The sequence below is a fragment of the Lysinibacillus sp. ACHW1.5 genome, assembly GCF_022014815.1.
In the GTDB taxonomy this organism is placed as follows: Bacteria; Bacillota; Bacilli; order Bacillales_A; family Planococcaceae; genus Lysinibacillus; species Lysinibacillus capsici.
Genome location: NZ_CP091777.1, coordinates 3,286,053 through 3,516,738 on the forward strand (window position 1 = coordinate 3,286,053; position 230,686 = coordinate 3,516,738).

Annotated in this window: 209 protein-coding genes, 3 riboswitches and 3 other annotated features (2 of these 215 only partly in view); of the genes, 60 read left to right on the top strand and 149 right to left on the bottom strand. The window is 37.8% G+C overall.

Features of this window, described 5'->3' with window-relative positions:
• The 14 genes from L6W14_RS16480 to zapA form a co-directional block, all read right to left on the bottom strand.
• Nucleotides 1–884 carry the 5' portion of an aspartate kinase gene (locus L6W14_RS16480; RefSeq protein ID WP_237898405.1) on the bottom strand. The gene continues 343 nt to the left of window position 1, outside the view, so the window shows 884 of its 1,227 coding nt (coding positions 1–884); its start codon is at nt 882–884; its stop codon lies beyond the left edge, outside the window.
• Nucleotides 885–1,017: 133 nt separating this feature from the next.
• A riboswitch (Lysine riboswitch) is annotated at nt 1,018–1,195 on the bottom strand.
• Nucleotides 1,196–1,302: 107 nt separating this feature from the next.
• Complete coding sequence (gene uvrC / locus L6W14_RS16485) at nt 1,303–3,093, bottom strand: excinuclease ABC subunit UvrC (RefSeq protein ID WP_237898408.1); 1,791 nt, start codon at nt 3,091–3,093, stop codon at nt 1,303–1,305.
• A gap of 123 nt (nt 3,094–3,216) precedes the next feature.
• Nucleotides 3,217–3,528 carry a thioredoxin gene (gene trxA, locus L6W14_RS16490; RefSeq protein ID WP_004226420.1) on the bottom strand — a complete coding sequence of 104 codons (312 nt, stop codon included), beginning with the start codon at nt 3,526–3,528 and terminating at the stop codon, nt 3,217–3,219.
• Between the two features lie 121 nt (nt 3,529–3,649).
• Nucleotides 3,650–4,966 (bottom strand): amino acid permease, encoded by a 1,317-nt coding sequence (locus L6W14_RS16495; protein WP_371824169.1) that lies wholly within the window; start codon nt 4,964–4,966, stop codon nt 3,650–3,652.
• Nucleotides 4,967–5,057: 91 nt separating this feature from the next.
• Nucleotides 5,058–5,291 (bottom strand) — a binding site (T-box leader).
• Between the two features lie 139 nt (nt 5,292–5,430).
• The gene (locus L6W14_RS16500; protein ID WP_237898410.1) at nt 5,431–6,408 is read right to left on the bottom strand and encodes an electron transfer flavoprotein subunit alpha/FixB family protein; all 978 of its coding nucleotides are present in this window, start codon (nt 6,406–6,408) and stop codon (nt 5,431–5,433) included.
• 47 nt (nt 6,409–6,455) lie between these two features.
• Entirely contained in the window at nt 6,456–7,229 is a 774-nt protein-coding gene (locus tag L6W14_RS16505; RefSeq protein ID WP_131521384.1) for an electron transfer flavoprotein subunit beta/FixA family protein, read from the bottom strand.
• A gap of 114 nt (nt 7,230–7,343) precedes the next feature.
• Nucleotides 7,344–8,117, bottom strand: coding sequence for an enoyl-CoA hydratase (locus tag L6W14_RS16510; protein WP_131521383.1), 774 nt, complete (start codon nt 8,115–8,117; stop codon nt 7,344–7,346).
• 14 nt (nt 8,118–8,131) lie between these two features.
• Nucleotides 8,132–8,797 (bottom strand): fatty acid metabolism transcriptional regulator FadR, encoded by a 666-nt coding sequence (locus L6W14_RS16515; protein ID WP_371824156.1) that lies wholly within the window; start codon nt 8,795–8,797, stop codon nt 8,132–8,134.
• 54 nt (nt 8,798–8,851) lie between these two features.
• On the bottom strand, nt 8,852–10,546 hold the full coding sequence (locus L6W14_RS16520) for an AMP-binding protein (protein ID WP_131521382.1): 1,695 nt from the start codon (nt 10,544–10,546) through the stop codon (nt 8,852–8,854).
• A gap of 447 nt (nt 10,547–10,993) precedes the next feature.
• Nucleotides 10,994–11,407 carry a DUF350 domain-containing protein gene (locus L6W14_RS16525; RefSeq protein ID WP_008179180.1) on the bottom strand — a complete coding sequence of 138 codons (414 nt, stop codon included), beginning with the start codon at nt 11,405–11,407 and terminating at the stop codon, nt 10,994–10,996.
• A 22-nt stretch (nt 11,408–11,429) separates the two neighbouring features.
• On the bottom strand, nt 11,430–13,796 hold the full coding sequence (locus tag L6W14_RS16530; protein WP_054549978.1) for an endonuclease MutS2: 2,367 nt from the start codon (nt 13,794–13,796) through the stop codon (nt 11,430–11,432).
• Nucleotides 13,797–13,813: 17 nt separating this feature from the next.
• A complete protein-coding gene (gene polX, locus L6W14_RS16535) occupies nt 13,814–15,523 on the bottom strand; it encodes a DNA polymerase/3'-5' exonuclease PolX (protein ID WP_131521380.1) in 1,710 nt (569 codons plus the stop codon).
• 58 nt (nt 15,524–15,581) lie between these two features.
• Nucleotides 15,582–16,121 (bottom strand): CvpA family protein, encoded by a 540-nt coding sequence (locus L6W14_RS16540; protein WP_004226395.1) that lies wholly within the window; start codon nt 16,119–16,121, stop codon nt 15,582–15,584.
• 5 nt (nt 16,122–16,126) lie between these two features.
• The gene (gene zapA / locus L6W14_RS16545) at nt 16,127–16,387 is read right to left on the bottom strand and encodes a cell division protein ZapA (protein WP_016991554.1); all 261 of its coding nucleotides are present in this window, start codon (nt 16,385–16,387) and stop codon (nt 16,127–16,129) included.
• Between the two features lie 135 nt (nt 16,388–16,522).
• Between zapA and rnhC the strand changes: the two genes are divergently transcribed.
• Complete coding sequence (rnhC, locus tag L6W14_RS16550; RefSeq protein WP_237898412.1) at nt 16,523–17,446, top strand: ribonuclease HIII; 924 nt, start codon at nt 16,523–16,525, stop codon at nt 17,444–17,446.
• A gap of 182 nt (nt 17,447–17,628) precedes the next feature.
• Here the strand turns inward: rnhC and pheT are convergent, their stop codons facing one another.
• The 3 genes from pheT to L6W14_RS16565 form a co-directional block, all read right to left on the bottom strand.
• On the bottom strand, nt 17,629–20,046 hold the full coding sequence (pheT, locus tag L6W14_RS16555) for a phenylalanine--tRNA ligase subunit beta (protein ID WP_237898413.1): 2,418 nt from the start codon (nt 20,044–20,046) through the stop codon (nt 17,629–17,631).
• A 12-nt stretch (nt 20,047–20,058) separates the two neighbouring features.
• On the bottom strand, nt 20,059–21,096 hold the full coding sequence (gene pheS / locus L6W14_RS16560; RefSeq protein ID WP_004226385.1) for a phenylalanine--tRNA ligase subunit alpha: 1,038 nt from the start codon (nt 21,094–21,096) through the stop codon (nt 20,059–20,061).
• A gap of 390 nt (nt 21,097–21,486) precedes the next feature.
• Complete coding sequence (locus tag L6W14_RS16565; protein ID WP_131521377.1) at nt 21,487–22,251, bottom strand: TrmH family RNA methyltransferase; 765 nt, start codon at nt 22,249–22,251, stop codon at nt 21,487–21,489.
• Between the two features lie 174 nt (nt 22,252–22,425).
• Between L6W14_RS16565 and L6W14_RS16570 the strand changes: the two genes are divergently transcribed.
• Nucleotides 22,426–22,821 (top strand): (deoxy)nucleoside triphosphate pyrophosphohydrolase, encoded by a 396-nt coding sequence (locus L6W14_RS16570; protein ID WP_237898414.1) that lies wholly within the window; start codon nt 22,426–22,428, stop codon nt 22,819–22,821.
• Between the two features lie 7 nt (nt 22,822–22,828).
• On the opposite strand, the gene L6W14_RS16575 is transcribed toward L6W14_RS16570, so the two are convergent.
• The 3 genes from L6W14_RS16575 to L6W14_RS16585 all read right to left on the bottom strand — a co-directional run bounded on the left by L6W14_RS16575 (nt 22,829) and on the right by L6W14_RS16585 (nt 26,096).
• Nucleotides 22,829–23,806, bottom strand: coding sequence for a sensor domain-containing diguanylate cyclase (locus L6W14_RS16575; RefSeq protein ID WP_131521375.1), 978 nt, complete (start codon nt 23,804–23,806; stop codon nt 22,829–22,831).
• Nucleotides 23,807–23,830: 24 nt separating this feature from the next.
• Nucleotides 23,831–24,622 carry an alpha/beta fold hydrolase gene (locus L6W14_RS16580; RefSeq protein WP_237898415.1) on the bottom strand — a complete coding sequence of 264 codons (792 nt, stop codon included), beginning with the start codon at nt 24,620–24,622 and terminating at the stop codon, nt 23,831–23,833.
• A 124-nt stretch (nt 24,623–24,746) separates the two neighbouring features.
• Nucleotides 24,747–26,096: an FAD-binding oxidoreductase gene (locus tag L6W14_RS16585; RefSeq protein WP_237898416.1), complete on the bottom strand. Its 1,350-nt coding sequence runs from the start codon at nt 26,094–26,096 to the stop codon at nt 24,747–24,749.
• Nucleotides 26,097–26,248: 152 nt separating this feature from the next.
• Between L6W14_RS16585 and L6W14_RS16590 the strand changes: the two genes are divergently transcribed.
• The 3 genes from L6W14_RS16590 to L6W14_RS16600 all read left to right on the top strand — a co-directional run bounded on the left by L6W14_RS16590 (nt 26,249) and on the right by L6W14_RS16600 (nt 28,158).
• Nucleotides 26,249–27,658: a glycoside hydrolase family 18 protein gene (locus L6W14_RS16590; RefSeq protein WP_237898422.1), complete on the top strand. Its 1,410-nt coding sequence runs from the start codon at nt 26,249–26,251 to the stop codon at nt 27,656–27,658.
• 131 nt (nt 27,659–27,789) lie between these two features.
• Nucleotides 27,790–27,954 (top strand): YfhD family protein, encoded by a 165-nt coding sequence (locus L6W14_RS16595; RefSeq protein ID WP_004226371.1) that lies wholly within the window; start codon nt 27,790–27,792, stop codon nt 27,952–27,954.
• A gap of 12 nt (nt 27,955–27,966) precedes the next feature.
• On the top strand, nt 27,967–28,158 hold the full coding sequence (locus L6W14_RS16600) for an H-type small acid-soluble spore protein (RefSeq protein WP_004226369.1): 192 nt from the start codon (nt 27,967–27,969) through the stop codon (nt 28,156–28,158).
• 44 nt (nt 28,159–28,202) lie between these two features.
• Here L6W14_RS16600 and L6W14_RS16605 read toward each other — a convergent pair whose 3' ends face one another.
• Nucleotides 28,203–30,347, bottom strand: a complete 2,145-nt coding sequence (locus tag L6W14_RS16605) for a bifunctional diguanylate cyclase/phosphodiesterase (RefSeq protein WP_237898426.1) — start codon at nt 30,345–30,347, stop codon at nt 28,203–28,205.
• A gap of 198 nt (nt 30,348–30,545) precedes the next feature.
• Complete coding sequence (locus tag L6W14_RS16610; protein ID WP_237898428.1) at nt 30,546–31,073, bottom strand: RNA polymerase sigma factor; 528 nt, start codon at nt 31,071–31,073, stop codon at nt 30,546–30,548.
• Nucleotides 31,074–31,311: 238 nt separating this feature from the next.
• Between L6W14_RS16610 and sspI the strand changes: the two genes are divergently transcribed.
• Both sspI and L6W14_RS16620 read left to right on the top strand, forming a co-directional pair.
• Entirely contained in the window at nt 31,312–31,521 is a 210-nt protein-coding gene (gene sspI / locus L6W14_RS16615) for a small acid-soluble spore protein SspI (RefSeq protein ID WP_004226361.1), read from the top strand.
• Between the two features lie 78 nt (nt 31,522–31,599).
• Entirely contained in the window at nt 31,600–32,979 is a 1,380-nt protein-coding gene (locus L6W14_RS16620) for an FAD-binding oxidoreductase (RefSeq protein ID WP_237898435.1), read from the top strand.
• Between the two features lie 47 nt (nt 32,980–33,026).
• On the opposite strand, the gene L6W14_RS16625 is transcribed toward L6W14_RS16620, so the two are convergent.
• The 9 genes from L6W14_RS16625 to argF form a co-directional block, all read right to left on the bottom strand.
• Nucleotides 33,027–33,539: a GNAT family N-acetyltransferase gene (locus L6W14_RS16625; protein WP_237898438.1), complete on the bottom strand. Its 513-nt coding sequence runs from the start codon at nt 33,537–33,539 to the stop codon at nt 33,027–33,029.
• Between the two features lie 15 nt (nt 33,540–33,554).
• Nucleotides 33,555–34,268, bottom strand: a complete 714-nt coding sequence (locus L6W14_RS16630) for an amino acid ABC transporter permease (RefSeq protein ID WP_131521368.1) — start codon at nt 34,266–34,268, stop codon at nt 33,555–33,557.
• A gap of 12 nt (nt 34,269–34,280) precedes the next feature.
• Nucleotides 34,281–34,985 carry an amino acid ABC transporter permease gene (locus tag L6W14_RS16635; protein ID WP_237898440.1) on the bottom strand — a complete coding sequence of 235 codons (705 nt, stop codon included), beginning with the start codon at nt 34,983–34,985 and terminating at the stop codon, nt 34,281–34,283.
• A 24-nt stretch (nt 34,986–35,009) separates the two neighbouring features.
• Nucleotides 35,010–35,834, bottom strand: coding sequence for a transporter substrate-binding domain-containing protein (locus L6W14_RS16640; RefSeq protein ID WP_131521366.1), 825 nt, complete (start codon nt 35,832–35,834; stop codon nt 35,010–35,012).
• A gap of 20 nt (nt 35,835–35,854) precedes the next feature.
• Nucleotides 35,855–36,133 carry a glutaredoxin family protein gene (locus L6W14_RS16645; protein WP_216486110.1) on the bottom strand — a complete coding sequence of 93 codons (279 nt, stop codon included), beginning with the start codon at nt 36,131–36,133 and terminating at the stop codon, nt 35,855–35,857.
• Between the two features lie 12 nt (nt 36,134–36,145).
• Nucleotides 36,146–37,159: an LLM class flavin-dependent oxidoreductase gene (locus tag L6W14_RS16650; protein ID WP_131521364.1), complete on the bottom strand. Its 1,014-nt coding sequence runs from the start codon at nt 37,157–37,159 to the stop codon at nt 36,146–36,148.
• 45 nt (nt 37,160–37,204) lie between these two features.
• Entirely contained in the window at nt 37,205–38,533 is a 1,329-nt protein-coding gene (locus L6W14_RS16655; RefSeq protein ID WP_237898442.1) for an LLM class flavin-dependent oxidoreductase, read from the bottom strand.
• A gap of 143 nt (nt 38,534–38,676) precedes the next feature.
• Complete coding sequence (locus tag L6W14_RS16660) at nt 38,677–39,573, bottom strand: LysR family transcriptional regulator (protein ID WP_131521362.1); 897 nt, start codon at nt 39,571–39,573, stop codon at nt 38,677–38,679.
• Between the two features lie 296 nt (nt 39,574–39,869).
• Complete coding sequence (argF, locus tag L6W14_RS16665) at nt 39,870–40,835, bottom strand: ornithine carbamoyltransferase (RefSeq protein ID WP_237898444.1); 966 nt, start codon at nt 40,833–40,835, stop codon at nt 39,870–39,872.
• Nucleotides 40,836–41,078: 243 nt separating this feature from the next.
• Between argF and L6W14_RS16670 the strand changes: the two genes are divergently transcribed.
• A complete protein-coding gene (locus L6W14_RS16670; RefSeq protein WP_131521360.1) occupies nt 41,079–41,525 on the top strand; it encodes a MarR family winged helix-turn-helix transcriptional regulator in 447 nt (148 codons plus the stop codon).
• Between the two features lie 22 nt (nt 41,526–41,547).
• Nucleotides 41,548–42,546, top strand: a complete 999-nt coding sequence (locus L6W14_RS16675; protein WP_237898445.1) for a serine hydrolase domain-containing protein — start codon at nt 41,548–41,550, stop codon at nt 42,544–42,546.
• Nucleotides 42,547–42,899: 353 nt separating this feature from the next.
• Here L6W14_RS16675 and L6W14_RS16680 read toward each other — a convergent pair whose 3' ends face one another.
• Both L6W14_RS16680 and L6W14_RS16685 read right to left on the bottom strand, forming a co-directional pair.
• Nucleotides 42,900–43,988 carry a M42 family metallopeptidase gene (locus tag L6W14_RS16680; RefSeq protein WP_016994857.1) on the bottom strand — a complete coding sequence of 363 codons (1,089 nt, stop codon included), beginning with the start codon at nt 43,986–43,988 and terminating at the stop codon, nt 42,900–42,902.
• A 94-nt stretch (nt 43,989–44,082) separates the two neighbouring features.
• Entirely contained in the window at nt 44,083–44,568 is a 486-nt protein-coding gene (locus tag L6W14_RS16685) for a dUTP diphosphatase (protein WP_054549960.1), read from the bottom strand.
• Nucleotides 44,569–44,674: 106 nt separating this feature from the next.
• Here L6W14_RS16685 and L6W14_RS16690 point away from each other — a divergent pair, with 106 nt between their 5' ends.
• On the top strand, nt 44,675–45,070 hold the full coding sequence (locus tag L6W14_RS16690; protein WP_004226335.1) for a hypothetical protein: 396 nt from the start codon (nt 44,675–44,677) through the stop codon (nt 45,068–45,070).
• Nucleotides 45,071–45,093: 23 nt separating this feature from the next.
• Here L6W14_RS16690 and L6W14_RS16695 read toward each other — a convergent pair whose 3' ends face one another.
• The 25 genes from L6W14_RS16695 to citZ form a co-directional block, all read right to left on the bottom strand.
• Nucleotides 45,094–45,357, bottom strand: a complete 264-nt coding sequence (locus L6W14_RS16695; protein WP_048393614.1) for a DUF1294 domain-containing protein — start codon at nt 45,355–45,357, stop codon at nt 45,094–45,096.
• 146 nt (nt 45,358–45,503) lie between these two features.
• Entirely contained in the window at nt 45,504–45,863 is a 360-nt protein-coding gene (rplT, locus tag L6W14_RS16700; protein WP_025114500.1) for a 50S ribosomal protein L20, read from the bottom strand.
• Between the two features lie 57 nt (nt 45,864–45,920).
• Nucleotides 45,921–46,121, bottom strand: coding sequence for a 50S ribosomal protein L35 (gene rpmI / locus L6W14_RS16705; RefSeq protein WP_004226312.1), 201 nt, complete (start codon nt 46,119–46,121; stop codon nt 45,921–45,923).
• 31 nt (nt 46,122–46,152) lie between these two features.
• On the bottom strand, nt 46,153–46,656 hold the full coding sequence (gene infC / locus L6W14_RS16710) for a translation initiation factor IF-3 (RefSeq protein ID WP_016994853.1): 504 nt from the start codon (nt 46,654–46,656) through the stop codon (nt 46,153–46,155).
• Nucleotides 46,657–46,751: 95 nt separating this feature from the next.
• Nucleotides 46,752–46,900 (bottom strand) — a sequence feature (ribosomal protein L20 leader region).
• A gap of 171 nt (nt 46,901–47,071) precedes the next feature.
• Nucleotides 47,072–49,003 carry a threonine--tRNA ligase gene (thrS, locus tag L6W14_RS16715; protein ID WP_103118643.1) on the bottom strand — a complete coding sequence of 644 codons (1,932 nt, stop codon included), beginning with the start codon at nt 49,001–49,003 and terminating at the stop codon, nt 47,072–47,074.
• A gap of 554 nt (nt 49,004–49,557) precedes the next feature.
• Nucleotides 49,558–50,487 (bottom strand): primosomal protein DnaI, encoded by a 930-nt coding sequence (gene dnaI, locus L6W14_RS16720; RefSeq protein ID WP_256451378.1) that lies wholly within the window; start codon nt 50,485–50,487, stop codon nt 49,558–49,560.
• 27 nt (nt 50,488–50,514) lie between these two features.
• The gene (locus L6W14_RS16725) at nt 50,515–51,876 is read right to left on the bottom strand and encodes a replication initiation and membrane attachment family protein (protein ID WP_237898449.1); all 1,362 of its coding nucleotides are present in this window, start codon (nt 51,874–51,876) and stop codon (nt 50,515–50,517) included.
• A gap of 16 nt (nt 51,877–51,892) precedes the next feature.
• The gene (gene nrdR, locus L6W14_RS16730; RefSeq protein WP_004226277.1) at nt 51,893–52,363 is read right to left on the bottom strand and encodes a transcriptional regulator NrdR; all 471 of its coding nucleotides are present in this window, start codon (nt 52,361–52,363) and stop codon (nt 51,893–51,895) included.
• 187 nt (nt 52,364–52,550) lie between these two features.
• Nucleotides 52,551–53,573, bottom strand: a complete 1,023-nt coding sequence (locus tag L6W14_RS16735) for a glyceraldehyde-3-phosphate dehydrogenase (RefSeq protein ID WP_004226274.1) — start codon at nt 53,571–53,573, stop codon at nt 52,551–52,553.
• A 206-nt stretch (nt 53,574–53,779) separates the two neighbouring features.
• Complete coding sequence (coaE, locus tag L6W14_RS16740; RefSeq protein WP_131521356.1) at nt 53,780–54,373, bottom strand: dephospho-CoA kinase; 594 nt, start codon at nt 54,371–54,373, stop codon at nt 53,780–53,782.
• A 13-nt stretch (nt 54,374–54,386) separates the two neighbouring features.
• On the bottom strand, nt 54,387–55,259 hold the full coding sequence (gene mutM / locus L6W14_RS16745; protein WP_237898451.1) for a bifunctional DNA-formamidopyrimidine glycosylase/DNA-(apurinic or apyrimidinic site) lyase: 873 nt from the start codon (nt 55,257–55,259) through the stop codon (nt 54,387–54,389).
• A 12-nt stretch (nt 55,260–55,271) separates the two neighbouring features.
• A complete protein-coding gene (gene polA, locus L6W14_RS16750; protein ID WP_131521354.1) occupies nt 55,272–57,899 on the bottom strand; it encodes a DNA polymerase I in 2,628 nt (875 codons plus the stop codon).
• A gap of 4 nt (nt 57,900–57,903) precedes the next feature.
• Nucleotides 57,904–58,056 carry a hypothetical protein gene (locus tag L6W14_RS16755; protein ID WP_193767387.1) on the bottom strand — a complete coding sequence of 51 codons (153 nt, stop codon included), beginning with the start codon at nt 58,054–58,056 and terminating at the stop codon, nt 57,904–57,906.
• Between the two features lie 56 nt (nt 58,057–58,112).
• Complete coding sequence (locus L6W14_RS16760) at nt 58,113–58,499, bottom strand: hypothetical protein (protein WP_131521353.1); 387 nt, start codon at nt 58,497–58,499, stop codon at nt 58,113–58,115.
• Nucleotides 58,500–58,759: 260 nt separating this feature from the next.
• The gene (locus L6W14_RS16765) at nt 58,760–59,209 is read right to left on the bottom strand and encodes a DNA polymerase I (protein WP_193767386.1); all 450 of its coding nucleotides are present in this window, start codon (nt 59,207–59,209) and stop codon (nt 58,760–58,762) included.
• A gap of 147 nt (nt 59,210–59,356) precedes the next feature.
• Nucleotides 59,357–60,367, bottom strand: coding sequence for a protease modulator HflC (gene hflC, locus L6W14_RS16770; RefSeq protein ID WP_131521351.1), 1,011 nt, complete (start codon nt 60,365–60,367; stop codon nt 59,357–59,359).
• Nucleotides 60,367–61,338: an FtsH protease activity modulator HflK gene (gene hflK, locus L6W14_RS16775; RefSeq protein WP_131521350.1), complete on the bottom strand. Its 972-nt coding sequence runs from the start codon at nt 61,336–61,338 to the stop codon at nt 60,367–60,369. The genes hflC and hflK overlap by 1 nt, the downstream gene beginning before the upstream one ends.
• A gap of 150 nt (nt 61,339–61,488) precedes the next feature.
• On the bottom strand, nt 61,489–62,202 hold the full coding sequence (locus L6W14_RS16780) for an LrgB family protein (RefSeq protein ID WP_237898453.1): 714 nt from the start codon (nt 62,200–62,202) through the stop codon (nt 61,489–61,491).
• Nucleotides 62,199–62,567 carry a CidA/LrgA family holin-like protein gene (locus L6W14_RS16785; protein ID WP_131521348.1) on the bottom strand — a complete coding sequence of 123 codons (369 nt, stop codon included), beginning with the start codon at nt 62,565–62,567 and terminating at the stop codon, nt 62,199–62,201. The genes L6W14_RS16780 and L6W14_RS16785 overlap by 4 nt, the downstream gene beginning before the upstream one ends.
• Nucleotides 62,568–62,917: 350 nt before the next feature.
• Nucleotides 62,918–64,453, bottom strand: coding sequence for a two-component system histidine kinase PnpS (gene pnpS / locus L6W14_RS16790; protein WP_131521347.1), 1,536 nt, complete (start codon nt 64,451–64,453; stop codon nt 62,918–62,920).
• The gene (locus tag L6W14_RS16795; RefSeq protein ID WP_131521346.1) at nt 64,450–65,166 is read right to left on the bottom strand and encodes a response regulator transcription factor; all 717 of its coding nucleotides are present in this window, start codon (nt 65,164–65,166) and stop codon (nt 64,450–64,452) included. The genes pnpS and L6W14_RS16795 overlap by 4 nt, the downstream gene beginning before the upstream one ends.
• 52 nt (nt 65,167–65,218) lie before the next feature.
• A complete protein-coding gene (locus tag L6W14_RS16800) occupies nt 65,219–65,659 on the bottom strand; it encodes a MaoC/PaaZ C-terminal domain-containing protein (RefSeq protein ID WP_004226245.1) in 441 nt (146 codons plus the stop codon).
• 158 nt (nt 65,660–65,817) lie between these two features.
• Nucleotides 65,818–66,756 (bottom strand): malate dehydrogenase, encoded by a 939-nt coding sequence (mdh, locus tag L6W14_RS16805; protein WP_004226243.1) that lies wholly within the window; start codon nt 66,754–66,756, stop codon nt 65,818–65,820.
• Between the two features lie 178 nt (nt 66,757–66,934).
• On the bottom strand, nt 66,935–68,197 hold the full coding sequence (gene icd / locus L6W14_RS16810) for an NADP-dependent isocitrate dehydrogenase (RefSeq protein WP_048393581.1): 1,263 nt from the start codon (nt 68,195–68,197) through the stop codon (nt 66,935–66,937).
• A 79-nt stretch (nt 68,198–68,276) separates the two neighbouring features.
• Nucleotides 68,277–69,392: a citrate synthase gene (citZ, locus tag L6W14_RS16815; RefSeq protein ID WP_004226238.1), complete on the bottom strand. Its 1,116-nt coding sequence runs from the start codon at nt 69,390–69,392 to the stop codon at nt 68,277–68,279.
• Between the two features lie 250 nt (nt 69,393–69,642).
• Between citZ and L6W14_RS16820 the strand changes: the two genes are divergently transcribed.
• Nucleotides 69,643–70,608, top strand: a complete 966-nt coding sequence (locus tag L6W14_RS16820) for an AI-2E family transporter (RefSeq protein ID WP_048393721.1) — start codon at nt 69,643–69,645, stop codon at nt 70,606–70,608.
• Here the strand turns inward: L6W14_RS16820 and L6W14_RS16825 are convergent.
• From L6W14_RS16825 to L6W14_RS16860, 8 genes are all read right to left on the bottom strand, one after another.
• Complete coding sequence (locus tag L6W14_RS16825) at nt 70,592–70,981, bottom strand: FxsA family protein (protein ID WP_131521345.1); 390 nt, start codon at nt 70,979–70,981, stop codon at nt 70,592–70,594. The genes L6W14_RS16820 and L6W14_RS16825 overlap by 17 nt on opposite strands.
• 202 nt (nt 70,982–71,183) lie before the next feature.
• Complete coding sequence (gene pyk / locus L6W14_RS16830; protein WP_048393575.1) at nt 71,184–72,944, bottom strand: pyruvate kinase; 1,761 nt, start codon at nt 72,942–72,944, stop codon at nt 71,184–71,186.
• A 26-nt stretch (nt 72,945–72,970) separates the two neighbouring features.
• Entirely contained in the window at nt 72,971–73,930 is a 960-nt protein-coding gene (gene pfkA / locus L6W14_RS16835; protein WP_036078344.1) for a 6-phosphofructokinase, read from the bottom strand.
• A 321-nt stretch (nt 73,931–74,251) separates the two neighbouring features.
• Nucleotides 74,252–75,208 carry an acetyl-CoA carboxylase carboxyltransferase subunit alpha gene (locus L6W14_RS16840; protein WP_131521344.1) on the bottom strand — a complete coding sequence of 319 codons (957 nt, stop codon included), beginning with the start codon at nt 75,206–75,208 and terminating at the stop codon, nt 74,252–74,254.
• Nucleotides 75,201–76,058 carry an acetyl-CoA carboxylase, carboxyltransferase subunit beta gene (gene accD, locus L6W14_RS16845; RefSeq protein ID WP_048393568.1) on the bottom strand — a complete coding sequence of 286 codons (858 nt, stop codon included), beginning with the start codon at nt 76,056–76,058 and terminating at the stop codon, nt 75,201–75,203. Before accD ends, L6W14_RS16840 begins: the two co-directional genes overlap by 8 nt.
• A gap of 24 nt (nt 76,059–76,082) precedes the next feature.
• Nucleotides 76,083–76,724, bottom strand: a complete 642-nt coding sequence (locus tag L6W14_RS16850; RefSeq protein WP_048393566.1) for a FadR/GntR family transcriptional regulator — start codon at nt 76,722–76,724, stop codon at nt 76,083–76,085.
• A gap of 132 nt (nt 76,725–76,856) precedes the next feature.
• Complete coding sequence (gene dnaE, locus L6W14_RS16855; RefSeq protein ID WP_237898455.1) at nt 76,857–79,940, bottom strand: DNA polymerase III subunit alpha; 3,084 nt, start codon at nt 79,938–79,940, stop codon at nt 76,857–76,859.
• Between the two features lie 22 nt (nt 79,941–79,962).
• Complete coding sequence (locus tag L6W14_RS16860) at nt 79,963–80,907, bottom strand: DHH family phosphoesterase (RefSeq protein WP_131521342.1); 945 nt, start codon at nt 80,905–80,907, stop codon at nt 79,963–79,965.
• Between the two features lie 90 nt (nt 80,908–80,997).
• On the opposite strand from L6W14_RS16860, the gene L6W14_RS16865 reads away from it, so the two are divergent.
• Nucleotides 80,998–81,303, top strand: coding sequence for a YtpI family protein (locus L6W14_RS16865; protein ID WP_048393558.1), 306 nt, complete (start codon nt 80,998–81,000; stop codon nt 81,301–81,303).
• A 55-nt stretch (nt 81,304–81,358) separates the two neighbouring features.
• Here L6W14_RS16865 and L6W14_RS16870 read toward each other — a convergent pair whose 3' ends face one another.
• Both L6W14_RS16870 and L6W14_RS16875 read right to left on the bottom strand, forming a co-directional pair.
• Complete coding sequence (locus tag L6W14_RS16870) at nt 81,359–82,666, bottom strand: DRTGG domain-containing protein (RefSeq protein WP_004226205.1); 1,308 nt, start codon at nt 82,664–82,666, stop codon at nt 81,359–81,361.
• A 152-nt stretch (nt 82,667–82,818) separates the two neighbouring features.
• Nucleotides 82,819–83,502, bottom strand: a complete 684-nt coding sequence (locus tag L6W14_RS16875) for a metal-dependent hydrolase (RefSeq protein ID WP_131521341.1) — start codon at nt 83,500–83,502, stop codon at nt 82,819–82,821.
• A 233-nt stretch (nt 83,503–83,735) separates the two neighbouring features.
• Between L6W14_RS16875 and L6W14_RS16880 the strand changes: the two genes are divergently transcribed.
• Nucleotides 83,736–84,824: a M24 family metallopeptidase gene (locus L6W14_RS16880; RefSeq protein WP_131521340.1), complete on the top strand. Its 1,089-nt coding sequence runs from the start codon at nt 83,736–83,738 to the stop codon at nt 84,822–84,824.
• Nucleotides 84,825–84,876: 52 nt separating this feature from the next.
• Here L6W14_RS16880 and ald read toward each other — a convergent pair whose 3' ends face one another.
• Nucleotides 84,877–85,992 carry an alanine dehydrogenase gene (ald, locus tag L6W14_RS16885; RefSeq protein ID WP_004226195.1) on the bottom strand — a complete coding sequence of 372 codons (1,116 nt, stop codon included), beginning with the start codon at nt 85,990–85,992 and terminating at the stop codon, nt 84,877–84,879.
• Nucleotides 85,993–86,413: 421 nt separating this feature from the next.
• Here ald and L6W14_RS16890 point away from each other — a divergent pair, with 421 nt between their 5' ends.
• Complete coding sequence (locus tag L6W14_RS16890; protein ID WP_004226191.1) at nt 86,414–86,863, top strand: universal stress protein; 450 nt, start codon at nt 86,414–86,416, stop codon at nt 86,861–86,863.
• A 61-nt stretch (nt 86,864–86,924) separates the two neighbouring features.
• Here the strand turns inward: L6W14_RS16890 and L6W14_RS16895 are convergent, their stop codons facing one another.
• The 5 genes from L6W14_RS16895 to mbcS all read right to left on the bottom strand — a co-directional run bounded on the left by L6W14_RS16895 (nt 86,925) and on the right by mbcS (nt 91,994).
• Nucleotides 86,925–87,854: a class I SAM-dependent methyltransferase gene (locus L6W14_RS16895; RefSeq protein WP_237898457.1), complete on the bottom strand. Its 930-nt coding sequence runs from the start codon at nt 87,852–87,854 to the stop codon at nt 86,925–86,927.
• Between the two features lie 89 nt (nt 87,855–87,943).
• Nucleotides 87,944–88,447: a thiol peroxidase gene (gene tpx / locus L6W14_RS16900; protein WP_131521338.1), complete on the bottom strand. Its 504-nt coding sequence runs from the start codon at nt 88,445–88,447 to the stop codon at nt 87,944–87,946.
• 124 nt (nt 88,448–88,571) lie between these two features.
• A complete protein-coding gene (locus L6W14_RS16905; protein ID WP_237898459.1) occupies nt 88,572–89,198 on the bottom strand; it encodes an RDD family protein in 627 nt (208 codons plus the stop codon).
• A gap of 11 nt (nt 89,199–89,209) precedes the next feature.
• A complete protein-coding gene (gene sppA / locus L6W14_RS16910) occupies nt 89,210–90,223 on the bottom strand; it encodes a signal peptide peptidase SppA (protein WP_131521336.1) in 1,014 nt (337 codons plus the stop codon).
• Nucleotides 90,224–90,410: 187 nt separating this feature from the next.
• Nucleotides 90,411–91,994 carry an acyl-CoA synthetase MbcS gene (gene mbcS / locus L6W14_RS16915; protein WP_131521335.1) on the bottom strand — a complete coding sequence of 528 codons (1,584 nt, stop codon included), beginning with the start codon at nt 91,992–91,994 and terminating at the stop codon, nt 90,411–90,413.
• A 190-nt stretch (nt 91,995–92,184) separates the two neighbouring features.
• Nucleotides 92,185–92,282, top strand: a riboswitch (TPP riboswitch).
• Nucleotides 92,283–92,365: 83 nt separating this feature from the next.
• On the opposite strand from mbcS, the gene thiM reads away from it, so the two are divergent.
• From thiM to thiE, 3 genes are read left to right on the top strand one after another with little or no spacing between them, the layout of a single operon-like run.
• A complete protein-coding gene (thiM, locus tag L6W14_RS16920; RefSeq protein ID WP_131521334.1) occupies nt 92,366–93,133 on the top strand; it encodes a hydroxyethylthiazole kinase in 768 nt (255 codons plus the stop codon).
• A complete protein-coding gene (gene thiD, locus L6W14_RS16925) occupies nt 93,121–93,945 on the top strand; it encodes a bifunctional hydroxymethylpyrimidine kinase/phosphomethylpyrimidine kinase (RefSeq protein WP_131521333.1) in 825 nt (274 codons plus the stop codon). Before thiM ends, thiD begins: the two co-directional genes overlap by 13 nt.
• Nucleotides 93,935–94,579: a thiamine phosphate synthase gene (gene thiE, locus L6W14_RS16930; protein ID WP_131521332.1), complete on the top strand. Its 645-nt coding sequence runs from the start codon at nt 93,935–93,937 to the stop codon at nt 94,577–94,579. The genes thiD and thiE overlap by 11 nt, the downstream gene beginning before the upstream one ends.
• 70 nt (nt 94,580–94,649) lie before the next feature.
• On the opposite strand, the gene L6W14_RS16935 is transcribed toward thiE, so the two are convergent.
• From L6W14_RS16935 to ezrA, 5 genes are all read right to left on the bottom strand, one after another.
• A complete protein-coding gene (locus tag L6W14_RS16935; protein ID WP_004226165.1) occupies nt 94,650–94,868 on the bottom strand; it encodes an alpha/beta-type small acid-soluble spore protein in 219 nt (72 codons plus the stop codon).
• Between the two features lie 145 nt (nt 94,869–95,013).
• The gene (thiI, locus tag L6W14_RS16940; RefSeq protein ID WP_131521331.1) at nt 95,014–96,222 is read right to left on the bottom strand and encodes a tRNA uracil 4-sulfurtransferase ThiI; all 1,209 of its coding nucleotides are present in this window, start codon (nt 96,220–96,222) and stop codon (nt 95,014–95,016) included.
• The gene (locus L6W14_RS16945; RefSeq protein ID WP_131521330.1) at nt 96,223–97,374 is read right to left on the bottom strand and encodes a cysteine desulfurase family protein; all 1,152 of its coding nucleotides are present in this window, start codon (nt 97,372–97,374) and stop codon (nt 96,223–96,225) included.
• A gap of 105 nt (nt 97,375–97,479) precedes the next feature.
• The gene (locus L6W14_RS16950; protein ID WP_131521329.1) at nt 97,480–97,947 is read right to left on the bottom strand and encodes a GNAT family N-acetyltransferase; all 468 of its coding nucleotides are present in this window, start codon (nt 97,945–97,947) and stop codon (nt 97,480–97,482) included.
• Between the two features lie 90 nt (nt 97,948–98,037).
• Nucleotides 98,038–99,738 carry a septation ring formation regulator EzrA gene (ezrA, locus tag L6W14_RS16955; RefSeq protein WP_131521328.1) on the bottom strand — a complete coding sequence of 567 codons (1,701 nt, stop codon included), beginning with the start codon at nt 99,736–99,738 and terminating at the stop codon, nt 98,038–98,040.
• Nucleotides 99,739–99,901: 163 nt separating this feature from the next.
• Between ezrA and hisJ the strand changes: the two genes are divergently transcribed.
• Together hisJ and L6W14_RS16965 are read left to right on the top strand one after the other, a co-directional pair.
• Nucleotides 99,902–100,696 carry a histidinol-phosphatase HisJ gene (hisJ, locus tag L6W14_RS16960; RefSeq protein ID WP_131521327.1) on the top strand — a complete coding sequence of 265 codons (795 nt, stop codon included), beginning with the start codon at nt 99,902–99,904 and terminating at the stop codon, nt 100,694–100,696.
• A 25-nt stretch (nt 100,697–100,721) separates the two neighbouring features.
• Nucleotides 100,722–101,201 carry a GAF domain-containing protein gene (locus tag L6W14_RS16965; RefSeq protein ID WP_131521326.1) on the top strand — a complete coding sequence of 160 codons (480 nt, stop codon included), beginning with the start codon at nt 100,722–100,724 and terminating at the stop codon, nt 101,199–101,201.
• Between the two features lie 89 nt (nt 101,202–101,290).
• Here L6W14_RS16965 and L6W14_RS16970 read toward each other — a convergent pair whose 3' ends face one another.
• Nucleotides 101,291–103,174 carry a sensor domain-containing diguanylate cyclase gene (locus L6W14_RS16970; RefSeq protein ID WP_237898461.1) on the bottom strand — a complete coding sequence of 628 codons (1,884 nt, stop codon included), beginning with the start codon at nt 103,172–103,174 and terminating at the stop codon, nt 101,291–101,293.
• Nucleotides 103,175–103,642: 468 nt separating this feature from the next.
• Here L6W14_RS16970 and rpsD point away from each other — a divergent pair, with 468 nt between their 5' ends.
• Nucleotides 103,643–104,245 (top strand): 30S ribosomal protein S4, encoded by a 603-nt coding sequence (rpsD, locus tag L6W14_RS16975; RefSeq protein WP_016991579.1) that lies wholly within the window; start codon nt 103,643–103,645, stop codon nt 104,243–104,245.
• Between the two features lie 700 nt (nt 104,246–104,945).
• On the opposite strand, the gene L6W14_RS16980 is transcribed toward rpsD, so the two are convergent.
• Together L6W14_RS16980 and L6W14_RS16985 are read right to left on the bottom strand one after the other, a co-directional pair.
• Nucleotides 104,946–105,806: a CPBP family intramembrane glutamic endopeptidase gene (locus L6W14_RS16980; RefSeq protein WP_131521324.1), complete on the bottom strand. Its 861-nt coding sequence runs from the start codon at nt 105,804–105,806 to the stop codon at nt 104,946–104,948.
• 2 nt (nt 105,807–105,808) lie between these two features.
• Nucleotides 105,809–106,396, bottom strand: coding sequence for a TetR/AcrR family transcriptional regulator (locus L6W14_RS16985; RefSeq protein WP_237898463.1), 588 nt, complete (start codon nt 106,394–106,396; stop codon nt 105,809–105,811).
• A gap of 926 nt (nt 106,397–107,322) precedes the next feature.
• Between L6W14_RS16985 and L6W14_RS16990 the strand changes: the two genes are divergently transcribed.
• The gene (locus L6W14_RS16990) at nt 107,323–108,528 is read left to right on the top strand and encodes an iron-containing alcohol dehydrogenase (protein WP_237898465.1); all 1,206 of its coding nucleotides are present in this window, start codon (nt 107,323–107,325) and stop codon (nt 108,526–108,528) included.
• A gap of 139 nt (nt 108,529–108,667) precedes the next feature.
• The gene (locus L6W14_RS16995) at nt 108,668–109,471 is read left to right on the top strand and encodes a cobalamin-binding protein (protein ID WP_131521322.1); all 804 of its coding nucleotides are present in this window, start codon (nt 108,668–108,670) and stop codon (nt 109,469–109,471) included.
• 47 nt (nt 109,472–109,518) lie between these two features.
• Here the strand turns inward: L6W14_RS16995 and tyrS are convergent, their stop codons facing one another.
• The gene (tyrS, locus tag L6W14_RS17000; protein WP_237898470.1) at nt 109,519–110,787 is read right to left on the bottom strand and encodes a tyrosine--tRNA ligase; all 1,269 of its coding nucleotides are present in this window, start codon (nt 110,785–110,787) and stop codon (nt 109,519–109,521) included.
• A 394-nt stretch (nt 110,788–111,181) separates the two neighbouring features.
• Between tyrS and L6W14_RS17005 the strand changes: the two genes are divergently transcribed.
• Both L6W14_RS17005 and L6W14_RS17010 read left to right on the top strand, forming a co-directional pair.
• Nucleotides 111,182–114,214 (top strand): transglycosylase domain-containing protein, encoded by a 3,033-nt coding sequence (locus L6W14_RS17005; RefSeq protein ID WP_237898471.1) that lies wholly within the window; start codon nt 111,182–111,184, stop codon nt 114,212–114,214.
• A 135-nt stretch (nt 114,215–114,349) separates the two neighbouring features.
• On the top strand, nt 114,350–115,231 hold the full coding sequence (locus L6W14_RS17010) for an NAD-dependent epimerase/dehydratase family protein (RefSeq protein WP_066037564.1): 882 nt from the start codon (nt 114,350–114,352) through the stop codon (nt 115,229–115,231).
• Between the two features lie 109 nt (nt 115,232–115,340).
• Here the strand turns inward: L6W14_RS17010 and L6W14_RS17015 are convergent, their stop codons facing one another.
• From L6W14_RS17015 to acsA, 5 genes are all read right to left on the bottom strand, one after another.
• Nucleotides 115,341–116,471, bottom strand: coding sequence for an acetylornithine transaminase (locus L6W14_RS17015; protein WP_237898472.1), 1,131 nt, complete (start codon nt 116,469–116,471; stop codon nt 115,341–115,343).
• Nucleotides 116,472–116,543: 72 nt separating this feature from the next.
• On the bottom strand, nt 116,544–117,329 hold the full coding sequence (argB, locus tag L6W14_RS17020; protein ID WP_131521318.1) for an acetylglutamate kinase: 786 nt from the start codon (nt 117,327–117,329) through the stop codon (nt 116,544–116,546).
• Complete coding sequence (argJ, locus tag L6W14_RS17025; RefSeq protein ID WP_131521317.1) at nt 117,292–118,524, bottom strand: bifunctional glutamate N-acetyltransferase/amino-acid acetyltransferase ArgJ; 1,233 nt, start codon at nt 118,522–118,524, stop codon at nt 117,292–117,294. The genes argB and argJ overlap by 38 nt, the downstream gene beginning before the upstream one ends.
• A 56-nt stretch (nt 118,525–118,580) precedes the next feature.
• Nucleotides 118,581–119,615, bottom strand: a complete 1,035-nt coding sequence (gene argC, locus L6W14_RS17030) for an N-acetyl-gamma-glutamyl-phosphate reductase (RefSeq protein ID WP_237898474.1) — start codon at nt 119,613–119,615, stop codon at nt 118,581–118,583.
• Nucleotides 119,616–119,852: 237 nt separating this feature from the next.
• Nucleotides 119,853–121,580, bottom strand: a complete 1,728-nt coding sequence (acsA, locus tag L6W14_RS17035; RefSeq protein ID WP_371824157.1) for an acetate--CoA ligase — start codon at nt 121,578–121,580, stop codon at nt 119,853–119,855.
• A gap of 321 nt (nt 121,581–121,901) precedes the next feature.
• On the opposite strand from acsA, the gene L6W14_RS17040 reads away from it, so the two are divergent.
• From L6W14_RS17040 to L6W14_RS17050, 3 genes are read left to right on the top strand one after another with little or no spacing between them, the layout of a single operon-like run.
• A complete protein-coding gene (locus L6W14_RS17040) occupies nt 121,902–122,534 on the top strand; it encodes a GNAT family N-acetyltransferase (RefSeq protein WP_131521315.1) in 633 nt (210 codons plus the stop codon).
• 24 nt (nt 122,535–122,558) lie between these two features.
• On the top strand, nt 122,559–123,206 hold the full coding sequence (locus tag L6W14_RS17045; RefSeq protein WP_131521314.1) for an acetoin utilization AcuB family protein: 648 nt from the start codon (nt 122,559–122,561) through the stop codon (nt 123,204–123,206).
• Entirely contained in the window at nt 123,206–124,366 is a 1,161-nt protein-coding gene (locus L6W14_RS17050) for an acetoin utilization protein AcuC (protein WP_237898476.1), read from the top strand. The genes L6W14_RS17045 and L6W14_RS17050 overlap by 1 nt, the downstream gene beginning before the upstream one ends.
• 180 nt (nt 124,367–124,546) lie before the next feature.
• Here the strand turns inward: L6W14_RS17050 and ccpA are convergent, their stop codons facing one another.
• Together ccpA and L6W14_RS17060 are read right to left on the bottom strand one after the other, a co-directional pair.
• On the bottom strand, nt 124,547–125,551 hold the full coding sequence (ccpA, locus tag L6W14_RS17055; RefSeq protein ID WP_048393506.1) for a catabolite control protein A: 1,005 nt from the start codon (nt 125,549–125,551) through the stop codon (nt 124,547–124,549).
• A 174-nt stretch (nt 125,552–125,725) separates the two neighbouring features.
• Complete coding sequence (locus L6W14_RS17060) at nt 125,726–126,811, bottom strand: bifunctional 3-deoxy-7-phosphoheptulonate synthase/chorismate mutase (RefSeq protein ID WP_237898478.1); 1,086 nt, start codon at nt 126,809–126,811, stop codon at nt 125,726–125,728.
• Between the two features lie 173 nt (nt 126,812–126,984).
• Between L6W14_RS17060 and L6W14_RS17065 the strand changes: the two genes are divergently transcribed.
• Complete coding sequence (locus tag L6W14_RS17065) at nt 126,985–129,138, top strand: pilus assembly protein PilM (protein ID WP_131521312.1); 2,154 nt, start codon at nt 126,985–126,987, stop codon at nt 129,136–129,138.
• Nucleotides 129,139–129,191: 53 nt separating this feature from the next.
• Here the strand turns inward: L6W14_RS17065 and L6W14_RS17070 are convergent, their stop codons facing one another.
• The 9 genes from L6W14_RS17070 to L6W14_RS17110 form a co-directional block, all read right to left on the bottom strand.
• On the bottom strand, nt 129,192–129,692 hold the full coding sequence (locus L6W14_RS17070; protein WP_131521311.1) for a YtxH domain-containing protein: 501 nt from the start codon (nt 129,690–129,692) through the stop codon (nt 129,192–129,194).
• Between the two features lie 130 nt (nt 129,693–129,822).
• The gene (locus tag L6W14_RS17075) at nt 129,823–130,326 is read right to left on the bottom strand and encodes a DUF948 domain-containing protein (RefSeq protein ID WP_131521310.1); all 504 of its coding nucleotides are present in this window, start codon (nt 130,324–130,326) and stop codon (nt 129,823–129,825) included.
• Nucleotides 130,327–130,435: 109 nt separating this feature from the next.
• Nucleotides 130,436–131,749, bottom strand: coding sequence for a UDP-N-acetylmuramate--L-alanine ligase (gene murC / locus L6W14_RS17080; protein WP_004226102.1), 1,314 nt, complete (start codon nt 131,747–131,749; stop codon nt 130,436–130,438).
• 229 nt (nt 131,750–131,978) lie between these two features.
• A complete protein-coding gene (locus tag L6W14_RS17085) occupies nt 131,979–135,128 on the bottom strand; it encodes a DNA translocase FtsK (RefSeq protein WP_237898480.1) in 3,150 nt (1,049 codons plus the stop codon).
• Between the two features lie 262 nt (nt 135,129–135,390).
• Nucleotides 135,391–136,005 (bottom strand): YtpR family tRNA-binding protein, encoded by a 615-nt coding sequence (gene ytpR / locus L6W14_RS17090; protein WP_131521307.1) that lies wholly within the window; start codon nt 136,003–136,005, stop codon nt 135,391–135,393.
• 2 nt (nt 136,006–136,007) lie between these two features.
• Entirely contained in the window at nt 136,008–136,826 is an 819-nt protein-coding gene (locus L6W14_RS17095; protein WP_237898482.1) for a DUF1444 domain-containing protein, read from the bottom strand.
• 70 nt (nt 136,827–136,896) lie between these two features.
• Nucleotides 136,897–137,415 (bottom strand): hypothetical protein, encoded by a 519-nt coding sequence (locus tag L6W14_RS17100; RefSeq protein WP_131521305.1) that lies wholly within the window; start codon nt 137,413–137,415, stop codon nt 136,897–136,899.
• Between the two features lie 94 nt (nt 137,416–137,509).
• A complete protein-coding gene (locus tag L6W14_RS17105) occupies nt 137,510–138,031 on the bottom strand; it encodes a DUF84 family protein (RefSeq protein WP_131521304.1) in 522 nt (173 codons plus the stop codon).
• Between the two features lie 59 nt (nt 138,032–138,090).
• On the bottom strand, nt 138,091–139,167 hold the full coding sequence (locus L6W14_RS17110; protein WP_004226091.1) for a M42 family metallopeptidase: 1,077 nt from the start codon (nt 139,165–139,167) through the stop codon (nt 138,091–138,093).
• A gap of 165 nt (nt 139,168–139,332) precedes the next feature.
• On the opposite strand from L6W14_RS17110, the gene L6W14_RS17115 reads away from it, so the two are divergent.
• Nucleotides 139,333–139,647 carry a hypothetical protein gene (locus L6W14_RS17115; protein WP_004226089.1) on the top strand — a complete coding sequence of 105 codons (315 nt, stop codon included), beginning with the start codon at nt 139,333–139,335 and terminating at the stop codon, nt 139,645–139,647.
• A 217-nt stretch (nt 139,648–139,864) separates the two neighbouring features.
• On the opposite strand, the gene L6W14_RS17120 is transcribed toward L6W14_RS17115, so the two are convergent.
• From L6W14_RS17120 to pepV, 10 genes are all read right to left on the bottom strand, one after another.
• On the bottom strand, nt 139,865–141,091 hold the full coding sequence (locus L6W14_RS17120; RefSeq protein WP_131521303.1) for a carboxylate--amine ligase: 1,227 nt from the start codon (nt 141,089–141,091) through the stop codon (nt 139,865–139,867).
• Between the two features lie 127 nt (nt 141,092–141,218).
• Nucleotides 141,219–142,082, bottom strand: coding sequence for a YtnP family quorum-quenching lactonase (locus L6W14_RS17125; RefSeq protein WP_048393489.1), 864 nt, complete (start codon nt 142,080–142,082; stop codon nt 141,219–141,221).
• Between the two features lie 11 nt (nt 142,083–142,093).
• Complete coding sequence (trmB, locus tag L6W14_RS17130; protein WP_016991781.1) at nt 142,094–142,744, bottom strand: tRNA (guanosine(46)-N7)-methyltransferase TrmB; 651 nt, start codon at nt 142,742–142,744, stop codon at nt 142,094–142,096.
• A gap of 95 nt (nt 142,745–142,839) precedes the next feature.
• The gene (locus L6W14_RS17135; protein ID WP_237898489.1) at nt 142,840–143,772 is read right to left on the bottom strand and encodes a diacylglycerol/lipid kinase family protein; all 933 of its coding nucleotides are present in this window, start codon (nt 143,770–143,772) and stop codon (nt 142,840–142,842) included.
• Between the two features lie 3 nt (nt 143,773–143,775).
• Nucleotides 143,776–144,780, bottom strand: coding sequence for a nuclease-related domain-containing protein (locus L6W14_RS17140; RefSeq protein ID WP_131521301.1), 1,005 nt, complete (start codon nt 144,778–144,780; stop codon nt 143,776–143,778).
• A 320-nt stretch (nt 144,781–145,100) separates the two neighbouring features.
• Nucleotides 145,101–146,423 carry a GntP family permease gene (locus tag L6W14_RS17145; RefSeq protein ID WP_131521300.1) on the bottom strand — a complete coding sequence of 441 codons (1,323 nt, stop codon included), beginning with the start codon at nt 146,421–146,423 and terminating at the stop codon, nt 145,101–145,103.
• 58 nt (nt 146,424–146,481) lie between these two features.
• Nucleotides 146,482–147,765: a histidinol dehydrogenase gene (gene hisD, locus L6W14_RS17150; protein WP_131521299.1), complete on the bottom strand. Its 1,284-nt coding sequence runs from the start codon at nt 147,763–147,765 to the stop codon at nt 146,482–146,484.
• 253 nt (nt 147,766–148,018) lie between these two features.
• Nucleotides 148,019–149,005, bottom strand: a complete 987-nt coding sequence (locus L6W14_RS17155; protein ID WP_227744953.1) for a LacI family DNA-binding transcriptional regulator — start codon at nt 149,003–149,005, stop codon at nt 148,019–148,021.
• Nucleotides 149,006–149,143: 138 nt separating this feature from the next.
• Nucleotides 149,144–149,995 (bottom strand): D-amino-acid transaminase, encoded by an 852-nt coding sequence (dat, locus tag L6W14_RS17160; protein ID WP_131521298.1) that lies wholly within the window; start codon nt 149,993–149,995, stop codon nt 149,144–149,146.
• Nucleotides 149,996–150,022: 27 nt separating this feature from the next.
• Nucleotides 150,023–151,429, bottom strand: coding sequence for a dipeptidase PepV (pepV, locus tag L6W14_RS17165; RefSeq protein WP_131521297.1), 1,407 nt, complete (start codon nt 151,427–151,429; stop codon nt 150,023–150,025).
• Nucleotides 151,430–151,786: 357 nt separating this feature from the next.
• Here pepV and L6W14_RS17170 point away from each other — a divergent pair, with 357 nt between their 5' ends.
• Nucleotides 151,787–152,008 carry a DeoR family transcriptional regulator gene (locus L6W14_RS17170; RefSeq protein ID WP_004226074.1) on the top strand — a complete coding sequence of 74 codons (222 nt, stop codon included), beginning with the start codon at nt 151,787–151,789 and terminating at the stop codon, nt 152,006–152,008.
• A 395-nt stretch (nt 152,009–152,403) separates the two neighbouring features.
• Nucleotides 152,404–153,573: an MDR family MFS transporter gene (locus L6W14_RS17175; protein ID WP_004226066.1), complete on the top strand. Its 1,170-nt coding sequence runs from the start codon at nt 152,404–152,406 to the stop codon at nt 153,571–153,573.
• 58 nt (nt 153,574–153,631) lie between these two features.
• On the opposite strand, the gene L6W14_RS17180 is transcribed toward L6W14_RS17175, so the two are convergent.
• The 4 genes from L6W14_RS17180 to asnB form a co-directional block, all read right to left on the bottom strand.
• Nucleotides 153,632–155,149 (bottom strand): GGDEF domain-containing protein, encoded by a 1,518-nt coding sequence (locus L6W14_RS17180; protein WP_237898492.1) that lies wholly within the window; start codon nt 155,147–155,149, stop codon nt 153,632–153,634.
• A 165-nt stretch (nt 155,150–155,314) separates the two neighbouring features.
• Nucleotides 155,315–156,028, bottom strand: coding sequence for a pseudouridine synthase (locus L6W14_RS17185; protein ID WP_131521295.1), 714 nt, complete (start codon nt 156,026–156,028; stop codon nt 155,315–155,317).
• A gap of 10 nt (nt 156,029–156,038) precedes the next feature.
• Nucleotides 156,039–157,652: a putative polysaccharide biosynthesis protein gene (locus tag L6W14_RS17190; protein ID WP_081011001.1), complete on the bottom strand. Its 1,614-nt coding sequence runs from the start codon at nt 157,650–157,652 to the stop codon at nt 156,039–156,041.
• A 263-nt stretch (nt 157,653–157,915) separates the two neighbouring features.
• Complete coding sequence (gene asnB, locus L6W14_RS17195) at nt 157,916–159,766, bottom strand: asparagine synthase (glutamine-hydrolyzing) (RefSeq protein ID WP_131521294.1); 1,851 nt, start codon at nt 159,764–159,766, stop codon at nt 157,916–157,918.
• A gap of 287 nt (nt 159,767–160,053) precedes the next feature.
• On the opposite strand from asnB, the gene L6W14_RS17200 reads away from it, so the two are divergent.
• The gene (locus tag L6W14_RS17200; protein ID WP_131521293.1) at nt 160,054–161,304 is read left to right on the top strand and encodes a BaiN/RdsA family NAD(P)/FAD-dependent oxidoreductase; all 1,251 of its coding nucleotides are present in this window, start codon (nt 160,054–160,056) and stop codon (nt 161,302–161,304) included.
• Nucleotides 161,305–161,345: 41 nt separating this feature from the next.
• Here L6W14_RS17200 and L6W14_RS17205 read toward each other — a convergent pair whose 3' ends face one another.
• Together L6W14_RS17205 and L6W14_RS17210 are read right to left on the bottom strand one after the other, a co-directional pair.
• Nucleotides 161,346–162,038 (bottom strand): AIM24 family protein, encoded by a 693-nt coding sequence (locus L6W14_RS17205; RefSeq protein ID WP_237898493.1) that lies wholly within the window; start codon nt 162,036–162,038, stop codon nt 161,346–161,348.
• A gap of 268 nt (nt 162,039–162,306) precedes the next feature.
• Nucleotides 162,307–163,575: an L-lactate MFS transporter gene (locus L6W14_RS17210; protein ID WP_004226054.1), complete on the bottom strand. Its 1,269-nt coding sequence runs from the start codon at nt 163,573–163,575 to the stop codon at nt 162,307–162,309.
• Between the two features lie 915 nt (nt 163,576–164,490).
• On the opposite strand from L6W14_RS17210, the gene L6W14_RS17215 reads away from it, so the two are divergent.
• The 7 genes from L6W14_RS17215 to L6W14_RS17245 all read left to right on the top strand — a co-directional run bounded on the left by L6W14_RS17215 (nt 164,491) and on the right by L6W14_RS17245 (nt 172,275).
• Nucleotides 164,491–165,978, top strand: a complete 1,488-nt coding sequence (locus tag L6W14_RS17215) for an ATP-binding protein (protein ID WP_131521292.1) — start codon at nt 164,491–164,493, stop codon at nt 165,976–165,978.
• Nucleotides 165,975–166,643, top strand: coding sequence for a response regulator (locus L6W14_RS17220; RefSeq protein ID WP_131521291.1), 669 nt, complete (start codon nt 165,975–165,977; stop codon nt 166,641–166,643). The genes L6W14_RS17215 and L6W14_RS17220 overlap by 4 nt, the downstream gene beginning before the upstream one ends.
• 280 nt (nt 166,644–166,923) lie before the next feature.
• Entirely contained in the window at nt 166,924–167,958 is a 1,035-nt protein-coding gene (locus tag L6W14_RS17225; protein ID WP_131521290.1) for a DctP family TRAP transporter solute-binding subunit, read from the top strand.
• Between the two features lie 57 nt (nt 167,959–168,015).
• Complete coding sequence (locus tag L6W14_RS17230; RefSeq protein ID WP_131521289.1) at nt 168,016–169,062, top strand: DctP family TRAP transporter solute-binding subunit; 1,047 nt, start codon at nt 168,016–168,018, stop codon at nt 169,060–169,062.
• A gap of 245 nt (nt 169,063–169,307) precedes the next feature.
• Nucleotides 169,308–169,805: a TRAP transporter small permease gene (locus L6W14_RS17235; RefSeq protein ID WP_048391136.1), complete on the top strand. Its 498-nt coding sequence runs from the start codon at nt 169,308–169,310 to the stop codon at nt 169,803–169,805.
• Complete coding sequence (locus L6W14_RS17240; protein ID WP_048391134.1) at nt 169,786–171,054, top strand: TRAP transporter large permease; 1,269 nt, start codon at nt 169,786–169,788, stop codon at nt 171,052–171,054. Before L6W14_RS17235 ends, L6W14_RS17240 begins: the two co-directional genes overlap by 20 nt.
• A 9-nt stretch (nt 171,055–171,063) precedes the next feature.
• On the top strand, nt 171,064–172,275 hold the full coding sequence (locus L6W14_RS17245; protein ID WP_131521288.1) for an MFS transporter: 1,212 nt from the start codon (nt 171,064–171,066) through the stop codon (nt 172,273–172,275).
• Between the two features lie 20 nt (nt 172,276–172,295).
• Here L6W14_RS17245 and L6W14_RS17250 read toward each other — a convergent pair whose 3' ends face one another.
• The 4 genes from L6W14_RS17250 to L6W14_RS17265 all read right to left on the bottom strand — a co-directional run bounded on the left by L6W14_RS17250 (nt 172,296) and on the right by L6W14_RS17265 (nt 177,414).
• A complete protein-coding gene (locus tag L6W14_RS17250) occupies nt 172,296–173,195 on the bottom strand; it encodes a DMT family transporter (protein WP_131521287.1) in 900 nt (299 codons plus the stop codon).
• A 157-nt stretch (nt 173,196–173,352) separates the two neighbouring features.
• Entirely contained in the window at nt 173,353–174,564 is a 1,212-nt protein-coding gene (locus L6W14_RS17255) for an amidohydrolase (protein ID WP_131521286.1), read from the bottom strand.
• Nucleotides 174,561–175,811: an amidohydrolase family protein gene (locus tag L6W14_RS17260; protein ID WP_131521285.1), complete on the bottom strand. Its 1,251-nt coding sequence runs from the start codon at nt 175,809–175,811 to the stop codon at nt 174,561–174,563. Before L6W14_RS17260 ends, L6W14_RS17255 begins: the two co-directional genes overlap by 4 nt.
• A 43-nt stretch (nt 175,812–175,854) precedes the next feature.
• A complete protein-coding gene (locus L6W14_RS17265) occupies nt 175,855–177,414 on the bottom strand; it encodes a glutathione ABC transporter substrate-binding protein (protein WP_131521284.1) in 1,560 nt (519 codons plus the stop codon).
• Between the two features lie 181 nt (nt 177,415–177,595).
• Here L6W14_RS17265 and L6W14_RS17270 point away from each other — a divergent pair, with 181 nt between their 5' ends.
• The 7 genes from L6W14_RS17270 to L6W14_RS17300 are packed head-to-tail and all read left to right on the top strand — an operon-like array spanning nt 177,596 to nt 184,239.
• Nucleotides 177,596–178,498 (top strand): ABC transporter permease, encoded by a 903-nt coding sequence (locus L6W14_RS17270; RefSeq protein ID WP_131521283.1) that lies wholly within the window; start codon nt 177,596–177,598, stop codon nt 178,496–178,498.
• A gap of 14 nt (nt 178,499–178,512) precedes the next feature.
• Complete coding sequence (gene nikB, locus L6W14_RS17275; protein WP_131521282.1) at nt 178,513–179,433, top strand: nickel ABC transporter permease; 921 nt, start codon at nt 178,513–178,515, stop codon at nt 179,431–179,433.
• A gap of 15 nt (nt 179,434–179,448) precedes the next feature.
• Nucleotides 179,449–180,462 (top strand): ABC transporter ATP-binding protein, encoded by a 1,014-nt coding sequence (locus tag L6W14_RS17280; RefSeq protein ID WP_131521281.1) that lies wholly within the window; start codon nt 179,449–179,451, stop codon nt 180,460–180,462.
• The gene (locus L6W14_RS17285) at nt 180,459–181,451 is read left to right on the top strand and encodes an ABC transporter ATP-binding protein (protein WP_131521280.1); all 993 of its coding nucleotides are present in this window, start codon (nt 180,459–180,461) and stop codon (nt 181,449–181,451) included. The genes L6W14_RS17280 and L6W14_RS17285 overlap by 4 nt, the downstream gene beginning before the upstream one ends.
• 37 nt (nt 181,452–181,488) lie before the next feature.
• Nucleotides 181,489–182,241, top strand: a complete 753-nt coding sequence (locus L6W14_RS17290) for a sensor histidine kinase (RefSeq protein ID WP_131521279.1) — start codon at nt 181,489–181,491, stop codon at nt 182,239–182,241.
• Between the two features lie 38 nt (nt 182,242–182,279).
• Complete coding sequence (locus L6W14_RS17295) at nt 182,280–182,981, top strand: response regulator transcription factor (RefSeq protein WP_131521278.1); 702 nt, start codon at nt 182,280–182,282, stop codon at nt 182,979–182,981.
• Between the two features lie 19 nt (nt 182,982–183,000).
• The gene (locus L6W14_RS17300) at nt 183,001–184,239 is read left to right on the top strand and encodes a permease (RefSeq protein ID WP_227744951.1); all 1,239 of its coding nucleotides are present in this window, start codon (nt 183,001–183,003) and stop codon (nt 184,237–184,239) included.
• 35 nt (nt 184,240–184,274) lie between these two features.
• Here the strand turns inward: L6W14_RS17300 and L6W14_RS17305 are convergent, their stop codons facing one another.
• Together L6W14_RS17305 and L6W14_RS17310 are read right to left on the bottom strand one after the other, a co-directional pair.
• Nucleotides 184,275–185,210: a DUF4181 domain-containing protein gene (locus L6W14_RS17305; RefSeq protein WP_237898496.1), complete on the bottom strand. Its 936-nt coding sequence runs from the start codon at nt 185,208–185,210 to the stop codon at nt 184,275–184,277.
• Nucleotides 185,197–185,718: a sigma-70 family RNA polymerase sigma factor gene (locus L6W14_RS17310; protein ID WP_131521275.1), complete on the bottom strand. Its 522-nt coding sequence runs from the start codon at nt 185,716–185,718 to the stop codon at nt 185,197–185,199. The genes L6W14_RS17305 and L6W14_RS17310 overlap by 14 nt, the downstream gene beginning before the upstream one ends.
• 348 nt (nt 185,719–186,066) lie before the next feature.
• On the opposite strand from L6W14_RS17310, the gene L6W14_RS17315 reads away from it, so the two are divergent.
• Nucleotides 186,067–187,248: a NupC/NupG family nucleoside CNT transporter gene (locus L6W14_RS17315; RefSeq protein ID WP_305799917.1), complete on the top strand. Its 1,182-nt coding sequence runs from the start codon at nt 186,067–186,069 to the stop codon at nt 187,246–187,248.
• A gap of 135 nt (nt 187,249–187,383) precedes the next feature.
• Here the strand turns inward: L6W14_RS17315 and leuS are convergent, their stop codons facing one another.
• The 4 genes from leuS to L6W14_RS17335 form a co-directional block, all read right to left on the bottom strand.
• Nucleotides 187,384–189,801, bottom strand: coding sequence for a leucine--tRNA ligase (gene leuS, locus L6W14_RS17320; RefSeq protein ID WP_237898499.1), 2,418 nt, complete (start codon nt 189,799–189,801; stop codon nt 187,384–187,386).
• An 86-nt stretch (nt 189,802–189,887) separates the two neighbouring features.
• Nucleotides 189,888–190,098, bottom strand: a binding site (T-box leader).
• Between the two features lie 65 nt (nt 190,099–190,163).
• Nucleotides 190,164–191,906: a SulP family inorganic anion transporter gene (locus tag L6W14_RS17325; protein WP_237898500.1), complete on the bottom strand. Its 1,743-nt coding sequence runs from the start codon at nt 191,904–191,906 to the stop codon at nt 190,164–190,166.
• A gap of 56 nt (nt 191,907–191,962) precedes the next feature.
• The gene (locus L6W14_RS17330) at nt 191,963–192,310 is read right to left on the bottom strand and encodes an ArsR/SmtB family transcription factor (RefSeq protein WP_131521271.1); all 348 of its coding nucleotides are present in this window, start codon (nt 192,308–192,310) and stop codon (nt 191,963–191,965) included.
• A 147-nt stretch (nt 192,311–192,457) separates the two neighbouring features.
• The gene (locus tag L6W14_RS17335; protein WP_048391096.1) at nt 192,458–193,636 is read right to left on the bottom strand and encodes an MDR family MFS transporter; all 1,179 of its coding nucleotides are present in this window, start codon (nt 193,634–193,636) and stop codon (nt 192,458–192,460) included.
• 225 nt (nt 193,637–193,861) lie between these two features.
• On the opposite strand from L6W14_RS17335, the gene L6W14_RS17340 reads away from it, so the two are divergent.
• Nucleotides 193,862–194,818, top strand: coding sequence for a tRNA modification radical SAM protein MnmL/YtqA (locus L6W14_RS17340; protein WP_048391094.1), 957 nt, complete (start codon nt 193,862–193,864; stop codon nt 194,816–194,818).
• The gene (locus L6W14_RS17345) at nt 194,815–195,393 is read left to right on the top strand and encodes a tRNA 5-(aminomethyl)-2-thiouridylate-methyltransferase MnmM (protein ID WP_131521270.1); all 579 of its coding nucleotides are present in this window, start codon (nt 194,815–194,817) and stop codon (nt 195,391–195,393) included. The genes L6W14_RS17340 and L6W14_RS17345 overlap by 4 nt, the downstream gene beginning before the upstream one ends.
• 61 nt (nt 195,394–195,454) lie before the next feature.
• Here the strand turns inward: L6W14_RS17345 and L6W14_RS17350 are convergent, their stop codons facing one another.
• Entirely contained in the window at nt 195,455–196,963 is a 1,509-nt protein-coding gene (locus tag L6W14_RS17350) for an alanine/glycine:cation symporter family protein (protein WP_131521269.1), read from the bottom strand.
• A gap of 126 nt (nt 196,964–197,089) precedes the next feature.
• Nucleotides 197,090–197,896, bottom strand: a complete 807-nt coding sequence (locus tag L6W14_RS17355; protein WP_054549914.1) for an alpha/beta hydrolase — start codon at nt 197,894–197,896, stop codon at nt 197,090–197,092.
• A gap of 133 nt (nt 197,897–198,029) precedes the next feature.
• On the opposite strand from L6W14_RS17355, the gene L6W14_RS17360 reads away from it, so the two are divergent.
• Nucleotides 198,030–198,542 (top strand): gamma carbonic anhydrase, encoded by a 513-nt coding sequence (locus tag L6W14_RS17360; RefSeq protein ID WP_016994472.1) that lies wholly within the window; start codon nt 198,030–198,032, stop codon nt 198,540–198,542.
• Nucleotides 198,543–198,721: 179 nt separating this feature from the next.
• Here the strand turns inward: L6W14_RS17360 and metK are convergent, their stop codons facing one another.
• Complete coding sequence (gene metK, locus L6W14_RS17365; protein WP_004225981.1) at nt 198,722–199,918, bottom strand: methionine adenosyltransferase; 1,197 nt, start codon at nt 199,916–199,918, stop codon at nt 198,722–198,724.
• A 258-nt stretch (nt 199,919–200,176) separates the two neighbouring features.
• A riboswitch (SAM riboswitch) is annotated at nt 200,177–200,295 on the bottom strand.
• 389 nt (nt 200,296–200,684) lie between these two features.
• On the opposite strand from metK, the gene pckA reads away from it, so the two are divergent.
• Nucleotides 200,685–202,271, top strand: coding sequence for a phosphoenolpyruvate carboxykinase (ATP) (gene pckA / locus L6W14_RS17370; RefSeq protein ID WP_237898501.1), 1,587 nt, complete (start codon nt 200,685–200,687; stop codon nt 202,269–202,271).
• A gap of 65 nt (nt 202,272–202,336) precedes the next feature.
• Here the strand turns inward: pckA and L6W14_RS17375 are convergent, their stop codons facing one another.
• The 10 genes from L6W14_RS17375 to L6W14_RS17420 all read right to left on the bottom strand — a co-directional run bounded on the left by L6W14_RS17375 (nt 202,337) and on the right by L6W14_RS17420 (nt 211,715).
• On the bottom strand, nt 202,337–203,113 hold the full coding sequence (locus tag L6W14_RS17375; RefSeq protein ID WP_237898506.1) for an alpha/beta hydrolase family protein: 777 nt from the start codon (nt 203,111–203,113) through the stop codon (nt 202,337–202,339).
• Nucleotides 203,097–203,564: an NUDIX domain-containing protein gene (locus L6W14_RS17380; RefSeq protein ID WP_054549912.1), complete on the bottom strand. Its 468-nt coding sequence runs from the start codon at nt 203,562–203,564 to the stop codon at nt 203,097–203,099. Before L6W14_RS17380 ends, L6W14_RS17375 begins: the two co-directional genes overlap by 17 nt.
• Before the next feature lie 198 nt (nt 203,565–203,762).
• Nucleotides 203,763–204,686 (bottom strand): aminopeptidase, encoded by a 924-nt coding sequence (locus tag L6W14_RS17385; RefSeq protein ID WP_131521266.1) that lies wholly within the window; start codon nt 204,684–204,686, stop codon nt 203,763–203,765.
• Between the two features lie 11 nt (nt 204,687–204,697).
• Nucleotides 204,698–205,459 carry an IclR family transcriptional regulator gene (locus L6W14_RS17390; protein WP_131521265.1) on the bottom strand — a complete coding sequence of 254 codons (762 nt, stop codon included), beginning with the start codon at nt 205,457–205,459 and terminating at the stop codon, nt 204,698–204,700.
• 134 nt (nt 205,460–205,593) lie between these two features.
• On the bottom strand, nt 205,594–206,862 hold the full coding sequence (locus L6W14_RS17395; protein WP_131521264.1) for a M20 family metallopeptidase: 1,269 nt from the start codon (nt 206,860–206,862) through the stop codon (nt 205,594–205,596).
• Nucleotides 206,855–207,808, bottom strand: coding sequence for a DUF1177 domain-containing protein (locus tag L6W14_RS17400; RefSeq protein ID WP_237898509.1), 954 nt, complete (start codon nt 207,806–207,808; stop codon nt 206,855–206,857). Before L6W14_RS17400 ends, L6W14_RS17395 begins: the two co-directional genes overlap by 8 nt.
• 44 nt (nt 207,809–207,852) lie before the next feature.
• A complete protein-coding gene (locus tag L6W14_RS17405) occupies nt 207,853–208,860 on the bottom strand; it encodes an ABC transporter ATP-binding protein (RefSeq protein ID WP_237898511.1) in 1,008 nt (335 codons plus the stop codon).
• Nucleotides 208,844–209,866, bottom strand: a complete 1,023-nt coding sequence (locus tag L6W14_RS17410) for an ABC transporter ATP-binding protein (RefSeq protein ID WP_237898513.1) — start codon at nt 209,864–209,866, stop codon at nt 208,844–208,846. The genes L6W14_RS17405 and L6W14_RS17410 overlap by 17 nt, the downstream gene beginning before the upstream one ends.
• Before the next feature lie 17 nt (nt 209,867–209,883).
• Nucleotides 209,884–210,750, bottom strand: coding sequence for an ABC transporter permease (locus L6W14_RS17415; protein ID WP_004225950.1), 867 nt, complete (start codon nt 210,748–210,750; stop codon nt 209,884–209,886).
• Between the two features lie 2 nt (nt 210,751–210,752).
• Entirely contained in the window at nt 210,753–211,715 is a 963-nt protein-coding gene (locus L6W14_RS17420; protein WP_004225947.1) for an ABC transporter permease, read from the bottom strand.
• A 219-nt stretch (nt 211,716–211,934) separates the two neighbouring features.
• Here L6W14_RS17420 and L6W14_RS17425 point away from each other — a divergent pair, with 219 nt between their 5' ends.
• The 4 genes from L6W14_RS17425 (at nt 211,935) to L6W14_RS17440 (ending at nt 216,486) form a co-directional block, all read left to right on the top strand.
• The gene (locus tag L6W14_RS17425) at nt 211,935–213,536 is read left to right on the top strand and encodes an ABC transporter substrate-binding protein (RefSeq protein WP_131521260.1); all 1,602 of its coding nucleotides are present in this window, start codon (nt 211,935–211,937) and stop codon (nt 213,534–213,536) included.
• Nucleotides 213,537–213,599: 63 nt separating this feature from the next.
• The gene (locus L6W14_RS17430; RefSeq protein WP_237898516.1) at nt 213,600–214,670 is read left to right on the top strand and encodes an amidohydrolase family protein; all 1,071 of its coding nucleotides are present in this window, start codon (nt 213,600–213,602) and stop codon (nt 214,668–214,670) included.
• Nucleotides 214,667–215,809 carry an amidohydrolase gene (locus L6W14_RS17435; protein WP_131521258.1) on the top strand — a complete coding sequence of 381 codons (1,143 nt, stop codon included), beginning with the start codon at nt 214,667–214,669 and terminating at the stop codon, nt 215,807–215,809. Before L6W14_RS17430 ends, L6W14_RS17435 begins: the two co-directional genes overlap by 4 nt.
• A 5-nt stretch (nt 215,810–215,814) precedes the next feature.
• Nucleotides 215,815–216,486, top strand: coding sequence for an AroM family protein (locus tag L6W14_RS17440; RefSeq protein WP_237898517.1), 672 nt, complete (start codon nt 215,815–215,817; stop codon nt 216,484–216,486).
• A gap of 46 nt (nt 216,487–216,532) precedes the next feature.
• On the opposite strand, the gene L6W14_RS17445 is transcribed toward L6W14_RS17440, so the two are convergent.
• Entirely contained in the window at nt 216,533–216,850 is a 318-nt protein-coding gene (locus L6W14_RS17445; protein ID WP_009371464.1) for a hypothetical protein, read from the bottom strand.
• A 137-nt stretch (nt 216,851–216,987) separates the two neighbouring features.
• Between L6W14_RS17445 and ytzI the strand changes: the two genes are divergently transcribed.
• The 4 genes from ytzI to L6W14_RS17465 all read left to right on the top strand — a co-directional run bounded on the left by ytzI (nt 216,988) and on the right by L6W14_RS17465 (nt 218,705).
• Nucleotides 216,988–217,134, top strand: coding sequence for a YtzI protein (gene ytzI, locus L6W14_RS17450; RefSeq protein ID WP_004225932.1), 147 nt, complete (start codon nt 216,988–216,990; stop codon nt 217,132–217,134).
• A 29-nt stretch (nt 217,135–217,163) separates the two neighbouring features.
• Nucleotides 217,164–217,325 (top strand): hypothetical protein, encoded by a 162-nt coding sequence (locus tag L6W14_RS17455; RefSeq protein ID WP_237898519.1) that lies wholly within the window; start codon nt 217,164–217,166, stop codon nt 217,323–217,325.
• Nucleotides 217,322–217,555, top strand: a complete 234-nt coding sequence (yidD, locus tag L6W14_RS17460) for a membrane protein insertion efficiency factor YidD (RefSeq protein ID WP_016992521.1) — start codon at nt 217,322–217,324, stop codon at nt 217,553–217,555. Before L6W14_RS17455 ends, yidD begins: the two co-directional genes overlap by 4 nt.
• Before the next feature lie 109 nt (nt 217,556–217,664).
• Nucleotides 217,665–218,705: a metal ABC transporter solute-binding protein, Zn/Mn family gene (locus L6W14_RS17465; RefSeq protein WP_237898521.1), complete on the top strand. Its 1,041-nt coding sequence runs from the start codon at nt 217,665–217,667 to the stop codon at nt 218,703–218,705.
• A 21-nt stretch (nt 218,706–218,726) separates the two neighbouring features.
• Here L6W14_RS17465 and L6W14_RS17470 read toward each other — a convergent pair whose 3' ends face one another.
• From L6W14_RS17470 to L6W14_RS17495, 6 genes are all read right to left on the bottom strand, one after another.
• A complete protein-coding gene (locus L6W14_RS17470) occupies nt 218,727–219,878 on the bottom strand; it encodes a transglutaminase domain-containing protein (RefSeq protein ID WP_131521255.1) in 1,152 nt (383 codons plus the stop codon).
• Nucleotides 219,879–220,009: 131 nt separating this feature from the next.
• Nucleotides 220,010–221,434, bottom strand: coding sequence for an o-succinylbenzoate--CoA ligase (locus L6W14_RS17475; RefSeq protein ID WP_131521421.1), 1,425 nt, complete (start codon nt 221,432–221,434; stop codon nt 220,010–220,012).
• A gap of 239 nt (nt 221,435–221,673) precedes the next feature.
• Nucleotides 221,674–222,492 (bottom strand): 1,4-dihydroxy-2-naphthoyl-CoA synthase, encoded by an 819-nt coding sequence (gene menB, locus L6W14_RS17480; RefSeq protein WP_004225917.1) that lies wholly within the window; start codon nt 222,490–222,492, stop codon nt 221,674–221,676.
• Nucleotides 222,493–222,555: 63 nt separating this feature from the next.
• Nucleotides 222,556–223,365: a 2-succinyl-6-hydroxy-2,4-cyclohexadiene-1-carboxylate synthase gene (gene menH, locus L6W14_RS17485; RefSeq protein WP_131521254.1), complete on the bottom strand. Its 810-nt coding sequence runs from the start codon at nt 223,363–223,365 to the stop codon at nt 222,556–222,558.
• Nucleotides 223,362–225,077, bottom strand: coding sequence for a 2-succinyl-5-enolpyruvyl-6-hydroxy-3-cyclohexene-1-carboxylic-acid synthase (menD, locus tag L6W14_RS17490; protein WP_131521253.1), 1,716 nt, complete (start codon nt 225,075–225,077; stop codon nt 223,362–223,364). The genes menH and menD overlap by 4 nt, the downstream gene beginning before the upstream one ends.
• Nucleotides 225,070–226,455, bottom strand: a complete 1,386-nt coding sequence (locus L6W14_RS17495; protein WP_237898524.1) for an isochorismate synthase — start codon at nt 226,453–226,455, stop codon at nt 225,070–225,072. The genes menD and L6W14_RS17495 overlap by 8 nt, the downstream gene beginning before the upstream one ends.
• Before the next feature lie 247 nt (nt 226,456–226,702).
• Between L6W14_RS17495 and L6W14_RS17500 the strand changes: the two genes are divergently transcribed.
• Nucleotides 226,703–227,623, top strand: a complete 921-nt coding sequence (locus L6W14_RS17500) for a 1,4-dihydroxy-2-naphthoate polyprenyltransferase (protein WP_016992515.1) — start codon at nt 226,703–226,705, stop codon at nt 227,621–227,623.
• A 12-nt stretch (nt 227,624–227,635) separates the two neighbouring features.
• Here L6W14_RS17500 and L6W14_RS17505 read toward each other — a convergent pair whose 3' ends face one another.
• The 4 genes from L6W14_RS17505 to L6W14_RS17520 form a co-directional block, all read right to left on the bottom strand.
• Nucleotides 227,636–228,562 (bottom strand): dipeptidase, encoded by a 927-nt coding sequence (locus L6W14_RS17505; protein ID WP_237898526.1) that lies wholly within the window; start codon nt 228,560–228,562, stop codon nt 227,636–227,638.
• Between the two features lie 47 nt (nt 228,563–228,609).
• The gene (locus L6W14_RS17510) at nt 228,610–229,059 is read right to left on the bottom strand and encodes a TraR/DksA C4-type zinc finger protein (RefSeq protein ID WP_131521250.1); all 450 of its coding nucleotides are present in this window, start codon (nt 229,057–229,059) and stop codon (nt 228,610–228,612) included.
• A 75-nt stretch (nt 229,060–229,134) separates the two neighbouring features.
• Nucleotides 229,135–229,896 (bottom strand): MerR family transcriptional regulator, encoded by a 762-nt coding sequence (locus tag L6W14_RS17515; RefSeq protein ID WP_103118696.1) that lies wholly within the window; start codon nt 229,894–229,896, stop codon nt 229,135–229,137.
• A gap of 143 nt (nt 229,897–230,039) precedes the next feature.
• A protein-coding gene (locus L6W14_RS17520) for a diaminopropionate ammonia-lyase (protein WP_237898529.1) crosses the window boundary here: on the bottom strand, nt 230,040–230,686 show its 3' portion. Its footprint extends 568 nt past the window's final position; 647 of the gene's 1,215 nt are visible here — the last part of the coding sequence; the start codon falls outside the window, past its right edge; the stop codon is at nt 230,040–230,042.

Below are 230,686 nucleotides of genomic sequence, written 5' to 3' on the forward strand. Positions count from 1 at the left end.
TGGACAATAATATCTACATTAATACGGTTCTCTGCAAGAACCGTAAATATATCTGCTAATGAAGCATTGGAAAAAGCATCATACCCTACTGTTAAACGAATAATATCTGATTCAAATGCAACACCACGAACGACTAAATTTTTTTCCATTTCCACTTCCTCCTTCAATAAAGTGCCTACTGATTCTATTAAACTTGAACGTATAATAACAGGCATTTGAAATTTCTTCGCTAACTCCACCGCACGAGGATGTATGATATGAGACCCTAAATTCGATAATTCCAACATTTCATCATATGAAATTTCTTGAAGCTTTTGGGCATTGGGAACATATCGTGGATCTGCTGTATAAACACCATCCACATTTGTATACATATCTACTCTCTCCGCTTCCAACGCTATGGCAAGTGCAACAGCAGCTGTTTCAGCTCCACCTTTTCCAAGCGTGGTGATATTGTGCACTTCGTCAATCCCTTGTTCTCCAGCAATAACCACAATTTGTCCCTGTGCAAAATGTTCTTCCATACGACTAATATCTATATAGTCGATACGAGCATGTCGATACATACCATCCGTATGTATACCAGCTTGCCATCCAGTTAGAGACACAGCCTCATAGCCTGCTTCCTGCAAGGCAATGGCAAATAAAGCACTAGATAATTGAGAGCCAGTTGACAAAACTGCATCTAATTCTCTTTTCGACACATCGTCAGTTAGTTGGTGTACCATCATTTTCATCTCTTTCGCAGTGTGTCCCATTGCTGCAACGACCACTACTACATCCAATCCTTTGTCCTTTTCAGCAATCGCTTTCCTAGCAGCCTCTTGGATTTGTTCAGTAGAAGCTAATGCAGCTCCTCCAAACTTCATCACGACTTTAGCCATTTCTTTCGTTCTCCCTTCCAGTTCATGTATTTCACCAAATTATGGGGGGTAAAACCGTTTCTAGAAAACTAAAAGGCAGCCTCCACATAACGTGAAAGCTGCCTATAACATGTACAATAATCGTAACTTGCGCATGTGTGATAGCTCTCCGAAACGTTTAGAATCGACAGTCTTACATTTCTTAAATGCAAAACCAGTACAGCAATGGAACAACAATACTGTACTTCGGCAAGCTCCCCTTTCACACAATATCTCTGGACTTGTCCATCCTCCATTGTGTTACTCTTGAATCTTGCACCTCTATCATCACTTTAAAGTGAATGTATTCAATTCATTAAGCCTTAGCGTAAACAAACTAGTCACGCAGTTGGCTCTCCATAACATTGAAAACAATGTTATTTATAACCATAGCACATGCCTATTCCTTTGACAATGATTGTTGCTGAAAATAGCTAAAAATTTGGCTTGCTAAATTAGCGGGCATCCCAGCCTCCTGTAATGCTAGCTCGCTCGCCTCTCGAATTTTTTTGACTGAACCGAAATGTTTAAGAAGCTGTTGCTTTCGTTTTGGTCCTACCCCTTCAATATGATCTAATACAGATTGAATGGCATGCTTCTCATGCTGTTGACGCAAGAAGGTAATAGCAAAGCGATGGACTTCGTCTTGAATTCGTTGTAATAAATAAAAGCCATCACTTGTACGTTTTAAGCTAATCACTTCTGGTGGATCACCAAACAAGAGCTGAGATGTATTATGCTTATCATCCTTGGCTAAACCAGCAATCGGTATAACAAGACCAAGCTCATCTTCTAGTACTTCACGGGCTACTTCCATTTGTCCCTTACCACCATCAATTAAGACTAAATCTGGTAATGGTAGTCCTTCCTTTAAAACACGGATATAGCGACGACGTATAACCTCCTGCATTGCACCGTAATCATCATGCTTGGCTGCTGTACGCGTTTTATATTTTCGGTACTCCTTTTTCGCAGGCTTCCCATCAATGAAAACAACCATAGCAGACACTGCATCCGTTCCATGCATATGACTATTATCAAAAGCTTCAATTCGTAAAGGAGTACTAATACCCATTGCTTCGCCAAGTGCCTCACAAGCACCAATCGTACGTTCTTCCTGGCGCTCTATTAGCTGGAATTTAGCTGCCACAGCAATTTCAGCATTTTTGGTAGCTAATTCAACCAATTCCTTCTTTTGACCTCTTTTCGGTGTGAGCACTTTAATTTCTAATAATTCTGTTAAGATAGCTGCATCAATGGCTTGTGGAATAAAAATTTCTTTTGGCTTAATATGCTCTGGCTTTTCATAAAAGCGCCCAACAAATGTTAAAAATTCTTCCTCTGCATCTTGATAGATCGGGAAAATTGAGACATCTCGCTCAATCAGCTTTCCTTGGCGCACAAAGAAAACCTGAACACACATCCATCCTTTTTCAACAGCATAGCCAAATACATCTCGATTTGTTGTATCACTTGAAACTATTTTTTGTTTCTGCATAACCGTATCAATATGGGCAATTTGGTCTCGGAATTCCTTCGCTCGCTCAAATTCTAGGTTTTCTGCAGCTGCTAGCATTTTAACTTCAAGCTCTTTTTTGACTGCCTCCACACCACCATTTAGAAACTTCGTCATATCCTCAATCATTTCTTGATAAACCTGACCATCAATTTCCTTCACACAAGGTGCTAAGCATTGACCCATGTGATAGTACAAGCAAACCTTGGAAGGTAATTGTACACATTTGCGCAGCGGATACAATCGATCCAATAGCTTTTTCGTTTCACTTGCTGCATAGGCATTCGGATAAGGACCAAAATATTTTGCCTTATCCTTTTTTACCTTCCGTGTCGTAATCAGACGAGGATGTTTTTCATTCGTAATTTTTAAATATGGATAGGTCTTATCATCCGTTAACATGACATTATATTTTGGATCATGTAATTTGATGAGATTCAGCTCTAAAATAAGTGCTTCAATATTTGATGACGTTACAATATACTCAAAATCTTCTATTTCACCTACAAGCCTTTGCGTTTTCCCTTCATGTGTTCCCGTAAAATAAGAGCGTACACGGTTTTTTAGAACTTTTGCTTTACCGACATAAATGATAGTCCCTTGTCGATCCTTCATCAAATAGCAGCCAGGTTGATCTGGTAAAATATCCAGTTTTCGCTTTATTAAATCGTTCATTACCTACCTGCCCCCCTAAGTAAAAATTCCCCTCATTAGAATCATGTTAGTTATTTTCTTTATTATATAACGAAAAAAAGCCGAACACATCCATTGATGGCTCGGCTTTGTGAACTTCATTCATTACGCATGTTTTGCGATAAATGCTTCTAAAGCTTCTTTTGGTTGGAAGCCTACTGTTTTGTCAACTAATTCTCCATCTTTAAATAATAGTAAAGATGGGATTGACATAATTTGATACTGAGCTGCAGTACCTTGGTTATTGTCAACGTCAACTTTTACAATTTTAGCCGCACTACCTGCTGCGTCCATTTCTTCAAGAACTGGCCCAATCATTTTACATGGTCCGCACCAAGCAGCCCAAAAGTCTACTAGTACTAACCCTTCTTTAATATCGTCCTGGAACGTAGCATCTGTTGCATGTACAATTGCCATTTGAAATCCTCCTTAAACTTACTATGCTTGTAGTATAGCATGGATAAATTCACTTGAGCGAACAATCTGCCTACAATGTATTTTTTATGCAAATCTGTGTCGAAAAATCAATACACAGTCATTAATTGACTTGATAACGACCCTTCAATACATAGGTTAACGTAATAAAAAGGTAAATAGCTAACGTAATGCCTGTCACAATAATAGATGTGGTGAAAATAATTCCGATGAGAATCGCACTTAACGCCAATATAGCTATCCAAGTCGTATAAGGGAACCATTTTACTTCATAGGCACTTGTGTGCTCTGCTTGTTTTTTACGTGATTTTAAATGGGCAATCGCAATAATTAACCAAATAAATAACACAGTATAGCCAAGTGATCCCATTAGAAAATCAAATGTTTTGCTTCCCGCATATAAAGATAAAATGACCCCTAAATACATCGCTAAAGTACACATTAAAATAGCATATACTGGTACTTTTCGTTTCGATAAATAAGCAAAGATTTTAGGCACACGTCCATCTACAGCCTGTGTATAGAGTACGCGTGATGAACCATACAGTCCTGAATTCATTGATGAAATAATGGCAAGTAAAACAACAGCGTTCATAATATGGTCTGCCCCTGGAATACCAACCATTTTAAAAACCATGACAAACGGGCTTTCAGGAACCCCATTTACTTCATTCCAAGGAATCAAGCTTACGATAATAAAGAATGGCAGTAAATAAAAAGTAACAATACGTATTAATGTACTGCGAACAGCTTTTGGTACTACTTTTTCCGGATTTTTCGTTTCAGCTAATGTAATCCCGATGATTTCTGTCCCACCATAGGAGTAGATAACTACAAGCATGGCAGCAATTAAGCCAGTCGAGCCATTAGGGAAGAACCCACCATGCTCCGTTAAGTTAGCAAAACCAACAGCACTATGATTTCCAAACGTCACAAGCAATAAAATAAGTCCTGCAATGATAAAGACAATAATAACAGTAATTTTGATTAATGCTAGCCAATATTCTGTTTCTGCAAAGATTTTTACGGATAATAAATTAATCGCTGTTACTAACACAGAAACAGATAGTGCCAGTATCCAAATTGGATATTCTGGTAACCAATATTGAATAAAGATAGCAGCCACGACAGACTCTGCTGCAATATTTAAAACCCACATTTTCCAGTAGATCCAATCTAGGAAATACGCAGGGTATTTACCTAACACGGATTGCACTAAATCTCTAAAGGTTCTCGCTTCTTTATTACGCACGGCCATTTCTGCTAAGCCTTGCATAACAAATAATAAAATAATGCCGCCGATTAAATACGCAATCAGCACAGATGGTCCTGCCATATCAATGGCTGCACTACTTCCTTTAAATAATCCCGCACCAATGGCACCACCTAACGCCATCATCGTGATATGACGCGAGGTCATTGTTCTTGTTAATTGTTGCTTGTTTTTTTCCACTTTCTTACCTCCTAAATATCAAAAAAGCATACCATCTATTCCTTCATCATCAAATGAAAGAAGAGACGATATGCTATCAGCAAACCGCGGTACCACTCTAATTGGCTCTTGAGAACCCAGCTTAAAAAACCTTGTAACGAAGGTTAATCGTCAAACAAATAGAATAATCTGATAATTCTATTTGTGTTACCACTCCTAGGCAAGTTCAAAGTCTTATTGGTCTGCGTTGCACCAACCCGCAGCTCTCTTCACCGAATAACGAGCTTTTACTACTCCTAATCTTTGCGTTTCAAATCATTAATGTATCCATCACTATAATGTCTATCGTTAATTATGTCAATATTTTATTTTGCAATAATTTTCAAATAGTACTTTTTAAAATGGAAAGCAATATAAAAAAACAGGAAGGGTTATCCCTTCCTGCATCTGTATTACGCATTCACTTTTAATGCTTTAAATTCTTCAATTAGAAGCGGAATAACTTCAAATAAATCTCCTACGATACCATAATCCGCTACTTTGAAAATATTTGCTTCAGGATCTTTATTGATAGCAACAATGACTTTTGAATTGGACATTCCAGCTAAATGCTGAATTGCGCCCGAAATACCTGCTGCAATATAAAGATCTGGTGTTACAACCTTACCTGTTTGTCCGATTTGCAGCGAGTAATCACAGTATTCAGCGTCACATGCACCACGTGATGCACCTACTGCACCGCCTAGTAAATCAGCTAGCTCTTTTAATGGCTCGAAACCTTCTTCTGATTTCACACCACGACCACCAGCAACAACTACTTTCGCTTCTGAAAGATCTACACCTTCTGAAGATTTACGAACAACTTCTTTAATAATTGTTCGCAGGTTTGTAATCTCTACAGTGATTGCAGACACATCACCTGTTTTTCCATCTGCTTTTTCTAAAGGTGTAATGTTATTTGGACGAATAGAAGCTAAAACAACGCCTTCTTTAACTTTTACCTTTTCAAAGGCTTTACCAGAGTAAATTGGTCGGATGAATACCACATCATCGCCGGCACCTTCAATAGCAGTGACATCAGATACCAGACCTGCTTGCAATTTGCTTGCAATTTTTGGCGATAAATCTTTCCCATTTGCTGTATGACCAAAGACAATACCTGCTGGTTGTTCTTGCTCGATAACAGCTAATAATGCTTGACTATAGCCATCAGATGTATATTGTTTTAAATGTGGATGTTCCACTGTTACTACTCGATCAGCACCATATTCAAATAGTGGACCTGTTAAACCTGCTACAGCATCCCCTAAAAGTACCCCAACAACTTCGCCACCATCAGCGATTTGTTTTGCAGCTGCAATTGCTTCGAAAGAAACATTACGTAAGCTTCCTTCACGAACTTCACTTAATACTAATACTTTTTTTGACATAGCATATTCCCTCCGTTACCCTTTAAGATTCGATTGACATCCAATAATTAAACAACCTTTGCTTCCGTGTGAAGTAGATTTACCAGTTCTTTTGCTTGTGCAGAAAGGTCGCCTTCTAAAATACGGCCTGCTGCTTTTTGAGCTGGTAAGAAGATGTCTACTGTTTCAATCTTCACTTCTACATCATCTTCATCGATATCTAAATCATCTAACTCAAGCTCTGCAAGCGGTTTCTTTTTCGCTTTCATAATACCTGGTAGAGATGGGTAACGAGGCTCATTTAAACCTTGCTGAGCAGTTACTAATAACGGTAAAGAAGTTTCAATTACCTCTGAATCCCCTTCGATATCTCGAACAATTTTCGCAGATGTTCCGTCAATTTCAAGTTTTGTAATCGTAGTAACATAATTCATATCCAATAGATCAGCTACACGTGGACCCACTTGCCCTGAACCACCATCAATCGCAACATTTCCTGTTAAAATTAAATCTGCATCTTTATCTTTTAAGTATTCTGCTAGTAGATAAGCTGCTGCATTTTGGTCTAGCTCATCTAAATCATCTTCTGTATTAATAAGCACTGCTTCGTCTGCTCCCATAGCAAGCGCTGTACGTAATTGCTTCTCTGCATCCTCGCCACCAATTGTCACCACTGTTACTTTACCACCGGCAGCATCGCGAACTTGGATTGCTTCTTCAATGGCATATTCATCATAAGGGTTGATAATGAATTCTGCGCCGTCCTCTTGGATTTTACCACCCGACACAACGATTTTTTCTTCTGTATCAAACGTACGTTTAATTAATGCAAAAATGTTCATATATCCATACCTCCTGGAACGTTTTATAATTCTAAGTAAACTTATAAATATTATATATTTTCAGTTTCGTTAACGCCGATAACATACTGAACGTTGCTATCGACATTTGGAAAATTATTTGCCAGTAAACACAGGCTCACGCTTTTCAATGAATGCTTGAATTCCTTCTTTGGCATCTTCTGTGACAAATACTGTCCCAAAGGATTTCGCCTCTGCTTCAATGCCTTCATAGAATGATGCATGCTTTGCATATTGCAATGTTTGAATAGCTGCTTTTAAAGCAATTGGGCTTTTCTTAGCAATGCTCTTAGCAATCTTTAACGTTTCTTCTAGCAATGCTTCGTCTGGGAATGAACGGTTTGCTAAGCCCCACTGAACAGCTTCGTTACCAGAGATTGGTTCACTTGTAAACATCATTTCAGCAGCCTTAGCTACTCCAACATAGCGTGGTAAGCGCTGTGTACCACCAAAACCAGGAATAAGCCCTAATTGTAATTCAGGTAAACCTAATTTTGCTGATTCAGTGACAAATCGCATATGACAGCTCATTGCTAACTCAAGCCCTCCGCCTAATGCCGCACCATGGATGGCTGCAATTACAGGCTTAGAAAACGATTCAACACGCTCAAAAACCTGCTGCCCGTTGCTAGCTAGCTTTGTAAATTCCTCTCCAGATTCTACCCCAATAAATTCTTTAATATCTGCCCCTGCAGAGAAGAAACGGCCTTCACCATGAAGTACAAGGACTCTTACAGCATCATCGTGTTCTACAGCATCTAGCACAGCGTTAACTTCTGCAATAATACCGCGAGATAATGCATTTGCTGGTGGACGTGCAATTGTAATAATCGCTACTCCATCTTCTACTTTCCAACTTAGAAATTCCATTTCTCCACATCCTTTTAAGCTTTAATGCCGTTCAGGATTAATGCCTGAACCTTTGGAACCTGTTCCATCAAATCATATCGATAGTCATTCATAACCCACGACGTAATAGTTTCATCAATTGTTCCAAAAACCATTTGTCGAGCCAAGCGTACATCCATCGTCTGATTGAACTCACCTGTAAGCATACCCTCGATTAAAATTTGATCAAGTAGCTGTAAATACTCGCGCAATACGGAATTAATTTTTAATCGTAAGTCTTTGTTTGACTGGCGAAGCTCTAATTGTGTGACAGTTGCTAGGTATCGATCTGTCGCTAGAACATTAAAATGATTTTCAATCATTCGTGAAAGTTTGTCTTTAGACGTACTCCCCTTTTCTATTATATCTTGTAATGACTCTACAAAAACAGCCATTTTTTCATTAAAGACAGAAATTAATATATCTTCTTTATTTTTAAAATATAAATAGATTGTTCCATCGGCCACCCCTGCCTGTTTGGCGATTTTCGATACTTGCGCTTGGTGATACCCATTTTCCGCAATAACGATGACAGCTGCATCAATAATTTGTTTATATTTTGGCTTATCTCGTTTCACTTTTATATCACCACCTAAAAAACATGCGCACGTCGATATGACGTGTAAACCTAAAAAAATATGAAAATATGAATGGTCATTCATTCATATTTTCATATTATATTTTACAGCATTGCTTGTCAATACTTTCACACGTATTTATTTCGCTTCTTTATTCGCTAATTTTGTTTTTTCTTCTTCAACTAACGTACGACGCAAAATTTTTCCTACAGCTGTTTTTGGCAGCTCTTCTCTAAATTCATAATAACGCGGAACTTTAAAAGCTGCTAGATGCTGACGGCAATATTTATTTAATTCGTCCTCAGTAATCGAATATCCTTCTTTTAATACAATATAAGCTTTAACTGTTTCACCACGATACGGATCAGGTATGCCTGCTACTACGCACTCTTGGATCTCTTCACGTTCATATAACACTTCTTCTACTTCACGTGGATAAATATTAAAGCCGCCTGCTATTATTAAATCTTTTTTACGATCTACTACATAGAAGAAGCCTTGCTCATCCATATAACCAAGATCACCTGTTAAAAACCAACCATCAGCAAATGTCGCAGCTGTATCCTCCGGACGGTTCCAGTAGCCCTTCATTACTTGTGGTCCTTTAACAGCAATTTCACCAACTTCACCTATAGGTAGCTCTTCTGTATCACCTGTACGTAAAATAACCGCTTCTGTATTTGGCCAAGGTAAACCAATCGAGCCAATCACCCGCTTCCCCCAAATTGGCGTAGCATGTGTTACAGGTGAGGTTTCAGTTAACCCATATCCTTCTACTAGCTTTCCACCAGTCACCGCCTCAAACTTCTCTTGCACTTCAATCGGCAATGAAGCAGAGCCACTTAGGCATGCCTTAATGGATGATAAATCATAATTCGCAATGTCTGGGTGATTTAAAAGGCCGATGTATAAGGTTGGTGCGCCGGGGAACAGAGTTGGTTTTTGTTTATCAATTGTTTTTAATGCCGTTTCTGCATCAAACTTCGGTAAAAGCACCATTCTATTTTGAGTGAATACAGATAAAAGCATAACAGTTGTCATGCCATAGACGTGGAAGAATGGTAGAATGCCCATAATGGTTTCTTCACCATGAACACATTTATACATCCAAGCATCACACATTGTCGTATTGGCAATTAAATTTTTATGGGTCAGCATAACGCCTTTTGGGAAACCTGTTGTCCCACCCGTATATTGAAGGAGTGCTAGGTCTTCTTCAAAATCAAATGGCATATTGTCAATTATCTTAATTGGTGCTGAACGCATTATTTCTGAAAACAGATGATTTTGACCGCTATGTTCAACCTTGACACTAAAGCCATACTGCTTTTTTTGAATAAATGGATAGACTAAATTTTTTGGGAATGGTAAATAATCCTTAATAGCTGTCACAATGACATTTTCAAGAGCAGTCTCTTTCATAATTTTCATGACTCTCGGATATAAAATATCCATGACAAGAATAACCTTTGCTCCTGAATCAGCCATTTGATATTGAAGCTCACGTTCAGTATAAAGTGGATTTGTTTGTACTACAACAGCACCTGCATACATGGCACCATAGTAAGCGATTACACTTTGTGGCGTGTTAGGCAACATAATTGCTACTCGATCTCCCTTTTCCACACCTAGTGTTTGTAAATAGTTTGCGAACCTTAAAGCTGACTCATATAGCTCGGTGTACGTCAAATCCTTTCCCATAAAATGAATCGCTACTTTGGATGGATTCTTTTTATAGGCACGTGTCAAAAACTCTTGCACTGGAATTTCCTCAAACGTTAAAGACGATGGTACTTCTTCAGGATAATTTGCTAGCCATGGTTTTGCTGTCATACGTCCTCTCCCCTTTGTCCCAAACTTTGTCAATTCTTATATTTATTATAATGAAAAAGAAATACAGTTTCAAACAGAAAATAGAAAATAAATGCATTTTCGATTAATTATTATGCAATTAACAACATTAATATGATTGGTATTTATCAGGATTTATTTCAATACACCTTATGAATGCTCGTTCATTCTCGAGTCACTCCATAAAAAAACAATCAGCATATTCCTATATTATCAAAATAATTTTTCTACCCTTTAATAGAGTTTTATGAAAGAAAGTTAATAGGTTGTAGTAGAAATTTATGCTATGTACAATTAACAAAAAACGCATCCTCATAAAGAGAATGCGTTTTTTATTTAAATCGTTAACATATAGTAGACACCTACTGCCAAAAATGCAATACAGACAACGATTAGTACTTTTGCTAATTTTTCCATGTCATGACACTCCTATGCAATACTTGCCCCAATTACAAACGAAAGACCGACTGAAATGGTAAAGGAAATGAAACCAACTGAGCGATTATCATTGGCAATCTCTTGATCAACGTTAAAACGAGGTGTCATAAATTCAAATAAGAAATACGCTACAATCAATAATGTAAAGCCAAAAAGGCCCCAACCGATCATTTCACTTAATGTACTATGACGTGCAATGGAAAAGCGGAAGATATTACAAATCCCTAGTATTTTTCCACCTGTTGCAAGAGCCACAGCGACATTACCTTTTTTAATTTCTTCCCAATTTTTATATTTCGTAACGACTTCGAACAATGCCATCGAGACGACTAAACATAATACTACAACACTAAAATATCCTGCCGTTTCGATAATTGGATATCGCCAAAAGCCAGAATTCAGCATTTTTCTCCGTCCCCTTTATAGCTTATTTCAATTCAACAATTGTGACGCCTAAGCCCCCTTCACCGGCTTCACCAAAACGGAAGGATTTTACGCGCTTATGCTTTTTCAAATAGCTTTGAATTCCTTGACGTAAAGCCCCTGTACCAACTCCATGAATAATGGACACACGACCATAATTAGAGAGTAATGCATCATCAATATATTTCTCTGTTCTTACGATTGCATCCTCATAACGTTCACCACGTAAATCTAATTCTAGTTTCACATGACTATTTCGATTTTTCACACCAGCTGTTCGTAATACAGGCTCTTTTTCAGGTTTAATATATTCCAAATCACTATCTGAGATTTTCATTTTTAAAATCCCCATTTGGACAACCCATTCAGTATTCGACACCTTTTCTAACAAAGTACCTCGTTGACCATAGCTTAACACCTTTACCTCGTCTCCGACAACTAAGTTTTGTGCACGAGCTTTGACTTGTGCCGCCTTTTTTAGCACTTTATTGTCTTCAAGTGGTGTTGCTTCTTCCAAGCGTTTACGTGCTTCAATCAATTCATGCTCCTTGACAACTTGATCAGCATTTTTACGCATTTCTCGAAGCTCTGCAATAATCGCTTCTGCTTCACGTTTTGCTTCATCAACAATTTTACGCGCCTTTTCCTTCGCCTTCTTATCAAGCGCCTCTTTACGCTCCTCATAGGCTTGCAATTTATCTTGAAGCTCTTTACGTAATGTTTCTGATTCTAATAGCAATGCATGCGAACGCTCTGCATCATCTTCAGATTGGCGACGTGTTTCTTCCAATGAGGCAATCATCGATTCAACCTCATGTCGATCGGTTCCAGTAAAGCCTTTAGCACGATCAATAATGGATTCAGGTAAACCAAGACGACTGGAAATTTCAAATGCATTTGAGCGCCCAGGTACACCGATAAGTAGACGGTAGGTCGGGCTCAAAGTTTCAATATCAAATTCTACACTGGCATTGGCTACACCTGGTCGATTATAGCCATAAGCTTTTAGCTCAGGATAGTGAGTTGTAGCCATTACACGAGCACCGCGCCCATGTACTTCGTCTAAGATTGAAATGGCTAAGGCTGCCCCTTCCTGTGGGTCAGTACCTGCCCCTAACTCATCAAAAAGAACAAGTGATTCGTGATCAAATTTTTGTAGGATGTCAACAATATTAACCATATGGGACGAGAACGTAGAAAGTGACTGCTCAATTGATTGCTCATCACCAATATCGGCAAATAATTGCTCAAATACAGCAAGTTCTGAGCCATCTAATGCTGGCACTGGTAATCCAGCTTGTGCCATTAATGTACACAGACCAACCGTTTTTAATGTCACCGTTTTACCACCTGTATTAGGACCTGTAATGACAATAGCTGTAATGTCTTTACCAAATTCAATGTCATTGGGAATAGCTGATTCTATTGGTAGCAATGGATGACGCGCACGTATTAGTCGGATATAACCATCCTGATTCATTTTAGGCATTGTACATTTATTGGCTTGGCCATATTTGCCCTTTGCTAAAATGACATCGATATCGCCTAATACCTTCACTAAGTTAAATAAATCTGATGCTACTTCTTGCACCATTGCACTTAATGCTAGTAAAATACGTTCAATTTCAGCCTGCTCTTTCATTTTCAAGCGATGAATTTCATTGTTTGCTTGGACAACAGAATCTGGCTCAATAAATAAGGTTTGACCAGAAGAAGATTGGTCATGGACAATCCCACCATAGTGGTGACGATATTCCTGCTTTACGGGAATAACAAAGCGATCATTACGAATTGTCACAAGTGTATCAGAAAGCATTTTCGCTGCATTACTTCCCCGAATTAAACTTTCCAGCTTAGAGCGGACTTTCCCTTCTTCAGCACGCAAAGATTGGCGAATAGAGCGCAATGTTTGACTAGCAGAATCTAAGACAGCTCCATTGTCGTCAATACAGTTATTAATTTCATGTTGCAATCCTGTTAGGACAGGCATTGCTTCCTTTTTGGAGATGAAATGGGGAATATCAATCACTTCATCGGCTTCTAAATCTTCAATAAAATTGCGTAGAATTCGGCTTGCTCGAATCGTGCTCGAAATTTCCATTAGTTCTACTGCTGCTAACATGCCTCCTATTTGAGCACGTCTGGCAGAGGGACGGACATCAAAAATTCCGCCCATTGGTACATTGCCCTTCACACGCAAAATGGATAGTCCCTCATCCATTTCCTCTAATAATTGTACTACTTTATCAAAATCTGTTTGTGGCACAAGCTCCTCAATGGCAGATTTACCAATAGAGGAAGTACAATAGGAAGCCACTTGTTGCCTAACTTTATCGTATTCTAGTGTTTTCAATGCGCGTTCTGCAATCACTGAGAACACCTCCTCAGCTATTTATTTCGTTGGATGAACGCTTCAAACTGTTCACGCGTCCATGTATTCACAATCATATCTTTCGGTAACCATGCTCTATTTGCATAGCGAACCCCAATATCCATAAAACGTAAATGTGCAATATCATGTGCATCTGTGTTGATGGCTACTGGCACACCTGCTGCGCATGCCATTTCTAAATGTTCTACACATAAATCGAGACGATACGGATTTGCATTTAACTCTAAAATTTTACCATATTCCTTTGCCCACGCAATTAACTGTTTCATATCAGGATTATAACCATCGCGATCTTCAATAATTCGACCAGTCGGATGGGCAATCATATGAACATAGGGATTTTGCATAGCTGTTAGTAAACGTGCCATAATTTTATCTTGCGATTGTGTAAAACTAGAATGAATGGAAGCAATAACAAAATCGAGCTCTTTTAACACTTGATCTTCGAAATCAAGGGAGCCGTCTGGTAAAATATCCATCTCCGTTCCTTTAAACAAATGAAAATCTGGATGTGCTGCATTAAATGCCTCAATTTCTACACGCTGCTTTTCTAAACGCTCTGGTGTTAATCCATTTGCTACTTTTAGGAATTGCGAATGGTCTGTAATAACGCTATATTGATAGCCTCGTGCTAGTAACGCCTCGCCCATTTCTGCAACAGAGTATGCACCATCTGACCATGTTGTATGCATATGCAAATCAGCTTTAATATCCTCTAGTCGAACTAAGTTTTGAATTATGTTTGTTTTGTCAAATTCTGCTGTTCCTGTCCGTAAGCTCGGTGGAATCCAAGGTAGATCAAAATGAGCGAAAAATGCTGCCTCGTCTTGGAACGTTAAAACGGAACCATCTTCCTGTTCCACACCATATTCACTTATTTTTTCACCACGGGCTTTGGCAATTTGCCGCATACGAACATTATGATCTTTTGAACCTGTGAAATGATGTAACGCAGTCGCATATTCATTGTCTTTCACTAAACGGAAATCAACGCTAACTGGTTCATCTAAGTCTAAAATCACCGAAATTTTTGTATCCCCCGCCGCCACGACTTCTTGAATGGCCAAGCTATTTAACAACGTTTCGCGTACTTCCTCCACTGCTTCTGTCACAACAATAAAATCAATATCTTTGCTAGTTTCTAACGCTCGACGGAAACTCCCAGCAACTGAAAATCGGTCTACTTCCTTCATACTACCTAGAAGCGCCTCAATTTGTAAAACCACAGGCTCAAGCTGCCAAATTGGTAGTCGTTCTGAACGATTTGCTAAATTGGCTAGCTCCTTTAAAATTTTCTCTTCAGTTTTTACAGCAAATCCAGCTAATTCACGTACTTTTCCTGCTTCACAAGCTGCCTTCAAGCTTTCTGCAGAGTCAATACCAAGCTCTTGGTGTAGTTTCGCAATTTTTTTTCCTCCCAAGCCAGGTAATTTTAGCAATGGCAGTAACCCTTTAGGTACAACCTCTTCTAACTCCTTTAACAAACTCGATTCACCTGTTGCCATTAAGTCCTCTATTACAGCCGCAGTACCCTTGCCAATCCCTTTGAGTTTTGTTACATCATCCATTTCGCTTAATGATCGCTCGTCCCCCTCTAGTGCTGCCGCGGCCTTTCGAAAGGCTGATACCTTGAATGGATTTTCTCCCTGTAGTTCCATATATAAAGCAATTTTTTCGAGTGTGCGAATAATTGTTTTTTTATTCATTGGTAATTCCTCCTATCGTAAAAACACTTCCCTCAAGACAGAGAGAAGTGCATAGTTACTATTGCATATAAATATACCACCAGTTTTGGAACATCTTTGTAATAATTGGTGTGTGCTCCAACATGAGACCACTTAACAATGACTTCGACATTAAATTTTGTATGGCATCTACTGGTAATAAGGCGCACACATATAGCAAAATAAACATAATTAAATAGTTTTCAATCATGCCAAGTAACGCCCCAAGCCAACGATTCACAGTATTTAGCACTGGCAAATACGCGATAAAGTCAAATATCGATGCCACGATTTGCAACGTTATTTTTACTGCAAAGAAAATAACAGCAAAGGCAATTACCCGATAAAAGGTACGGTCTAAATCTAGACTATCAATGACAACGCCAAGGCTGCCTGTGTCAGTGACGCCTGGATATGGAACCCAAAATACAAATTTTTGTGCTAATGGCTTATAATAAATATACGCAACAATTAGGGCTACTACAAAGCTGACAATATGCATCATCTGTACAATAAAACCTCGTTTTGCACCGACGCCTATACCAGCTAACAGTACCACTAATATGATTAAATCTAACATTCTCTTCAACCCTTTAACTTTTTCAATTCTTCTTCTAATTGCTCCATTCGTTCTTTTAATAGTAAATAATCATGAACTGTATTTACTGCTGTCAGAACAGCAAGTTTTGTGCTATCAAGTGAGGGATTATGTACGTTCATCTCGCGCATACGGTCATCAACAATCGAAGCAACAAGTCGCATATGGCCAATGGATTCAGAGCCGACCATTTTATATGTATGACCATATATTTCAACAGAAATTTTATTCTTTTCTTGTTTTTCCATAGTCGCACCCTCCTATAAATTCGATGCACACACGATTTTAGAGGCTTGTGAGCACCATCACACAAAAAAGCTATTTATTATCATACCATGAAAGGTATAAAATTGTGAACAACGAGGACAGAAAGGAACGATTAAATGGCAAATATTGTGCTTTCCATTTCAACAAATATTCAAAAAGAGGTGATGGCTTACTATGCATCGCACTTTATAGAACGAAAGGCTCCGGGAGTCATTTTTGCGGCAAAACTACCAGATACAGCCATAACTATGTATAAATCAGGCAAATTAATGTTTCAGGGGGGCGGTGCTGAACGTGAGGCAGCACGTTGGGGAACTGTTGAAAAAACTGCTACGCCACTCTCCACTATCGGGGCAAAAGGGGATGTACTGCCTAACAATTTCGCAACCATGTCTGTTTTAGGCTCAGACGAAACAGGCACAGGTGATTATTTTGGTCCAATCACTGTAGCAGCAGTATATGTGCCTACTTCCAAAATCGAACTCATGAATGAGCTTGGCGTAAAAGATTCAAAAATGCTAACAGATGACTATATGAGGAAAATTGCACCTGATTTGCGTGCAGCCTGTGTCCATAGTGTTCTCGTCTTACGCAACGAGAAATATAACAACTTACAAGCGAAAGGCTATTCCCAAGGTAAAATGAAAGCCATGATGCATAACAGGGCACTACAAAACACGCTATCAAAAATGGCTCCTGAAAAACCTGAATTTATTCTAATCGACCAGTTTGCTGAACGTGGTGTCTATTACAATTATTTAAAAAATGAACGTGACCTTGTGCAAGAGAATGTCTACTTTTCTACTAAAGCAGAACAATTACATGTAGCTGTGGCTACAGCATCTATTTTAGCTCGTGCTGCCTTTTTAAAGGAAATGGACCGTTTGAGTGACATTACAGGGCTTACATTAATGAAGGGCGCCTCTAACAAGGTAGATGTGCAAGCAGCCCGAATCTGGTGTAATCAGGGCGAAGAATTTCTACGCTCCATCACAAAATGGCATTTCGCCAACACTGATAAAGCACGGAAGATGAAGTAAATCATACTATTGGTTGCTTAAAAAAGCTTTTTTGGGGTTCCTGATGAGCGTGAGACGCATTAGGAACCTTTTTGAGCGCTTTCCTCTTTTTTGGATCACTCTTTCTTCACCTTTTGGATCATCATCTTCACCATTCTCAAACAAAAAAAGACTGCCTCGTCAGACAGTCTTTTTTCATTATATTAGCGTACTTCTGTGCCTGCAATCGTAGCAATGGCTTTTAATACTTTGTTATGTGCGGCCACTACTTCTTCGTCTGTTAAAGTACGTTCTGGATCAAAATATGTGAGAGAGAAGGCAACCGATTTTTTACCTGGTTCCATTTTCTCCCCTTCGTAAACATCGAATACGCGGATATCTTTTAATAGTTTCACACCCGCTGCATCAATGGCTTCCATTACTTCGCCCGCTGTTGTTGTACGGTCCATTATAAGAGCGATATCACGAGACATAGCTGGGAAACGAGGCACTGGTGTGTAGGCAAGTGGTGCTTCTTGTGCCGTTGCATTTAATAGGGCCACTAAATTCATTTCCATTACATACGTGTCTTTTACACCCCATGCTTTTTGCTCTGCTGGGTGAAGTCCACCAATGATGCCGACTTGCTTGCCATCTAATAAAATGCTAGCTGTACGACCTGGATGTAAGCCATCCACTTGTGATTTCACAAATGTCAGGCGATTTGCTAAGCCAAGTTTGCCAATGACACCTTCGATGATACCTTTTAACACAAAGAAATCTACAGCTTTTTTCTCACCTTGCCAAGCATGGTCTAGCCATTTGCCAGTTAGTACTGCTGCCACATGCTCTTCCTCATATGGTTGCCCCTCATCTGATTGACCAAGGAACACGGAACCAATTTCATATAAAGCCACGCCTTCAGCTTGACGTGCAACATTATAAGCCGCCGCTTCGATTAAATGTGGAATAAGGCTTTGACGTAATGTAGAACGCTCCTCACTCATTGGCATAAGCAAGCGAGTTACCGGCTCTGCTTTCAAAGCAAAACGTTGTGACAATGCATCCGACGTTAACGAATAAGTTACCGCTTGATACAGGCCAGCCCCTTCCATGTAATGACGAACAACACGTCGATTTGCTTGGTAAGGTGATAAATTACCTACTTGTGTTGCACCCTCTGGTAATGTCATTGGGATTTCATCATAACCATAAAGACGAGCAATTTCCTCCACGATATCCTCTTCAATTTTAATATCTTGTCGACGTGTTGGTGCATCAATAATTAATAAACCATTTGCTGCCTCTACACCAAATTTTAAACGCTCTAAAATAGAAAGCATATCTTCTAATGCAATTTTCATACCTAAACGTTCATTAATAAAATCTGGGGAAACGACTACTCGCGCTGGTGTTTTATCTAACTCATCTACTAAACATGTACCTTCTAATACTTCACCGCCTGCTAATTCAGCAAGGAGAGCGGCAGCACGTTCGGCAGCTGGTAAGACACGATTTGGGTCTACCCCTTTTTCGAAACGAGCCGATGCATCTGAGCGTAGGCCAAGATGACGAGACGTTTGACGCACTGTTAAACCATCAAAATAGGCTGACTCAATGACAACAGTCGTTGTTGAATCTGTTACCTCTGAATTAGCACCACCCATTACACCAGCAATGGCTACTGGCTCTTTGCCATTTGTAATGACTAAATCTGAAGCTTTTAATGTACGTTCTTGGTCATCTAATGTTGTGATTTTTTCACCTTCTGTTGCTTTACGAACAACGATTTTACCCGTCGCTAGGCTATCATAGTCAAAAGCATGTAGAGGTTGACCATATTCCATTAATACATAGTTCGTTACATCTACGACATTATTGTGTGGACGTACTCCCGCAGCCATTAGACGATTTTGTAGCCACATTGGTGATTCACCAATTTTTACGTTTTTCACAACTTTTGCTACATACATAGGATTTGCTTGTAAATCTTCTACATGAAGCTTCAGGTAATCCTGTGCTTTTTCACTGGCAGTTTGATAGGAAATTTCTGGATATTTAATTTCCTCTGAAAGAATAGCACCTACTTCATATGCTACACCTAGCATTGAAAGAGCATCTGAGCGGTTTGGTGTTAGTCCTAACTCCAACACTGTATCACGTAGGCCCAATATAGCCAGTGCATCTGCCCCTACTTCTGCATCTGCTGGTAGGACGAAGATACCTTCTGAATACGCCTTAGGCACAAGCTTTCCTTCGATTCCAAGCTCTTGTAAGGAACAAATCATTCCGTTCGATTCATGACCGCGAAGTTTTGCTTTTTTGATTTTAATGCCACCTGGTAAATGTGCACCTGGACGAGCAACAATGACTTTTTGACCCGCATCAACATTCGGTGCACCACAAATTATTTGTTGAGGCTCTGCTTCGCCAACGTCAACTTGGCAAATATTTAACTTATCCGCCTCTGGATGTTTCTCCTTAGAAACTACATAACCAACTACAACTTTATCCATAGCATTAGCACGATCAATTACTGCATCTACTTCGATCCCAGAGCGTGTAATTTTTTCTGCTAACAGCTCAGGTGCTAAGTCCTGTGTATTGATATAATCTTTTAACCATTCTAATGATACTAACATGTTTTATCCCCCTTACGCTTCTGTTCGCTCAAATTGTGATAAGAAGCGAGTGTCACTTGTATAGAAATGACGAATATCGTCAACACCGTATTTCAACATCGCAATACGTTCTGCACCAATACCAAATGCAAATCCAGATACTTTCTTTGGATCATAGCCAGCCATTTCTAATACGTTTGGATGCACCATACCTGCTCCTAGAATCTCAATCCAGCCAGTGCCCTTACATACGTTACAGCCTGCTCCACCACATTTGAAACAAGAGATATCCATTTCTACTGATGGCTCAGTAAATGGGAAGAAGCTCGGACGCAGTCGAATTTCGCGGTCTGCACCAAACATTTTTTTCGCTAACGTATCTAATGTACCTTTAAGATCACTCATGCGAATATTTTCGCCAATGACTAAACCTTCAATTTGCATAAACTGATGTGAATGTGTTGCATCATCATTATCACGTCGGAATACTTTACCAGGACAAATTATGCGAATCGATTCACCTTTTTTGGCTTCCATCGTACGAGCCTGTACTGGTGAAGTATGGGTACGTAATAATATTTCCTCGGAAATATAGAACGAATCTTGCATATCACGAGCTGGATGTCCTTTTGGTAAATTTAGTGCTTCAAAGTTATAGTAATCCTTCTCCACTTCTGGACCTTCAGCAATTTCATAGCCCATTCCAATAAATAAATCTTCAATTTCTTCAATGACACGTGTTAAAGGGTGACGATTCCCCACTTTAATTTCTCGACCTGGTAAAGTGACATCAATCGACTCACTCGCTAATTTTTCAGCAATGGCTGCCTCTTCCAACACGGTAATCTTTGTTTCTAATACTGCCGTTACATTTTCACGAACATTATTCACTAAAGCACCCATTTTCGGACGTTCTTCAGCTGATAATTTGCCCATCCCTTTTAGTAAATCAGTGATAGGTCCTTTTTTTCCTAAATACGCAACACGTACTTCATTCAATTCTTTTAAATTTGCAGCTGCTTCAATTTTAGCAAGTGCTTCTTGCTCTAATTGTTTTAATTGCTCTTCCATGTTAAAACCTCCTCAGAAAATAAATGCCTGCTTTTTAGGCATAAAAAAACTCGCCCCTAAAAAGGGACGAGGACATTTTCGCGGTACCACCCTAGTTATTGCAAAGCAAAGCCTTACAATCACTTCATTGACATAACGACTTGATAAAGCCGGCTTACCTTTACAGCATTACACTGGTCCCGGTAGCTGCTCGCGGGCTGAATTCAAAACTGCATTGATACGGCGTTGGCTCTCAATCTCTGGCCTACGCTCCCTGTCGTCCATTCACAATCTTTACTACTTCCCGGTCAAAGCATTTATTATTTAAACATACATTTTAGAATAAATTATACAATAATGGGCTGTAGCAAATCAAGAGACAACTGCCTCAATCCCACAATGAACAATTAATTACTTGGCAAAGCCATATAAAACAATACCTGTTGCTACTGCGACATTTAATGATTCAGCCTGTCCAAAAAGAGGAATGATCATATTTTGATCTGTCATCGCTAATAACTGAGGCTGAATGCCACTTCCTTCATTCCCCATAATAATCGCAAATGCACCCGTATGCTGAATATCACTATATGGCACCGCTTCCTCGTCTAATGCAGTACCAAATACTGGTACACCTTGATCCTGTAATATATCTATCGATTCTGCTAAATCTCCACGCACTACCGGAATATGGAAATGGGAGCCTTGAGCAGCACGTAGTGTTTTAGGATTATAAAGATCGGCACAGCCTTTTCCTAAAATTACAGCATCTAAACCTGCAGCATCTGCTGTACGAATCATCGTTCCAATGTTACCTGGATCTTGGACAGCATCAATTAATAACACTTTTCGCCAAGTAGTCATCACATTATCCTCTAAGACGGGCTGTTTACATACAGCAAAAACACCTTGAGAAGTTTCTGTCTCCGCGAATTCCTTCGCTACCGCAGTCGATACCTCTACAATAGCTATATCATCGATTGGCCATAACATTGGTAAATCTATACCTTCACGCACTATAATTTGTAATACTTGCTTTTTATTTTTTAATGCTTCTTCAACAAGATGAAAGCCTTCTACTAGGAATTCACCCGAACGTTCACGCTCTTTTCTTGTTGTTGCTAACTTTTTCCAATATTTCACTAACGCATTTTGCGTAGATTCAATTCTCTTCATCGTACCTCTTACCGCCTTTTTCCTATATATTGACCACTACTATTATACCCTACGAAATGGCAAATTTCATAGCTAAGTAAGAAAACTGTTATTTTCCTGTGGTGGCAAGTGGCGTACAACTTAAACATGCTATAATCATACACATCTAATGAAGACACAAAGTGAGGTATATAAATGAAAAAAACAATACATGTAGTAGGGGCTATTATTGAAAATGAGCAACAAGAAATTTTCTGTGCTTTAAGAAATCCCCAAATGGTATTAGCAAACTATTGGGAATTCCCTGGCGGTAAAATAGAGCAGGGTGAAACACCTGAACAGGCACTTTATCGAGAAATCCTTGAGGAATTTAACTGTCTGATTCAAGTAGGTAAACTAGTGGCTGTAACACTCCATGAATACGAACAATTTTCTGTTCATTTAGAAACATACAAAGCTTCAATTATAAAAGGCACACCCCAAATTCTAGAACATGCTGAAGCAAGATGGGTTCCCCGCAACCAATTGCTTGACCTCCCATTTGCCCCAGCAGATCTTCCTTCTATTCAAAAATTAATAGCCGAATTGTAAAGGCTATTCACTTTATCTCATGAAAATGAGTGACTTTGTTTCGTCCATGCTCTTTCGATCCATACAATGCTTTATCTGCTTTTTTTATCAATGTCGTCTCTGTATCTTCTGAAGTTACTGTGGCAATTCCCATACTGATCGTAAGATGACCTGTTGGCCAACCATCCTGCTCCACGGTGTGCCTAATTTTTTCGCCGATTTCTTTTGCAACAGGTATCTCGGTCTCTGGTAAGATGATCATAAACTCCTCCCCACCATAACGAGCGACGATATCTTCCAGACGTACTTGTATTTGTAATAGTTGTGCCAATTGAACGAGGACATCGTCTCCAATTTGATGACCATATGTATCATTGACCTTTTTGAAATGATCGATATCTAAAATGCATAACGAAAAAGGTACTGCTGTCTCATGAAAACGATTAAAATGTTGTTCGAGTTGTTCCTGGAAAAATCTCCTGTTTTTCAAGCCAGTCAGTTTATCAGTCATTGATAATTCTACTAAAGCAGCATTCATTTCCAATAATTTCGCCTGTTGAAGTTCTATTTCTACATGAATTTGCTCCAAATTAGCTAATGCACGATCCTTTTCTTGGTAGGCAGCCTCAAGTAGTTTTTTGGCTGATCGTAATTCTTGTTCATAATCTATACGCTTTTTCATCTTTACTAAAATACAATCAATACGCTCTACCAAATCCTCTTTGTACAATTTAGCATTCATTAAAAACGGAACCGACATTCCGTCCTTCTGTTTGAGATGAATGAATAATTCCTCTACTTGCCCCTCTAGATTAATCGTAGGATAAAAATAAGAGTGAAAAATCATCTTATTGGGCGTAGATAGAAGAATTTCTAGATGCATATGTAATAATTCCTCTTGCTCATAGCCGATCCAATCTAGCAGGGTTTGATTGATTTCTGAAATAAGCCCTTCATGTGTGATGGAAAGAAATCCACATGGTGCATTGTTGAGTCGTTTTTCCATTATTGAAAATCCTTTCATTTTTCCTTACAAAAAATCTGCAATACATTGTATCGTTTCATTTGGGTGACTAATATGTGGATAATGACCTTTTGCTTCCATTAATTGTAACGTGCTATTTTTGAGATGCTGATGTAAATAATCCCCTACACTAATTGGCACAATACTATCTTCCGAGCATTGGATAATTAACGAAGGAACGGAGACCTTTGGTAATTCACTTCGATGATCAGATAAAAATGTGACCTCAGCAAATTCTTTTGCAATGATAGGGTCTGCTGCTATAAAGGTTTGCTTCAGTTCCTGTGTTAATGCTGGCTGATCAGGGTTACTCATTGCAATAGGTGCCATATAGCTAGCCCAACCTGTAAAGTTCATTTCCATCATGTCTAGTAACTCTGCTATATCACTTCGCTCAAATCCCCCTCGATAACCATTATCATTTAAATAACAGGGAGAAGGACCAATCATAATCAATTTCTTAAAATAGTCAGGGTGCTGGATAGATGCGAGCAGTCCTATCATGGCACTAATGGAATGCCCTACAAAAATACTATTTTGTAATGATAGCGTTTCAATAATGTCCAATAAATCTTGTACATAGCCCTGTAACGATTGATATTTTTCTGATGAATAGGCATTTATATCTGAGTTACCTGAGCCTACATAATCAAATAATATAATCTTATATTTGTCCATAAATGCAGGTGTAATGAAACGCCACATATTTTGATCACAGCCAAATCCATGTGCAAAAATAAGCGGTTGGTCTCCATGTCCGAGTATTGTTACATTATTACGAACAACAATATTTTCCATTCCAATCATCCTTTTAGAAATATATGTAATAGTTTTATTGTGACCCCTTATACAGTATTTATCAAGCTAAAACGTGAAAATCAAAAAGAAGCAGGAGTGCCGCTTCACCTGCTCCATTCTCCAGCTACAACCACTTCCTTATAGGTGGGATACTCTGCTGAAATTGAAATACATTATAGGGATCATATTTTGTTTTCACTTCACGAAGCCTTCTAAAATTGCGTCCGTAATAGGCTGTATGCCAGTCCTTAATATATCGATCTGGAAAATTCACATAATCACCAGACGTATAAGGTGATAAAGCTTGACGTAAATTTTCTACCCACTTAATATTTTGTTCTTCCTCTTTTGGGTTTTTCCAGGAAGTATTATATTCTTGAGCTATTATCGCATTGCGATAGTGATAGGCTGTATGCTGGGGAGCAATTTCACCTACTGCTCCTCTTAAAGACTGTTGCCATATTGTTGTATTTGAATTAGGTGCATGGGCTAAAAATTCTTTCATTCTCTGAATCGCCTTATATGGAAACGGTCTCTCCAAAAATGACCCTGATCTTTTTCGAAAGGCAGGCTGATTACCGCTTGGTAAATCAAAAAATTCTATTGCCTTGCTATATGGCACTTCCTTTATCCAAATACTTGTTGGCAAGCCTGTTTTTCTAAGAGGGCGAAGCAATTTCTTTAATTCAGCTGCTGTTCCTATAAACTCACCTTGTGCGACTATCTCACCTACTTCCTTTGTTTTTAGCTCAATCTGTGAGGTTAGACGCTTATCTGTATAGGGAGCCCATTTTTGCCATGCATCAAAGGCCACTTCAAAGTCATCCCATCCCCATGTAATAGAAAAGAGTGATACGTCATTAATCGCATGAAGCTTGAATGTCAAAGAAGTGACGATACCAAAATTGCCGCCTCCTCCACCACGACTTGCCCAAAAAAGATCATGATGTTGTTGCTTATTCGCTCTGATTGCCTGAGCACCCTCCTGTTCACTAGCAACCACCGTTTCGATTTCAATAAGATTGTCACAAGTTAATCCAAACGGTCGTGATAGCATCCCAATCCCTCCACCAAGGGTTAAACCGACCACCCCAACACTACTTTCTGTACCAGCAGGAATGGTAACACCATGCTCCCATAATGTACGGTATACGTTTCCCATATTAGCTCCAGCATCAATCCTAGCCGTCATTTCTGAGAGATTTACCGAAATATCATTCATATCACTTACATCAATGACAAGCCCTTTATTTACTAAAGAAAAATTTTCATAGCTATGACGACCACTTCGAATTCTGAAAGGCTCATTGTTTTCTCTAGCCCATTTTAAGGCATTAACCACATCTTTCGTTTTTTGACAAAACACAATGACACTCGGATATTTGGGATTAGTTAAATTATTATTCGTTCTCGCTTGTTCATAATCCGAATCTTCAGGCGTGACGATTCTTCCTGTGAGCTTCGCCTTTTTCAACATCAAGCCCCTTTCTCACAATGATACTTATCCTATGCAACTCATTGAGAAAGAATTTGACTTTTCAACTATTTTACTGGACTCACACTAAAATACTCTTTTTCACACTTGAAACATATGATGCACTAATAACAACGTGTTGGAGGTGTTCTATGCTTATCCATGTGGTAAGTGCTGGCGAAACACTGTGGCAAATCGCTAATCGTTATGCTGTACCCGTTCAATCTATTAGCCAATTAAATGCATTAGCTACTCCTGATCAATTAGCCATCGGACAATCACTGGTTATCCCTTCTCCTTATACAATTTATACCGTTCAAAAAGGAGATACGTTATGGTCAATCGCACAGAAATTTAGCGTTCCCTTGCAATCTATCATATTAGAAAATCATCTAACGAATCCCAATCAATTAACACCAGGAACGAAATTAATTATTCCACCCATTGTTCATATCGTGCAGCCAGGAGAAACTTTATGGCAAATAGCACAGCGCTATGGTACGACCGTTCAAGCCATTGCTGTAGAAAATAAACTAAACAATCCCAATATGCTGTATGTTGGTTCACAATTGATGATTCCAAGAAATTTACCAATGATTGAAGTCAATGCTTATTCCTACCAACCTTCAGAAGAAGCTGTAGACTCCATTAATGCTATTGGTCATCTACTAACTTATTTTAGTCCTTTTGCTTATAAGATGAAGGAAGATGGGACATTACAGCCCATTCATGATGAAAATATGATAGCGGCAGCAAAGGCTAAGCATATTATCCCTATGTTAACGCTCACTAATTTTACTTCTACAGAAGAAGGCTCTAATTTAGCACATGTCGTCTTGTCCAATGCAGAGTTACGTAAAAAGGTCATGAATAATGTATTACAGGTGATGCAAGATAAAGGTTATCAAGTATTAAATATTGATTTTGAAAATGTTTTACCTGCTGATCGTGAAAATTTCAATGCCTTTATTCAACTGGCTGTAGATACACTTCATCCAAAAGGCTATTTGGTTTCAACAGCACTCGCCCCTAAAACAAGCGCTTCACAAACTGGGACATTATATGAAGCGCATGATTACGAAGCACATGGGAGAATAGCAGATTTTGTTGTATTAATGACATATGAATGGGGCTATCGTCTTGGCCCTCCACAAGCCATTTCCCCGATTAATGAAATGCGAAGAGTCGTGGAGTATGCTTTAACTGAAATACCAGCTGATAAAATCTTATTGGGCTTTGAGTTGTATGCGCGTGATTGGCTCTTACCTCATGTCAAAGGCCAAGAAGCCGAAACGTTTAGCCCACAGGAAGCGCTCAATAGGGCCATCAAGTACGGGGCAACAATCCAATATGATCCAACGGCCCAATCTCCTTTTTATCGATATGTTGATGAGCAAGGAAGGCAGCACGAGGTATGGTTTGAAGATGCGAGAAGTGCACAAGCCAAATTCGACATGACTAAACATTACAATTTACGTGGCATTAGTTATTGGGCATTAGGATTCCCGTTTCCTCAAAATTGGGTTTTATTAAACGATAATTTTTCTGTTAAAAAATCTTAATACACATTATTGTTCGCAATCAACAAAGAGCTATGCGAATTTTTCCTTGTGAAGTGCAATCTGTGCTGACGGGATAAAAAGTTCATTTCAAAGCCATATTAATGTATATCAATAGGAAAGGAGCAACTCACATGGGAAGAGACAATAAACAAGGTCAAAGCAATAATAAAGGCTCATTACCTCAAACGCCAAAAAACCAAAAGATTGCACCAAACAAGGTGAGTGAGGAATTTTCTCAAGAGTTTATGGAGCTAATTAACACAGTCACGCAAAATAAGAATAAGCAGAAAAAATAAGGGGGGCTTCAGTTGGATTTTCAACGTGCACAAGAAATTGTCGCCTCACCTTTAGAATTTGAAGTGAGCTATAATGGCGTTTCCATCTGGATCGATCAGCTCCACGATGATGAAAAAACAGCGACAGTTCACCTACGCCGTTCTTTAGAAGAGCGATCTGAAGTAGCTATATCCGAATTAAAAGAAGAATATCTCGTTCACTAAAAGCAAGAACCTGCTTACTCAATAGTAATAAGCAGGTTCTTTTTTTAAATACTATAATCTTCAATATATTGAAGTTGTGTTAATACTTCCTCCACACGATGATGTAAATCTTTATAGGTTTCGGTAATTTGCTGTGGGGATATTGGCTTACTGAATAGATAGCCCTGAATATAATCACAGCCACCATCTATTAGAAAAGATAATTGCTCCACTTCTTCAATGCCCTCTGCCACAACCTTCAAACGTAAATGTTTAGCCATCGAAATAATCATGGAAACAAGTGCTTCATCATTCGGATTATGTGGCACGTTTCTCACAAATGTGCGGTCAATTTTTAAACAATCAATTGGGAATTCCTTTAAATAAGATAGAGAGGAATAACCTGTTCCAAAATCATCTACAGCAATTTGGATGCCTAATGCCTTTAACTCATGTAATAGCTGTGTCATTTGATCAATATTCATCGTCATACTTTCTGTAATTTCTAATTGTAAAAATGACGGATCTAAATTGGTACGATGTAAAATATCTTGTACCATTTCTACTAAATCCTGTTGAAATAACTGGCCAAGTGATAAATTCACTGCCACTTTCATCGAAGGTAAGCCTTGTTTCTCCCATATTTTCGCTTGAGTGCATGCGGTTTCTAAAATCCATTTACCTAGTGGGATAATAAGGCCACATTCTTCAGCAATAGGAATAAAGATATCAGGTGGAACAAAGCCCCGAGTTGGATGACGCCAGCGAACCAAAGCTTCGACCGATTCAATGGTGCCTGTTTTTAAGTTGACCTGTGGTTGATAGTCTAAATAAAATTCATTATTGGCTAACGCATTATGTAAGTCTTGCTCTAACAATATTCGATCTGCAATACCTTTAGACATGTACGGTTTATAAAAAAGAAATCTTTGAGGTATTTGTCTAGCTTCTCGCATCGCTAACTGTGCATGCATTAATAGCTCTTCACCAGTCCATTGCTCCTCATAGAGAGCAATCCCAATATTTAGACTGCCATTCAATGAAAATAATTGGACCTGTAAAGGATCTGTCATGGCACTTTTAAGATTTAAGCAAAATTGTAGTAGTTCCTCAATCGTCTTTACATGGTCAATATAAATAACAAATTGTCCTTCACGCAGTTTAGTTGCAAAATAATGGGGAGGTACAATCAATTGAATTCGCTCTGCAACAAGTTTCATCATTTTATTAGAGTTACTAATCCCAATGGACGAACGAATCGCCGCAAAGCGATCAATTTCTATGGCAATGATAGCCTTTTGCGCTTTATGTTCATGTAAATTTTCTTTTAACGTCTTAAGTAAAAAATGTTCATTTGGCAACAATGTAATATCATCATGATAAGCTTGAAATCGAAGCTCCTTTTGAGATTGTTCAAGATCCTTTTTAATTTTCAACAGCTGCTGAAAGGGTTTTTCCACAGATGTATAATAAATCGCCTTTAGGAAAAAATAGAATGCTAAAAACTGATAGATCAGTGCTGAGAAATCCCATATCGCATTTTGATCTTGACTAACAATAAAGAAGACATCACTCACAATAAGGGAAATAGCTGCGCTAATTAGCCACATGGAACGCTTTGGTAATTTTTTTACATATGTACTAACAATAGCAATGGTTAAAATTTGAAGAATAATAGCAATTAGGTGTACCATATTATCAATCGTATCTAACCAATTTTTAGGCAATACTTTGGGCGAATTATAGGCCAGAAAAACGCTTCCTAGAACGAAAAGCATCGAACAACCATATGTCAGTATCCGATGATTCATGGTTAATCGCTTTTTAGGGTTTAAAATAATAAGTATAAATCCAATGGCTAAGTATAAACGCATTAATATATGTAGGGGCTCGTTCATAAAGTACCATTCTCTAGATTGGCTAAAAAACAAGCTAACTAATTCTAATAAGGCAATAATGAAAAACATGTTTCCTATGTATAAAGTTTGATTGGATAATAAGTGTGAAAATACTAAATAGGATTGGATCGCAATTGCCATTGTAAAAACAATGATTAATATTTGTATCACCAATTTCATATCTTGATACATGTTACCTTGGAAAACACCATATATTTGATTGCTAAAGCTCAGTAATGGTATGACAAGTAATAAGGGTAATACCATGTACCAAATTTCTTTTTTCTCTATCTGATTAAACCATCTCTCCACTCCAAACCCTCCATACTACTATATAAACATTCACTAGGAAATTTTATCTATCTATATCGATTATTTAAATTTGAATTGTATATTTCTTTGACTTCTTACAAATCATAACACTTTTATCGGAATTTGTATGCACCTATGTGAAGTATGCTAATATTCATTTTATTTCAATATTAGCATACTTTTGATATTTTTAGTTCTTTATTCCACCCTGGAAAGTTGACGTTTCAATCTCTGAATGATTCTACCTCTTCTTTTTTTAATAGCAACAGCGGATAAGCCTAATGCATTAGCTATTTCTTGATCACTGTAACCTTCTACATAATAAAGTAGTAATATTTCTCTTTCTATCTGCTTAAGCTGAGACAACTTAATTTCAAGTAAGCTAGGATTTTTTTGATTGTCCCATCCCTCCAAGTCACTAAGAATAAAATTGAGTGTTTCACCATCAACAACCGTTATTCGCTCTGAATAGTTTTTTTCCTTTGATAATTCATTTAGAATCTCACCTTTTATCGAAGAATAAAGATAAGCAGAAAATTGTCCCTTTGCTGGATCTGCTTTTAGCCATGCCCTCCATACCGCAATAGAAGCAATATGACGATAGTAATCAAAATCCTTGTAAATATGAAGCTGCTTAAAAATGGCTGTAATCATTGGTTGCACAGCCTCTAAAATTTCTTCAAAAGATTGTGTGAATGAAAGCTTGTGATTGTTGCGAATGGACATACCACTCTTCCTGTCAACTGTGCACAGTTTAATATTCCTAGGTAACACAATCTTAGACTGTCATGTTGTTTGAGAGCTAATGCCCATTTTCAACATTTCAGCGCGCAGAAAGAATAAAATGCCTGGCATATTTAGTCATAATTCCTCTAAAGTTATTGCAAAAATTATCTATTTTCTTTGGTATTTCATACATATTTAAACGATAGTTGGACAAATTACTACTAAGGAGGCGATATAGATGAATTTTCAAATAAGAGATGCAATTACAGCGAATGTACATGGTCAATCTGCCGCAGAATTCAAAGACATTGTGGAAGATGCTATTAATCGTGGAGAAGAGCATTTATTACCAGGGCTTGGGGTGTTTTTTGAAAAATGGTGGAAGCAATCCAGTCCATCTGAACAAGATGAATTTGTTCAAAAACTAGAAAAAGTATTTGCTAACTGATTTTTAATGAACTGTGCATTCCATTTCCAATAAATGCGTGATAAAGTTTTACTTATCAGAAAATTTGGAGGGATTGGAATGACTGTTGCAGTAGAATTACTTGTCAATCAACTCAAACAGGTTTTATTAGAAGAACAAGTGTCAACAAACGAAACGGTACGACAGCTACACGGAAAGGATGAATCACATCATATGATGAGATTACCTGATATCGTTGTCTTTCCCCGTTCCACAGCTGATGTCAGTGCCATCTTAAAAATTGCACATGCTCAACGTGTACCAGTTGTACCATTCGGTGTTGGCTCCAGCTTAGAAGGAAACGCGATTCCTATTGCACATGGTATTTCTATTGATTTCTCTGAAATGAATACGATTTTAGAAGTTCGACCTGACGACCTTCTTGTAAAAGTTCAGCCTGGCGTGACACGCTCTCAACTGAATAAGGAGTTAAAAAAACACGGGCTACAATTCACAGTGGATCCAGGTGCAGATGCAACACTAGGTGGCATGGCTGCGACGAATGCGAGTGGTACGACTGCTGTGCGTTACGGTGTTATGCGTGATCAGGTTCGTGATTTAGAGGTTGTCCTTGCAGATGGCTCTGTCATCCATACAGGTAATTTAGCCGCGAAATCCTCTTCTGGTTATCATTTGAATGGACTATTTGTTGGCTCAGAAGGAACACTTGGCTGCTTTACGGAGTTAACGTTAAAAGTGTATGGTATACCTGAATTTGTGATAGCAGGGCGAGCTGTTTTTGACACAGTTGGAGATGCTGTGAGTGCAGTGACCGCCTTATTACAGGCTGGTATTTCAATTGGTCGAGTGGAATTGGTCGATGAATCCTCTATGAAGCAGGCCAATGTCTATAACGACACATCCTTTAGCGAAAAACCAACATTGTTTTTAGAATTCCATGGAAACGAAGCGGGTATGCATGCGGACATCGCATTTGCTACAGAAATTTTTGAGGACTACAGCTGTCTATCCGTCGAATTCGAGCAAGATAATGCTGCTCGTAACAAGCTTTGGGAAGCACGACATTCTTTAGCCTATGCATATATTCATGCTTATCCTGGTAAGAAGCTCATGTCAACGGATGTCTGTGTACCAATCTCTGTGCTTGCCGAAACCATTTTATATGCACGAGAACAGCTTGATCTTGTTGGACTCGCAGGTGGGCTTGTTGGCCACGTGGGCGATGGAAATTTCCATGCACTTTTAATGTTAAATCCAAATGACGCCGAGGAGCAGGTAAAAGCGGATCGCTTCAATGAACAAATCGTGCAATATGCACTACTTCGAGGTGGTACATGTACGGGCGAGCATGGTGTTGGCATTGGGAAAATGAAATATCAAGCCACTGAGCATGGTACCTCTTTAGTCGTCATGAAAAGCATTAAAGCAGCGCTTGATCCACTTAACATTATGAATCCAGGAAAGATTTTCACTCTATAATTAACATTAAAACCCGCTGATAGACTAGAGCATCAGCGGGTTTATCATTATAAATCATAACGGAAGCTCTTGACTAATATATCTCCCTTGTAAAATTCCTTCGACTCATCTCGCACAAAACCTAATGATAAGTAAAGATTAATGGCTGCCTGCATCATATCACCTGAGTGTAAATAAAGTGCCCGATCCTGTCTCTTTCTAGCAAAGGCAAAACTTTCATTTAATAATTTCTTAGCAACCCCTTGCCCTCTTCCTTTTGGATGCACACCTAATAAGCGCACAATCGTCGATTGAATATTTAGCTCTGGCAAGCCATACGCTTTCCCTGCATCTGTAAATAGTTGTAATCCACCTAATATGTCATCTCCGCGTTTCGCAATAAGAATTGTCTCTGCATTCGGATTACCAACCGAAGCACGGATATCACTTAAATATGATTGCCAGTGCTCTGGGTCTTCATAGTCCTTTTCATATTGCGCATAGCTCTCAACTAAAACCTCAAGATAGCTTGCATAATCTTCCTCTTGTAAATGTTCAATCACAATATCCGCTACTGTCATTCTAATTTCCCCTTTCTATGATGAAAAACCGCCCTTACTATAGGCTGTTACTCTTTTTTCAATACGGTGTGAAACCCATTCTACTATGATGGAAATTCCCCAATAAATAAGACCAACAGCAATAAATGACTCTAAAAACTTTAAGTTCATGGAAGCAATAATATTTGCCACACCGGTCAATTCTTTAATGGATAGGAAAAATGCTAATGATGTAGCATGTAAAAAACCAATAAAAACATTCGTCAAGTTGGGAATAGATTGCCCAAATGCTTGTGGTAAAATATAACGTCGCATCGCTTGAGGAAATGTTAATCCAATCGCATATGCTGCTTCTAATTGTCCTTTAGGTACAGCTAATATCCCTGAACGAATAATTTCTGAGGCATAAGCCCCTGCACTAAGTGTTAAGGCTAGTATGACAAAAAATAAAATAGGAATAGAATTTGATTGTATCTTTAAATGAAGCAAATTAGCTACACTATCAACTAGCATTGGCAAGCCAAAATAAACGAGCATGATATGCATAATGATAGGTGTTCCTCTGAAAAATGAAACATAAAAATTAAGGACAGACGAGACTATTTTTATCTGTTGAATGCGCACGAAAGCTACACTTATGCCAATAACGATTCCTAATAAAACAGGTGTAATAGTCATGAATAAGGTTAACGGTATTACTTTACTAATTTCTCGTAATGCTTCTACTATAAAAGCGATATCAATGGTCATAGCATATTCCCCCTATTGTGAAGCAAGCTCCTTTGGCATATAGCGATTAAAATAGCGTTCATTAAGTTTAAATACTTTTTCAAGGATTATCACGATGACATAGTAAACAATTGACAAAGCTACATAGATTTCAAACGCTCGTGTCGTAGAAGCAATCAAGGTTTCTCCTCTCCCCACCATATCCATTACACCGATGGAGAATGCTAACGATGTATCTTTTAATGAACTAATCATTGTATTTGCTATATTTGGAAAAGCAACACGTATTGCCTGTGGCAAAACAATTCGCATAAAACCCTGTGATCCACTTAAGCCTACTGAATAGGCCGCCTCCATTTGACCCCGATCAACGGTTAAAATTGCTGCACGAAATATTTCGGCAAAGGCTGCCGCATTGCTGAATGTGTACGTAATAATAACAAAATACATTGCATCCATTCGTGTCATATCAATATGAATGAGCTTTAACAATGCGGGTATACCGTAAAATACTAAGAACAACTGCACTAAAATGGGTGTACCACGAATAAAGGATATATAGATTGTAATAATTTGCTTCAATATCGGTATGTGAAGTAGCTTTGGTATGGCTAGCACAATCCCAAGCATCATACCAAAAAGTATGGAGAATACTAGAATCTCGAAAGTTATGGGTAAATACTGAAGCAATATTGGAAGTACTTCCGCAATTAGCACGACATCAAAGTTATTTTCCATACTGCCATCTTCCTTTCCTGTTCATTAGAAGTCTACTGTATAATCATCACCCAACCACTTTTTACTAAGCTCACTCACTACCCCCTCATTCTTTAATTCAACGATTGCTTCATCTAAGCGCTCCTGTAACTTCACTTCATCTTTATTGAGTAAAAAGTAGACCTTTGAATTTAATAATGCATCACCTACAACCTTTTGCTGTGCCTCATTGCTTTCGTTATAGTATCGAACAGCAAACGGTGTGGTAATAATGGCATCAATTCGTCCCGTTGCAAGTTGATTATTAACATCAACTGAGCCAGAAGAATAAACGATATTGGCTCCTAAATTATGCTCTTTATTATACTTTTCAATAAAAACAGCAGAATTACTTGTTGGTGAAACACTCACATTTTTTCCTTTTAAATCATCAATGGATTGAATGGCATTATTTTTCTCGTTGACTGTCACCTTTAATGGGAAAACATTATACGGCTCTTTATTAAATAAAAATTTCTCTTCACGCTCACTATTAACTTCCATTTGATGGGCAATAAAATCTATTTTTCTTGTTTCTAAACTTAGTAATAAATTGGAGAATTCCATTGTTTTAAATTCAAACTCATATTCTGGTAGCTTCTCATCAATTGCACGAACAAGCTCTACATCATAACCAGTTAAATTTCCCTTGTCATCTAAAAAACAGATGTTTGGAAACTGAGTTCCCGTACCAACTATAATTTTTTGAACATCCTTGCCACTCTGTGCTGTTTTTTGAGCACTTGCGTCACCAATTGTTTTTTCTGAGTTTGCACAAGCAGTTAATAGCGCTGCTAGCACAAGTAGCAAATAAAATGATATTTTTTTCATAAGATTCCTCTCTCCTTCTGTTATGCATATGAGGGTAGATTCACAGCAAGTGCCTTCTGTAGATGTTCTAATCCAATTGCCGTTACAGCTCTATAGATACCTGTTTCACTTGACCCGATTTCTACAACAGGCACATGTCGAACACCATACTTTATATCAAGGATGTCTCTGAATATATCATTAGACGTGACATCAACTGTTTTGTAGGAAATATGTCGTTCTTGTAGATATGCTTTTATTTCCTCGCAATAACTACAACCTTGCTTCGACCAAATGATTATATCTAAACTTTTTGTCATTTCATGACCTCCTTAGATTGCCTTCACCTTTTGTTGTAATTGCAAATGGACAGGACTTAAAAGCTCAAACGAACGTTGACGTTCAAATTCCTTCAAGATGGGTGTATGCAAAATAAATTCATCAATTTGGAATCGTACATGGTAGTCATCTAAGTTGGCTCTAATGTCTTCTGCTGTACCGTATAAAATATCGGCCTCATACTGCTCCACCGTGTATTCCTCTCCTGATTCCTGACCAAATTTCTCTGCTAGCTCTACTGATTGTAGTGTCAAGCTTCTGCCACTTGCTAAATGGACCTTTGTGATTTTTTGATCTCCAATTAGCTCTTTCGCTTCCTTTTTGCTTGGAGCAGCAAGTGCGGCAATGGAAAGCGCAAAAATACCGTTTGGATGATGACTGCGATAGGTTGAAGCTGCTTGTGCCAAAACCTTATTGTCGCTATTAATAAATCGAGCAAAGACGAAGGCAATGCCAAGTTTCCCTGCAAGAGTAGCACTTTCTGGGCTAGCACCTAGTAAAAATAATGCTGGCTTTTTCTGCGGTATCGGCGTTGCTTGTATGCCATATAGTTCGTGCTCTTTTGGTATGGTTTGTTCGATCAATTGCTGTAATAATGTTAGTCTCTCTTCAAAATCTTTCCCCTGGTTAAGGGTGCCATATTGTAGAGCCTTTGTTGAAAGTGGTAAGCCACCAGGGGCTTTACCAATGCCCAAATCTACACGTTCTGGCTCCAATGATGCTAGAACATGGAAATTTTCTGCTACTTTATAGGGGCTATAATGCTGTAGCATAACCCCTCCTGATCCAATTTGAATGGATTTGGTTTTGGCAAGTAAATAAGAAACTAATACTTCTGGAGAAGAGCCTGCTAATGATTCTGTATGATGATGCTCCGATACCCAAAAACGTGAATAGCCTAACTGCTCAGCTCGTTGTGCTAAAGCCACCGTTTTTTGTAATGTTTGTTCATTGCTTGCTCCTTCAATAATAGGGCTTTGATCTAATATGCCTAATGTATAACTCATACAATCACTCCCAATCTCTTTTATTCAAATTAATTTACTAGGTTTTTAGACAGACTGTTTAACATAGCGACTTTCCTTGAAGGGTAAACCTAAATTCCCTCGCAAAGTATCTGCCTCATAGTCTTTACGATAAAGCCCTCTTGCTTGTAAAATTGGCACTACTTTATCAACAAAATCTTCAAGAGCACCAGGGACTGTCACGCCAATAATAAAGCCATCTGCTGCTTTCTTTTCAAACCATTCTTGTACAAGATCTGCTACTTGCTCAGCTGTCCCAAAAAAGGCTGTTTTTGGTGTCGCCTCGCGTAAAGCGACTTGACGTAATGTCAAACCCTCTTGCTTAGCATATCGTTTAATATAATCGGTTGTGCTTCTAAAGCTATTGGCTCCAATATCCCCTAACTCAGGGAACGGTGCATCCACATCGTATTGGGTAAAATCATGATGGTCGAAGTAACGTCCAAGATAAGCAAGAGCGCGGTCTATGGAAACTAACTCAACAATTTCTTGATATTTCGCCTCTGCTTCCTCCACCGTATCGCCAATAATTGGTGATATACCTGGAAAAATCTTTACTTCTTCGGGATTTCGTCCAAATGTTGCCACCTCTTTTTTTACTCTCGAGTAAAATTTCTGTGCCTCTTCAATAGATGCCCCATGTGTGAAAATGGCATCTGCCTCTTTTGCAGCTAATCGAATGCCTGCATCAGACGACCCAGCCTGGAAAATAACGGGCTGGCCTTGCTTTGTTCGACCAATATTTAGTGGTCCTTGGACTGAAAAATATCGCCCTTTATGATGTAATGTGTGTAATTTTTCTGGATCAAAAAATTGATCTTTGTTGACATCTGCAATAAACGCATCATCATCCCACGAGTCCCATAAGCCTTTGACAACCTCTAAGTATTCTTCCGCAATTTGATAGCGTTCTGCATGGCTAGGATGTTGGTCGATTGTTTTGTTATAGTTCAAAGCAGTACTTTCTAATGGTGTCGTTACAACATTCCATCCAGCACGCCCAGCACTAATATGATCTAATGAAGCGAATTGGCGTGCTACTGTAAATGGTTCGCTATAGGAAGTTGAGACTGTTCCAACTAATCCAATGTTTTTCGTCGCTACTGCTAAAGCCGATAAGATTGTAATAGGTTCAAATCGATTTAAAAAATGAGGGATGGATTTTTCGTTAATAAATAAACCATCCGCAATAAATGCTACATCAAATTTTCCCTGCTCTGCTTTCTGAGCCTGTTGAATATAGAAAGGTAAGCTTACACTTTGATTGCTCGCCACCTTTGGATGACGCCAACCAGAAATATTTCCTCCTACCCCATGAATAATTGCTCCAAATCGAATTTTATCCTGTCTAGCCATGTCATTTCCTCCTCATTTTTTACTTTACTAAACATAGTGGTTAAGTATGTTTTATTGGATTGAGAATGATATTACCGTTCCTTTCGACGATATGCAATAGGTCCAGTAATAGAAAAAATTTTATGTGGTGATAAAATATTTTATCAATACGTGTCTTCTATGCCTTCATAATGCTTAGCTGTTTCACAAATTGTCTGCCAAAAGGCTGATGGCAACGTCTCTTTCTCTTTATAGGTTAAAAATATATGTTGATTCATATCCAGTAAATGCTTGACGTCTATCTCCACAAATTCACCGCTTTCCAGTTCCTTTTTGATGCATAGATGTGGTAAAAAGCTTAGATAGTCTTTTGTCCGAATAAATTCTTTGGCAACTTCTAAATGATCTGTTCGTACTTCAATATTGGCTGCTACTCCCTCTACCTCGAACATTTTATGCACATAATTCCAATCAAACGCCCCACATTCAAAAAACACCATTTTCTGTTGAGCTAATTCTTTTGCTTGAATAAGTTCATCTAGTTGTAATGGGTGATCACGGTGTTTGACAAGTTTCACTGTATTGTTCAATAAAAGCTCGTTCTCAATGCCATCCCCATGTACATATTGAATAAAGCCGAGATGAATTTGGTGGCTTTGTAGCTTTTCTAAAATGTTTGTTGTGGAACCTGTAAATAATTGAAAACGCAAATAAGGGAATTGCTCTTTCCATTTAGGCAATGCATAGGCTAAGAAATACTGGGCTGTTACGCCGTTTGCACCAATACATACCTCATCGGTCTCCTGCGTTTCTTCTAATTGCTTCTTTCCTTGCTGAAATGTTTGCACAATTTGCGTGGCAAATGGTAAAAAGTCTCTCCCTTTCTCTGATACGCTCACACTTCTTCCATCTCGGTAAAATAACTCAACACCTAGCTCTCGTTCTAATGACTTAATACGTGCAGTTACAGTTGGCTGTGAAAGAAATAATGCATTGGCTGCTTTATGGATACTTTTGTAATGGACAACATATAAAAATGCCTCGATATGATCTATATTCACGAGGAGTTCACCCCTTCATTACTTATTTAACCTATTATATAAATAATCCCTTATTTTCTCTATAACTTATAAGAAAACTATGTTTTATATTTTTGACAAAGAAAAAAGTAACCCAGCTTCTCCCAGGTTACTTTCCTATGTAGCGATGTAGCCATCCATCTTGACAACAAACATCGCACGTGGTGAACATCCCTCTGTCTGCCTACCACTTTTATGTTATTCACATGAACACCCTCTGTTGTCCATGTAAACTCTATCTATCGTACTTCTCAACTCGAGAAAGCATATGTCTATATTTAAGCTAAAATCGATGCTAATACAGCTTTTTGAGCATGCAATCTATTTTCGGCTTGCTCAAAGATGTAAGAATTAGGTCCGTCAATAACTGAAGTCGCAACCTCTTCCTCACGATGTGCTGGTAAGCAATGTAAGAACATATAATTTGGTTTTGCATAGGCTACTAGCTCATCATTAATTTGATAGCCAGCAAAATCTTGTAAACGTTTTGCTGTTTCTTCCTCTTGCCCCATAGATGTCCAAACATCAGCATAGACGACATCTGCATTTAATACTGCTTCAACAGGATCATTCGTGATCATAATCGTACTGCCATTTGCTGCCGCAATGGCCTGTGCTTTAGCGATGACTTCCCCATCACATTCATACCCTACAGGTGTCGCAACAGCTACATTCATGCCAACGTGTGCTGAAGCTACTACGAGTGAGTGTGCTACATTGTTGCCATCACCTACATAGGCAATTTTAAGTCCTTTTAACATGCCTTTATTTTCTGCAATCGTCTCTAAATCAGCTAATGCCTGGCAGGGATGATAAATATCCGTTAATCCATTGATGACAGGGATTGCTGCATGCTCTGCCAGCTCTTTGACCATTTTGTGAGAGTTTGCGCGAATCATAATGCCATCTAAATAGCCAGATAATACATGCGCTGTATCGTAAATTGATTCACCACGACCAATTTGCAAATCACGCGCATGCATAAACATGCTTTTCCCACCTAATTGATTCATACCAACTTCAAATGAAATACGTGTACGAGTTGAATGTTTCTCAAAAATCATACCAAGCGTTTTACCTTCTAGTAATCTTGGACATTTCCCCTCTTTTGTAATCATTTTAAGCTGTGTTGCTAATTCAATAAGATCTTGAACCTCTTGACTTGTATAGTCTAGCAAAGTTAGTAGATCTTTTCCTTTTAAACTAGCCACTAACTTTAACTGTACTTCTTCGAGTAATTTCATAGCCTTCGCTCCTTATATCGTTGCTGTTGAAATTAGTATAACATGCATAAATATAAAATCAACTGAATTTTTATAATAAATTTTAATTATTATTCATTTGTTATTAAATGTGACGAAAATTCGTCAAAACGAATATTTATGCATATTTCCTTTTTTATTAAACAAACATATTCTTAAATAATTGCATTATAGTTTATATGCATTCATAATTAATGTATATTAACTATTTAGGCGGTGAAATAAATGGAAAACGAGCTGATACAGCTGGTCAAAGAGCTGAACCAAGTAGAGTATGAAACAAATGTGATGCTAACAGAAGAATTTTCCACCCTATTAGACGAAACATTAACTACAAAGCAAGCGCTATTTTTAAGCCTTCTTCAAACACATGGTCCTTTGCAAACCTTCGAATTAGCAAAGTTGATGGGGACCTCTGCTAGTGCTGTAAGTCAATTAGTAGGAAGACTAGAACAGGAGAGCTTTATAAAAAGAACCGTAAATAAAAAGGATCGTAGAGAAATCATCATCGAGTTAGATACGCGGGGCTTTGATTATTTTCAAAAACAGGAAAAAATTGAGTTAGCCATTATCAATAAATACTATTCACAGCTCGCTAAAGAGGATTTACTGCAATTAAAAGAAATATTTACGAAGCTCCATGCTATTGTCTCTAGCGCTCAAAAAAATTAGCGATGGAAAAGGAGGAATATTTGTGGATTTAAATGATTTAAAAAAGGATATTTTTAAAATTGCTTATCCTTACGTAAAGACTCGTCCGAATGTAATCCTATCCATTGGTGTTATTTGTCGTAATCTAGATGCTGCTTTTATATTCAACGGCTCAAATGTCACATATGATAAAAAACCCTATATCTATGAAATTGGATCAATCTCTAAAGTTTTCACAACATCCATGCTTGGGGAAATGATTCAAGAAGGAATCGTGAAGATAGAAGACTCTATCGCCAAATACTTTTCTGAAATTCCCGACAATCACCCTGTAACTTTGAGGCATTTGGCAAATCACACATCTGGTCTACCGGGATTTGGTGTACTGAAGAACATCTATAATCTTTTTGATAACCAAACACCTCGTGACCCCTTTTGTCCCTACTCATTGAATGAGGCAATACAGTATTTTAAAACCCATACCCAGGAGCCTAAAGTTAAGTTTAGATATTCTAATGTAGGAATGGGCCTTTTAGGATATTTATTAGCAAATGAACTTCACACTGACTTTGAAACAGCCATTACTCGTAGAATCGTAGAACCTTTAAATTTAACGAATACCTTTATTTCTATCCCCCCCTCTAAAGAAAAAACCGTATTGAAGGGATATTCTGTTCGGGGACATAACAAGCCCCCACTTGAAATGAATGAATTTATGGCAGCGGGCGCTATACGATCCACTGTTGATGATTTATTAAAATTTTTAAAAATACACGTTGGCAATCGAAATTCAGGCTATTTATTAACACACCAAGCTACTCATACTATTTCAAAAGATGTAAGCATCGGATTAGGATGGGTACTTGAAGACGATATTATTTGGCATAACGGATCAACAAAAGGCTTCTCTAGTTATCTAGGGTTTAATAAAAAACAGCAAACAGGTGTCGTGATTCTATCCAATTATCGATCCTCTATACTTGCAACCAATCCTCTTGAAATGGGGAAAAACATCTTACAGCTTTTAGAAAATTCTTTATAGCGAAATCGGGGTGTTTCTTGGATGGTATAAAAGGAAATACCCTATTCTTCACAAGAACTCGCTTGTAGCTCCTATACACCTCTTGAAACCTATCCACCTTCACTCATTCTCAGTAATCTCGGCCCGCTAAACGTTTCTAGAAGCTAGCAATGGTTCTTATCATAAGCTAACTTAACATACTTTGGCTGTTGCTCAGTTAAAAGCAACTGTCAGTTTACTCGCAGATATTTTCCATTAATTTATATTTTGATTTCTATAAAATATTAGCAAGTCCTAATTGGCCTTGGAATGAGTAAAAAAGCCTCCTAACATTTTGTTAGAAGGCAAAATCATGCTATATCTATTTAGCAGTATCAGTCAAAAGTAATTTTATTGACTGCATCACGGTCTAATTTTTTAATGACTTCTACCATTAATTTAACGGCATTATCATAATCATCACGATGTAGGATACCTGCATGTGAATGAATATAGCGTGTTGCAATACCGATTGATAGTGCTGGTACACCATTTGCTGTTACGTGGATGGAGCCAGCATCTGTACCACCGCCAGCCATCGCTTCAAATTGATATGGAATATTGTGCTCATCTGCTACATCTAATACGAATTCACGTAAGCCACGATGTGAAACCATAGATGCATCATACACAACGATTTGAGGGCCTGCCCCCATCTTACTCGTTGATTCTTTGGCTGTAACTCCAGGCGTATCTCCTGCTACACCTACGTCCACTGCAAATCCAATATCTGGTTGGATTTTATGTGTAGCAGTTTTTGCACCGCGAAGTCCAACTTCTTCTTGTACATTCCCTACAGAATAAAGAATATTAGGGTGCTTTTCATTTTGTAACGCTTTCATAACATCAATCGCGATTGCACAGCCGATACGGTTATCCCAAGCTTTAGCTAATAGATACTTATCATTTTTCATTACATTAAACTCAAAGTACGGTGTTACCATATCGCCAGGACGTACGCCCCACTCAAGAACTTCATCTTTAGAAGCTGCACCAATGTCGATAAACATATCTTTGATGTCTACTACTTTATTACGTACATCAGCAGGTAAAATATGAGGTGGCTTTGAACCAATAACCCCAATTACTTCATCGCCCTTACGTGTAGTAATTGTTACACGCTGTGCAAGCATAACTTGGCTCCACCAGCCACCTACTGTTTGGAATTTGATAAAGCCTTTGTCATCAATTTGTGTAACCATGAAGCCTACTTCATCTAAATGTCCTGCTACAACAATTTTAGGACCGTTTTCATCGCCAACTTTTTTAGCAATGACACTACCTAAGTTATCTGTTTCTACAGTATCTGCATATGGTGCAATGTATTTTTTCATGACCTCACGCGGTGCACGTTCATTACCTGCGATACCATTCGCATCTGTTAAATCTTTAAACATTTGTAATGTTGGATCTAGTTGTGTCATCCTTTTGCCTCCTACTTCTTGTATCTATTTTATTATACTTCGTTTACCGAAATATTCCTAGCTTAATCGTCTGAAAATTGGTGTATTTCTTACTTTAATAACCTGAACGCTGCCGATGATAATTTTCTTGATTTTTTTCAAGATAAGCACCCACCACATCCTCAAATGTAAAACCGAGATTATACGCTAGTAACCCATAGTATTGCCAAATAGCTAAATAACGCTCCTCTGTAGGTTGATGAATAAATGCTAAAATAACACTTTGTGTTTCTAAAAAAGTAGCTGTTAAATCTTTGTTTTCTTCTACGAAAGGCCACATTTCAATCGATGTATAGCCCTTTAATAAGCCAAGAGATAAGATAAAATGAATCGAATCTACATATTCTTCTAAAATGACTTCACGTGCTGATGGTCCCTTTGTGCTCCAAAATTTAAAGCAACGTGTTTCATTAGCAAGCTCAGCTAGCTCCACTAGTAAGGCTAAGCCCTTTTCCTGAAACACATCTTGCTGAATATTTTGTGTTTGCTCGATAAAATCATCAAGCTCTTTTTGCATGGTAAACAATTGTTGTAAATTCATTTTTTTCTCCTAAATTTCTAAAAAATTTTTTATAAAAAAGTGAAACTATTTGACCCTTCTAATCGTATAGGAAAGAATAACCTTTCTTCAAGGGGGAAATTTAAACATGTTGCCGTTACTAATTCGACTTGCTGTAATAGCGCTTATTATTTATGTATTTTACAAAGCGATTCGTTATATAACCGATCCTAAACGCAAACTTGATGAAGCCTATGAAAAAGGCCAGTATTATTTCTATGATGACGTTAAAAATGTCCGAAAAAATTTCTTTATTTCCTATAAGGGTGCTCTTTTTGAAGGTGAAAAATACCTAGGCACAACAGAGGATGCATTTGAGGTTGTAACCATTTTCGTCGGTGCGCGCGATGCTGCAACATTACAAGGCTTCAGCAAAAGCGACTTTGAATATTTGCAGCAAGAAATATTATTGAACTATCCAAGCGCCAAAATCAATTGGAAGCAGCCCATTGAACAGCTTATGCGAAACACATCCCCGTCATGAGGATGTGTTTTAATTATTCTCATTTATGTCCAGAGCTGCACAATGATAAAAATTTGTATGGCTGCAAGTAGGGGAAAACCAAATGCAAAACGATTATGACGTGTTTTGTGGCGGAATAAATACATACCCAATACACCCCCAGCTGCCCCTCCTGCTATGGCTAGTGTAAATAATGTACGCTCTGCTATACGCCATTCATGATTCTTTGCTCGTGATTTATCCATCCCCATTAAAATGAGCAATACAATTGATACAATGCTCATATAAGCTAATAATGCTTGTCCCATCTCTTACTCCTTTAAAACCATGATACTATTAATCTAACACAAAAAAGACTGATGGAAAAACCCATCAGTCTTTTTTTTGCACTTGTGATATTTTGCACCTGTGGCTAAGCTTTCGGTGCAGAAATAACGGTTAGCGTTGTCAGCTATTATTTAGCTACTGCTTTTTTAGCAGCGTCTGCTAATTGAGTGAATGCTGTAGCATCAGTTACTGCAAGGTCAGCTAACATTTTACGGTTAACTTCAATACCTGCAACTTTTAAACCGTGCATTAAACGGCTATAAGAAAGACCGTTCATACGAGCAGCTGCGTTGATACGAGTGATCCATAATTTACGGAAATCACGTTTTTTCTGACGACGGTCACGGTATGCATATTGACCTGATTTCATTACTGCTTGGTTAGCAACTTTGTATAATGTATGTTTTGAACCATAGTAACCTTTAGCTAATTTCAATACTTTTTTACGACGTTTGCGCGTCACTGTTCCGCCTTTTACGCGTGGCATATGAATTACCTCCTGCTTTTCATTTAAAAATGAATGTTAGTATTTTTTTGTAGTCAATTATTTCATGTAAACAAGTAAAGATTTGATGCGTTTGAAGTCACCAGATGATACGATGTTTGCTTTACGTAGGTGACGTTTTTGTTTCGTAGATTTGTTTGCGAATAAGTGGCTTCCATAAGCACGGTCGTATTTTAATTTACCTGAACCCGTTTTTTTGAAACGTTTCGCAGCTCCACGGTGAGTTTTCATTTTTGGCATGTCGAATTCCTCCTAAACTGTTCGTCTAATATTATTTCTCGTTCTTTGGTTGAAGAACTAAGAACATGCTTCGGCCTTCCATCTTCGGTTTTTGTTCTACCGTTGATACTTCAGCACAAGCTTCAGCAAAACGATCTAACACACGTTGACCAATCTCTTTGTGTGTGATCGCACGACCTTTGAAACGTAGGCTACATTTTACTTTATCGCCTTTTTCAAGGAATTTAATCGCATTACGTAACTTCGTTTGGAAATCATGCTCATCGATTGTTGGGCTCAAACGAACCTCTTTCATTACGATGACCTTTTGATTCTTACGAATTTCACGGTCTTTCTTTTGCTGTTCAAACTTAAATTTACCATAGTCCATGATACGAGCGACTGGCGGCTTGGCTTGAGGGGCCACAAGGACAAGATCCAAGTTTACACGAGCGGCGATTTCTAGCGCTTCATTACGTGTCTTTACACCAAGCTGGTCACCATTGTGATCGATTAATCGAAGTTCACGTGCGCGAATGCCTTCGTTTACATACATGTCTTTGCTAATAGTAATCCACCTCCAAGTAGTTGTCGCGAATACATGGTTTGGGCAAAGCCTTGCCCGGTTGAACGGTACATCCTCTCGTCATGTCCATAAAAAAAGGACGGACATTTTTGAAGATGTCCGCCCGCTATATGTGCATGCGCAAGTCTACGCAAAACAATTCAACGTGTCATACCTGTTCACAGCCTTTAAAGCGTTGTATCAGGTGAGAAGCGGGCAGCCTCTACTTCAACCACAAACTTTGTATTCATTAACCTTAATTATATTAGCATGTATATGATAAGCTGTCAAATATTTATTTTCTTATCAGTGCTAACATAACCAAAATGAAGCTCTTCTATACAAATGCAAGATTTATTTTATACAGAAACCCTCACTTTGGCAAGCAAGGGTCTCTAGTTAAAGCTTATTTTGTAATTTCTGCTTTAATAGCTGCTAGGAAATCCTCAAAGCTAATTGTTTCGGAATCTTTCGAGCCATAACGTCGAACATTCACGCCATTTGCCTCAACCTCTTTATCCCCGATAACAAGCATATAAGGAATCTTTTTCATTTGTGCCTCACGGATTTTATAGCCTAACTTCTCTTCACGATCATCCATTTCCACACGTAAACCAGCTGCTGTCAGTTGCTCTTCAATTTGCTTTGCATAGTCGAAGTGAGCTTCATTCGATACTGGAATAACTTCAACTTGTACTGGTGCTAACCAAGTTGGGAATGCTCCTTTGTATTCTTCAATTAAGAAGGCAACAAAACGTTCCATTGTTGATACAACACCACGGTGGATAACAACTGGACGATGAGGCTTACCATCTTCCCCAACATAAGTTAGGTCGAAGCGTTCTGGTAATAAGAAGTCTAATTGAACTGTAGATAAAGTCTCTTCTTTACCAATCGCTGTTTTTACTTGAACGTCAAGTTTAGGACCATAGAATGCAGCCTCACCTTCCGCTTCAAAGTAGTCTAAGCCAAGTTCATCCATTGCTTCTTTTAGCATGCTTTGTGCTTTTTCCCACATTGCATCATCATCGAAGTATTTCTCAGTATCTGCTGGGTCGCGATAAGATAAACGGAATGAGTAATCATTAAGATCGAAATCTTTATAAACCTCTAAAATTAACTGTACTACTTTTTGGAATTCCGCTTTAATTTGATCTGGGCGAACAAAAATATGGGCATCATTTAATGTCATCCCACGAACACGTTGTAAGCCTGAAACCGCCCCTGACATTTCGTAACGGTGCATTGTGCCAAGCTCTGCAATACGCAATGGTAGATTACGATATGAATGCATGCTGTTTTTGTACACCATCATATGGTGAGGACAGTTCATTGGACGCATAATTAATGTTTCATTATCCATTTCCATTGGTGGGAAAATTGAATCTTGATAATGATCCCAGTGACCAGAAGTTTGATAAAGCTCTTTAGAACCTAATACTGGTGTATAAACGTGCTTATAGCCAAGTGATAATTCTTTATCGACAATATAACGTTCAATAACACGACGAATTGTTGCACCATTTGGTAACCAAAGTGGTAAACCTTGGCCAACCTTTTGGGAAGTTGTAAACAGTTCTAATTCTTTTCCGATTTTACGGTGATCACGTTCTTTTGCTTCTTCTAGCATTTGAAGGTGGTGTTTTAATTCCTCTTTTTTGAAGAACGCTGTACCATAAATACGTTGTAACATTTTGTTATCAGAGTTCCCTCTCCAGTAAGCACCCGCTAATGATAAAAGCTTGAATTCACGAAGTTTACCCGTAGATGGTACGTGGATACCACGGCAAAGATCAAAAAACTCGCCTTGATAATAAATAGATACTTGCTCATCTGCAGGAATGGCTTCAAGTAATTCTAATTTATACTCATCGCCAATTTCTTCATAAAGGGCTTGTGCTTCAGCACGGCTTACATTTTTGCGTTCCACCTCAAGGTTTTCAGCAATAATTTTCTTCATTTCTTTTTCAATGGCTGGTAGATCTTCAGCAGTGATTGGTGTTGGTGAGTCGATATCATAGTAGAAACCACCTTCAATTACCGGACCAATACCAAGCTTTACATCTGGGAATAGACGTTTAATAGCTTGCGCTGTTAAATGGGCAGTTGAGTGACGTAAAATTTCAAGTGCTGCCTCATCATCTTGTGTAATGATTGCAATAGTTGCATCCTCTTCAATTGGTGTTTTTAAATCCACTAACACACCATTAATTTTACCTGCATACGCTTTTTTACGTAAGCCAGGGCTAATAGATAATGCTACGTCATCCGTTGATGTGCCTTTTGCAAATTCCTTTACAGCGCCATCTGGGAAAGTTAATTTAATCATTTCTGACATAATCTTTGCACTCCTTTGTTTTTGATAAATACATCATGCTTGATGATTGGCTGGAGCAATATTTGTGTGACTCTACGGCTTGGTTTGAGCGGAGTCATTGCTTTTTTAAGCATTTCTCAGTGCAATCGGAGCGGCATCTTCATGCTTCTGAGTATTTTCTTACTCTCTATGAGCAAGTTAACCACTTTCGCGAGCGACTTATCTCCCTATATGAGCGGAGCCACCACTATTTCAATGAAATCTGAGAAAAATAAAAAAAGCTCCGTCCCTCACAAAAGGGACGAAGCGTATGCTCGTGGTTCCACCCTTCTTCCTTCCGACTTACATAAAGTCAGACGAAGCTCAAGGCTAGCTAACGGGCTAGGGACCGGCGAAAGATTATCCCTTTCGCTGCTCAGTAGGTAGTAAATAATGTGCCCATACTAGGAAGTTTTCAGCCGATGACTTCCCTCTCTAAAAGCTGATACACAAAATTCATGTCCTCATCAATGCATATTGATATTAAGTATATGAGTCAGTATACGCTCGATTGTCGAAAAATGCAACTATCAATGTTACATCCGACGATTTTTGCCTCGCATTTCGATCGGCACGGTTAGGGCTTTAATTCGCTCCATAATTCGTCCCGCTTTGACAACCTCAATATCACCTTTTTGTGACTGAGCTAAGTGATGCTCTAATTCTTCATAGTTAAAATTAGACGTAATAAAAGTTGGCAATTGCTCTGCCATCCGATAATGGAAAATAGTCCCCAATATTTCATCACGTGTCCAGGCAGTCATTGTCTCCGCACCTAAATCATCTAGCATTAAGACAGGAGCCTTTTTAATATAATCTATTTTCTCATTCAATGTATTATCGCCAATGGCATTTTTCATTTCTCGTAAAAATTCTGGAACGAAAACTACCACAGAGCGGATTTTAATAGATGCTAATTCATTGGCCAATGCCCCAAGTACAAAGGATTTCCCTACACCAAATTTACCATATAGGTAAAAACCTTTTGCAGGTAATTGACCAGTTTCTTTTGTTATTTTAATAAATTGAGCTGCTTTTTGTGCAATCGCCACACGTGATTCATCATCAATACTTAAATCATGAATTGTTGCTTGTAGCACATCTTTTGGCATATGCATACTTGCAATCATATTCGCAACATCCCGGCGTTCTTCTTCCCTAATCTTTTGCTCACAGCGCACATAGTCCATTTCAATAGAATTCCGTACAACCCTTAATGTCGGGATGAATCCTTTTAAATAGTTTGTACAATGTTCGGTATTATCACACCCACAGCACTCAGTAGATTGACTAATAAACTCATGCAGTTTAGGTAAATTTCGCTCAACATTGTCATAGTTTAATTCATCTGCATGCTGCGCTAAAAATTCCAGCACATGCGGGTGCTCTAAAATTTCACGTCGCATGGCTTCATAGCGTTCTTGGAACGAGGGTACATTAATTGCTCGCTTTAGTGGTCCATTTATAGGTTCGATTACTGCTCACCTTCTTTACTATTCGCTTTTTCCTAGCATCTCTAATATTTTTTGTCGCTCTTTTTCAAAATCTATAGTACTAGAGGTAGATTCCTCTTGATTGTCATTTCGTTTATAGAACCATTCAGGCACTTTTTCTTCACGTTGATATCTTGAACGTCCTTTTGTCTGTTGACTCGTTTTATTGGACGTTTGCGGCTTGTTTTTCCAAGCTGTATATTTATCATGCTCTTGACGTGCAAGTTCCATTGCTTCCTTAGCGGTCTGGACATTTTTTCGTACCCAATGATCAGCAATCGTTTCCACATATTTTTTAGGGAGCTTCATATCTGTTGTTAGCATAACGTATTCTAACAATGCATTAACCACTCCAATTGGCATGCCATGTTGAACGATTAAATTTTCTGCAAGTTGGACTGAGGTTTGTAATGGTTCTTTACCATTATTTATATCTCTTAAAACTTGGACAGGCGCCGTTGTTTCTAAATAGTGTTGAAGTTCCTGATCCTTGGTTTTTTGTCCCGCTTCTGCTACTGGTAGAGGATCGGTGACACGGGCAAGTTTTGGCGGCTCCTTGGATACGGTTAATTTATAAAAATCAGCAGCAGCCTTTCGTAAACGTTCCTGAGAAATGCCTAAATCATCATCTAAAGCAAGTATGACTACTTTTTGCATATCAAGGGCTGTTAAATGATATAAAAATGCCAACTTGGCTATAGCTTCACGCACTTCAAATGTCAACAAATTGGAAGGTACCAATTGCTCTGACAAACCGGCTTGCAATAAATCAAAATCGAATTGCTCCAAATAAAATGGATACACTTTTTGTTTATCCTTAGGACTCGTATCCACTTGTAAATCTGATGGAATATTGGCATGAACAGGCTTGTAGACATCAATAAAAGCACGAGATACATCCTTAAACGCCGTGTCCTTTACAGGTGACATAAAGCGCTGACGTAAGTTGCGATAAGCCTGCTCTCCAATTTTACTAAACAAAAACATCGACAGTAGCGGGTCTTTCATAAAGCTATCTGCATCTAATGGGCGCTGTAGCTCATATAAAAAACTACGCTCACCAGCATTTTCTTTTTTCCATGTACGCAGCAAACCAATAGCTTCTAAAGCAATACGAGCCTCAAACACTTTACCAATTGGTAGCCCTAGCACATTCATTAAATAATAATGTGTCATTTGCTGCTTTGGCATTTGCTCTGCTTCTGCCCATAATGTTAAATAGAGGCTAACTGGCTCTGATCCCGTTAATGGTTGATAAAATAATGTAACTAATTGACGCTCTTGTGTAGAAAATGCATGAGGTAGACGAATGTCGAAAGGATCGCCAGGCTGCAATTCCTTATATAAATGAATCAACGGCATTCATCCTCTCTGTTTGCTATGATTTCTTCTCCGTTTGACGTTGAATAATGTCCTTTATTTCTTCAATAAAGACATTGATATCTTTAAACTGACGGTAGACCGACGCAAAACGCACATAGGCAACCTCATCAATTTTGGCTAAGCGGTCCATGACCATTTCGCCAACATCTTCTGAGCGTACTTCCGAATTTCCAATACGACGAAGATCTTTTTCAATGGACAGAACAAGTTCCTCCAGCACATCAAGTGCCACTGGACGTTTTTCACAAGCACGAATAAGCCCACGAAGCACCTTCTCACGGCTAAACTCTTCTCGTGAACCTTCTTTTTTCACAACGACTAATGGTGTCTCTTCAATTTTTTCAAACGTTGTAAAACGGAAGCCACATGACTCACATTCACGACGTCTACGAATTTCTTTATTATCATCTACTGGCCTCGAATCCACAACACGCGTTCCGTTAAATTGGCAAGATGGACATCTCATATAATTACTCTCCTGGTTTACAACAATTTAATATATCTATTATAACAAATTTCCTACATGTAAGAAAAGTGCATTCACGTTTGTGAGCTCATGATAAATCTAAAGCACCTGAAGTACAAGAAAAGTTTCTGTAAAAAAAGAGCACATTGAAACCTTTTCGATTTCAATGTGCTCTCTATAGAAATTATTACGCGTTTACCGTTTCTAAAGCATTTGCCACTTTTTTTACAAGGTCAACAACGCGTGCAGAGTAGCCCCACTCGTTATCATACCAAGCAAGTACTTTTACTTTGCGGTTGCCTAACACCATTGTAGAAAGTCCATCAACTGTTGAAGAATAAGTTGTTGTATTGTAATCAGAAGATACTAATGGCTCAACAGAGAAATTAAGGATACCCTTCATTGGACCTTCTGTTGCCGCTTTTACAAATGCTGCATTGACTGCATCAACTGTTACATCTGTATTTAAATCTACTACAAGATCAACTAAAGATACGTTTGGTGTTGGAACACGAAGTGCCATACCATGAATTTTACCTTCTAATTCAGGTAAAACTAATTTTAATGCTTTCGCTGCACCTGTAGATGTTGGGATAATGGATTGGGCGCATCCACGTGCACGACGTAAATCTTTATGCGGATTGTCTAAGTTCTTTTGGTCATTTGTATAAGCATGAACTGTTGTCATTAAACCATTCTCAATACCAAATGTGTCATTCAATACTTTTGCTACTGGCGCTAAGCAGTTTGTTGTACAAGAAGCATTTGAAATAACATCATGTTTAGCAATATCCAATTTGTCATCATTTACACCTAAAACAATTGTTACATCTTCGTTTTTACCCGGTGCTGTTAAGATTACTTTTTTCGCGCCAGCTGCTAAGTGCATAGCTGCTTTATCACGCTCATTAAATTTTCCTGTAGCTTCAATAACGATATCTACACCCATTGTAGACCAAGGTAATTTTAAAGGATCACGTTCACTAATAATTTGAACACGTTTACCATTTACAACTAAAGCATCGCCTGCTGGTTCTACCGTACCTTCAAATGTTCCGTGATTTGTGTCATACTTAATCAAATGTGCTAACGTTTCTGCAGGATAGCTTGCGTTAATTGCAACGATGTTTAAATCTTGTTGTACGATAGCCTGGCGGAAAACCATACGTCCGATACGCCCGAAACCATTAATAGCAATTGATACTGTCATTTATAATATCCTCCTGTGAGTACATACTCAGATTAATTAATTATATACTTTATGGTGATTAGTATAACACAATTTTAAAAAAGATGAACATTATATATTGAGAATATAAAAGTTCTTATTTTCTGAAAAATTATTCTTTATTATGGCGTTTCCCCATAAAAAAATGCGTAGCAAGATCGGCTTGCTACGCATCATAGAAGAACTCATTAAATAACATCCCAATAATGCAGGATTTTTTTTAATTGTTCTGCTGTACTTTCTATATTTTCGTTATTATAAATGACCGCATGTGCACCCTTTTCTTTGACAGACATCGGCAGTTGAGAGTGCATACGTGCCAATGCATCTTCTTTAGTTAAATTATTTCGTTCCATTAAACGTCGAAGCTGAACTTCTTCACTGACCGATACCACAATGATACGTTCCACAAAATGTTGAAGCTTACTCTCAAATAACAAAGGAATGTCCATCACAACATGTTCATGTCCTGCTTCTAAATAGGCATCACGCTGACGTAACATTTCTTTTCTGATTGCTGGATGCATGATATCATTTAACGTTTTGCGTTTGGCAGGCTCATGGAATATGATATCACCCAGCATAGTTCGATTTAAATTGCCGTCCTCAAGCAAGATAGCTTGTCCAAAACTTTCAGCAATCAAAGCTAATGTCTCTGTTCCAGGTTCTACGACATCTCGTGCTACGACATCTGCATCAACAATCGGTAAACCCAGTTCGCTCATCATTTTAGCTACTGTACTTTTTCCACTTGCAATACTTCCTGTAAGTCCGATAATCATTGCTAAATCCCCTTTAATGTTGACAATTTGGGCAATAGACAGAGGTGCGCCCTCCAATTGTCATTTGACTTGTTGCCGTTTCACATGCTGGACATACCTTTTTCCCATACATTTTTAATCGATTCTGCATACTCCCTGCTTCCCCATTAATATTCCGATAATCAGAAATAGTTGAACCACCCGCTTCAATGCTTTGACGTAGGACGGCAACAATCTCCTCAAATAATGCTCGCTTCCGCTTTTCACTAATGCGGCTCATTTTGCGTGCAGGGTGAATTTTCTGAGCAAACAATGCCTCTGTTGCATAAATATTGCCACAGCCCGAAATGACTTGCCCATCCATAATTACTTCTTTTACAGCTTTATTTTCATATTTCGGTAGCTTAGATTTTGTTATAAAAAATTCACATGCATGCTCATCAAATGGCTCTGGTGCCATTTTTGTCAATGGCGCATGATCTTCAATTTTTGTCAGAAAACGAAGTTCACCGAAGCGACGAATATCTGAATAAATCAAGTATCCTCCATCTGCCATTTCAAATGTCGCATGGATATGCTTTTGAAATTTCGCCTCATTGATTTCTTCGGGGGAATTCACAACAAACCAAGCACCTGTCATCCCTAAGTGACTAACAAGAACATATGGAACATCATCCTTCATCAAATGAAAGAAAATATATTTTGCTCGTCGTTCAATTTTGGTAATGGTCATCTGGGACAAAGTACTTTCAAATGCATCAGGCTCTGCTTGTTTGACAATACATTGTTTACCCTCACTAAAAGAGAAATGTACTCGTTCGGAAAGCTGAACCTGTTGAATGGTACGTCCTTCAACTGTTGGCTTCAATGCCTGGACGACACCCTCTACCTCTGGTAATTCAGGCATTTGAATCCCTCCTTATTTTGCCTCGTACCAAGTTGAGCCATTGTTAAAATCTACTTTAAGCGGTACAGCAAGCTCAATAGCGTTCTCCATGACTTCTGGTACTATTTTTTCTAGCAAGGCAATCTCTTCCTTTGGTGCCTCAAAGATTAGTTCATCATGCACTTGAAGCAGCAGTTTTGCCTGCATCTTTTCTTTTTTCAATCGAGCATCCATATCAATCATTGCCTTTTTAATGATATCCGCTGCACTACCTTGAATTGGCGTATTCATCGCCGTACGCTCAGCAAAGCTTCTTAAATTAAAGTTTGAACTTGTAATATCCGGTAAATAACGGCGTCTATTTAATATCGTTGTCACATAACCATTAAATTTCGCATTTTGTACAATGTCATCCATGTACTGTTTTACACCAGGGAAACTTGCGAAATACTTTTCAATAAAATTAGCTGCTTCCTTACGCGTAATATCTAAGTTTTGGGATAGACCATAATCACTAATACCGTAGACTATTCCAAAGTTAACAGCTTTCGCTGCGCGACGCATATTACTATCTACCTCATCTTCTGACACATGAAATACATCCATAGCTGTACGTGTATGAACGTCCATTCCTTCACGGAAAGCCTCAACAAGGTTTTGATCTTCTGACATATGTGCAAGAACGCGTAATTCAATTTGCGAATAATCAGCAGAAAATAATATCCAATCCTCTTTTGAAGGTACAAAGGCTTGACGAATTTTGCGGCCCTCCTCTAAACGAATTGGGATGTTTTGTAAATTCGGGTCTGTTGAGCTTAAACGCCCTGTTGCAGTTAAAGCTTGCTGGAAGCGTGTATGCACTTTACTATCTGATTCATGAATCTCCTTTAGTAAGCCTTCAATATATGTGGATTGTAATTTTCCAAGTTGGCGATACAACAGAATATGTTCGATGATAGCATGCTCTGACTGTAGTTTTTCTAGGACATCTGCAGCAGTTGAATAGCCTGTCTTAGTCTTTTTAATCACAGGTAGCCCTAGCTTATCGAATAGAATCACACCTAATTGTTTTGGTGAATTAATATTAAAGGTTTCTCCAGCTTCTGCATAAATTTCTTGCTCAATTACCACAAGTTTATCATTAAGCTCTTGCCCCATTTGCTCTAACGTAGCGCGGTTAACCGTAATCCCTTCGCTTTCCATTTCACCTAAAATTCCTGCCAATGGTAGCTCTAGGTTTTTATAAAGATCGAATTGTTCGTTTTCCTTTAATAAGGCTTCCAGTTTCGGCTGTAATGACCATACTGCAAAAGCTTTACGGCTAACATGCTGTGCAAGTTGGTCCAGATCAGGTATTGCACGCTTGGCACCTTTTCCATATACCGCTTCATCTGCTTGGACATCATAGTAGCCTAGTTCCCTTGCAAGTGTTGCGATATCATCGCCACTTAATGCTGGATTATTAATATAAGAGGCAAGTAGCAAATCAAAGTCAACGCCAGCTAATTGAATCCCAGCTCGCTTTAATGATGCTTGAGCTGCCTTAGAATCGGACATATATTTTATTTTTGTGGCATCTTCTAGCCAACGACGGAGAATATCTGATTTTGCTGCTTTATCAAATGGAATATATTGCGTCTTTACGCCATCTGATAAGGCAATTCCCAGCTGCTGACAAGTATGATAGTGCTCGTTTTCAAGCTCTACATGCACAGCCATCACGTCTTTTAAATCCTCAGGTCGAACTTCCTGGACAAGGTCATAATCGAGAGGCGCCTGTTCTTCTTCTTGCACTGTAAAGTCACTTTTATCAAGCAGCGATTTAAAGCCAAGCTCACGCCACACATTGATTAATTCATCTTCTTTTGGCCCATTATAGGCAAGATCAGCCAGTGAAATGGTGATTGGAGCATCCGTATAAATCGTTGCCAGTTTCTTACTCATGATGGCTTGCTCTTCATTAGCTACAAGCTTTTCCTTCATTTTAGAAGCTTTCAATGTATCCATTGCTTCATAAAGTGCTTCAACGGAGCCATGCTCTTTTAATAATTTTACAGCCGTTTTTTCCCCGACGCCTGGTACACCAGGAATATTATCGGAGGAATCCCCCATCAAGCCTTTCATATCAATAATTTGGAGCGGCGTTAATCCGTACTTTTCCGCAATAAAGGCTGGTGTATTTTTCTCTATTTCCGTAATACCCTTTTTCGTTATATAAACGGTTACTTGCTCTGTCGCCAGCTGAGTTAAATCACGGTCTCCAGAAACGATGATGACATCCATATCCTGTGATGAAGCCTCTTTAGCAAGCGTTCCGATAATATCATCCGCTTCATATAATTCCTGCTCATATTGCTTAATACCATACGCATCAATGAGCTTTCGTAAATAAGGAAATTGCTCTGATAATTCTGGTGGAGTCTTTTGACGTCCTCCTTTATATTCTGTAAAAGTTTCATGGCGGAAGGTTGTTTTCCCAGCATCAAAAGCAACCAATATTTTGGTTGGCTGTTCTTCCTCTAATATTCTTTGTAGCATTGTTGTAAAGCCGTATACAGCATTCGTATGAATGCCACTATCATTCGTTAGCAATGGCAACGCAAAAAACGCGCGATACGCTAAACTATTACCGTCCAATAATAGTAATTTTTCCTTGGTCATGATTTTATCCTCCTGCGTTGTCTTCTACTTCTACTTTATCATAACAATACATTTCAAGTAAAAAAAGCAGGCGTCCATCCTCAAGGTTATCCATTATTTTTAATGGTTTATCCACCAATTTTAAGTCTCTATCCACTACTTTAGCATTTCTTTTCATTCAAAAAAGCCAACCGCGCGCACGGCGGTTGACTTGTTTAAAATATTTTAACACCCTTAACGCATATTACCTATAATAGATGAACGACTATCCTGCATTTTTTTCACAAAATTAGTCATTACATCAAAAGCCTCATTCCGTTTACTATTCATGCTTTGTAAACGGAGCATATCCATTTGCTGTGAATTACTTAAAACATCCATTTGACCTTGCTGTGCATTCAAATCAGCTAGCTGCTGATTTCGTTGATGAATCCCCTCTAGTTGATCCTTAAGCTGATTTTCGAACAGCTGTGCTCGCTGCGATTGAACTGCCTGTAATGCCGATTCTAGATCCATGCCTTGAATATCAATTGGTTGAATTAGGCTATTAGCAGAGGATTGCCCTGCCCCACTAAATAATAATCCGACTGCTAAAGCACTTCCAAACACGACCTTTTTCATCTTTATTACCTCCTATTAAAATGAATCTTTGCTTATCATACATACTAAAGGTTAAAACTAGGTTAAAAAATTCAATATGGTATGTATGCATCCGCCTATCAAGTTTAGTCATTGACTATTCTCAATAACTTGACTGTACTACAGATTAAATAAGGGCAATACTGACAAATGTTAATAATTTACTTATTACATCCATTACTAAAAAGCAAAAACTTTCATTCAAGGACAAGTCTCCTGTAAATGAAAGTTCCTAATAGTTGTTATTGATTTGAAGTACGATAAAAAACTTCTTCATAGATGACAGTTAATATAAATGCATTCATAAAAGCAAACACAAGGAATAACGGCATGCCGCCTAATTGTGGATATGTTAGCTCTTGATTAAATACCATTACTGTACTAATTTGTGCCAAAAAGAAGATTAAGCCAATTCCAACTTGCCAAATAGGACGCTTGACCTTTCTTTTTTCATACCAAAATAATTTCTTAAAAAGGTTTCTTACATCATCTGCAATAATAATACTGACTAAAAAGATACAAACAAAAAATACTGGTATATGATAAACACTCTTCGTCACCCACGAAAAATCGGATAGACGGAAGAGAAGTGTTACTATCGAAGCTATACTACAAGCAATCCCTAAATTTTGGAGCCATTTGCTAATTTGTAATTTCAAAGCCCTTACCCCCAACCATTCTTTTTTAAACATTATCATTCTATCAAATTATAGCTGATTGGGGAATACAAACTTATAAATTTCTATTATTTTCTTCCTATAATAATTTGATTTCACGGATAGTTATAATTCTAGTGCAACAAAAAAGTCGTCTCCTTCAAGACAGAGACGACTTTAAACTTATTTTATATAACCAGACAAGATGTTGGCATATGGTGAAGTAGCTGGCAAGATAATAACCGTATCTTCCCCAACCGTTTTCTTATACGATTCTAGTGTGCGGTATAAAGAATAAAATTCAGGATCTTGAGAGAAAGATTTATTGTAAATCTTTGCAGCCTCTGCTTCTCCTTCAGCTTGAATTAAAGCAGCTTCTTTACTTGCTTTAGCAAGCATTTCTTGTACTTGTTGATCTGTTTGTGCCTCAATACGACGTTTCTGTGCATCTCCTTCTGACAAGTACTTTTGGGCAATTGATTCACGATCTGAAATCATATTCGTAAAAACGGATTGTTCATTTTCTGTTGGTAAATCAATGCGACGTATACGCACATCTACTACTTCAATACCATAGTTATCGTTGGAAAGAAGTTCATTAACACGTTCAGTTACTTGATCGTTTATGCTGCCTCGAGAAGAATCCTCATCATTTATGATCTCAGTATAGTTAATTCGGCCAAGTTCAGAGCGAATAACAGAATAAATGAATTCTTCCATACGTGATTCAACTTTTTCTATCGTACCAGCATTCGAAATTAATAGCTTAGGATCCGTAATACGCCATACAGCATAATTATCAATAATAATTCGTTTTTTATCCTTTGTATTAATCTCTTCTTCCGAAATCTCATATGTCATTTGGTTTTTTGGTAACTTCGTGACACTTTGAATAAAAGGAATTTTCATATTTAAACCTGGTTCACGTTCAAACTTAACAACTTCTCCAAACTGCCGAACAACTGCATACTCTGATTCTTTAACGATATAAATATTCGCTAATAAAGTAATCGCTAGAGCGAATATGATCGTCAATGTTACAGCTAGAGAGATATATTTTTTAGGATTCTTCGGTCCTTTCTTCGACATTTTAACTACATTGTCCCCCGAATCACCTTCTGAAGGAGCAGCTTTTTTACTTTTACCAGATAAGAAATTGAGGAATTTTTCTAGATCCTTATTTTTTTGGTCCATTAGTTACCGCTCCCCTCTTTTTTCTCTGTTTGTGTCTGTTGCGACTGTTGAGGCTGTAGTTGCTGAAGTGGTAAATACTTCATCGTACTACCGTCATCATTCATAATGTAAATTTGGGCTTTTGGCAAGACATTTTCAAGCGTCTCTAATATTAATCGCTCTCTTGTAATTTGCTGATTTCCCTTGTATTGCTCATACATTTTATTAAAGACGGCTACATCCCCTTGAGCTTGCTCGATACGGGCTGTTTTAGTACCTTTAGCCTTGGACATAATCGCATCACGTTCACCCTGAGCCTCATTAATGCGTTGGTTTTCATATTTTTCAGCTTCGTTTATTTTTGTATTTTTCATTTCACGTGCATCTGTTACAGCAGTGAATGCTGCACGCACATCTTTATTTGGCAATTCTACATCTTGCAATTTCACACCTAAAACGCTTATTCCAATATCATATTTTTCAATAAGAGAAACTAATAATTGGCGAGTATTTGCTTCGATGTCAGCTTTACCTTCTGTTAACGCTGCATCGATAGAAGAACTTCCGATGATAGAACGAATGGCACTCGATGTCGCGCTATGTAGTATTCTTTCTGGATCTTGCGAATTAAATAAAAACTTATTAGGCTCTGTAATTTTCCATTGAACAACAAGGTCTGTTAAGACAATATTTTCATCCCCTGTAATCATTTTTGTTTCGGCGTCGTATGCCTCTAACTCACCTGCTTTATTTTGCTTATAACCAAATTGCAGACTAAACGTTTCTTTTGACAAAATTTCTACGGATTGGACGGGCCAAGGTAATTTAAAATGAAGACCTGGATTTGTTACTGTATCATCGGCACGACCAAATGTAATAACCACAGCTTGCTCTGATTCATCTACCGTGTACCATGATGTAAAAACTGTAATAAGTGCAATAATTCCAAATATTCCAAGTCCAACAATCATTAGTGTCCTTTTCACACTCATGTCTGTTCCTCCTTTTGCTTAGTACTATTGTTTACGGTGAACCTTTATAAAAAGTTTCAAAATATTTTCATATAATGATTGTAAAGGACAGAATCCTCTGTATCACACGCTTAACAAAAGCTTATTATTGCAAAAAAATCCTGTTACCTTTTATGGCAACAGGATATTGATAACCAGATGTTCAAATACTGGGAAAACGGTAGTGGATAATACAATACTAATTAATGCAGCAACGATCATCGCTAGACTAGCAAAGGTGCCTTCTAGCTCTCCAAATTCAAATGCTTTAGATGTACCCGTTCCATGTGCACCCATACCAAGCATTAAGCCCCTAGATGAAGGCCTGTGGAAACGACATACTTTGATAACGATTGGTGCTAACAAGCTCCCTAAAATACCAGTCGTCATAACGAAAACAGCTGTAAGCGTAGGAGAACCACCAATCATATTAGAAATATCCATCGCAATAGGAGTTGTGACAGAACGTGGCACTAAACTATGCACCAACTCATCATTTAAGCCCACAAATAGAGCCATCATAAAGGATGACACAATAGCAACCGCAGAACCAACAGCAATGCTGATGAAAATTTCAAATGCGTGTTTTTTTAATAGGTTGACATTTTTATATATAGGAACGGCAAACGCAACGGTTGCTGGTCCTAGTAAATTTGTTAAGACACTCGCTCCAGAATTGTAGGATTTATAAGATATACCTGTCAGTAGTAAAATACCTATAATGACTAAAGGTGTAATCAGCATAGGTGTCAGCCATTCTTTTTTATATTTTTTATAAAACATTTTACAAATATAAAAAATAGCAACCGTCCCAAGTAAGCTGACAATGGCGATTAATAAAGTCATATCGCATCACCCTTCTTTCGCTGCTCTAGCCATTGTGCTGTATACCCCGTAACAAACATTACCACAATGGCACTCACGACAATGACCAGCACAACCTTCATTCCCTGCAGACCGAATAAGGCATGATAATCAATAACACCGATGGCAGATGGAATAAAGAATAATAAGAGTTCACTTAATAGTACGGCTGCTCCTAATTCAATCCATTCAAGCTTAATTATATGAAACTGTAACAGCAAAAATAATAGGACAAGTCCTATTATACTCCCTGGAATCGGCAAATGAAGTAGGCGTGCAATAGTATTTCCGATTAATAATAGGATATAAAGATAGCCGATTTGCACGATACTTTTGACGATTTTCATGGTCATCCTTCTCTCATTTTTTTCTGTGCCTCAACAGTCAGGAAAACACGATTCGAATGATAAGAAGGTTGATTCACTGACTGTCAAAGTGTTCGTCTAACAGACAATCGCGGGTAAGATGGTTGTTAAACGTTATGCTACTATACTTTACACCTATTTACCTTCCCTGTAAAACAGAAAAAGAACCTAGTGTTTAAAAAACACTAAATTCTTTCTGGGCGAATATAAAGCATTTAAAAATCTTCTATTAGATTTTTATGGTCATCGTCTTAACAATCATATTGGGGGTTTCTAGAGATAAGTATAGTGCCCAAATATGAATGTAACGTGTTGTTCATGTAAAGGATTTGTTAATTTTTCGGAATCATGACAATCATTTTAGTTCCTATGCCGACTTCACTCTCTACTTGAATTCGGCCATGATGCGCCTCGACTAAATGCTTAACAATCGCTAGCCCTAAGCCTGTTCCACCAGAATTACGACTTCTCGCTCGATCCACTCGATAAAATCTTTCAAAAACGCGGGCGATTTCATGCTTTTCAATTCCAATCCCTTGATCCTCTATTTCGATAATGCCATGTGTTTCATTTTCCTTTAATCGAATAGAAACAGTTGTGTTTTCAGGTGAATATGTAATCGCATTGGTAATTAAATTCGTCACAATCTGAATGATACGATTGGCATCCCCCATAACCTGGACATCTCGTTCGATATCCACCTGGAAGCTCATATTTTTTTCATCCAAACGCGGAGCTGTCAATTCTGCTCCACGAATTAAAACATCCTGTAAGCCCATCGGCATAATATTGACAGTAAAACCATGCTGCTCGATCTTTGAGAGCTCTAGTAAATCTTGAATCAGCATTTGAAGTCGATTACTTTCTTTATATATAATCTCCAAAAAGGAAATCAGCATTTTTTCGTCTTTATAGGCCCCATCCAATAAAGTTTCTGAAAAGCCTTTAATAGATGTAATAGGTGTGCGTAATTCATGTGATACATTCGCAACAAAGTCTTTCCGAATTTGTTCTAATCGAACTAGTTCCGTTATATCATGCATAACGATAACAACGCCTAGCCATCGTCCGTGGTCCCCGATGACCGGTGCCCCATAAACTTCTTTGTTATAAAGTTCTTGCTGGACTTCCATTTTAATTTGTTGTCGATAAGGCATTTCTGTCAGAAAAACATGATCGATAAATTGTTCTAATGATTTAGGTAAGCCTATTGTACGAAAAACCTTTCCTTGGACATCATCAAGCTGCATTCCAAAGCGCTCTAGAAATACTCGATTTACAATGGAAATATTCCCCTCACGACCAATCATCATTAGGGAGCTTCCCATATTTTCAATTAAGGTTTTCAGTCTTTCTTCCTCTACTTCACGTATCGTTGTAATATCTTGCAAATTCCGTGCCAATATATTTATGGAATGACTCAGTGGGATCATCCGCTCATGTTCATTTTCTTGAGCACGCGCACGATAGTTACCCTTTGCAAGCTCAAGGGCCGTGTCGGTCACATTATCAATCGGTGCTGTAAAGTTACGTATCATATAACGACTTATAATTGCTATTAATATCAACGTGATGGTAAAGAGAATAGCCAGTACTCCGTAAAGGCGAGCACGGACATAGTTCAATAAGGATTCGTCTCGTTCCATAGCCTGAGCTGCGTACAAGGCTTCCTGATCTTCCTTTGTTAAATCCATTTTGCGTTCATCGATTACTTGGTCCATTGATGTCCTTATCTCAGTGGATGCTTGCTCGTTATATTGCTTTATATAAACAGGAAAAAGCTGACCTATAACAATCATTAGGACAGCTAGTATCGTTCCAAGTAAAAGCATGAATGTCAAGAATAAGCGGTTGCTCATCGATTTCATGTCGTTTTCGGCTCCTCAAATTTATAACCAAGACCTCTAATTGTTTTTATAAACATCGGCTTACGGCTATTTTCTTCAATTTTATCGCGAAGGTGGCTAATGTGTACATCCACAATTCGAGTATCGCCAGCAAAATCATATTTCCATACAGCACTTAATAGCTGATCACGTGTTAATACACGATTTTTATTTTCAAGTAAATAGATGAGTAGCTCAAACTCTTTTGGTGTAAATTCCAGTGCCTCATCCTGTAAAAATACTTCAAATCGCTCTGGGTACACGCGCAGTTGTCCAAACTCATACATTTTTTCCTGCGCCTCATCCTTATCATCTGCGACAACGTTTTGCGTGAAACGTCTTAATACAGCCTTGACACGCGCTAAAACTTCACGAGGACTAAAAGGCTTTGTCATGTAATCATCTGCTCCCAACTCAAGACCAAGAACTTTATCAAATTCGTCATCTTTAGCAGTTAGCATAATAATTGGCGTATTCATACGTTGCTGTCGTATTTGTTTACAGACCTCCATGCCATCTAGTTTTGGAAGCATCAAATCTAAAAGAATTAAATTTGGCTGTAAAGCGATTGCTTTTTCAAGCCCTTCCTGACCATCAGCAGCCGTCTCTACTTCATAGCCTGCCTGCTCTAAATTATATTTCAATAATGTTGCAATCGAAAATTCATCTTCAATTACTAAAATCGTTTTTGTCATGTCTAATGCCTCCGTTAGTGATTTGAAACCCCCATTTCAAATCTCAAGACGTCTATAGCGCAAGTGGTGGAGTCACAAGCAATAAACCTTCAATTACAAGCTGTTTCTGCTCATTATAGGAGTGGACAGAGACAGTGATGGTATTGTCATATTTATTGATTGCTGTAACCTCTAATAGCGTATCGAACAATTCATAATGATAGAGAGGTCCTAAATATTTCAAATGTTGCTCAATAATTCGTGCACCTGGTCCTGGAATATACTTTGACACAGCTGATGTAATAATACCATTTAACATAATTGTCGGCACAATTGGCTTTTGAAAAGGTGTCATAGCCGCATAATCATGTTGAATATAAAGCGGGTTACTATCGTTTGTAAGGCCTAAATAAAGCAATAGATCCCTATCTTCAATTTTTTCAGTGATATGGATTTTCTCGCCAACTGTAATTTCATCGATTGTGAGACCAAGTTTACTATTTTTTTGAAGCAAAGATACGCCAACCCCTTTTCTATCATACTACATTCATAGTATCAATTTTATGCTAAAAGTACAATGAAAAGCAGAAGAACCTTACCTTTCTCAACCCTGGAAACATAAAAAAACGAGCAGGAACATTCCCTACTCGCTTTAAGATTTAGACTGATATTCTACACTAAAATTTTCATCACATTACGAACTGCTTCTGCCGATTGATCTAAAGCTGCTTTTTCTTTGTCCGTTAATTCTAGCTCAAAGATTTTTTCAATACCGTTTTCGCCAAGTAATGTAGGAACACCTAAGTATAAATCATGATAGCCGTACTCGCCTTCTAAATAAGCAATAGATGGTAAAATACGTTTTTGGTCTTTTACAATAGCTTCAGCCATCTCTATTAGTGCCGCAGCAGGCGCATAATAGGCAGAGCCGTTACCAAGTAAGTTGACAATTTCTGCTCCACCATTACGCGTTCGGTCAACAATTTCTTCTAAACGTTCAGCAGAAATAAGTGTTTCTAACGGAATACCACCAGCAAATGAATAACGTGTTAACGGTACCATTGTGTCACCGTGACCACCTAATACAAAACCAGTAATATCCTTCACTGAAATTTTAAGTTCTTCTGCCACAAATGCACAGAAACGAGCCGTATCAAGAACACCTGATTGACCAATTACACGGTTTTTAGGGAAGCCAGTTTCTTTGTATACTGTGTATGTCATGGCATCAACTGGATTTGTCAGTACAAGGATTGTAGCATTTGGTGAATGCGTAGCAATCTCTTTTGAAACAGTTTTCATAACACTCTGATTGATTTGAACAAGGTCATCACGGCTCATACCTGGTTTACGTGCAACACCAGCGGTAATGATCACTACGTCAGAATTCGCCGTATCTGCATAATTGGAAGTACCTTGCACATAAGAGTCAAACCCTTGTATTGGTGCTGCCTCCCACATATCTAGCGCCTTACCCTTTGTTGGGTTTTCTGCTTGTGGAATATCCACTAATACGACGTCACCAAGTTCTTTCTGAGCTGCTAAAAATGCTGCAGTAGCGCCTGTAAAACCGCCACCGATAACTGAGATTTTTTTTCGTTTCAGAGACATTTGAATACGCTCCTTTAAAATTAGGTTATATATTTTAAAAGAGGGAGGAGACTTCCATCTCACTCCCTCAATTAAACAAGTTTATCGTAAATATTCAATTAAAATTTACTGTCACCCTAATTATATCGGCAGAAAAAAGCATCCGCTTTAGCGATAAATTCTATTGTAGAATAGAAAATTATAGGTTTTTGATTAACTCATTAGCGAATTCTGAACATTTCACTTCTGTAGCGCCGTCCATTAAACGTGCGAAGTCATAAGTAACAACTTTAGAAGAAATTGTTTTCTCAACAGATTGAGTGATCATGTCAGCAGCTTCTTGCCATCCTAAGTGTTCAAGCATTAATACACCTGAAAGTAATACTGAAGATGGGTTTACTTTATCTAAACCAGCATATTTTGGAGCTGTACCGTGAGTAGCTTCGAAGATCGCATGGCCAGTAACATAGTTAATGTTCGCGCCTGGAGCGATACCGATACCACCAACTTGTGCAGCTAAAGCATCAGAAATATAGTCACCATTTAAGTTCATTGTAGCTACTACATCGAACTCAGTTGGACGAGTTAAGATTTGTTGTAAGAAGATATCAGCGATAGAATCTTTCACTAAGATTTTGCCAGCTGCTAAAGCATCAGATTGAGCTTTGTTTGCTGCTTCTTCACCTTGTTCAGCTTTGATAGCATCGTATTGGTTCCAAGTGAAAGTTTGATCAGCAAATTCTTTTTCTGCTAATTCATAACCCCATTTTTTGAATCCACCTTCAGTGAATTTCATGATGTTACCTTTATGAACTAAAGTAACAGATGGGCGTTTATGTTTAATTGCGTATTCGATAGCAGAACGTACTAAACGCTCAGTACCTTCTTTAGATACAGGTTTAACACCGATACCAGAAGTTTCTGGGAAGCGGATTTGATTTACACCAAATTCAGATTGTAGGAAGTTGATGATTTTTTGAGCTTGTTCTGAACCAGATTCGAATTCAATACCAGCGTAGATGTCTTCAGTGTTCTCACGGAAGATAACCATATCAACGTCTTCTGGGCGTTTAACTGGAGAAGGCACTCCATCAAAGTGACGTACTGGGCGTAAGCATACATATAAGTCAAGTTGTTGACGTAATGCTACGTTAAGAGAGCGGATACCACCACCGATTGGTGTAGTAAGAGGACCTTTGATTGCAATTAAGTATTCATTAATTTTGTCTAAAGTTTCTTGTGGTAACCATTCACCAGTTTGGTTAAATGCTTTTTCACCAGCTAAAACTTCTAACCATTCAATTTTCTTTTCACCGTTATAAGCTTTTTCTACTGCTGCGTCAATTACGCGTGATGCTGCTGCCCAGATATCTGGACCAATTCCATCACCTTCGATGAAAGGAATTACTGGATTGTTTGGTACATTAAGTACGCCATTTTCAACTACAATTTTGTTTGACATTCTGTTGCCTCCTAAATTCATAATCATAGGACTGTGTTAGTGATAACACAGTCCCAAACATTCTAGCATATTTTCCAAATTAGCGCTCGCTGATTGGAACATATTTTTGCATGCCTGGTCCAACATACTCAGCACGTGGACGGATTAGGCGGTTATTAGCATATTGCTCAAGGATATGTGCCACCCAACCTGAAGTACGTGATACTGCGAAAATTGGTGTGAACAGGTCATGATCAATACCTAAAGAATCATACACTGACGCAGAGAAGAAATCTACGTTTGCAGGTAATTTCTTTTGTTCTACGATCATGTCATGGATTTTAACTGACATTTCGTAAAGCTCTGGTTTACCAGTTAGCTCAGTTAATTTTTTAGACATTACGCGTAAATGCGGAGCACGAGGGTCGCCTTTACGATATACACGGTGACCGAAGCCCATGATTTTTTCTTTGTTGTCTAATTTATTTTGAATATAAGATTCAACATTTTCAAGTGAGCCAATTTCAGTTAACATTTTCATAACTTGCTCATTCGCTCCACCATGAAGTGGTCCTTTTAATGCACCGATCGCTGCAGTTACACCTGAATAAACGTCAGATAATGTAGCTACACATACACGTGCTGTAAAGGTAGATGCATTCAATTCATGGTCAGCGTGTAACACTAATGCTTTGTCAAATGCTTCAATTTCAATAGCTTCTGGCTCTTCACCTTTTAGCATGTATAAGAAGTTTGCCGCATATCCTAATTCTGGTTTTGGCGCAACTGGCTCTAAACCTTTACGAACACGTGCAAATGCAGTTACTACTGTAGCAATTTTAGCTTGTAGACGAATTGCTTTACGGTAGTTTGCTTCTGGATCCATAACATCCGCTTCTTCATCGAATACACCAAGTAAAGATACTGCAGTACGCAATGCAGCCATTGGATGTACAGTTGAAAGTGGGTATGTTTTAAATTGGTCGACAATCGCTTGCGGAATTGACATGTTGTCTGCCAATTGTTGTTTTAATTCAGCTAGCTCGTCCTCTTTTGGTAAACGAGTATGCCATAACAGGTAAATTACCTCTTCGAATGACGCATTTTCTGCTAAATCATCAATGTTGTAACCAACATATGTAAGTGTGTCATCGATAATTGAACTGATTTTAGATTCCGCTGCTACGATACCTTCTAAACCTTTAGTTGCTGACATAAATTATCGCTCCCTCATACTTATTTTTTTGTTGCAAATGCGTTTTTTATGTTGCATTTACGAATTTTGCTCATATGAACCATTAAGTAAATCGCTTACATTGCTATTATAATCATTTTTGACAGCTTTGTGAATGAAAATCCTCCAAATAAAGAAAAAGACGTCCGAACGACTATATAATTGTCCTAAAGAGATTTTTTTGTATATTTTGACATTAATTTATCAATTGGTTTGGGGTGAATTTGTAAAAATGAGGAATTTAAAGTATTTTTCATACGAAAGAACTACGAGCGTTTTGCTATTTATTTTTTATTTAGTCATACTTTGGTTTGTATTACCTGTGTCACTCGCAATTTTTTTATCATTTTCGACGTATCCTATCATAAATTTTTTACACAAATATTGTAGGATTGCGTATTGGATTGCAGCAATTATTGTGGAGGTATTAATATTAACCTGTATTTTCCTACTTGTTGTCATATCTATTAACAGTATTATCGTCATTTTCCCAGAAATTCGAGAGACATTACAAAATTTCCCGCTTTTCAGTGAATATGAATCCATGTTTGTACAAGTTTTAAAAGAAAAATCACTGTCCATTTTCGATTCCATCATCGTATATACAGCAGATCTTTTTCAATTATTAATGAAGCATGTCATTGAGGTTTTCATCTTTTTGGTCGCTTATTACTTTGCGCTTTTAGAAACACGTAAATCACGCTATTGGTTCTTTCAATATGTGCCTAAAAAATATCGTCAAGAGTGGCAATCTCATTTTGCAAAAATCATGCAACTTTTTCATTATTTCTTATTTGTAGAGTTTCAATTATTTACGATTACCCTACTTATTCTTTGTGCTGGCTTTATGATCCTTCAATTTGAACAAGCCATTATTAAAGCATTTATTGTAGCATTTGCAGATGTACTACCGTTTTTCGGGATTGGCGTTTTTCTTGTGCCAATGAGCATTTATTTTTATTTTAATGGCAATACCTTTTTATGTGTGGCCATTTTACTACTGTATTTATTTGTACAATTAACAAGGCAGCTAGCCGATTCGATGCTTTGGTCTAATACGCTTCAGCTACGCACATTCCATACATTCTTTATCAGCGCTGCCTCTATTCTATTATTTGGCTTTTATGGTATATTACTGAGCCCTATCTTTTTATTTCTAGCTGTAAAACTGAAAGAAAACTCTATCTTTGAACGATGATGAATTGACCTTTTTTCATTTTTTTACGCATCCAGTAATAGACAATGGGTTGGAACATTTTTCGAGAAAATGGCATGAGTAGGAATAACCCTATGACATCTGTTAAAAATCCAGGTAACGCTAAAAGCAAACCACCACCAAAAGTTAAGAAAGTATCCACTAATGCAGCTCCTGGCGCTTCTCCGCGTGCCAATGTATTTTTCACATTTTGAACAGAGTTCATACCTTTATTTTTCATGACATAAATCCCAATTACACTCGTAGCAATAATGAGCAATAATGTACTTAAAACACCAATATTTTGTCCAATGACTATTAATAACGTCAATTCGGCTAATGTGTAGACAATGAAACCAAGAAAAATTTTTCGCATATTTTTCTCCTTTCTACTTGAAAAGCTATACCTTTTATACGTTATTATAGCCCGTTTAGTTTCATAAAAAAATGAATAGACCTATTCTATGAGAAAGCAACTTCTGTTAAAGGAAGGAATTAATAGTTTCCATAAAGTGTGTGTACAACCTTTATGGAAAAGCTCTAGTACAACAAACCGCACTAGAGCTTTTTGTTAATTATTAAAGAACGCTTGCATGTCCTTTGTAAATCACACCTGTTTCAGCGTCCATTGTAATTTCTTGACCATGACGGATTAATGTAGTTGCTTCTTTTACACCAACGATTACTGGAATACCTAGGCTTAACCCTACAACTGCTGCATGGCTAGTAAGTCCACCTTCTTCCGTAATTAGGCCAATACAATTTTCTAGAGCAGGCATCATATCACGATCTGAACCGACTGTAACAAGGATGCATCCATCTGTATCGTAGGCAAGTGCCTCAGCAGCATTTTTAGCAACTACTGTTTTACCAACAACTGATGCTTTTCCGATCCCTTGTCCACGTGCAAGTAAATCTCCAATAATGTGAACTTTCATTAAGTTTGTTGTACCCGCTTCACCTACAGGTACACCTGCTGTAATGACAACTGCGTCTCCATGTGTAACAAAACCATGCTTCAAGCTTTCATCCACAGCTAGTTCTAAAATTTCATCTGTTGTTGTCACGCGTTGACACACAATTGGGTATACGCCCCATACTAGTGTTAATGTATGAGCTGTATTTGTAGAGCCTGTTACGGCAACAATTGGCACTCCTGGTCGATATTTTGCAATCATTCTCGCTGTATTACCACTTTCTGTTGGAGCTAATACGGCTTTCACCCCTAAATTGATAGAAGTATAAGCTACAGCTTGTGAAATTGCCTCTGTCATATTTGCTTCTTTCTCACGACTACGTGTAGAAACAATTGATCGATAATCTAATGAATTTTCAGTGCGTTGTGCAATTTTATTCATCGTTTGTACCGATTCAACTGGATAAAGACCTGCGGCAGTTTCACCAGATAACATGATAGCATCTGTTCCATCAATAATTGCGTTGGCTACATCACTTGCTTCTGCACGTGTTGGTCGTGGGTTACGCTGCATGGAATCTAACATTTGAGTTGCCGTAATTACCGGTTTACCAACTTGATTACATTTTAAAATTAATTTCTTTTGTACAAGTGGTACTTCTTCTGCAGGAATTTCAACACCAAGATCTCCACGAGCAACCATTAAACCGTCAGATACTAGGATGATTTCATCGATGTTATCGACACCCTCTTGGTTTTCAATTTTTGGGATGATTTGAATATGACTACCACCATTTTGTTCAAGTAATTCACGAATTTCAAGAACATCTTTTGCACGACGAACAAATGAAGCAGCAATAAAATCAACACCTTGTTCGATACCAAATAAAATATCTTGTGCGTCTTTTTCTGTGATACCTGGTAGTTGTACAGAAACACCTGGTACGTTAACACCCTTTTTATTTTTTAGCACGCCAGCATTTTCAACAATTGTATGAATTAATCCTTTTTCCATATCCGTTGCTAATACACGTAGTTGAATTAGTCCATCATCAAGTAAAATAATTGAATTTTGCTCAACGTCTTCAATTAAGCGCTCATATGTGACAGAAAAGCTCGTCTCAGTACCTTCTACTTCTGTCATTGAAATATCAATTACTTGACCTGCTGACAAATGAAGCTCGCCATTTTTCATGTTATGTGTACGAATTTCCGGTCCCTTTGTATCAAGTAAAATTCCCACTGGTTTATTTAATTTTTGTGCCACTTCACGAATTAAATGGATACGCCCTGCATGTTCCTCATGTGATCCGTGTGAAAAATTCAAGCGGGCTACATTCATACCTGCTTCGATTAATTTTTCTAAAATTTCTGGTGACTCACTTGCAGGTCCAATTGTACATACGATTTTTGTTTTTCTCATTTTTGCCCACTCCGTTTTATAACAAATTATATTGATAGTTCTTTCATTAGTGTATATAGGCTTACATCAGCCTCATGATTCTTTTCAAAAGCCTCTGGCATATCATAATCAATGACTTGATGATTGCGAATACCTACTGCTCGACCAGCCTTGCCTTCCATAAGTAATTCAACTGCATGTGCGCCAAACTGACTCGCTAATACGCGATCTCTTGCTGTAGGTGATCCACCACGTTGGATATGACCTAATACTGAAACACGTGTTTCTTTTCCTGTTTTTTCTTTTAACAGTTTTGCCAGCTCACTTCCTGACATAACACCCTCTGCCACAATAATAATACTATGCTTTTTACCACGTGCAGCACCACGATCTAAGCGTGCGACAATATCATCTAAATTATAATCTTCTTCTGGAATTAAAACTGTTTCAGCACCAGCGGCAAGACCTGCCCATAAAGCGATATCTCCTGCATCACGTCCCATTACCTCTACAATGAAAGAATTTTCATGAGATGTAGCAGTATCTCGGATTTTATCAATGGATTCTACTACTGTATTTAGGGCTGTATCAAAGCCAATCGTATATTCCGTTCCTGGAATATCATTGTCAATTGTCCCAGGTACCCCTACAACAGGGAAGCCTTTTTTTACTAAATCCATGGCACCTCGATAAGACCCATCTCCACCAATGACAACAAGTCCTTCAATACCAGCAGCTCGTAAATTCTCAATACCGCGTTGCTGAACAGCATCCTCTTTAAATTCTGGGCATCTTGCCGAATTCAAATGCGTTCCACCGCGTTGGATAATACCACCAACTGCACCTAAATCAAGTTCTTCCATATATCCTTTTACTAAGCCTTCATAACCATGCTTAATTCCGACAACATCAATTCCATGAAATGCTGCCTTACGAACGACCGCTCGAATAGCAGCGTTCATTCCAGGCGCATCTCCACCACTAGTTAATACAGCAATTTTTTTCATTGTCGAACCTCCTGCAGTTACTATTATTATTCACATTAACATGAAAAAACAAACTATGTAAGGGTTCTGGGGATACAAAAACATAACTTTTACATAAAAAATGAAAAGAATGCGCTTTCACACACTCTTTCCACCTAAAAACATCCTAAATCTAACATTTTTTCAAGAAGTCTGGCGTTTATTATGCGCTATTATCTTCTTTCATTTTTATAGCTTTTTAATATGTTAAGAAACAAATTTTGTCTCTTAACGAGCAAATATATAGCTTTTAAATTTTATATCCTATTAAAGTAAACAACATTCATCTTTTTACAAACAGATTTACACTTCTGTATACTGTCCAATTTTTTTAAATTTTTCATAGCGATCTTCAACTAATTGTGCTCCATTTAAAGAATTTAATGCATGAAGTGTGTCACTAATGCATTCTTTAATAGAAAGGGCCTGTTTTGCTACATTGCGATGTGCTCCACCAATAATTTCAGGAATAATGCCATCAATTACACCAAGTTCTTTCAAATCAGGTGCTGTGATACGCATGGCTTCTGCTGCCTGCTTAGCCAGACTACCATCACGCCATAAAATAGATGCCGCTCCTTCTGGCGAAATAACAGAGTAAGTCGAGTTCTCAAGCATAAAGACACGGTTTGCTACACCTAATGCTAATGCACCACCACTTCCTCCTTCACCAATAACAATACTAATTACTGGCACAGTTAAGCCAGCCATTTCTACAAGGTTTCTAGCGATTGCTTCACTTTGACCACGTTCCTCAGCAGCTTTCCCTGGGTAAGCACCTTTTGTATCAATAAAACAAATAATTGGTCGTTTGAATTTTTCAGCTTGCTTCATCAAGCGTAGTGCTTTTCGATACCCCTCTGGATGAGGCATACCAAAATTACGACGGATATTTTCCTTAGTAGACTTACCACGTTGATGTCCAATTATTGTTACTGGTTGCCCTTCGAAAATGGCAATTCCACCAAGAATGGCTGCATCATCACCAAATGTACGATCACCATGTAATTCAATAAAATCTTCACACATTGCTTCAATATATTGAAGCGTTGTAGGTCTTTCTGGATGCCTTGCTACTTGCACACGATCCCACGGCTTCATATTGGCATAAATCGATTGCTCTAATTGTGATAAACGTGTTTCAAGCTTCTCGATTTCACCAGACATATCAACTTCTGCTTCAGCAGCAATTGTTTTTAATTCATCAATTTTCTCACGTAATTGTACGACAGGTTCTTCAAATGCTAAATTTTTAGACATGTTGTACGCCGCCTTTCGTATGCATTTTTACAAGTAAAGAAACTTGTTTACGTAAATCTTTGCGATGGAAAATGGCATCAAGCTGACCATGCTCTAATAAAAATTCTGCTGTTTGGAAATCACTTGGTAGTTTTTCTCGTACAGTTTCTTCAATTACACGTCGCCCTGCAAAGCCAATCAATGCCTGTGGCTCTGCAATATTTATATCACCAACAGAAGCAAAGCTTGCTGAAACTCCGCCTGTTGTTGGATGCGTTAAGATGGAGATGAACAATAAGCCTTGATCACTGTGGCGTTTTAATGCGACACTAGTTTTCGCCATTTGCATTAATGATAATACGCCCTCTTGCATACGAGCACCACCACTAGCGGTAAAGATAATAAATGGTACACCTAGTTCAGTTGCCTTCTCTACTGCTCGCGTAATTTTTTCACCGACTACAGAGCCCATTGACCCCATACGGAAGTGCGAATCCATAATCGCTACGACAATTTCTTCCCCATCTATTGTACCAACGCCTGTTAGGACAGCCTCATTCAAGCCTGTTTTCTCTTGGTCTGCTGCAATTTTTTCAACATACGCTGGGAAATTAAGGGGATTACTTGTTTGTAAATGATCATCCATGGATTCGAATGAGCCTTCATCTAAGAAATAGTCCACACGTTCTTGAGCAGTCATTTTGAAATGATGACTACATTTTGTACATACTTTATGATTTTTTTCTAATTCTTTTGTTAATTGAATGTGACGACATTCAGGACATTTTGTCATTAACCCTTCTGGAAATGCCTTTTCTTGCCCGTCCTCTTTCTTTTTTCGATTACCACTAAATAAGCTACGTATTGCCATGTTCGACTCCCCCTTTGTTGTTGTCTAAATGCTCTGTACAGTACTCATCCACTGCTCATAAGCTTTTAATGCTTCTTTTTCGTAACCCAGCTGCATCGATTTCAACATCGTTTGAATGATTAATTTTTCATCTTCTGTTGAGTTTCGATTTAAACGGTCGCCATCATAAGCTGCTAATTGAAACCAGATTTTTAATGAAAGACGATTACCTGTCGTAATTAATAGTTCTCTTAAAATATCTCGACAATTAATTGTACCTTCTATTTCTAGTTTCACAAAAAAACTATCCCACACAGGTAGTGTGCGAAGAATCTCTGTACAACTTATTACGCGGATTGCTTCCATTTCATGAATTTGTCGCGTTAATTCGACATCTTTTTTTGATTTTTCATCTTCTAATATAAACATCGACAGTATTTCTACGAGCTGATGCTTATGTGTGGACGCAAGAAAAGTACCACCACCATGTCTCGTTTCAATAAGCCCTAGCAACTCTAAGCTTCGCAAAGCCTCTCTCACAGAGGATCGCCCGACACCTAGACGCTCTGATAGAACTCGTTCGGAAGGTAGCTTCTCGCCTGCTTGAATTTTTTCCATTTTAATGAGTTGACGTAGTTGTTGGACGATTTCTAAAAACACTTTTTTTTGTTCGGTTTTTTTATCCATACGACTAACTCCCCTTATCAAAAAAGTGGTCTGACCACTTTTTAACGTTGACTCTAGCTTACAAAATAACTGTGCAAAAGTAAAGAAAAAACTGCATAAAATTTAATGCAGTTTCTAATTTCTTGTTTCATTTTATATCTTTTTCGTCGTTTGCGCATGTTTTACTTTGATTTGCGGCTTGCCAAAACGTCTTTCTAAAACACCTTCAATCCATAACATTTCCTCCTCTACCAGCAGGTCTTGGACCAACTGAAAGGTTTGTGGAAAAAATGTAGTGGAAACTGTTCCAAACTCATCCTGTAGCTGAACAAAAGCCATTTGCTCACCTTTTTTCGTACGGATTTTCTTCACTTCTTCAATCAGACCAATCATTTTTATGGAGGTACCATCACGCTCCTGCTTCAACTCTCGACAGGTACTATTGATATCCGCCCAGAAGAGTCTTTCCTGTGCAACTGGATGGGTAGAAATATAAAAGCCCAAGCTCTCTTTTTCATGCATCAATTTTTCCTTCTGGGACATTGCTTCTGCCTGCATATATTTTGGTTTACCAAAACTAAATGCCATTGCTGATGCTAAATCAATATCTTCAGTTGGCCTTAAAAGTTCCGCGTGTTTCAAAGCTGCCTCAACTGTCATGATGAGGACGGCTCTATCTTTTTCTAGATAATCAAGCGCCCCAGCATATATCAATGATTCCAACACTTTTGGCTTAAAATGCTGCGCACTTAAGGCAACAGCTAGATCAAATAGGTTATTTAATACCTCTGGATTTGTTTGACGGAGTCCATGTATTTTTTCTATAAATGTATGAGGCACACCTTTAATTCCTGATAAGCTGTAGCGAATGCCTTCCTTTTCCACCGTAAAATATTTCGTACTACTTTTTAATGAAGGTGGATAAAATGGGATGCCCTTATCTTTTGCCTCATGGACAAATTGTTGAATCTTTTCTACATTTCCCGTGGCATTTGATAATAACGCTGCATAAAAGTTTTGAGGGAAATGCGCCTTTAAATAAGCCATTTGATAGGAAATAACACTATAGGCCACAGCATGACTTTTAGGGAAACCATAATCCGCAAAGCGTACAATCAGTTCGTATACTTCTTCAGCTAAACGCTGATCAAAGCCTTGGCGTAGCGCCCCCTGAACAAATGCTGTGCGTTGCTCCTCTAAAACTTGTCGATTTTTTTTACTCACTGCTCGGCGAAGCAAATCTGCCTGTCCCATTGTAAAGCCGGCCAGTACTGATGCAATTTTAATAATTTGTTCTTGATAAACGATCACACCAAAGGTCTCTTGTAAAATAGGCTCTAGCACTGGATGTGGCATCGTTACCATTTCTCTGCCAGCCTTCCGTTTTGCATAGACAGGAATAAAATCCATTGGACCTGGGCGATAAAGTGCATTTACAGCCACAATATCTAAAAAGGTTGTAGGGCAGATATCACGCAAGGCTTGCTTCATACCGTCTGATTCTAATTGAAAAATCCCCAGCGTATCCCCTCTTTGTAATAGTTGAAACGTCTTGTCATCATGCAGTGGGATTCGCTCAAATTCTATCCAAGGACCACCAGCTTTATAAATTGACCAACGTATTTGCTCTAAAATAGTAAGATTGCGCAAGCCTAAAAAATCCATTTTGACGAGACCACATGCTTCAATATCTCCCATTGGCCATTGGGTACTATAAATACCATCATGCCCTTCTTCAATCGGTACAGTATTCACTAAAGGCGATGGAGCGATGACAATACCAGCTGCATGTATAGACGAGTTTCTTGGTAGGCCCTCCAATTTTAACGCCACTTCGTACCAACGCAAATGCTTATCATTCTCCGCTAACCAGCCTTGAAAGTCCTGTGACTCTGCTACAGCTCTTTGTAATGTAATTCCCGGCTTATTTGGAATCATCTTCGAAATTTTTTCTAGTATTTCCGCATCAAAGCCAAATACTCGTGCAACATCCCTGGCAACTGCTTTTGCAGACAATGTACCAAATGTAATAATTTGTGCGACATTTGCTTTGCCATACTTTTGGGCAACATACTGAATGACTTGATGCCTTTTACTATCAACAAAATCGATATCAATATCAGGTAAGGTAATTCTTTCAGGATTTAAAAAACGTTCGAATAATAAACCATAGGCAAGTGGATCTACTTGGGTAATCGAAAGACTATATGCCACAAGCGAACCTGCTGAGGAACCACGTCCAGGTCCCGTCAAAATTCGATTTTCTTTTGCATATCGCATAAAATCCGCCACAACCAAAAAATAGTCAGCAAAGCCCATAGAGCAAATAATTTCTAGTTCATACTGTAATCGTTCATGGTAAGCACCGGGTATTGCCAGTTGCTTGAATCGCTCTTCTAATCCAGTAAATGCCTCTTTAACAAGCAAGCTTTCAGCTGTTTCACCTTCAGGTACAGGAAATTTAGGCATTTGCACAGGCATTTTTGGTAAATCAGCTTTACAGCAAGCAAGCATTTTCGTACTGGCATCAAGCCAATCTGGACGATCCGCAAACCAATTTTGCCATTCGAATGCTGTTGGGGCAAAATAGCCCTGTACATCAGCTGTTTGCATAGTATTACCAAGCTTTTCTCCTGTATCAATTGCTCTTGCTACTTCATAAGCAAAATGATCTTCTGGACGCAAGAAATAACAGCTTTGAGATGCTACAAGTGCAATAGCATGTTCTTCACACCAAGAAACGAAATCATCTTCTTGTTCAGCTTTTATCCCTCCAGGTCTAGCAATCCCCATATAGAGGTGATGGTTAAATAGTTGGACCAAAGCAGAAACCATTGCCTGCCAGTCATCTACATCTGTTAAATCGTCTGAAGAAAGTAGCGCTATACAACCTGCTGAATATCCCTCAAGCCATTTCCAAGGCAGCATATCATCTTGTCTAATTGAAATCGCACTACTAATCTTTAATAAATGTTGATAGCCCTCCTGTGTCTGCGCATACAGGACGAGGGGCAGCGTTTTATCATGCCACTGAACGTTTACCGAAAGCCCTATAACCGCATGGATATTTACTTGCTGCAATGCTTTACAAAAAGGCAAAAGCCCGTACAATTTCGTATTAACGATTGCACAGGCTTGTGTCTTTTGTTCTTGTAAAAAAGGAATCAATTGCTCAAGCCGAATTGTGCTTTTCAATAAATCCGCGCTCGTATGCATCTTTGTATATACATGTGTCAAATGAATCCCTTCCTTTTCTCTGTTAATGATACGCTTTACAAATCTCTTTTAATCTTGCAATTACGTGGTCTGCTTCTTCCCATGAATAGGCAGTAGCACCAGATGCAAGCGGATGTCCGCCACCGTTAAATTCTTTTGCTAATGTATTGATAACGGGACCCTTCGAACGTAATCGTACACGGATCTGATCCCCTTCTTCAATGAAAACAACCCATGAGCATATATCTTTAACACTGCCTAGGCAGCCTACTAATAAAGAAGCCTCAGATGGCACTGTGTCATGCTCTGCCAGTAATTCTTTTGTTAGCTTCACATACGCAGCTCCATGCTCATCCATTGTAAAGTTTTGATAAATATATCCCTGTAAATTAAGTAATTTTTGCTCCATTTCGTACATGCCATCAAATAGTTGGTTTCGATCAAAATCATATGTAATCAGATCCGCAGCAACTTTAAATGTTTTAGCTGTTGTACTTGGGAATTGGAATCTGCCTGTATCGCCCACTATTCCTGCAAATAATAAGCGTGCAGCAGCATCTGAAAGTTTCCAGTTTGCTACTTCCTTGCCCTCTTCATATAATTCATAGATCATTTCACTACAAGAGCTTGCTGTCGTGTCCACCCATAAAAGATCACCATAAGCATCATCATTTGGATGATGATCAATTTTTATCACCATTTTTCCTTTTGTGTAGCGTTGGTCGTCAACACGCTCTGTATTAGCCGTGTCAGTGACAATAACTAAAGCATTTTCATACACTTCATCCGCTATTTCATCAGGCTGTGCCATAAAAGATAAAGAAGCATCATGTTCCCCTACAGCAAAAACCTTTTTCTCAGGATAATTGGCTAAAATAATCTCTTTTAAGCCTTGCTGTGAGCCATAAGCATCAGGATCAGGACGTACATGACGATGGATAATAATGGTTTCATTGGCCTCAATTGTGTCGATGATTTGTCTTTTCACAATAATTTCCCCCAAAATGATAGTAAGAACCGTTAGCATTTTTACATAATTATCGTTACAATAATGTCTAGTTATGCTAGGAGGTTTACTATGCTCAATTTAATATTTGTGTTTGCGATTATCATATCTTTTGTTTTTTATTTTTATTTTAAAACAAAACAATTCCGTTCTCCATTACCTATTGCTAAAAACTGGTATAAAAGCAAAGCGAACATCGGCTTAGGTTCCTTAATATTGTCATTTGCTTTAAATCAAGCTTATTTATTCCCGAGCTTATTTACATTTATTATTGTAGCAATTCTTGCCGCGCTCGGCATCTTAGTTATTGTAGAAAATATAAAAAAAGCACGTCATTATGGACAATTTGTTGAGGAAGAATTCCGCATTAATCAATAATATATGTAACAAAGGGATGACCAAGCAATTGCGCTAGGCCATCCCTTTTCAATACTTAACGTTCTAATAGTTGGAACATCATCATTGCCTTACCAACAAGCATTTGTTGATTATACACTTCAAAATCCATCTTCACAAACTTACGACTCATATCTAAAATCCGAGGCTTAACAGTTAGCGTACTTTCCATTTGGACTGGTTTAATAAAGTAAATAGTCATATTCTCTGCCACTGCATCTCCACGTTTACGTCGTTTTAATGCGAATGAACCGACCTCAGCTAGTAAAGTTGTAAAAGCACCGTATGAAATTGCTCCATATTGATTAGTCATTTGTGGTGTGACTTTAAATTCAACGATGAGTTCTTCATCACCTAATACCTTCATTTCATTTTTCACTAAATCATCAATCGTTTCACCATGCTGTGGCTGTCTTTGTGCTAATTGCAACGCCTTCAGTACATCTTGACGGCTAATAACACCCTGTAAAATATTGTCGTCATCTACAATTGGTAAGAGATCAATCCCCTCCCAAATCATTCGATGCCCTGCCGAAGCGACACTCATTTTCATGGAGCCAGCAATTGGGTTTTTCGTCATTACTTTTTCAATAAGCTCGTTTTCTTCACGACCAATGACGTCTTTTACGGTAATCATACCGACCAATTTATTTTGGTGGGTAACTACAGGAAATGCACCATGGGTTGTACGTTCATTCAGCTTCTGGAAATGATGAATTGTTTCATCATTTTTTAATGCTGCAGTGTCAGTCATCGGTACATAAATGTCTTCGATAAAAAGAATATCTTTTTTAATCAATTGGTCATAGATTGCCCGGTTAATCATTGTTGCTACTGTAAACGTATCGTAGCTTGTTGAAATAATTGGTAAATCTAATGAATCTGCAAGCAACTTATTATCTTCCGTAGTATCAAAACCGCCGGTGATTAAAACAGCTGCCCCCGCTCGAAGGGCATTCTCATGTGCTTTAATACGGTTACCAACAATTAATAAGCTACCTGCATCAGTGTAACGCATCATGTCCTCTAATTGCATAGCCCCAATAACAAATTTTGTTAGTGTTTTATGTAGACCTGATTTACCACCTAAAACTTGGCCATCTACAATATTAACAATTTCTGCAAAAGTTAAGCGCTCAATATTTTCTTTCTTTTTTTTCTCAATACGAATTGTTCCAACACGTTCAATAGAACTTACTAAGCGACGATTTTCAGCTTCCTTAATTGCACGGTAAGCTGTTCCTTCACTCACTTGCATTTCCTTTGCTATTTGCCGTACTGAAATTTTATCGCCCACGGGTAGTGATTCGATGTATTGTAAAATTTTCTCATGTTTTGTAGACAAAATATCACCTATTTCCTAAGCTTCAATTCTGCTCTTAGTGTACCATATTTTTTATGAAAATATTTAATATAAAGTGATGAAATTGTTTAACTTTCCCCATCATTTCAACTACCAGCGTGGTGTCAATTCATATAGTACAGCATTACCAACGATTAGAAACAGTTTACTTTTTCGCCAGCTTTCAAAATTTGAACTTCTGTATTTTGTACTAAATCTGCAAAAATTTGTGGATCTTGCTCGATTGGTGGGAATGTATTGTAATGAATCGGTACGACAATTTTCGGCTTTAAAAACGAAACTGCACACGCTGCATCCTCTGGCCCCATTGTAAAATTATCACCAATTGGTAAGAATGCAATATCAATTGGATGTCGTTCACCAATTAGTTTCATATCACCAAAAAGAGCTGTATCGCCCGCATGATAAATTGTTAATCCTTCAATAAATAATAATAGTCCAGCAGGCATGCCCATATAAATTATTTCGTTATTTTCTGTTACATAAGAAGAGCCATGAAAGGCTTGTGTAAACTTTACTTTACCAAAGTCAAATTCCTTTGCACCACCTATATGCATCGGGTGTGTTTTTACACCTTGCCAAGAAATCCAATTAGCCAGCTCATTTGGCGCAATGACTAGCGCATCTTTTTTCTTCGCTAATTCTACTGTATCTCCAACATGATCATTATGGCCATGTGTAAGTAAAATAATATCTGGCGCTTCATCAGCCACTTTTAAGTCTGTTTGCCCATTGCCATTAATAAAAGGGTCAATTAATATCGTTTTTCCATTTGTTTGAATTTTGACAACTGAATGTCCATGATAACTTATTTTCATCTTAACATCCTCCTCGATTAACAAAGTACAGTCCAACATTTTAATTCGCTACCCATGCGCTTTTTCCCTTTTTTTGATATGCTTGTACAGAGAATAATGGTAGCATTCTCTAACAGCCTTATACCCTGTTAGAGCATAATTATTCAGTACTCGATAAGAAACCTCGCTACTTTTTTCAACAGTCGAAGCTTTCTTACGTAAAATTTCCCATGCAATAAAAGGAGGACATATTGATGTCAAAGGTTGAAGAAATCCAACGTTACTTGCAGCAAAATCATATCGATGCAGCATTCGTAACAACACCTGACAATGTTTTTTACGTTTCAGGCTTTAAAAGTAATCCACATGAAAGATTACTAGGAGTCATGATTTTTAAAGATGCGGAGCCTTTTCTAATTTGTCCACAAATGGAGATTCCAGATGCAAAGGCTGCTGGTTGGTCTTATGAGGTAATTGGTCATCAAGATACAGAAAATTCGATGGAAGTTCTTGCTCAAGCGATTGTAGCACGCCAAATCACCCCAGCTACATTTGCTATCGAAAAAGCACAACTCATTGTTGAGCGCTTGGAAGCTTTACAGCAATCTTTCCCTCAAGCTAGCTTTGTGCGTCTTGACGAAAAAATTAATGCGATGCGCGTAATCAAAGATAAAAGTGAATTAGAAAAATTACGTAAAGCTGCTGAATTGGCCGATTATGCAATTGAAATCGGTTGCAAGGAAATTGCTGAAGGTAAAACAGAAATGGAAATCCTAACAGCAATCGAAAGTGCCATTCAAGATAAAGGCTGTAAAATGTCTTTTGAAACAATGGTATTGAGTGGTCCAAAAACTGCCTCTCCTCATGGGAAGCCAGGTGCACGTAAAATTGAAAAAGGTGATATGGTACTATTTGACCTTGGCGTTATTTACGATGGCTATTGCTCAGATATTACACGTACTGTAGCTTTTGGGGAGCCTAGTGAAGCACAAAAGGAAATTTATCAAACTGTTTTAGCTGCCAATACAAATGCTGTCGCAGCAGTAAAACCAGGTGTTCGTGCGATGGACTTAGACAAAATTGCGCGTGATACAATTACAGAGGCTGGTTATGGTGAATATTTCACCCACCGCCTTGGACATGGTCTTGGTATTTCTGTGCATGAATTCCCATCTGTTACAGGTGCCAATGAGATGACGATGGAAGAAGGTATGGTCTTTACGATTGAGCCTGGCATTTATAAATCAGATGTAACAGGCGTACGTATTGAGGATGATGTTGTCGTTACAAAAGATGGCGTTGAAGTATTAACAAAATTCCCGAAAGATTTAATCATTCTATAATGCAAAAAAAGGAAGCAACTAGTGTGCTTCCTTTTTCTCTGTCTAGCAAAGTTTATTGAATTAATTCATCCACATTGACAAATGGTAGTCCTTGCGAATCTGCCACTGCTTTATAAACAAGTTGTCCATCTAATGTATTCACACCTTTTTTCAGTGCTGCATTATCAAGGCAAGCTTGTTTGTAGCCTTTGTTGGCAATTTGAAGTGCATATGGAATTGTATTATTTGTTAAAGCAATTGTAGAAGTACGTGGTACCGCACCAGGCATATTTGCAACTGCATAGTGTACAACGCCATGCTTCACATAGGTTGGATCATCATGTGTTGTCACACGGTCAGATGTTGCAAAGATACCACCTTGGTCAATTGCGATATCGACTACAACAGAGCCGGCTTGCATTGACTGAATCATTTCTTCCGATACAAGTTTCGGTGCTTTTGCGCCTGGGATTAATACCGCACCAATAACTAAATCTGAATCTTTCACTGATTCTGCAATATTATATGGATTAGACATTAATGTTTGAACATCACGTCCAAACATATCTTCTAATTGACGTAAACGTTCTGGGCTTAAATCGATAACTGTCACATCAGCACCCATACCAACAGCAATTTTTGCAGCATTTGTACCTGCAATACCACCGCCAATTACTGTCACTTTTCCACGTTGTACACCTGATACACCACCTAGTAAAATACCTTTACCAGCATGGTTTCTCTCTAAGAACTGTGCTCCAATTTGTGTAGCCATTTTACCAGCAACTTCACTCATTGGTGTTAACAAAGGTAATGAACCATTTGCTAATTGTACTGTTTCGTAGGCAATTCCTACAACTTTTTTATTTAAAAGTGCCTGAGTTAATTCAACCTCTGGCGCTAAGTGTAAATAAGTGAATAAAATTTGACCTTCGTAGAAGTAATCATACTCAGAAGCTACAGGTTCTTTTACCTTCATAATCATTTCTTGTGACCAAGCTTCTTTAGCTGTTTGAACAATATGAGCACCTGCTGCAATGTAATCAGCATCCGTAAAGCTTGAACCTAGCCCCGCTCCTGTTTCAATGTACACTTCATGTCCTGCATGTGTTAAAGTGACAACTCCTGCTGGTGTCATTGCTACTCGGTTTTCATTGTTTTTAATTTCCTTTGGAATACCAATCTTCATTGTTTCCTATCCCCTTCCATAACGTAAGAAATAAGCATCATTTATGTAACTAAACTTGATGCACCCCTTGCACTTCCATATTACCAAACAATTGCAAAAAAAGCTTTAACTAATGCAAATACAGATAAAATTTATAAGATTTCCAAATTAACAAATATTCAAACGTTGTATATCATTATAAATTACTATATTTAAAAACTAAAAAGGAGTCTAAGTAACCGTTAATGGACCTGATTCATGTGTAGTTGAAATCAATCAAAAAACGTTTACACACTGCAAATAGTGGGAATTAGATATTTATAATTAATGAACATTTCTACATGAAATGCCTTCACATTTTCATAATTTTTCTTGCGGAAAGTATTTCCTTTAGAAAATCATTTGGTATAATCAACATATACAAATCAGGGAGGTTTTTCAAATGGCTAATCATTATAAAAGCATTGTTGTTGCAGTAGACGGTTCAAAAGAAGCTGAATACGCGTTTCGTAAATCAATTGATGTTGCAAAACGAAACGAAGGTGCAGTGTTAAATCTAGTAAATGTAATCGATACTCGTTCATTTGCTGCTATCGAAGCATATGACCGTTCCATTGCAGAGCGTGCTCAAGCATTTTCTGAAGAACTATTAAATGGTTACAAAAAGCAAGCTGAAGATGAAGGTTTAACGAATGTTAATCTTATCATCGAGTATGGCTCTCCAAAAAATATCATAACAAAAGAGCTTTCTAACATCGTAGACGCAGATTTAATCATTTGTGGTGCAACTGGTCTAAATGCAGTAGAACGCTTCCTAATCGGTTCTGTATCTGAGGCAATTGTACGTTCAGCTAAATGTGACGTACTAGTTATCCGTACGCCTGAAAACTAATTTGTAATACATAAAAAGGTATCCTTATATAGGATACCTTTTTACTTGCACTCAAGAGCAATTACTTGCCCTCTTTCCACATCTTCACTTTTTCAAAGAATAGCGCAAGTGCCTGTTTATTCTGCATATTTGGTACTTTAGCTAATAGGACTTCTTTAGGTGCTTTCAATTCCTTCGATTGTTTTTGTAAAATCACAATGCTCTTCTCTAATGATTTATTCGCAAACATAGAATCAGGTAATTGAATAATCGCTTGGATCCACGCATGCTTTTGAATGTATTTGTGTAATTGCTTAGACTGCTCTGACTCAAACAGATGAGAGGGTGCAAGGAAAAATAAATAGCCGCCATCCTTTGTATAATTCATTGATTGCTCGATGAATAAATGATGGGCATAACTCATCCCCTCCGCTGGACATAATTCATAATCGAGCGCCACTTCTTCATTTGGATAATAACCTACAGGTAAATCACAAACAACGGCATCAACCGGATTGACCAATAAATCTGCTAAGGCATCTTGACGGTATAAAGAAATAGGTTGTTCTGTTAAGTCAGCAGTTGCAGCAGCAAGGCGAATAAGTAGCTCATCCACCTCTACACCTGTTGCTTCCACTTTTCCATCTAATAAATTCATAACCGTCAGTAATAAATTGCCCGTGCCTACTGCTGGGTCCATGATCGAGATCTTTTCATTTTCAAGACGCTCTGCAAAAATCTGCTCCACAAAGTAGCCCACTAATAGCCCTAACGTATCAGGAGTCATTTGATGATTCGGCTGTGAGCCTTTGCGCATCCCTTTTAAAATAGCAATTTGAATAGCTTTACGAATATCCTCTTTTGTTGCATCTTTTTGAGAAAAATCAACTTCGCCATCAAGCCATGCCTCTAACCCATCTAATAATCCTTCTAGTAACGTTATATTGTGTTCTTTTTCGATTTTTTCGGCATGCGCATTTAGCAAACCAAATAACTTTTCGATATTTTCCATATCTAACTTCCTTTCACGCAGAAAAGAGCCGTGACAAACACTTGTCACAGCCCCTTTGTCTAGTATTATCTTAGCCTAAAAGCAGCTTATTATGCTAGTGCTTTGACAGCTGCAATGGCCGCTTCATAGTTTGGATGATCTGTAGCTTCAGGTACATATTCAACATATGTTACTTTATTGTTTGCATCCACAACGAATACTGCACGTGTCAGAAGACGTAATTCTTGAATGTATACGCCATATGCCTCACCAAATGAAAGGTCGCGGTGATCTGATACAGTTTGGACTGCATCTATACCTGCTGCACCACACCAACGCTTTTGAGCGAATGGAAGATCCACAGATACTGTATAAATGACTACATTATCACCTAAGTTCGCTGCTTCCTCATTGAATCGACGTGTTTGCGCATCACATACACCAGTATCTAATGATGGTACAACACTAAATAAACGAACTTTTCCTTCTGAATCATTTAATGTTACAGGTGATAGGTCATTCGCTAATACCGTAAAATCTGGAGCCTGATCGCCCACCTTTACTTCATTTCCTACTAGTGTCACTGGACCATTTTTAAATGTTACTTGTGCCATCTAAACGCCTCCTAATCATCATATGTACATAATATTACTAAATGAAGGGAATTAATTGCAACTATGATAGCTTACATACTTAGAAATAGATAAGACTGTCTCCTAATTTGAGACAGTCTTATGTTTATTGTTCATTTTTTTCCTCTAGCTTGGCTAGGTCTATTTTTTCTTCTTGCACCGTAATTTCTACATGTTCTTCTTGTTTTGGTAATGTAGTCGGTGTTGAAGCCTTTTCAATAAAGATTTTTTCGTGCACCACTGTTGTATCGGCAAAATAATCATGTAAGCCTTGATTTTCTGGCAAAATCACTACCAAAATATACAGTGGCATAAAAATATTATTGATGATACGACCAATCCAATCACGGAATAACACATCTGACCAAGTTAACTGATCGTGCTTTAATGAAATGACACGTAATCCAAACACCATTTTCCCTAGCGTTTGTCCCAAGAACTTTGTCATCAGCACAAAATAACTATAGTAGAAAATTGCTGTAATAATAGAAATCGGCGCATACCAAACAGAATCAGATAAGGACCAATCCATTAAATAAAAGATAGGATTGACGAGTATTCCTCCTACAGCAGAAATAATGAATCCATCTAATAAAAATGCCCAAAATCGTACCCAAAAACCAGCAGTTTTTAATGCATAGTTTTTTTCATTTGCTGATTCTCCTGAAGTGTTTATATAGAAGCCATTTTCCAATGAGGGTGAACCTTGCATAACAATTTCATTGTTTGTCATTGTGCTCCCTCCTAGTATTCCCCATATAGATACATCATTTTCGGTGCGCTATAGTCCGTCATGATTTTCATTAGCATTTTTTCCTCGGCAGAGGGACCGAACATGGAGCCAATTTTCATACCTACGTATGATTGCCAGCCACCCATATCGTATGAATACTCAAATAAAGCCGCATCTTCAAGTCCATAATCCTCACGAAGAGCTGCAATGGCCGCTTCTTCATCACCAATTTCATCAATTAACCCTGCTTCAAGCGCTTTTGTACCGCCAAGAATACGACCATCTGCAACCTTCTTCACTTCTGCTTCAGACATATTACGTCCCTGCTCTACAATATCTACAAATTCTTCGTACGTTTCATTAATCATATCTTGCATCATTGCACGTTCCTCTTCTGTCACTTCACGCATTGGACTTAGCATATCTTTATGCTCTCCTGATTTAAACGTCTCAAATTTGACCCCTACTTTTTCAGCCAACTCTTGATAGTTAATAGATTGCATGATGACACCAATAGAACCTGTTATTGTATCACGATGGGCAAATATTTTATCTGCTGGTGCCGAAATATAATAACCACCTGAAGCTGCCATAGAATCCATCGATACATAAATTGGTATTTGTCGTTCTTCTTTGATTTTTAGTAGCTTTTTATAGATATCTGCAGATTCCTTTACACCACCACCTGGTGAATTAACGCTTAAGACAACACCCTGTATGGACTCATCATATAAAATATTATCCAATTGTTCTAAGAAAAATTGATGATCATAGGCAACTGGTTGCCACAATGTACTTGAGCCGATATCTTGAATCGTTCCATCTACCTTTAAATAAGCAATTCGCTTATCAAAATTTTCCCCTTCAATGACATTTTCATATACATCTAAGCTATTACCTGCCATTAAGCTATCAAAATTACCTAGGAAATCTGCTTTAAATAGCGCAAAAATGGTATTAATTCCTAACGAAAATAGTAAGAGAACACCTGCCACTACTAAAGCAACCCACCTTTTTACATTCATGTCTTTCCGCCTCCTCAACACGTAATACGTATGACTTGCCAATTTGTTTCATTTTTTTGCAATAATTAAACACAAAAAGCTTTAAGCTATGTATTTCCTCATATTACCTTACCTAAAAAAAATAAAAAAATCAAAGTCCATACCTTTGATGAACTTTGATTTTCGACATTATTTCCTAGGAAATGAATTAGAATTGGAGGTGTTTAATTTCTTGTTGTCGTAATTCGACACGTCTAATTTTCCCAGAAGATGTTTTTGGTAGTTCCTCTACAAATTCAATAGCACGTGGATATTTATAAGGAGCGGTCAATGATTTAACATGACTTTGGAGTGTTTGAATAAGCGCTCCATCACCTTTTTCACCATCGCGCAGAACAATAAATGCCTTGACAATATTTCCTCTTACTTTATCAGGGCTCGCTATAACAGCAGCCTCTTTTACAGCTGGATGCTTCATTAAAGCATCCTCTACTTCAAAAGGGCCAATTGTATAGCCTGAGGAAATAATAACATCGTCTCCTCGTCCGTCAAACCAAAAGTAGCCATCTTCATCTTTATAGGCACGATCTCCTGTAATATACCAATCCCCACGAAATTGTAAATTTGTACGTTCAGGATCATTTAAATATTTTTTAAAGAGGGCTGGTGTTTCACGATGAACAGCAATATCACCAACTTCTCCGATTGCAACGGGTTTGCCCAAATCATTAATAATTTCAACAGTGTTGCCAGGAGTAGGTTTTCCCATCGACCCAACTCTTGCGTCCATTCCTACCATTGTGCCTACCAATAATGTATTTTCTGTTTGTCCATAGCCATCTCGCACTTGTAATTTGAATGTTTCCAAGAATACTCTAATGACCTCACTATTTAATGGCTCACCAGCTGATACAGCTTGGCGAATCGCACTTAAATCATATTCATATAAATCTTCAAGCGCTGCCATAAAACGATATTCAGTTGGTGTACAGCATAATACATTGATTTTGAATCGCTCAAGCAATGCTAAATAACAAGCTGCTTCAAATTTACCTTTGTAGACAAATGCAGTAGCACCACTACCTAAAGTAGCTAGAAACGGACTCCATATCCATTTTTGCCATCCTGGTGCTGCAGTCGCCCAAACAATATCATTTTCTTGTACCCCCAACCAATGTGGTGCTGTTGTTCGTAAATGAGCATAGCCCCAACTATGCGTATGCACTGCTGCTTTTGGATTTCCTGTTGTTCCGCTTGTATAGGCTAAAAATGCATGGTCTGTACTTTTTGTTGGGATAGGATTTATGTAGGTTGTAGGTTGATTATTCATTTTTTCAAGTATGTTCTGCCAAGGTTCATGTGCATTCCCTATGACAAATTGCAGTATGTCTTGTAAATTTCCAACTTTATCGAACTGTTCAATATAGGGTTCGAATGCAATAACTGCTTTAGCATTTGCATGATGAATTCGATACTCAATATCCTTTGTTCTTAACATCTCAGAACTTGGAATAATCGTTAAACCCGCTTTCAATGCAGCAATATACACTATATATGCTTCCACTGAACGTGGTACCATCACTAAAATGACATCACCTTTCTTTAAACCTTGCTTAGTGAATACATGTGCTGCTTGATTCGCTTTTTCCAATAAATGTGCATATGTAATACATTGGATGTCTTGGTTTTCCTCATAAATAATTAAAGCATTTTTGGTTGCATCCTGAGCATATTTTTCAATTTCCTCTACTATGTTATACCATTCTGGTGCAACTAAATCTTGTCTTTTCATGGCAATTGCCCCCTTTTGTTATGACACATTATAAGACTCTTTTTTCAGCATTTTCAATGGTTTGTGCTTAATTTCGGTAAAGTCATGACAACTATCATACTCTCCTATATGGCATCGGTCACATTTTATCTATAGGAAAACTTGCTATTGAATACAACTGAAAAGTATGGTACATTTTGGTCAACTAAAAGCAAGATTGCAGGGGGACTCGTAAGAGTTGAGAAGGTAAAACCTGACCCTTTGAACCTGTTAGTTAATACTGACGTAGGGAGCAATAAACATCGTTTTCAGATGAAAGGCTCTTTTCGTGCATTTTTACACAAAAAGAGCCTTTTTTGCATGCTTACGTCCATCCCTAAAGGAGGACTACAATGATTTTTCAAACAATTCGTCAACAGCAACCACTTATCCATTGTATTACCAATTATGTAGTGGCAAATTTTCAAGCAAATGGTTTATTAGCGATAGGTGCTTCACCAGTAATGGCCGATGACTGCCAAGAGGTAGAGGAGATGGTGGCCATTGCTCAAGCATTATTAATTAATATTGGAACACTTAATGATCGCACAAAAAGTGCCATGTTATTAGCAGGCGAAAAAGCCAATAAACTTGGTATTCCTGTTATTTTAGATCCTGTCGGAGTTGGAGCCACAACTTATCGTAAGGAAACCGTAAGATACTTACTGGAAAACATACAATTTGCGGTGATTCGCTGTAATCTCGGCGAGCTAGCAGCAATAGCTGGTGTAAATTGGCAACAAAAAGGTGTCGATAGTGGTCATGGCACTATCGCTATGGAATTAGAAGCCACATCATTGGCTCAACGCTATCAATGCATTGTTATTGTCACAGGAGAACACGATTTTATAACTGATGGCAAGCATAGCCAATGGATTGCTGGTGGTCATCCACAAATGACGGAAGTAACGGGTACAGGTTGTTTACTTAGCGCAATTTGTGGCGCAGCCTATAGTGTAAGCCATAATCCTTACCAACAATTAACAGAAACACTTACTTACTATAAAAAAGCAGGTGTACTGGCATCCGCATTTACTGCAGACATTGGTGATTTTCAAATAGCCTTACTCAATGCTATACATCGCTTATCAAAGGATGGTGCAGCTTCATGCATATTGTAACAACAATCGCTGGCTCAGATAGTGGTGGTGGCGCGGGTATACAGGCTGATTTAAAAACATTTCAGGAATTAGAAGTGTTTGGTACTTCTGTTATTACTGCTCTAACTGCTCAAAATACTTTGGGTGTAACAGGTGTTTGCCCGATTGACGTTTCCTTTATAAAAAAACAATTAGAAGCCTTAGTAGAAGATTTTCCAATCGCTGCGATTAAAACAGGAATGCTTTATTCCTCAGAAATTATCACAGCAATTGCACACAAGATCAGGGAGCTAAACATTCCACTGATTGTTGATCCAGTGATGATTGCAAAAGGTGGGGAAAGCCTATTACAGCCAGAAGCTATCGATGCCTTACGCTCAACTTTATTACCACTTGCTACGGTTGTTACGCCCAATATACCCGAGGCAGAGACACTTACTGGGAGATCTATTCATCATTTTGAAGATATGAAAGAAGTAGCTCAAAGCTTGTTACAGCTAGGTGTACAATGTGTCATCATTAAAGGTGGTCATTTAGCAGATCCACTTTATGCCATTGATTACGTATTTTTAAAAAATGGGCGTTCTTTTTCGATGCAGTCTCCTCGCATCCAAACAAAAAATACGCATGGTACTGGATGTACATTTTCCGCAGCACTTACTGCTTTTCTTGGACAAGGATTTGCTCTGGAAAATGCCATTATAGAAGCTAAAAAATTTATTCAATTAGCTATTATGTATAATTTATCGATTGGAAATGGTCATGGACCCACTAATCATTTTGCTTATCAACAGCATAAGGAAGCCTGTGAGGTGATTATTCATGAAACGTGAGGATTTGCAGCTTTATTTTATTATGGGTACGAGCAATGTTCCTTCTCAAGAAGAACCTATCTATATCCTCGAAAAAGCCTTGCAAGCAGGCATTACAATGTTTCAATTTCGTGAAAAAGGTCCTCACGCATTAACGGGACTTGCCTATGAACAGTTTGCACGCCAATGTCAACAACTATGTCATCACTATAATGTGCCCTTTATCATTAATGACGATGTTGATCTAGCGATACGACTCGGAGCTGATGGTGTTCATATCGGGCAAGATGATTTACCTGTAGGTGTAGCACGTAAAAGAATTGGGAACATGATTCTTGGTGTATCTGTCCATAGCGAGGAAGAATTGCAAATAGCTATGAACCATCAAGCTGATTATGTCGGCATCGGCCCAATCTTCCCAACGTCCTCTAAAAGCGATGCTCAACCACCATGTGGCACATCTTTTTTACAGGAGGCTCATTCTCTGCATCCTGAATTACCAATTGTAGCAATTGGCGGAATAAATTTCGCAAATGCACATTCTGTATTTCAAACGGGGGTTGATGGTGTTGCGGTTATTTCAGCTATTTGTCAAAGCAAAAATGTTGATTATACAGTAGCTACATTTAAATCCCTATCTTGTATAAATAAATGATCAATAAACAAACTAAAACCAGTGCCTTTTACGGTCACTGGTTTTAAGTTTATAAATGCTTAATCAGCATTTATTGGTTGTTGTTTGGCATACCTTTTAATTGAGATTCTGCCATTTGTACAAGACGTTTAGTGATTTCACCACCAACGGAACCGTTGGCACGAGCTGAAGCTTCAGCTCCTAATTGAACACCAAATTCTTGTGCAATTTCGTATTTCATTTGATCTAGTGCTTGTTGTACACCAGGTACTGCAAGCTGGTTTGAACTACGGTTGTTGTTTGAAGCCATGTTTCTCACCTCCTTGTGAATATAGAATGTGCGATATTAGATTTTTAATACAAAAAATTTAGAGGTAAATTGTACCTCTATTGGAATAACGCTATCCATACAAAAAAGCCGTCTCAAAATGGGCTTTGAGACGGCTTTTAAATCCTTATAGTAGATCTGCAAATTTATCTTGCTGTTCCTCTTTCTTAGGGAAAATATAGACCTCGCGATTCTTCACTGCTCGCTCGATCAATTCATCAAAGTCAGAGAAGCTTTCATAATGCTCAACCTTTTCAAGCTTCGGTTTTGTTTTTGGACTAGCTGGTGTAAAAATCGTGCAGCAATCTTCAAATGGCTGTATAGATGTTTCGTATGTGCCGATTTTTTCCGCAATATCAATAATTTCTAATTTATCTGTTGAAATCAGTGGACGAAGGATAGGTGTATTTGTTACTGCGTTTATTGCTGTTAAGCTTTCAAGCGTTTGACTCGCTACTTGTCCAAGACTTTCACCCGTTACAATAGCAAGTGCACCAATTTCCTCACGCACCTGATCAGCAACCTTCAACATCATTCGGCGAGTTGTCGTCATCGATACATTAGAAGGTACTTTTTCTTTAATAAGAACTTGTATTTCAGTAAAAGGAATGACATGCAAACGAATACTAGCACCAAATTTTGTTAATTCATTGGCAAGCACTTTAACCTTTTCCAATGAATTTTGGCTTGTATAAGGTGGACTAAAGAAGTGAATAGCCTCTAATCGCACACCACGCTTCATCATTAAATAACCAGCAACAGGGCTATCAATACCACCAGATAGCATTAATAAAGACTTGCCATTTGATCCTACTGGCATTCCACCTGCACCAGGTAAGACTTGTGCCATCATATAAGTTGCATCATGGCGAACTTCTACACGTAGCTCAATATCAGGCTGCTTCACTTTAACAGATAAATTTTGAAATTGCGGTAAAACATAGCCACCGATCTCACGTTGGATGGCATGAGATTCTAAAGGAAATGTTTTATCAGTACGTTTTACCTCTACTTTAAATGTATGGGGCTCGTCTTTAAATGTCTCCATAATCGTGATAGCGAGCTTTTTCATACTGTCCATATCTTTTTCGCATGCAGCGACAGGACTAAATGATTGAATACCAAAAATTTTAGGTAAACCTGTAATTAGCATTTGCATTTGTGCTTCGTCTTCTATGGCAATAAACATACGGTCACGTTCTGTGCGAATATGCAGTTGTCCTAAATCTGCAAAGGCATGACGAATATTTTCACGTAAACGGCGGATAAAATCCATTTTGTTGCGACCTTTTGTAGAAAGCTCACCATATCTAATTAAAATTTCTTTCCAAATCATTTACTTATTTTCTCCTTTGAGTTCCAACATTACTTCTGCTAGTACTTGTTTAAAGTTTTCTATATCTTCTATTGTGTTATGTGCGCCAAAGCTAAGGCGAATCACGCCTTTTTTATAATGCTCATCAAGGTGAAGCGCCTCGACGACATGACTTGTTTTCGTTTGCTTGGAAGAACATGCACTTGATGTCGACACAATGACACCACGTTTTTGCATAGCATTAATAATGACTTCCCCTTTTAAATCACGAACACTAAATGACACAATATGCGCAGCTCCCTGTGGGGTTGATAAAACATGGACTGCTTCGCCATAACTTTCTAGCTGAGTTCGGATTTCATCATGCCATTGACGGTATTTTTTTGTGCGTTCATTCATGGTTTCAACAGCAAGTCGAGCCGCTTTCGCTAAAGCAACAGCTTGCGGAACTGCTACAGTACCACTACGCATACCAAATTCCTGACCTCCACCAAGAGCAAAAGGCTGCCATCTTATGGGTTTACGGAATGCTAACACTCCTGAGCCTTTAAAGCCATGAATTTTATGGCCAGAGATAGAAATACAGTCAGGTCCTTCTTCTTTAAAGGATATTGCTAATTTTCCAAAGCTTTGCACAGCATCAACATGAAAGACAGCACGACTCATTTCATGAATCATTTTTGCTGCTTCCTTTATAGGCTGAATTGCACCCATTTCATTATTCACATGCATGATGCTAACTAAAATTGTTTCTTTTCGTATTTTAGTACGAAGCTCATCTAGAGAAATCACACCATTTCGATCGACATGAAGATATTCAACATTATAGCCTTCTTTTTCAAGTTGTTTCATTGTTTCTAACACTGATGGATGTTCGATTTCAGTCGTTAAAATATGCTTTCCTATATGCGTATTACTACGTGCTATGCCAAAAATAGCTGCATTATTTGATTCTGTACCACCTGAAGTAAATAGCACATTTTTTGCCTCTGTCTGCAAAATATCTGCTACTTGCTCACGCGCACGTATTAATAAATCATTTGCTTCAACACCCATAGCATGGATGGAAGCAGGGTTGGCATAATACTGCTCATTCACAACCATAAATGCTTGCATAACCTCTTTTAAAGGCTTAGTTGTTGCACTATTATCTAAATAAATTGTATTAACCATAACTTTTCACACACTTTCAAAACGTTGATTTAACGGTATTTATCATAACGCAATCTTTGGCGATTGACCACTAACTTTAACGATTATTTAATTTTTAATTGAATCCTACATTTTTTTCACCATCGTGACAAACTCTGTTGGTGTACTAAATTCAATTGCTTTAACAAAACCAAATTTTTCATAAAGATGGATTGCTCTCTTATTAAATAGGGCAACAGTTAAACGTAATGGCAGCTGATGTTCTTCCTGAACTGTTTGAACAATAAACGAAAAAAATGCCGTTCCTAATCCTTGACCCGTTAGATTTGGCTTCAACCCAATTCCAATATCTATACAGTATTCTTCATACGCACCAACACCTTTCCCTTTTGGCACTTGGGCTGCTTTACCTGTACAATAATAGCCAATTAATTCACTATGATTATTAAAGATCGCAAAGTAAGGATTATCAAGCATTTCTTGTATATTTTCACCCGATAATTCATTATTGTAAAAATCGTAAGGTGTTACATATTGCCATTGTAAAATTTCACTTACGAAATGTTCATTCATTTTTTTGATCGACAGTTTCATACTGAATCACATCCTAATCTAAGCAATAAATAGAAAGCTGTCTAAAAAGTAATCGCTATACTTTTTAGACAGCTCAAAAATTTTTTTGAATTATTTTGCTATGAAATCTTCGGCAACCATTTCTTGAATACGCTTTAAGGCACCCGGCTCCATTTCTTCCACTGCTGTACCTGCTTCTTCTAAAGCCTTTGCATAACGGAATTGATGGAAAGCCTCTTCTGCTTCTCTTAAACGTCCGTTCAATTTTGGGTTCGATGCGCGATGGCGATTACCGTATTGAATAATACGCTCAATGAGCATCACATTTTCGATTAACTCATGTGCCTTTACTCTAACATCCTCTACACAGAGTGTAGCTGCATTTAGATTATTATGAACAGTACCCATATTAAGTGGTACTTCTTGCAAGCTTTGCATGACAACATAGATGTGCTCTGCTGCCTCATCGAGTCGTGCATCCATCTCCTCAGGAATTCCTGGAATATTTGCCTTGTTCAATAAACGGTCAGTATCCTGTAATATTTTCTTTAAGTTTTCGACTTGAGCGCGTGCTTTATTTTCGTCTATTCGAAGTTTCTTCATTGTATTCGATAGATGACCTTGTTCTTCATGAATTCGTTCAAGCTCTTCACTAATTTCGATTAACTCTTCCTGTAAGCTAGAATAAGCCGATTTTTCTTCCCTGACACGCATAGCTAATAGATCATAGCGACGTTGCAGCGCTTCCAATTGTTTTAAAGCGGCTTTTGGAATTTCGGCATCCTTTTCATTTAAATGATAACTTTGCTGTACATAAGTTGCCTCGTCATTCACTAATTTTGTTGAAGAAATGACATTGGTAATAGAGCTTAATAAACGGTCACAATTTTGATCTACATAATTTTTAGCAATAACCTCTTTTTCAAGTAAATCATAAAAATGATCGATTTCTTCATTTATTTCTGTGACACGAGGTTTAACAACTTTTAAATTCAGCTCTGCAAGTTCGAGTTTTAATGCATCAAATTCTTTTTCATATTTATTCAGTGCATCTGTCAATTCTAAATGCTGTAAATAGTAAGATTGGTCTTCCATTTCACGCTGACCATTACGCAATTCCTGCACCGCACCTGGTAGCTTTACTTGAATTTCCGTTAAGATGGTTGGAACATCATTAATATATTCGAATGTCTGCTGTGATTCTTGATTTAAGCTAATGACAATTTCTCGCGCTTGCAAATAATTACCTTCATTTGTTAGGACATCGAACTCTTCAAATTTTTGAACAAATGTCTCTAGCTTCTTCTCTAATGCAGGTAATGCTACACCGAATGAATGCTGATGAGCCAGCAATGTCTTTCTTGCAGAGCGATAGTATTCTTTTAATTGTTCGATTTCAATTCGATTTTTTTCTTCGCTGCCAATTAATTCATTCAGTTCTTCTAAAATTTTATTTTTATCTTGGTCGCATTTCTCAATGTAATCTTCAATTTCACGTTCTATTAAAGTTGCCCTTTTAAAACGAAGTCGATTAATTTGATCCTCAGCATCAAATAGGAGAGAATCGATTTTAGTCATATGTACGTCGATGACTTCATCCCAAGTATTGCGCCATCGTTCAAACATTTCTTCCGTTTCACCGTTCATGTTTAAAGATTTTACTTTTGAAATTTCTTCATTTATAGGATTATGTTGTATTTGTAATTTTTCATTTTCTAGTTTTGCAATAATTGCAACATGTTTTCTTCGCATCATAAATCCTACTATGGCTAAAATTAATAGTAGGATAATCGGAATGATGATATACTCCATCGTAAGCCTCCTATTCTACAATAAACGAATTGGCTAGTTGTATTTATTATATACTATGTTTTCGCCTTTTGTACTAAAATTTAAGTGTTTTTCAGAAAACTGTATTTTCGCTATTGTGAAATATTTAAATAGCGTATCTATAGAGCTAAAGGAGTGGTAAATTATGAAACGTGATGGGCATATACATAGTCCTTTTTGTCCACATGGCACTACGGACTCATTCAAGCAATATATTGAAAAAGCAATTTCTCAACATTTCACAGATATAACATTTACAGAACACGCCCCATTGCCCAAAAGTTTTGTCGATCCAACCCCGCAACAAGATAGTGGCATGAATCCTGATGATCTCATGTCTTACATTGAAGAATTGCAACATCTGCAACAACAGTATGCACAAGATATTCGTATCCGCATCGGACTAGAAGTTGACTACATCCAAGGCTACGAACAAGAAACTCGTCAATTCCTTGATACCTATGGACATCTTTTAGATGACGCTATTTTATCAGTCCATTTTTTAAAATGGCAAGATACCTTTGTATGTATCGACTTTTCTTCTGAATGCTTTATTGATTTTTCTAAAAAAGTTGGCTCTGTTGAACAGGTATATGATTTATATTATGATACTGTCCTACAATCGATTAGAGCAGATCTTGGTCCATACAAACCAAAACGGATTGGGCACCCATCACTTATTCATAAATTCCAACTAGCGCACAACGAAAAAATCAATGACACCCCACGTATCAAAGAAGTATTAGACAGCATGAAATTCGCGGGCTATGAATTAGATTTAAATAGTGCTGGTTTAAGTAAACAATATTGTCAGGAGCCTTATCCACCATTTGCTCTTATCAATTATAGTCAAACTATTAAACTACCATATGTATTTGGTTCAGATGCACATTGCACAGAAGATTTACATCAACACTATAATGTTATATTACCAATATAAATAACTTTTAAACGAGGTGCTTAATATGTTTACACAAATTAATTACGAAGGATCAATTGCTGACCAATATCTGACATTATCAAAACAATTGGATGCACTATTAACTGGTGAAACCAACCAAATCGCCAATTTAAGTAATGCCTCTGCCCTGTTAAATCAATTTTTAACGAACATTAACTGGGTTGGTTTTTATCTCTTGCAGGATAATGAACTTGTGTTAGGGCCATTCCAGGGTCTTCCTGCCTGTGTTAGAATTCCTATTGGGCGTGGTGTTTGTGGTACAGCTGTGGCAACAAGAGAAACCGTTGTTGTAAAAGATGTACATGATTTTCCAGGGCATATTGCCTGTGATGCTGCATCGCAGTCTGAAATTGTTATACCGCTAATAAAGCAAGGTGAAATTATTGGTGTGTTAGATATCGATAGCCCTATCGTGAATCGATTTTCAGAGCAAGATCGTAATGGCCTAGAGGCTTTTGTTAAAACACTCCTTAATCATTTATAATACAATATTAAAAATTGCCCTGAAATGTTTTATATTGTCATTTCAGGGCAATTTATTTAAACAACCATTTACGTTTTGCTTTATCAATCCTATGAATTCGTTTGGAACGATCCATTGTGAGTACAAAAGCGATTTTTCCCGCTGTTTTTTGCTTCATACAACGCTGTATCTGCATGTAAAAACACAGATTGGAATGCTGGTCGATCTCGCTCATCCCATGTTATAAGACCCGCAGAAATGGTTACTTGTGGATCTGTGGCATTTGGGATGACTTCCACAATGGTTGATGCTAATTCCAAAGCTTCTTTTTCATCGATGTTGGGGACATAGACAGACATTTCTTCTCCACCCCATCTTGCACAAATCCCCCGGCTTCCAATAGTCTCTTTTAATTGAACCGCAATCTGAACAAGAATTTTATCTCCAACTTGGTGACCATACGTATCATTAATGCGTTTAAAATTATCAATATCAATTAACAAGAACATACCCGATTGATCATATTCAAGTGATTTTTCTACAAACTGATCGAGGTAACTGCGGGCATACAGTTTCGTTAAATGATCCAAATCGACCATTTCCTGAAGCTGTGTTCGTAAAATTGAGTTTGCAATGGCTAACGATGAATGGTGAATTAAAGATTGCATTAATTTGAAACTATCGAATGAAAAGAAATATGGCTCTTTATGTAAGACGATACTAAAACCATTAATCTTTTCCTCCATAAGTATAGGAATCGCCATAATAGAGCGATACTCAATTTGATTAGGAGTTAGACGGCTGAAATCGGCAACAAATAGTGGATCATTCGTTTGAGCAAAGTGTTGTTCAACATGTTTTATATAACTTTGACCGTTTTCTGAATGGAACAAGGAGGTACTTGCACCTGTTATTTCAAATGTCTCGTGTTTTTTAAATGCGAAACATACTTCCATTGGCTGAAAGGATTTCAGTAACTGCTTTTGTAGGAAAAGTAACATTTCATGAATGTCAATTCGCATATTTAAACGATGCGAAGTTTCATTGATGAGTTGTAAGTCACTTACGAGGCGATGCGATTGATGATATAATTTTGCATTTTCAAGTGCATTTCCTGAAGCTTGTGCCAGCATCCGTACAAAATCTTTTTCGGTTGTTGAAAAAAGATAAGTGGTGGGAGCACTTACTTGCAAGATGCCATAAATAGCTTGCCTGCCCTTAATCGGTGCATTTAACAACCGACAATTTAAATCGCTCGCTAACTCTGTCGTTAACTCTCCTGATACAAAGGCTTCAATTGTAGCAGGTCTTTCTGATAAATAATCAAAAAGCTTAATATCGATGGTCGTGTGTCGATCTTGATCATTCGATAAAATAAGCTCCACATTAAACTCTGGAAAATTATCCCGTATATTTTTTAATACATTTTCTAAAATTAAATCAATATCCATTGTTGAATGAAACAAATCAGTCATGTTATATAGTTTTCTATATTGGTCTTCATTCATTTTGACATCTAAATTGTCTCTAATCATTTGAAGAACCTTTGAAAGTATTTCTATACACTCTTCACCATACTCCGAGGTCATAAAGTCTGTCCAAGACTCTGTTGCCTCCACAAGTAATATACCAATGGGATTTTTGCCCTCTGCTTGGAAAAGCACCATATCTGTCATCATTGAATAGGCCTGTCTTGCTTTCAAAATATAAGGAATTTTCACTACTTTTTGTTGATAAAAACTAGCTTCGATCATCAGCCATGACACAGCATTTAGCTTTGTTTCTATTGTTAATGAAGCCATTTCTTCGATTGGGATTAAAGAATTACCTTCAAAACTAAGAAAAGCAGCATTATCAATTTTCAAGCGCTTCTTTAGAAACTGTTTCAATGAACAAAAATACCCATTAAAACTAGTTTGTTCTTCATAAGAACTCACCCAAAAGCTCAAAACATCAGATTTTATATATTTTAGCGTTTGTAAATGGTCTGTCATGAAATCACCTTTTCTATATAACGTCCAAATCAATTACTATTAACTTATAATATATTATACATAATTTGTGTCATTTTGACTATGTAATTATCCCTTACTTTTACAATTTACATAACACAGCGTATCATTAACTATTTCCATATTATTTAAAATAGGTAGTGAGGAATTTCCTACTATGTTCTTTTATATTTTTTTACTAGCTAATAATTGACGTCCTTGTCCTAAGCAGTTACAATGGAGGTTGTGTAAAATAAACGCAGCAGTGGTATAAGCTTATGATTGTATTTTATTCCTCTATTTTCTGATGTACAACTACTTAGATGATCAGTAATGAAAATTAGATGGTGTATTGTGTAACCTAACGGCTGCATAGGCGAAAGTACATGAAAATAAAATGCGTGTAAGAACGGGTACTACTGGTTTTTGTTTTACAACAAAAAAACCAAATTTAAAGGAGGAGACAACAATATGTCTCGTTATACAGGTCCATCTTGGAAATTATCACGTCGTCTTGGTATCTCACTAAGCGGTACAGGTAAAGAAATCGAAAAACGTCCTTACGCACCAGGACAACACGGTCCAAACCAACGTAAAAAATTATCAGAATACGGTTTACAACTTCAAGAAAAACAAAAACTTCGTCATATGTATGGTATGAACGAACGTCAATTCCGTACTCTATTTAACCGCGCTGGTAAAATGAAAGGTGTTCACGGTGAAAACTTCATGATCCTTCTTGAAACTCGCCTTGACAACTTAGTTTACCGTTTAGGTTTAGCTCGTACTCGTCGTGGAGCTCGTCAATTAGTTAACCATGGTCACATCTTAGTAGATGGCAAACGCGTTGATATCCCATCATACAGCGTAAAACCAGGTCAAACGATTTCTCTTCGTGAAAAATCTCAAAACCTTGCTGTAGTAGTAGAAGCAATTGAAGTAAACAACTTCGTACCTGACTACTTAACATTCGATGCTGACAAAAAAGAAGGTACATTCACTCGCCTTCCAGAGCGTTCTGAATTATCAGCTGAAATCAACGAAGCATTCATCGTAGAGTTCTACTCTCGTTAATTAAATTGCTCTGCAAAGAGTAGTTTAGAAAACCCTAGAAAGCCTTTTATATCAAGGCTCTCTAGGGTTTTTGCTTTTTATCAACCATGCTCAATCATGTATTAATTATTATATTTGGGGCTAATTATTAATGTTTTTGGTGGGCATATTTGTAAAGATGTTCAAGTAGGTTAGGAATAATATCCTATTCCTTTTTTATTTTGCCTCCCCCAAAAAACACCTGCCGTAGCAAGTGTTAATTTTTATTACTTTTCTTTATTCGTATCTTGTTTTGAGATTCCATTTCTTTACGTTTTTGCTCTTCTTCTAGTTGTTTTTATAGATACGTGGAGCATACGTTTTCATAAAGAAAGCATGCATACGTTGTTGAGTTTCAATAGATGGTATGGTGTTTTCAATTCATTCCCTCTTTCCCCATCCATCAGGAGTGGTCCTTTTATTCAAAGAGCAACACTATATACAACTATTATTTTTAGAAATTACTCAACTAATTCTACACTAAGTGTAGTAATCGCAAGTGGTGCTGTATCTTGAACTGTACCATTATAACCAACTTTTACCTTTGAACTGCATCTTAGATGTAAAACTTTCGAGATGCAGTTCAAAAATTTATTTTGGGCTTTTATTGCTTATTTAGTTTTTTGCTCATCACAACATCAATGTGTATTATAAGTGATTTAATTAATTACTGTTTTGAAAATTAATCATTACCTATTACCGTAGATTTTACTCCATACCCGCTCCTCATTTTTTTCCGTTTCACCCGCAATAACCATCCAACTACGAGATATAGACAAGTAGTTAAAATCCCTGCAGATGGGGAAACGAGAAATTCTTTTCCCTGAGCAAGTTTGATATAGCCATCGAGAATAAGTGGATTAACAAGTGCATCCTCAGTCATATGCATAAGGACAAGCGGCCATATACTCCTTGTCATTAAGTAAATTTCTGTGTACATCACTGTCCAGCAAATCATCGTGACGATACCTATTATTGTAAATAGCCATCTATTGACAGGAAGTACACTGATGATATCACTCTCTGATAAAAACACAAGAAAGTACGGGATATGCCATGTACCCCAAACACCACCAACAATTAGATAGAGCCAAAAATCATCCAACTTTAAATTTGAAAGCTTACTTGTCAGATAACCTCTCCATACGGATTCCTCGAAAAAGTTTTTAACGAATTGAATAAGTAATCCACTAAAAAACACAGATAATACAGTGCTTAGATTAAAGGCTGAAAAGTCCATCCAGTTGAAAACATAGCTAATTAAAAGTACTAAAGTTGTGACTGCTGGATAAATGAAAAGTGCAATGACATACCATTTTAAATTGCCCTTAAAATTAGGCAATAAACCTATATCCCGCCAACCATCTCCTGCGAAGGAACGTAACAGGATGGTTGCAAGCAGCGGAGATATGAGCCAAATTCCCATACCAAGAGTATCTCCCTGAGGCTGCTCTGGAATCAATTTATCCACTAACACACCAAACCAACCACACAGTAACACAACAACAATAAAGATCATTATGTTTCTCCGGGATGTTTTCATCTTCAATTAACCTCCTTGTTTTCAAGTATCGAAAGAATCCACATAATATTAGGACAAGGTGTTTCTGGATGTAGCGCAATATATTGAGCAATTCCTTGTATAGAACACCAAAATGACACTGCAAGGGCTTCTGGATTCCCTTGCCTGATTTCACCTAGCAATTGTCCCTTTTCAATTAAAGGGATACTCCTTTTTATTAATTTGTCTGCTTCAGCAAGCATTTCTTTTAAATCCTCTGACAAATGTTCAAGATGCTGGGCATTTTCCATCAATACAAACATTTTTGCAGCAGATGGATTTGTACAAATCATATTAAATAACTCCTCAACAACTACCTTAAACGTGTCCAATGGTGATTCATCAGTAAAGTGAAAATCCATTTTAAGTCGTTCACAGCCTATTCGAATAAGCTCTTCATAAAGTTTTTCCTTTGAGTCGAAATAATGAAAAAGCAATCCCATACTCATATCAGCAGCTTTGGCAATATCGGCAACCTTTGTTTCCCCATATCCCTTCCGTATAAACAAATCCAGTGCAGATGTTAAAATAACGGCCTTTCGTTGCTCCTTTTGTTCATGTCGTAATGACATTGTAAGCACCCCTTCATTAAAAATATATTCATTGAAATAATATTCAATGAATATTTAAAAATCCCTGCAAAAATACCTACTAAACGTAAAATTTTTTAAGAAGCTAATGGAACTTTTCTGTTTGGAATAAGTCAAATGTAGGAAATATTCAAAGTAAGAGGAGGATAATATGAAGCTTGATGAATTAGTTATGCTGATCTTAATTTAAGTGGACTAATAACATTTTTCATTGTTCCATTTGATAGGAATAAACCTTTTGAACATCCCTGCACTTTTTCAACGCTTTTCAGAGAAAATCTAATGCGGCTCATTTTCCATAAAAAGACGCTATTTGCGGTTATATTATGGATTCTCCTATTAACAGGTATTTGGTTTGGCTTTAAACAACAGGAGTACCATATCAACGCTCATAGTGGAAATCCCCCTATTCACACAAATACAACAGCAATTATATATATGTGGATTATTCCTCTATACAATTGTTCTTTATTTACTACTTGCATTGACTACAACTTTCAAAGCTCAAAAAATAACCATTAATTCATCTAAATAATGACAATTTTATGTACATTAAAATAGTAATTGCATAGGGAAAAACAACTTAAACACTATCATTATAATCAATATAAAATATCAGTTATTTACTATGTATTCCAGCTTGATTTTAGAACCAATTCCTAAAAAATATATTTTACTTTTATAAAAAAACATTTAAAAAGTGTATTAAAATCAATATTCCTAGGCAATCCAATCGTACAGCCATCAATAAAAAGGTTCATCTTTTTTGTAAAATAATAACTTGGTAAAAAGGGAATATTTTAACAAAAATATGAGTTGAACTTTCACAAAAAATAGAATACGATGAATTGCGAAAGGTGGTTCACCATCATTCAAGCAATAATAATTTTTTAAAAGGGGTTGGAAATATGTCAGACGTTCTAAAGCAATTTATTATGCCGAAAACAAACTTATTTGGACCTGGAGCAATTCAAGAAGTTGGTAAACGCTTAAATGATTTAGAAGTGAAAAAGACATTAATCGTAACAGATGAGGGTCTACACAAATTAGGTCTCTCAGAACAAATTGCTAACATCATTACAGCTGCTGGAATTGATGTAGCAATTTTCCCGAAAGCAGAACCAAATCCAACAGATCAAAACATTGAAGATGGCATTTCCGTGTATCATGCGGAAAACTGCGATTCTATTGTTTCTCTTGGAGGAGGCAGCGCACACGATGCAGCAAAAGGTATCGGACTTATTGCTTCGAATGGTGGACGTATTCATGATTATGAAGGCGTTGATAAATCACAAAATCCACTTGTGCCATTAATTGCAATTAATACAACTGCTGGTACTGCCAGTGAAATGACTCGTTTCACTATTATCACGGATACAGCACGCAAAGTAAAAATGGCCATTGTTGATAAGCATGTGACACCGTTACTTTCTATAAACGATCCTGAATTAATGATTGGTTTACCTCCTGCTCTTACGGCGGCTACTGGGGTTGATGCATTAACACATGCTATTGAATCATTCGTTTCTACGAATGCTACACCAATCACGGACGCATGTGCTGAAAAGGTACTTCAACTAATCCCTGAATATCTACCACGTGCCTATGCAAATGGAGCTGATATAGAAGCCCGTGAACAAATGGTATATGCACAATTTTTAGCGGGAATGGCCTTTAATAATGCATCACTTGGTTATGTTCATGCAATTGCTCATCAATTGGGTGGTTTCTATAACCTACCACATGGCGTGTGCAACGCTATTTTATTGCCACATGTTTGTCGATTTAATGTCACAGCACGTACAGAGCGCTTTGCTCGTATCGCTGAATTATTAGGAGAAAATGTAGAAGGTTTAAGTAAGCGCGATGCCGCTGAAAAGGCTATTACAGCTATTGAGAAGTTATCTCAAGATTTAAATATCCCTAGCGGCTTCCGTGAATTAGGGGCAAAAGATGAGGATATCGAGATCTTAGCAAAAAATGCATTGTTAGATGTGTGTGCTGAGACGAACCCTCGTAAAGCAACACTAGAGGATATCAAACAAATCATCACAAATGCAATGGGTCCTATTGTGAAAAAAGAAGAGTCACTCGAGGCAGTTGCCCTTTCTTAATCGACGGTTTCCTATAAGCCTATACAAAGGGTGGAGAAAACAAATGTTTTCTCCACTTTTTTATGGGCTCGATACACACACATTGTCTATCACGGGAACTCTCGCTATACTTTTCTTAAAAAGAATAGGAGAAAACAATATGCGTTTAATTTCAATTTGTCCTAGCAATACAGAATTAGTCGCCTATTTAGGGCTGACAGACCAGCTCGTTGGAGTAGATGATTATTCCGATTGGCCAGCCTCAGTTAAAAATCTACCACAGCTTGGGCCTGATTTATCAATTAACATGGAGGCATTAGAGGCATTACAGCCTGATCTTGTTCTGGCTTCCTTGAGTGTACCGGGTATGGAAAAAAACATTGAGGCACTAAAAGAAAGAAATATTCCTCATATTATTTTTAATGCAAACTCCTTAGAAGAAATTGCGCAAGATCTTCTGACACTTGGGAAAGCTTGTCAAGTGGAGGAACAAGCAAAGACAATCGCTGAAGAGTACATGCATTCCATCGAAAAAATGTATTCCATTGCACGAACAATTCCAAAGAAACCTACCCTTTATTGGGAATGGTGGCCAAACCCTATTTTCACTCCTGGGAAAATAAATTGGCTAACAGAAATTAGCGCTCTTGCTGGTGGCATTAATCTTTTTCAAGATGTTGAGCTTGCTAGTGTTCAAACAGATTGGACAGATGTTGTTAAACGACAGCCTGACTATATCATGATGGCTTGGGTTGGTGTCGCATTTGAGCGTATCCAGCCTGCTAATTTATTAAAACGTCCATATGCCAAAGAGCTACATGCCGTTCAATCGGAACAGCTTCATGTAATGGAAGAATGGCTGTATTGTCGCCCTTCTCCACGACTTGTTGAGGGTGCTATAAAGCTTGCAAAAATACTGCATCCTAAAGAATATGAACAAATAAAACCTCCAAGTTTCTTATGATTAAAAAACCACATCCAGTGTTTTGGATGTGGTTTTGCAAATAGAAATTATATAAATTTCACCATATGATATTTTTTCTTACCTCGACGGACAATACTAAATGCATCCTCTAAACGATCCTTCGCATCGACTACATATTCTAAATCCGTTACCTTTTCACCGTTTATACTAATAGCACCATTTGATACATCTTCACGTGCTTGACGTTTTGAAGAGGAAATGCCTGCCTCCACAAGTAGATCCACAATGTTTTTATCCTCTTTAGCCATTTCAATAGAAGGAACATCTTTAAAAGCGTCTTTCATTTCTTCAGCTGAAAGTGCTTTTAGATTTCCTGAGAATAAAGCAGCTGTAATACGGATGGCTTGCTCTAATGCCTCTTGACCATGGATTAAACGAGTCATTTCTTCAGCTAGCGCCTTTTGTGCCTTACGTAAATGTGGCTCCTCCTCTACAGATACGGCTAAAGCTTCAATTTCTTCACGAGATAGGAACGTAAAGATTTTTAAGTATTTTATGACATCTGCATCAGCTGCATTGATCCAGAATTGGTAGAACTCATATGGAGATGTTTTCTTACTATCTAACCAAACAGCACCACCTGCTGTTTTACCAAACTTCGTGCCATCTGCCTTTGTTACTAATGGAATCGTAATTCCAAAGGCTTTCGTTTCTTCCTCGTGTGTTTTACGAATAACCTCTAACCCGGTTGTAATATTACCCCATTGGTCAGAGCCACCTACTTGAATACGGCAATTGTAGTGATTGTATAAATGATTGTAATCAATACCTTGAATTAACGTATAGGCAAACTCTGTAAATGAGATTCCTGTGTCAAGACGAGAAGCAATCGTATCCTTTGCTAACATGTAGTTTACGTTAATTAGTTTCCCATAATCACGTAAAAATTCAATTGTATTGATATTACCAATCCAGTCACGATTGTTCACAAGCTGAGCACCATTGCCATCTTCCGCAAATTCGAAAATACGTTCTAATTGACGACGGATTCCTTGAACGTTTTTATCGATCTGCTCTACTGTTTGTAATTGGCGCTCTTCTGAACGGCCAGATGGGTCACCGATCATCCCTGTCGCACCACCAACAAGTAAAATTGGGCGGTGGCCCGCTTTTTGGAATCGACGAAGTGTTAACAATGGAACAATATGTCCAATATGCATGGAGTCAGCTGTTGGATCTACCCCACAGTATAAAGATACGGATTGTTCTTCTAATAATTTTGCCATGCCATCAGCATCTGTTTGTTGGTATAGCAAACCACGCCATTCTAAATCTTGTAATAATTCGTTTGTCATGTTCATTCCTCCTAAAATGGTTAAATTCGTTACGTGCATGGACATGTTTAAATAAAAAAAGTCCCTACACGCAAACAATTGCATGCAGGGACGTTAAGTTACAAACTAACGCGGTACCACCCAGCTTGAAGATGTCATCCACCTTCCACTTCATTCAGCCGCCTTTATCGCAGGCGCGCACGTCTAAGCTCCAAGCACGTAATTCGTCTCTACATTATGACCAGCTTTCACCAACCACTGGCTCTCTAAACAGGGAATATAGACACTACTGCAAACTCTTCATCACCAGAAAACTATAAACATAATTCTATACGATTCTTTTTCAAAGTCAATAACTATGTTCGTGCTAAAACAATATGTGCTATAATAGACAAGATTTTAGGAGGTCGATACATTGAAAGATTGGATTGAAAAAATCAATGCAAAGATCGATGAATTACTTGAACAAAAATGGATGAAGAAATTACGTATTTCAGGTAGTGTTACCTGGAACTTATTTTTACTATTTTTAGTCTTTGCATTGGTTGGCACTGTATTTGTCGGTTCAGTTGGTGCTGGTTATTTTGCTTCTCTTGTAAAAGAAGAACCGTTACGCTCAAAACAAGAGTTAAGGGATCAGATTTTTAGCTATGAAGAAACCAGTGAGATTTATTTTGCCAACGAGATTTATATTGGGAAATTAAGAACAGATTTAGATCGACGTGAAACTTCGCTTAGCAATGTTGCACCAGAGGTCGTGAATGCTGTTCTGGCAACAGAAGATGAATATTTCCGAGAGCATAACGGAATTGTTCCTAAAGCGGTTATTCGTGGGTTATTACAAGATGTCACAAACTCTGCAACGCAGACAGGTGGTTCTACACTTACCCAGCAACTTATTAAAAACCAAGTACTAACTAATGAAGTATCATACGAGCGTAAAGCTAAGGAAATTTTACTGGCGATGCGTTTAGAACATTTTATGACGAAGGAAGAAATATTAGAGGCTTATTTAAATATCATTCCCTATGGTCGTAACTCTTCAGGACGAAATATTGCAGGTGTTGAAACAGCTGCGGAAGGAATTTTTGGCGTAAAAGCAAAAGAATTGTCTCTTCCTCAAGCTGCGTACATAGCTGGTATACCACAGGCACCATTTGCTTATACACCTTTTACAAATACAGGTGAACTGAAAAGTGAAGAAGCTTTGAAACCTGGTATTGATCGTATGAAAACAGTACTTTATCGTATGAAAGAAGCTGGTTATATTGATGATGCACAGTATAATGAAGCGTTAAACTATAATATTGCTGCCGATTTCCGTGGACCAGAAATGCGCGCGGAAGATCGTTATCCTTGGTTGACTTATGAGCTTGAAGCTCGTGCAAAAGATATTATTGCTGAAAAACTAGCAAAAGATGATGGGGTTGACCCAGAGCGCTTAAAGTCAGAAAAAAAATTAAAGGATAAATATACAATTTTAGCAGATCGTGATGTTCGTTCAAAAGGCTATCGTATTTATTCAACCATTAATAAAGATATGTATGATGCGATGCAAAAAGCAGCAAAAGACTTCCAGTATTATGGTCATACGTATACTGGTAAAGGGAAAGACCCTGTTACTGGTGAAGAAATTGATATTGAGATGCCAGTACAAGTAGGTAGTATTTTAATAGAAAATACGACAGGTCGCATTTTAAGCTTTGTCGGAGGTCGAGACTTTAAAACCACTCAAGTAAACCATGCAACACAAGCTTATCGTTCTAACGGTTCTACAATGAAACCATTACTTGTTTATGGACCTGCCATTGAGTATGGCGTAATCGGTGCGGGTAGCCCATTAGTTGACGTGAAATTCTCAATCGGTTCTTGGAGTCCAAGTAACTATATTACGAGTGATGAGCGAGGTCTTATCCCAGCACGTGAAGCTTTAGCAGATTCTCAAAACATTTCAGCACTACGTTTATATAATGATATTATTAGTAGACGCCCTGCAGATTTATTAGTAAAAATGGGATTCTCAAAATTACATCCTGATGATTTTACTAACCTAGCAACTGGGATCGGTGCTTTAAGCGAAGGAACTACTGTTGAAGAAAATACAAATGCCTTTGCTACCTTTGCAAATGGTGGCCAATTCATTGACGCTTATATGATTGATCGAATTGAAGACCAAGAAGGAAATATTGTTTACCAACATGAAGTAGAACCTGTTCAAGTATTTAGCCCTGAAACATCTTATATCGTGACAGATATGTTACGTGATGTTCTCACTAAAGGAACAGGGACAATGGCACGAAATACATTAAAATTCTCTTCTGATTTCGCTGCAAAAACAGGGACTTCTCAAGAATATAAAGATGTTTGGTTAGTTGGTTATAACCCTAATGTATCTCTTGGTGTTTGGATGGGTTACGATCAACCTCGTACACTTTATGCATTTAACAACACCTATTTACAGCCAAGCGTTCGGGTGAATAAGCTATGGGGTACTTTAATGAATGCCGTTTACGATGCGGATCCTCAGCTAATCGACCCACCAACAAGTTTTAAGGCGCCTAAAAATGTTGTGACTGCGTCATTCTGTGGCATTTCCGGCATGGCCCCTTCTGCAGCTTGTGCTAGCGCAGGTCTTGTACGCTCAGATTTATTTAATGCGAAAGTATTTTTACCATCACAACCTGATGATAGCTTAGCCTCTTCAAGTGTTGTGACGATTAAAGGAAAAACTTATAATGCGTTGCCAAATACACCAGCAGAGTTTGTAAAAGCAGGTGGCGCAGGCATTAATCAAGACTTTATTAAACGAATGTTAGGTAGACTTGGCGGGAACCCTGCTAGTCTGTTACCAAAGAATTCTACATTGTCGAATTCATCTGTATCAGCAGTTGATTTCCCAGCGGATGGTAACCCTCCAGCAGCTGTTTCAGCTTCAGTAAATGGCTCTACATTATCATGGTCAGAGTCATCGAATGATGTTGTTGGTTATCGTATCTACAACGTTACGAATGGCGGTAATACACTTGTAACGTCCGTACTAGAGTCAACACAAAGCATTACGGTTGCTAGTGGACAAGCTTATGTAGTGGTCGCTGTAGATATTACAGGTTTAACATCACCACACTCCAATGTTGTGTCTACTGGCGGTAGTGAAAATGAACCTGACCCTGAGGAAAACGACCAAGAACCAATACCACCTACAACGCCACCTACTAATGGCAATGGTAATGGTTCGGGTAGTAACGGCAATGGCTCCAATAACGGGAACGGGTCTGGTAATAACGGCAATGGCTCCAATAACGGGGATGGTTCTGGTAACAATGGCAATGGCTCCAATAACGGGGATGGCGATGGAAGCAATGGCGATGGAACTGATAACCCCGGAGATGGCACAAACGGAGGAGACAATGGTAATACCACTACTCCAACTGAAACGTCAAGGCGCTAATCCATTTTGCCTTAGCAAAAGCATTTGTATTAGATAATCAATTAAACAGACTTACTGCATATTCCTTATGAATTGTAGTAAGTCTGTTTTTTTGTCATTATTAAGAGGACTACTATTTTGAAGGGGTGAAAATATATGAACATATTGATTTTAGGAGGCACACGTTTTTTTGGAAAAAAGCTAGTTGATCTTTGTATTCAAAATGGACATAATGTAACGATTTTAACACGTGGTCAAAGTGGCAATCCCTTTGGTACACATGTTAAGCAATTAGTAGTAAATCGTAATGATCGTGATGCTTTAGAGCAGGCACTAGCCAATACAACATGGGACATTGTCTATGATAATATTTGCTATTCGCCCAACGAGGCACAAGCGATTTGCGAGATATTAAAGGGAAAAACGAAAAAGCTCGTCTTTACTTCTACTCTTTCAACATATGAGGTAGATGGTAAGATGAAAAAGGAAGAAGACTTTGATCCATACCAGTATCAAATTCGTATGGGACATCAAGAGGAATTTTCTTATGGAGAAGGAAAACGACAAGCGGAGGCAGTCTTATTCAAAGAAGCTTCATTCCCAGTCGTAGCTGTACGTTTCCCAATTGTGATGGGCGAAGATGATTATACTCGACGTTTACATTTTCACGTTGAACATATTTTACAGAATCAGCCGATTACTTTACCGAACATTGATGCAAAGATGAGTTATATTACAGATGAGGAAGCTGCTGAATTTTTATACTTTGCGGGTGTTACTCCTATTGAGGGACCATACAACGCTACCGCATCAGGGGCCATATCTCTCAAAGATCTAATTGCTCTAATTGAAGAAGCAAGTGGTCAGCGCGCAAAAATTTCCCTCATTGGTGGTGATGAGGAATCACAGTCTCCTTATGGAGTGCCTGCTGATTGGTATATGTCCAATGCTAAGGCTGAGAAGGCAGGATTTACGTTTAGTCAGCTTGAAGATTGGTTACCAAAATTAGTGACAACATTAGTAAAACAACTACAATAGCATTTATAGCGCAAAGAATCTGCTAATATCTAGCAGATTCTTTGTTCATCCTAATGTCTAGTCATTTTTGCCGCTAATGCCTCACTTTCTGCTGAACGAAAGTGTATTTTCACGGTAATATGTTCTTTAAAATAGCTACTGCTTTGTCAATCTCTTCCTTTGTGACCGTTAATGGAGGCAAAAGACGAATAACTGTTGGCCCTGCCCCTACTAATAAAAGACCACTTTCTTCTGCTGCCGCGATATAAGGCGCAACTTCCGTGTCCCCACAGCCAATCCCTAACAAGAGACCCTGACCTTGAACCGTATAGCTAGAAGGTAAATGAGCCCTTAGTTGTGCCATAAAATAGGCAGATATTTCTCGTACCTGCTGTAAAAAATCCGGCTCAAACACATGATTTAAAACAGCTTGTGCCACATTCATCGCAAGAGGGTTTCCACCGAATGTTGTACCATGTGTTCCTGGACTAAATGTAGCCTGAAGCTCAGCAGTTCCGAGCATTGCACCAACAGGGAAACCACCACCTAAGCCTTTTGCCAAAGTTACGATATGTGGCTTTAATACCGTTTGTTCAAATGCATAGCGTGTTCCTGTTCGTCCAATGCCCGTTTGCACTTCATCAACAATTAGTAGTACACCTTGCTCCTCACAGACTTTTGCAATAGCTGCGGCAAATTCTGCTGATACACTATTGACGCCACCCTCTCCCTGAATCATTTCTAGCATTATAGCTGCAACTGAATCATCAACGGTTGCTTCAAGTGTAGCAGCATCATTAAATGGCAAAATCGAAAATTTTTCTACGAGTGGTCCAAAGCCATTATGTACTTTGCCTTGACCTGTTGCAGACATTGCTCCAAAAGTACGACCGTGGAATGATTTTTCAAATGTAATAATATGATGTTTGCCTGTATGCTTACGAGCTAATTTAATGGCCGCTTCATTAGCCTCAGCGCCGCTATTACAAAAAAAGGCATGTGAAAAGTGTGTATTAGCAATTAATTTTTCTGCCACCTTTTCCTGACCTGGTATTTCAAAAAGATTTGAAATATGCCATAGCTTTTGGCTTTGCTCTTGAAGTGCCTGTACAACGGCTGGATGGGCATGACCAAGACTCACTACAGCAATGCCACTAGTAAAATCCAAGTATTGCTTCCCTGTTGAATCCTCAACAATTGTCCCCTGACCTTTAACAATTTGTGCACGACGCTTGCCGTAATTCTCAAATAAAACACTCATGTTATCATCTCCACTATATTTAAAATAGTTTCTTTCAACAACTATACTTCTCAAGCTATCCTATTTAGAACACTAGGAAGAAAGAAGTTCACTTGTGGCTACAATTGTTGTACCAATTAAAGTTGCGCCTACGATTTGTACAGAAGGAATCCCTGCCCGTAAACAGTCAATCGCTCCCTGCACTTTCGGAATCATTCCACCATAAATATGGCCCTGCTCTGTCCATTGATCTATAAGACTAGGTGTAGCTATTGCTTGATATTCATCTTCAATACGGATACCACTCACATCTGTCACGAGTAGTAAGCTATCTGCTCCGATGGCTAAAGCAATTTCACTTGCTACCGTATCGCCATTAATATTAAGAGCCTGACCTGCTTCGGTCGTACCTACGCAGGCAATAACAGGTACAATCCCTACACCCATTAAAGCTTCCAATAAGGATGTATTGATATTTTTAATAGCTCCGACATAGCCATAAGCCTCTTGATCTAAAAAGTCTACGACCATCAACTGTCCATCAAAGCCATTTAATCCGATGGCTGTTATACCAGCCGTTGTTAACTCATGAACTAATGCAGTGTTTACTTGTCCTATTAGAGTGGATTGGACAACTTTAATTGCAGAATCATTCGTGACGCGTATTCCATTTAATGTATGTGATTGTATGCCTTGAGCAGCTAGTTCTCGATTTATGGCTGGCCCACCTCCGTGGGTAATAATCAGCTCTACCCCACTCTCTTGTAATCTTTTAAAATTATCAAAGAAAGTATCATTTAAACCTTCCAGTGTACTGCCCCCAAGCTTAATGACCACACGTTTATGAGCGGTATGATGCATTGATTTGGACATAGTCATATGTTAAGTCACATCCCCAAGCATGCCCCTTACCATCACCCACACCAAGAGACACATAGATTTTTACTTCATGCATTTTTAATATTTGAATTAACTCATTCTCAGAAAAGGGAATTGGTTCACCGTTTTCTACCATAGTAGCACCACCGATTTGGATGGTAATTTTATCTGGATCAACTGTTGCGCCACTATACCCTACTGCTGCAATAATACGCCCCCAGTTAGCATCACAGCCGAAAACAGCAGTCTTTACAAGTGGTGAACCAACGACTGTTTTTGCAATTTTACGTGCCTCCTCGTCTGAAATTGCACCAACAACTTCTACTTCGATAAGCTTCGTTGCTCCTTCACCATCTTTGGCAATCATTTTTGCTAAATCTTCCGCTACTGTTTGCAAAGTGTAAAAGAAATTTTGCCAATCTGGATGCTCTGGTGTTAATGAATCATTCCCTGCCAAGCCATTAGCCAATATTACCACTGTGTCATTAGTAGACGTATCCCCATCAACTGTAATAGCATTAAATGTTAAATTAGTAATAGTTGTTAATGCTGCTTGCAACACCTCAGATTCAATGTTGGCATCTGTTGTAATAAAGCCTAGCATTGTTGCCATATTAGGTTCGATCATACCTGAACCTTTTGCTACACCTGCAATAATAACTTCCTTGCCATCCACAGTTGTACTATAGCTTGTGTTTTTCATGACAGTATCTGTTGTCAAAATAGCCTGTGCAAAGTCAATCGCACTTTCTAAATTGTCCTTTGGCTCTAACTGTAGAATACCGTTTGCTACTGGCTCTAATTTCATCATTTCTCCAATAACACCCGTCGAGCAAACTCCCACCAAATTTGGTGCAATCCCTAATTTTTCAGCAGCTAGCGCTTGCATTGTTTGGGCATCTTTTACACCTTGTTTACCTGTACAAGCATTCGCATTGCCTGAATTGACGATCATCGCTTGCATTTTCTTAGTTGCATAAACAACTTCCTTCGTGACTTTTAATGGTGCTGCTTGCACAGCGTTTGTAGTAAAAACACCTGCAACACTTGCTGGGACTTCACTTACTAAAAGGGCTAAATCTTTTTTCTTATGTTTTAAACCACAGTGTAATCCGGCTGCCTTAAAGCCTTTTGGTGAAACAATATTTTTACTTGATAATTTTTTCATTACATTCGTTGAAGTGGTAACTGTCATCCGAAATTCCTCCTTAGATTAATAAATAAGAGAAGCATACAGTTTCCTGCATGCTGTTAAATAAAGAATGGTACGACATCTAGCCCTGTCGTTTGTGGTAAGTCAAATTGCACATTCATATTTTGGATTGCTTGCCCCGCTGCTCCTTTGACAAGGTTATCAATTACACTAACAATTGTGGCGCGATTTGTACGGGAATCTACTTTCACTAGAATGTCACAATAATTTGATCCCTTGACACGATTTGTCCCTAAACTAGATGCATCCGTAACGATTCGAACAAATGGATGATTCTCATAGGTTGCCTGTAAGCAAGTGATCAATTGCGACTCTGTAATTCCCTGCATTACTGGTGCATAGGATGTCGCCAAAATTCCCCTGGTCATTGGAACCAGATGCGTATTAAAAGTAACCTTTGTATCTGCTTGAGCAAACATGGAAAGTGCCTGTTCAATTTCGGGAATATGTTGATGTGTATTTACTTTATAGATTGAAAAATTCTCATTTGTCTCACTAAAATGGGTAGTTTGTGAGGGCTTATTGCCTGCTCCTGAAATACCACTCTTTGCATCAATAACTAGAAAACTAGGATCAATTAAACGTTCTTTTACAAGTGGTAGTAAGGATAATAAAACTGCTGTTGGGTAGCAACCCGGATTAGCAACAAGTGTTGCTTGACGTATAAGCTCTTCATTCCATTCTGTTAAACCATATACACTTTGTTGAACACTATGAAACGGTGCAGCTTTTTTGCCATACCAGGTTTCATAGCTTGCTAGATCTTTTAACCGAAAATCACCAGATAAATCGATTAGCTTTGGTCCTTTCCCAACCAAAGGCGGTAATAGCTCACTTGTCACCCCAGATGGTGTACTCGTAAAAATAACATCGAATTTTTCTAAAGTGTCATACGCAATCTTTTGTAACGGTGTATCAGCTATCCTAACAAGATGGCCAAATTTGGAAGAAAATTGGACACCCTCTTCTGAAGAAGTAAATAAATCAATTCGTTCCACAGCTGGATGATTATATAAAAATCGAATAAGTTCTAGACCGCCATATCCAGTTGCTCCAACAATACCTACTTTCACTGCACTCACCTCTGAAATAAGTTAAAAATAGTATACGTCTGCATATTTATTAAGTCAACTGAATTTTTATTTAATTCATTGTTTTTTTGAAATAGATAATATTTCACTTACTCTCACCTCTATACTATTGTAAATCCAGAAAAAAGAAGGCAAGAATCCTTTCGCCCATCGAATGAATCCTTGCCTTCTTTTTATGCACATGTTGTATAAATATCAATTGATGTTTTAGATAATTAATTAATCTTCCATGGTTGATAAATCACCAGTCGGTAAATTCAATTCCCAAGCTTTCAAAACGCGACGCATAATTTTACCACTACGTGTTTTTGGCAATTTATCTTTAAATTCTATTTCACGTGGTGCTGCATGTGCAGATAAACCTTTTTTAACAAAATCACGTATATCTTCAATTAATGCATCAGAAGGTTCTACCCCTTCTCGTAAGGATACAAAGGCTTTAATGATTTCACCTCGCACTGGATCTGGTTTGCCGATAACACCTGCTTCAATTACATCTGGATGCTCAAGTAGCTTACTTTCTACTTCAAAAGGTCCTACACGTTCACCAGCCGTCATAATAACATCATCCACACGCCCCTGGAACCAGAAGTAACCCTCATCATCCATATAGGCTGAATCTCCAGAAACGTACCATTCTCCTTTTAGGAAATAAGATTCATAGCGCTCTGGATTGCCCCAAATTTGGCGCATCATGGCAGGCCAACCACGACGAATAGCTAGATTCCCCATTGTAAATGGTGGAACCTCATTGCCTGCATCATCTACAATCGTCGCATGAATACCAGGAAGAGGTTTCCCCATTGAACCTGGCTTAATATCCATCGATGGATAATTACAAATCATATGCGCTCCAGTCTCTGTCATCCACCATGTATCATGTATACGATGACCTAGTTCCTCTACTCCCCAGCGAATAACTTCTGGATTCAAAGGCTCACCAACAGACAGCACATGGCGTAAAGATGTTAGATCATAGCTTTCAAGCAAGCCACTACCTGCACCCATCAGCATACGGAATGCTGTTGGCGCACTATACCACACTGTCACACTATAATCTTCAATAGCCTGATACCATGCTTGTGGTGAAAATCTCCCTCCGACGATTAGCATTGTTACACCGTTTAACCACGGACCAAAGATGCCATAGGCTGTTCCTGTAACCCATCCAGGATCAGCTGTACACCAATAAATATCATCTTCACGTAAATCAAGTACCCATTGTGTCGATTGATATTGCTGAATCATAGCATTATGAACATGCAATACACCCTTTGGAGCACCTGTTGATCCAGAGGTATAGTGAAGAATCATCCCATCTTCTCTGTCTACCCACTCTATATCAAAATGAGCTGAAGCTTCTTTTAAATGTTTAGTAAAGTCCAGGATTTTATCTGTTTCCTCAACGCCCTCCCCTACTAAAAAGATATGCTCCAATTTAGGTAATTTAGCTAAAGGTACACGTTCAAGTAAAGCAGGTGTCGTGACTAATACTTTCGCCTCACTATCAGCAAGTCGATCATACACAGCACCTTCCATAAAAGCTTCAAACAATGGTCCAACAATAACCCCCATTTTCAACGCACCTAATAATGAAAAATAGAGCTCAGGTGAACGAGGCATAAAAATAAATAAACGATCACCTTTCTGCAGATTAGTAGTCGCTTTAAAAACATTTGCTGCTTTGTTTGTTAACCTTTTCATTTCATTAAATGAATATGCCTCTTTCCGTTTACCATCATTAAAATACAATGCCACCTTATTTTTGCGATGTGTTTCTGTATGGCGATCAATAGCCTCATATGCCATATTCACTAAACCTGTTTCGCTCCAACTAAATGCCTTTTCCGTATCTGCCCAATTATGAGATTCTGCCACTTCTTCATAATTCGTTAAATGGTGTTGACCAGGTAAAGCCATTAACTTCTCCTTCATTTTCATCCCCATGAAAATACCCCTTTCTTTGCTTTTGTTTTTGACTAAATTTCAACAATCCCCCCTGTGGAAATTCAGAGAATTTTCCAAAAGCAAAATTGATATGTAGCATTTGTTATATAACAGATATCCATAGTATTAATGTTCGAATCCCTAATAGCACTACTTTTATCTGTTAAATAACAGAAGCAATATAATCCTATTTTACACGAATTCGGATAGATTGTCTTAATATTTTTATTTTTCCAAAAATACAGGTATATTTTGCAAAAATAAGCGTTTTTACGCAAGAAATCAGCTATAATGGAATTATTAAACTCAGGTGGTGTAATTATGGAACATAAAAAAACTTTTTTTTCTGTCACAAAGGAAACAAAGCATGGTACTGTGTATGTGGAAGGACCTGTGCCTCCAGAAAAATTAGCTACATATTCATTCCATGAAGGCTTGGTTGCCTTCAGACCTCCAAAACAGCAACAGCAGGCCATTATAGAAATTGCTGGACTACCCGAAGGCCGAATTATTATTATTCGAAACGAAGATATTATTGTAGGCTATGTTACCTATCTTTACCCTGATCCACTTGAACGATGGGCAGAAGATCGTATCGATGACATGATCGAATTAGGTGCCATTGAAGTCATTCCAGACTACCGTGGTACTGGTGCAGGGAAAGCACTATTAGCCGTTTCATTTATGGGGGATGAAATGGAAGATTATCTTGTGATTACTACCGAGTACTATTGGCATTGGGATTTAAAAGGAACTGGTTTAAATGTTTGGGATTATCGTAAAATGATGGAAAGAATGATGAGTTCTGCTGGTTTCGAATATTTTGCAACAGATGATCCTGAAATTACATCACATCCAGCCAATTGCCTGATGGCACGCGAAGGAAAACGGGTGCCTCCTGAGACAATGGAAAGATTTGATAGACTTCGTTTTAGAAATCGTTTCATGTATTAAAACTAATACAAAGGGGATGCATATATGATTGTAGAAGAAATTATGAATGATAAGCCTTATACATTAGCTCCTACCAATACAGTGCAGGAGGCACTAAAGTTAATGCGTGAAAAGAAGGTTCGTCATTTACCAGTTGTAGATGAAGAACATCACGTTTTAGGTGTAATTACTGAACGAGATATTAAAGAGGTCTTGCCCTCATCTTTGCAGGATGAACCAAACTCTCCTATTTTTAATGCAAAAGTAGAGGATATTATGGTGAAAGACCCACTTATAGGTCATCCACTAGATTTTGTTGAAGAGGTAGCACTTACTTTTTACGAATCAAAAATAGGCTGTTTACCTATCGTCTCTGGAGGAAAATTGGTAGGCATTGTTACGACAACAGATTTACTCTATACATATATAGAGCTGACTGGTGCTACAGAGCCTGGGTCAAAAATCGAGATTCGGGTATCCGATACACCGGGAGTTTTATTTGAAATTACAAAAATATTTCATCAACATCATGCCAATGTTCAAAGCGTCTTAGTTTATCCTGACTCTGAAAATACACAAAACAAAATTTTAAGCGTCCGAGTAAAAACACTAAATCCTTTAGCAATGATTGAAGATCTACGCAAAGAGGGCTTTGATGTCCTATGGCCAAATTTACCGGGTGTTTCGCTATAATGAAAAAAGCCGTATTCGTATACTCGCCAGAACAACTCGGATATAAATTTTCAGATACACATCCTTTCAATCATAAACGCTTGACGCTAACTATGGATCTACTAAAAAATATAAATGCTCTCGATGATGTAGATATTGTACCAGCACGTGTTGCAACAGAAGAAGAGCTATTGCTTGCACATGATTCAAAATATATAGATATCGTAAAAAAAGCAGGACATGGTGAATTATCAGAAGCTCAATGTGAAAGCTATGGAATTGGTACTGAAGATACCCCCATTTTTGAAAATATGCATGAAGCAAGTGCACAGCTAGTTGGTGGAACTTTAACCGCTGTTGATTATGTAATGGAAGGAAAAGCCGAACACGCCCTTAACCTTGGTGGAGGACTCCATCACGGTTTCCGTGGTCGTGCATCAGGTTTTTGTATTTACAATGATAGCACAGTAGCTATTCGTTACTTGCAGGAAAAGTACAACGCGCGTGTACTTTATGTAGATACAGATGCTCATCATGGAGATGGTGTCCAATGGAGCTTTTATGAGGATCCTAATGTTTGTACACTGTCCATACATGAAACTGGTCGTTATCTATTCCCTGGAACCGGAAATATTACTGAACGCGGCAATGGTCAAGGCTATGGGACCTCGTTTAATTTTCCCATGGATGCATTTACTGAGGATGAAAGTTTCCTAGAGATCTATGAACAGTCCATGCGAGAGATTTTTGAATTTTTCAAGCCAGATGTTGTATTAACGCAAAATGGTGCAGATGCACATTATTTTGATCCATTAACACATTTACATGGAACAATGAATATTTATCGCGAAATTCCTAAGCTAGCTCATCAATTAGCACATGAATATTGTGATGGTCGATGGATTGCAGTGGGTGGCGGTGGCTACGATATTTGGCGAGTGGTACCCCGTGCCTGGTCCATGTTATGGTTGGAAATGACTGACCAAGCGTTACCAATAGGACCACTCCCTCATGCATGGCTGGATCGCTGGCAACCAGAAGCCCCCGTTCCTTTTATTCCAACATGGGAGGACCCGATTCCTTTATATGAGCCCATTCCTCGTAAAGCAGAAATAGAGGAAAAAAATGCTCAAATGTTAGCCAAATCGCTACATATTATTCGGAATGAAAGACGGGATTAATTTGTTGGCCTCACGATATTCGTGGGGCTTTTTAAATTCGATGATTGCTTTTTGGTCGTATATCCATCAATTCTATTGTTCTATCCCTCACTTTTGAAACGCTATCCGCTATTTTTGACGTTCCATCCAGCAAAGAAAAACACGCAAATCCTTCATAAGCGATTTACGTGTTAGGTATCATTATTTACTTTTGACAGATTGTCGATGCTCAATACGGTGTGGTAAAATAACCGCTTCGTCCTCGACAGTTTCCTTGCTCATTAATTTTGTCAGCAGGCGCATTGCAACAGCTCCAATATCGTAAAGCGGTAGCGCGACACTTGTTAACTGTGGACGAACCATTCGTGCTAACTTTGAGTTCTCAAAGCTGATAACTTCAATATCTTCTGGAACATTTTTGCCCGCATCTTGTGCGCCATGAATTAAACCGATGGCCAATTCATCACTTCCTGCAAAATAAGCTGTTGGTGGCTGTTCAAGAGCAGATAAAATCTCCCAAGCCTCTAAGCCCATATCATAGCTGGACTCTTCTGCAGCAATTAATGCTTCATCTATTGGTAAACCAGCATCCTGCAATGCTTTCTTATAGGCTGCTAGCTTGAATTTTCCGTTAATTGTATACGAAAGTGGGCCAGTTACAAAACCAATCCGTGTATGGCCATTTTGAATAAGTAATGAAATAGCTTCATAAGCCGCCTGGAAATAATCGATATTCACAGTTGCAATTGTTTGGGATTCATCCACAGAGCCTGCAAGCACAATTGGTACTGGCGAATGATCCATCGTTTGCTGCATCTTTTCTGTAACCTCATCACTCATCATGACAATACCATCAACCTGTTTTCCAAGCATTGTATCCAGTAGCTGTAGCTCTTTATCTTCATGTTGATCTGAGTTGGCTAAAATAATATTGTAACGATACATTGTGGCAATATCCTCTACACCACGAGCCAGCTCCGCATAAACATTGTTTGCAATATCTGGGATAATCACGCCAACTGTTGTTGTTTTCTTACTTGCTAAACCTCGCGCTACTGCGTTTGGACGGTATTCTAATCGTTCAATTACTTCTAGTACTTTTTTTCGTGTTGCTGGTTTTACGTTTTGATTACCATTGACTACACGAGAGACCGTTGCCATGGAAACATTTGCTTCTCTTGCAACATCATAAATTGTAACAGTCATCGTACGTGCCTCCCTTTTTTCCTATTATAGCCTTATCATACGATAATTTTCATATTATTTTCAAGAAGAACTACGTAAAAACCAAGTACTAATAGTCCTATTCTAGACATTATTTTGTCACGATATAACAAACACCGCCTGCCGAAGTAAGCAAGCGGTGTTCGCTGTTAACAATTAAGCATGAATTTCATGATTTTTCATGAATTTTTGTAGCGTTTCATAGAATGCGTCAAATGTTGGAATGTCCATTTGTTGTTGTGAGTCAGACAATGCCACAGATGGATCTGGATGCACCTCTGCCATAACGCCATCAGCACCAATTGCAATAGCTGCTTTTGCACATGGTAATAATAAATCACGACGCCCTGTTGAGTGTGTAACATCTACGAATACTGGCAAATGCGTTTCTTGTTTTAAAACTGGTACGGCTGAAATATCTAATGTATTACGTGTTGCTTTTTCATAAGTACGAATACCACGTTCACAAAGGATAATATTTTCATTTCCTTTAGACATAATGTATTCTGCAGCATGAATGAATTCATCAATTGTTGCAGCTAAACCTCGTTTTAATAAGACAGGTTTATTTGTTGCACCTGCTGCTTTTAATAATTCAAAGTTTTGCATATTACGTGCACCAATTTGAATGACATCAATATAATCCAATGCTTCCTCTAAATGACCTGGTGTCACGATTTCGGTAATAACACCTAAACCATATTCCTCAGACACACGTTTTAAGATTTTCAGACCTTCTAATCCAAGACCTTGGAAGTCATAAGGAGAAGTACGTGGCTTATAAGCACCACCACGAATTAACCTTTCACCTTTTGCTTTAATAGAAGCGGCAACTGCTGCTACTTGCTCATAGGACTCAACCGCACAAGGACCGAATACGAAAGAAGGTTTTCCTTGACCAATTAATTCACCATTGATATTAATAATTGTATCTTCTGACTTCTTCTTACGAGATACAAGCAACTCTTTCTTCTTATCAGCTTCAAGTTGTTTTAAAGCTGTTTTAAAGATTTGCTTAAATATATAATCAACCGTCATTTGGTTTAATGGACCTTGATTGTGTTCTTTAATAAGATCAAGCATGTGTCTTTCACGCAGCGGATCATAGCGATTCACACCTTGTTTTTCTTTAATTTTACCGATTTCATCAACTACAGCTGCACGTTCATTAATTAGACGAAGAATTTCTAAGTTTAAACCGTCTATTTGACTACGTAAGCTTTCTAAATCTTTTTGGCTCATGCTTTCTTGCTCCTCTCCTCATGACAGACACTTTCAGAACTCTGAAATGTATGTTACATTTTTAGATAATAGCATTATTATAATCAATGTTGTTCAGAATGTCACGCATTTTTAATTTAGCGCTTCAACTCGCTAAATTATTTTCAAGTATGACGCGAAAGGAAGCGATTACATTGAGTTCTAAACTATTCGCACTTGATATTGGCACTCGCTCAGTGGTCGGGATTATTCTACAAGAAGAAAATGACCATTTTCATGTGGAAGATATTTTGGTAAAAGAGCATAAAGAACGTGCCATGGTAGATGGACAAATACATAATGTCATGTATGTGGCAGATTTAATTAATGAAATAAAACGTGAACTTGAAGAGAAACATGGGCCTCTTACAAAGGTAAGTGTTGCTGCAGCAGGTCGATCTTTGAAAACTGAACAAGCTAGTGTGACCATCCATATACGTAATCGACCCATTTTTACTGAAGAAGATATTAGTCGCTTGGAACTTCAGGCTGTTCAACAAGCACAGCAGCAACTCTTGCAACAAAAAGAGGATGCAAAAATTAGCCACTATTATTGTGTAGGCTACTCAGTCCTGTATTATCGCTTGGATGGCGAGGAGATTGGAAGCCTGTTGGATCAACAAGGGGATGAAGCCCAAATCGAAGTGATAGCAACGTTTCTACCTCGGGTAGTGGTGGAATCATTGATTGCCGCTCTTAAACGAGCTGATTTAGAGATGGAAGCATTGACGTTAGAACCGATTGCTGCTATTAATGTGCTGATTCCTCCAACGATGCGTCGCTTAAATGTGGCCCTTGTTGATATAGGGGCAGGGACATCAGATATTGCCATTACGGATAAAAGTACAGTTGTAGCTTATGGCATGGTCCCTACAGCTGGCGATGAAATAACAGAAGCTTTAAGCGACCACTATTTGCTAGACTTCCCTGTAGCTGAAGAGGCTAAACGTCAGCTACAAACAGCTGAAGAGATATTGATTCAAGATATTCTAGGCTTTGATCAGTTCTATCCCAAGGAAGAAGTTTTTTTAGCAATTGAGCCTGCAGTGAAACAGTTGGCGAAGTCGATTGGAGAAGAAATTTTACGACTCAATAACCGAGTAGCACCCAAAGCCGTTATGCTGGTTGGTGGCGGTAGTTTAACACCCAACCTTACGATAGAACTAGGTCAAGTTCTAGATTTACCAGCTAATCGTATTGCTGTTCGAGGCATTGATGCTATTCAAAACTTGACAAAAGAAGAACATATAAAAGCCTCACCTGAATTAGTCACTCCTATTGGCATTGCCATTGCTGCTAAAAAGATGCCGATTCAATATATGAGTTTAACAGTCAATAATCAAGTGGTTCGCCTTTTTGAACTAAAAGAAATGACTGTGGCTGATGCCTTTCTAGCTGCAAATATTCGCGCAAAGCAATTATATGGAAAACCAGGACATGGGCTATCTATCAGTGTCAACGGACAGGACATTTTTATACCAGGTGAACATGGCCACCCTGCTGAAATAATGGTAAACGGGCAACAGGCATCAACTAAAACCCTGATTAAAACTGGCGATGCCATTCAGTTAATCGAAGGCCAAGACGGACAGCAGGCGACGGCTACAGTAAGAGATCTTATAGATGAGGCAGCAATAAAGACAGTGACAATCCAAAACACCAAATATGTGATTGAGCCAAAAATTACTGTCAATAACTCTTCTGCATCACTCGATACAGTTTTACATGATCGTGATATCGTCGCTTTTGATATAGCTGAAACAATTGAGGATGTATTTAAAATCACTAATAATTGGCATTTGTTAAAGCAATTTGAGTCCTATACGATTCAAGTGGATGGACAACCTTTATATTTACCAGAATTTTCTCCTCAGTTAATGATTAATGGAAAAGTTGCTAAATTGAGCTATGCTGTACAACATGGAGATGTGATAAGCTTCCAACAACCATCTCTACCCACAGTACAACATATCGCGGATCAAATGAATCTTTTGCTAGAGGATAAAATCATTATTCATTTCCAACAGGAAGTTTTGGAACTAAAGAAGACTGCAAATGAAGCGATTGTTAATAAAATGGTTGTATCTCCACAGTCCACTGTACACAATGGAGCGACTTTAGTATTTAAAGAAAAGGATCGCAGTCGTTGGATTTATCAAGATGTTTTTCGATTCTCTAATTGGCAACTACCAAGTGCCTTTAAGGGGAATTTTACGATTTTAAGGAATGGTCAGCCGGCGAGCTTTGATACAGAAATATTTGGTGGCGATCAATTAGAAATAATACTAGAAGCTACACCTATCATTTAAAAAAAGGGATACGTTACAACTTTATCTTGTAACGTATCCCTTTATATTATGCATTATGCACGAACTTCTTCAGTTGTTTCTTCTTTTTGATCTGCTTTTTCTGTCGTTTCTTCGGCTTTTGGTTCCTCACTTGGAATGTAATCCTCTAATGGTTCTTCCCCTTCAAAGGAAACTGTACCATCATCAAAAACAGTTGGTGCTTTTGCCGTTTTTAGTGTTTTTACTTTCTCTACTAATTGTGTAGATTGCTCTTGAATTTGTTTAGAAAGTTGAACTGTTTTATCTTTTGCAGTTGTCGAGAAGTCTGCACTCTTATCTTTTAGCTGAACAGCTTGTACAGCCACATCACTGCGTAAATCTTTTCCTGACTTTGGAGCTAACAGTAGACCTGCAGCAGCCCCTACGATTCCACCAACTAATGCGCCAATCACAAAATCCTTCATGTTTACACGCTCCTCTTCATAAATCGAGTCTTGCGGATGATAAAGCTGAGGCAAAGAACTTTCAAGCTGCTGTTCCTTTACTTCGTTAAAATTTGGCTTTTGAGTTGTCATGCAACAATTCCTCCCCATCTAATTATCAAATTTGTCTAGACTGGTTGTCCATCTCAAAGATGCATCTTCAACTTATATGTCTAAGACTTTATTTTTATTCAGCCAGCATAGAATACTCACTGAATAATTATCATTTTTTACGACCCCATTTTCTTTTTGGTGTTTCTTCTACTTGCACAGTTTCAAATGCATAGACATCTGGTGATACCGCTTCCTGCTCGATGATTTTGCGCTTTTTCCATTTATCAGCAATACCCATCGCAACATTACTCCATTGTACAACTTGTGCAATTTTTTCTTCATTTTGTTCTACGCTTTTAGAAACTGAAGAAGTGATCTGCTGAACAGAATTATTTAAACCATTAACGGAATCACCAATACCCTTAACAGCTTGAACTACTGAATTTAATTGTTCAGATTTATGTTGAATATCCTCTGCTAAGCTATTTGTTTTTGTTAATAAAGACGTTGTTTCGCGAGTGATGCCTTCCATTTGGCCTTCAATCCCAGATAATGTCCCAGCTAAGCTGTTTAGAATGGATTTAAGCGAGAATAATGTCATGCCCACGCTCACACATAAAATTAAAAAACCGATTGCAGCAATAATGGCTGCAATATACAAAATCACTTCCATAAGTTTACCTCCTGCTAGTAAATTGTCTTTACTATTACTTTCCCTATCTTCGACAAAAAAAACGGAATTCCTGCTTAAATTTGAGAAAAAACAGCTTAACCCCTACGGACTAAGCTGTTTCATTGTTTTTAAGCACGTCTTCAAAAGCATCTTGGAACTTGTGAACATCACCAGCGCCCATAAATAAGAATACTGCGCCATTATGTTTTGTTAATATATCAATTCCTTCAGTGGTAATCACTGCACTGCCTTCAATAAGTGACGCTAAATCATGAATAGAAAGCGCGCCTTGCGTTTCTCTCGCAGAACCAAATATATCACATAAATAGGCTGTATCTGCAAGGCTCAAACTATCCGCAAAATCTTGTAAAAAAGCTTGTGTACGTGTAAATGTATGTGGTTGGAAAATCGCAACTAGCTCACGTTCAGGAAATTTTTGTCGTGCTGATTGAATTGTCGCGCGAATTTCCGTTGGATGGTGTGCATAGTCATCTATTAAAACATTATCCCCTATGTCCGTCTCAGTAAAACGTCTTTTTACACCTTTATATGTGTGTAAACGCTCCTGAATAATATCTGGAGAAATGCCTTCATACTCACATAGCGTAATAACCGCCAATGTATTTAGAACAGCATGGTCTCCAAATAATGGGATAAAGAAAGTGCTATAAAATTCATTACGTACAAAAACATCAAATTTTGTACCCTCAGTTGTTTTTTCAACATTACGTGCTTCAAAATCATTTTCAGCACCAAATCCATAATAAACAACTGGTACTTTTGCTTGAATACGTTGCAGCTGTTCATCATCACCACATGCTATAATTGCTTTTTTCACTTGTAATGCTAATGACTGAAATGCAGAATATACGTCCTCTATATTAGCGAAGTAATCTGGATGATCAAAATCGATGTTCGTCATCACAGCATAATCAGGATTATATGCTAAAAAGTGACGGCGGTATTCACACGCCTCCATTACAAAGAAATCAGCATTTTCATGACCTGCCCCAGTACCATCACCAATCAAATAAGATGTCGGTTTATAGCCACCTACCACATGCGCCATTAAACCAGTCGTAGACGTTTTACCATGTGCACCTGTGATGGCAATGGATGTATAGTTGCCAATATATTCACCTAAAAATTTATGGTAACGAATGACTTCTACACCTATTTCTCGAGCACGTACTAATTCAGGGTGATCATCGGAAAATGCATTACCTGCGATCACTGTCATACCTTCTTTAATATTATCTGCATTAAATGTAAAAATTGGAATATTACGTTCACGTAACGGCTGCTCCGTGAAGAAATATTTATCGACATCTGAGCCCTGTACTTGTTCACCAGCATCAAATAAGATTTGTGCAAGCGAACTCATGCCAGAACCTTTAATGCCTGTGAAATGAAAAACTGTCATTAATTAAACCCCCCGGGAATTTCAATATCCCATCTATCATCTATTAGGTGTATCGTATTATTTGACGAATGGTTAGGTATTAATACCTTCACAAGTGTTAAAAAATACGTACTATTCAACACATCTTGTCTATTATAGCACTTTTTATGCATAAGGATAGATGTGTAACTTTTCTAAAAAAACTAAATTCGACGTAAATTAGATAATCTAGACGAAAACAATGCAATTCTTATTCAAACATAGTAATTAAATCTTCTTCTGTAATGTAACTTTCACGTGGCTTACTTCCTCTTGCCTCCGAAACAAAACCATGTGATTCTAACATGTCAATTAAACGAGCAGCACGATTATAGCCAATATGATACTTTCGTTGAATCAATGAGGTAGAAGCGCCACCTTGCTCATAGACAAATCGACAAACATCTTCAAATAAATCGTCCTGTTCTGCCGACACCTCTGTTTTCTTTAATAATTCCTCTTGATCGAAAATATAATCAGGCTCACCCTGTTCACGAACATGCTCAATAATTGATTCAATTTCATCATCTGTAACAAAAGTTCCCTGTAAACGCACTGGCGCTGACATACCATTACCTAAATATAGCATATCCCCTCGACCAAGTAACCTTTCTGCTCCCTGCCCATCTAAAATGGTACGAGAATCAATTTGAGAGGAAACTGCAAAGGCAATACGTGTAGGAATGTTTGATTTGATTAACCCTGTAATAACATCCACTGAAGGTCTTTGCGTTGCAACAATTAAATGAATACCACATGCACGTGCCTTTTGAGCAATACGGCAAATGGCCTCCTCTACATCTGCTGGAGACATCATCATTAAATCAGCTAACTCATCAATGACAATTAAAATGTAAGGCAACTTCAGGCTATGTTCATTATTTTTATCCGCTATGGCGTTAAAACGTGTAATATCACGTGCACCTGCATGAGCAAATAGTTGATAGCGGCGCTCCATTTCTTCAACTGCCCATTTTAGTGCAGCCGTTGCCGCCTTTACATCTGTAATGACAGGACTAACTAAATGTGGAATATGGTTAAATGGCGCCAGCTCTACCATTTTAGGGTCGATCAGCATGAGTTTTAGCTCGTGTGGTGCAGCTTTATATAATAAACTAACCAAAATAGAATTAATACAAACAGATTTACCCGAACCTGTTGCACCAGCGATTAAGCCATGTGGCATTTTACGTAGATCTAACGTAACAGGCTTTCCAGTCAAATCAAGTCCTAATGCTGCCTCTAATGGTGAATCCGACTCAACGAAGGAGGCACTATTTGTTACCTCAGATAAGCGAACAGCTCGTGATACTCGATTTGGGATTTCAATACCGATTGAACTTTTCCCAGGAATTGGTGCTTGAATACGAATATCTTTTGCTGCTAAGGCCAGTTTTAAATCATCTGCTAAGTTTCGAATTTTACTCACCTTTGTACCATGGCTCACGGTTATTTCAAATTGAGTAACAGCAGGACCTTGCATAATCGATTCAATTTGCGCAGAAACTTGGAAATAAGATAGCGCTTCGACTAATGTTTCTCCCTGTTGCTCCATCCAATCCGTATCCTGTGTTTTTTCCTCTGGTGGCTCTAGGTATTCATCAGTAGGCTTTTGATAGACGTGTACAGGCTTTGCTGGTATCTCAGCTTCTACTTCTACTACTTGTGGTGCTACTTGATTCTCAACAGATTCTACTGGAGCATACTCTACAATTTCTGAAACTACTTCAGGTTCAATAGCTTGTTCTGGTTCTGACACTTGTTCCTGTTCTGAAGCTAGTTCTAGTTCTGGTTGTAACTCAAGCTCTGGCTCAATAGTTGCAGAAATTTCATCAGCAGTTGCTTTTTCAATTTCTATTCTTTCATTTGTTGAGATACTTGACATTGATGTAACAGGAGCCATTTTAATTACAGCAATAGGCTCTTCAGCACTGCTTTTTGTAGTGACACTTTCTACTTCATCTTTTATATCAAGTTGCACTGGACCATCTACTTGCAATTGAACATTCTCTGTCATATAGAAATCGTTGTCATCTTCTGGTGGTGAAACGGACATTTCATTTGTTGTCATACTGTCTAAGGACGATGATTTTTCTGACATCACATCCACTAGTTTGTTTTTCTCTGTTTCTGGCTTTCTCTCTACACGTAGAGGCTGCTGAGCCATCTTCAATTGCTGTTGGATTCTCCATTTTTCTTTATCTGTTTTTAACATTAGTACATTAAATGGAATTCGACTTTTTTCTTCCCTCGATGCAGTATCAGGAGATTGGTCATCCATTGACGGTTGAACGACAGTAACTTCTCCAATATGGATCGTAGAATTTTCAATTTGTACTTGTTCCACAATCATTTCTTTGACATGGATTTCGGATTGATCTGCTGAAAGTTGTTGAACTGTTTGATCTTGAACCACAGCCTCCTTCTCTTGCCCTTCAAAATCCATAGCAAAAGAAGTCGTTTGAGGCACAGCTACATTTGATGACAAATTTTCCTTGTCATCGTTCTCTTCAACCAACAGTTCTTCCTCAAAAATAATTGGTTCACTTACTGTCGAAAGTTCTTTCGATTGAATGATCTCATGATGTTCCGTTACAACCGTTTGGTTTGTGCTAGCCGGCTCTTTTTCTTCTAGTATATTTTCATTGACCTCATTTGTTGTCGCTTCTTTTAAAGGCTTTACAACAGTAACCGCTTCAACTGCCTGTACATCGGTTTCTTGCTTCTCGTATTCCTCTTTTCTTTTATCTAATAATTCTTTGATGGGACTTGGTTTTGCAAAACCATAGACAGGTGAAGGCACATCTGTTGGAACAAATCGTTTGCGATTCTCAGGCATAATATTTTCAACTTTTTGTTCTTTTCGCTGACTCTTTTCTTTTGGTTCAGGTGCAGTCATAGGGCTTATAGTAGCTGTTTCATTTTGTGCATCTCGAAACACTAAGCTTGCTCTTGAACGAAATTCTTGTTCTGGAGGCTGACTTTTCATCATTGTTTTTCTACCTGTACGTTTAGAGCGATTTGCGAGTAAATCTCGTATTCCTGAAACCTCTACATCATAAACACTTGAATCGACAATATGATGATTTAAATGTTTTGGTAACGATAAATCCCCAATTTGTCCATAATCATCATCTTCCATTTGATCATACATTTCGTTTGAGGACGTATAGGATGCCTCACCTTCATTATCGTCAATCAAAGGGAAACGGAAAGTCTTTTGCTTAGCGATTGGTGGTTCTTTTTGTGTATGTAATTGCTCCGACTGAACTTCTCCATAATCCTCATAATATTCCTCATACTCATAGTCTTCATCTTCTTTATTAATAAATTTACTAATTTGTTTTTTAAACCAGTTCACTTCGTTTCACTCATTTCTCTTACACTTCATTTATAGCATTGTCTAGTTTTAAATTTATCAATAGCTCAATGTCTACATCAAAAAGCATACCATAAAAACGGTCTTGAAACTTGCATTTAGAGGCTCATTCTAAACAAAAAAATCGTTATGCTACTAGCATATTAGTAACATAACGATTTAGGGCATTTCACCTTGATACAAGGAATAATATCATGATAAAACATTTAAATTTTAATAATTTCTTTTTTTAATAGGGGGATTTTTATTTAGTTGGTGCTTCAAAAGCACTACCTACTATAGCATCCTCTGGTAATACTAAAATTCCTTTTTCAGATGGTGCATTAGGAATCGCTAATTCACGCGCTGAACAAAGCATGCCGTAAGACTCAACACCACGTAAATTCCCTTCTTTAATAAGCATTCCTGAAGGCATTACGGCACCAATTTTCGCAACAACTACCTTCTGTCCTGCTTCTACATTCGGGGCACCACATACAATTTGTAGTATCTCCTCTCCTACATTGACTGAACAGATACTCAATTTGTCAGCATTTGGATGCTTGTCCTTTGTTTCTACATAGCCAACCACAAATTTTGGTGAAAAATCTACATCAAGATTAATATTAGCTCCATTTTTTTCGATTGCCACTGCTAGCTGTGCTACTAATTCTGGTGTCACTTCTACTAATCCTTTTGCATCTGTTTGGATGTAACTGCTCGCATTAAATAAATTGAAGGCTTTAATTTCTCCCGTTTGAGCTTCCTTTAAAATAGCAATATCACCAGCACGCTCTACTTCTGTTTTCACAATGGCCTCTGTTGCTAGTTGAACTAGTAAGACATCTCCTACATGCTCTTTGTTGTAAAATACGTTCATTGTTATTCTTGCTCCTTTTTCACTCTGTTTTTTGCTAAGATAAAGATTGGTTCTAGTTCCCCATCTTCATAAATAAAAGATAATGACGTAATCGGTACAGTACCAACTGCAAAGAAATGCATCGTCATCTGTGCTAATACATCATACCCTGTTTCATTACGAATATCACCTATAATTAATACATCTTGATGAGGCACGGATAATGTCATATCGCCCTCTACTTGTGCCTGCATTTCTTTTAAAAAGCTCTCATTTAAAATACGGCTAGCATCATAGCCATCATTCACATTGACAAAATAAAAAATATTTCCTGCTACCTCATCTTTTTTATAGGCGGTTGGTAGTTGTTTCACCGAAAAGCGTGCCATTTCTCGAATTTGTTCTACGGTTAATTGTAAGGCTTCTAGCATAGATTCATCAATAAAGCGATACGTTTTACCTAAATCGAGTGCATAAAAAATGCGCGTTTCAGCTGTATGCTCAGTTGCAATAAAGGCATGCCCTTCTTTCGATGCCTGTGGATAAGAAGTGGCACGAATCACGGGATAAATCTGTGTAGTCGTTTGGAAACCCTGTTCTTTTTCTTGTACCATCGCATTAAAGGTTTGCTCAATTGTATATACAACTTCTTCAATCGCTGACTCTTGCTTCTCATTATATTTTGCTAAGATTCCAGGTAAGGAGAGCTCCATCCCTTTTTCAATCATCTTATGATTCAAGCGTAATTTATCGTACTTTTTATCAAAATGAAATTCATATTTCTCTTCAGTTAATTGCTTTTTTAATAGCTCGACTAGTTGTTCAGACTTCATTTGCTTCATCTTTTTCACATCCTAACTTCAAAATGAAACGGCTCACATGTTTGTGAACCGTTCTGTTCATACCTTCTATTTACTTCATCTTAACCGAATGAACGATTTTCGTCATCTCACGTAAATTATTTTCAATTTGTTTAGCCTTTGAAATGGTTGTCATCTTCACACCACCACTGCTAACAATGAGCTCCATTTCATTTTCTTCGTCTGTTTTTAGAACCGCTGTGAAGCCAAAACGACCATCCTTATCAAAAGTTGATTCCTCAATAATTTTGTCCGCTTCATTTTCTTTTAAAAGATTATAATAAAGTTTACTGTCTTGTGCTTCACGATCATTGATAAAAAGAATGTAGCTTTCTTTTCCTTTTGAAATCACAATATTATAAGCATCTGAACTGTCTTCAATTTTAAAGTTTGAAGGTAAGTATAATTTGATATCCCCAATTTCTACTGTATGTTCTTCTGGCTCTTCAGCAAAAACCTTCTCCGTTAATTGGAGCCCATTAGCAATTTGATCATCAATAGATTGATTGCAGCCAGAAAGGACAAGGAGTAAAAGCATTAGGCCAATTGCTCTTAGCCATGAAAACAACATGTCTCTCTTCCTTTCACTACTAACTTTTTTCTATTTTAAAAAAATTATTCATAAGATGCAACCTAACTATCCTCTTACCACTAATTCTTTTTAACTATTTTCGTGAAAATGTGAACAAATATTGACCAAGCAAAAGTGAGACAATATGCTCAAACATCATCTGCCTACTAACTAAACCTTGCGTAAAAATACCTACAGCACCAGCACCCTGACGAATATCTCGACGTTTTGTATATTGCTCCATAATCGGTCCAAGTTCTCCACCAGTTCGTATTTCCTGGGCAATTTCTTTTGGCAGTATAATTTGTGCGCCAGCCGCTGTAATCATTGTTCCGTCTGACACAGTTAATGCACCCCAGTTACAAACATACATTTCATCATCGATTTCAGTTACGCCACCTTCTAAACCAAATGATAATTCTGCATCCGTTAAAATCAAGGCGTTTTTAGCACGATTCATTGCTCCTAATCTCGTTTCTTCATTACTTATTGGTTGATCTGATACTTCAGAAGCAGCTTTGACATGAGTAAAGAGTGAGTCCTCAAAGTATTTTCGAACAATTACTTCAACTGCTTCTGTTTTGGCTTTATTAGTTGTGCCAATTGCTATCTTCATTTAATCCCCACTTTCTTTCCATAGAAAAAGATGCCTCTAAAAGGCATCTTCCTAGCTTCTTATACATTAGCGTGAATTGTCTCTAATGTCGAACGATCTGCTTTTTTCACTAATTCAACAATTAATGCTTTGGCAGCTGCATAATCATCAATGTGAATAATTGACGCTGATGTATGAATATAACGTGAGCATACACCAATAACTGCACTTGGAACGCCATCGTTTGCCGTATGCACTCGACCAGCATCTGTTCCTCCTTGGGAGACAAAGTACTGATAAGGGATATGATTGGATTCGGCTGTATCTAAAATAAATTCACGCATACCACGATGTGTTACCATTGTACGATCTAAAATACGAAGTAAAGTACCTTTGCCAAGCTGTCCAAATTGACTTTTTTCACCTGACATATCATTAGCAGGAGAAGCATCTAGTGCAAAGAATAAATCAGGCTTAATCATGTTTGCTGATACTTGTGCACCGCGCAAGCCAACTTCCTCCATTACGTTTGCACCTGAGTATAAATGTGAACCTAATTTTTCATGCTGTACTTCTTTCATTAATTCAATCGCTAGACCACAGCCATAGCGGTTATCCCAAGCTTTAGCCATAATTTTCTTCGGATTTGCCATTGGTGTGAATGGACAAATCGGTATAATGGATTGTCCAGGACGAACACCCATAGACATAGCATCTTCTTTATTATCAGCACCGACATCGATAAGCATATTTTTTATATCCATTGGCTTCGCTCGTTCTGCATCCGTTAATAAATGTGGTGGGATGGATGAAACGACACCAGGAATTGCCCCATTTTTCGTATATACTTCTACTCGCTGTGCAAGCATAACCTGGTTCCACCAGCCGCCTAATGTTTGAAAACGGATCATTCCATTATCTGTGATAGAAGTAACCATAAATGCTACCTCATCCATATGACCAGCAACTAATATTTTCGGTGCATCCGTAACATCACTGTGCTTAACACCAAAAATACCCCCTAAATTATCTTGAACGATTTCATCCGAGTACTTTTCTAATTCAGAACGCATGAACGCACGTACTGCGTGTTCATTACCCGGAGCGCCTGGTAATTCTGTTAATGTTTTAAATAATTGTAATGTTTCCTCATTCATGATGACTCTCTCCCCACGAAGTAGAATTTTCTTCCTTGCCTATTGTAACACAATTATTTCCGAATTCGAAATATTGATACATTTCCTAAATCCGCTTAATTGTGAACGTGCATTCACTCTATAGGCTATGCTAAAATAAAGGTATAGAAAAAGGAGGAAAAAAGTATGAAATTACGTGATTTTTTAATTGGTGTCGCAACTGGCTTAGCTGCCGCAGTCATTATTAAAGAAGCTAGTGAAAAAGTTTCTCCGTTCGTACCTGCAGGACAAGTACTTGAAAACATAAAAAGAGAATTTAAAAAGGATTCACCGATTGATGGTTCTTGGATTTTCATGAAAACTGAAGATTTCACAAATGGTATTATTACCATCCCAGTATATCGTGGGGGGATCTCGCGTATGCATGAAGGTGAGATGCAGACATTCGAATTTGCTGCTGATGCACGCTCTGGTGTTGTCGTGGAACTAACAGAAGTTTAATTATGTATATACGAGAGAAGCCATCTCATAAATTGGTGATGGCTTCTTATAATGTTGAAAAACAAAACATTTTTGCGAAAGGTGAAAAGAGATTTCCACTGCGCTGGCGGAACGGAAATCACCCCCTCACCTTGCTAAAAGGGCTTTGCTGCTTCTCATCATATCTAATTCAATAACATAAGAAGCCATCTCATAAAATGAAGATGGCTTCTCTATGTTATTCGGATAAACCTTTATTATTAAAGTACTTTTTATACTTTCGGTAATAATTTAAATTATTAAGTGTTAGTTTCACCCAACGCTTCGCATTCATATCCTCGTTAAAGTAAAGAGAATTTGTGTATTTACCCTCACTAATTAATTTTTTTGCTTCTAGTTTGAGCTTTTCATTCGATGCATATTTGAATAATACACCTTTAGGAATAATCATCCATAAATGCTTGTCCTGCACATATGTGACTTCTTGCTCGATATTTAACATATGGTCATCCGCAACATACTTCATTAAATTATGCCCACTTGCTGTTACATAATAGCTAGAACGCCCATTACGTAAATTGATTTCAAAAAGTTTATATTGCTTGTCTCGAATATCATATTTCATATCAAAATTCGCAAAACCTGTATAGCCAATGTCCTCTAGGAAGAAACGTACTTGATCCATTAATTCTTTATCATAGGTTGTCACGATGGCTGCATAACTTCCGATTCCTTCAGGAGAATGTTCTTCTAGAATAGGGTTACCTAGACACATCAGCTTCACTTTTCCATCCTTCCCTACATAGGCATTTAATACACGCATATAGGAATCGTCCCCAGGAATAAATTCTTGAATAATCATTGTATCCTGATAAGTAGAGCTATAAATAGCTTTTAATATAGCCGTTTTTTCCGCGTCATCATGTGCAACAAATACTTTTTTCTTCCCAGGGAATTTACAAGCCCAATATTCTACAGAGTTTGAAGCCTTTAAAATAATAGGGTAAGCAAATGGTGGTGTAAAGTTTTCATAGTTGTCAGCTGTCACCGTTGTTGTACCTGGATATTTAAAATTATATTGATCACACATTTTATAGAAATTTTCTTTCAATAAAATTTCATCCATCAACGATTCATCGATATAAGGTACGGTAAAATGCTCTTGTAATGCTGGCTTATTTTTGATGATCAGCTTGGCATAATCGTCCCCACATGCTAAAAGTAATAGTTTTTTATCAGCATATTTTTTTGCAACTTCTGCAAGGGCAGGTGCAAAAACATCTTGTTCATTTAAACGGTCTATTTCTTGAAAGTGTAGGATATGGCTATCTTGTGTTGCTGTTAGATGAGAACGTCCTAAGACAAGTGGTTTAATACCATATGCTTCATAAAACGCACGTGCCATACCATATGCATTCATATCTGATCCAAGTAAAACGGGTAAAAATGGTTGTTCAGTTGCCATGTTTATTTCAACTCTCTTTTGTATTTTAGTATCGTGTTAAGTGTATCATATTTTCTATCTTGTTCACGAACAAAAACGCGAGGTATTGACATTTTATATGCCAAATACCTCGCCTTTGCTTGCTCGATTAAAATGTAATAACAGCTTGTCTACTACGCTCTAGTTTATCCACAATCTCTTTGCCTGACTCATCCCATCGAATCATACGGTAATAAGCATCGTGATAGAAAATAAAGCCATAGTTATTTGCAAGGGCTTCCTTCATCAGTCGCTCTTTTGCAAATACACTTGTCATTGGATAATCGTCATAGGCTAATACCCATAATGGATTTTGATGAGCATGAGTCGGCATAATATCTGCCATATGCAATAACACTTCATCATTTTGTGTTAGCTTGATGACAGCATGTCCCTCACTATGACCACCAGTATGAAGCATTTCGATTCCAGGTACTACTTCCAATGACTCTTCGTAGGTTTCAACTAAATGCTGAACTGGCTCCCAATTTTCTTTCCAATACGTATTTTTAGAACGGATATTGGGGTTACGCATTTCATCCCATTCAATTTTCGTTACAAAAATCTTGGCATTTGGGAAAGTTGGTACAAGTACATCCCCTTCCCACTGCGTTAACCCCCCAGCGTGATCAAAATGTAAATGCGTCATTAACACTGCATCAATATCTGCTGTCGTTAATCCTAGCTCTTGTAAGCTATCAGCTAACGAAGATTCTTCTGTTACTCCAAAGTTTCGTAGCTGCTTTTCATTTAATTTGTTAAAGCCAACACCCGTATCAATAAGGTAGTTCTTGCCCCCAAATTGAATAAGAATAGGTTCTGTTGGTAATTCAATTTGGTTTTTTTCATTGACTGGATATTTGCGGGACCAAAGAGGCTTTGGTACAACACCAAACATCGCACCACCATCTAGGCACGTAACACCCCCGTTTAGCCATGATAATGACATATTGTGAAACTGTAACTGATCCATCCATATTCCCCCTACAATTTAGTGATAAATTGCGATTCTAAGCGATAAATCGGCTGCCCCTTCGCAGAAAACTTCTCTTCATATTCTGTCATCACATTATCCTCTGGCATATTTGCATGCAGGTCGAGAGATACATACTTTAATAACATCCCATATTCAGACATACTGATTAAAGAATACTCGAAAAGACCTCGGTTATCCGTTTTAAAATGGACTTCCCCATTATCCACTAAAATCGACTCATATAATTTCAAAAAATCCCCGTGCGTTAAACGTCTTTTTGCATGTCGTGTTTTTGGCCAAGGATCTGAGAAATTCAGGTATACACGTGATACATCGTTTTTGTCAAAGAATTTATATAAATCTGCGCCATTTACTTTTAGTAAACGTAAATTCGCTGGAGATTTTGCCTCTAACACTTTTTCTAGTGCACAAACAATCACACTATCGTAAAGTTCAATGCCAATATAATTGATTGTTGGATTTTGCAAAGCCATACCGGTTACAAATTGTCCTTTTCCAGACCCTACTTCAATATGAATAGGGTTGTCATTGCCGAAAACAGCCTGCCAATTTCCTTTAAAGTCTTCAGGATTTGGAATAATCACCTCTGGGTGATCTGTAATCATTTCCTCTGCCCAAGGCTTATTTCTTAATCTCAATGTTGTTCCTCATTTCTTTCTTGTGAAATTATTGATTTTTTTATAGTATAACGTATTCCCCTATAATTCGCATGATATTATTGCACAATGATATTTTAGGAATATTTAGCAATCACTTGCCATGCATTTTGCTGCACTGTGCAATGGATAGGTGTCCCTTGATCAACAACGCCGATATAATTACCATCTGTATGACCATCAACTTGATGTGTGCCTACGCTCATTTCAAAGTATTGTCCCTGTAAAAAAGTAATCTCCTTAAATTTTGTATGCTTTTCAAAAAAAACAGTGACAAAAATAAGTAATAATTTGATCCGCGATATACCATGTACAATCGTTATATCAACTTGACCATCATCCGCTTTTGCAGCTGGTGATATTTTCATACCTCCCCCAAAATAAGGCTGATTACTCATAGCGACAAACCATGCCTGTTTGAACTGCCACTCTTGTTCACCTGAACGTATCGTTACATCAAAACGCTCAAAGCGAAATAACCCTCTCATAACAGCGACAGCATAGGAGAGCTTTCCTAGTCCTATTTTATTGAGATAAAATTTTAGACGAGATGCATTAATTGATTTTGTCACATAGGCATCAAAGCCTATGCCCGCATTATTGACGAAAATTTCATTCCATCTATCGCCGAGCTGAATGACCCCTGCATCCATCTTTTCATTGGCCATAGTGGTTCTGGCATAATCCTCTATTTGCCTAGCATGATGAAAGGTTGGGAAAAAACGAGCAAAATCATTACCAGAGCCGGCTCGAACGACACCTATGATGACGAACTTATTATGTACTACACCGCTAACTACCTCATGGATAGTGCCATCACCACCAACAACGACAATTAACATGTGTTCTTGCTGTTGTTGTGCCCATCGTTTGGCTATTTCCTGTCCATGTCCTTCATATTCTGTAAAAGCCACTTGATAGGAGATCGTTAGTTGCTGTTGAAGCTGAAGCCAAACCTTCTTCCCTTTCCCATTTCCTGCTGCCTCATTGACAATAAATAGAACCTGCATCTATCAATCCTCTGTTGGTTGTGGTGCTTGTTGCCAAATGTCTCGATTAAAGGAGGTTGTTTGGACCGTATTTAAAATGGTTTGCGCAGCCCGTATTTGCATATGTTTCATAGGAGAGGAAACTTTTTTCAACTGCTCTATCCATTCGTGGTAATTTCGACGATCAACAAAGCGAACCCCAAATGGTGAACCAGGATAATCAAAATAACCATTCCGAGTTAGCACAACTTTACGGATTGGCATATCAATATTCTCTTGTTTAAATAATTGCGACAGCACCGATTCCATCCGCCCTAAATTAATTGTCGGGTTCAATACTTTAGCATCTCTTGTTCCAACCTTCTTCATCCAAAAGCGATCACTACTACCTACATAAACAGCTTGGTTTTCTGCTTCTAACACCTTAATGCAAATACATTCTGTCGGTGACATGAGCACGACATCAAGCTCAATTGGTGCTTTTCTTATTTGTAGAATCGGATAATAAAACAACAAATAGTTATCAGGTAACGTTTGCAATAACGTACGTAATAAAGAGTCACGCATGAACCGAGGATCCACATATGATTTTTCACGTAAAGTTGAACTCGCCCATTTCATTTGAAAATGAAAAAATTGATCGATAAACATTCGTTTCAGCTCATGGATGGATTGTGGTGCAAACACAATATTAGGTTCAAATGTGAGCGTTGTTTCTTCTTCTGGGATGGAATCTTCATCACTGACAAGCTCATTGGATATTTCTATTTCCTCAACATCCTCTGTAGCTTCCTTTTGGCGACTAGTAAACATTTTTTTCAAGAAAGCAAAACGTTCCTTTTCCTCAAAGGCTTCCGACTCGACCTCATTATCAACATGTTTCCATTCACTAATGTCCTCTCCCAATTCCCACTGACGCTTAATACGCTCCCACTGGCTTTTCTTCAAACGCACAAATTGAGTTGGGTATCTCGCTAAATCAATTTGATAGCGTGAAATATAATCTTGTATTTTTACTAATTGTGCCAATGTGTTATCACTCCTATCTTACGAGCATGCATAATTATATATATGTAAAACTTGTTATCCTTTCTATTTTACATGACACGTCATAAGATTACATCCATTTTTATCCCTATAAATGTTGTCATAATGCAACTGTTCGATAAGAGTTTATGAGAATAGTAGTAGAATCCCTGTTATAAATCTTAAGAATATGTATGATTGATTTTAGCTTTACGACATATAGAAAAATAGATCGATTATGTATCCTTTATGTTATCTGTAAATACAGGAACCCAACAAACAATTTTCAATTGCCTGTTGGGTTCTTGATTTCTTCTATTTCCTTATATACCTAAACCAAATGAGAATAAGATTACAGCTAATATAACCCCTATTGCCGGCACTATTACTGTCAATGCTCCAAATGCAGGGTACGCATCTTTATGTGTTTCTCCACAGATTGATCGAATGGTCGTTACAACATATCCACCTTGTGGAAGTGAATCAAGTGAGCCTGAAGCAATGGCAACAGTTCGATGTAATGCTTCAGGATTGACACCTAAATCCAAATAATGCGGAGCTAATAATGGTAATGCAATGGCTTGTCCACCAGAAGAAGAACCCGTTAAACCAGCAATTACTGCTACAGCAAGTGCACCACCTACTAATGGGCTTCCTGGAATATCAGTCATAAATGCCACAGCAGATTCAAAAGCAGGCGTTACTTTTACAACACCACCAAAGCCAACCACTGCAGCTGTATTAGCAATAGCTATAATCGCTCCCATTGCCCCTTCTCCAACTGCGCCGCCAAAATTTTGGAAGTATTTTCTGTTGATGAGATAGCTAGCTAATATACCGCCTGTTAACGCGATGATTAATGCTGACGTTCCTAATGAATTATGGAATGTAAAAGAAATAATCAATACTACTAATAGCGGCACTACACTTAAAATCGGGTTTGGTAAATCTGTTCGTGATGATGTAAATACATCCGTCTCTCTACTAACAAATCGTTCTCCATTCGCTAATGCTTTGTTGATCATCTTTTTTAGCCACCAATAACCAAACACAAGCATAAATATTGCAACGATAAAGCTAACTTCCCACCCTGCATATGGTGAGGTACCTAAAAATTCAATTGGAATCCAGTTTTGAATTTCAGGAGAACCCGCAGAAGTCATTGTAAACGTTGTTGAACCAAAGCCAAGGGCCGCGGGAATAAAACGTCTTGGTAAATTTGCCTGTTTAAATAGGCTAAGTGCCATTGGATAAACAGAGAAGGCTACAACAAACAAGCTTACGCCACCATAAGTTAAAACCGCACATGCAACCACAATAGCTAAAGCAGCTTGCTTCATTCCAATTTTATTGACAATCCATTGTGAAACACTATCTGCAGCTCCGCTATCCTCCATTACCTTACCGAATATAGCTCCAGTTAAGAACATTAAATACCAGGATGCAATAAAGCCTGTGAAGCCTGACATGTAATTTGTTAAAAAGTTTGCAGCATCTTTTTCTGCAAGCTGTGGGAAAAGCGGAAGTCCATTTAGTAATCCTACAAGCAACGCTGTTAAAGGTGCAGCAATGAGTAGGTTCATCCCCCTCATTGTTAAATATATTAATAATGCTAATCCGCCAAATAACCCAATCATACCTAACATAATCTTTCCCCCAATTCCCCATTTGTGCTTATATGATCTTCACTTACTTTCCGTCAGATTAATTATTCTTTTTGCCGTATCTTCTTACACGTAGAAGGGCTTGCTCTGCATGACCTGCAAAGTTTTCTAGTTGACAAAGGCGTGCAGCATATTCCCCAATGTAAGCACTTGCCTCTGGTGTTACCTTTTGATAAGTTACAGTCTTAATGAACTTACCAACCCATAATCCACCTGTATAACGAGCAGCACCCTTAGTTGGTAACGTATGATTTGTGCCAATGACCTTGTCACCATAAGCAACATTTGTCTCTGGGCCTAAGAATAAGCAACCATAGTTTGTCATATTGTCCAGGAAGTAATTTGGATCTTCCGTTAAAATTTCTACATGTTCAAAGGCAAGTCGATCTGCTTCGATTCTAGCTTCCTCGATAGAATCCACTAGCAGTATTTGGCCATAATCTTCCCAAGAAACGCGTGCAACATCTGCTGTTGGTAACGTTTGCAATTGACGTTCAATTTCTTTAACAGTTTCTTCTGCAAGTTTTTCAGATGTTGTAATAAGGGCACCAGGTGAAGTTGGTCCATGCTCGCCTTGTCCAAGAAGGTCTGTAGCGATCATTTCAGCATCTGCTGTATGGTCAGCAACCACTAAAGTTTCCGTTGGACCTGCAAACAAGTCAATTCCTACACGACCATATAATTGTCTTTTTGCTTCAGCAACGAAAGCATTCCCTGGTCCAACAATCATGTCTACAGATTCGATTGTTTCTGTACCTATTGCCATTGCTGCCATTGCTTGAATTCCGCCTAAAAGATAAATTTCATCAGCACCTGCTAATGACATTGCCGCAATTGTGGCATGTGGAATCTCCCCGTTAATAGGAGGTGTACATGCAATAACTCGTTTTACACCTGCTACTTTAGCTGTTAATACACTCATATGTGCCGATGCCACCATTGGATAGCGTCCACCTGGTATGTAACATCCAACACTGTTTACTGGAATATTCTTGTGACCTAAAATTACACCAGGAATATTTTCTACTTCCACATCGTGTAACGAAGCTAGTTGCGCCTCTGCAAATTCACGGATATTTTTTTGAGCAAATTTAATATCCTCAATCACATCATTAGGGACTTTAGATACAATGTCATTAATTTGTTCTTGCGTTAAGCGGAACGATTCTGGAGACCATTTATCGAATTTTTCCGATAGTTCACGTACCGCTTGATCTCCTCGTGCCTCTATATCCTTAATAGCTTCCGAAACAATGATAGAAACTTTTGAATCGTTTGCATTTACTTCTTCTTTTGACTTTCCAAATTTTAATACTTTAACCATAATTATTTCCCCTTTATGTTCATTTTTTATTTCTGCATACGTATGCAAAAATTATATAAGTAAGATTATTCTAAATATAAAAGGTTGTCAATAAAAAATTAATTTCGTTATTTTTATTATTTATTTCAAAACAACTTATGAAAAAAATGAAAGCATCATACTATTATTCTCATAAGATGCCATACAAATTACTGTATGTATCCTATTTTGATATAGCATGATGCTTATTTAATAATCATAATTTAATTTTGCACTATGTTGTTTTTCGTAAAATAAGTGAACCGTCAATTTCTAGATTTTTTGCTTCACCGGAGTATTCCTCAATTTCACTAAGCAAGTATTTGACAGTCTCTTCAACCATCTCTGTAATTGGTTGCTCCCATGTTGTGAGATTATATGTTGGCCAAGCTGCCATCTCAATATTATCAAAACCGATCACTTTCGTCTCATCTGGAATAGCAATTGCGTGCTCCTTTAATGCATCCACTACACCTAACGCCATGATATCATTTGCCACAAAAAACGCATGTGGTAATTGTTTTTTTTCTATAATTTGCTGGGTGGTATTGTACCCACCTTCATAAGTGTAGTCAGCATTATATTTTTTATAATTTACTTTATTCCCCTGCAAAATAGCACTAAATCCCGTTTCTCGTTCTCTACTTGTAGATGTATTTTCATTCCCTGAAATATAGATCATCTTGGTACAACCAATACTTAAAAGATATTCAGCAATTTGCTTACTTGCTTCAAGATTGTTACAACATACGGAATAAAATTTATTATTATCTATTTTTCGATTAAACAGTACTAATGGTATACGATAATTAATAAAATCTTCTGTAACTGACAAAGAAAGTGATGCATCCGTAATAACTACACCAGCCACATTATAATTCAATAATGTCTCGATATCTTCCTTTTGGATTTCATCATTATTGGTATAAACGAATAGTACACTGTAACCATGTTTTTTAAAAGAAGTGGTAAATTGCTTTAATACTTGTGGGTAGAATGGGTTTTGAACGCCCTTCATTACCAATCCAATTATTTTTGTTTGGTTAGTAATCAAACTTCGTGCAAATTCATTCGGGCGATAGCCCAGCTCCTTAGCTGCAGCTAAAACCTTTTCTCTTGTTTTCGCAGATACCGACGCACCTTCAAAATAAACTCTTGATACTGAAGATTGTGAAACACCAGCCAATTTTGCTACATCCTTGGCAGTAATTCCTTGTTTCATGATGTACATAACCTCTTTCGATCCATATTTCATCTCAACAAATTTGTTGTATGAACTGAAAACTTCTTTTTCTCTATAAAAAAACTACCTTAGAACTTGTCTGAAAGCAAGTCCTAGGTAGTCTTTTAGTTCGTTTACTTAGGCATCCACAGAAAGTGGTAATTTCGCCTCAAAAGCTTGTTGTAATTGACGCGTCCATCCACCTGGAACACCTGCACCAATTTGGTTTCCATCAACATCAATAACAGGCGTCACCTCAGAAGATACAGACGATACAATGATTTCATCCATCGTTAATAAATCAGCTTTTGTCATTGGCTCTTCCACAACAGGTAACTTTATTTCCTCTGCACATTTTAAAATGACCTGACGAGTAATACCGTTTAAAATGAAGTTATTTGCTGGGTGTGTATAAAGCTTACCGTCTTTAATCCCATAAACATTTGCTGATGAACATTCTGTTACGATATCCCCGCGATGTAATATTGCTTCGTAGCAGCCCTTTTCAGCTGCCTCTTGTTTTGCTAATACTGCACCAAGTAAATTTAACGATTTGATATCACAGCGCAACCAACGAATATCCTCTACAAACGTAGCCTTAACCCCTTTTTCAAAGTTTTCATATGCACGTTCACCAGCTTTCACATTACCCGTTAATACAGCTGGAACACTTGCATCTGGGAAAACGTGATTACGTGAATTGGCACCACGTGTAATTTGAAAATAAACATGCCCTGTATCAAGATTATTTTTTTCAATCAGCTCATGTAATAATTTGTGTAAAACGTCTTTTGTATAAGGAATAACAAGACGAATTTTTTCGGCGCTTGCATAGAAACGATCAATATGCTCTTGTGCTGTAAACATATTTCCGTTATAAACTTTGATTACTTCATAAATACCGTCACCAAATTGATAGCCTCTATCTTCTGGTGATACTACAATGGATCCTTCTTCAACAATTTGATCATTCCATAATGAATATGCCATGCTTTGTTCATCCTTTTCGTCTTTGAGTTATTTTTTTCCTGCAAGTTCAACAATTGCTTCAGCATAAATTGCCGCTGCTTTTACAAGGTTTTCAACGACAACAAACTCATCCGCTCGATGCGCTACATCTGGCTCCCCTGGGAAGAGCATGCCAAATGCCACGCCTTTTTTCATCACACGTGCATACGTCCCACCACCAGTTGATAATAAAGGTGTTTCTGTATCTCCTGTTTGACGTCTATAGATAGCTGCTAATGTCTGGATGAATGGATCATCTTCGCTGACATAATGTGGCTTGGAGTCGTCTTGTATGTCTAGAGAAAACCCTTTTTCTACCGTTAAGCGTTGTGCTGCTGTTATTTTTTCATCGAATGGATAGGAAACTGAATAGCGCATACTAATTACTAAACTGCCGCCTTTATGGACATTATAGCTTACGATCCCTGGATTTAATGTTGTTTGTCCTGACATTGTATCCTCAAACTGCAGATCGAGCTGACTACCATAATGATCCTGATAAAAAACATCTGCAATAAAGTCGACAAATTGTTTACTTGCTTCTGTCGTCAACTCTTGTTGTAAAAATGCTGCAAGATAAACAGCTGCATTGATACCTTTATCTGGTTCCATTGCATGGGCTGCTTTACCTTTGATAGTTATTATATAGCGAGAGTCCTCCATTAATAAAGAGCCTTCTAGCTGATTTTTACTTAAAAATGTTTGAAAATTCTGTTCGAATGATACTGTTACGTGCTGAATCGTCGCTTTTGCAAAATCAGGTACCATATTTGGGCGCTTTCCTGCATTAAATAGTAGTAGTTGTTCTTTCGTTGCATCACCCACTTTATTTTGAGAGAACACAAGCTCTGCAATGCCCTTTTCTGCATTGATGAGCGGGAAATCCGCATCTGGTGCAAAACCAATTGTCGGCATTTCCTCCTGTTTAAAATAGTGGTCGACACAGCGGAATCCTGTTTCTTCGTCTGTACCAATAATCATTCGTACTCTTTTTTCTAACGGAATACCTGCATCTTTCACAAGCTTCATGGCCATCCATGCCGCAATCGTAGGCCCTTTATCGTCAATCGCACCACGTGCAAATAATTTACCATCAGCTACTGTGCCGCTGAAAGGAGGGTAAGTCCAATCTGCTTCTTCTCCAATTGGGACAACATCAACATGACATAAAATACCAAGTAAATCTTCACCAGTTCCCATTTCAATATGTCCAGCATAATTATTAACATTTTTCGTGAGCAGGCCTTCATTTTGACCTTTTGCTAGTAACCATTCAAGCGCTTGAAGTGGACCATCTCCAAAAGGTACTTCAGTAGTTATTGTATCCTCATCGAGCACACTATTTATTTGCACAAGCTCCTGTAACTCTTGTATTAATTCGTCTTGCCTTTCTTTTGCAGCTTGTAACCAATCCATACCATGTACCTCCTTCAAAGTATTAACATTATTCTACACCTTACAACATATATGACAATCAGCTTTCTGACAACTATTTTCAGTAACTTCTACTGTCACTACCATATATAGCACGTTTTTCACGTATTCCCACAAAATACAGTATAAATTTTATATATTAATTGTAAATTTCTCTTGCATTCACTAGAAAATTAAGTAGTTTTTCTATATAATAAAGTTATCAGAATAATTGTTCTGACTATAAAATTAGAAAAGGGGATGTCTAAGGCAGCTACTTATTAGCCTAAGTGCACTCCGCACATATTGTCGTCCGCTAGTCTTTGCCAAGAGAATTAAGATGAAGGAGTGGTTCATTTAATGAAACCAACTACTGATCGAATGCTTAATCGTATTAAAGACGTGTACATGTTTATTTTAGACAAAGGAACCGTGTCTACACAGGATTTAGTCGAAGAGTTTAGTATCACTCCTCGCACCGTTCAAAGAGATTTGAACGTGTTAGCCTTTAACGATTTGGTGACGAGTCCAAGTCGAGGCAGATGGACAACGACGAAGAAAAAAGTAAAATTAACGTCTTAGTTTTACGTTTTGTACGTAAAGCATTATGTATGGAAAAAGAATGACCTTTCGTCGGGGTCATTCTTTTTTGTCGTTAGAAGATTATTAGATTTTTCACCCAGTTTGCTGACTGACTTTTCCAGCTTGCTTTCTGTGTAAAGTCATTATTATCATCACTTTTTCAATCTTCGATCTATGTAAAGCGATGATTTTTATCTCACTTCTATTCATCTATATAAAGCAATTATTTATATTTCTCCTTTACCCTTCAATCTGCGCTTCACATCTTAGCATAGCAACATAAATCCACGCGCCATTATCTGCTCTGTGCTCTTTCAAGATTATTTTAACTATTTACAGTTGCTTAACAATCCGTTAAACTCGAAACATTCTAAATGTTGAGAGGAGGATTTTATATGACTTTGTCAAAGCTGTTTCATCCATTAGTTTGGATTATTTTAGGTGGAACAATTTTCACACGTATTGCAAGCTTTATGGCAATGCCTTTTTTAGCTATTTATTTACATAATGAAATTCAAGCCTCTCCCTTACAAATTGGATTGACCATTGGTATCGCGCCGCTCATTTCCACAGTAGGTGGATTTTTCGGGGGTTATTTAACAGATCGCTTTGGTAGAAAAAGCGTTATTCTATTAACAATTATCGTTTGGAGTCTTGTGTTCTTTGGCTTCGCAACGGTTCATGCTGTTTGGCTTTTTATTCTATTCAATGCTTTGAATGGTCTTTGTCGATCATTTTTTGAACCTTCCACACAGGCATTGATGATTGACTTTACACCTGCCGATAAGCGAAAAAGACTATTTTCCTTACGTTATACGGCCATTAATATTGCGGCGGTTATTGGTCCTATTATTGGCGTGTATATCTCACAGCTCTCCAGTCCCAGTATCCCTTTTATGCTGACAGGGATGATGTATATTATTTACGCAGTCTTTTTATTTTTTGTCTTAAATCGCTATCAAATGCAGCAACCCAAAGCGGTTACACAAACAAAAATACTCAGTACATTCACAATTCTTTTGACAAATCGTGTGCTACTTAGCTTCATATTGGGAGCCATTTTAATCAATATTGGTTACTCGCAATTTGACTCAACGCTACCACAAATTATCGAATTAAAGATTGATGAAGGCGCAAAACTTTATTCGTTATTAATCTCTCTTAATGCAGCAGTGGTGTTATTACTACAATTACCTATTAGTATAGTATCAGAGCGTTTTTCATCTACAGCAACATTATTAGTAGGTGTACTGTTCTTTGCTATTGGATTATGTATGTTTGGATTCTCCAATAATTATACACTCTATATCATTGCCATGATTATTTTTACCATAGGTGAAATCTTTGCCTTCCCTACAATGAATGTCATGATTGATGAAATTGCGCCAGATACTCAAAAGGCAACCTATTTAGGTGCTGCACAATTTAAAAATTTAGGTGGCTTTATTGGCCCAATAATAGGCGGTTGGCTCTTGACGCATTATATGAACGCTATGTTTCCAGTCATCGCTGTTCTTGTTTTATGTAGTTGTATCTTTTATAGAACAAAAATAGCTGCTCATTAATAAACGCCCCATTGCTATCAAAATAGCTAATTATGCTATCGATAGAATGGGGCGTTTTTTAACTATTATAACCCTCGTCAGCAGCGACCTCTGCAAAACTAGAATATTGATCCTTACCAGCATTTTTGGATTGATAAAGCGCTTTATCGGCCCGTTCAAATAAGCTCATTTCTGTATCCTCAGCATGGTTATAAATGGCTCCGCCCATACTCACAGACAACACAGACCATTTCTCGCTAGCTTGGCCATCATATCTAACTGACCTTATTTGAGTCAAAATGGCCTCTGCCATGTGTTGCATCTGTTCCTCTGTTGTATCGTATAAAACAATGGCAAATTCATCCCCACCGAAGCGTACGACAAAGCCACTTTGTTTCACAACATGCTTTAAAATCTTTGCTGTTTGAATGAGGATATGATCTCCTTCTACATGACCAAATTGATCGTTTACTTGTTTAAAGTTATCTAAATCAATTAACAATAAACCTGGCACATTCAATTTTCTTTTTCTTAATAAATTATCAATTTTCCTAATATATGTAGCACGGTTATAGACACCAGTTAACGGATCGAAGGTAGCTAGGTGTATTGTTTTAGATAAAATTTTATTAATAACTAACAGCATAATAAAGGATGTTAGTAGGGCGATAAACAGTAGAATCCAAAATTGTTTCGTATTTTTTTGGAGAGCTTCCATTTTAGTGAAATTGATAAATTTCACATAGACAATTCTTTTGGATGACTCCCCTCTGACTGTCTCTGCTTCATAGGGCAGAAAACGATGTGTTTCTATATAACCATTGTCTAATGCCTTTTCATACTCAACTGGCTCCATTGTTTTCTTTGCTAGCTCGAAGTATTCTTGAAATTTCTTAGATTGCTCCTGTACAGTGATTTTCTTTGATCTCGAATCATTAAAGAAAACGCCACCTGCATTAATGGCTTGCACATCCACTAAATCAATATACTTACCAATTAAGTACTGTGCAGTTTTCTCAAAATTAAAGGTTTGGAAGACAGGATCATTTAGTAGGTCTATACCTAACTCAAACAAATATTTCTTATCATGTGTTGCTAGATAGCCAAATTTTCGATATTCGCCTGTTGATGTTGAAATATCAATTCCATCTGTAAAAAATTCGCCGCTAGCGCGCCTTTCATCCAATAAAGTAGAAAAACGTTGACAGCAAAGCGAGAAATCCAAGCCAATATCTTTGGCAAAAGTCGTGTAAACCACTGTATTGGATTGATCCACTATGTAAATATCCATGCCATGCTTCTTTTTCATTTGCTGCAAATCCCAAGTAGCTACATTAGGGTTTTCATGGTAATAGTTTTTTAACTGTCTAAGCTCCTGTTCCATTTTGTCTGACATATTATTATCAAAATAAAAATGGGCGTTATCAACAGTTTGCATATCTGTCAAAATATGATTTTCAATTAATATTTTATTCATGCTCACTTGTTTCTCTATCTCTGTTACCAGTATTTGCCGGTTCACATATGAAATAACAGCAACAAGTATGACTGCAAATGCTATTAAAGATAGTAATAATTTAATACGCAGGTTCTTCATTTAATTGTCCTCTACTTATTTATACCATCGTCTTTTGGGGAACATTTCAAATATGATACATTCTATGACTATATCACAATAACTCATTTCATATTATACAGTTACAGTCATATTACTGTATATTAAAATCCCCGATGCTATGTGAGACATCGGGGAATAATATGTTTAATGATTGTTTTGTAAACCGTTTAGCTCTTCAGTAGTGAGTTCACGATATTCACCTAACGCTAGATTTTCATCTAATATCAGGCTTCCCATAGAAATACGCTTTAAATATGTTACACGTTTTCCTACAGCCTCAAACATTCGCTTTACCTGATGAAATTTGCCTTCTTGAATCGTTAGCTCTATTTCAGATTGCTGTGCAGACTTTAAGATCACAAGCTTTCCAGGCTTTGTAACATAGCCATCATCTAGCTCAACACCATTTGCAAATTTCTCGGCATCTTCTTCTGTCACAACGCCTTCAATCTGTGCGTAATAAACTTTCGGCACATGCTTTTTGGGAGACAATAAATTATGAGCTAATTGACCATCGTTTGTTAATAAGAGCAACCCTTCTGTGTCTTTATCTAATCGACCCACAGGAAACGGTTGAAAATGCTGATGTAATGGCTCTAATAAATCAATGACTGTTTCATCTCTTAAATCTTCAGTGGCAGAAATAACACCAGGTGGTTTATTCATTATAAAATAAACAAATTCTGTATAAACAACGCGCTCTCCAAACACTGATACAATTTGCTTTTCTGGATCTACGTGTAAAGCTGCGTCCTTGACATAAGCACCGTCTACTGTGACTGCTTTTTGCTTTAATAGCTGCTTCACTTCCTTACGAGAGCCGTACCCCATATTTGCTAGTAATTTATCTAAACGCATCGTTCCACTCCTATTTCAATCCCAGTTTACTCATAATACGGGTTAATCGTTCACCTAATAGCTTTTGGGCTAAACCTAGGCGTAATGATAAAAAGCCATAAACAGCCGCACCAACACCCGCACAAATAATTGAGAATAATAAAGCTGAGAATTTACTATCAACTGGTCCCATTAGTAATTCCAATAATTTATGCACAATCAGCACGCTAATGGCCATCGCCATTGTCAATAAAGCAATTAACATGACACGACGCACAACCATTTCTGATCGATAATTCAATGTTTTTCGTAACACAAGCATATTAATGATAATCGAAACACTATAGCCAATAGCTGTAGCTACTATAGCACCATCTGCCTCTAACCAGCGAATTAAAGGAATATTTAATGCTAGTTTTACGAAAATTCCAGATAATAAGCTGAAAACAATCCACTTTTGAAAATCAATGCCTTGAAGTAAGGCTGCTGTGACTTGGAATAACGCAAATAAAATCGCAACAGGTGCATAATGCGCTAAAATGGTTGCCCCCATTTCGCTTTCTGAATAAAGCATAAAATAAATTTCATTGGCTAATAGAGAAATACCAACCACAGCTGGCAATGTAATAAAGATTAAAATTTGATAGGTTTTATCCATTGCATGGCGGAGGGCTAAATACTCCCCCTGTGTAAAATACTTTGTAATTGTTGGTACAAGCGCCATCGAAAATCCAGTCGCTAGCATAACAGGGATGATAACAACTTTATGTGTCATAAAGTTAATCATTGATAAATAAGTATCTGTTACTTCTGCTAAACCAATGGACGTCATTGCTCCATTAAACGTAAGCATGTCGACTAATTGGAATAACGGATTTGCCACCCCTACAAACACCATTGGGATGGAATAGGTAATCACTTCTTTATAAATATTGGACATTGGTAGCTGTGTGGAAGTCACACTTTGGCTACGTAATAAGTTAAATTCAGGCTGATATTTTTTCCAGTAATAATAAAGAACACCTAATCCACCGATTGCCCCGATAAATGCAGCAAACACAGCAAAGGAGATGGCTGTCTCTGGTTTTCCTTTAAACACAATCACCACTAGGAACGACCCACCAAGTAACACAACAATCCGCACAATTTGTTCTACCAATTGTGAAACGGCAGTAGGCTCCATTTTGTCGTAGCCTTGGAAGAAGCCACGCCATAGACTCATAAATGGTACTACGATTAAGGCAAAACTAACCCATCGTATTACTGAAGCAATTTGTTCAACTGTAAAGACCTGTTCCTCACTCTTAATAACTAGCCCTGCAATTGGCGTAGCAAGTAAAAAGAGGGCAATAAATGCTGCAAAGCCAGTCATCATCATAATAAGAATGCCCGATTTCATCAGCTTGCGACCAGATTGATAATCTCCCATGGCATTATATTTGGATACAAATTTAGAGACGGCTATTGGCGCACCTGAAATGGCGATTGCCAGCATAATTGAATAGGGAATATATGCATATTGGTAAAGCGCAATGTTCTTCTCGCCAACAATTGCATAAAACGGAAAAATATAAATTAATCCGAGTACCTTCGATAAAAACATCCCCATTGTTAATATCGCAGTACCTTTCATTAAATTGGACATCATACCCATCCATTCATTGTAAAATAAATATTATTATCGTAACACTTCAAAGGATACTTATAAAACTTTTTCGTTTTAAAACAAACGATATGCAAGCGCTGTCACCCTAAGAGCAATAAAGTAAACCAACTGTAATCTTAACATATTTATAGGAAATGAGACGCATAAAAACACCAAAAAGTTCATTCATAAAGAAACTTGATGAAAAAAGGCCTTAAAATAATCGGTGAGGAATTGAACATCCCCACCGATTTAGGTATTTCTTATACCATGTCCACAAAGAACTTTTTATACCATACTAGGAATACATAAACTGTCCAAATATAACGACCGCGATTTGCTTTCCCTTCGTAGTGCTCATCTAGATAGCCAACTAATTGTTTTGTATCAAAAAATTCATTTGCAAAGTCAGTTGTAAACATTTCTTTTACCATACTGTAATACTTTTCTTCACGTAACCAGTGACGAATTGGCACTGGGAATCCAAGCTTCGGACGCTTTGCCCATTCTTCTGGCAATTCCTGATGCGCAGCTTGACGTAGAACATATTTTGTATCGATATCATTCACACGGTATCGTGATGGAATATTTTTCGCTAACTCCATTACTTCTTTATCTAAAAATGGTACACGTAATTCAATTGAGTGTGCCATACTCATTTTATCTGCCTTTAATAAAATATCACCAGGCATCCAAAGATTTAGATCTAGATACTGCATTTTTGTCACATCATCATCGCCAGGTACTTCATCATAAATACGTTTTGTAATCGATTTTACAGATGGCGCATTTTTATAAGCTGGCTTTAAAACATTAATAGCATCCACTTCATCCCAAACTACCGCTTCCCCAATAAAGCGCTCTTCTACTGTTTGAGCACCTTTGATAAGGAAATTCGTGTATTGATTTTTCGGTAGAGCTTCTGCCATTCCACGTAATGTTTTACGAAGACCTAATGGTAATTTTTCATATTTTTGCATTCTTCCAGAGTTTTGATACCAAGCATACCCACCAAAAATTTCATCAGCACCTTCACCTGATAGGACAACCGTTACATCTTTTGAAGCAAGCTCCGAAAGGAAGTAAAGTGGCACTGAGGATGGATTGGATTGTGGTTCATCCATATGCCATTGAATTTTAGGTAGCGCTTCAAAGCACTCATCTGCGGTAATGTATCTACGTTCATTTTGAATATTCAACGTATCTGATAAATCTTTTGCAAGATTTGTCTCATTGAACATATCTTCATAGTCCGCAAACCCGACTGAGAAGGATTTATCTGGGCGTAATAAAGACGTAATATAACTAGAGTCAATACCACCCGATAAGAATGAACCTACTTTTACATCACTGATTTGATGGGCCTCTACAGATTCTTTAACAGTTGAACGAATTTCTTCAATATATTTTTCGATTGGTGCTTCTTTTGCATGGAATTTTTTATCCCAATATTGCACGATTTGCTTTTGTCCATTTTGAATCAGCATATAGTGTGCTGGTGGTAATTTAAAGACACCTTTAAAGAATGTTTCATCCATAGATGAATACTGGAATGTTAAATATGGGCGAAGTGCCTGTTTATTTAACTCTTTAATAAATGATGGGTGTGGTAAAAACGATTTAATCTCAGAGCCAAAGATAAACGTACCGTCTGTTGTATGCTCAGAATAATACAATGGTTTGATCCCAAAGCCATCGCGCGCAATGAATTGTAAATCATTCTTTTTATCCCAAATACAGAAGGCGAACATCCCACGCAGTTTCTTCACAAAATCTACGCCATATTCTACATAGCCATAAATAATGACTTCACTATCCGACTGCGTTTTAAACGTATGACCTTTTTCAATAAGATCTGCACGCAGCTCTTGGAAGTTAAAAATTTCTCCATTAAATACAAGCACAATATTACCATCTGCACTATATAATGGTTGATTTGCTACGTCTGATAAGTCAATAATACTTAATCGACGGAAACCTAACGTTACTTTATCGTCACTATGAATACCACCGCTATCTGGTCCACGGTGAATAATTGTATTCATCATATTTTCTATCGTCTGATGATGATCAATCACATTTGTTCCATTAATATAACCTATAAATCCGCACATTCTATTTTTCACCTCATAATTTAGTGCATAACCTTTACCATAATAGCACGAAAAGACATTCATTTCATGCTGACAATGCTAATAAAGGAAAACTTTCATTCATCCAATTGTATAACAAAGAATATTGTGTTTCATTCTACTGTATAAGCTCTTCATCCCAAAAGAAGAGATAAAGAATTATAAAACACTTTTCTATTATTTTCAATGTCAAAGAAAGTCCCTCTCTATATAGACTTCATGTATAATAGGAAAGATTCCTAATTTGAACAGAAAGTGAGTTTCTAACTATGTATGATGTAATCGTGATTGGTGGTGGCCCATCTGGTTTAATGGCGGCGATTGCTGCTGGAGAGCGCAAAAAGAAGGTGTTATTGTTAGAAAAAGGCACAAAACTAGGCAAGAAATTGGCCATTTCTGGCGGAGGACGCTGTAATGTTACAAATCGTTTGCCTGTTGAAGAAATTGTGAAGCATATACCCGGTAATGGCCGTTTTCTCTATAGTCCATTTACCGTTTATAATAATGAAGATATAATTGCATTTTTTGAAGGGCTTGGTGTCGCCCTAAAGGAAGAGGACCACGGTAGAATGTTCCCTGTATCCAATCGCGCACAAGATGTCGTTGATGCGCTGATTAGACAGCTACAACGTCTTCATATTGAAGTTCGTTTACACACAGCTGTCAGTAAGCTTCTAATGGATGAAGATAAAATTTTGGGTGTACGTCTTGCTGATGGCACCGAAGTCCGTAGTCAAGCAGTCGTTGTAGCCGTTGGGGGCAAGGCGGTTCCACAAACAGGCTCAACAGGTGATGGCTATCCTTGGGCTGAACGTGCGGGTCATACAATCACTACCTTATTCCCAACAGAAGTTCCTGTTATTTCAAAAGAAGATTTTATTCAAGCACGTGAGCTACAAGGACTAGCATTGCGTGATGTTGCTGTCTCCGTGCTAAATAAAAAAGGCAAGGCACTCGTCACCCATCAAATGGATATGCTCTTTACCCATTTTGGTTTAAGTGGTCCTGCTATTTTGCGTTGTAGTCAATTCGTTGTGAAAGAATTAATGAAAACAGGCTATGAGCCCGTGACAATGCGTATTCAAACACTGGTACATTATAATGAAGAAACATGTCTACAATATTTAAATAAATTAATAAAAGAAGATCCGAAAAAGGCTGTGAAAAATGTTTGGAAAGGCATAGCACCTGAACGATGGCTCTTGTTCTTATGTGAGCGAGCACATATTGATGTTCAATTGACGGGCGTTGAATTATCCCAAGAGAAAATTCGTCAGCTAGCACGTTTACTAGTAAACTTCACGTTAACAGTGAGTGGCACACAGTCACTTGATAAGGCGTTTGTAACAGGTGGCGGTGTCTCTGTAAAAGAAATCGAGCCAAAAACAATGGCCTCAAAGAAAAAAGAAGGACTGTTCTTTTGTGGAGAAATTCTTGATATTCATGGCTATACAGGCGGCTATAACATCACTTCAGCCCTCGTAACGGGACGTATTGCAGGAATGCATGCGGCATTATAATAGGAGAAAAAGCGTGTCCGTGGAACAACGGACACGCTTTTTTAGCTTTCACTAGACATATAAACTTCTTCAAATGGTTGGATAATGACAAAGCCCTCACCAGAAAACGCCATCTGGATGGATTCTCCACTGCCTCGGCCGATAAATGTACGGAAGCTAATATCTGTTTTAAATTCAGGTGTTAAGTTGCCTAACCAGGCGACAGTAGCATGCGGATCAGTATATACTGTTTCACCTGGTTTCACTAATAATGTCAGTGGTTCAAAATGAGTTGTAATCGCAACCTTCCCTGTTCCTTGAAGGGTTACATTAAATAAGCCACCTGACATGATGCCAGCCATTTTACGCATCAAACGTATATCCCATTCGATGCTAGGCTCAAAGGCAAGTAAATCATTGCCATTGACACAAATACTGTCGTTTTTCAAATCAAAAACAGTTACTTTCTTTCCTTGATCCGCTAAGTAGAGTCTGCCCTTTCCGCTAGCTTTCATCAATTGCGTACCTTCACCCGTTAAAGCCTTTTTAAACATTTTGCCAAGACCATGCTCCAAGACGCGCTCACGTTCAAATTTAATATCACCTGTATAGGAAATCATAGCGCCCATTTTTGACCACACTTCACCGTTTAGATTAACCTCTAATACGCGTTCAGTTTCCAATTCAAAATAATCATTCTCATTATCGTCCTGCTGTGTTTTATGAACAAATTCATCTAAAGAAAATTTCCCCATGATTGATCCCTCCCTAATTACTTTATATACGTTGTTCTTTGAGAAAAGATTCAATTTTTAATAGTTTGTTCCTCATCGTGCATTTCGTTACAAAATTTCTCTTTTAATTACGAAATCACTTTATTTCCAGTAATGTTATTGACTTCAGACAGGTGCTGTTATACATTAAATAAAGAAATTACAATTGTTATATAACAAGCACTTCAAAAAAATAACTATATAAGTGCCATCCACGAAATGACACCTATATAGTAATTGAAAGTTCATATTATTGTGTAGCAGATACATCTCCAACATTTTGCGCTGCTTTTAAAGCTGTTTGCTTACGTACATCTGCACGTAACGTTAAGGAAATAATCAACGAAGCTGCGATTAAACCTGCGAATACATAGAATACAGGAATGTAGCTTCCATACGCATTTTTGATTGCACTTACTAACAATGGTCCAAAAACTCCACCCAATGACCACGTTGTTAATAAATAACCATGAATCACACCAAGTTGCTTTGTGCCAAATAAATCACTTGCAAATGCAGGTAGATTTGAGAACCCTCCACCATAGCAACTAACAACTAAGAAGATAAGTGCTTGGAAAATAATTACGTTAGTTGTATGTGGTAAAACGATAAATGTGATTAGCTGTGCAGTAAAGAAAATAACGAAAACGTTAGAACGACCGATATAATCAGACACAGCGGCCCAGATTAAACGACCACCACCATTAAATAACCCCATAATTCCTACCATTGCGGCAGCACCTGCTACTGATAGACCGACAATTTCCTGTGCCATTGGTGAAGCAACAGAAATCATCATAATCCCTGCTGTTACATTAACTAAATGCATGGACCAAAGCATCCAGAAGTGCTTTGTTTTAACAGCTTCTCGTGCTGACATAACAGCTAAATCTTTCTTCACTACGTCCTTACCATTATTGGCAGCTGCTTTCATATTAGCAGGCATATAACCTGGCTTAGGTGGTGCTATATATGAAGCCCCTAAAATCATTAACGTGAAGTAACTTGCCCCTAGAATAAAGTATGTTGTAGAAATGCCAACTGCCTCCATTAAGTTGGCTGCGACTGGTGCTGTAATAAGTGCACCCGATCCAAAACCAAGTACGGCCATACCTGTTGCTAGACCACGACGGTCTGGGAACCATTTTACAAGTGTTGATACAGGTGCAATATAGCCAATCCCCATTCCTAATCCACTAAGAACACCATATGTTAACCAATACATAACAACAGAATCCATTGAAATGGCTACACCAGCACCAGCTTGTCCTGCTCCAAATAAGACAGCTGCTACCATCGCCGATTTACGTGGTCCCATTTTTTCTACTAAACTACCAAATAATGCAGCTGAGAAACCAGCTAATCCCATCATAATGGTAAAGGCAATCGTTACCTTTGTTTCACTCCATCCCATTTCTGTGACAATCGGTAGCTTGTATACACTGTATGCATAGGCTCCACCGATTGAAAGGTGAATAGCGATTGCAGATAATGCAATTAACCATCTATTTTTATTCATAAATTCTCATTTCTCCCCTCTTTTGCTACCTGTGAAAATTCTATGAACGTCCATGTAAAACAATTTACCACTTAGAATTATTCAAATGCAAGATGTTTTTCTAAAAAATATTATTTCTCCAAAAAGTTTTTTATTCTTTTCTTAAAAATTAAAATCAAACAAACCTTACAGCCTCTAAGAAAAATAAAGTTTTACAAACTAAAAAATCTACATATACTAGATTTTATTATTTTTCTACTCTACTTTATCGTTATATATTAATTATTCTTGAATAATTAATTTTGTGTATATATTCACATACTGTTTATGAATAAAATCTTAATTAGAATATTAATTCTATTATTTATCTACAGAAAGAACGTTTTCTTTAGTTTATTTACGCTAGAATTTTTAAGAACAGAAGAGAAATTCGGAACTATTTTCTACAAGATTTTCACTTTTATATGTATGAATGAAAAGCTGATTCCCGTCTTTTATTTCCATATTTTTTATCTTATTCAAAAAATCAACAATACAATCAATGTATATTTCAAATTATTTATTGAAAGTGAACTATTTTTTATTATTCAAATATATATATTAGAGTGCGATTTTCTGGTATATGTACGCCATTACAACAATATAAATCATATTTATCATTCGTTTTGTTATACTACACAATAATAAAAATGCTCTTCAACAAATCTTGTATTACAACAGCTATGTTATTTATGGTAATTTAGTATAAACTAAGTATTTTTAGTATGTTTTAAGGTAATCATGCTTATTTTGTAGAATTGGGGTGATGAATGTATAAAAGAAAGCTAATAGCTATCGCTCTTTTATATGTCTATGAAAAATATATCTTTACGTCTAAAAATGTTTATTTTTTCATTTATTATTGTCCTTTTTTCTATAGCAACAAGTGGTGCTATCATGATCCATAACCTTTCGGGTGCATTTGAGAAAGAATTTGGAGCACGAGCCATTGCTATCGCGAGAACCGTTTCACAACTGACAGAGGTACAAAATAATGTTGGGAAGCCGAATGGATTTGAAGTTATTCAACCCATTGCAGAGAGAATTCGTTTAACAACTGATGTTGATTATATCGTGATTATTGATATGAAGAAAATCCGCTATTCTCACCCTTCTGAGAGCAAACTTGGCACAGTTTTTGAGGGTGGAGACGAAATAGAAGCTTTTTCACAGCATGAATACATATCAAAAGCTCAGGGAGTGCTTGGCTATTCCATCCGTGCATTCGTTCCTATCATGAATGAAGAAGGTACACAACAAGTTGGTGTTATTACAGTTGGGTTACTTACCCCAAAATGGTACAACCTACTAGATGAATATCAATTTGATATATTGATTTCTCTTTTTTGGGGACTAGCTATTGGATTAGGTGGTTCAGTCTGGGTAGCTAATCACCTAAAGCGTCAAACATTTAATTTAGAGCCATACGAAATCGCTCGCTTAGTGGAAGAGCGATCTGGCATTATACAGGCAATGGATATTGGTATATTAGCAACCGACGAAAGCGGTAATGTATCATTTATTAACCGCCTCGCAAGGCAATATACTCATTTCTTTGAACAGAGAATTTCTCGCAAAGAATTATTTAATGGGACATGGCTTGCGGAAGACATTTTACAGCAGCATGAAATATATAGACCTTTACTTATACATGACCAGATGTATTTAGTACGCACCTTCCCTATTCGAATTTTAGATCAAAATGCCGGATACCTTATAATGTTAACGGATCGTAAAGAGGCAAATATGTTAGCTGAAGAATTAACAGGGATTAAAATGCTTGTGGATTCCTTACGAGCTCAACAGCATGAATATATGAACCGTTTACATAGTATTGCAGGATTAATTCAACTAGACCGTAATGATGAAGCTCTGAGTCTTATTATTGATGAAATTACGGATGAAGAGGAAATTATACAAATTTTACATGATAAAATACTTGATTACTCGATTCAAGGTTTACTACTTGGGAAGTACTCGCGAGCAAAAGAACTCGGCGTGGAACTGACCATTGATGATGATTCAAAGCTAGACGATATTATGAGCGGTTTTTCTAGTGGTGATTTGGTAACTATAATTGGGAATTTGCTTGATAACGCGATGGAAGCATGCTTTGAGTGTACGTATAAAGATGTACGATTAACGTTAATTGGCGATAAGCATTATCTATATATAGAAGTACAGGATAGTGGCATGGGGATAATAGGTTTACCGAAACGAATTTTCGAATATGGTTTTACTACCAAACAAAAGGAAGGACATGGTATTGGCCTTGCACTTGTTAAACAAATTGTAGAATCTAATAACGGAAATATACAAGTTGAATCAACGTTCAATATTGGTACAAATATTACTATTGAGGTAGGGGTGATAGAAGAACAATGAGTAAACTTTCAGTTTTTATTGTAGAAGATGATCCAATGGTGCTTGAAATAAATAAAGGTTTTTTAAATAAAATGGTTGGTTTTCAGCTTGTAGGCGAATCTATCACTGGTCGTGATGCTTACGAAAAAATTAAAGTAAAAAAACCAGATTTAATTTTACTAGACATGTTTTTACCAGATATGACCGGTATGGATTTATTTTTAAAACTCCGTTCAGAAAGAATTCCTTCAGATATTATTCTGATAACTGCTGCGCGAGATGCACCGACTGTTCAAGAGGCTTTACGATTTGGTGCAAGCGATTATCTCATTAAGCCCTTTCGCTTCGAACGTTTTGAAAAAGCTTTACAGCAATATAAAAATAGCTCTAAATTGTTTACTAATTGCACAGCCTTAAATCAAGAGGATATTGATAGTTGGCTAGGTATACAACAAGAGTCAAATGAATTACCTAAAGGCTTAAACAATTTAACGATGAAACAAATATTAGATTATTTAACAACATATCGAGTAGCTATAACCTCCGAGCAGCTGGCCCAAAATGTTGGAATGGCAAGGGTTACAGTTCGGAAATATTTAGATTTTTTAGCAACTAAAGGAACCGTTAGCATTGAACTACAATATGGAACAGTTGGACGACCAACGAAATATTATTCCATAAAATAATTGAGCATAAATAGTTATTAAAATAAAAACTCATATAGAATCTGCTATTTTTCTTATTATGCATAGCTTTATGATGCTTTACTATGCACATTAATAAAAGAAAAGTAAGCAGATTCTTTTTTCTCTAGCAATTATCTTGTATTATAACAATTTATCAATATAACTAATTGTTATATACCATAAATACCAAAATGTTCATTAAAACCATAATATTGAATATTTATTCGTATAAAATACAATAGAAAGCGTTCACATCTTATACAGTTAGGAGTGAATAGACATGTGGCGTAGTCCTATAAAAGTACTTTTCTTAAACTTATGTTTTTTAACCATCCTCATAGGTTGTCAACAGCAGACCTATCCAACTGACAATGAGCAATTAAGTCATGAAGAACAAATTGTCATTCGCTTTTCACATGTTGTAGGTGAAAACACACCTAAAGGAATGGCAGCAATTAAATTTGCAGAGCTTATTAAGGAACGAAGTAATGGTCATGTAGAAATTCAAGTTTTCCCGAATGGCGTACTGTACAAGGATGGCGAGGAGATGAATGCTCTTTTAAGAGGAGATATTCAGATGATTGCCCCTGCCATTTCAAAAATAACTACGTTTGTACCCGAATGGTCTGTCATGGATTTACCTTATGCATTTAAAAATGCAAAAGAAGTTCATACATATGTTGAAAGCGAAGTTGGACAATCATTAATGAAGAGATTAAATAAACACAATCTAATCTCGATGGGCGTATGGGATAGTGGCTTTAAACAGTTAAGTAATAGTATTCGTCCCATCCAAAACTTAACTGATCTACAAGGCTTACGCATGAGAATAATGCCAAGTGATATTTTAGCTGAGCAATTCTCCATTGCCGGTGCCTATCCTAGACGAATTGATTTTAATACGGTCTTCCATCAACTACAAAAAGGCAATGTTGATGGGCAAGAAAATACGCTCACTAATATTACAAGCAAAAATCTACATTCACTTCAAGATTACTTAACTATTAGTAATCATGGTTATCTAGGCTATTTGTTATTAATGAATAATGAATTTTGGAATTCCCTCCCTAAAAATGTACAGGAGCTTTTGATTGATACTCTTGAGGAAGTACAAAAATGGGAGTGGCAACAAGCAGAGAATTTAAGTACGGAAAGACTTCAGGAAATGGAAGCATGTCAATGCATACAAATTCATTATTTAACGGAGGAAGAAATAGAGGATTGGGAGAACGCCTTTAAACCTGTATACGACTATTATGCAGAAAATTATGGTTTTAAATATATTGAGGCACTTCCTAAAAATCAATTTCATTAACTAAGGTTTAAAAGGTTGCCCTTTTAACTATAAATATAAATTTTAGGGGGATATAGAATGAAAAAATGGCTTTTCATGTCATTCATGGCTTTGCTTTTAGTCGTACTTGCGGCTTGTGGTGGCGAAAAAAAAGAAGCAGCTTCTGCTCCAGCAGCTGAGGGAGATGGTGGCTACACCAAAGAAAAACCTCTTGTTATTAAATTCTCTCATGTAACTTCAATTGATAGTGTTAAAGGTAAAGCAGCTGAGGCATTTGCAAAACTAGTGGATGAAAAAACAGAAGGTAAAGTGAAAGTTGAGGTTTATCCATCCTCACAACTATATGGAGATAATGATGAATTAGATGCCTTAGTATCAGGAAATGTGCATATGATTGCTCCTTCTGTAACGAAAATGGTAAAAATCGATCCTCGTTGGCAATATGTTGATATGCCTTACCTTTTTGAAAATCAAGAGCATGCTCGTAAGTTCTTTAATTCAGATGTTGCAAAGCTGATTCTAGAATCTGACCAACTAGCAGCTAACGATATTAAAGGTCTCGTTTTCTGGGAAAATGGCTTTAAACACTTTTCCAATAACAAACACCCACTTGTGACAGTGGACGATTTTAAAGGACTAAAATTCAGAGCACAAGCAGGTAAAGTTTTAGAATCGCAGTTTAAAGCTTTGAATGCTGGTTCTGCGACAATTGCATTTGGTGAAACATACGCTGCCTTACAACAAGGAACAGTAGATGGACAAGAAAACACATTTAATAACTTTGATACTCAAAAATATCAAGAAGTTCAAAAATACTTCTCCGTATCTGAACATGGTCGTCTAGACTATGCCATCTTTGTAAACAAAACATTCTGGGAAAAAATACCTTCAGAGCTATTGACAGCAGTTGAAGAATCATTGAATGAGGCAACAACGTTAGCTTGGGATTTAGCTGCGGAAGAAAACGGAAAATCATTCGAAAACATTAAAAACTCTGGTATTGAGGTCATTGAGCTATCAGATGCTGAAAAAGAAGCCATCAAAAAACAACTGGAACCAGTCTATGAAGAGTTTACTGATGTTATCACAGAAGAACTAATTAATGGTATTCGTGATTTAAAATAAACAGAGTTCTTAAAAAAACTTACTATTCCAATAATTAGTTGATGTAAGGAATAGGAAATTGCAACAATTTCTTGGGTATTCTTTGTTAGGAAGTTGCCCGTAGTAGTGAGTTATCGTCAATATCAATAATTTTATTAGTATATCGCTTACTTACAAACGGGTGCTAAGAAGCTCACTTCAAACTGCAACATTTACAGTGGGAATAAAAGCATCCGTTTTTAACTTTAAATAAAGGAGGCATCAACATGAAGGCCGTTTATAAAATATGGGGCTACTTAGAAGAAATTCTTGCTGGAATTTTTTTCGTAGCAGGTGTTGTACTCATTTTTTATGGGGTTATTATGCGCTACATATTCAATGAACCACAAGCATGGGTAGAGGAATTAGCACGCTATTCTATAATTTGGGGTACATTTTTGGGATTTGGCTTAGCTCTTCGCCACAATCAGCATATACAGGTGGATATTCTATATGACAAATTAAAGCCATCGAAAAAACGTCTATTAGATTTAGTAGCAACAGGCTTGAGCATCGCCTTTTGCTTAATTTACACGTACTATGGTTTTGTTTTAGTGGAAAATCGCTATACATCTGGTATGGTTTCACTTGATATCGGGATTCCAATGTGGATTGTATATTTAGTCCTACCTCTTTCAGGTATTTTATTTTTACTAAGATTCGTAGAACGATTAGTTAATATTCTACGAGGAAAGGATGAAGAATATGCTAATCCTCTTACTTAGTTTCTTTTTGCTATTATTTCTACGAGTACCTGTTGCTATTAGCTTAGCACTATCAACAATTCTAGTGTTCTTCCAAATAGATTTTAATATGAATATGATTCCACAGCGCATTTTTACTGCATTAGATTCCTTCCCTATGATGGCCATCCCAGGATTCGTGCTGGCTGGCGTATTAATGGCGCGGGGTGGGATATCCAAATATTTAATTGAAGCTTTACGTGCATGGATTGGTCACCTGCCAGGTGGTCTTGCAGTTGTTACAATTGTTGCCTGTGCTATTTTTGCCGCTATTTCAGGCTCTTCACCTGCCACAGCAGCAGCAATCGGCTCTATTATGATCCCAGCAATGATTTCAGCAGGCTATAAAAAACGTTATTCGATGGGACTTGTGGCAGCAGGTGGTACATTAGGCATTTTAATTCCACCGAGTGTTCCATTAATTATTTATGGTATCACCTCAGAGCAATCAATTGGTGAATTATTTATGGCTGGGGTTCTTCCTGGATTAGCTTTAACAGGAATCTTAATTATTGCTGCTATCGTTTATGCGAAACGCAATGGATTTAATGGAGATCAACCAGCTTCTTGGGAAGAACGTGGGCGTAAATCTTTAAAAGCCATTTGGGGAGCATTTTTACCTTTTTTAATTTTAGGAACAATCTATTCAGGAGTTGTGACACCAACTGAATCAGCGGTGATAGCTGTTTTCTATGGTCTTATTGTATCCTTGTTTATCTATCGTGAAATGAAGCTAAAGGATTTCCGCGAAGTATTAGTAGAATCTATTAATATTACCGCTATGATTTTCTTAATAATAGGTGCCGCTTCGTTATTTGGACTCTATTTAACAAATGCACAAGTACCACAGCAAGTGGGTGCATGGATTGCAGAAAGTGATTTAAATAAGTGGATTTTTATGATAGTTGTCAATATTTTGTTCTTTATCATGGGTATGTTCTTAGAAGCCGTCTCCATTATTCTAATTACTTTACCAATTTTATTACCAATCCTTGCACACTTCGATATAAATTTAATCCACTTTGCCATTATTATGACGATTAATATGGAATTAGGAATGATCACTCCACCAGTTGGATTGAATCTCTTCGTGGTTAGCGGTATTGCAAAAGAAAAACTTGGGGAAGTGGTAAAAGGCGTTATACCGTTTATCATTTTAATGATTATCTTCTTAGCACTTGTTGTCTTAATCCCACAACTTTCTCTCTGGTTACCAGAGCAAATGAAATAAGGTTTTAAGATGGGTATAAATACAAAGGGTTATTCAATAAGAGATCGCTCTTTTTGGACAATTGTCATTAGTTTGGGCGGGGCTTCTGTTTTTGTATTTGCAGCAATGTATTCTGTTCAGCCCCTGCTCCCCTTCTTTACAGAGCAATTTCATATTTCTGTATCCGTTGCAAGTCTATCCGTATCTATGACTACTCTATCAGTAATTCTTGGATTAATCGTGCTAGGTTTTTTATCAGATCGTTATGGAAGAGTTTTGTTCATTCATTTATCCATAGTTTTTACTGTCATACCTTTTTTTTTCATGCCACTAACTGATTCTTTTTCTACTATTATTTTATTACGCTTTATTCAGGGCTTTGCTATTGCAGGTGTACCTGCAGCAGCACTTGCCTATCTTAGCGAAGAAATTGATCAACAATCAATGGGCTTTGCCACTGCATTGTATATTTCTTGTAATGCACTAGGCGGAACAATTGGTAGACTCATGATGGGGTATGTCACTGAATATTTTTCATGGAAAATGGCATTTATTTCATTAGCCATTATGGGATGCATCGTTATGGTAATTGTCTGGTGGATGCTACCTAAATCCAAAAATTTTTCGGTACAACAGCGTACGATTCAACAGGATTTACAAGGCTTTTGGTTTCATTTGAAAAACCCTCATTTATTGATGCTTTTTGGATTAGGAGTTATTTTACAATTATCCTTTACTGGAGTTTGGTCATTTATTCCCTATTACTTAACAGCCCCTCCTTTTCTATTATCTTTACAAAGCATTTCTTTTATTTTTTTAGCGTATGGTTTAGGTATTATTGGTTCGCCTCTTGCTAATGCACTCGCAGGAAAAGTTGGATTACATACCATTCGAACATTTGGTGTTTGTTTATTAACTGTGGGAATACTTTTTACATTAAGCAAGTCACTTTTCATTATTGTCATGGGACTTTGTCTAGCATGTTTAGGTTTTTTTACTGCTCATGCATTAACTTCCTCATTGGTAAGTCGGCTAGCTCTTTACCAAAAAGGAAGCGCCTCTAGTCTATATCTGGTCGCTTATTACCTTGGGGTGGCCTCTGGAAGTACAATACTAAGCCCTGTTTGGTCATTATTTCAATGGCATGGTATCGTGACCATTACTGCTTTTCTGCCAATAACATACCTATTTATTTTAAATTCGCTACAGAAACAGCAAAAAAGAGATGTACTCAAAAAATGAGCATCTCTTTTTTTGCTAATTCATTGTTTTTTTTCAAGGACAATTGCTTTAATTTCTTTATAATATATGCACAGTAAAATTCCTACTAAGATTAATAAAGAGCCATATAATTGAACACTTGTAGGGAATTGTTTTAAAAATACCGCACTCAATAGCATAGCTATAGCTGGCTCAAAGTTTAACAACAGCGACGCATTTGTTGAGCCGACCTCCTTCATTTTTTGATTCCACATTAAATTGCTTACTCCGTGAATAATAATCGCTGATAAAATGAGCAAAAACCAGTAGGGCATTGCAACTTGCCAATTCGTCTGTGGCAAAATAGTAAATGAAAACGGTACGAGCACTAGTAAACCTATTAAATTTGTATAGAACGTAATCGACTGGGCTGACATTTTCTGACTAAGATGATTGACAATAATGAGAAACAAAGCAAAGCTTAGCATTGTAATTAAGCTCAACACTTCACCCACACCGATTGAAATGGTGATAAGTGCCCCTTTTGTAATGATGAGGCCAACACCAACAAATGAAAGTACCGCACCTAGCCAAAATATGCCGTTACGTGATTCATGATAGATCATTTTATTCAGTAGAGATGTAACAATCGGTGCACAGGCTAATATTAAAGCCGCAGTGATAGGAGAAGTGTGCTGGAGACTAGCATAAAAGCTATAGTGATTAATGGAAACGCCCAGTATTCCTGCCAGAATCAATAACAATAGATCCTTTCTTGTAAATGTTGTTCGGCAAATTGCTTTCCAACTAATCCCCCCTAAAAAGAGAACAATGACAATTAACCTAAAAATGGCGACCGTTAAAGGATCCCAATGGTCAATTAAAATAGAGCCAATAATGAAGTTACTGGCCCAAAAAAATACACAGCTAAATAAAATCATATAGATCGTTAGTTGTTTCATATTTTATCGCACCCGCAAATAAAGAGATTTCTACATAAGTAATGGCAAATCTACTTTCCTTTCCTTTATTCACCTTTTCTATTAAAACATAAGTATAGCAAACTAGAAAATTTCTAGTTTGCTATGTTATCTAAATAAGGGGGATTTAGATTTATGCTTAGTTGATAAACTTTCCTTTAGACATAACCACTCGGTTGGATGGTTTACGTGCAATAACTTCCGCGCTTGATACTGCGTCAAAAAATACAAAACTTGCTTCGTCCTTCACATTCGGCCAAACCTTCTGACCATTTGCATCTAATGGCGTGACACCACCTGTAATATATTTTAATGTTCGTCGAATAGAGCGTTCGTCAAGTTTACGAGAAATATCTGCAAAAGTAGTCGCTTTTTCTAAAATATCTCCTGAGCCATTAGGACTCCAAGAATCATAAAAGCCGTCACAACCAAAATGGACATCCACGCCGTGCTCTGTTAGTAATTCAATCGGTGGAATTAATCGTCGCAAATCAAATGGCACCGTTGACATTATTTTTACTTGTTGTTGTGCTAAACGATCTGCAATTTTATGCTGTTCCATGATCGATACATCACCAAGTGAAAACGCATGACTTATTGCCGTTCTACCCTGATATTTGGCATCCTCCACGATATCTATCCATTTATCGATTGTATAATACCCAACATGGCCACCATCATGTAAATGAATATCGACATCAACATTAAATTCCTGTGCAATATCCATCACTTCATAAAGAGAAGGCTCGATTGAGTTATCGATGCCTGCTGGATCTAGGCCACCAATCATCGTCGCTCCATTGCGTAAAGCTTCACGCAATAATTTAGGGACATCATCTCTTAATAGACCATGCTGTGGAAAGGCAATGACGTCGGATGTCACGACATCTTTATAATCGTCCAATGCCGCTAGAACACCTTCTAAATTTTTTAATCCAATGTATGGATCAATATTGACATGTGTACGAATATGATTCGCACCATTCTTAAGGATTTTTTCAATCATTGCAGCCGCACGTTGTTTTCCTGTTGTAGCAAGAACGGATAACTCTTGTGCTTCACGTTCAAGTCGTTCCTTTAAATTCTTTACGGGCACACAAGCCTTCCACGGTAAAGATAAGTATGTTTTATCTAAATGATTATGCATTTCCTTAAAGGCAGGTAATAGCAGCTTCCCTTTCATATCTGTGACTTCGTTTGGAGAATCAATTGCGTCTGTTGCGGGTACAATTTGCGAAATGAAGCCATCTGTAATTTCAAGGTGAAAAAGCTCCACTTTCGTTCCAACTGTATCATTTTCCTTTAGATATTCTCCTGTTTCAAGTAGAACATTTGTAAGCCAGTGCTTCATCTGAATTCTCCTTTCAACTCTCCTACATCCTGTTGGTGAATCATTTTGCCTTGTGAAATGACCGTAGTAATTGGGCATCTTCTTGCTATCACATGAGCAGTGCTCACGCCATCCACTAACAGCATATTCGCTTTATCACCAACTTGTGGCCAAACACGTTCTCCAGCATCATTTAAGGGTGTGATACCACCAGAAGCGTATTTCCAAGCTCGACTTAATGAGTATTCATCAATAAAACGGAATCTCTCCGCCATGACATTTAATTTCATAATCGTATTACCAGTACCATATGGTGACCAATGATCTGTTAAGCTATCATGTCCGACTGATACCTTTACACCATTGTTATAAAGATAAGGGATTGGAATTGTCGAACGGTTCAAATCAATTGGTACAGTTGTTGTTACATCCATTTGTACCTCAGCCATTGCTTGAACTAAATTTTCTAAACGTGACTGTTCTAAATCAGCAAGTGCCATCGCATGGCTAATTGTGACTTGTCCTTCTTTTTTCGCTTGTTTCGTTAACTCTATCAGTTTATAAAATTCAAATTCGCCTAGGGTGTTCGCTGTGTGAATATGAATATCGATCCCTGCATTATAGTCTTGTGCAATACCCATTGTTGCTTGCAATGACTTTTCGATATTGCGATCTACAATGGATGGGTCAACGCCTCCAACAAGCGTTGCTCCCATTGCCATTGCCTCACGGACGAGTCCCTCTACATTGGAGCGTAATAAGCCATGCTGTGGAAAGGCTACAATATCATAGGTGATTTGATCTTGATAGTTTGCTAAAACCTGCTTTGTAATTTCAATATGCTTTGTCCCAATTTGTGGGTCAACATTACAATGTGAACGAATATGTGTGTGTCCTTGGGAAATGAGCCACTTCACCATTTCCTCAGCTCGATAAGCAGCTGTCGGCAATTGTTTAGGTAGTAGTGTTCTTTCCTCTTCAATGCGTGTTAAAATCCCTTTAGTAATGGGTCTTGGTGCCTGCCATTCTCCGCCGAAATACGTTTTATCAATATGAATATGCATCTCTCGGAATGAAGGGACTAATAGTTGCTGTTGTGCATCTATTACTTCTACATCTTTATCAGCCACTATATCCTTATCTACTTGTTGAACATGCCCATCTTCGATTAGAACATCATAAATACCTGTACGAGTAGCAACAATGTGTTCATTTTCGCGCTCATATGCTTCTTCTAATCTCACATTTTTCAGCAATAGTTTACTCATAGTTTCCTCCCAATTGGTATTTTCCGTCTATCCCCAAATTTATTTACTCTACAATTTCAACGCCACTGATCATCGTGTAGTTAGATGCATCTAACCAAAAACCTTTTACAGCATTGCTGTAGACTGCTAAATGCTCATAGTTACGCACTGGAATATAGACAGCTTCGTCTAACTCGATTTGCATTGCTTTTTTGTAGATTTCATTACGTGCCTCTTGGTTTGCTTCAGAACGCCCTTGCTCAATTAGCTTGTCTACTTCTGGATTTGAATAGTAGAAATGGTTTCCTGGAGGTCCCATAGAAGCAGTGTGGAATAGATTGTATTGGTTATAATCAGCATCCCCCGTTGCATTACCCCAGCCACTAATAAAGATTTGGTGCTGTTCTTTCGTAATTTCAGAAATAAATGCACCATACTCCATTACTTGAATATCAACATCTAATCCGATTCCTTTTAATTGAGATTGAATAACCTCCGCCATATTAATACGCTCTTTACGATCACTTGTCAGTAATTTAACTTTTGTTCCCTCTTGAACGCCAGCTTCTTTTAACAATTCTTTTGCCTTCACTACATCATAGTCATACGGTTTCGTTTCACTAGAATATCCAATAATTTTTGGACTCATTGCAGAATTTGCAAGTGTCCCTACATTATCATAAATACCGCTAATAATTGCTTCACGGTCAACAGCATAGCTAATAGCTTGACGTACTTTTACATCCGATAATAATGTATCTTTTACGTTGAATCCGATAAATTCTACTGCTAGTCCTTCTGCACGGAATAAATTCATCGTTGAAGAATTTTCAATTCGATCAATCTCTGTCACAGGTACTTGTTCAGCAATATGTGCTTCTCCACTTTCAATCATTGCTAGACGAGTAGAATCCTCTGGTACAACTTTAAATGTTACTTTATCTACTTTTGGTACAGTTCCCCAATAGTCTTTATTGGAAATTAAAGTAATTTCTTGACCAGATTTCCAAGTTTCAAATACAAATGGGCCTGTCCCTACTGGATGAGTTGCTAATTCGTCCGCTGCTTCAGCTATCGCTTTCGGGCTCATCATACTACCCTCTTGACTTGCTAAAATAGATAGAAGCGGAGCATATGGTTCTTTTAATTTCAACGTTACAACATATTCATCATCTACCACTACTTCACTAATCATAGATAATTTATCACGCTGTGGTGATCCAGTTGCAGGATCTAGAATTCGGTCAAATGTCGCTTTTACAGCCTCTGCATTAAAATCTGCACCATCATGGAATTTAATGCCTTCATTCAATGTAAATGTCCAAGTGATTTCATCTTTTTGCTCCCACTCTTTTGCAAGTAATGGAACAATTTTACGATCTCTATCGAAAGCGACAAGTGTTTCATATACCTTGCCATGAATAATATTTGCTGATGGAATATCTGTAATAAAGTGAGGATCAAGACTTGTCGCATCTGCTGCTCTTAGAACAACTAATTCTCCTCCTACGCTTTTTGATCCCTCTTTGGAACCTTCTGTACTATTATTGCTAGCAGTAGAGCATGCTTGCAGAATAAGTACAGTCATTAGTGCCATGAATAAAAACAACTTCATTTTCTTCATCAACATTTCCTCCTTATGTGATTTGTTCCTTACATTTCGAATTATAAAGAAATAAAATTCACTTGTTTTTTAATATTTTTACGTGTTTTTTAAATTTTCTGACTAATAGACCATAAAATATTTACATTCTTTACGCTTTTCACTAAATTGAAATCAAATCAAATAGAAAAGGAGTTTCGATATGAATAAAGTAACAACTACTATCGATCGTTCTGTTTTAGTGAATGCACGCAAGGCATCTAGAAAAAAGAATCTTGTTTCTTTCCTAAACAAAATCAAAAAAAATAAAGCAGCTGTCGTAGGAGGCATCATCATACTTCTATATATATTGATGTTTCTTATCGGGCCCATTTTAGCCCCTTACGATCCCTACGACGTACAATTAGATCAAAAATTACAAGGACCAAGCGTTGAACATCTAATGGGAACAGATGACAAAGGGCGAGATATTTTAAGTCGAATTTTATATGGATCACGTTTATCAATTGGTGTTGGTATTTCAGCTGTTTTATTCGGTGGTACAATCGGCACTTTCTTAGGTCTTATTGCTGGCTATTATGGCAGATGGGTTGATTCTATTATTAGTCGAATGTTAGATATCATGCTTGCCTTCCCAGGTATTTTGCTAGCTTTAGCGATTGTCAGTGCATTGGGGCCAAGCCTTATCAATGTCACAATTGCTGTTGGGTTTTTCTCTATTCCTATGTTTGCTCGTATTGTACGTGGCTCCACAATGGAAGTTAAAAAATTAGAATATATCGATGCTGTCAAAACACTTGGAGCAAATGATATGACAATTTTAATTAAGCATATTTTCCCAAATATTTTATCTCCCATTATTGTACAAGCATCTATGCGCTTAGCAACTGCTATTCTATCTGCAGCAGGTCTATCATTCTTAGGTTTAGGTGCTCAGCCACCATCGCCTGAATGGGGTGCCATGCTTTCTAATGGACGAGATTTCCTATTTACTGCTCCTTATATGGCGCTATTCCCAGGTATTATGATTTCTATACTTGTATTAGGCTTTAACTTATTTGGCGACGGTTTACGTGATGCACTTGATCCAAGAATGAAAAATTAAAGGAGAGAAGACACATGACATTATTTATCTTAAAACGACTAGCTCAAATTATTCCTGTAACACTTGGTGTAACGCTTGTTGTTTTTCTCATTATGCAGATGATTCCTGGAGACCCAGCGATTATTTTAGCAGGGGAAGGGGCTTCTCAAGAAACAGTTGCAGAATTACGTGAAAATTTAGGGCTCAATAAACCATTAGCAGTTCAATATACAGACTATATTAAAAACCTTCTTCAAGGAGATATGGGTCACTCTTTAAAAAATAATCAACCAGTATTCGAGGAAATTACCTCCCGATTACCAATTACCATCGAGCTAGCCTTTTATAGTATTTTAATCACCATCGTTCTGGGGCTTATTGCGGGTATTATCTCCGCTATCCGTCCTTATTCGTTGATGGATGTAGGATTAATGGTTGTCGCTTTATTAGGGATTTCCCTTCCAAGCTTCTGGTTAGGAATTTTATTAATGTATGTATTCTCTGTACAGTTACACTGGCTTCCTGTAGCAGGCTGGGATAGTGCCAAACATATTATTCTACCAGCTGTCACACTTGGTGCTGGTGGAGCTGCCATCGTCGCTCGTATGACTCGCTCTAGTATGTTAGAGGTTGTAAACCAAGACTATATACGAACAGCGAAAGCAAAAGGCTTAAAGGGATACATCATCATTTTAAAGCACGCATTACGTAATGCCTTGATTCCAGTTATTACAGTAGTAGGCTTACAGTTTGGTAGTTTACTTGGCGGAACAGTTTTAGTTGAATCTGTTTTCGCTGTAAACGGATTAGGACGAATGATTGTAGATGCCATTCGAACACGGGATATACCAGTCGTACAAGGTGGCGTTCTTGTTGCCTCATTAATATTTGTTTTCATAAATCTTTTTGTAGACATAATGTACCGATTCTTTAATAAACGAATGGATTTAAACTAAGGAGGGGAAAAACGGATGAAACAAGAAACCGTGTTGGAAGTCAAAAATTTACAAACCTATTTTTATTCGAGTGAAGGGGTTGCCAAAGCTGTCGATGGGGTATCCTTTACTCTTCAAAAAGGAGAAACACTGGGCATTGTTGGTGAATCTGGTTGTGGGAAATCCATGACTTCCCTGTCATTACTTCGTTTAGTACCATCGCCCCCAGGTAAAATCATCAATGGCGAAATTTTATTAAATAATACAGACATTTTGAAGCTCTCAGATGAAGAGCTACGTAAAATTCGGGGCAATAAAATCTCGATGATTTTCCAAGAGCCTATGACAAGCTTAAATCCTGTATTATCCGTTGGAGAGCAAATTGCTGAATCCATTCGATTGCACCAAGGCTTATCACGTAAAGAAGCATGGCAAAAGGCTGTCGATATGATTCGCCTAGTTGGGATTCCTGCACCCGAAAAAAGAGCGAAGCAGGAACCTTATCAGTTAAGTGGTGGGATGCGACAGCGTATTATGATTGCCATGGCACTAGCGTGTACACCAGATGTGTTAATTGCTGACGAACCAACGACTGCTCTAGATGTAACCATTCAAGCTCAAATTATTGATATTATTCAAAACCTGCAAAAACAACTAGGCATGAGCATTATCTTCATTACCCATGACCTTGGTGTTGTAGCAGAAATCTGCGATAAAATTGCTGTTATGTATGCGGGGCAGGTTGTAGAAGAAGGCACAACAGAAAGTCTTTTTGAAAACCCGCTACACCCTTATACAAATGGATTAATTCAATCATTACCTAAGCTATACGAAGATCAAGAAGAATTATCTACTATTCACGGAACTGTTCCAAGTCCCTATAATTACCCAATTGGCTGCCGTTATGCAGAACGCTGCCCATTTGCTACAGATTTATGTCGTGAACAACAGCCTGAGCTTTTGACTGTTGAGCAAGGAAAAAAGGTAAGGTGCTGGATGTACAGTAATGAATGGCAAGGAGAAACACTTTTGAAGGAGCTGACAGTATGACAACAGCACAACACACACAACCACTATTACAAGTAAATGATTTAAAGCAGCATTTTTTCTTAAAAAAAGAAAAGCTCTTCGGTCCACAGCAGGTTGTAAAAGCTGTGGATGGGGTGTCTTTCGATATCATGCCTGGTGAGACGCTCAGTATTGTTGGAGAATCTGGCTGTGGAAAATCAACAACTGGTCGTTCTATTTTAAGATTAGATGAGCCTACTGCTGGAGAGGTATTGTTATTCGGTAAAAATTTAGTGAATATGAACAAAAAAGAGCTTCGTGCTGCACGCAAGGACATTCAAATTATTTTCCAAGATCCCTATGCATCCCTTAACCCACGAAGAACGATTCGTAAAATGTTAACAGAGGCCATGTCTATTCAAAAAATTGTACCACCTGAGCAACAAGAAGCACGCATGATTGAATTAATGTCCCTTGTTGGGTTACGTCCTGAATACTTAGAGCGTTATCCACATGAATTTTCTGGTGGTCAGCGTCAACGGATTGGTATTGCCAGAGCCCTTGCTGTTAATCCTAAAATTATTATTTGTGATGAGTCTGTTTCTGCCCTAGACGTTTCCATTCAAGCTCAAATACTAAATTTACTAAAACAACTACAAAGAGATTTAGATTTAACCTTTTTATTTATCTCACACGATTTAAGTGTTGTTCGACATATTTCAGACCGTATTATGGTGATGTATCTTGGAAAGGTCGTAGAAATTGCTGATAAGCATTCCCTTTTTACTCAGCCACATCATCCTTATACAAAAGCACTGTTTTCTTCTATACCTGTCATTGATAAGCAGCATCGGAAGGAGCGTATAATTTTAAAAGGTGACTTACCATCACCTCTTAGTCCCCCTACTGGCTGTAGCTTTCACACACGTTGCCCATTCGCAACAGATAAATGTAAAGCAGAAGTACCAGCACTACGAGCGATCACTGCAACACATAAGGTAGCTTGCCATTTCGCAGAAAATTTAGTTTAATGTATCTTACACTTATAAAATAAACGGAGAGGTCATTATGTTACAACCAGAAACCTTCAACATATATATTCTCCTATGTGTAATTGCTCCAATTATTGGAGCTTTTCTGCTTACTTTTATATTTATTTTCGAAAAGCAAATCGATAGCCTTGAGGAGGAAAAAAGAAATTTAGAGCTTGAGCAGGATTTACAAAGAGCAAATATTCTCCAGTTGAATCAGCAAATACAGCCACATTTCTTTTTTAATGCATTAAATTCATTATTAAGCCTAGCTCGCATCAATCGGAAGGAAGATTTGGTTGCGGGCATTGAGGCTTTGGCAACATTTTTTAAATTTAAATACAATAATCATGAGGTTTTAATTGCGTTAAAGAACGAGGTACAATTTGTCGATAGTTATTTAAATATTCAACAATTACGATTTGGCCATCGTTTGACTGTAAATAAATATGTTGATGATGAAGCACTATCCGTCCAAATACCACCTTTTATTCTGCAGACCATTATTGAAAATGCCTATAAACATAGCTTTGAAAAGCATATAGGACCTGCAGAGCTATCCATTACAATCAAAAAAATGGCTAATAGCTTATTAATTGAAATTAAAAATACACAGCCTTTAGAAAAAATAGAAATGACTACTGAACAGGTAGTAGACGAACTGCAGCAAGGTTATGGGCTCGAAAATATTAGAAAACGGCTTGAGCTCATTTATGGGCTCGAAAATATTTTATTCTCGATTCAAAACAATGAACAGCATTACACTGTTACCATCCATGTTCCCGCTTAGGCTTTCTATCAACTGGAAGGAGAAAGGAGAAACTCACCATGAATATTTTAATCGCAGATGATGAGCCATTAGAGCTTGAGCAAATGATTTATTTATTAAAGCCACATTTTCCAAATTGGACCTTCCATACTGCCCAAGATGCCTCACAAGCTCTGCAATTAGCTAAGAAGCACCGTATGACTATCGCCTTTTTGGATATTCAAATGCCTGGGAAAGATGGAATCACGTTGAGCAAGGAATTAAAAGCGCTTTATGAGGTAGACATCATCATGGTAACAGCTTATCAAACCTTTGAATATGCCCAACAAGCATTGCGTATCGGGGTAAAGGATTATCTTACAAAACCAGTCATTGCAAGTGAATTAGATGCTATTGTGGAGAAATATAAGGTGTGGAGTTCTAACCATGATGCGATTCAAAGCGCACTTTCCTATATTCATGAAAACTATTATGAAAAACTGAGTCTCAATATTATTGCTGAAAAAATTCATTTAAATCCGAGCTATTTAAGTCGTAAATTTTTGGAGGAGCAGTCTATTGGCATTAATGAATACATTAATAATTATCGCCTAGAAATGGCTGTAAAGAAAATCAATGAAAATCTAGACACAAGTATGTCTGCAATTGCTGAGAGCTGTGGTTTTAATAGTCAGCACTATTTTAGCGTTGCGTTTAAGAAAAAATATAATCAATCACCAAGACAATATAAATCCTCTAAAATGAGTAAAGGTCTTTACTAGTATGCTAAGGAAGTTTTCATTGCTTGTTCCATTTGCAAGTTTAAGCACAGCAGCAGGAGTCATTATTCTTTTAGCGAGATGGATTAATGGTAATTTATTATTGTCCTCTCCTTCAGCCCTTATTTCTTTTGGTTTTATGGCGGGCATTTGTTATACATTAGCAACAGCTATTTCATTTATCATACTTGGTTCATTGCTGAAGAAGAGCGATTACACACAAAATCAGCATACACAAAGCTTTTTGCTATTTACCATACAGCGTAAATTGTCTGGAATGAATTTAAAGGTTATACGTCTATTTTACCTGCTAACAGGTATTGAACTTTGGCTTATTCAATTAATAAGCATTAGTGTATTGTCTGAAATTATGTTAAATATTCCAGTCCCTATTACACTTTTTTTCTTTTTAATCGGCATCTTACTTCTTGACCGCATCATGTCAGTGAAAAGTATACTATGGTTGGAAATTTTATTTATTATTGCTCTTTTTTCATTACTTATTTTTATCCCTATTTATTACTTTGTACTAAATGGGGCAAGCACCGTATATGAGGGTATTCGCTTATATCACCCTTATTTATTTTATTTTAAAAATAGCGAAATTCTGCTGTTCTATGTCATTATTCAACTAGCCGTTTTAGGACAAGTATTTTTTGATAAATCAACATGGTATTTAATTGCCTTTATAAAACCTAAAAAAGTACGTAGCAGTCTGTTTTCCTCAGGTGTAATTTTAGCGTTATTAACGCTATCATTTACGGCAATTTTAATGATTGCCCTATACAGCGGATCATTTGGCCAATTCCAAGTACTGATTTTTACGTTTTTATATGAAGTACAACCAGGCTTTCTGACATTTGCTTTTCTCGTCATTGTCCTATTAGCCATTGTCACAACTTTGCTTGTAGACATGCGGGCAACGAAACGTTTTTTTGTGACGAAAAGACCCTATTATTTCTATTTGATTGGCCTGATGATTATATTATTCACCTGTTTCTTATCTATCGATTTAACGATTTTAGGTGTTATTTATTCTTTTGCCTTTCTGCACATTACCATGCTACCGTTTTTGTTAATCCTTTTATTTACGAATCGCCATATTCATAAGCATAGCTGGCTTGTCATCCTACTATCCATCATCATTGGAATTGGTGTTGGTTTAAGCTTTAATACGCTTTACGGATTAGCTACCAGCTTTATGATCTCAAGTATTTATCAATTAATGCTTCAGACTGAAACAATTGAAAAAAATACCTGAACTCGATATTATTCGGGTTCAGGTTTATAAGTTATTTAACTGATATAAAATAAGAATAGGATTAGTACTAGCAAGCCAACAATGGCCGAACTAATGGAAAGATAATGTCTTTTTTCCTCTCGACCATAGTAATAGTCAATGAAAATAGAGCTGAAAAGGCTGACAACTAAATATCCTCCAATAATAACAGTAAATAAAATCCACCCTTTAATTATGATCACCATGAGCATCATGGTATTCAAAATTTTAATAGCCCAAACAGCACGTCTATGATGACTATTGACATACTCCTTTGGTATAGTAAATTTTTTCCTCATTAGTTTATCGACAAGCATTTGGATAGCTATGAGCAAAACTAGCATAACGATTAAACCTGACATTCCAAATTTAGCATCTTTTTTGAGAGCAAGATCTAAATAAGCCTTGGCCAACTCTTTATTATCTACTTTATAAAATGAATTGCTGTCATAATCAACAATTCCGATATCCTCCTCGTTTATGAACATTTTCAGCTTCATAACCTGACCTTTTTCAAACTCTACCCAGACATCACGTTGTAATCTAAAAAAAATACGCTCATTCATTTGTGTCACTGTAGCTTGCTGTAATAGTTGTTGTAATAACTCTTTTTCTGAACTTTGCTCCATTACTCGTTGTCCAATGACCCACCCAGGTCTACCAGCCTTAAAGATCTCCTCATCTGAATTGTAAATCATTGTATATTTTTTTATAGATTGCTGCTGTGCTAATTGAACAATTGAAGCATGCTGCGTTTGCTCTATCTGCCCCAATGGACCGATTTCTATTATCAATAGAAACATGAAAATCGTGCCTATGATGATCAATGGGTAAGACCAGCGTCTTGTTTTTTTTGTTTGCCGCACTTGCCGTAAAATATCCTCCTGTAAGGATTTCGTAAATCGTGGTGCTTCGCCAAGTTCTTGATCCAATTTCTCTTTAAAAGTTGTCATTCATTAACACCTCCCACTTACTATTCGCTAATTTTTCCTGTAACATTTTCCTTGCTCGATGCAATCTGGTTTTAACTGTATTTTCTGCACATGTAAGAATATCTGCAATTTCTCTAATCTTTAATTCCTGATAATAATAAAGGATGACGACTTCTCTATAAGTAATAGGTAATTCAAATAAAGCATTTGTTAATGTTGTCCGTTCATCCTGTGCTAATAGCATCGTTTCAGGTGTTCGTTTACTTGCACCAATATGCAATTTTTCCAACAGTTGATGGCGTTTATTTTTCCAGCTTCGCAAATAATCATGACTTTTATGTACAGTTATTTTAACTAAATAGGTCTTTAGAGATGCTCTTTGTTCGAAGCGATCCTGCTGCCGATAATAAGAAAAAAAGACATCCTGGACTATTTCTTCTGCCATCGCCCAATCCTTTACATAAAGATAAGCCACTCGTAAGCAATATTCTCCGTGTTCTTCCATAATGGCCACCAAATGCTCACTCATCTAAACACCTCCTCTAAACATTCACCCTATAGTCGTAATCGGAACTTAGTTGGTTTCAAAAAAATCGAAAAAGTTTCGTTAACATGAAGGTCATAAAAAGAAAAAATCCTCACACAATAAGAGGGTATTTTTATGAATAGTAACTCCTAAAGAAATAGCCTACATTTTTAGAATGAATTTGTTTGTATGCCATGTTGCATACTTTTTTTCTATTATCTATTGAATAACTAGCAAAAAAACTGTTATAGTGAGATTGTTTGTCTGACGTCTGACTAATTAAGATCTTTAGCTGTTCTTCTGAAATTGGAACATCAGGACAAAATATCACAGATACTTATGGAGGAACTTATGAGATACTTAATATCCTTTTGTGGATTGTTACTTGTTTTTGCCTTAGCTTTATTAATGAGTAAAAACAAAAAAGAAATAAAATATAAATATATAGTGATTATGTTGATCATCCAATTTTTATTGGCAGCTTTACTACTTAATACAACGGTCGGCTATGTCCTAATCAAAGGAATCACCAAAGTGTTTGATCACTTATTGTCCTATGCAAATGCAGGTATATCATTTGTTTTTGGTGGCTTAGCAAATGAAGGAGAATCACCCTTCTTTTTAGCTGTTTTATTACCAATCGTCTTTATATCTGTTCTGATTGGGATCTTGCAGCATTTCAAAATTCTTCCTTTTCTAATGAGATGGGTAGGTTTATTTTTAAGTAAAGTAAGTGGTATGGGGAAATTGGAATCCTATAATGCTGTTGCCTCTGCTATGGTAGGCCAATCCGAAGTGTTCATAACTGTTAAAAAGCAATTAGATAAGATTGCACCACAACGTATGTATACATTATGCGCTTCTGCTATGTCGACTGTTTCGATGTCAGTAGTTGGAGCTTATATGACGATGATTGAGCCAAAGTATGTTGTTACGGCCATTGTATTAAACCTGTTTGGTGGATTTATTATTGTTTCCATCATTAATCCATATACTGTGGATGAAAAAGAAGATATCTTAACAATTGAAGATGAACAGAAGCAAGCGTTCTTTCAAATGATTGGCGAATATATTATGGATGGCTTTAAAGTAGCCATCATTGTTGGGGCAATGCTTATTGGTTTCGTAGCATTAATGGATTTAATCAATTCATTATTCGATATGATTATCGGTATATCTTTCCAAGAAATATTAGGCTTTATCTTTGCGCCAATCGCTTTCCTAATGGGTATCCCATGGGCAGATGCTGTGGCAGCTGGCGGTATTATGGCAACCAAATTAGTAACAAACGAATTTGTTGCTATGATTAACCTTGGCGATGTTGCCGAGTCCATGAGTGAACGTACATTAGGTATTATTTCTGTATTCCTCGTATCTTTTGCCAACTTTTCATCAATCGGGATTATTTCGGGAGCTGTAAAAGGTTTGAATGAAAGGCAAGGGAATGTCGTTGCTCGATTTGGACTAAAGTTGTTGTACGGTGCTACACTCGTAAGTATCCTAACAGCTATTATTGTGGGATTGATTATTTAATTGTATCAGGAGCTATTTATTGAACTGCACTCAGTTAGATGGGTGCAGTCCTTATTTTATTGCTTAAGCTCTAAATTAAAAAATGTACATTACTAAAATTGAATTTAGTAATGTACATTTTTATTTTATATCTCTTTATTTTACGACAATATTGACAAGTTTGCCTGGAATAACGATGATTTTCACTAAGCTCTTTCCTGCCATGTATTCTTGAACCTTTTCATCGGCAAGTGCTACTTTTTCAATATCCTCTTTTGAAGCATCTTTTGCTACGACGATCTTAGCACGAACTTTACCAGCAACTTGTACAGCAATTTCTACTTCATCATCCACAAGCTTTGCTTCATCATATGTTGGCCATTGCTCATATGAAAGAGTTGAATCGTGTCCTAATAGTTGCCATAGTTCTTCTGCAATATGTGGAGCGATTGGAGCTAGCATTTTCACAAAGCCTTCAGCATAAGTCGTTGGAATCACATCAGCTTTATAGCAATCATTAATAAAGACCATCATTTGTGAAATAGCTGTGTTAAAGCGGATGCCTTCATAATCCTCTGTCACTTTTTTCACTGTTTGGTGGTATGATTTTTCAAGTGATTGCTCGTTAGACACTTGAATTTTTGCTGAAATTGCGCCATCTGCTTCACTGACAAATAGACGCCAGATACGGTCTAAGAAGCGACGTGCTCCATCTAAACCATTTGTAGACCATGCAACAGAAGCCTCTAGTGGGCCCATGAACATTTCATATAAACGTAATGTATCGGCACCATGTGACGTAATAATTTCATCTGGGTTGACAACATTGCCCTTAGATTTAGACATTTTCTCGTTACCTTCACCTAGAATCATTCCCTGGTTAAATAATTTTTGGAATGGCTCTTTTGTATGGACAACGCCTAAATCATAGAGAACTTTATGCCAGAAGCGAGCGTATAGTAAATGTAATACAGCATGCTCCGCACCACCAATATAAATATCAACAGGTAACCAACGTTTTAGTAACTCTGGGTCTGCAATCGCCTCTGTATTTGTAGGGTCGATATAGCGTAGGAAGTACCAGCTCGAACCTGCCCACTGCGGCATTGTATTTGTTTCACGACGTCCTTTTTTACCTGTCTCTGGATCGACAACATTTACCCATTCTTCAATATTTGCTAATGGTGATTCACCAGTACCTGATGGACGGATATTATCTGTTTTTGGTAGCATTAGAGGTAATTCTGATTCTGGAACTGGCGTTATCGTGCCATCTTCCCAATGAATCATTGGAATTGGTTCACCCCAATAACGCTGACGGGAGAATAACCAGTCACGTAGACGGTAAGAAATTTTCTTCTCTCCCACACCCTTTTCCGCTAACCATTCAATGGCTTTCGCAATGCCATCTGCTTTATTTAAACCATTAAGGAATTCAGAGTTAATATGTTGACCATCACCTGTAAATGCTTCTTTACTGATGTCTCCACCTTCAAGTACAGGAACGATGTCTAGGCCAAATTCAGTCGCGAATTCATAGTCACGCTCATCATGTGCTGGCACCGCCATAATAGCACCTGTACCATAAGACACTAACACATAGTCAGCAATCCAAATCGGCACTTTTTTACCGTTTATCGGATTCACTGCATAAGCACCTGTAAATACACCTGTTTTTTCTTTCGCTAAATCTGTACGCTCTAGGTCAGATTTCATTTTAACTTTCTCTAAATAAGCCTCAACAGCTTGGCGTTGGTCAGCTGTTGTAATTTGTTCCACTAATTTATGCTCTGGTGCAAGCACACAGTATGTAGCACCAAACAATGTATCAGGACGTGTTGTGAAAACTGTGAAGTTTTGATCAGAACCGTCAATGGCAAATGTCACTTCTGCCCCTTCTGAACGGCCAATCCAATTGCGTTGCATATCTTTAATAGATTCAGGCCAATCAACTTCTTCTAGGTCATCGATTAAACGATCAGCATAGGCTGTAATTTTAAGCATCCACTGCTTCATTGGTCTGCGTTCTACTGGATGACCACCACGCTCTGATTTCCCATCAATTACTTCTTCGTTAGCTAATACCGTGCCAAGTGCTGGACACCAGTTAACAGCTACTTCATCTACATAGGCTAAACCTTTCTTATAAAGCTGGATAAAAATCCATTGTGTCCATTTATAATACTCTGGATCAGTTGTGTTAATTTCGCGATCCCAATCATAGCTGAAGCCTAGCTCTTGAATTTGACGTTTAAATGTTGCAATATTTTTAGCTGTAAATTCAGCTGGATCATTCCCTGTATCAAGTGCATATTGTTCTGCTGGTAAACCAAAAGCATCCCAGCCCATTGGATGAAGTACATTATAGCCTTGCATACGTTTAAAGCGCGATAGAATATCAGTTGCCGTATAGCCCTCTGGATGGCCTACATGAAGTCCTGCGCCTGATGGATATGGGAACATATCTAATGCATAAAATTTAGGCTTTGCTGTTTCATTTTCAGTTTTAAATGTTTTGTTATCAGCCCAGTATTGCTGCCACTTTTTTTCAATTTGTTCATGATTAAAACTCATTTTTTTTCCTCCTTCGATTGATCGTGCTGCTCTCCATTATAATTGACAAAATATTTAAAAAATAAAAAAACTCGCCCCTATCTTATAGAAGGGACGAGAGAATTTGTACTCCCGCGGTACCACCCAAATTAGTGATTACACTCGGCTCAAGCTTCCTTAACGCGGAAGAAACGACACACGCTGTTTCACGCGGGCAGACTCAGAAGGCGAGTTCAACTTGCATTCTTACTAGCTTCCACCAACCGCTAGCTCTCTAAAAAGAACCACAAATTTACTATTCCTCATCACAGTCTTTACATGATATTGCATTTATTCTAATGGAAAGTATTGAAAAGCACAAGCCTTTGTTTACAGCTTACCCATTACTGAACAATTAAATCCTTTTCTTCCTTAGACTTTGATAAATCCTTACATTCATGAAAAGCAAAATGCTGACAACCAATGCATTGATTGGCGTTCAAATAATGGAAAGCTTTTGTAATCGCTTCTCCTGTATGCTGAAAAAAATGTTGCGCGCCTATTTTATCGTAAAGACCATTGTGCTGAAGAGCATCCTTTAAATCACCTTGCACACCCGTAACCAAAATAGTACCGCCCTGTGCTTTATAATTTTCTATGATATTACTAAAATATGCTTCTCCAGTAGAATCCATAAAGGGCACTTTCCCCATCCGTAATATCAAAACTCTTGGTTGCTGATGCAGAGTACTTTCAATCGTTTGCTCAAACATTTGTGCAGCACCAAAAAACAACGGCCCTTCAATGGTGTACATACTAATTTGCGGGCAATCATGCTGCTGATGCACTACATGTGGCTGTACCTTTTCACTTTTATTTGAATGATCTGGAAGTACTTTTGTAACAACAAGCTTTTCACTCATGCGTTTCGCAAATAATAGCACAGCCAGCACAAGCCCAACCTCAACTGCTAACGTAAGACTAGTGAATACCGTTAATAAAAAGGTAATCAATAATACCAGTGAGTCGCCTGATTTTAATTTTGCGATATGTGAGAAATGATGTCGTTCACTCATATTCCAAGCTACGACCATCAGTACCGGAGCCATGCTTGCTAACGGAATATGAGATGCATATGGAGCTAATAACAATAATGTGATTAAAACAAACACACCATGAATGATACCCGACATAGGGGATACTGCTCCTGTTTTGATATTGGTCGCTGTGCGTGCAATAGCACCTGTTGCTGGAATACCACCGAATAAAGGCGTCACAATATTAGCAATTCCCTGACCAATTAACTCACGATTACTGTTATGCTTACTATTTGTCATCCCATCCGCCACAACTGCCGATAATAAAGACTCAATACCACCTAGCATTGCAATGACAAACGCTGGACCAATAAGTTGTTGTAATCGTTCGAGCGTGATGTTCGGTAAGGCGAAATGAGGTAATGTATTAGGAATTTGCCCATAGGCCGTTGCAATGGTAGCAACTTGTCCTGAAAAGAAGAAGGTTGCTATAAGTGTAGAGACAACGATACCCGCTAATGCTCCAGGAACCTTTGGAAAAAACTTTGGTGTCACCACGATTGTCACCAAGCATACCGCAGCAGTAAGAATACTATACGTATTTGTCGTATCAAGCTGCTTAATAATTTCCTGTATGTTGGCGATAAAATATTCATGCCTTTTAACATTTGTGAGCCCTAGAAAGTTAGCGATTTGACCTGTAAAAATAATCACTGCTATCCCTGCTGTAAAACCAACTGTTACAGGACGTGGAATAAACTTAATTAAAGTCCCTAACTTAAAAAAGCCCATGACACAAAGCAATACCCCTGCCATTAAACCCGCTAGTAATAAATCTTCATAGCCATAGGTAAGAACAATCCCCAATAGAATTGGCACAAACGCCCCCGTAGGCCCACCTATTTGATATTTGGAACCTCCAAAGAGAGAAATAAGAATACCTGCAATGCAAGCTGTATAAATCCCATATTCAGGTTTCACACCCGATGCTATGGCAAAGGACATGGCAAGTGGAATAGCAACGATTCCCACAATAATCCCTGACAATAAATCCTTCTTTACATGTTGAACTGAATATCCTTCAAAGCGTCCTGTAAACAGTGACTTCATAGATAAATCTTCCCTTCGAAATAATAAGCAAAGCTCAATTTGTCATCATCATTGATTTACTTATTCTCTTCGTCACCTTCATTACTCGTCATTTCCTCTAATCTCGAAATGGTATTAACCAAATGGTTATTAAAAATATCCTTTGCCACCCCAAGTAATGCACCAATCATTGGGTCACTTAAAGAATAATAAACTTTTTTCCCTTCCTTCACGCCATAAACAATATTTTTAGCACGCAATACACTTAATTGCTGAGAAACAGCAGAACCCTCTTTCTCCAAGCAATCTTGAATCTCATTGACACTTTTCTGTCCATCTACAAGGAGTTCAAGTATTCGGATGCGTAACGGATGTGCTAATGCTTTGAAAAAATCCGCTTTAAACTGTTGTAAGCCCTCTTCCATAAAAAAACCCCTCCATATAACTACATATTCAAATATTTGAATATGTATGATTGTAATCCTGTCACAACATTTTTTCAATATCTGCTATAAAAAAAGAACAAAAACAAGTACTTAATACTCGTTTTTGCTCTTTTCAGTGCGACATTATTAATCTGCTACTATTTTGTTCTTCTTTAAAGGATAATCGTATGTTAAACATGGAATAATCGCCAATAGTACAATAACTACTAATGTTAAAACAAGAGGAATCATGCCAAATTGATCCACCATAATACCGCCAAATAGTGGACCAATCATCCGTCCTCCAGTGGCAGCACTATTGATAATGCCTTGATAGAACCCTTGTCGACCTTTTGGTGCCAGTTGATTAGCAATCGTTGGTAACGCTGGCGTATAAAACATTTCGCCAAATGTTAAGACAAGCATCGCTGCTCCAAACATTTTAAAATCGTTTGCAAAGGCAATAATACCAAAGGAAAGTGCAATCAGCGTTACACCAAATACTAACTGACGTTTTAAATTGTGTTCCCATCGCTTTACGAGTGGTGCAATGAGCGGTTGCCCAATGACAATTAGAAGACCGTTGATTGTCCAAAGTAAGCTATATTGCTTTAATCCCAATCCTAAATCTTGTGTATAAGATGAAATGGTTGCACTCCATTGAGAATATGCTAGCCAGCATAAAACGGAGGATGCACTAATTATTAACAAAGCATAGAAAGGTGCCTTGTTTACGATTCGCTTACTTTCGCTCAAGACATTTTTAGGTGCAATACTGCCCGCCTCCAAACGCTTAAATGTAAATAAGGCAATGAAAAAGAATAAAATATACATACCTAAATTCACTTTAAACACATAGTCAAATTGATAATCTGCCACTATACCGGCAAGGGCAGGACCTACGGCAACACCGACATTTTGTGCTAAATAGATAGTATTAAAAGCCTTACGTCCACCTTCTGGCCAGGCAGCCCCAGCTAAGGCAAACATACCTGGGAAAACAATACCCCCACTAAAGCCTAGTATCGTTAAAAACCACACATAATGTGGCCAACCGTGCCAAATTGTTAAGCCAATTAATGAAGCAATCGTTAACAGGATACCAAGCATAATAGCTTTATAGCCACCAATTCTATCAAATAAGTAACCACCTAATAGATTACCTAATACTCCAGCAGCAGAATTCAGCATTAAGACAAAACCAGCCATAGCTAAAGATTTGCCTAAATAATCATGCATATAAATGGCATTCAAAGGCCATAAAAAAGAGTTGCCTGTTGTGTTCACAAGCATTCCGATAATTAAAAACCAAACACGTTTTGGCATAGGATGACCTCCATTATTTCGCTTCTCTAAATAGTTAGTGTATGCTGAAATACTTAAAAGTACAAGGAAAATAATTTTACCTTTTTTACAAGACTTCTATCCTATTTTCAATCGTATTTAGTTTTGTTCCTTTCCATTTTACTTTATCCAAATCATGATATTACCCTTACCCCATGACGGAACGAAATGCACATGATAGAATAGAGCGTTAGAGGAGTGAAATAAATGACAGAGACGAATTTTCCTTTTCCTTCAGAGGGGAAAAGATACTATACATGGAATCGCTATTTACGTGACCAATTTGGTCATAAAGTTTTTAAAGTGGCATTAGATGCAGGATTTGATTGCCCTAACCGCGACGGCACAGTTGCTTTCGGTGGCTGTACATTTTGCAGTGCTGCAGGTTCTGGTGATTTTGCTGGTAATAAGGTAGATCCAATTGATGTTCAATTTGCTGAAATCCGAGACAAAATGCACCAGAAATGGAAGGATGGCAAATACATGGCCTATTTCCAAGCCTACACAAATACACATGCCCCTTTGCCAGTTTTAAAAGAAAAATTTGAAGCAGCTTTAGCGCAAGAAGGTGTAGTAGGTCTTTCTATTGCTACTCGTCCTGACTGTTTACCTGATGATGTTGTCGAATATTTAGCAGAGCTAAATGAGCGGACGTATTTATGGATTGAGCTCGGTCTACAAACGGTGCATGAGAAAACGGCTAATCTTATTAATCGTGCCCATGATTATGCAACGTATGTGGAAGGCGTTGAAAAATTGCGTAAGCATGGCATTCGTGTTTGCTCACATATCATTAACGGATTGCCTCTCGAAGACTATGACATGATGATGGAAACGGCACGAGCAGTTGCACAATTAGATGTCCAAGGCATTAAAATCCACTTACTTCATCTATTAAAAGGAACGCCTATGGTGAAGCAATATGAAAAAGGTATGTTAGAATTTTTAGATCAAGATGTGTATACAAAACTAGTAGCAGACCAATTAGAAATTTTACCACCAGAGATGGTCATTCATCGTATTACAGGTGATGGACCGATTGATTTAATGATTGGACCCATGTGGAGTGTTAATAAATGGGAAGTACTGAATGGCATTGATGCTGAGCTTGAACGTCGTGGTAGTTGGCAAGGGAAGTTGTATAAGGCAGAGGTTATGAAATGATACTACAACGCGTTTTACAATATGCCCAGCAGTTATTAAAAGATAATATAAAAGAGGGAGATACAGTTGTGGATGCAACTGCTGGAAACGGCCATGACACATTGTTTCTGGCACAGCTTGTTGGGGATGAAGGGCAAGTTTATGCCTTTGATGTCCAAAAAGAGGCGGTTGACGCGACACTCCTCCGACTTTTAGATCATGGTTTAGAACATCGAGCACTCGTTTTAAATAAAGGGCATGAAGAAGTTACACAGTTTGTTCACAAGCCAGTAACTGCGGCAATCTTCAATCTCGGCTATTTACCTGGTAGCAACCATGATATTATTACAAGACCTAATACAACAATCCAAGCCATTGAGAATATATTAAAGCTCTTAAAAGTGGGCGGTTTGATTGTTCTTGTTATTTATCATGGTCATCCAGGTGGAAAAGAAGAGCGTGATAAGGTCATTGATTATGTAAGCCAACTGCCACAAAAATATGTTCATGTCTTAAAATATGCATTTCTGAATCAACAAAATGATCCACCATTCGTCATTGCATTAGAGAAAATGAAAGAATATCCTATTCAATAATGACATGCTAAAAGGCGATCAGCTAGTTTCTATCAAACTAGCTGATCGCCTTGCTCTTTATCTACTTGTTATTGCGTTTTTCATTATAGTCAACCCAGAAATCTGCACCTTTAATTCCTAGTTTACGAGGATCAAAGACTGGGTCTTTTCCTTCTTTTTTCTGTTTCTCGTAATCTTTTAATGCGATAATAGCTGGTTTCATGATAATTAAAATAGCTATAACGTTAATCCAAACCATCAAACCAAGACCTACATCTCCCATTGCCCATGCTAGACCAGACGTACGGATTGTACCATAAAAGGCTGCAACTAAAATGGCAATTTTCGCAATCCAAATGAATATCTTTTCTGTGCTACCTCTAAATAAATAAGCGACATTTGTCTCTGCAATATAGTAGTAAGCCATGATTGTTGTAAAGGCAAAGAAGAATAACGCAATGGCTACAAATGGAGCACCAAAGCCAGGTAATGATGAGTCAACTGCATATTGTGTATAGGCTGCACCCGCTTCAATACTTTTCGCAAAAGTCATTTGCTCATCACCAGCTAATCCACCACTATTGAATTCTCCAACATGAATAAATGGATCTGCTCCCTCAGCTGCCTTTTCATCTTGTACATTGTACATCCCCGTAAATAAAATCATAAATGCGGTAGCAGAACAAATTAATAATGTATCAATATACACAGATGCTGCTTGAACAATTCCTTGCTTAGCAGGATGTGATACTTCCGCAGCTGCCGCAGGGTGGGCCCCAGTTCCTTGACCAGCTTCATTGGAGTAAATTCCACGTTTAACACCCCAAGCAATCGCTGAACCAATAACCCCGCCAAAAATTTCTTGAGCACCAAATGCACTAGAAAAAATTAATCCGATAACCGTTGGTACTTGTGAAATATTCATAAAAATAATGATAATGGCCATAATGATATAGGCTAATGCCATAAACGGTACAATAATCTGGGCAGCGTTTGCAATTGATTTAATACCACCAATGATAATAGCACCTAGTAACACAACAATTATAAGTCCTGTGATCCATGTATCCAAACCGAAAGCGTTTTCAACAGCACCTGCGATGGCATTCGACTGCACACCAGGCATCAAAATTAACATTGCTATTAAAGCCGCCACAGCAAAAATAACTGCAAACCATTTTTGGCCCATTCCTTTTTCTATGTAAAAGGCCGGTCCACCACGATATTCTGTATCTTTCTCTTCTTTATAGATTTGAGCTAATGTTGACTCTACATACGCGGTAGCCGCACCTATGAAAGCGATTGCCCACATCCAAAAGACAGCACCAGGTCCTCCCATTCCAATCGCTGTCGCAGTACCAGCAATATTACCTGTACCTACACGTCCTGATAATGCGATAGACATTGCTTGGAATGAAGATATTCCCTTTTCTGACTTCTCCCCTTTAAACATTAAAACAAACATATCTTTAATGTGCCTTACTTGTAGGAACCTTGTAATAATTGAGAAAAATAACCCAATTAATAAGATGCCATAAATAAACCATGGTCCCCATAAAATACCATTCAACTTCTCTACAATTACATCCATTTTACCCCTCCAATTTGAATTACCTTACTTTAAGTCATTATAGTATTACACTTTTCTGAAAATTACAATATTATTTTTAAGTAACAATATTTAAGTAAGTAACCTAGTAAATGGAAGGGTATAAACCTATTTAATTATATAACCAATTCTTCGAAGAGCATTATTAATAAAATCTCGTATATACATAAAAATCTCTTCGCGCTCTCCCTCATGAAATAAATTATGATAACAATTTGCCCATTCTTTAAACTGAAATTCCGTGAATTCCTGTTGATGAAGCCAATTTCGAGTTTGGCGAGTGTCCGTAATTTTATCCTTCTCAGCTGTCATAATTAGCATAGGCATATTAGGCATTTCACCTTTAGGCAGCATCACTAAATTTTTCATCATCTGCTGAAGTTCTCGATACCATTTCACAGAAACAACAGACATGAGCGGTACATCATCTTTCATTTCTTCTCTGCCTTCAACACTACGCGTTAATTTCTCTAATGTAATATCATGTGTCAATTTAACATTGGCCGTTAACGCACTTAGACTTGTTAAAGCATTTGTTAATTTACCTGGTAATAGCTTTAGTTGCAACCAAGGTGATGTTAAAATAATGCCTGCACATTCATATTGTCTCTTTTGCAGTGTATGGAGGATTAATGTTGCACCTAGTCCATGCCCTATTACAAAGGTTGGTAAATTATATGAAAAAGCATTTTCAATCAGGTTTCTTGTATACTTATTGTACAATTTGAAGTCTTCATCATGGACTCGAGCAAACCTTGCATTACCCCCATGATTCGGTAAATCTCCCATGACTATGTGGAAGCCTTCTAATCTTAATTTCTCTATCAGCCATGCATACCAACGGTGATTTTCATAAGCACCATGAAGAATAGCAATCACAGCTTTTGCTTGTCCATCAGCTTCCCATTTCCACATTACATAGTCCTCCTAAAAAATGATTACACTTTGATTATATCGAAATAAATAGCACATTTTAATTTTATATTTCCATAAAGTTGCGTATTTGATACGATAATACTACATTATAGAAAGAAAAGAGGCGATTTTCATGATTTATCCATTTAAAGATAAAACGCCAAAGATCGATCCGTCTGTTTTCATTGCTGATTACGCAACTGTTACGGGCGACGTAACAATTGGCGCCGAAACAACTATTTGGTTTAATACGGTTATTCGTGGTGATGTTTCCCCAACGATTATTGGTAAACGTGTCAGTATCCAGGATCTTTGCTGTTTACACCAAAGCCCAAAATATCCGCTCATTATTGAAGATGAGGTAACAGTTGGACACCAAGTCACTTTACATAGTTGTACAATTCGCAAAAATGCCTTAATTGGTATGGGATCCATTATTTTAGACGGAGCTGAGATTGGAGAAGGTGCATTTATTGGAGCTGGAAGCCTAGTACCTCCTGGTAAAGTCATTCCTCCAAATAGTTTAGCATTAGGTCGTCCAGCAAAAGTTGTCCGAGAATTAAATGCTGAAGATAAAGAGGATATGGAACGCATCGTACGAGAATACGCAGAAAAAGGTCAATATTATAAATCACTTCAGAAATAAATAACCTACACAAAAAATCAATACTAACGAAAAAATCCCTCGCGTTTTCGTGTACCGAATATGTTCACGAATCCTAGCGAGGTATTTTTGTAAAAAAAACAAAAGGAGCAATGTTGCCCCTTTGCTTATTAATACATCAGAATAATTTTCTAATGACTTCATTACTTTAGTTCAATAGTTTATAAACGTGCTTTTTCTCGTAGCGCGTCTGCTTTATCAATTTGCTCCCATGGTACATTTAAATCTGTACGACCAAAATGTCCATACGCAGCAGTTTGTTTATAAATTGGACGACGAAGATCAAGCATTTTAATGATACCTGCTGGGCGTAGATCGAATAGCTCGCGTACCCATTCAACGATTTCGCTTTCTTTCACTCTACCTGTGCCAAATGTATCGACAGCAATGGAAACAGGCTGAGCAACGCCAATCGCATAGGCAAGTTGCACTTCAGCACGCTCTGCTAAGCCAGCTGCTACGATGTTTTTCGCTACATAACGTGCTGCATATGCCGCCGAACGGTCTACCTTGGTTGCATCCTTACCTGAGAAGGCACCACCACCGTGACGTGCATAACCACCGTATGTATCAACAATGATTTTACGCCCTGTTAATCCAGCATCACCTTTTGGCCCACCAATTACAAAACGGCCAGTTGGATTGATGAAGTATTTCGTATTAGCATCTAATAATTCACTCGGTACAACTGGTGCAATAACAAATTCTTTTAAATCTGCTTGAATTTGTTCAAGTGTTGCTTCTTCATCATGCTGTGTTGAAATAACAATTGTATCCACGCGAACCGGTACATTATTGTCATCATATTCAATCGTTACTTGCGTTTTACCATCAGGACGCAAATAGGCAAGTTCCCCTGATTTACGTACTTCTGTTAAACGGCGTGCTAATTTGTGTGCCAAGCTAATTGGTAATGGCATTAGCTCTGGTGTTTCATTACATGCATAGCCAAACATTAAGCCTTGGTCACCAGCACCAATTGCTTCTATGTCAGCATCTGTCATAGAGCCTTCACGTGCCTCTAATGCCTGATCAACACCTTGGGCAATATCAGGTGATTGTTCGCCAATTGCCACAAGCACCGCTAAGTTCTCTGCATCAAAGCCATATTTACCTCGTGTATAGCCAATTTCAGCTACAGTGTCACGAACAATACCTTTAATATCCACATAAGTAGAAGTAGTAATTTCTCCTGCTACTAATACTAATCCTGTTGTTACAGTTGTTTCACACGCTACACGTGCATTTGGATCTTCTGCTAAAATAGCATCTAAAATGGCATCCGAGATTTGGTCACAAATCTTATCTGGATGTCCTTCTGTTACACTCTCTGATGTAAACAGTCGACGGTTTGTCATTTGGTTTTCCTCCTAAATACTCTTACAATAAGTAGTTGTGTATGAATACGGTACTCATTACCCATGTCAAGTCCGCTCCTAAGGATTGAACTCTCAAGCCGTTACTGCTGCTTTTAACACGAGGATTTCGAAAGATCCGTCATTATAATAAGGAAAGAACTACATATACTTACCTTTACATTGATTTTTAACAATAAAAAAATCCTTTTCTCACGTTACTTTACATGAGGAAAGGAATAATGACTGCGTAACCTTTCACTCTTATCGTTCAAGGGATGTTCCCTTGCATCAGGTTGGCACCAACGCATGTCGTGAAATAGTTCATGCAGGTTGCCGGGTTTCACAGGGCCTGACCCTCCACCAGCTCGGGATAAGAGTATCCGTTCAATCTCATGTTACTGAAAAGGTCGAACGTTGTCAAATATTTTCTTATGTATTACTGTATAGAAAGGAAAGAACTTATTACACAAAAACTTTTCATACTTGGATGATGATGTAAATAGAAGCAAATTAATCCCTACAACATACCTAGCTACTTGTGGTAACATATGTGTGGCTCAATTTTCGTGCCTAATTACAGTAGGATTGATGGTATTCTACTCGAAAAACATTATTTTTTGTCAGTTTATTGAAAAGTGGTAAAAACTCTAAAATAATTTCTTAATTAGTATAGATTATTTAAGCAATTGTGTTATACTATTTTTGAAATTAAGAAAAAATCCCTCTAAATCAAGGGAATACTATAAAAAAGGATGGTATTTAATCGATGAATTCAGTAGAAATTGCAAACGAACTGAAGGAATTATTAAACGGCGGTAACATTAATGTTCAACTTTCAGTACCACAATTAGCAGAAAAAGCTACATCTCGTGGTGAAGCAATGTTAACAGTAGATGGCGCAGTTCGTGCAGAAACTGGCAAATACACTGGTCGTTCACCTAAAGATAAATATACGGTAGAAGAAGAAAGCACAAAAGATCAAATTGACTGGGGTAAAGTCAACCAACCGATTTCTTCTGAAGTGTTCGATAACCTATATGTAAAAGTAATAAAATATTTAAAAGAACGTGACGAGTTATTCGTATTCAAAGGCTTTGCAGGTGCTGACAAAGATTCACAATTAAGCATTCAAGTTATTAATGAATACGCATGGCACAATCTTTTTGCTCATCAATTATTTATCCGTCCAACAGCAGATGAATTAGCTTCTCATGTTGCTGACTTCACTGTCATCTCAGCTCCTAACTTTAAAGCAGATCCTGCGGTTGATGGTACTGCTTCTGAAACATTCATCATCGTATCACTTGAAAAGAAAATTATTTTAATTGGTGGTACAGAATATGCTGGTGAAATGAAAAAATCTATCTTTGGTATCATGAACTACTTATTACCACAACAAGGTATTCTTTCAATGCACTGCTCAGCAAACGTTGGTGAAGCTGGCGATGTAGCGTTATTCTTCGGTCTATCTGGTACTGGTAAAACGACGTTATCAGCTGATCCTGATCGTAAGCTAATCGGTGACGATGAACACGGTTGGTCTGCTAATGGTGTATTCAATATTGAGGGTGGCTGCTATGCAAAAACAATCAACCTTTCTGCTGAAAAAGAACCAGAAATCTACAATGCGATTCGCTTCGGCTCTGTATTAGAAAACGTAGCTGTTGATCCAGAAACGCGTATTTGTGACTATGATGACGGATCACTAACAGAAAATACTCGTGTAGCTTATCCAATCCAATACATCGAAAATATCGTTGATCCTTCTGTTGCAGGTCATCCAAAAACAATCATCTTCCTAACAGCTGATGCATTTGGTGTATTACCTCCAATCAGTAAATTAACTAAAGAACAAGCAATGTATCACTTCCTAAGCGGGTTCACTTCTAAACTTGCTGGAACTGAACGTGGTGTGACTGAGCCAGAACCAGTATTCTCTACTTGCTTCGGGTCTCCATTCCTTCCACTTCCTGCAACAGTATACGCAGAAATGTTAGGACAAAAAATTGACGAGCATGGGGCACAGGTATACTTAGTAAACACTGGTTGGACTGGTGGCGAATATGGCACAGGTAGCCGTATGAAACTTTCTTATACACGTACAATGGTCCGTGCAGCAATCGATGGTAAATTAGCAGATGTTGAAACAACACAAGATGCTGTGTTTGGTTTACACATTCCAACAGCAGTTGAAGGCGTACCTTCAGAAGTGTTAAATCCTCGTGAAGCTTGGGCAGATAAAGCTGCATACGATGCAAAAGCTGCTGAGCTTGCAGGCTTATTCAACGAAAACTTCAAGAAATTCTCAAACGTTTCTGAAGCCATCACTACACTTGGTGGTCCATTAAAATAACATCTATTTAAAAGACAAAGGGAACAATTAATTCGTTCCCTTTGTCTTTTTGTTTTCTCTATGCTTTATTGCTGTTTCATCCACTTGCAAAGAGCACGAACAGTTTCACGATTTTTTGCTGGTGGATATTGATGTGCATAGGTAAGATCATACCAAGTTTCGAATGATTTATTTGCTTCCTCTAAAAAAAATGCCAATTGTCTGGCATGTTCAATATCCACATTTTCATCACGATAGCCATGAATGATAAGAACGGGAGCTGTTATACGCTCTATCTCAAAAAGAGGTGTCCTTGCATCATACGCTTCTGGTACACGATTAGGTGTTCCTCCGATAACGCGCTTCATCATCCTGCGCATATCTGTACGTTCCCAATAAGTGGCTGTTGCATCAGAAACACCTGCCCATGTTACAACAGAAGTAATATCCCTCCTTAAAATAGCTGTCCACAGAGCCATAATACCACCTCGTGAAAAACCAAAAACATGAATATTGTCATTGCAGAATTGTTTGAGTACATCTACGGCATAGACCGCATCGTAACGGTCTGCCCCTGCAAACTCGTCACGACCCTCTCCCCCACGATTCCCACGATAATATGGGGCAAATACGATAAAGCCCTGCGCCGCAAATTGTGCAATACGAGAGGGTCTTACCATCCCAATGCTTTGCATGCCGCCCCTTAAATATAAAAAGCCATCATATGTACCTTCTGTCTTTGGCTCTGCTAATAGTCCTTTTATACGTAAGCCCTGTGAAAGATAGGTTATTTCCGTTAAACGGATAGCTGGATTTGGTGAAGGATAGGGGCGTTTTTCGATAATATCACCATTGTGTGTCACGATGTTTCAGCTCCTCCAGCATTTTCTTCATCCCCTCATCCTTCATGTGAAAACTCAAGTTAGGATGCTGAGCAAATTCTTCATCGGTTAACCAAAGCATGCCTGACGTTTCTAAATCAAATTCTATATCCTCTTGCGCCAAAAATTGTGCAGTGAAAACGGATTTACAAAAAACGATTTCATCATACACTGCATACTCTGCAAACCATTGAAGATTTTTCACATGAACACCCGTCTCTTCAAAAACTTCTCGAATCGCCGCCTCCTCTAAGGTTTCGCCTTCTTCTAATTTCCCTCCTGGCACTTCTACACCACGTCGTTTATGGACAGTACATAACCATTTATTTTCATGCTTTAATAGGACGAGGACGTGTTTAGGTTCTACTTTAAATTCGCCTCTTGTAAAACTCAAATCTACTTGTAGGCCATGTAAATCTGTAAATGTTAACATCTCTTCAACCTCACGTTCTTTCTTGTTGCAAAACAAAAGTTACTTGCTTCATCATACTTCTATTTTATGGACAGAATTTAAACATCATTCCTATTCATCTATATTAACTATATTGTAAACCTACAATGACAAGCAACCCTAAGCTACAGTCTTGTAAAGCATGAAAAAAGCGTGCTTCATAGGAAGACACGCTTTTCTTTAGATTACTTGCTGACCATCAAAATAGACGATAGGACTTTTCACAACACAATCAATATGAACATCTGATGCATTGGCTCCACCGAATGGCGCATTACTGCCAAATGCGATATGGATGGTCCCATACACCTTCTCATCCTCTAATACATTGCCACATAGGATGGCACTTTTATTGGCTCCGATGCCAAACTCTGCAATGACTCTACCATTGCCTTCACCAAGTAATGCCAGTAGTCGTGGACCATCAGGACCGACTGCTTCTTCTAAGCGACCATTCTTTATTTTTAATAATAATGGCTCCTTTAAGACACCAATATTAGCAATAGAGCCATCTACTAAAATCTCTCCATTCGCAGATGTTTCTATTGGTGCAATATATGATTCTCCTGAAGGAATATTTCCATACTCACCAGGTTGACGAATAACCCCTGTGGAACGTATTCCGAAACGGCCTTCTACACTAAACATCAGCTCATGGCCATCCTTGACAATACGAATATCTTTAGCCGTATCAAGTAAAAGGGCATATTTTTCTACCGTAGCTTCGATCTCCTGTGCATCTGCATGAAGGGCACCTTGCTCCAGCATCTCCAATGTTACCCCTGGCATTGTTGCTACACGTCCACCCTTTTCACAGGCATGTTTACGAGCCAGTGTATGTGTTAGGGAGTGGGAGGTAATACACAGTGCAACATCGGCATTAGCCATAAGCTCAGAAACTGCATGGATTGGCTCCTGCCCGGATTTCTCTAACAGGGGCATCACCATGAACATTGTATTTGCAGTAATTGACAGTCCAGCTTCATAAAAAATTTTCGCGATGTCTTGTTTGTGGCTATCCGTCAAAATTAATAGTGACTCTGAAGAATGAACATTTAGATTGCCTTTTAAAACATTTAGTGCAATATCATGTAAATGATGCATAATAGGACTCCTTAATTAAAATTCAAATGATATCTACGAATAATTCCTTCTATTTCATTTCTAGCTTCCGTTAAAGGTCCCAAAAACTCCGGAACACGTTGCTCTGTAAAACGATAAATTGGTCCAGAAACGGTAATAGACGCTACGACCTGCTCCTCACTATTAAATATAGGCATAGCTAGCGCCAATACATCGACCGAATACTCACTATTACTAAGTGCATAGCCACATGTTCTAATTTTTTCTAGCTCTGCCCTTATTTCTGTGGCATCTGTCATCGTATTATTTGTATAAGCTGTTAATGGTTCATCTATGACCTTTGCAACTTGCTCTTCATTTAAAAAAGCAAGCATTGAACGGTAAGATGCTCCTACATATAGTGGCGATCTACTTCCTCTTGAAACTGTAAACTTCACCTTATTTACAGGCTCTGCTTTTAGTAATGTTAACGCTTCCAGTCCATTCAGTACGGTAAAAATGGCTGTTTCACCAGTGACATCCTTTAATTTATCAAGAACTGGCATACATAGCTGATCTATGTTTAATGAATCATACATATTCATACCTATTTCCCATAATGCAATACCAAGAGAATATTTTTTTGTTATAGGATCTTTTGTAATAAACCCATTATTTTCGAAGGTTTCAAGAATGCGATATAAATTTGTATGATTCATGTTCATCGCCAGTGCTAACTCTCGACCACCCCATGTGGGTTTTTCCTTTGTAAACATTTTTAAAACCGCAATTGATAAATTTAATGTCTTTAGCATATCTCTCATCCTTCTGAACTATTTATCTGTACAAACGGCTGCAAATCTCTCTCTTAAGGGGGAAATAATCGACAGATTTAGCAGCCGTCAGCACCTGATATCACTTTATCAAAAGTAAGAGAGTAGCTAATCTCTTACTTTTGATATAGGAAATCAACAGCAGCAGTTATATAAACTTTTGCACAGCGTACGATATCCTCAACACGTACTTTTTCATTATAACCATGAATACTTGGTAAATAAGCTGGGCCGTATTGCAATACAGGAATATCATATTGTCTGAAATGACGAGCGTCACTGCTTGCCCATTGCATGACACCATATGCCTCTTGCCCTGTAACATACGATATATTTTCCACTATCGATTGGCAAACAGGATTTTCAGCAGGCGTATAATTGGCTACGCTTTTGAAGCCAAAACGTTGGATTGAATAATCGATAGCCAAGCCATCTAGTTTAGTTGTCAAGATTTCTGTTACTTCTTCTTGTGTAATACCAAATGGTAAACGACAATCGACCTGGACCTTACAGTAATCCGGGATTACGTTTGACTTCGTACCTCCCTCAATTGTACCAATATTTACAGTAATTTTCTCTAAAACTTCTTGATATTTCAAGCGATCTTTCTCCACTTCACGCATGTATTTTTTTGATACCTCGATAAGTGGCTGTACCTCTTCAGGTATTGTGATTTCTACATCCCATAGTGTACGAATCTCTTGTATAGCTCGAATTGCATCGACAATGGCATTTCGTCCAGCCAATGGTGACAGGCTTCCATGACCAGGTTCCCCACGCACCTCTAATTCAAACCAGTAAGAGCCCTTTTGTCCAATAGTTGGGTTTAAAGGCGAAGAGGGCTCAGCGATTAAACAACCATCTCCCTGCACATAGCCTCGCTCTAACAGCCATGGAACACCAAATTCACCGCCAGTTTCTTCATCTGGTACGATCGCCAAAGTTAATTTCCCTGGTAGTTCAATGTTCAGTTTCTTTAATAGCTTTGTTGCAAAAATAACACCTGCTAAACCAGCTTTCATATCACTCGCCCCACGGCCAAGCATCCAGCCATCCTTCACTTCTCCTGAAAACGGATCAAAATCCCATTTTGATAGATCACCGACAGGAACAACATCGGTATGGCCACAATAAACGAGTTCTTTTCCTTCCCCATTTCCAATAGAAGCTACTAAATTAAACATTTTATCTGCAGCTTCATATTTTTGATAAGTAATGCCTACATCATTTAAATAGTTTTCAATAAAAGCTGTTATTTCAGTCGTATCCCCCGGAGGATTGACACTTGGAATTTGAATGAGCTTTGAACAAAACGCTATCAATTCATCTTGATGATTTTCAACTGCATCTACTAATTGAGCTTTAAGTGCTTGTAAATCATTCATGTGTGTGTACCTCGTTTCCTTTCGTTTGTAAATGACGCATGCTACCATATAAGCCTTTCATATGTGTAAATTGTGTTTCATCAAAGAAAGAGCATTTATTAGCACCATAAGTTTTTGCTACCTCCAACACAAATCGCACAACATTCTCTACATCTGTAACATGGGTTGCACCTGTTGCGCAGCCTGCCACAACAGATTCGGTTGTAATCGCTACACCTACAACAGGGCTAGATGTTGCAACTGCTGGTTGTAAAATACTATTGATATGGAATAAACCATTCCCATAGGGTGTAATGTCTTGCATCGTAATCGGCAGCACAACTGGAGAAATGCCAGCAGATTGTGTATATACGTGCAATAAATCATCACTTATTTTTAATATGTAACCTTCTTTGACAGTTGGCGTTATCGCAAATCCTTTATGGTTACATACTTGATTGCCTTTTGTTGTATCAATTGATAGAATAGCATCCATTGTGTCTTCTACTTCATTTTCGTTCATGACACTAATATCCACTGGCGAGTTCATAAATGGCACTGGCTCATGTGGTAAGGTTGGAGCTGTTGGACAAATATGTGTGGAGAAAATAACGTCACCCTCTAATTGATCACCCTTTAAGACCATATCAATAGCTTTTGCTGCTCCTGCCAGACATGCCAGTGCGCCGTCTCCATCTGATACAAAGCCTGTCATTTCAGGGCGTGCTCCAATACCACCTAATCGTCCAATAATTCCTAATGTAGGTGCATTCCCGCCAGAGGATTTGCCGTTCTTTCCTTTCACGAGGACACGAACAAAATCAGTTGAGCCGCTTTCGCCTTGAATAGTTTTTACCTTGACATCTGCTGTGGAATCAATATTGTGTAAATACTCTTTAATCGTGTCTCCGTTTACATGAATACTATCCATTACCTCGTATAATTCAATAACATGCTTTAATGACATAATCAGTCCGCTCCTTTTTCTGCTTCAATAAATTTTATCTTTCGTTAAATTGATGATACTTCTTGCTGTATCGACTTAAATAAATGACACGATACTTGATGTGTAGCTGATACTGTATCAAGTGTCGGTTGGACCTCAGCACATTTTTCTGTAGCAAAACGACAACGCTTATGGAATGCACAGCCACTCGGGGGATTCACTGGACTTGGAACATCGCCAGATAAAATAATACGGTCCTTTTTATCAAAAGGATTTTCCTTAGGTATGGCTGATAACAAGGCTTGTGTATAAGGATGCTGAGGGTTCTCATAAATTTCCTTGTATGTGCCAATTTCCACTATTTTCCCTAAATACATGACAGCAATACGATCACACATGTAGTTCACGACATTCAAATCATGTGAAATAAAAATATAGGTTAAACCGAATTCTTTCTGTAAATCTTTTAATAGATTGATAACCTGAGCCTGTACAGAGACATCTAATGCGGAAACAGGTTCATCACACACCACAATATCCGGATTCAGTGCAAGAGCGCGAGCAATATTAATGCGTTGTCTTTGTCCACCAGAAAATTCATGTGGATGGCGCTTTGCATGGTAGGCACTTAATCCGACCGTTTCCAGTAATTCAACTACCCGCTTTTTACGGGATGCCTCATCACCAATCCCATGGATCACTAATGGCTCAGCAATAAGATATTCAATCGTTTTACGAGGATCGAGTGATGCATAAGGATTTTGGAAAACCATTTGGATGGATTTTCGAGCAGAGCGAATATCTTTTGAATTTAAGCTTGCTAAATCCGTTCCCTTAAATTCAACTATTCCCTCTGTTGGTGAAATTAGCTGGTTGATTAAACGGGCGACCGTCGATTTACCACATCCCGACTCTCCCACAATCCCCAGTGTCTCGCCTTTATATAACTCAAAACTTACACCATCTACCGCCTTCACAAATTGTGTTGGTTTTTTAAAAGGAATTGAACTTTTAATGGGAAAATGCTTTTTTAAATTACTTACCTTTAAGACAAGTTCATTGTATTGTTGCATTAAAAATTCCCTCCTTCCTTGGGACAATTTGATCTTTTGCTTGTAAATGGCAGGCTACAAAATGGTTGTCCTGTACTTCCACTAAGTCAGGCACCGTACTACGACAAATATCTGTCGCTAAAGGACATCGTGCTGAGAAGTGACAGCCACTATATGGCATTGTTAAATCTGGCGGACTACCTGGAATAGCCGGCAGCCTTTGTTGCTCTTGTGTCCCCATTGTAATTTGAGACTCTAATAATCCCCACGTATAGGGATGTAAAGGTTTTTCATAGAGCTGTCTGGTTGTAGTAGACTCTACTGTACGACCTGCATACATAACATTTACTTTGTCACATAGCTCCCAAACCACACCTAAATCATGCGTTATCATAATAATGGCTGTATCATGTTCTTGCTGTAATTTTTTCATTAAATCAAGAATTTGAGCTTGTACAGTTACATCTAGTGCAGTTGTTGGCTCATCCGCAATGAGTAGTTTCGGGTTACAAGCTAGGGCAATAGCAATCATGACACGCTGACGCATTCCTCCTGAAAATTCATGAGGATACATTTTTAATCGTTTCTCTGGCTCAGGAATCCCAACCATTTTTAACATATCAACGGCTTTGATAGCGGCATCTTTCTTCGATATTGTTTCATGTGCTTGGATGACTTCAATAATTTGATTGCCCACTGTTAATACGGGATTCAAACTTGTAATGGGATCTTGGAAAATCATTGAGATGTCATTGCCTCGCACATTGCGCATTTCCTTTTCAGAAATTTCGATTAAATCGCGGCCATTAAATAGAATTTTTCCATTCGTTATTTTTCCTGGCGGAGATGGAATTAAACGCATGAGAGCAGTGGCTGTAACACTTTTTCCTGATCCTGACTCTCCCACAATACCTAGTGTTTCCTTCTTATTTAATTGTAAATTTACTCCATTAACAGCTTTCATTGTAGAGCCGCCACTTTTAAATTCTACTGTTAAGTTTTCTACATCTAGTAAACGTTCAGTCATGACTCCACCCCCTTCCATTAAACTTTCATTTTCGGATCTAATGCATCGCGTAATCCATCCCCTAATAGGTTAATTCCAAGAACTGTTAATAAAATACAAATGCCTGAAAATGTCGCCATTTGGGGATTTAATACTAAAAAGTCTTTGCCATCTTTTAAAATACTGCCCCATGAAGCTGTTGGTGGTTGAACGCCTAATCCTAAAAAGCTAAGGGCAGCTTCTGAAATAATAGCGCCAGCTGTACTCATCGTTCCATAGACAATTAAAGGGGCTAAACAGTTCGGTAATATATGGCTAAAAATGATCCTCGTATGTGTAGCACCTAAAGAATGCGTTACTTCAACGAATTCCTCCTCTTTTACACTTAACACCTGTCCTCGAACAAGTCGTGCGAAACCTGGAATATTAGCAATACCAATCGCAACAATGACATTGACAAGTCCTTGCCCTAATACCGTCATTAATGTAATAGCTAGTAATATAAATGGGAATGCGAAAAGACCATCCATTGTGCGCATAATAATGGAATCAATGCGTCCACCAAAATACCCTGCCACTAAGCCTAGCAGTGTGCCAAACACAGCACCAAATAGCACCGCCGCAATCCCAACAATCATTGAGATTCGTGTACCGTAAACTAAGCGACTAAACAGATCACGGCCATAGTTATCTGTTCCTAATAAATGTCCTTCTGTATTCATCGGTAAAAACGATTTACCGACAATCATTTCATTCGGTGGATGGGTAGCAATCAATGGGGCAAAAATAGCAACAATACCCATTAAAGTGACAATGATTAACCCAATTGTCGCTAATTTATTTTTTAGCAACTTGCGCAATAACGTATTTCTTTTTTTCGTTTCTTGGACGATTGCTTGAGTCATTGTTATTTTTTCCCCCCATCCGATTCTAAATTGACCTTAGGATTGACCACTTTATAAAGTACATCGACTACTAAGTTAACAAGCACAAAGATAAACGCAATGAAAATAACAGTACCTTGGACGACTACAAAGTCACGTTTATCAATGGCATCTACAATTAATCGACCCATCCCAGGCCAACTAAAAATTGTTTCTGTTAAAACCGCTCCGCCCAGTAAATTAGAAATTTGCATTCCTAACACGGTTAAAATCGGTGTTAGCGCATTCTTAAATGCATGTTTACCAATTACTAAATATTCTTTAATACCTTTAGAACGAGCTGTTTTAATATAATCTTGCGAAATAACCTCTAACATACTTGAACGGGTAATCCGTGCAAATGTCGCCATTGGAATCGTTGCTAAAGCAAATGCTGGCAAAATTAAATGTTTCAAATAGGTCCATAGGCCATCACTGATATTCCCCATCCCAGTCGCTGGGAACCAACCAAGGTTAACACTAAAGAATAAGACAAGCATGATGCCCAACCAGAAAATTGGCATAGATACACCAACTAATGACACAAGCATTACAACATAATCAATGATGGTATTTTGCTTTCTCGCTGCAAATATTCCTGCTGGGATGCCAATCACGACGGCTATTAACAGCGCTGCCAATGCCAATATCACTGTATTAGGGAACCTTTCGAGAATAAGTCCGATGACAGACTCACTATAAGAATAGGAATATCCTAAATTTAACTGTGCTAGATCTCCTACATATGAAATAAATTGCGAAGGCATGGATTTATTTAATCCTAGCTCTTCTCTTAAATTCTCTACATCTTCTACACTTGCTTGTGGTCCAAGCATGACTGAAGCCGGGTCACCAGGAATCATTCGCGTAATAATAAAGACGATAATTCCTACTACTAGCAGTGTCGGGATGAGGTTAACTAATCTTTTTAAAATAAATGAGCCCATCTTAGCAAGACCTCCTTTTCATTATTAGAATCAGTGGTTCATATTGTGAATAACCACATAGTACACCACTCAATAATTGTTTGTAAATATATTTTTTTCTGAATCTTTGTAATTTTATATTTACTTTCTATTTACAAGTATGCTAATTTTAATCTCGAACCTACCATTTTTGAATCAACGGTTCATATTGTGAAACAAAAACTAAGGAGGCTAGTGCATATGAAGAAATTAAACGTAAGAAAGTCTTTACTACTACTCTTTTTAACTTTACTAATTGGTGTTTTAGCTGCTTGTGGTGGAAACAATGAGAAAAGTACTTCAACGGATAAAAAAGAGGGAGAAGCTACTTCTGGAGGCACATTAAATATTGGTCTGTCAGCCAATGCAAAAACATTTGATCCGATCAAATATACTGGGGTTTATGAATCACAGGTGATGCGCCAAATGGCTGATACGTTAGTTGTTTATAACAAAGATCTATCTGATATCATCCCTTCGTTAGCAACTGAATGGAATGTATCAGAGGATATGTTAGTCTACACATTCAAATTACGCGAAGGTGTTAAATTCCAAAAAGGTCAGTATCAGGATGGCCGTGAAATGACAGCTGAAGATGTCAAATACTCTTTAGAACGATCTGCTAAAGAATCTGCTATGAATCGTTTAAGTGGTGTGACAGAAGTGAAAGTGTTATCGGATTATGAAGTAGAGATTCACTTAGCTACACCAAATGCTGCCCTACTTGCTATGCTAACGGATGCAGGGAATATTATTATTCCAAAAGAAGAAGTTGAAGGATGGGGCGATAATTTTTCTGAACACTTTGTTGGTACAGGTCCATTCCAACTAACAGAATGGAAAAAAGACCAAGAAGTAAAATTAGTTCGTCACGATAATTATTGGGGCGATAAGCCAAATGTCGATAACTTAACAATGAAGTTTATCTCCGATCAAAATATGATGACCAACGCATTACGTTCTGGTGATATTGATATTGCCATGGACGTTAAAGGTCAAAACCGAGAAATCATCAACCAAGATAGTAACCTTGAGCTTTTAACAAATCCAGGTCTATCGATTGTTTATCTTGATCTTAATAACAAAGTAGGTCCAACTGCTGACAAACGCGTTCGTGAAGCGATTTATATGGCAACAAATGTAGAGGAAATTATTTCTGGCGTTAACCAATGGGGTGGCGGCGATGTTTCTTATTTACCATTACCACCTGGTTCATGGGGATATGATCAATCGTTAGTTGATATGGTACCAAAATATAATCCAGAAGAAGCAAAAAAATTACTAGCAGAGGCTGGTTACGCTGATGGCTTCAAGACAGAGATTTTCGTATCAGAAGCACGTGTTCCTTACGCAACGATTTTCCAAAGTCAGTTAAAGAAGAACTTAAATATTGATGTGGAAATAAAAGTGCTTGAATGGGGTACTTACAGTGATACTGTGGCAAAGGGTAATGCGCCAATGAATATTGGTGGCTGGACTTGGTACCCAGATCCTTATTTCTTCCTTTATCAATTATTCCACACAAATCAAATTGGTGCGTTAGGAAATGGTAAAGGCTACAGCAATCCAGAAGTGGATAAATTATTAGAACGTGCCGTATCAGAAACAGTGGTGCAAGAAGAACGTGCAAAATTATACCAAGAAGCATTAAAGCTAATTTTAGCGGATGTTCCACGTATTGAATTAGAGGCAACACAAACAGTTGCAGGTGTAAACAAAAAAGTACAGGGCTTTGAGGTTTCTGCTGATAACTCCGTACAAATTGTGCATCCAAATGGCACAAACGTTTCCATTACTAAATAATTAAACTTGAAAAGTGGAGATACTAGTCTCCGCTTTTCTCTTCATAAGGAGAGATTAGATCCGATGACTCGCTATATAAATGGACTTGTTTTTAATTCTGAGACACGTAGCTTTAATAAGCAATCTTTTCAAGTGCAAGGGCAATACTTTGAGCCCGCTACTCATTCACCTGAAACAGAGTTGGATTTAGATGGCTACTATATTACACCAGGTTTTATCGATAGCTGCTCACAAATCGGTCTAGCTGAAATAGGGATTCGTTGGGAAGGTGATGATAGCTATGAATTTGACTCCCATCTGCAATATTCTGTCGTTGATGGCATATACCCATTTGATACTGCTTTTCAAAAAGCTGTTTCTCATGGGGTGACTGCATCTCATATTGTTCCCTCTCCTAAAAGCTTGATAGGTGCAAAAACGGCTATTATTCACCATACACATACAACGGTTGATGAAATGGTAATTTCAAAAGATGTGGCTTATTCCTTCTCTATTGGACATCAGGCAAAAAGTACTTTTTTCGCTGAAAAGAAAAAACCACTCACTCGTATGGGCATCGCCAAAATTTTAAGAGAAACATTACAACAAATTCAGCAACAGGAGCCGTCCATTACGAAAATCGTTATTCGAGCGCACAAAGCCGTTGATCTTGAATTCATTAGCCGCCTTCAACAAGAATTTGGGTCAATTTTTGATTTTCATATTATCCATGGCACTGAAATTACATTCCTTCATGAAACATCCTTTAATACGGTTATAGCTGGTCCTACATTTCGATATATTGAGCACAATGAGATGATGGCACTATCTCCCAAACTGTATCATCAACTGTATAAGCACAGTATTCCATTCGTTTTTTGTACGGATCATCCTGTTAGTAGCACCTCGCATCTAACATTAGAAGGATGCTTAGCTGTAAGAGAAGGTATGGCACGCCAGGACGTGCTATATGCTCTGACAACCGGGGCTGCAAATTTTCTAGGGATTGCCCATCTAACAGGTGCTATTCGTGATGGTCTGCTTGCTGATTTTGTTATTTGGGATAAGCATCCATTAAATTTAGATGCCCAGGTTGTCGCAACCTATATTAAAGGAACAAAAGTTTATGCACGGGAAGAAGGGTTTACACAATGATTATTTATCATCATGCAAAGTTTCATACAGTCAATGAGCAGAACGATACTTGTGAACAGTTATGGATCGAAAATGGGCGTATTGTCTATATTGGACCAGCCAAAGAATTTCCCCCACAAGCAGAGCTAGTTGATCTACAGGGAGCTTATGTTACACCAGGATTAATTGATATTCATGCACATGTCGGAACATGGGCTGAAGTCACTGAAGACATTAATGATGCCAATGAATATAGCGAACCCTTTACACCTCTTATGCACGCTTTAGACAGTGTAGATATCCGACACTTTTCCTTTCAACATGCGTTAGAAGGGGGCGTAACCACTGTGCAAACTGGGCCAGGTAGTGCCAATGTCATTGGTGGTATTTGGAGCATTCTTAAAACAGCAGGACCTACCCTTTCCTCTCGTGTTTTAGTAGAGCGGAGCGGTTTAAAGGGGGCCCTAGGGGAAAATCCGAAAAACGTCTTTGGCAATCAGTATAAGCGCAAGCCGATGACTCGTATGGCCATTGCACAGCTTTTACGAGATGGTTTCCAACGTGCAAGTCAACTCAATGAACAACAACAAACTGAGCAAATTAAAGAAAATGCTGAGTTACGCCCGTTTATTGAGGTACTTCGAGGCGACATGCCACTTCGCCTTCACTGCCATAGAGCAGATGACATTATGACAGCAATTAGAATTGCCAAAGAATTTAATGTGAAGCTTCATTTAGAGCACTGCACAGAAGGCTATCTCATTGTGGATGCCGTTAAAGAAAGTGGATTCCATGCAACGCTTGGGCCCTATATGTTAACGCCATCTAAATACGAAACGCGTCATTCTACACCCGCAATTGCTGCCGTTTTTAAAGAACATAATATTCCATTTGCTATCATGACAGATCATCCATTTGTACCAATTCAATACTTAAAGTATTGTGCCACAGAAGCGATTCGTTATGGTTTAGATGAAGTCACAGCCCTCAAAAGTATTACGATCAATGCAGCTAAGCTTGTACAGCTTGATCACCGCATTGGCAGCCTTGAGGAAGGCAAAGATGCTGATTTTGTGGTTTGGTCGCACCCTATTTTTGAAACAGAAGCAAAGGTTTTACAAACTTATGTAAATGGACAAAAATATTACGAAGCGGAGTGAACGCAATGCAACATTCGAAAATTGCCGTTGTAACAATTGGTCAGGCACCTCGTAAAGATATGGCAGAGGATATACAGCAATTAAGAGAAGCTGGTTTACATGTTCGTGAATTTGGTGTACTGGATTCACTTTCCTCAGAGGAAATTGCTACACTTTCGCCTTCTTGTGAGGACTCAGATGTTTTAGTAACACTTCTTACCAATGGTCGACAAGTAAAGCTCAGTAAACAAAAGCTCATGCCTTATATTCAAAGCTGCATTGATGATCTACATGAATTCACTTGGATACTACTTATGTGTACAGGAGATTTTACGAATAAATTATCCTATAAAAATCTTTTACTACCTGATCGTATGATGACTAATTTAGTGAAGGGCTTACATACAGAATTAGCCATTGGTTTGATAGGCCCCGAACCCGAACAACATCGAACGGTTGCAGAGAAATGGCAAAAAGCACAGTTCGATGTAACTTTTTCAGCAAGCTCCCCATACCACTTTGATAACCAACATTTATTGTCAAAAGCACAACAATTAGAAGAGCAAGGAGCCGATTTGCTTATACTTGATTGTATGGGCTATTCCACAACGATGAAAAACATGATTAAAGATCAACTCACTATCCCCATCATTGTCCCTCGAGAAGCGGTTTTTACAATTTTAAAAGCCATTTGCTAATAGAAGAAAAGGTCACTTTTTATTCAGTGACCTTTTCCCCTATTCGCTAGACACGTTTGTTGAAATAAGGAAGCTGCTCAACGAATGCCTTCGTATCATCATCTCCATATTCATGAACAAGTGCATAGATTTTCATTAATCTTTTATCTATTTCATCATTTTCTCTATCTTGGTGATACTGTATATACGGTAACTGTGCACGCCATGCATTCGAAATTTCTAACAGTTGCATTTGCTGAAAGATTCTCTCAAATACATCTAATGCCTGTCGATCTACATTGAGTTCGAAATTCCATGGTCCTGCATATGGGTTGGTATAATACGTTCTATTGGCAAGTGAAAAATATACGCGCTGACGATCCATCTTTACGATTCACTCCTTTTTCCATAGTATGGAGTGATAGGTGTTGTTTTATTCGCATTTATGTCAAACTTCCTTCACAATTAATAGGACCAGATAATTTATAATAGGTATGATGAATAAAGAACGGAGTGAATACTATGAGTTTAACTACGCTCTTAATAGTCGCAGTTATCATCGTTATTTTAATCACCATTGCGACAATTATCAGTGTCAACCGTGCCTATGCCTTTAAACATACTGTTGATGAAAAACCGAAACAAAACTATCATCAAGAGGAAAATTAAATACCATTACTGAATTTGGAGTGAAAGAAATGGGTGTACCTTTACCAATTATCATTATGATTGCGATGATGATGCTAATGTTTGGTGTTTCTGTCATTATTATTATGAAGAAAAAAAATAATATTTTTACACAAACAATTGATCCAAAGCCTGAACAAAATACGTCTCAGCAAAAGGAAGAGCAACGATGAAATACCCCTTTATTTGGCTCATCCAGTTTTATAGAAAGTTTATTTCACCTATGACGCCACCTACTTGTCGTTTTCATCCTACCTGTTCTTCTTATGGGCTCGAAGCTTTTCAAAAGCACGGTGCATTCAAAGGCTTTCTCTTAACTATTACACGTATATCCAAATGTCATCCATTTCATCCTGGTGGCTTTGATCCTGTGCCTGAAAAATGGCCTTCGAAAAAGAATTAATTTCGGAGGGCATTTTTTTCTTGTACTTTTTTAAGTTGTGCGTTATCATAATAACTGTTCTAAAAAACAAATCGTAATGATTACTATTTAAGAGAGGTATCTTACTTATATGAAAAAACTATCTGTATTATTGTTAGTCGCAGTTCTTGCTTTATTTACTGCCGCTTGTGGAGACAAATCGTCCACATCCCAAAAGACTGAGGAAAAAGATAAATTAAGTGTTTATACAACGGTTTATCCGTTAAGCTATTTTGCGCAGCGCATTGGTGGCGATTATGTTGAAGTAGCTTCTATTTACCCAGCTGGTGCGAATGAACATACCTTCGAGCCAACTCAAAAAGATATGATGAAATTAGCAGATGCTGATATCTTTTTCTATATTGGCTTAGGACTTGAAGGCTTTGTAGAAAACGCTAAAAAAACTTTAGCAAACGAAGATGTCACAATGGTGGCAACTGCTGATGACGTTTCAGATGAAAAATTAGCTGTAAGCACAGGACATGTTCATGCAGAAGATGAAGAACATGAAGCAGACGCACATGATGAGCATGAGCACGGTACAACCGAGGAAGAGCATGAACATGAAGCTGAAGAACATGGACATGATGAGCATGAACATGGCGATATCGATCCGCATGTTTGGTTATCTCCTACAATTAGTCAAGACTTAGCACTGGCTATCAAAAACACACTAGTTGAAAAAATGCCAGCTCAGGAGGCAACTTTTAACACAAATTATGATGCATTAGTAAAAGAATTACAGGATTTAGATCAAGATTTCAAAGCAATGACTGACAAAGCACAAAATAAAACATTCTTTGTATCCCATGCTGCATTTGGCTATATTGCTGGTCAATACGGCTTAACTCAAGTGCCGATTGCTGGCTTGAATTCACAAAATGAGCCATCTCAAAAGGAATTAACAAAGATTGTAGACAAAGCAAATGAATTGCACATTCACTATATTTTATTTGAACAAAATGTCTCTTCCAAATTAGCAGAGATTATTCAAAAAGAAGTTGGTGCAGAATCTCTTGTCTTGCATAATTTAAGCGTATTAACAGCTGATGATGAAAAAAATAAGGAAACCTATTTCACATTGATGCAAAAAAATATTCAAACATTAGAAAAAGCTTTAAGCGTTCAATAATATGAGTAAGGAGGTGCCCCTCTATTGGGACACCTCCTTTATTATGACGTATTTTTCTTGTGGCATCCGTTTTTCCGTTCGATAAAAAGACCCTAGCCACTTCATTGTTTTTTGCTTAGTCACATGCTTAGCTTTTGGCTGAAGGACAACAAAAGCCATTATACTACTTTCTACTAGCATCGGTGGCCACTCAGTAAAGTTAAACTGAACTAAATGGTCTTGTTTATTTGTTTTTTGAGTAACAAGCTTCATCGGCTGTTCCACTAATTGTTGTACGGCTAACCGATTTTCTCCGATGATTGATAACCCCATAATTTGATTCAATTGATGTTGTATAGGTGTTGCTAAACTTTGTCTTTTTGTTTCTTCCTGTAAATCTATATATTTTTCGCTTGTTGCAGCGGGGAAACTTGCATAATCCCATGTATGATCTTGTGCTAATTGGCGATCCGACACTAAAAAATATTGATAGCGAACTTCTCCTTTACGATCAGGCAAAGGGTCATCCCATGTCACATCAATATGATACCAAGCATGATCAAGTTTCACTAATACCCAGGCATGTAGCTGTTCTCCTACTTTTCCTGGTACATATTGTACCTCAAAACCCAGCATTTCTAACATTCGATATAGCACTAAAGCATATGCCTGACAGACGCCCTTATTCTCCGTTAATAATGTATATGGAGAATATTGACTTCCTTCTGTTTCCTTAGAGTATTCCGCGGACAATACAATAAAATCATGTGCAGCCTGTAGTTTTTCTATGTCACTTAATCCATGCATAGGTGCAATAATATTTTCCAAAGTTTGCTCGACAAATAACGCCTCTGTTTGTGATAGATGGTACGTAAATGCAAAGGCAATGACAATATTATTGCTATAACCCTCGTACTTCCATTGGAAACTTGAAATATTAGTATAAATATAAGAGTTTTCAATTGCATTTTTAGTAATTTCTGTTAGTTCATCTTTTATCTCGGCTAAGTCACCAGTATAACGAATCGAGAATTCGGATGATAGATGCATAACTTCTTTATTAATGAGAGATTGTAGTGTTTCAATTGAATGAGCTGTTGCTACATCTTCTTTTTCATAGTTTGCAAATACTTGCACATGACTCATTTGTAGAACAAATAATATAATGACAACATTATATATATATTTCCTCATATGAGTCATTCTCCTTTACTAAATAGTTTATGCCTCTCTTTTTTTATTATGTTAATAAATGATTAATTTCATGCTAAAAGTTCAAATAAAAAAGAAGCCTTCCTTTTAAGAAGACTTCTTTCACAAAGTTTTTATTGTAATAATTTCCGTCTCAACAATTTGTCCGCACCATTGCGCGGAAGACTGTCTGTAATAATCATTTCTTTAGGCACTTTATATTTAGCAAGTTTCTGTAAACAAAAGACTTTTAGTTGCTCAACAGATACCTGCTCATTTAATACGATAAATGCAATAGGTACCTGCCCCCATTGTTCATCAGGTATACCACATACACCCGCCTCTTTGACAGCTGGGTGTGTGAGTAGTACGTTTTCTATTTCTGCAGGATAAATATTTTCTCCTCCTGAAATAATTAAATCTGCCCTTCGATCAATGACGAATAAATACCCCTCTTCATCCACATAACCAATATCACCTGTATGAAGCCAGCCAGCCTTTGTTGCATTTTTTTGTGCAAAACGTCCAATATAGCCTGGTGTGACATGAGGACCTCGAATGCAAATTTCCCCTTCACCTTTAGCATTTGGCTCAGCAATCATTATTTGATTAAAAAATAAAGGCTTTCCTGCAGAACCAATTTTCCGCATAGCATCTTCACTTGCCAATGTGGCTGTTTGTGAGGAGGTTTCTGTCATCCCATACGTTTGTGCGACAGCTAAATTTAACGCATGTGCTCTCGCTAAATAATCAACGGGAACAGGTCCACCTCCAGCTAACATTAACTTAAAATAAGATGACGCTTTCACATTGCGTTGCTCTAGCGTATGTAGAATTCGTTCCAAGGTCACCGCTACAACAGACATATGGGTGACATCCCCATCCATAATATTTTGTGCGATAGCTTCCACATCAAATTGCTCATATAAAAAGATTTGATTTCCATATAGCAGTGAACGCACTAAAATGGAGAACCCACTAATATGGAATAAAGGGACCGCGCATAGCCAAACGTCCTGAGCCTGTAGCCCAATATTTAAAACGGAGGCAGTGGCACTAGCCTGATGATTGCCAACTGTTTGGCGAACCCCTTTTGGGAAGCCGGTTGTACCAGACGTATACATAATAGTTGTTGTTTGATGAAGAGGCCATTCCTTGACAATATCTACTGCACCCTCTGCACTCTTTTCAATTGCTGAAAATAAATGATAGGTTGTTTCAGATGGTAGCTTTTCTACATCCTCATCGGCAACTAATACCGCTACAGCCTCTGAATCCTCTAGCTGATAAGCCAGCTCATCCTGTGATAGTCTACGATTAAGCATCACCATTTCACATTGCAGATGCATGCAGGCATACATCATGATTACAAGTTCAGGCTTACTTGGCCCCATAATAGCAATTCGATCACCCTGTTGAATACCAAGTGTTACTAATTGTCGAGCACGTTTTATCGATTCATCATTCAATTCTTGAAAAGTCCAGCTTTGCTTTTTAAAGGTAAGTGCCTTGCGCAATGGTGTTAAATAAGCTCTTTGTAAAATCCAGTTAGGATACATCTTTGTCACTCCAATCACCCTACATCTTAACGCTTTCCCATCTAGTTTGTCTATTATCCATGTAGTATCTAGCTTTTTAGTGAATATCTCTAGCCTTCACCTCTTGAGTTCTATCCGCTACTTTGAGAGTTTTATCCACCGCTTAGCCGCTTCTATCCCCTATTTTTATCTTCAATCTTGTTCAAGACATATAAAAAGCTCGTATCTCCAAAAGATACGAGCTTTAAACCCTATACTAATCAAGGGAATCTTGGGAATTGACCGAAATCTGGTTGACGTTTTTCTTTGAATGCATCGCGGCCTTCTTTTGCTTCATCAGTTGTGTAGTAAAGAAGTGTAGCGTCTCCTGCCATTTGTTGAAGACCTGCTAAACCATCTGTATCTGCATTCATCGCTGCTTTTAAGAAGCGTAGTGCAGTTGGTGACATTTGAAGCATTTCTTCACACCATTGAACTGTCTCATCTTCCAATTGCGCATAAGGCACAACTGTATTGACTAAGCCCATATCAAGTGCTTGTTGTGCATCGTATTGACGGCATAGGTACCAAATTTCACGTGCCTTTTTATGACCAATAATACGAGCAAGATAGCCTGAGCCATAACCAGCATCGAATGAACCCACTTTTGGTCCAGTTTGTCCAAAGCGAGCATTGTCAGCTGCAATTGTTAAGTCACAGACAACATGTAAAACGTGACCTCCACCAATTGCGTAGCCAGCTACCATTGCTACTACAGGTTTTGGAATTACACGGATTAAACGTTGTAAATCAAGAACGTTTAGACGTGGAATTTCATCTTCTCCTACGTAGCCACCGTGACCGCGAACTTTTTGGTCTCCGCCTGAGCAGAAAGCATGTTCACCTTCACCAGTTAGAATAATAACACCGATATTTTTATCATCGCGTGCACGTGAGAATGCGTCAATCATTTCCATTACCGTTTTTGGGCGGAATGCATTACGCACTTCTGGACGGTTAATCGTAATTTTTGCGATACCGTTATAGAACTCATACTTAATGTCTTCATAAGTATGTAATGTTGTCCATTGACGTGTCATTGAATTGCCTCCTATATCATTAAATTCGTCTCGTTTCTAGCGAGGCGCTAACGTAATCGTTTATTACGTTAAATACTCCTCTACTATTGTAGCAAACTCAGCGGGATTTTCCACATGAATTGCATGTCCAGCGTCATTTACTGTTAAATGCTTAACAGTATTTAATAGCGCTTTCATTTCTAGTGCAATTTTACAAAATTTCTCATCCAATGAACCTGTAATTAACAGGACAGGTATTTCTAGTTGCGACAATCTATCCCAATTTGAAGGTTGAACGCCTGTCCCGATACCTCTCAAGCTACCAGCAAGTCCCTCTTCTTTCTGTGATAGTCGCTCTTCTCGAATAGTTTCTCTTACAGTTTTAGGTAGACGTTGCTGTGAAGCAAAAAGCGGTATACTTTCCCAAGCATTGACAAAGGACAGTACACCATTCGTCATTATTTTTTGCGCTAGTGCTTCATCTCGCTTACAACGTTCATTTTGCTCTTCCATTGTTCGCAAGCCAGGAGATGCACTTTCTAAAATGAGCTGATGGATACGAGTTGGATACGAAATGGCATAGGATAAAGCGATTCTTCCACCCATTGAATAGCCCAACAGCGTAAATTTCTCTAAATGAAGCTGACAAAATAGTTCTTCTAAATCCTGTAATTGCTCCTCCATAGAAAAACGCTGTACGTGCTGTGGAATAGCTGTTTGACCATGTCCGATTAAATCAACGGCAATAACACGCACATGAGGTAGAGCTTGTGCTAGATTATGCCATGTTGCTGAGCTACCAGTAAATCCATGTAAGGCAACGACTGTATATTCACCGTTTTCATTCCATATATCGACATGGGTTTCAAGACCACGAATCATCCACTTTGTCATGCTTTTAACTCCGCATTAATTCGATTCCATAGACCTCGATGTGCATTTACATTCTCGGTTCTATCTGTAAATATTTCAACTAATCGTAAAGAATGGTTTTTACATGTTGAAAATTTCTCAGAAAGCTCAGAAATTGTTTCCACACGTACATAGTCCATATCATACATATGTGCAATGTCACGGAATTCAAGAGCTGTTGGTGTGCCAAATAAATCCTCATAGTGATCTTCAACAGTTGACTGTGGTAAATAAGAAAAAATACCACCACCATCATTATTCATCACAATAATCGTTAAGTTACATTCCTGATATCTGGAAGCAATGAGTCCATTCACATCATGTAAAAAGGCTAAATCACCAATCAGTAAATAACTTTCTCGATTATTTCCCTGACTGAAACCGATTGCTGTTGATACGACACCATCAATCCCGTTTGTTCCTCGATTGGCAAAAACACGTAAATCTTTCGGTGTAGCCAATAAAAATGTATCAATATCTCGCACTGGCATACTACTGCTAACGAAAATATCACTACCGTCAGGAATCATTTTGAGTAAACGACTGACTATAGCCCCTTCATCTTTTTCTACCTCTGCGTATTGTTCAATAAACATAGAAGCAAGCTGATTTGCTTTTTGCCATTCGGCTAAGTAGGTTTCCTCGATAGCCGTTTCAGTGATAGCCAATTCTGTTAGCCATTGATCGACATTCGCATGAATAAAATGCGTAGAAACGCCTGTAGCATCTCTAAACATAGGGTCTTCATCGATAATCACATACGCATTTGGACGTGACTTTGTAATAAATTGCATCATAAACTTCGAAACTGGTTGTGCCCCTATTCGGATTACTGTATCTGGTTGCACCAGTGCTTTGAAGTCATCACTCTTCATAATGGCATCATAGGTTGACACGATATATGGTAAACAATCCTCTGGTACGGATGTACGCATATTCGATAAACTTTCAACAATGACAGGCCACTTCAGCTGACGTACAAATTCCCAAACAATGGATAATTCTGTACCAAGAGCTAACTCACCAATGATCATAAAGCCTCTTTTAGTTGATTGTATAATAGAGGTTAGTTCCTGTTGATCCACGCGTGTTGGGGTTAATTGTCCCATACTGCTGTGCTTAAATGTCACTGCTGGTAGCTCCTGCTGTAAATCAATTAATAGTGGTTCACGGAAAGGTACATTAATATGGACTGGTCCAAAAGGTGCGCTCGTGGCAATGGCTACCGCACGAGCAAGATGACGCTCAATAAAGGGCAATGTTGGTTCAGCACCATCTGCTAACGGAAAATCAACACTCCACTTCACATGTGAACCATATAAATTGGGTTGGTTGATAGCCTGTGGAGCGCCTACCTCACGCAATTCATGTGGGCGATCAGCTGTTATAATGATTAATGGTACACGTGCATAGCTTGCCTCCACAATCGCAGGAAAATAGTTAGCTGCTGCTGTACCAGATGTACATAAAAGAACCACAGGCTTAGTAGTTGCCTTAGCAAGCCCTAGCGCAAAGAATGCTGCTGAGCGCTCGTCTACCTGCCGATACATTTTTACTTGTTTAGTAGAAGCAACCGCATAAGCAAGCGGTGTTGAACGTGAGCCTGGACTAACGACAACATTCTCTACACCAGCTTGCACTAGCGATGCGACCATTTTATAAACATAATCTGTTAGTATTTTTCGTTCACTCATGTAATTGTCCCCCTAGCGCACGAAGCATTGGACGGAATTTTACTAATGTTTCTTCATATTCAGATTGCGGTTCTGAATCTGCGACGATTCCACCGCCTGCATATAAATAAGCTTTATCATTTAGTAAGGCTGCTGAACGTATGGCAACTGCAAATTCACCGTTACCCTCTGCATCTAACCAGCCTATTGGCGCTGCATACAGTCCCCGATTCATCGGCTCATATTTACGGATGGCTGCCAATGCTTCTTTGCGTGGTACACCACCTAAAGCGGGTGTTGGATGTAATGATTTAGTCAATTGTAAGATTGTTGCATCCTGATTTAACTGACCTTCAACAGGCGTATACAGATGTTGAATATCTCGTATTTTTAACAAGCGTGGTCTATCTGGCACCGTCATGTCCACACAATTTTTACGGAATGTTTCCGCAATCATATCCACAACATACTGATGTTCTCCGCCATTTTTAGGGTCATTTAATAAACTTTGTCCAAAAGCCTCATCTTCCTCTGCAGTCTTACCTCGTTTAATTGAGCCAGCAACACAAGAAGAAAAGGCTCGACCATCTTCTACCTTCACAAGTCGTTCAGGTGATGCTCCGAAAAATAATAAATGTCTATGCTCTAAACCAAATAAATAGCTTTCTGGTTGTTCATGAATAATTTGAGAAAGTACTTGTGGTGCGGATACATACTCTTTAAATTGCAAAGCAAGTGATCGTGCAATGACCACTTTATCTGCCTTTTTCTGTTTAATTAATGCTGTCACTTGATCGATTGAGGCTAAATAAGGCTCTTTATATGGTTCAAAATAACTTGTGATTTCAGGTTTTGTATACGTTTTCACTTCTTTAACCTGAGCTGCATGGATTAAATGATCGCGCTCTTTTCTTAGCGCTTCGAACTGATCCTCAGCCTGTTGGTCTTGTGTCAAAAGGTGAATACTTACGTATGCTTTATCATCGCGTATCACCAGTTGAAACGTTGCTAATGCAAAATAAGCCTCTGGGAAATCCGTCCATTCCCCATCTACATTATTTTGAGGATCAAATGTAAAACCGCCAAACAAAATTGGTTGTAACGCTTGTTGACCTTTTGGACAGTTTTTCGTTATGTTTTTCCATTCCGCTTCAACTGCATCAAAGCGGTTTTCTTTAGCGTTGTTTTGAATAGTATGAGCATGTCCTAGCCCAACTAATGTCATTGTTTTTTCTCTATTTTGCCAATAAAATCGTTCACCTTTATAACATTCCTCGCCAGCTGCATAGAACGCCAGTGCAGATAGGCGACTTACTTCAATTGTTTCCATATAAAAATGAAGGCTTTGGCCCAAAGAGTCCACTTCTACTTCTGTGGCTTGGTACCACTTCTGTTGCATGAAAATTACCTCCGTTGTTGCAATGTACATAATGAATGATGGTTAAATAACACATCATATTTTAGTTGGCAACACGTTATTCGTACTGTTGCTAATTGTTCTTTTTTATTTTCAGTTCATAAATGCATGTTCTATTGTATCACTTTTTTTCATTAAACAGTATGTAATAAGCTGTGAACCTACCCATTTTCTCAATCTTCGTTTAAAATAAGAAGAGTCGACAACATTTGAAGGAGAGAAAGACCTTATGACCAAAGTCATTGAAGCTGATAGGGGTTTTAAAGTGTGGTGGCATTTAACACGTCCACATACTTTAACCGCTTCATTTGTTCCTGTATTCCTAGGAACAGCAATTGCCTTAGCAATTGAAAAAGAAACAATTGATTTTGGACTATTTTTTGCTATGCTCATTGCAAGTATGCTTATACAAGCAGCAACGAATATGTTCAATGAATATTATGATTACAAATTAGGATTAGATAACGAGCATTCCGTCGGGATTGGCGGAACGATTGTCCGTCATGGTGTACAGCCAAAAACAATTATGATGATTGCATTAAGCTTTTATGCTATTGCCATGCTTCTTGGCATTTACATATGTGCCTCAACATCTTGGTGGTTAGCTGTTGTCGGACTTGTTTGTATGCTTATTGGCTTTTTATATACAGGTGGACCATACCCAATCGCCTATTCGCCATTTGGTGAAATTGTTTCTGGCGCAGTAATGGGGATGGGCATTGTATTAATTGCCTTCTATATTCAAGCGCTTACAGTAACATTAGATGCTGTCTTGCTCTCTGTACCAAGCATGATTTTAGTCGGTGCCATTATGCTATCGAACAATATACGTGATATTGTTGGTGATACAGAGGGCGGACGAAAAACCTTAGCTATTTTGGTAGGACGTGATAATGCCATTTCCGTGTTATCAGGCTTTTTTATCGTCTCTTATTTATGGGTGATTGCTCTTGTAGCAGTTGATGGTATTACGTTTTGGGCATTAATCATCTTCCTAAGTATTCCAAAACCATTACGTGCCATTCAAATTTTCCGAGACAAAAAAGAAGCCAAAGAGGTAATGCCTGCGATGAAATATACAGCGCAAACAAATACATTCTTCGGCTTCCTATTAGGAATCGGTTTATTAATTCATTATTTCTTTTATTAAGATGCGGCAGCCTTAACGGGTTGCTGCTTTTTTTACATAGCATCGGAAATTTTGGCTTGCAATACCATACACTTCTTCATCTGAAAAGCTTGTACGTAATGCCTCTAGTAAATTTTGCGCCTCTCCTGCATGGGCTAAGCCACTGACAGTCCTATCAATCCCATCAAAATCAGAGCCTAATCCAATATGCTCCACACCTACCAGTTTTGCTAAATGCTCCACATGCCCCACTAAATGGTCTAGTGTTGCACCCTCGCCAATAAAGAGTGGGAAATAAACTACATGGATATGTCCTCCCACCTCAACAAGTGCCTTTGCCTGGGCATCAGTTAAATTACGCGGGTGATCACATAGTGCACGTGCATTACTATGGCTTGCAATAATATGCTTTGCAAGCGGCAAGACATCCCAAAAGCTTTGCTCATTTAGATGGGACACATCAATAATAATATCGCGTTCATTTAATAATTGTATAACTTCTTTACCAAATGGCTTTAAACCAAGAGTTGCATCCTGTTCAGCACCATGGGCCACAGCATTTTCTTCATTCCACGTTAAACCTACTAATTTCACCCCTGCATCCAGGACAGCTGTTAGTTTTGTTAAATCTTCGCCAATGGCACTACAGCCCTCTAAGCTTAAAATGGCTCCTATTTCGTGGGGAGCTAATTGATCTAACTGTGCCCAATCTGTAATATGCACCATGCCCTCTGTTTGTAATACGTGAGTATGGAATGCTTCGATTTGGCGCATGACCTCAAGAAATTGTAGACTTTGTGGGATTGTTGGGTCAATAAAGATAGCGAACACTTGCGCCTCTACTTGCCCTAATTGCAATCTTTTTTGATTAGCATGTATTCGTACATCCTCAGCAAAATTAGCCGTTTCAAGAGTAGTTAATTTTAAAAGCGCATCACAATGTAAATCAATAATCTTCATATCCTCACCTCTACAGTTATTATACTGCTTCTGCGAGGAAAAACTTACTAAATTTTATCCTGTGGTGTATCAGAAGAGCCGAATTCCTCCAGCTCAATAAAATCATCTGATTTTGGTGTCGAAGAAAGAACATCTTCTTCCACTGGTCGTAAATTGTCTTCTTTCTTTTCTGCATGTTCCACACATGTCAGAGCTTGCGGCATTGCCTCTAAGCGACCAATTGGAATTTCTTTACCACAGACGGTACAATTGCCATATGTACCGTCTGCCATTGCTTGAAGAGCTTCTTTTATTTCTTCAGCATTATCACCACGATGCTCATCAATAGCCATTTCTGTAAGCTGATCCGTTAAATCACTTGCATTATCAGCTGGATGATTATCATAATTCGATAATTCTGTCGCTTGAGGTCGCTCTGATTCTTCTATTCGTTGTTCTATTTCTTGTAATTCTTGCTCTAGTTGTCTTTTTAATTGTTGCATTACTTGTTGATCCACAATAATCTCCTCCTCATGCTTTCATTTTTTCCTATTTTACGATTTCTAAAACATGTCAGCATAAGGAAGACCTATTTACTTACTTGTATAAGCTATAATGGCGTCATGCAAAAATTTTGCTGCTCCTGTTTCACCACGTTCATCATAATAAGCTGTAAAGCGTTCATCAGCAATATACATTTGTGCCAGCCCTGCATGTGCCTCTTTGGAATACTCTTTCCACGTAAAGTTGAGCCAGCGTTTATGCAACTCTGCCACTTCCATCGCAATGTCACTTGTAGTATCTCCAAGTTTCATTGCCTCTGCTAAACGTTCAAACATTTGCTGTTCTAGCTGTTGCATCGCTTGATATTGTTGCTCCGTCATGTTCATAAGCTTAGCATTGGATGCATCTACTGTTTCATTCCCATATTTCTCACGGATTTCTTTGCCGTACTGCTTTTCGTTATTCTCAATTAACTTTTCTTTAAAGCCTTTAAATTTTTCTTCATTTGACATTGGTTGTTCCTCCTCAATGGATTGTATTGTTTTTTCTACTGTCTGTAAGATCGTTTCCAGCTGCTCTTTGCGTTGAAGCAAAGCAGCTCTATGTGTTTTGAGCGCCTCAGCATGCTGAAAATTTGGTGCTTGAATAATAGCCTGAATTGTCGCTAATTTCATATCTAATGCACGGTAAAATAAAATCTGCTGCAACATATCGACCTCCCATTGGCCATAAAATCGATAACCTGCCTCATTGGTCCTTGCTGGTTTCAGCAATCCAATTTCATCATAATAACGCAATGTTCTTGTACTAACACCCGATAGTTGAGCAAGCTCCTGAATGGTATATTCCATCTCATCACCTCCACTAATGCTACTGTAAGCTTTGACGCAACGTTAAGGTCAAGAGTTAAAGTAAAAAAATTTAATTAAACTTAATTATACTTTCAAATCCTTTTACAAAAGTAAAAATAGCAAACTAGTAAATCACTAGTTTGCTATTGATTCGCATATTTCCCATGCCATACTATTTCTCGATAACTCTCTTTATCTGTATCACCCTCTGTATTAATAAACAGCACCTTCGCCTGTTCATTTAGGTGCAAGGCATGTTTTAATTCCTTATATTGTTCATTCGTCATTATTTCATAAAAGCAACCAAATGGCGCTGCTCCTGATTCACCAGCTATAATGCGAGTGTCTGTAGCTAAAGGATTTCCTAGAACGCGCATACCTGTTGCTGCTATTTCTTCCTCACACGAGATACTTATTTTTATGAAGGCTTTTAAGATTTGCCAAGCCTGTGGATTCGGTTCACCACAAGCAAGACCTGCCATTATAGTTTGCATCTCCCCACCAACAGTGACAAATTGATCTGTATTTTTCTTAAAGCTTTCATAATAGCAATTAGCGACATGTGGCTCAACCAAGACAAATGTAATATCCTGCTCATAGTATTGCTGTAAAAATGCTACTACTGCTCCGGCAAAGGACCCCACACCAGCTTGCAAAAATACATGTGTTGGGGCTTGCTGAATCTGTTCATCAATCTCCTGTACAAGGGTTGTATACCCCTGCATAATCCATAATGGAATTTCTTCATAGCCTTCCCACATCGTATCCTGAATCAAGACCCAGCCATTTT

Bases quoted from the DNA above. Each gene is read 5' to 3' on its own strand.
- uvrC (WP_237898408.1), bottom strand. From the start codon at position 3,093: ATGAACGATTTAATAAAGCGAAAACTGGATATTTTACCAGATCAACCT.
- trxA (WP_004226420.1), bottom strand. From the start codon at position 3,528: ATGGCAATTGTACATGCAACAGATGCTACGTTCCAGGACGATATTAAA.
- L6W14_RS16495 (WP_371824169.1), bottom strand. From the start codon at position 4,966: ATGACCTCGCGTCATATCACGATGATGGCGTTAGGTGGTGCCATTGGT.
- L6W14_RS16500 (WP_237898410.1), bottom strand. From the start codon at position 6,408: ATGTCAAAAAAAGTATTAGTATTAAGTGAAGTTCGTGAAGGAAGCTTA.
- L6W14_RS16505 (WP_131521384.1), bottom strand. From the start codon at position 7,229: ATGAACATTTTTGCATTAATTAAACGTACGTTTGATACAGAAGAAAAA.
- L6W14_RS16510 (WP_131521383.1), bottom strand. From the start codon at position 8,117: ATGGAATTTCTAAGTTGGAAAGTAGAAGATGGAGTAGCGATTATTACA.
- L6W14_RS16515 (WP_371824156.1), bottom strand. From the start codon at position 8,797: ATGAATGACCATTCATATTTTCATATTTTTTTAGGTTTACACGTCATA.
- L6W14_RS16520 (WP_131521382.1), bottom strand. From the start codon at position 10,546: ATGACAGCAAAACCATGGCTAGCAAATTATCCTGAAGAAGTACCATCG.
- L6W14_RS16525 (WP_008179180.1), bottom strand. From the start codon at position 11,407: ATGCTGAATTCTGGCTTTTGGCGATATCCAATTATCGAAACGGCAGGA.
- polX (WP_131521380.1), bottom strand. From the start codon at position 15,523: ATGAATAAAAAAACAATTATTCGCACACTCGAAAAAATTGCTTTATAT.
- L6W14_RS16540 (WP_004226395.1), bottom strand. From the start codon at position 16,121: ATGTTAGATTTAATCATATTAGTGGTACTGTTAGCTGGTATAGGCGTC.
- zapA (WP_016991554.1), bottom strand. From the start codon at position 16,387: ATGGAAAAACAAGAAAAGAATAAAATTTCTGTTGAAATATATGGTCAT.
- rnhC (WP_237898412.1), top strand. From the start codon at position 16,523: ATGGCAAATATTGTGCTTTCCATTTCAACAAATATTCAAAAAGAGGTG.
- pheT (WP_237898413.1), bottom strand. From the start codon at position 20,046: ATGTTAGTATCATTAGAATGGTTAAAAGATTATATCAATACACAGGAC.
- pheS (WP_004226385.1), bottom strand. From the start codon at position 21,096: ATGGAAGAGCAATTAAAACAATTAGAGCAAGAAGCACTTGCTAAAATT.
- L6W14_RS16565 (WP_131521377.1), bottom strand. From the start codon at position 22,251: ATGAAGAGAATTGAATCTACGCAAAATGCGTTAGTGAAATATTGGAAA.
- L6W14_RS16570 (WP_237898414.1), top strand. From the start codon at position 22,426: ATGAAAAAAACAATACATGTAGTAGGGGCTATTATTGAAAATGAGCAA.
- L6W14_RS16575 (WP_131521375.1), bottom strand. From the start codon at position 23,806: ATGGAAAAACGACTCAACAATGCACCATGTGGATTTCTTTCCATCACA.
- L6W14_RS16580 (WP_237898415.1), bottom strand. From the start codon at position 24,622: ATGGAAAATATTGTTGTTCGTAATAATGTAACAATACTCGGACATGGA.
- L6W14_RS16590 (WP_237898422.1), top strand. From the start codon at position 26,249: ATGCTTATCCATGTGGTAAGTGCTGGCGAAACACTGTGGCAAATCGCT.
- L6W14_RS16595 (WP_004226371.1), top strand. From the start codon at position 27,790: ATGGGAAGAGACAATAAACAAGGTCAAAGCAATAATAAAGGCTCATTA.
- L6W14_RS16610 (WP_237898428.1), bottom strand. From the start codon at position 31,073: ATGTCCATTCGCAACAATCACAAGCTTTCATTCACACAATCTTTTGAA.
- sspI (WP_004226361.1), top strand. From the start codon at position 31,312: ATGAATTTTCAAATAAGAGATGCAATTACAGCGAATGTACATGGTCAA.
- L6W14_RS16620 (WP_237898435.1), top strand. From the start codon at position 31,600: ATGACTGTTGCAGTAGAATTACTTGTCAATCAACTCAAACAGGTTTTA.
- L6W14_RS16625 (WP_237898438.1), bottom strand. From the start codon at position 33,539: ATGACAGTAGCGGATATTGTGATTGAACATTTACAAGAGGAAGATTAT.
- L6W14_RS16630 (WP_131521368.1), bottom strand. From the start codon at position 34,268: ATGACCATTGATATCGCTTTTATAGTAGAAGCATTACGAGAAATTAGT.
- L6W14_RS16635 (WP_237898440.1), bottom strand. From the start codon at position 34,985: ATGGAAAATAACTTTGATGTCGTGCTAATTGCGGAAGTACTTCCAATA.
- L6W14_RS16640 (WP_131521366.1), bottom strand. From the start codon at position 35,834: ATGAAAAAAATATCATTTTATTTGCTACTTGTGCTAGCAGCGCTATTA.
- L6W14_RS16645 (WP_216486110.1), bottom strand. From the start codon at position 36,133: ATGACAAAAAGTTTAGATATAATCATTTGGTCGAAGCAAGGTTGTAGT.
- L6W14_RS16650 (WP_131521364.1), bottom strand. From the start codon at position 37,159: ATGAGTTATACATTAGGCATATTAGATCAAAGCCCTATTATTGAAGGA.
- L6W14_RS16655 (WP_237898442.1), bottom strand. From the start codon at position 38,533: ATGGCTAGACAGGATAAAATTCGATTTGGAGCAATTATTCATGGGGTA.
- argF (WP_237898444.1), bottom strand. From the start codon at position 40,835: ATGAAATTACTCGAAGAAGTACAGTTAAAGTTAGTGGCTAGTTTAAAA.
- L6W14_RS16670 (WP_131521360.1), top strand. From the start codon at position 41,079: ATGGAAAACGAGCTGATACAGCTGGTCAAAGAGCTGAACCAAGTAGAG.
- L6W14_RS16680 (WP_016994857.1), bottom strand. From the start codon at position 43,988: ATGACACAACTAGATCCAACATTACAAATGTTTAAAGATTTAACAGAT.
- L6W14_RS16685 (WP_054549960.1), bottom strand. From the start codon at position 44,568: ATGAATTTACAACAATTGTTTACCATGCAAAAAGAGCTTGATGATTTT.
- L6W14_RS16690 (WP_004226335.1), top strand. From the start codon at position 44,675: ATGTTGCCGTTACTAATTCGACTTGCTGTAATAGCGCTTATTATTTAT.
- L6W14_RS16695 (WP_048393614.1), bottom strand. From the start codon at position 45,357: ATGGGACAAGCATTATTAGCTTATATGAGCATTGTATCAATTGTATTG.
- rplT (WP_025114500.1), bottom strand. From the start codon at position 45,863: ATGCCACGCGTAAAAGGCGGAACAGTGACGCGCAAACGTCGTAAAAAA.
- rpmI (WP_004226312.1), bottom strand. From the start codon at position 46,121: ATGCCAAAAATGAAAACTCACCGTGGAGCTGCGAAACGTTTCAAAAAA.
- infC (WP_016994853.1), bottom strand. From the start codon at position 46,656: ATGTATGTAAACGAAGGCATTCGCGCACGTGAACTTCGATTAATCGAT.
- thrS (WP_103118643.1), bottom strand. From the start codon at position 49,003: ATGTCAGAAATGATTAAATTAACTTTCCCAGATGGCGCTGTAAAGGAA.
- L6W14_RS16725 (WP_237898449.1), bottom strand. From the start codon at position 51,876: ATGCCGTTGATTCATTTATATAAGGAATTGCAGCCTGGCGATCCTTTC.
- nrdR (WP_004226277.1), bottom strand. From the start codon at position 52,363: ATGAGATGTCCATCTTGCCAATTTAACGGAACGCGTGTTGTGGATTCG.
- L6W14_RS16735 (WP_004226274.1), bottom strand. From the start codon at position 53,573: ATGACAGTATCAATTGCTATTAATGGTTTCGGGCGTATCGGACGTATG.
- coaE (WP_131521356.1), bottom strand. From the start codon at position 54,373: ATGATTATCGGACTTACAGGAAGTATTGCAAGTGGAAAAAGTACAGTA.
- mutM (WP_237898451.1), bottom strand. From the start codon at position 55,259: ATGCCTGAATTACCAGAGGTAGAGGGTGTCGTCCAGGCATTGAAGCCA.
- polA (WP_131521354.1), bottom strand. From the start codon at position 57,899: ATGACCAAGGAAAAATTACTATTATTGGACGGTAATAGTTTAGCGTAT.
- L6W14_RS16755 (WP_193767387.1), bottom strand. From the start codon at position 58,056: ATGAAAAGAAATGCTAAAGTAGTGGATAGAGACTTAAAATTGGTGGAT.
- L6W14_RS16760 (WP_131521353.1), bottom strand. From the start codon at position 58,499: ATGAAAAAGGTCGTGTTTGGAAGTGCTTTAGCAGTCGGATTATTATTT.
- L6W14_RS16765 (WP_193767386.1), bottom strand. From the start codon at position 59,209: ATGTTTAAAAAAGAATGGTTGGGGGTAAGGGCTTTGAAATTACAAATT.
- hflC (WP_131521351.1), bottom strand. From the start codon at position 60,367: ATGGACCAAAAAAATAAGGATCTAGAAAAATTCCTCAATTTCTTATCT.
- hflK (WP_131521350.1), bottom strand. From the start codon at position 61,338: ATGAGTGTGAAAAGGACACTAATGATTGTTGGACTTGGAATATTTGGA.
- L6W14_RS16780 (WP_237898453.1), bottom strand. From the start codon at position 62,202: ATGACTTTATTAATCGCCATTGTCAGCTTACTTGGGACGGTTGCTATT.
- L6W14_RS16785 (WP_131521348.1), bottom strand. From the start codon at position 62,567: ATGAAAATCGTCAAAAGTATCGTGCAAATCGGCTATCTTTATATCCTA.
- pnpS (WP_131521347.1), bottom strand. From the start codon at position 64,453: ATGAAATCGATGAGCAACCGCTTATTCTTGACATTCATGCTTTTACTT.
- L6W14_RS16795 (WP_131521346.1), bottom strand. From the start codon at position 65,166: ATGACAAAAACGATTTTAGTAATTGAAGATGAATTTTCGATTGCAACA.
- mdh (WP_004226243.1), bottom strand. From the start codon at position 66,756: ATGTCTCTGAAACGAAAAAAAATCTCAGTTATCGGTGGCGGTTTTACA.
- icd (WP_048393581.1), bottom strand. From the start codon at position 68,197: ATGTCAAACAAAATTGTAGTTGAAAATGGCGTACTTAATGTACCAAAC.
- citZ (WP_004226238.1), bottom strand. From the start codon at position 69,392: ATGTCAGCAACTAAAGGTTTAGAAGGTATCGTAGCAGCGGAATCTAAA.
- L6W14_RS16820 (WP_048393721.1), top strand. From the start codon at position 69,643: ATGAGGAATTTAAAGTATTTTTCATACGAAAGAACTACGAGCGTTTTG.
- L6W14_RS16825 (WP_131521345.1), bottom strand. From the start codon at position 70,981: ATGCGAAAAATTTTTCTTGGTTTCATTGTCTACACATTAGCCGAATTG.
- pyk (WP_048393575.1), bottom strand. From the start codon at position 72,944: ATGAGAAAAACAAAAATCGTATGTACAATTGGACCTGCAAGTGAGTCA.
- pfkA (WP_036078344.1), bottom strand. From the start codon at position 73,930: ATGAAAAAAATTGCTGTATTAACTAGTGGTGGAGATGCGCCTGGAATG.
- L6W14_RS16840 (WP_131521344.1), bottom strand. From the start codon at position 75,208: ATGTCTAAAAATTTAGCATTTGAAGAACCTGTCGTACAATTACGTGAG.
- accD (WP_048393568.1), bottom strand. From the start codon at position 76,058: ATGGCAATACGTAGCTTATTTAGTGGTAATCGAAAAAAGAAAGAGGAC.
- L6W14_RS16850 (WP_048393566.1), bottom strand. From the start codon at position 76,724: ATGGATAAAAAAACCGAACAAAAAAAAGTGTTTTTAGAAATCGTCCAA.
- L6W14_RS16865 (WP_048393558.1), top strand. From the start codon at position 80,998: ATGCTCAATTTAATATTTGTGTTTGCGATTATCATATCTTTTGTTTTT.
- L6W14_RS16875 (WP_131521341.1), bottom strand. From the start codon at position 83,502: ATGAAAATAAGTTATCATGGACATTCAGTTGTCAAAATTCAAACAAAT.
- L6W14_RS16880 (WP_131521340.1), top strand. From the start codon at position 83,736: ATGTCAAAGGTTGAAGAAATCCAACGTTACTTGCAGCAAAATCATATC.
- ald (WP_004226195.1), bottom strand. From the start codon at position 85,992: ATGAAGATTGGTATTCCAAAGGAAATTAAAAACAATGAAAACCGAGTA.
- L6W14_RS16890 (WP_004226191.1), top strand. From the start codon at position 86,414: ATGGCTAATCATTATAAAAGCATTGTTGTTGCAGTAGACGGTTCAAAA.
- L6W14_RS16895 (WP_237898457.1), bottom strand. From the start codon at position 87,854: ATGGAAAATATCGAAAAGTTATTTGGTTTGCTAAATGCGCATGCCGAA.
- tpx (WP_131521338.1), bottom strand. From the start codon at position 88,447: ATGGCACAAGTAACATTTAAAAATGGTCCAGTGACACTAGTAGGAAAT.
- L6W14_RS16905 (WP_237898459.1), bottom strand. From the start codon at position 89,198: ATGACAAACAATGAAATTGTTATGCAAGGTTCACCCTCATTGGAAAAT.
- sppA (WP_131521336.1), bottom strand. From the start codon at position 90,223: ATGAATGTAAAAAGGTGGGTTGCTTTAGTAGTGGCAGGTGTTCTCTTA.
- mbcS (WP_131521335.1), bottom strand. From the start codon at position 91,994: ATGAAAAGACAAGATTTAGTTGCACCAGAATGGTATAACATAGTAGAG.
- thiM (WP_131521334.1), top strand. From the start codon at position 92,366: ATGATTTTTCAAACAATTCGTCAACAGCAACCACTTATCCATTGTATT.
- thiD (WP_131521333.1), top strand. From the start codon at position 93,121: ATGCATATTGTAACAACAATCGCTGGCTCAGATAGTGGTGGTGGCGCG.
- thiE (WP_131521332.1), top strand. From the start codon at position 93,935: ATGAAACGTGAGGATTTGCAGCTTTATTTTATTATGGGTACGAGCAAT.
- L6W14_RS16935 (WP_004226165.1), bottom strand. From the start codon at position 94,868: ATGGCTTCAAACAACAACCGTAGTTCAAACCAGCTTGCAGTACCTGGT.
- thiI (WP_131521331.1), bottom strand. From the start codon at position 96,222: ATGATTTGGAAAGAAATTTTAATTAGATATGGTGAGCTTTCTACAAAA.
- L6W14_RS16945 (WP_131521330.1), bottom strand. From the start codon at position 97,374: ATGGTTAATACAATTTATTTAGATAATAGTGCAACAACTAAGCCTTTA.
- L6W14_RS16950 (WP_131521329.1), bottom strand. From the start codon at position 97,947: ATGAAACTGTCGATCAAAAAAATGAATGAACATTTCGTAAGTGAAATT.
- ezrA (WP_131521328.1), bottom strand. From the start codon at position 99,738: ATGGAGTATATCATCATTCCGATTATCCTACTATTAATTTTAGCCATA.
- hisJ (WP_131521327.1), top strand. From the start codon at position 99,902: ATGAAACGTGATGGGCATATACATAGTCCTTTTTGTCCACATGGCACT.
- L6W14_RS16965 (WP_131521326.1), top strand. From the start codon at position 100,722: ATGTTTACACAAATTAATTACGAAGGATCAATTGCTGACCAATATCTG.
- L6W14_RS16970 (WP_237898461.1), bottom strand. From the start codon at position 103,174: ATGACAGACCATTTACAAACGCTAAAATATATAAAATCTGATGTTTTG.
- rpsD (WP_016991579.1), top strand. From the start codon at position 103,643: ATGTCTCGTTATACAGGTCCATCTTGGAAATTATCACGTCGTCTTGGT.
- L6W14_RS16980 (WP_131521324.1), bottom strand. From the start codon at position 105,806: ATGAAAACATCCCGGAGAAACATAATGATCTTTATTGTTGTTGTGTTA.
- L6W14_RS16985 (WP_237898463.1), bottom strand. From the start codon at position 106,396: ATGTCATTACGACATGAACAAAAGGAGCAACGAAAGGCCGTTATTTTA.
- L6W14_RS16990 (WP_237898465.1), top strand. From the start codon at position 107,323: ATGTCAGACGTTCTAAAGCAATTTATTATGCCGAAAACAAACTTATTT.
- L6W14_RS16995 (WP_131521322.1), top strand. From the start codon at position 108,668: ATGCGTTTAATTTCAATTTGTCCTAGCAATACAGAATTAGTCGCCTAT.
- tyrS (WP_237898470.1), bottom strand. From the start codon at position 110,787: ATGACAAACGAATTATTACAAGATTTAGAATGGCGTGGTTTGCTATAC.
- L6W14_RS17010 (WP_066037564.1), top strand. From the start codon at position 114,350: ATGAACATATTGATTTTAGGAGGCACACGTTTTTTTGGAAAAAAGCTA.
- L6W14_RS17015 (WP_237898472.1), bottom strand. From the start codon at position 116,471: ATGAGTGTTTTATTTGAGAATTACGGCAAGCGTCGTGCACAAATTGTT.
- argB (WP_131521318.1), bottom strand. From the start codon at position 117,329: ATGACTATGTCCAAATCAATGCATCATACCGCTCATAAACGTGTGGTC.
- argJ (WP_131521317.1), bottom strand. From the start codon at position 118,524: ATGACAGTTACCACTTCAACGAATGTAATGAAAAAATTATCAAGTAAA.
- acsA (WP_371824157.1), bottom strand. From the start codon at position 121,580: ATGGGGATGAAAATGAAGGAGAAGTTAATGGCTTTACCTGGTCAACAC.
- L6W14_RS17040 (WP_131521315.1), top strand. From the start codon at position 121,902: ATGGAACATAAAAAAACTTTTTTTTCTGTCACAAAGGAAACAAAGCAT.
- L6W14_RS17045 (WP_131521314.1), top strand. From the start codon at position 122,559: ATGATTGTAGAAGAAATTATGAATGATAAGCCTTATACATTAGCTCCT.
- L6W14_RS17050 (WP_237898476.1), top strand. From the start codon at position 123,206: ATGAAAAAAGCCGTATTCGTATACTCGCCAGAACAACTCGGATATAAA.
- ccpA (WP_048393506.1), bottom strand. From the start codon at position 125,551: ATGACTGTTACAATTTATGATGTTGCAAGAGAAGCAAATGTTTCCATG.
- L6W14_RS17060 (WP_237898478.1), bottom strand. From the start codon at position 126,811: ATGAGCCAAAAAGATTTAGAAAGCTTACGTAGTCAAATAGACGGTTTA.
- L6W14_RS17070 (WP_131521311.1), bottom strand. From the start codon at position 129,692: ATGACAACTCAAAAGCCAAATTTTAACGAAGTAAAGGAACAGCAGCTT.
- L6W14_RS17075 (WP_131521310.1), bottom strand. From the start codon at position 130,326: ATGGAAGTGATTTTGTATATTGCAGCCATTATTGCTGCAATCGGTTTT.
- murC (WP_004226102.1), bottom strand. From the start codon at position 131,749: ATGACAGTTTTTCATTTCACAGGCATTAAAGGTTCTGGCATGAGTTCG.
- ytpR (WP_131521307.1), bottom strand. From the start codon at position 136,005: ATGAACGTATTTTACAACAAAGAGCATGTAGGAGATGTCTTACTAGTT.
- L6W14_RS17095 (WP_237898482.1), bottom strand. From the start codon at position 136,826: ATGAAGCAAATGAAGTCTGAACAACTAGTCGAGCTATTAAAAAAGCAA.
- L6W14_RS17100 (WP_131521305.1), bottom strand. From the start codon at position 137,415: ATGTTGTTTTCATGGCTAAGAGCAATTGGCCTAATGCTTTTACTCCTT.
- L6W14_RS17105 (WP_131521304.1), bottom strand. From the start codon at position 138,031: ATGAAGATAGCAATTGGCACAACTAATAAAGCCAAAACAGAAGCAGTT.
- L6W14_RS17110 (WP_004226091.1), bottom strand. From the start codon at position 139,167: ATGAATGAGGAAACATTACAATTATTTAAAACATTAACAGAATTACCA.
- L6W14_RS17115 (WP_004226089.1), top strand. From the start codon at position 139,333: ATGAAATTACGTGATTTTTTAATTGGTGTCGCAACTGGCTTAGCTGCC.
- L6W14_RS17120 (WP_131521303.1), bottom strand. From the start codon at position 141,091: ATGGCAACTGAACAACCATTTTTACCCGTTTTACTTGGATCAGATATG.
- L6W14_RS17125 (WP_048393489.1), bottom strand. From the start codon at position 142,082: ATGGATCAGTTACAGTTTCACAATATGTCATTATCATGGCTAAACGGG.
- L6W14_RS17135 (WP_237898489.1), bottom strand. From the start codon at position 143,772: ATGCAGGTTCTATTTATTGTCAATGAGGCAGCAGGAAATGGGAAAGGG.
- L6W14_RS17145 (WP_131521300.1), bottom strand. From the start codon at position 146,423: ATGTTAGGTATGATTGGGTTATTTGGCGGATTAGCATTATTAATATAT.
- hisD (WP_131521299.1), bottom strand. From the start codon at position 147,765: ATGGTTAAAGTATTAAAATTTGGAAAGTCAAAAGAAGAAGTAAATGCA.
- L6W14_RS17155 (WP_227744953.1), bottom strand. From the start codon at position 149,005: ATGAAACAAGGAATTACTGCCAAGGATGTAGCAAAATTGGCTGGTGTT.
- dat (WP_131521298.1), bottom strand. From the start codon at position 149,995: ATGGCATATTCATTATGGAATGATCAAATTGTTGAAGAAGGATCCATT.
- pepV (WP_131521297.1), bottom strand. From the start codon at position 151,429: ATGGATTGGTTACAAGCTGCAAAAGAAAGGCAAGACGAATTAATACAA.
- L6W14_RS17170 (WP_004226074.1), top strand. From the start codon at position 151,787: ATGAAACCAACTACTGATCGAATGCTTAATCGTATTAAAGACGTGTAC.
- L6W14_RS17175 (WP_004226066.1), top strand. From the start codon at position 152,404: ATGACTTTGTCAAAGCTGTTTCATCCATTAGTTTGGATTATTTTAGGT.
- L6W14_RS17180 (WP_237898492.1), bottom strand. From the start codon at position 155,149: ATGAAGAACCTGCGTATTAAATTATTACTATCTTTAATAGCATTTGCA.
- L6W14_RS17185 (WP_131521295.1), bottom strand. From the start codon at position 156,028: ATGCGTTTAGATAAATTACTAGCAAATATGGGGTACGGCTCTCGTAAG.
- L6W14_RS17190 (WP_081011001.1), bottom strand. From the start codon at position 157,652: ATGTCCAATTTAATGAAAGGTACTGCGATATTAACAATGGGGATGTTT.
- asnB (WP_131521294.1), bottom strand. From the start codon at position 159,766: ATGTGCGGATTTATAGGTTATATTAATGGAACAAATGTGATTGATCAT.
- L6W14_RS17200 (WP_131521293.1), top strand. From the start codon at position 160,054: ATGTATGATGTAATCGTGATTGGTGGTGGCCCATCTGGTTTAATGGCG.
- L6W14_RS17205 (WP_237898493.1), bottom strand. From the start codon at position 162,038: ATGGGGAAATTTTCTTTAGATGAATTTGTTCATAAAACACAGCAGGAC.
- L6W14_RS17210 (WP_004226054.1), bottom strand. From the start codon at position 163,575: ATGAATAAAAATAGATGGTTAATTGCATTATCTGCAATCGCTATTCAC.
- L6W14_RS17215 (WP_131521292.1), top strand. From the start codon at position 164,491: ATGATCCATAACCTTTCGGGTGCATTTGAGAAAGAATTTGGAGCACGA.
- L6W14_RS17220 (WP_131521291.1), top strand. From the start codon at position 165,975: ATGAGTAAACTTTCAGTTTTTATTGTAGAAGATGATCCAATGGTGCTT.
- L6W14_RS17225 (WP_131521290.1), top strand. From the start codon at position 166,924: ATGTGGCGTAGTCCTATAAAAGTACTTTTCTTAAACTTATGTTTTTTA.
- L6W14_RS17230 (WP_131521289.1), top strand. From the start codon at position 168,016: ATGAAAAAATGGCTTTTCATGTCATTCATGGCTTTGCTTTTAGTCGTA.
- L6W14_RS17235 (WP_048391136.1), top strand. From the start codon at position 169,308: ATGAAGGCCGTTTATAAAATATGGGGCTACTTAGAAGAAATTCTTGCT.
- L6W14_RS17240 (WP_048391134.1), top strand. From the start codon at position 169,786: ATGCTAATCCTCTTACTTAGTTTCTTTTTGCTATTATTTCTACGAGTA.
- L6W14_RS17245 (WP_131521288.1), top strand. From the start codon at position 171,064: ATGGGTATAAATACAAAGGGTTATTCAATAAGAGATCGCTCTTTTTGG.
- L6W14_RS17250 (WP_131521287.1), bottom strand. From the start codon at position 173,195: ATGAAACAACTAACGATCTATATGATTTTATTTAGCTGTGTATTTTTT.
- L6W14_RS17255 (WP_131521286.1), bottom strand. From the start codon at position 174,564: ATGAAGCACTGGCTTACAAATGTTCTACTTGAAACAGGAGAATATCTA.
- L6W14_RS17260 (WP_131521285.1), bottom strand. From the start codon at position 175,811: ATGAGTAAACTATTGCTGAAAAATGTGAGATTAGAAGAAGCATATGAG.
- L6W14_RS17265 (WP_131521284.1), bottom strand. From the start codon at position 177,414: ATGAAGAAAATGAAGTTGTTTTTATTCATGGCACTAATGACTGTACTT.
- L6W14_RS17270 (WP_131521283.1), top strand. From the start codon at position 177,596: ATGAATAAAGTAACAACTACTATCGATCGTTCTGTTTTAGTGAATGCA.
- nikB (WP_131521282.1), top strand. From the start codon at position 178,513: ATGACATTATTTATCTTAAAACGACTAGCTCAAATTATTCCTGTAACA.
- L6W14_RS17280 (WP_131521281.1), top strand. From the start codon at position 179,449: ATGAAACAAGAAACCGTGTTGGAAGTCAAAAATTTACAAACCTATTTT.
- L6W14_RS17285 (WP_131521280.1), top strand. From the start codon at position 180,459: ATGACAACAGCACAACACACACAACCACTATTACAAGTAAATGATTTA.
- L6W14_RS17290 (WP_131521279.1), top strand. From the start codon at position 181,489: ATGTTACAACCAGAAACCTTCAACATATATATTCTCCTATGTGTAATT.
- L6W14_RS17295 (WP_131521278.1), top strand. From the start codon at position 182,280: ATGAATATTTTAATCGCAGATGATGAGCCATTAGAGCTTGAGCAAATG.
- L6W14_RS17305 (WP_237898496.1), bottom strand. From the start codon at position 185,210: ATGACAACTTTTAAAGAGAAATTGGATCAAGAACTTGGCGAAGCACCA.
- L6W14_RS17310 (WP_131521275.1), bottom strand. From the start codon at position 185,718: ATGAGTGAGCATTTGGTGGCCATTATGGAAGAACACGGAGAATATTGC.
- L6W14_RS17315 (WP_305799917.1), top strand. From the start codon at position 186,067: ATGAGATACTTAATATCCTTTTGTGGATTGTTACTTGTTTTTGCCTTA.
- leuS (WP_237898499.1), bottom strand. From the start codon at position 189,801: ATGAGTTTTAATCATGAACAAATTGAAAAAAAGTGGCAGCAATACTGG.
- L6W14_RS17325 (WP_237898500.1), bottom strand. From the start codon at position 191,906: ATGAAGTCACTGTTTACAGGACGCTTTGAAGGATATTCAGTTCAACAT.
- L6W14_RS17330 (WP_131521271.1), bottom strand. From the start codon at position 192,310: ATGGAAGAGGGCTTACAACAGTTTAAAGCGGATTTTTTCAAAGCATTA.
- L6W14_RS17335 (WP_048391096.1), bottom strand. From the start codon at position 193,636: ATGCCAAAACGTGTTTGGTTTTTAATTATCGGAATGCTTGTGAACACA.
- L6W14_RS17340 (WP_048391094.1), top strand. From the start codon at position 193,862: ATGACAGAGACGAATTTTCCTTTTCCTTCAGAGGGGAAAAGATACTAT.
- L6W14_RS17345 (WP_131521270.1), top strand. From the start codon at position 194,815: ATGATACTACAACGCGTTTTACAATATGCCCAGCAGTTATTAAAAGAT.
- L6W14_RS17350 (WP_131521269.1), bottom strand. From the start codon at position 196,963: ATGGATGTAATTGTAGAGAAGTTGAATGGTATTTTATGGGGACCATGG.
- L6W14_RS17355 (WP_054549914.1), bottom strand. From the start codon at position 197,896: ATGTGGAAATGGGAAGCTGATGGACAAGCAAAAGCTGTGATTGCTATT.
- L6W14_RS17360 (WP_016994472.1), top strand. From the start codon at position 198,030: ATGATTTATCCATTTAAAGATAAAACGCCAAAGATCGATCCGTCTGTT.
- metK (WP_004225981.1), bottom strand. From the start codon at position 199,918: ATGACAAACCGTCGACTGTTTACATCAGAGAGTGTAACAGAAGGACAT.
- pckA (WP_237898501.1), top strand. From the start codon at position 200,685: ATGAATTCAGTAGAAATTGCAAACGAACTGAAGGAATTATTAAACGGC.
- L6W14_RS17380 (WP_054549912.1), bottom strand. From the start codon at position 203,564: ATGTTAACATTTACAGATTTACATGGCCTACAAGTAGATTTGAGTTTT.
- L6W14_RS17385 (WP_131521266.1), bottom strand. From the start codon at position 204,686: ATGCATCATTTACATGATATTGCACTAAATGTTTTAAAAGGCAATCTA.
- L6W14_RS17390 (WP_131521265.1), bottom strand. From the start codon at position 205,459: ATGCTAAAGACATTAAATTTATCAATTGCGGTTTTAAAAATGTTTACA.
- L6W14_RS17395 (WP_131521264.1), bottom strand. From the start codon at position 206,862: ATGAATGATTTACAAGCACTTAAAGCTCAATTAGTAGATGCAGTTGAA.
- L6W14_RS17400 (WP_237898509.1), bottom strand. From the start codon at position 207,808: ATGTCATTAAAGCATGTTATTGAATTATACGAGGTAATGGATAGTATT.
- L6W14_RS17405 (WP_237898511.1), bottom strand. From the start codon at position 208,860: ATGCAACAATACAATGAACTTGTCTTAAAGGTAAGTAATTTAAAAAAG.
- L6W14_RS17410 (WP_237898513.1), bottom strand. From the start codon at position 209,866: ATGACTGAACGTTTACTAGATGTAGAAAACTTAACAGTAGAATTTAAA.
- L6W14_RS17415 (WP_004225950.1), bottom strand. From the start codon at position 210,750: ATGACTCAAGCAATCGTCCAAGAAACGAAAAAAAGAAATACGTTATTG.
- L6W14_RS17420 (WP_004225947.1), bottom strand. From the start codon at position 211,715: ATGGGCTCATTTATTTTAAAAAGATTAGTTAACCTCATCCCGACACTG.
- L6W14_RS17425 (WP_131521260.1), top strand. From the start codon at position 211,935: ATGAAGAAATTAAACGTAAGAAAGTCTTTACTACTACTCTTTTTAACT.
- L6W14_RS17430 (WP_237898516.1), top strand. From the start codon at position 213,600: ATGACTCGCTATATAAATGGACTTGTTTTTAATTCTGAGACACGTAGC.
- L6W14_RS17435 (WP_131521258.1), top strand. From the start codon at position 214,667: ATGATTATTTATCATCATGCAAAGTTTCATACAGTCAATGAGCAGAAC.
- L6W14_RS17440 (WP_237898517.1), top strand. From the start codon at position 215,815: ATGCAACATTCGAAAATTGCCGTTGTAACAATTGGTCAGGCACCTCGT.
- L6W14_RS17445 (WP_009371464.1), bottom strand. From the start codon at position 216,850: ATGGATCGTCAGCGCGTATATTTTTCACTTGCCAATAGAACGTATTAT.
- ytzI (WP_004225932.1), top strand. From the start codon at position 216,988: ATGAGTTTAACTACGCTCTTAATAGTCGCAGTTATCATCGTTATTTTA.
- L6W14_RS17455 (WP_237898519.1), top strand. From the start codon at position 217,164: ATGGGTGTACCTTTACCAATTATCATTATGATTGCGATGATGATGCTA.
- yidD (WP_016992521.1), top strand. From the start codon at position 217,322: ATGAAATACCCCTTTATTTGGCTCATCCAGTTTTATAGAAAGTTTATT.
- L6W14_RS17465 (WP_237898521.1), top strand. From the start codon at position 217,665: ATGAAAAAACTATCTGTATTATTGTTAGTCGCAGTTCTTGCTTTATTT.
- L6W14_RS17470 (WP_131521255.1), bottom strand. From the start codon at position 219,878: ATGAGGAAATATATATATAATGTTGTCATTATATTATTTGTTCTACAA.
- L6W14_RS17475 (WP_131521421.1), bottom strand. From the start codon at position 221,434: ATGTATCCTAACTGGATTTTACAAAGAGCTTATTTAACACCATTGCGC.
- menB (WP_004225917.1), bottom strand. From the start codon at position 222,492: ATGACACGTCAATGGACAACATTACATACTTATGAAGACATTAAGTAT.
- menH (WP_131521254.1), bottom strand. From the start codon at position 223,365: ATGACAAAGTGGATGATTCGTGGTCTTGAAACCCATGTCGATATATGG.
- menD (WP_131521253.1), bottom strand. From the start codon at position 225,077: ATGAGTGAACGAAAAATACTAACAGATTATGTTTATAAAATGGTCGCA.
- L6W14_RS17495 (WP_237898524.1), bottom strand. From the start codon at position 226,455: ATGCAACAGAAGTGGTACCAAGCCACAGAAGTAGAAGTGGACTCTTTG.
- L6W14_RS17500 (WP_016992515.1), top strand. From the start codon at position 226,703: ATGACCAAAGTCATTGAAGCTGATAGGGGTTTTAAAGTGTGGTGGCAT.
- L6W14_RS17505 (WP_237898526.1), bottom strand. From the start codon at position 228,562: ATGAAGATTATTGATTTACATTGTGATGCGCTTTTAAAATTAACTACT.
- L6W14_RS17515 (WP_103118696.1), bottom strand. From the start codon at position 229,896: ATGGAATATACCATTCAGGAGCTTGCTCAACTATCGGGTGTTAGTACA.